Genomic DNA, 227,229 nt, shown 5'->3' with positions numbered 1-227,229 from the left:
GCGGAGAACCCGGCATCGTTGCCCGGCGATCGTCAGTGCGCTTCGGCCGGCTCCAGCTTCGGTGCGGGCCTGGCCAGCGCGTCGTCGCGCGCATTCGCGCGCTGGGCCGCGGGGCGCTGCAGATGCGGCATCGCATAGTCCTGGAACACCGGCTTGGGCTCCAGTTCGCCGATCTGGATGTAGTAGCCGATGAACGCGGCCAGGTAGAGGTCGGTCACGGTGAAGCGGTCGCCGACCACGTGGCGCTTGCCCGCCACCGCGCTTTCCAGCGTGCGCAGCAGGTCGGCTTCGTTGCCGTAGCCGGCCTCCATCGACGGCGCGATCGTGCCGTGGCGGCGCGCGGTGATGAAGAATTCCAGCGGGCTGGCGAACAGCATCCAGCGGTAGCAGGCGCCGCGCTCCGGCGTGCCCGGCGGCGGCAGCAGGCCCAGCTCCGGCACCAGGTCGGCCAGGTGCAGGCAGATGGCGGCGTTCTCGGTGATCGCCACGCCGTCGTGCAGCAGCGCCGGCACCTTGCCCATCGGATTGACGGCGAGGAACTCCGGCGCCTTCATGCTGGTGCCGAACTCCAGCCGCACCTCTTCGTAGGGCAGGCCGGTTTCCTCCAGCATCCAGCGGGTGATGCGGGCGCGCGACATCGGGTTGGTATAGAAGCGCAACTGCGTGCTCATGGCCGTTCCTGCGTTGGGTGGACGCGCAGTCTGCGGCGGGCCTGCTGACAACTCCTGTCAGCAGTCTTCATTCCCGCTGGCGCGCCCGCTCCTGCTCGCGCCAGCGCCGCAGCAGCGCATGCCGCGTCTGCGGATAGCACCGCCCCGCGTCCTCCAGCCCCAGCACGCGGTCGGCTCGGAAATGGCGGAAGTCGCCGCGCAGCTCGCACCAGGCCGCCAGCAGGCGGCGGTCGTCGAGGAAGGCCATCGCGAACGGCCAGATCGTGCGCTGCGACACCCGGTTGCCGGCATCGGCATAGGCCAGGTGCAGCGCGCGCTGGCCGCGGATGGCGTGGCGCAGCGTGAGCAGCCACGGCTCCGGCGGCGCGGGGCACCAGTCCGGCGCGAACAGGCCGCCGGTTTCCACCTGCAGGCGCAGGCTGTCGGGCAGGATGCCGAGGATGCGGTCCATCGCGCCGCGCGCCGCCGCCGCGAGCTCCGGGTCGGCATGCGAGGCCACCCAGCGCGTGCCCAGCACCATCGCTTCCAGTTCGTCCTCCGAGAACATCATCGGCGGCAGCAGGAAGCCGGGCCGCAGCTGGTAGCCGACGCCGGGATCGCCGGCGATCTCCGCGCCCTGCCCGCGCAGCGCGTCGATGTCGCGGTACAGCGTGCGCAGGCTGACGCCGAGCTGCTCGGCCAGCCGCGCGCCCTGCACCGGCTTGCGGCGGCGGCGGAGTTCGTCCAGCAGCTGCAGCAGGCGGGCGGCGCGCGTCGTCATGCGGGGAGTTCCCGGGCGGGGGCGATGCAGGATAGCGGCGCGCGCGGGAAACGCCACGCCGGCGACGCGGCTCAGAGCGCGTCGATGTCTCCCAGCGCGCGGATCAGCCGGCGCGCGCGCTTGTCGGGCTTCGTCTCCGGCGGGTGATAGCCGGCGCGTTCGGCGGCGCGCTGTGCGCGGGCCTGTTCGCGGGCGAGCTTCGACGCTTCGGATTCGCGATAGAGGGTCTGCGCCACGCTGGCCGGGCCGCGCACGTCGCTGAGCGCGAGGACTTCGACCTCGAAGCGTTCCTCCATGCGCGCGACGCGCAACGCGTCGCCCACGCGCACGCTACGCGAGGGCTTGGCGCGCTGCCCGCCGATCTCGACCTTGCCGGTCTCGATGGCCTGCTTCGCCAAGGCGCGGGTCTTGTAGAAGCGCGCCGCCCACAGCCACAGGTCGAGACGGACGCTGGCGGTGTCGTCTGGCATCGGCATACGGTCGGTTCCCGGTTCCCGAAACGCAAACGGCCACCCGGAGGTGGCCGTCGTGCGGATCGCGAAAGCGCCTTACTCGGCGGCGGCTTCGGCGGCCGCAGCCGCGGCGGCCTTGGCCTTGGCGTTGCCGGCCAGGTCTTCCTTGATGCGCGCCTTCTTGCCTTCCAAGCCACGCAGGTAGTACAGCTTGCTCGCGCGCACCGCGCCGCGACGCTTCACTTCCACCGAATCGATGGTGGCGCTGTGGGTCTGGAACACGCGCTCCACGCCGAAGCCGTGGGAAATCTTGCGCACGGTGAACGCGGAGTTCAGGCCGGCATTCTTCTTGCCGATGACCACGCCTTCGTAGGCCTGCACGCGCTCGCGGTTGCCTTCCTTCACCTTGACGTTGACGATGACGGTGTCGCCGGGGCCGAAGTCGGGCAACTTGCGCGAAGCCTGCGCGGTTTCGAAGTCCTGGACGAGGGTGTGGATCGAGGGCTTGTTCATTGGGTTCAACCTGTGGATTCGTGTTGCGTGCTTTGGCACGCGCCTGTTGGTGTCGTTGTTGCGCGAGTGCACGTGGACCCGCGTCATGGCTCGGTGGAACGGACAGCTGTCGAACGTGGGCATAGCCCAGCCGCGCATTATAGCGGCAATTTTTCCTTCCGCGCCAGCGGCCTACGCGTCCCCGGCCGGGGGCTCGCCGACCGCCTGCAGCCAGCGCGCGCGGAATTCGTCCAGCAGCACCCGGTCCGCCTTCGACAGCATCGATTCGTCCAGCAGGTCGGGCCGGCGCAGCCAGGTGCGGCCGAGCGACTGCTGGCGCCGCCAGCGCGCGATCTGCGCATGGTTGCCGGACAGCAGCACCTCCGGCACCGGGCCCAGCTCGTGCTCGACCGGGCGGGTGTAATGCGGGCAGTCCAGCAGGCCGTCGCCCTCAAAGCTGTCCTGCAACGCAGATTCGGCGTCGTTCAGGGCGCCGTCCTGCAAGCGCGCCACCGCATCGATCAGCACCGCCGCCGCCAGTTCGCCGCCGGACAGCACGTAGTCGCCGATGGAAATCTCCTCGTCCACCTCGGCCTGCAGCAGGCGCTCGTCAACGCCTTCATAGCGGCCGCACAGCAGGATCAGCCGCGCCTCGCCGGCCAGTTCGCGCACCTTGCGCTGGTCCAGCCGGCGGCCCTGCGGGCTGAGATAGACGACTTTCGTCGGCACGTCGGGGGCGGCGGCGCGGATCGCGCGGATCGCGGCGCGCAGCGGCTCGATCAGCATCACCATGCCGGGACCGCCGCCGAACGGGCGGTCGTCGACGCGGCGGTAGTTGCCTTCGGCGTGGTCGCGCGGGTTCCAGCCGTGGATCGATAGCAACCCGCGCTCACCCGCGCGCCCCACCACACCGTGCGCGGCGAGCTGGGCGACGAATTCGGGGAACAGGCTGATGACGTCGAAGCGCATGGGTCGGAAGCGCACTGGCGCGGAACGGGGGATCGGGTGGAAGCCTAAAACAAACGGCCGCCGCCCTCCCTTCACCGCCCTAGAACTCGGCGTCCCAGTCGACGGTGACGAGGCCGGCGTCGAAATCCACGCCGCGGACGAAGTCCGGCTGCACGAACGGGATCATGCGCTCGCGCTCGCCCCGCGCCACCAGCACGAGATTGGCGCCGTTGTCGAACAGGTGCGAGACGACGCCGAAATCCGCGCCTTCGAGGTTGGCCACGCGCAGCCCTTCCAGGTCGACCCAGTAGTACTCGCCCGGCGCGGGCGGCGGCAGCGCGGAGCGCGGCACCAGGATCTCGGTGCCGCGCAGCGCGTCGGCGGCGTCGCGATCCTCGATGCCGGGCAGCGTGGCGATCAGCCCCTTGCCGCCTTCGCGCACCTTCGCGCCCTCGCACAGGCGCTCGTTGCCGCGCGCGTCGCGCAGCGTCCACGGCAGGTAGCGGGCGATGGCGCGCTGCGGGTCGGCATAGCTTTCCAGCTTCACCTCGCCGCGCACGCCGAACGCACCGTGCAACCGGCCCATCGGGATCATCCTTTCGGGAGTCATCCGCTGGCCGGCGTCCGGTGCGTTCATGCGTTCGATGCGACGGGCCGCGGAGGCGCGGCCCGAAGGCGTCAGGCGGCCTTGGCGGCCTGCTTGTACAGGTCGGCGACCTTGTCGGTCAGCTGGGCGCCGTTGTCGACCCAGAACTTCATGCGGTCGAGATCCAGCTCGACGCGCTTTTCCTGGCCCTGCGCGACCGGGTTGTAGAAACCGACGCGCTCGATGTTGCGGCCGTCGCGGGCGCTACGGCTGTCGGTAACGATGATGTGGTAGAAGGGGCGCTTCTTGGCGCCGCCGCGGGTGAGGCGGATCTTGACCATGGTGCTCTCTCGGTGTTGCCCAGCGGCCGGGATGGCCGGGTAAGCCGCCAAGTATAGCGGGATTCCGCATTCCGGCAAAGCCGCGCCGTCCGCTAGGCGGAGGCGCTCGGGAAATCAGGAAGCCAGTCGTCGAACGTGCAGCGGTCGCGCCCCGCCTCCTTGCTGCGGTACAGCGCCGCGTCGGCCCGGCGCAGCAGCGTTTCCGGGGTATCGCCCGGCCGCGCGACGGCGCCCCCGACGCTCACGGTCACCGGCCGCTGCACCCAGCCGTACCCCCGGAACGCGGCCACGATGCGCTGCCCCACGCGTTCCGCGCGCAATGCGTCGCTGTCCGGCAGCAGGATCGCGAATTCCTCGCCGCCGTAGCGTGCCACCAGGTCGCGCGGCCGCACCTCGGCGCGCAGCAACTGCCCGGTTTCCCGAAGGATTCCGTCCCCGACCAGGTGGCCGAACTCGTCGTTGAAACTCTTGAACCGGTCGAGATCGATCATCAGCAGCGCCACCGCCCCGCGGTCCCGCAGGATGCCGGCCAGCGCCGCATCGAACGCGCGCCGGTTGGCCAGCCCGGTCAGGCCGTCGGCGTTGGCGTCCCTGCTGAGCGCCAGCACGACGCGCCGCTGGCGCTCGCTGCGGTCCAGCAGGAAAGCTACCCACAGGATCATCGCCGCCACCACGCCGCCGTCGGTGACCGCCGCCAGCGACAGGGCCAGCGATTCGGACATGCCCAGCTGCGACTGCACCATCTTGAAGAAGAAGGTCAGCAGCACCGGCAACAGCAGCGCCGGCAGGATCAGGCGCCGCGCGAACGCCCCGCCGGGGCTGTCGGCGACGGCGATCCGGGTCAGGCCGGTGGTCGGCGCCGAGGCCATCCATCCCAGCACCAGCAGCAGCAGCGCCCCCGCGGTCATGACTGGCAGCCGGCGCAGCAGGTTGGCGCTGTCGCCGGCCAGCACCAGCCCGTAGGAAGCGCTGGCGGCCATCGCGATCACGATCACCGCGATCGCGCAGGCCTCGCGCAACCAGACCGCTCGCTTCAGCGCCACCGCCATGCCAACCGCGCCGAGCAGGACGAAGGCCAGCGCCGCCAGTTCCGTGGTCCGCCCGGACGGCCGATCCGCCCATTCCGGCAGCCGGCCTTCCAGCCAGCGCCAGCCCGGCCCGTCCATGCCGAGCGCGTACTGGAGCAGTTCGACGGCGCCGAACAACGCCAGCAGCAGCGACAGGAGGAAGCCGGCGCGCGGCCTCGTCCTGCCCAGCAGCAGCGCGGCGCCGGCGAGCAGGAAGCCCACCGCCGCGCCCGCGCGCATGCAGTCGTCCTGGCGCAGCACCCCGCGCAGCGGCTCCACACCCGAGCCCCAGGCCAATAGCATCGCCAGCGACACCAGCACCAGCAGCCAGCCGACCGCCTGCGAAAACACGATGAAACTCCGGACCACCACAGCGTTGAAACGGATTCCGTCGATCGTCACGCTGCCTCCCGGTTCGCCGATTGGTCAGCCCGTTGCCGTACACGGGCGGACGTTACCGCCTGCCCAGGTGCGAAGGGCGATATTCATCCCGCTCCAGCCATTGAGTGCGGCGACCGCCGGAATCGAATCCATCGCGGTCTTTTTGTCGAAATGCCCGGAGGCTTCCGGACGCGCCGCGCCGGAAACGAAAACGTTCTGCACGCGGACCGGCATTACCCCAAGCCAAACCAGCGAACGCCCGCCAAGGCGATGCGCCTTGCGCCGGACCGGCGGCAGGGACAGACGCTGTGCCATCGAAAGCCTCCCGTTGTCCCCAGCATATACGGGATCGCGTGAAGCGCCAGCGGCGCCGGCGGCGCCTGGGTTGGATCAGCGGAACGGCAGCCCGCCGCGCCCGCCCATCATCCCGGACAGGCCGCGCATCATGCCCTTCATGCCGCCGCGGCCCAGCTTGCCCATCATCTTTTCCATCTGCTGGTACTGCTTGAGCACGCGGTTGACGTCGGCCGGGGTCAGGCCGGCGCCGCGGGCGACGCGGGCGCGGCGCGAGCCGTTGAGCAGATCGGGATTGCGGCGCTCTTTCTTCGTCATCGAACTGATGATGGCGATCATGCGCGGCACTTCCTTGCCGGTGACCTGCTGCTTCACCGCATCGGGCAGCTGGCCGACGCCCGGCAGCTTGTCCATGAGGCCGTGCAGGCCGCCCATGTTCTGCATCTGTTCGAGCTGGTCGCGCATGTCGTTGAGGTCGAACTTCTTGCCCTTGGCGACCTTCTCGGCGAGCTTCTTGGCCTTGTCCTGGTCGACCTGCGCTTCGACCTGCTCGACCAGCGACAGCACGTCGCCCATGTCGAGGATGCGGCCGGCGGCGCGGTCGGGGTGGAACACGTCGAGGCCGTCGGGCTTTTCGCCGACGCCGACGAACTTGATCGGCTTGCCGGTGATGTAGCGCACGCTCAGGGCCGCGCCGCCGCGCGCGTCGCCGTCCGTCTTGGTCAGCACCACGCCGGTCAGCGGCAGCGCTTCGCCGAAGTGCTTGGCGGTGACGGCGGCGTCCTGGCCGGTCATCGAATCGACCACGAACAGGGTTTCGACCGGGCTCACCGCGCCGTGCAGCGCCTTGATCTCGGCCATCATGGCGTCGTCGATGCTGGTGCGGCCGGCGGTATCGACGATCAGCACGTCGGCGAAGGTCTTGCGGGCCTCGTCGATGGCGGCCTTGACGATGGCCTCGGGCTTCTGCGACGCCTCCGACGGGAAGAACACCGCGCCGACCTGCCCCGCCAGCGTCTGCAATTGCTCGATGGCGGCGGGACGATAAACGTCCGCACTGACCACCATCACTTTCTTCTTGCGCTTGTCCTTCAGATGCTTGGCGAGCTTGGCGACGGTGGTGGTCTTGCCCGCGCCCTGCAGGCCGGCCATCAGGATCACCGCCGGGGCCGGCACGTTGAGGTTGAGGTCGGACGCCTGCGCGCCCATCACCGCCGCCAGTTCGTCGCGGACGATGCGCACCAGCACCTGGCCCGGCGTCAGCGAGCGCATCACTTCCTGCCCGACCGCGCGCACCTTGATGCGCTGGATGAGCGCCTGCACCACCGGCAGCGCCACGTCGGCTTCCAGCAGGGCGATGCGCACTTCGCGCACGGCTTCGCTGATGTTGGATTCGGTCAGGCGGCCGCGGCCGCGCAGGCGCTCCATGGTGCCGGACAGGCGCTGGGTCAGGGATTCGAACACGCGGGCGTGACCTTGTAGTGAGGCGGGGAAAACGGAACCGGGAATTATAGCGGCTGCTTGATCCAGGTCGCTCCGGCACCCGGACGACCCGATAGACTGGCGCGACCTCGGGAACCGGATGATGGAGATGATGCGCAACTGGATCGTCGGTCTGCTGTTGTTGCTGGCGGGCGGGCTGCCGGCCGCGTCCGTGGCCCAGACCGCGAAACCCGCGCAGGCGCGGATCGCGGTGGCCGCCAATTTCGCCGACGCCGCGCGCAAGCTGGCGGCGGACTACACGAAGCAGAGCGGGCAGAAGATCGAGATCAGCTCGGCCTCCACCGGCAAGCTGTACGCGCAGATCGTCAACGGCGCGCCGTTCGACGCGCTGCTGTCCGCCGATGCGGACACCCCGCGCAGGCTGGCGGACGAAGGGCTGGCCGACGCCGCCACCCTGCACGATTACGCCATCGGCCGGCTGGTGCTGTGGAGCCGCGATCCGGCGCGGGTGACGGACGGCGAGGCGCTGCTGCGCAAGGGCGCGATCGACCGGCTCGCCATCGCCAACCCCGATCTCGCCCCCTACGGCGCGGCGGCGCGCGAGGCGCTGGACTACGTGCGCCGCTGGGAAGAACTGCAACCCAGGCTGGTGATGGGCGAGAACGTCGGCCAGGCCACCCAGTTCGTGGTCAGTGGCGCTGCGCCGCTGGGCCTGCTGCCGCGCTCGCTGGTGCTGGAAGCGCGCAAGACCACGCCGGGGTCGGGCTGGGAAGTACCGGCGGCATGGCATGCGCCGATCGTGCAGAGCTCCGTGCTGCTCAAGCGCGGCGCGGCCAATCCCGCTGCTCGCGGCTTCCTGAAATACCTGCAAAGCCCGGCGGCGCAGAAGCGCATCCGCGCCTTCGGCTACGACTGACGCCGCATCGCCGATATTCGTTCGTTGCCGTTCACGAATCGCAGGAGCGCACCGCAGGGACGCGATGCTTTTTCGCCGGATCATGCCGAGAGCATCGCGCCCCTGCGGTGCGCTTCCACGGAATCACGAAATCCCGGATCACGACCCGATTCAACATGATGGATGCCACGACACCCGCTTGGCTGACCGCCGTCTGGGTCACGCTGAAGCTGGCCGGCCTGACCACGCTGATCCTGCTGCTGCTCGGCATGCCGCTGGCGTGGTGGCTGGCGCGCACGCGCTCCGGCTGGCGCATTCCCATCGGCGCGGTGGTGGCGCTGCCGATGGTGCTGCCGCCGACGGTGCTGGGCTTCTACCTGCTGATCGGGCTCGCCCCGCAAGGCCCCATCGGCCAGCTCACCAACGCATTGGGGCTGGGCACGCTGGCGTTCACCTTCAACGGCCTGCTGCTGGCCTCGGTGCTGTATTCGCTGCCGTTCGTGGTGCATCCGCTGCAGGCCGGCTTCGCTGCCATCCCACCGACGGTGCTGGACGCGGCGGCGACCCTGCGCGCTTCGCCGCTGGATCGTTTCGTCAGCGTCACCCTGCCGCTGGCGCGGCCTTCGCTGGTGACGGCGGCGCTGCTCGGCTTCGCGCATACGGTGGGCGAGTTCGGCGTGGTGCTGATGGTGGGCGGCAACATCGAGGGCGAAACGCGGGTGCTGTCGGTGCTGCTCTACGACCAGGTGGAATCGATGGCCTATGCCGACGCGCACAAGCTGGCGGCGGGGCTGCTGCTGTTCTCGTTCGGCCTGTTGCTGCTGATGCAGTGGCTGGGCAGGCGCACGGCGGTGGGGCATGACTGACGGCATCCGCATCGCCCTGCGGGTGGCGCGCGGGGAGTTCCGGCTGGACGTGGACTTGGCGTTGCCGGCGCGCGGCGTCACCGCCGTGTTCGGCCCGTCGGGCAGCGGCAAGAGCACGCTGCTGCGCGCCATCGCCGGACTGGAACCGGATGCGGCGGGCGAAGTGCGCATCGGCGGCGAGGTCTGGCAGGACGCGGCGCAACGGCTGCCCGCGCACCGCCGCGCCACCGGCGTGGTGTTCCAGCACACGGCGCTGTTGCCGCACCTGAGCGTGGACGGCAACCTGCGCTACGGCTGGAAGCGCGCCGGCGCGCCGCAGGCCCTGCTGGATGGCTGGATCGAACGGTTGGCGCTGGTGCCGCTGCTGGCGCGCCGCCCCGACACGCTGTCCGGCGGCGAACGCCAACGGGTGGCGCTGGCGCGCGCGCTGGCCTGCGATCCGCGCTGGCTGCTGCTGGACGAACCGCTGAGCGCGCTGGACGGCGAGCGCCGCGCGGAAATCCTGCCGTATCTGGAAGCGGTGCGGCGCGAGGCCGGCATTCCCATCCTCCACGTCACCCACGCGATGGAAGAAGCGGCGCGGCTCGCCGATCACCTGGTCTTGATGGACGCCGGCAAGGTGGTCGCCGCCGGCCCCGCGCTCGACGTACTCAACCGCGCCGATTTGCCGCTGGCGCTGCGCGAGGATGCCGGCGTGGTGCTGGAAGCACGGGTCGAGGCGCGCGACGCGCACGGCCTGCTGACCTTGCACACCGCCGCCGGCGCACTGCATGCGCACGGCCCCGCGCACGCGCCGGGGACGCCGCTGCGGCTGCGGGTGCAGGCGCGCGACGTCAGCCTGGCGCTGCATCGCCACGACGATTCCAGCCTGCTGAATCTCTTGCCCGCCACCCTGCTCGGCCTCGACCCGCTGCCCGGCGGGCAGGTGCAGGCGCGGCTGGATGCCACCGGCGCGCCGCTGCTGGCGCGCATCTCGCACCGTTCGGTGGAGCGGCTGGAGCTGCGGCCCGGCATGGCGCTGTGGGCGCAGGTGAAGGCGGTCGCCCTGCTGGTGTGAAGCTTTTCCTTCCCCCTCCGGAGTGAGGGCGTGTTGCCTACGTGCCATTGACGCGCACACGACCGAACGCCCTGCGCGTTGCGCGGTGTCGGGGCGCGGAGCGAGGTGCCCGCAGGGCGGATGAAGGTTCGGCGAGCCGGAGGAACTGCATGGCGCCGCCGAATCCTCACCCCGACCCCGCTCCCGGCGGGAGAGGGGCTTCAAAGCGGTCAGGCGAAAAGGCCACGCACACCCGAAAAGGCCGGAGAGTCCCACAGAGGAAAATAGCCGCGAGCGCAATCCAGCTGCCTTCCAGCATCCGGATTCGCCGATGCTGCCCCGCTTGATCCCGGTCAAACGCCGCACGCACCCCCGCCTTTAGGCTCGCCCCATCGCCTCCCCACGGCGTTGCATCTCCGCGTCCGGCTTCCACGGGAGAACCGCCATGCCCACCCTGCTCCAGCGCATCCGCGCCCCGGTGGAAACGATGTCGCCCGGCTACTTCAGCATGGTAATGGCCACCGGCATCCTGTCGCTGGCCGCGCACCTGCTCGGCATACCGATGCTGCCGGAGGCGCTGCTGGCGCTGAACTGGTGCCTGTTCGTGGTCATCGGCGCATTGGCGCTGTTGCGGCTCTACTGGCATCCGCGCGCCGTGCTCGGCGACCTGTTCGATCACCTCAACGCACCCGGCTTCTTCACCTTCGTTGCCGCCTGCTCGATCCTCGGCAGCCAGAGCGTCCTGATCGGCGGCAGCCTGCGCACCGCCATCGCGCTGGGCGTCGCCGGCCTGCTGGGGTGGATCGGCTTCACCTACGCGATCTTCACCGTGCTCACGGTCAAGCGCGACAAGCCCGGCCTGGATCGCGGCATCAACGGCGGCTGGCTGCTGGCGGTGGTCGCCACCCAGTCGATGGCGGTGCTGGCCGCGCTGCTCGCGCCGGAAGCGCCGCAGCCGCTGCGCATGGAGCTGAACTTCTTCGCCCTGTCGATGTGGCTGTGGGGCGGCATGCTCTACATCTGGATGATGTCCCTGATCTTCTACCGCTACACCTTCTTCGCGTTCTCGCCGGCCGACCTGTCGCCGCCGTACTGGATCAACATGGGCGCGATGGCCATTTCGACGCTGGCCGGCTCGCTGCTGATCCTCAACGCGCCGCACGCGCCGTTCCTGCATTCGATGCTGCCCTTCCTCAAGGGCTTCACGGTGTTCTACTGGGCCACCGGGACGTGGTGGATTCCGATGCTCGCGGTGCTGGCGGTGTGGCGGCACGGCATCCGCCGTTTTCCGTTCGCCTACGACCCGATGTACTGGGGCGCGGTGTTCCCGCTCGGCATGTACGCCGCCAGCACGCTGCGGATGATGGAAGCGCTGCAACTGCCCTTCCTCGGGCGGCTGCCGCACGCGGCGTTCGCCGTCGGCATGGCGGCGTGGACGCTGCTGTTCGTCGGCCAGCTGCGCGCGCTGCGCCGGCACTGGCGCGCCGTCCCGGAGACGCACGACTTTCCGCAGGCTTGATCCCGATCAAAATCCGGGGCGCCCGGCATCGCTATGCTGTCCGCTATATAGCCGAATACACATCGAAGGAACCGCCATGAAATTCCACGCATTCCTGCTCGCCCTGCTGTTGGCCCCCGCCGTCTCGGCGGCGCCCGCCACGCCCGCCACGCCCGCCGCGCACCCGGCGACCGGCACGCCCAGCCATTCCGTCCGCATCACCGGCGCGGTCAAGGCGCCGGCCGAGTTCGACGTGGCCGCGCTCAAGAAGCTGCTGCCGCGCAACAGCGGCCCGGTGGACGTGGTCTGCGCCTCCGGAGCCGTGGTCGGCAAGGTGCAGAACTTCCGCGGCGTGCGTCTGACCGACGTGCTCGACCGCGTCGGCATCGACCTGAAGGAGCACAAGGACGACCGCCGCATGGTGATCGTGGCGCGCGCCACCGACGGCTACGTGGTCACCTTCTCGTGGAGCGAGCTGTACAACACGCCGATCGGCAAGGACGTGCTGGTCGCCTGGGAGAAGGACGGCAAGCCGCTGGACGCGCATGAAGGCCAGCTGCTGCTGATCTCCGGCCAGGACATCAAGACCGGCCCGCGCCACGTGCGTTGGCTGAGCAACATCGAAGTCGTCCGCATGAAGTGACGTTCCCTGCGGCGGGCGGTGCATCCGTCCGCCGCCGGCCAGCCACGACACAACGCCCCGTCCTCCCGAACGCGCGGAGGACGGCAACGGCGCGTCGTGCCTGCAACTCCCCTTTCCCCACCATCGAGTCCCCCACCATGCAACCCGCACGCACACGCCTGCCGCGCCACGCGCTGTCCACCGCCCTGCTGCTCGGCCTCGCCTGCCTCGCCACCGCCCACGCCGAAGACGCTGACAAGACCGGCAAACCCTTCGAACTCGGCCGCGTGGTGGTGCAGGGCCAGAAAACCGCGCCGCCGCCGACCGGCGAATCCGCCATCACCCGCGAACAGCTCGATGCGCTCAACCGCGAAACCGTCGGCGAAGCCGTCGCCATTGCCCCCGGCGTGGCGCTGTCCAACAACAGCCGCAACGAATCGCTGGTGTATGTGCGCGGCTTCGATCCGCGCCAGGTGCCGGTGTTCCTCGACGGCATCCCGCAGTACGTCCCCTACGATGGCTACATCGACTTCGGCCGCTTCACCACCTTCGACCTCGGCGAGATCCGCATCGCCAAGGGCGCGGCCTCGCTGCTGTACGGCCCCAATACGCTGGGCGGCGCGATCAACCTGGTCTCGCGCAAGCCCACCCAGCCGCTGGAAGGCGACGTGCGCCTCGGCGTGGGCAGCGGCGGCGAGCGCAAGGCGGCGGCCAATCTCGGCATGCGCCGGGGCGACTGGTATCTGCAAGCGGGCTGGTCGTGGCTGGATGCCGACAGCTTCCCGCTGCCGGATGGTTTCAAGGACTACAAGGTCAAACCGACCGATACCGGCGACGAACGCGAAAACGCCTACCGCAGCGACCGCCGCGCCTCGATCAAGATCGGCTATGCGCCCAGCGAGCGCAGCGAATTCGCCATCGGCTACGTGAAGCAGGACGGCGAGAAGGGCAATCCGGTCTATGCCGGCCGCGCCAGCAGCGGCATCCGCTACTGGCGCTGGCCGTGGTGGGACAAGGAAAGCCTGTACTTCATCGGCAACATTGGCCTTGGCGAGAGCAGCGGCCTGAAGCTGCGCGCGTACGAAGACCGCTATGGCAACGGGTTGGAAGCCTATGCCGACGGCACCTACGCCACCCAACTTCTCAACACCAGCTTCCCCAGCGTCTATACCGACAAGACGCGCGGCGTCAGCGTCGAACTGTCCACGCAGGCGATCGCCAACCACGACCTGCACCTGGCGCTGCACTACAAGGACGACCGCCACCAGGACACCAATCCGAAGTCGCCGACCAAGGACTACCGCGACGTCACCACCTCGCTGGCGCTGGAAGACACCATCACGCTGGGCGGCGACTACACCCTGCGGCTGGGCGCGAGCCACGAGCAGCGCGACGCGAAAGAGGTCTATTACTGGCCGACCGGCAAGACCAGCGCCAACAACGCGCTGATCGAATTGCAGCGCGACCTCGGCGATCACGGCCAGTTGTTCGCCAGCGTCTCGCACAAGACCCGCTTCCCCACCATCAAGGATCGCTACTCCGCGCGCATGGGCGCGGCCCTGCCCAATCCCGACCTGAAGCCGGAAACCGCGCGTCACTTCGAGCTGGGCTGGCGCGGGCAGCCGTGGAGCGGCGCGCAGGTGGAAACGTCGCTGTTCCAGAGCCGCATCGACGATCTGATTCAGGACGCCATCGTCGCCTCCAACCAGTGCGGCAGCACCGTCTGCAATCAGGCGCAGAACATCGGCAAGGCGCGCAACCGCGGCGTTGAACTGTCGCTGCAACAGCGCTTCGCCGAACGCGGCGAAGTGGGCGCGGCCTATACGTGGATGGATCGCGACAACCTCGGCAATCCCGCCGTGCTGCTGACCAACAGCCCGCGCCAGCGCCTATTCGCGCATGTGCAGTGGACGTTCTCGCCGCAGTGGAAGGCGCTGGTGACGGCGGAAGCGGAGCAAGGCCGCATCGTCACCTACGCCGGCCCCGGCAACCAGGGCGGCTTCCTGCGCCTGGACGGCTACGCCAGCTTCGGCGCGAAGCTGGTGTGGTCGCCGCTGGACGGCCTCGACATCGAAGCCGGCGGGCGCAACCTCGGCGACAAGTGGTACGAACTGGCCGAGGGCTATCCGATGCCGGGCCGCACGTGGTTCGCCAACGTCAGCTACCGGTTCTAGCCGGCGCACGACGACAAGCGCCGCCGCCATGCCCATGCGCACCTCGCCCACCGGAATGCCTACATGAGCGCCGTGGGCGTGGTGTCGCCATCGGCGGCCGGGGCGCTGCGGGCGCGCACGGTCATCGCGCTGCTGCTCGTGCTGGTGGCAGTTGCGGCGGTCGTGTCGATGGGGCTGGGCAGCTATCCGCTGTCGCCGTGGGCGGTGCTGGAAACGCTGTGGTCGATGGCGACCGGCGCGCCATCGGCGCAGCCGCCGATGGCCGCGCACGTGCTGCTGTCGGTGCGGCTGCCGCGGGTGCTGGCGGCGATGCTGGTCGGTGCCAACCTGGCGGCGGCCGGCGCGGCCTACCAGACGCTGTTCCGCAATCCGCTGGCGTCGCCGGGCATCCTCGGCGTGTCCTCCGGCGCAGGCTTCGGCGCGGCGCTGGCGATCCTGCTGGGCGGCGGCGCGCTGGCGCTGCAAGGCGCGGCCTTCGCCGGCGGGGTGCTGGCGGTGGCCGCGGCGATCTTCGTCTCCGGCCATCTCGGCCGGCATTCGACGCTGGTGCTGGTGCTGGCCGGGCTGGTGGTGTCGGCGCTGTTCCAGGCGCTGACTTCGGCATTGAAATATCTGGCCGATCCGCTCGACACCCTGCCGGCGATCGTGTTCTGGCTGCTCGGCAGCCTGACCCGCGTCACCCTGCCCGATCTCGGCTTCGCGCTGCCGTTCTCGCTGCTGGGGATGGCCGCGCTGTTCCTGCTGCGCTGGCCGACGCAGGTGCTGGAAGCCGGCGACGACGAGGCGGCCACGCTCGGCGTGCCGGTGCGCCGGCTGCGGCTGATGCTGATCGCGGCGGCCACGCTGATGACCGCCGCGGCGGTGAGCATCTCCGGCGTGATCGGCTGGATCGGCCTGCTGGTGCCGCATCTGGCGCGGCTGCTGGTCGGGCCGGCCTATGCGCGGCTGCTGCCGGCCTCGGCGCTGCTGGGCGCGCTGTTCCTGCTCCTGGTCGATGACCTGTGCCGCGCCGCGTTCGCCGCCGAACTGCCGCTGGGCGTGGTGACGGCGATCCTCGGCGCGCCGGTGTTCGTGTTGCTGCTGGCCAGGACGAGGCAACGCGCATGATCCTGCACGCCGAGCAGTTGGTGTATCGCCACGCGCCCGGCGCACCACCGGTGCTGGACGACGTCAGCCTGGCGCTGGATGCCGGCGAGATCCTGTGCCTGCTCGGCCCCAACGGCACCGGCAAGACCACCCTGCTGCGCTGCCTGATCGGCAGCCTGCAGCCCGAAAGCGGCAGCATCCGCATCGACGGCGAGCGCGACGTGCCGGCGCGGCGGCGAGCGCTCACGCTGGCCTACGTGCCGCAGGCCGGCGTCGGCGGCAGCCTGAGCCTGCTCGACGTCGCGCTGATGGGCCGCACCCCGCATCTGCGCCCGCTGGCGATGCCCGGCGCGCGCGACCGTCGATTGGCATTGGAGGCGCTGGAACGGGTCGGCATCGCCCATCTGGCGCAGCGTCCGTTCGACCGCGTCAGCGGCGGCGAGCGGCAACTGGCGCTGATCGCGCGCGCGCTGGCGCAGCAGCCGCGGCTGTTCCTGATGGACGAGCCCACCGCCAGCCTCGACCTCGGCAACCAGGCGCGGGTGCTGTCCACCCTGCGCGCGCTGGCCGACGACGGGCTGGCGCTGCTGGTGACCAGCCACCAGCCCGACCACGCGCTGCTGCTGGACGCGCGGGTGGCGGCGCTGCGCGACGGCCGCATCCATACCGCCGGCCACGCCACCGAGGTGCTGCAAGCGCACACCCTGTCGGCGCTGTACGACACCCCCATCGACGTGCTGGCGCGCAACGGCGCGCCGGCCGCCTGCGTGCCGCGCTTGAGGAGCCAAGCCCGATGAAGATGCCCCGTTTCCCGCACTCCTTGTGGCTGCTGCTGTGCCTGCTCCTGTTGCTGCCGGCGCAAGCGGCGGCGCGGATCGTGCGCGACATGTCCGGCGCGCCGGTGGAGGTGCCGGCGCGGATCGAACGAGTGGTCACGCTGGGCGCGACGCCGGTGCTCAACAGCCTGGTGTTCACGGTCGGCGGCGGCCGCCGCATCATCAACGGCCTGCCCGAATTCGCCATGCAGCCGCGCTGGGGCTACCAGTACCTGTTCGCGCCGCATCTGGCCGGGAAACCCTCGCTGGCCAACGTCGATCGCACGGCCAATCTGGAAGCGCTGCTGGCCGCTGCGCCCGATCTGATCCTGACGATGGATCGCAGTTCGGCACAGACGCTGCGGCGAGTCGGGCTGCCGGCGTTCCAGTTGTCCTGGGCCGAACCCGGCGACGTCAAGACCGCGATCGCGCTGCTCGGCGAACTGTTCGACAACCCGGCGGCGGCGCAACGCTATGCCGCGCGCTTCGACGGTACGATCGGCGAGGTCGAACGCCTGCTGCGTCAGGCGCAGCCGCCGCGCCCGCGCGTGCTGTACTTCGGCCCGCGCACGCTGAGCCGGCCGCACCCGATCGCCGACTGGTGGATTCAGGCCGCCGGCGGCATCAGCGTCACCGCCGGCCTGCCCGGCAACGGCGCGTTCAATCTGGAACAGCTGCTGGCTTGGGATCCGGACATCCTGATCGTGTCCAACCCCGACGAAGCGGCCAGCGTGCTGGCCGACCCGCGCTTCGCCCCGCTCAAGGCGGTGCGTGCGCGGCGCGTGCTGGTGACGCCCTGCGGCGCGCACCTCTGGGGCAACCGCACCGCCGAGCAGCCGCTGACGGTGCTGTGGGCGGCCAAGCAGTTCCACCCGCAGGCGTTCGCCGGCATCGACCTGGTCGAACGCACCCAGTCCTTCTATCGCGACCTGTTCGGCGCGCGGCTGTCGCGCGCGCAGGTGGCGGAAATCCTGGCGGGCGGCCCAAAACGCCGCGACGCCGGCACGTCTTCTCCATCCCTGCAAGGACATTCGCCATGAGCATCGCCGCACTGCCTACCGACATCGCCGCGCTGACGCCGCCGCCCGCGGCCGCCGCCATCACCGGCGTCATCGACGGCTACAAGCACTACCAGGCGCTGCGCGCCGGCTACCGCAGCGGCCTGTTCGACTGGCTGCAGGCGCAGCCCGACGGCGTCGAGCGCTCGGCCATCGCCGAGGCGCTGGATCTGCGCGGCGCGCATCTGGGCGCGTTCCTGCAGTCGCTGCAGGATCTTGGCCTGCTGGAACGCGAAGGCGCGCGCTACCGGCTGGCCGCCGACGCGGCACCCGTGCTGTGTACCGACAGCGCATGGTGCCGCGCCGGCGCGCTGGCCGATCTGGAGGACGCCGGCAACGGCTGGAGCGACCTGCAGCGCTTCCTGCGGCAGGACTGGACGCAGTCCGCGCTGGCGGTCACGCCGCCGGCGCATGCGCCGTTCCTGGGCGAGGTGCGCCGCCTGCTCGACGCGCTGGCCGGCCGGGACGCCTCGCGGCAGGCGCTGGCGCGGGCGCGCACGCTGCTGTGCTTCGACGGCAGCGGCGGCCTGCTGGCGGCGGCGATCGGCCAGCGGTTCCCGCAGTTGGAAATCACCGTCGTCGTTCCGCCGGCGCAGTTCGCCAACGCGGCGGTGCGGCTGCGCGACCTCGCGTTCCTGGAAGGCCGCCCGCACGCGCTCCACGCCGGCACGCCGCTGGAGCCGCCGATGGGCGAACCCTGCGACTACGCCATCGTCTTCCACGCGCTGTACCCGGTGCGCAAATCCACCGACGCGGCGCTGGCACAGGTCGCCGAGCGCCTCGCCTCCGGCGGCGAGGTCTGCCTCGCCCACTGGTTCTGCCTGGAAGCCTGCGAGACCGCACCCGGCGGCCTGCGCGACCTCGACAAGGCGGTGCTGACCGACAGCCACCCGCTGTGCGGCATCGAACGCTTCGGCCAGCGGCTGGAACAGGCCGGCCTGACCTTCGCCGACCGTCAGGACGCCAGCGGCGAATACGGCAACACCAAGCTGCACTTCGCCCGCAAACCCGCCGCCTGATGCGCGCGCAGCCGTCGCGCGCCGCTTGCCGGCGCGCAGCGGCCCGGACTGGAGACACTTCCGATGAACGCCGTTCCCCCCCTTCCCGATTCCCCTGCGCCCACGCTGCTGCGTGAACTGCACGACACCGTGCTGCAGCGCCTCGGCGACGACGCCCACAGCCTGCACATCGAACGCGCCGTGCTCGGCATCTTCTTCACCGGCGTCAAGCTGGACAACGGCGCGGGCGGCCTGTGCGCCACCCCGGTCAAGAGCGTGCCCGAGGCGGTCTGCTGCCCCAGCTCGGCGCGGGCGATGCCGGTGCCCGGCAAGATTCGCGGCCGCTTGGCGACGCAGTTGCTAGACGATCTGTATCGCCCGCAAGACCTGCGCCGCGCGCTGGCAATTGCCGTGCTCAACGCGCTGGTGGAAACGCTGTGGCAGCGCGACGGCGCGCCGGCCTCCGCGCTCGACGGCGATGGCGACGCCTTCGACGCGATCGGCCTGCAGCCGGGCGAACAGGTCGCGCTGGTCGGCGCGTTCCCGCCCTATATGCGCTTCCTGCGCAAGCACGGCCAGCCCTTCCACGTGCTGGAGATGGATCCCAGCACGCTCAAGCCCGACGAACTGCCGTACTACCAGCCCGCCGACCGCGCGCCGCAGGTGGTGCCGCAGGCCGACGTGCTGGTGACCACCGGCACCACCCTGCTCAACGGCAGTCTGGACGGATTGCTCAAGCTGCTGCGCCCCGGCGCGCGCGCGGCGGTGATCGGCCCGACCGCCACGCTGATTCCGGAACCCTACGCGCGGCGCGGCGTCGCCATCGTCGGCGGCACCCGCGTGCTCGCCATCGACGAGCTGCTGGAATTGCTGGCCGAGGGCGGCTCGGGCTACCACTTCTTCGGCAAGACCGTGCAGCGCGTCACCCTGCGCCTGCCGACCCGCGCCGCCTGACCACGCCGGGGCCACCATGTCCGCTTCCCTCCGAATCGTCCCGCCCTCGCCGCCGATGGCCGCCGTCATCCACGACGACGGCGAGGACACCGACGCCCTGCTGATCCGCTTCGCCACCGACCTGCGCGCGACGGGCTGGCGGGTGCGTGGGCTGGTACAGCCGCCGCGCGCGCCCGGTCAGGAAAAACAGATGCTGCTGCTGGATCTGGACGATGCCGACGCGCGCTACGACATCTCCCAGCCGCTCGGCCCCGGCGCCTGCGGCTGCAGCCTCGACCCGGCCGGCGTAGCCGCCGCCAGCGCGGTGCTGCGGCGGGCGCTGGCCGAAGGCGCGGACTTGGTGCTGGCCAACCGCTTCGGCACGCTGGAAGCATCCGGCCGCGGACTGGCGGCGGAGATGCTGGCGCTGATGGCCGAGCCGGTGCCGCTGCTGATCGTGCTCAACCCGCGCTACTTGGAAGCGTGGCGCGACTTCACCGGCGGCATCGGCGCGGAACTGCCGCCGCGCATCGAAGCGCTGCAGGCGTGGTTCGCCGGATTGGCCCGCCCGGAAATCGAACGGCCGCCCTGCCCGGCGTGCGCCGCATGACTCTCGCCGGCATCGACTTCGCCCGCCTCTACCGCGAGCACATGGCCGCCGCCGGACGCACGCCGATGCGCGCGGACGACTGGGACGCGCGCGCCGCGCAGGCGGGCAAGCGCCTGACCCACGGCGGCTACGCCGACGCCTTCATCGCCCGGATGGATCTGACCGACTGCGACAGCCTGCTCGACGTCGGCTGCGGCAACGGCGCGCTGTGCCTGCCGCTGGCGGCGCGGCTGCGCCGGATCGTCGCGCTGGACTACAGCCCGGCGATGCTGGACGCGCTGCGCGCCGATGCGCACGCACAGGGCGCGGACAACATCGACGCCCGCCTGTGCGCCTGGGAAGACGACTGGAGCGCGATCCCGGCCTGCGACATCGCCATCGCCTCGCGCTCGATGCACGTGGCGGACATGGCCGACGCGCTCGCCAAGCTGCATGCGAAGGCGCGCAGGCGCGTCTACCTGACCCACCGCACCGGCGGCTACGGTGTTCCCTTGGACATCGTGCAGGCGCTGGAACACCGGCGTCCGCCGCCGCCGGATCACCTCTACGTCCTCAACCTCCTGCACGGCATGGGCCTCCAGCCGCGCGTGGACTATCTGGACGGCGGCGGCGCGGCACTCGTCACTGAGTTCGACGACCTGCTGCGGCGAACGGTGCGTGCGCTGGGCCCGCTGGATGCCGACCAACAGGCACGACTGCGGCGCTGGCACGAGCGCCAGCCACCGCTGCGGATGCTGCCGCGGCGCTGGGCCTTCATCCGCTGGGAAACGGCGCGGGACTGATGCCGCGCGGCGGATCGGTCAGACCGCAACCGCCAGGATCACGTGCGAGGATTTGATCAGCGCCAGCATCGGCATGCCTGCATGGATACCGAGTTCCTTGACGCTTTCGTTGGTGACGGTGGCGACCATCCGCCGCCCGCCGCCCAGCTGCAGTTCCACCTCGGCGTTGACCGCGCCTTCCTGACAGGACAGCACCGTGCCGGCCAGTGCATTGCGCGCGCTGGTGCGCACGCCCGGCTCGCCCAGCACCACGAACGAGGATTTGACCAGCGCGATCGCGCTGCCGCCTTCGCGCAGGCCGAGGTCATCGACGCTGCGGTTGGTGATGATGGCGACCAGTCGGTCGCCGCCGTCGAGATCGAGGATCACCTCGCTGTTCACCGCGCCGCGCTGGATGGCCTGCACGGTGCCTTCGTACTGATTGCGCGCACTGGTTCTGAGCATGAGATTTCCCAGCCTCTTGAGCAGTTGGTCGAGGTTGCCGGCGCTGGCAGATTCGCCCTGCCCCGCCAGCAGCCGCTGTTGCAGCGCGGTCAGCGCCTGATGGAAGGCCAGCACGCGCCGGCCCATCTCGGTCAGGCGCGCGCCGCCACCGCCGCTGCCGCCGGTTTCCGCGCTGACCAGCGGTTCGCCAACGAATACATTGAGCGCGGCGATGGCATCCCATGCCCCTTTGTAGCTCATGCCGACCGCGCGCGCGGCCGCGCTGATCGAACCGTGCGCATCCAGCGCATGCAGCAGTTTCGCCCGCTGCGGGGTCAGGCTGGTGCCCGCGCCGCGCAGGTCGATCAAGGGTTCGAGGACGGCGGCATCGGCCATGCGATCTGTGCGGGATGGAAGGCATTTCAGCTTACATCACGCATGCCTTCCACCCGCGGCGGAAAGGACGATGCCGGCGCCGGCACCGTCCCTTCGGCTGCCTGCAACGACGCGACGGCAGCCCGGCATCCACGGGCCGCCGCCGTTCGCCGGATCAGAAACGATAGACCAGCGACGTCCACAGACTGCGGCGCTGATCCTTGACTAGGTAGTCATCGACGCAGCTGTAGGCGTTTTGCGCCACCGTCAGCTCGCAGGTCTGGCTGGTGTAGTCCTGATCCAGCAGGTTGTTGATCCGCGCGCTGAAGCTGAGCCGGTCGGTGATGCGCCAGTTGCCGCCCAGATGCAGCAGGGTGTGGTCGGCGTAGTACAGGTGCTCGCCGGTGGTGGCGCTGACGCCGCGATAGCGGTGGTAGCGGCCCTCGGCGGTCAGCGACAGACTGATGCGCTCGCTGGCCTTCCATTCCAGGCTGGCGTTGGCCATGTGGCGGGCGGGTGTCGAGGTCGAGGACGTCACCAGTCCGGCGATCGGCAACCCCTTCGACGCGCCGGTCTTGTTCTCCGACACGGTGTAGGTGTAGTTGCCACGCAGCGACCAACGCGCGGACGGCTGCCACTGCGCCGCCAGCTCGACGCCGTGCGACTGCGCCCGATCCACGTTCACGTCCTGATTGAAGATCAGGAAACCGAGATCGGCCCAGCCCGCGCCGATCTCCACGCAGTGCTCGCCAGGCGCGGCGATCTCGCAGTTGCGCACGGTGTCGGCGGTGGCGATCTTGTCCTTGAAGCGGTTGAGGAACACCGTGGCGTTGGCGTTGAAGCCATCCTGATTGTCGTAATAGGCGGCCAGCTCGAAGTTGGTGCTGGTCTCCGGCGTCAGCTGCGGATTGCCCACCACCGGCGTGTCACCCTGTCCCCAGAAGCCGTTGATGCCCTCGAACAACTGGTTGGGCTTGGGCGTCTTGTAACCGGTGCTGACGCCGCCCTTCAGCGTCCAGCGCTCGCCGGGATTCCACACCAGGTAGCCGCGCGGGCTCAGGTGCTGGCCGAACATGTTGTGGTGGTCGTAGCGCAGCCCGTAGGTGAAGGTCAGGCCATCGACCAATTGCCAATTGTCCTCGGCGAACACCGCCCATTGCCGGTGCGGCTGGTAGGTGCCGGCGACGAAGCCGTCGCCGTACATGCCGAACACGCTGTCCTCCATCTGCGCGTCCTGGTACTGCCCGCCGACGGCGAGCTTGTGGTCGCCGATCTGCATGTCCAGCATCGTGTCCAGCACCCACGAACGGATCTCCAGCGTGCGCAGCGGTCGCGGCAGGAACGCTTCCAGCTGCGCGCGCTGCGCCGGGGTGAGCTTGTCCATCTTCGCGCCGGCGCAATACGGCGCGGCGCCGCCGGCCACGCAGGCCGCGTTCCACAGGTCCTGCAGCACCAGCCGCTCGTCCACCATCAGCGGCATGGTGCGACCGAGGTTGCGGTTGGTGTTGTGCATCAGGCTGGTGGTGGTGGTGCCGAACGACCAGCGCCCGATGTGGGTGAGCGCCAGCTGGTCGCGCTCGTAGCGCTGCTTGGTGGCATAGCCGCCGCGCGGCATCACGGTGCGGCGGGTGATGGTCTTGGGATTGGCGGAACTCTCCGGCTTCGCGGGGTCGTAGGCCGGGTTGGGAATCGTGTTGTTGCCCACCCGCCACAGGCTGGCCAGGGTGTCCTGGGTGCCGGAATTGTCGTAGTCCTGCTTGGAGGTGTCGTAGTCGAGCAGGAAGTCGTGGTCGACGTTGGGCGTGAACGACAGCCGCAGGCCCGCGTTCCAATTGGTCGCCGCCGCGCTGGAACGGCCTTCGCTGATCGTGCGATCCCAGACGCTGCCGGCCGGATTCGGCGGCGACGGCAACGGCAGCGCCGGCAGCTTGCGGCTGGCCGCGTCGCGGTCGTAGCCGCCCGCGCGCAGGGTCAGCCCCAGCCGATCCTTGAGCAGCGGCCCGGTCAGGTACAGGTCGAGCTTGTCGTTGTCGCCGAAGCGGTCTTCCTGCTGGAAGGTGTGCGAATACGCTACCGAGCCGCTCCAGGCGTCGAACGACTTGCGGGTGATGATGTTGATCACGCCGCCCATCGCGTCAGAGCCGTACAGCGTGGACATCGGCCCGCGCACCACTTCGACCCGCTCGATCGCGTCCACCGGCGGTATGAAGCCGGACTGGCCGCTGCCGTAGTAGTTCGGATAGATGTCGCCGATGTTGCTCTGCCGGCGTCCGTCCACCAGCACCAGCGTGTAGTCGGCCGGCATCCCGCGCATGCTGACGTAGCCCATGCCGTTCTTGTCGTTGCTGCCCTCCATATCGACATCGACGCCTTCGATGTCGCGCAGGATGTCGGTCAGGCTGGCATAGGGACGCTGCGCGATTTCCTCGCTGGTGACGATGGAAATGCTGGCCGGCGCGGCGGTCAACTTCTGCTCGAAGCGCGAGGCGGTGACCACCACCGCGTCGAGGGTCTTGGCCTTGCCGTCGTCGGCGGCGCGCGCCGGCATGGTCGCGGCCAGCACGATGCCCAGCGCCGACGCAAGCGCGGCGATCCGGGGAAGAGGCAGGGGGTGAAGTCGATTGCTCATGGCGTGGAACTCTCTCTGGCTTGGAAAAAAAGGACGCAGGTGTCCAGCCCGCCCGTCGCAGGGACGGCGGGACATGTGCGCGAAGGCAGTGGTGGTCGGGGGCGGCTAGGTCAGCGCGCAGCGGCGGCGAAGCGGGCCCGGCACGGCCTGCGCGCCGCGGACTCGCTTCGATATGCACTCATGTATATAGCGATTTCCATCAGTCATCGGGCGCTCTCACGCCCGCGGATTCAGGTCATAGGGAAAGGAAGCGGCGCTTGGCCCTGGCGACGGCGACGACGGCAATCGTCGAGGCCACGGAACGCAGCCTCGTCGTCCGGGTGCGGCAGCCGCGCTTGCGCGGCTGCCGGGTCGAAGTGGTCTTCCGGCTCATCCGCGCACAGCCTGCGCGTCGATGATTTCCGGCAGGTCGGTTTCGCGGTCGATCTGCGGGAAGCGGCGGCGCTCCATGCGGCGGATGGCGAAGTGCATCCACGCCAGCGCGCTGGCCACGACCACGAACAGCAGCATGAAGCAGCTCGTCCACACACCGGTCAGGTCGTTGAGCGCGCCGAAGGCGATCGGCAGCAGGAAGCCGCCCAGCCCGCCGATCATGCCGACCACGCCGCCCACCGAGCCCACGTACTGCGGGTAATAGACCGGGATGTGCTTGTACACCGCCGCCTTGCCCAGCGACATGAAGAAGCCCAGCACGAACACCAGCACGGTGAACGGCACGATGCCGATGGCGAGGTGGAACACGATGTCGCCATTGATGCCCGCCACGATGTAGCGCGTGTCCGGGTAGGCCAGCAGGAAGCAGCAGACCACCGAGACGCCGAACGTCCAGTACATCACCCGGCGCGCGCCCCACTTGTCCGACAGCCAGCCGCCGACCACGCGGAACAGGCTGGCCGGGATCGAATAGCAGGCGGCCAGCACGCCGGCGGTCTTCACGTCCATGCCGTAGGCGCCGATCAGGTAGCGCGGCAGCCACAGCGCCAGCGCGACGAAGCCGCCGAACACGAAGAAGTAGTACAGCGCGAAGCGCCACACCTGCAGGTTCTTCAGCGGCGCCATCTGCTCGCGGAACGGCATCGGCTTGACCCCGGCCTTGCGGCGCTGCTCCAGCGACGGGTCTTCCTGCGAGAGCAGGAAATACAGCACCGCCACCACCGCCAGCCCCACTGCCCAGACCTTGGCAACCATCGTCCAGCCGGCAGCCACCATCACCATCGGCGCGAGCAGCTTGGTGACGGCGGAACCGATATTGCCCGCGCCGAAGATGCCCAGCGCGGTGCCCTGCTTCTCCGGCGGATACCACTTCGACACGTAGGCCACGCCGACCGAGAACGAACTGCCGGCGATGCCCACGCCCAGCGCCGCCAGCAGGAACTGCGGATAGGTGTGCGCATGCGTCAGCAGCCACGTCGCGCCCGCGCCGGCCAGCATCACCCCGGTCAGCACCTTGCGCCCGCCGATCTGATCGGCCCAGACGCCGAGGAAGATGCGCAGCAGCGAGCCGCTCAAGACCGGCGTCGCGATCAGCAACCCGAACTCGGTGTCATTGAGCGAAAGCTGCTGCTTGATCTGGATGCCGATGATCGAAAAGATCATCCACACCGCGAAGCAGGTGGTGAAGGCGAAGGTACTGAGCCATAGCGCCCGCTGCTGGCGGGCCGGGCTGATGTGTGAAATGTCCTGCATGGACGTGCTTCCAGTCTTGGGAAACCTGTGGCCGTCGGCGCGCCCGCTCGGGCGTCAGGCCGCTTCGGCCTCGATGGCGTCCAGCCCGCGAACCTCGAAGCGTTCCTGCAACCCGTGCAGGTACTGCTGGAGTTCGCGTTGCCGAACCTGTAGTTCAAGGTAGTCGGAGATCCGCTGGTGGACTTGATCGAACGCAAGCCGTTCGCCGCTTTCCAGCGCGTCCACGCAAACCACGTGATAGCCCCAGCGCGACTCCACCGGGAATGCCGCCAGTCCTTCGCGCAGGCGGAACACCTGCCGGTCGAACTCCGGCACGGTCTGGCCGCGTTCCAGCCAGCCGAGGTCGCCGCCTGCCTCCTTCGAGGGGCAATCGGAATGGCGCAGCGCGAAGTCGGCGAACAGGTGCGGCTGCGCCTTCAGTTCGGCAACGAGTTTTTCCGCCTGTTCGCGCGCGTTGAAACGGCCCGTCACGTCATCGGCCGCCGCGCCCAGCAGGATGTGGCGCACGCGGATGCGATCCGGCGCGTGGAAGCGCTCCGGGTTCTGCTCGAAGTAGCGCCGGCAGTCGTCCTCGGACGGCACCCGGTTGTCCACCTCGCGCTCCAGCAGCGCGCGGATGCAGGCTTCTTCCTCAGGCTCGCCGGCCTGCGCCTGCACGGCGGCTTGCAGCCCCAGCCGCGCCACTTCGCACCGCAGCAGCTCGCGCACCACCAGCGCGCGGGCGGCATCGGCGCGCGATTTCTCCGGCGTCATCGCGCGATGGAACTGCATCTCGCGGGCGATCTCGGCCTCGCTGATCGCGACATCGCCGACGAACAGGAAGGCCGGCGCCGGCTGGCCCAGCGTGCGCGGGCCATCATCGGCATGGTCGTGCTGGTGCTCGCTGGCTTCCTGCGCGGCCGGTTTCCCCGAATCGATGACGGTGATCGGCAGTTCGCGCAGGCGTGGCTTGCTGGCCCCCATGACTCAGCTCCTCGGCCCGTAGCGCAGGGTCGGCTGGCGGCGACGCACCACCTGGTACGGCCGCCACAGGTAGCCGAGCGGGATGCTCCACACGTGCACCAGGCGGGTGAACGGCGTGAGCAGGATCAGCGTCAGGCCGAGGAAGATGTGCGCCTTGTACACCCAGTGCACGCCCACCACGAACTCCGCCGCGCCGCCGCGGAAGGTGACGATGTGCTGCGCCCATTCGGCCAGCGCCATCATCACGCCGCCGTCCATGTGGTGGGTGGACGCCACGATGGTGTACAGGCCCAGCAGCAACTGCGCGAACAGCAGCAGCAGGATCACGGTGTCGCCGGCGGTGCCGGTGGCGCGCACGCGCGGGTTGGACAGCCGGCGCACGGTCAGGATGACGATGCCGACCAGGCAGACCGCGCCGAATACGCCGCCGGCCACCATCGCCAGCAGCTGCTTCTGCGGCGCGGTGATGAACTGCTCGTACAGCGCGTGCGGCGTCAGCAGGCCGACCAGGTGGCCGCCGAGGATGGCGAGGATGCCGAGGTGGAACAGGTTGCTGCCGATGCGCATGCCCTTGTCGGACAGCAGTTGGCTGGAACCGGTGCGCCAAGTGTACATCGACTTGTCGAAGCGCACCCAGCTGCCGATCAGGAACACCGCCAGCGCGATGTAGGGATAGAACTGGAACGCGAAGGTATTGAGGTAGTTCATGGCTGCACCTGTCGGGCGGCGGCGGGCGGCGTGGACGTGCGGGCGGGCATGCGGGTGGGCGGCGTGCAGTCCTCGCCCGGCGCTTCCGCACCGAAGCGCACCGCTTCCTCCTCCCACAGCCGATCCATCGCTTCCGGCGTGTCGTCGCGCGGTTCTTCGCTGGCGCGCTTGCGCAAGGCGTCGAGTTCGAGCCGGCCTTCGGCGTATTCGACCAGCAGTTCCAGCAGCACCGCGTAGGGGCTGCTGCGCTCGCCTGCGCGCGCGGCCAGCAGGCCGATGATGTGGCTGACGTGGCGCAGCCAGTCGCGGGCTTCGGCCTGCGGACGCTGGCTGAGGTATTCCAGCAGCAGCGGCAGGTAGTCCGGCAGTTCCTTGGCGCTCAGCTCGAAGCCGTTTTTCCGATAGGCCTCGACCAGATCGACCATCGCCTGCCCGCGGTCGCGCGATTCGCCGTGGATGTGCTCGAACAGCAGCAGGCTCATCGAGCGGCCGCGGTCGAACAGCATCAGCCAGCGCTCCTGCGCGTCCAGCGCGTCGGTGTCCAGCAGCTCGCGCACGAGCTGCACCAGCGCCTGCCGGCGCGGCAACGGCAGGCCCGGATCGTTGGCCGCTTCCAGCAATTCCTCGCCGTGCTGCCACAGCGCGTCCTGCGGATAGTCCAGCAGCACGCCGACCAGTTTGAGCAGGCTCATTCGACCACCTCCAGCGGCGCTTCCTGCCGGTTCGGATGCACCGCATAGGTGGTGGTCTTGCGCTGGCCGAACAGGTCGGCCGGCGAATCGCCGCTGCAACCGTTGCCCCAGCTGAAGCCGCAGCCGCCGCGCTCGCCGAAGGCGTCGTTGGCGTATTCGCGGTGCGCGCTGGGGATCACGAAGCGGTCCTCGTAATTGGCGATCGCCAGATAGCGGTACATGTCCTCGGCCTGCGCCACGGTCAGCCCGGCCTGCTTCAGCACCGCCAGATCCTCGACGCCGTCGACGTTCAGCGAACGCCGCCACGCGCGCATCGCCATCATCCGTTCCAGCGCGCGCACCACCGGCGCTTCGTCGCCCGCCGTCAGCATGTTGGCGAGGTAGCGCACGGGGATGCGCAGCGAGCCCACGTCCGGCAGCTCGCCGTTCATGCCGACGCGGCCGCGCTCGGCGGCGGACTGGATCGGCGACAGCGGCGGCACGTACCAGACCATCGGCAGCGTGCGGTATTCCGGGTGCAGCGGCAGCGCCAGCTTCCAGTCGATGGCGAGCTTGTAGGTCGGCGACTGCTTGGCCGCGTCCAGCCAGCTGTCGGGGATGCCTTCCTTGCGCGCGGCTTCGATCACCGCCGGATCAAACGGATCGAGGAAGATGTCGAGGTGGGCCTGATACAGGTCTTTCTCTGCCGGCGTCGATGCCGCTTCCTGGATGCGGTCGGCGTCGTACAGCAGCACGCCGAGATAGCGGATGCGGCCCACGCAGGTTTCCGAACACACCGTCGGCTCGCCCATCTCGATGCGCGGGTAGCAGAAGATGCACTTCTCGGATTTGCCCGACTTCCAGTTGTAGTAGATCTTCTTGTACGGACAGGCCGACACGCACATGCGCCAGCCCCGGCACTTGTCCTGATCGATCAGGACGATGCCGTCCTCCTCGCGCTTGTAGATCGCGCCGGACGGACAGGCCGAGACGCAGGCCGGATTGAGGCAGTGCTCGCACAGGCGCGGCAGGTACATCATGAAGGTCTTCTCGAACGCGCCGTAGATTTCCTTCTGCACGTTGTCGAAGTTCTTGTCCTTCGCCCGCTTGGCGAACTCGGTGCCGAGGATTTCCTCCCAGTTCGGCCCCCAGTGGATCTTCTGCATGCGCTGGCCGGTGATCAGCGAGCGCGGGCGCGCGGTCGGCTGATGCTTGCCGTCCGGGGCCTGATGCAGGTGCTGGTAGTCGAAATCGAACGGCTCGTAGTAGTCGTCGATCTGCGGCAGGTCGGGGTTGGCGAAAATCTTCGACAGCATCCGCCAGCGCCCGCCGGCGCGCGGCACCAGCTTGCCGGACGCGCTGCGCACCCAGCCGCCGTTCCACTTGTCCTGATTTTCCCATTCCTTGGGATAGCCCACGCCGGGCTTGGTTTCGACGTTGTTGAACCACGCGTATTCCACGCCCTCGCGCGACGTCCACACGTTCTTGCAGGTGATCGAGCAGGTGTGGCAGCCGATGCACTTGTCGAGGTTCAGCACCATCGCGATTTGCGCACGCACTTTCATCACGCCACCTCCTGCGCGCTGGCGGCAGGCACGGGCTCACCGTCCAGCCAATCGACCTTGTCCATCTTGCGCACCACCACCAGCTCGTCGCGGTTGGTGCCGACGGTGCCGTAGTAGTTGAAGCCGTAGGCGTACTGCGCATAGCCGCCGATCATGTGGGTGGGCTTGAGCACCACGCGCGTCACCGAGTTGTGGATGCCGCCGCGCGTGCCGGTGATCTCGCTGCCGGGCGTGTTGATGATGCGTTCCTGCGCGTGGTACATCATCGCGATGCCCGGCATCATCCGCTGGCTGACCACCGCGCGCGCGGCGATTGCGCCGTTGACGTTGAACAGCTCGATCCAGTCGTTGTCCTCGATCCCGGCGTCGCGCGCGTCGTCCTCGGACAGCCACACGATGGGCCCGCCGCGCGACAGCGTCTGCATCAGCAGATTGTCGGAATAGGTGCTGTGGATGCCCCACTTCTGGTGCGGGGTGATCCAGTTCAGCACGATCTCCTTGTGGCCGTTCGGCTTCTTGCCGAGGATCGGCGCGATGGTCTTGGTGTCCACCGGCGGGCGGTACTGCATGAAGCCTTCGCCGAAGGCCAGCATCCATTCGTGATCCTGATAGAACTGCTGGCGGCCGGTCAGCGTGCGCCACGGGATCAGCTCGTGGACGTTGGTGTAGCCGGCGTTGTAGCTGACGTGCTCGTCCTCCAGCCCCGACCAGATCGGCGAGGAAATGATCTTGCGCGGCTGCGCTTGAATATCGCGGAAGCGGATCGCCTCGTGTTCCTTGCCGACCGCCAGATGGGTGTGGTCGCGGCCGGTGAACGTACCCAGCGATTCCCACGCCTTCACCGCCACGTGGCCGTTGGTTTCCGGCGCGAGGTGCATGATGACTTCGGCGGCGTCGATGGCAGTGTCGATGTTGGGCCGGCCGTGGCTGACGCCTTCCTCGCGCACGCGCAGGTTGAGATCGCCGAGGAACTTCACCTCGTCCTTGGTATCCCACTGCATGCCCTTGCCGCCGTTGCCGAGCTTGTCCAGCAGCGGGCCGAGCGAGGTGAACTTCTTGTAGATGTCGCGGTAATCGCGCTCCACCACCACCATCGAGGGCATGGTCTTGCCGGGGATCGGCTCGCACTCGCCCTTCTTCCAGTCGGCCACGCCGAACGGCATCGCCAGTTCGTTGGGCGTGTCGTGCAGCGTCGGCACCAGCACTAGATCCTTTTCCACTTCCAGCACGCCGGGGGCCATGTCGCTGACGGTCTTGGCGATGCCCTTGAAGATGTCCCAATCGCTGCGCGCTTCCCACGCCGGATCCACCGCCTTCGACAGCGGATGGATGAACGGGTGCATGTCGGAAGTGTTGAGGTCGTTCTTCTCGTACCACGTCGCGGTGGGCAGCACGATGTCGCTGTACAGCGCGGTGGTGCACATGCGGAAGTCCAGCGTGACCAGCAGGTCGAGCTTGCCTTCCGGCGCTTCGTCGCGCCATTTCACTTCGTCGGGTTTGGTCGCGCCGCGCTCGCCCAAGTCCTTGCCCTGCACGCCGTGGCGGGTGCCGAGCAGGTGGCGCAGCATGTATTCGTGGCCCTTGCCCGAGGAACCGAGCAGGTTGGAGCGCCAGATGAACAGGTTGCGCGGGTAGTTCTTCGGCGCGTCCGGGTCGGCGAAGGCGAAATCCAGCGCGCCGGACTTCATCTGCGCCACCGCGTAATCGACCGGGGCGACGCCCGCCTTCTCCGCCTCGCGCACCACCTCGAACGGATTGCGGTCGAGCTGCGGCGCGCTCGGCAGCCAGCCCATCCGCACCGCGCGCAGGTTGAAGTCGGCCATGCTGCCGCCGTATTTCGAGGCGTCGGCCAGCGGCGACAGGATTTCCTTCACGTCCAGCTTTTCGTAGCGGTACTGGCTTGAGTTGAAATAGAAGAATGACGTGCCGTTCATGTGCCGCGGCGGGCGGCTCCAGTCCAGCCCGAACGCCAGCGGCTGCCAGCCGGTCTGCGGGCGCAGCTTCTCCTGCCCCACGTAATGCGCCCAGCCGCCGCCCGTCTGGCCCACGCAGCCGCACATCATCAGCATGTTGATGAGGCCGCGGTAGTTCATGTCGTTGTGGTACCAGTGGTTCATCGCCGCGCCGACGATGATCATGCTGCGGCCACGGGTCTTGTCGGCGGTGCGGGCGAACTCGCGCGCGATCTCGATCACGTCCAGACGCGGCACGCCGGTGATCGTTTCCTGCCATGCGGGCGTACCCGGCACGTTGTCGTCGAAGCTCGACGCCACGTTGCCGCCGCCGAAGCCGCGATCCACGCCGTACTGCGCCAGCAGCAGGTCATAGACGGTGGCGACCATCCATTCCTTGCCGTCGGCGAGCTGCAGCTTGCGCACGGGGATGTTGCGCTCCAGCACATCTTCGAACTTCGATGCCGTCCACTTCTCGTGCTCGACGCCGCCGAAGTACGGGAAGCTCACCGCCGCGATGGCATCGAAGCCGTCCTTGAGGGACAACCGCAGGCGCGTCTCGCGGCCTTCGCTGTCCTTCTCCTCGATGTTCCAGCGCCCTTTCTCCCCCCAGCGGAAACCGACTGAACCGTTGGGAATGCTGATCGCATCGGTGTGCTCGTCGAACGCCAGCGTCTTCCACTCGGGATTGTTGGCCTCGCCCAGCCCGCCGAGATCGGACGCGCGCAGGAACCGCTCCGGCACGATGCGCCCGTCGTCGCGCTGCTCCAGCCGCACCAGCAACGGCATGTCGGTGTACTGCCGGCAGTAGTCGGTGAAGTACTGCGACGGTGCATCGACGTGGAACTCCTTCAGGATCACATGGCCGAACGCGAACGCCAGCGCGGCGTCGGTGCCCTGCTTGGGATGCAGCCAGTGGTCGGTGAGCTTGGCGACTTCGGAATAGTCCGGGGTGATCGCCACCGTCTTGGTGCCGTTGTAGCGCGCCTCGGTGAAGAAATGCGCGTCCGGCGTACGCGTCTGCGGGACGTTGCTGCCCCACGCGATGATGTAGCGGCTGTTGTACCAATCCGCCGATTCCGGCACGTCGGTCTGCTCGCCCCATATCTGCGGCGAGGCCGGCGGCAGGTCGCAGTACCAGTCGTAGAACGACAGGCACACGCCGCCCAGCAGCGACAGATAACGCGCGCCGGACGCATAGGACACCATCGACATCGCCGGGATCGGCGAGAAGCCGATCACGCGGTCGGGGCCGTAGGTTTTCACGGTGTAGAGGTTGGACGCGGCGATCATCTCGTTCGCCTCGTCCCAGCGCACCCGCGCGAAGCCGCCCATGCCGCGCCGCGACTTGTAGTCCTTCGCCTTCGCCGGGTCTTCGACGATGCTGGCCCATGCGTCCACCGGACTCATCGTCTTGCGCGCCTGCCGCCACATCCGCAGCAGCGCGCCGCGCACCAGCGGGTACTTCAGCCGGTTGGCGCTGTACAGGTACCAGGAATAGCTGGCACCGCGCGGGCAACCGCGCGGCTCGTGGTTGGGCAGGTCGGGCCGCGTGCGCGGGTAGTCGGTCTGCTGGGTTTCCCAGGTCACCAAGCCGTTCTTTACGTAGATCTTCCAGCTGCACGAGCCGGTGCAGTTCACGCCATGCGTGGAGCGCACGATCTTGTCGTACTGCCAGCGCGCGCGGTAGCTGTTCTCCCAATCGCGGCTCTCGGTCTTGGTGAAGCCGTGGCCGTCCGCGAACGTCTCCGGGTTGCGCTTGAAGAACTGCAGGCGGTCAAGGAAATAACTCATGGAAACACCCTCTTGGCTGGCGTTCGCGATCCGCGCGCACGCATCTGGCTGATGGCGGGAATGGCCGCCGCGATTGCCTCGTCGAAGCTCAGCACGGCGTCTCCGCACCGCGCCGGAAGTACCACCACCACGTCACCGCCAGACACGTCGCGTAGAACACGACGAAGCCGTACAGCGCCAACGCCGGCCCGCCCGTCCATGCGATGGACGAGCCGTAGCTCTTGGGAATGAAGAAGCCGCCGTAGGCGCCGATGGCCGAACTGAACCCGATCACCGCCGCCGATTCGATGCCGGCCTGCCGCGTCGCCGCCGCCTTGCCGTCCGCGTCGGCATTGGCCGACCAGCGCTCGTGCAGGGTGCGGAAGATCACCGGGATCATGCGGAACGTCGAGGCGTTGCCGATGCCGCTGAGCACGAACAGCGCCATGAAGCTGCCGAGGAAGCCGTGGAAATTGCCGCCCTGCCCGTGCTCCGGCAGGAAATGCAGCACCGCGAACACGCCGACGATCATCAGCGCGAACACCCAGAAGGTCAGCAGCGCGCCGCCCAGCTTGTCCGACAGCCAGCCGCCCACCGAACGCATCAGCGCGCCAACCAGCGGCCCGAGGAAGGCGTAGGCCATCGGGTTCACGTCCGGGAACTGCGTCTTGATGAGCATCGGGAAGCCGGCCGAGAAGCCGATGAACGACCCGAACGTGCCGATGTACAGCCAGCACATCAGCCAGTTGTGCTTGCGCTTGAAGATCACCGCCTGCTCGGCGAACGAGGAGCGCGCGGCGGCCAAGTCGTGCATGCCGAACCACGCGGCCACCGCGCAGACCAGCAGGAACGGCACCCACACGAAGCCCGCATTTTGCAGGAACAGCTGCTTGCCCTCGGCGGTCAGCTGCGGCGCGCCGGCGACCGCGCCGAACAGCCCGAAGGTGATGACCAGCGGAATCACGAACTGGGTGGCCGACACGCCGAGGTTGCCCAGCCCCGCGTTCATCCCCAGTGCGAAGCCCTGCTTCGCCTTCGGATAGAAGAACGAGATGTTGGACATCGACGAGGCGAAGTTGCCGCCGCCGAAGCCGCAGAGGATGGCGATGGCGACGAAGTGCCAGTACGGCGTCGTCGTGTCCTGCACCGCGAAGCCCAGCCAGACCGCCGGGATCAGCAGCGAGGCTGTCGCGATTGCCGTCCAGCGCCGGCCGCCGAACAGCGGCACCACGAACGAGTAGAAGATGCGCAACGTCGCCCCGGACAGCGCGGGCAACGCCGCCAGCCAGAACAGTTGGTTGGTGTCGAACTGGAAGCCCACCTGCGGCAGGCTGACGGTGACGGCAGAGAACATCTGCCAGATCGCGAACGCCAGCAGCAGCGCCGGGATCGAGATCGCCAGGTTGCGGTTGGCGATGCGGTTGCCGGTCTTCGCCCAGAACGCGGCGTCCTCCGGATGCCAATCGTGGATCAGGAAACCGACGCTGCGTGGCTTGTTGGCCAGTTGGGCGCTCATGGGGATTTGCCTGTACAGGGAGAAGCCGCTGGGCGATGGGCGCGCCGCTGGGCGCAGCGCTATCGCGATGGCGGCAGCATGGGCGCGCGGCCCCTTCCCCAATTTGATCGGAATCAAATCCTGTGCCGGCGGCCGACTGCCGCTTGACTCAGATCAAGTCCCGCGCTGGCGAGGCACGAAGCACCCGACATCCCGCATGAACTCCCTTCTCCCCGTTCACGGGGAGACAGCCCGAAGGGCGGATGAGGGGCGTGCTCTGCGCGAAGAGCGCCCCTCACCCTCCTTCGGCCCCCTCTCCCCGCTGCGTGGGGAGAGGGATGAGTTGTGAGCTAACGCCTGAAATAAGTCGGACCGCGAAGCGGTCTCGACTTGATTGAATTGTTAGGCCGCGCCGCGAGAAAGCTCGGGCCAGACCTGTCGAGTACCGACAAGATACAGCGTGCCGATGCCAAGGCAAATCAGGGAACTCCAGCACCAGAAGGCCACACTGCGCTCACCGGGTGCAACGGCTGCGAGGACGAATCCTGCTACACCCCGCAGCAGGTAAATGCCGGTAATGACGCAAAGCCCGGTGCGAATAAGCGGGAGCCTTGGAATGACGCCGGCGCCGGACAGAGCGTAGAGCGACCAAACGCCGAGCACTGCAGCAATTCCCGTCGTGATGAGGGTAGGGGCGATATGGCCGGCAGCAGAGAGTTGAGCCATGCGCTCACCTGCACCGAAGAAGCGGTACCAAGGTGGGCCAAAGAAGATGCAGCCGAGGTGTAGTAGGGCCGCGAGCGCGCTCAGCGCAGCTCCGGATAACAGGTATGGGTTTGCCATATTGTTTAAAGCGGCCTAACGCCTGCTCACGCCGCGATTGCGCACGCTGTCGCGCACGTCCACCTCGAAATCGATCTCGATTGCCTCATCGCCCCCATTGGCATCCAGCGGCAGGCGGATCGTCAGTCCGTCCCGGCACGGCAGGCGCGCCATATAGGGCTCCAGCAATGCACGCGGCAGATGCAATCGCACACCGCCTTCCAGCATGGGTTCGGCGGCATCGGTGAGGACGACGGACTGCCGCAGGCTGCCGCCGGGGAAGCGGGTCAGGTTGTCCACCGCCTGCCCCGCCTGCAATGCCGCCAGCTCCGCTTCGTCGATGCGGAACCGCAGGCTTTGGCCCTGCATCTGCACTTTCATCGCGCCGCCTCCTGCCATTGTTCGGGCGTGTTGAGATTGTCGAGTTGTGCGGCGGCATGTTCCGGCAGCGGCAGGAAGACGCCGTCCTGCGCCGCGTGCAGGGCGCGCAGCGAGCGCCGGTTGGGGGGGAGCCGCAGCGCCTCCGGCAGCCAGTCGCGCAGGCGCGCGTCCAGTTGCAGGCGCAGCGGCAGCATGTGGTCGCGGTAGCAGGCGCAGCGCGCGTCGCTGGTCGCCAGCGTTGCGAGCAGCGGCGCAGCGATCATGGGCATGTCCACCGGCACTATCAGCAGCGGCCCGTCCGGCAAGGCAGCGGCCACGCCGGCGATGCCGCCCAGCGGGCCAAGGTCGCGCTCCGTATCGGGAATGCCATCCAGTTCCGGGTAATCGCCGCTGACCGCCACATGCGACGCGCCAGCTTCGCGCAACAGGTATGCCATGTGATGCAGCAATGGTTTGCCGTGCCAGGGCAGGCCGGCCTTGTCGCGGCCCATCCGGCTCGACCGGCCGCCGGCCAGCACCACGCCCGTCCACGCCGGATCAGTGACCGTGGCCGGCATGGGCGTCCCGGGCGACTTCGGGTTCGTGGCCGCACAGCGAACAGCCTTCGCTCCACACGCTGTCGCCGTCCTCGTAGTGTTCCTGCTTCCAGACCGGGCTGGTGTGCTTGACCGCCTCGATCACCTGCCGACAGGCGCGGAACGCCTCGTCGCGGTGCGGCGTGCCGGCGGCCACCACCACCGCCAGATCGCCGATGCCGAGGCGGCCCTTGGCATGGGCGATGTAGAGCTTGAGCTTCGGGCCGAACTCGGCATCGCAGCGCGCGGCGATGTCGGCGAAGCCGTTCAGCGCCAGCGCGTCGAACATGTCGTAGCTCACGCCGGTCACCACGCGCCCGTGGTTGAGATCGCGCACGCGGCCGACGAACATCGCGATGCCGCCGAAGCCGGGATCGGAGACGAACTCCAGCGCGGCGGACGGATCGAGCTTGCCCTCGGCGATATCGACGACAGCACAGTGATGCCTGCTTTCTTCCGTTGCGTTCACGTCAGCCTCCGCTCACCGGTGGCAGCACCGCCATCTGGCCATCGGCTGGAATCGGATCGGCTTCGCGCAGCACCGCCCTGTCGCTGGCGAAGGCCGAATACGCCAGCAGCTTCGGATTGAACGCCGGCCAGTGCGCGGCGGCATGGGTCTCCAATGCACGGCGCAGGTCGGCGACCGTCGCGCCCTCGGCAAGTTCCAGCGCGACCCGCGCGTCCGGCTGGTGGTCGCGGAACGCACCGAACAGTTTCACTTCGACCTTCATGCCTCACACCCATCCAGTTGCAGACCGAGCAGATGCCCGAGCCCATACACATTTACCAGCGCACCTTCCGCCAGATCCTGCGCTGCTTCATCGATGACGATCCACGTATTGCCCTGCGCCAGCGGCGCGATGCGGAACGATTCCTGTCCGTGCAGCACCTGCGCACGCAGGCGACCCTCGGCGTCCACCGCCAGCCGCCCCTTGAGATGGAAGCGCAGCGCATGGCGCTTGCGATAGGGCGCGGCCAGCGGGGCGCGCAGCGGGCGCTCCGGCGGCAGCCCGGTCATCGCGCGCAGCGCCGGTTCGACGAAGAAGCGCAGACCGACCGCGCCGGACACCGGGTTGCCCGGCAGGCCGAAGAACAATTGCCCGCCCGGCAGCGTGGCGAACAGCAGCGGCTTGCCGGGGCGGATACGCACCTTGTGGAAGTGGAAGCTCGCGCCGAGGCGGCGCAGCGCGTCGGGGACGAAATCGTAGCGTCCCATCGACACCGCGCCGGTGCTGAGCACCACGTCCGCGCCCGCCGCCAGCGCGCGTTCGAGCGCGGCGAGGAAGGCATCGGCATCGTCGCCGACGGTTTCGCGCCAAACCAGCGTCGCGCCGGCATCGGCGATGCGCGCGGCCAGATAGGGGCCGTTGCTGTTGCGGATTTCGCCGGAAGCCAATGGCTGCGCGGGGTCATCCACCAGTTCGCGGCCGGTGTTGAGCAGGGCGACCCGCGGCTGCCGCCGCGCCGTCACCTCGGAGACGCCCAGCGCGGCCGGCAGCATCAGCTGCGGCGCTTCCAGCCGGGTGCCGGCGGCGAGCACGCAAACGCCCCGCCCCACGTCCTCGCCGTGCAGGCGCACGTGCTGGCCCTGCGGCACGTTGGTCAGCACGCGGATGCGCAGCGGGCGGTCGTCTGCTGCACGCATCAGCACTTCGGTTTGCTCCACCGGCACCACCGCGTCCAATCCGTCGGGAATGCGCGCACCGGTCATGATTTCCCATGCACCAGTTGAAGCCGCGCCCTGCGTCGCCGTCACCTGCGCATCGCCGGCCGCCTGCGCGCCCGCCACGTCGAACTCGCTGCCGGCGGCAACGCCGGCCTCGCCCACGCGCAAAGCGAAACCATCCATCGCCGAATTATCGAACGGCGGCAAATCCTCCCCGCTGATGACGTCCGCCGCCAGCACCAAGCCCCGCTCCGGCGCGAGCCGCTGCGCCGGCAGGCGTTGCGCGGCGGTTTGGATGATCGCCAACGCTTCGTCGTAGCCGATCATGCGTGCTTCCCGCCTTCGATCATCGCCAGCGCATGCGCCAGCAGCGGCGCGAGGATGTCCATGCCCTGCCGCGCCGCGCGCGGGCTGCCGGGCAATGCCAGCACCAGCATGCCGCCGACCTTCACCGCTTCGGCGCGGCTCAACCATGCCAAGGGCGTGTGCTTCGCGCTCTCGCTGCGGAGCAGTTCCGCCAATCCATCGACGCGCCGGTCGGCGACGCTGCGCAGCGCTTCCGGCGTCAGGTCGCGCGGCGACAATCCGGTGCCGCCGGTGCACAGGCACAAACGCACGCCATCGGCCGACAGCGCGCGCAGGCGCTGCGCCAGCGGTTCGATGCCGTCCGGCAGGATGTCGATGTTCGCCACGTCCGCGCCGAGCTTGCGCAGCCCGTCCACCAGTTCCGGGCCGGAGCGGTCTTCGTATTCGCCGTCGCTGGCACGATCGCTGAGGGTGATGACGGCGCAGCGCAGGCCGTCGAGGCGCGCCAGATCGCGCGGCTTGTAATGCGCGCGCTCGTCCTCGCGCATCCCGTCGGGATGCAACCACAGCCCCTTCTTGCCGCCTTCCTTGAACAGCAGGCGGATGCCGCCGATCGCCAGCACCGGCTCCACCGGCTTGGTCAGGTCGTACAGGGTGAGCAGCGCAGCGTTGACGCCGGCCAGCGCCTCCATCTCCACGCCGGTGCGGGCCTCGGTGGCGCATTCGCAATAGACGCGGATGGCGTGGCGCTCCGGGATCGGCTCGCAGCGCACCCGCACCAGTTCCAGCGACAGCGGATGGCATAGCGGCATCAGCTGTGATGCCATCTTCGCGCCCTGCATGCCGGCCACCTCGGCCATCATCAGCGCATCGCCCTTGGGCAGGCGGCGCTCCACGATCATCGGGTAGGCCAGCGGGCCGGCCAGCAGTTCTCCCACCGCCACCGCGCGGCGGCGGGTCGGGCGTTTGTCGCGGATGTCGGCCATGTGGAAGGCCGCGCTGGGTTCCGTCGTCATGTCGTGCTTATCCACCGATGGAGGCCAGATGCGGGGTGATCCCGGTATTGCCTTCGTGCAGGCCGTGCCCCGCCGCCTTCAGCCCGAGTTGCATGGCGATGCGCGCCACCAGCGCATCGAAGTCGTCGTCCGACTGCAGCAGCGGGCGCAGGCTGACGCCGAACTCGCCGAACAGGCACAGCCGCAGGTCGCCGCGCGCGGTCACGCGCAGGCGGTTGCAGCCGGCGCAGAAATCCTTGGAATACGGCGCGATCACGCCGATCCGCCCGCGATGCTGCGGATGCGCGTATTCGCGCGCCGGCCCCGCGTCCGCCGCGCGCGGCTGCAGCAGCCAGCCGGCGTCGCGCAGCCGCTTTTCCAGCGCGTCCGCGCGGACGTGGTGGCGCTCGAAATAATCCTTGTTGTCGCCGGTGCGCATCAGTTCGATGAAGCGCACGCTCACGTCGCGCTCGCGCAGGTAGTCGCACCACGCGGGCAGTTCGTCGTCGTTGAGGCCGCGCAACAGCACCGCGTTGAGCTTGACCGCGTCGAAGCCCAGGGTCTGCGCGATCTCCAGGCCCTCGCTCACTTCGGCGAAGCGGTCGTGGCCGGTGATCGCGGCGAAGCTCGCCGGGTCGAGGCTGTCCACGCTGACGTTGAGCGCGGTCAGGCCGGCCTCGCGCCAGATGCGTACGTGGCGCGGCAGCAGGCAGCCGTTGGTGGTGATGGCGATTTTCTGCACGCCCGGCGTCGCCGCCACCGCCGCGATGATCTCTGGCAAGTCCTTGCGCAAGCTCGGCTCGCCGCCGGTCAGGCGAATCTTGCGCATGCCGAGCGCGACGAACGCGCGCACCAGCCGGCGGATTTCGTCGAGGGCGAGGAAGGTCGGGCGGCCGTCGGCCTGGTAGCCTTCGGGCAGGCAGTAACTGCAACGGAAATTGCAGGCCTCGGTCAGGGACAGGCGCAGGTAGGGAAACGTGCGGCCGAAACCGTCGACGAGGGTGGACATGTTGTGGCTCCATTCCGATGCAGGGAGGCCGGCCCGTTTCCGGTCCGGCCCAGTGGCGGCGGCCCGGAAGCCGACGCCACGGCCCCTTCACCATATCCGCCGCGGCGACCGCGGCGCACCCAGGCGGAAGGGCTTGGAGGTGTTGCGCCGACAGCTTAGCGCCGGCCGCGCGTTTCGCGCTTGATTGCGATCAAGAGGCGCCCTGGCGACGCCGTGCTAGCGTGCCGCCCACCGCAGCGCATGCCCGCGAATCACCATGAACCTCGCCACCTTCCACGATCTCCTCGACGCAGCCCGACGCCAGCCCGAGCCGCAGCGGCTGCTGTTCGTGTTCGCGCGGGTGGAGCTTCCGGAACACGCCACGGATGCGCAGCGCGAGCGCTTCGACCGGCGCGAGGGCGGCACGATCTCGCCCTGCCTGTGCGTGGACAAGGCGCCGGACGAAATCGCCGGCTTCGACGCGCTGGCCGCGGAATCCGAAACCACCGGCCAGGCTTGGGACATCGTGTTCGTGGGCAGCCTGTCCGGCCGCGCCGGCGTCGCGCCCAGCGCCGACGAGGCGGCGCAGCCCCTGCGCTTCATGGTCAATGCGATCAACAACGGCCGTGTCGGCGACTTCGCCGCCTTCGACCGCCAGGGGGATGCGTTGCAGTTCGGCTGACCGACGCTCGCCGGCTCAGCCCGTCACCATCGCCCGCACCATCTGCAGGCCGAGGAAGAACGCCACCAGCACGGTGTTGAGCGCCCAGACCACGGTCAGCGCCTGCGCCATCACGCCGTAGCGCGGGTCCTTCGCCTTCGGCGCGGCCTTCCACACCGCGGCGACGATCCAGGCGGTATAGCCGAGCAGGAACACCAGCAGGCCCAGCGTCGCGCCCGGCAGCTGGCCGTGATCCACCAGCCAGGCCACCGCCAGCCACACCAGGTTGCTGGGGATGACGCCGTACAGCCAGAACACCTTCCACAGCGGGCTGCGTTCGGGCAGCGGGATGGCGTGCGATGCGTGCATGGCGATACCCCGAAGGAGGTGTGACGCACGCATGGTACTGCGCTTGACCTGCGTCCATGCAAGTCTCCCGCTTCGCCGCCACCATGGCGTTGCAGGACGCCGGTCGGAAACGCCCTGCTACGATCCTTCCGTATCGAGACGCCGTCGCATTTCGCCATGACCGATCCCGCGCTGGAACTGCAACCGGAGGACGCGCTGCGGCGCGTGCGCGACGGCGTGCGGCTGCTGGACGTGCGCGGGGACGGCGAGCGCGCGGCGGGCATGGCGGAAGGTGCGGTCGGCATCGGGCTCGCGCAGTTGCTGGCCGATCCCGCCCGCTGGCTGGAGGACCCCGGCGTCGAAACCGGACTGATCTGCGCCAGCGGCGTGCGCACCCGCAATGCGGTGCTGCGGCTGCGCGCGCTCGGCTACGCCGGGGTCTGGTCGATCGCGGGCGGCACCCGGCAGTGGGCGCAGGCCGGGCTGCCGATGACGGAAGCGCAGGAATCGCCCGGGTTCCTCGAACGCTATTCGCGCCACCTGCTGCTGCCCGACGTCGGCCTGGCCGGGCAGCGACGCCTGCGCGATGCGCGGGTCGCGCTGATCGGCGCAGGCGGCCTCGGTTCGCCGGTGGCGCTTTACCTCGCCGCCGCCGGCGTCGGCACGCTGACCCTGATCGACCACGACCACGTCGATCGCAGCAACCTGCAGCGGCAGGTGCTGCATAGCGAGGCCGACATCGGCCGGCCCAAGGTGGCCTCCGCGCGCGACCGCCTGCTTGCGCTCAACCCCGACCTGCGCATCGAGGAACGCCCGGTCCGGCTGGCCGCCAGCAACGTCGAACCGCTGCTGGCCGGGCACGACGTGGTGGTGGACGGCAGCGACAATTTTTCCACCCGCTACCTCGCCAACGACGCCTGCGCGCGGCTGCATCTCCCGCTGGTCTACGGCGCGGTCGAGCGCTTCCGCGGCCAGGCCAGCGTGTTCTGGCCGGGCCCGGACACGCCGCACGGCTGCTATCGCTGCGTGTTCCCGCAGCCGCCGCCGCCCGAACTCGCGCCGAACTGCGCGGAAGCGGGCGTGCTGGGTGTGCTGCCCGGCCTAGTCGGCATGCTGCAGGCCACCGAGACGCTGAAGCTGCTGCTCGGCATCGGCGCGCCGCTGCTGGGGACGCTGCTCTGCGTCGATGCGCTCGGCATGCAGTTCGAACGCATCCCGCTGGGGCGCGATCCGGAGTGCCCGGCCTGCGGCAAGGGCAGCGCCGGGAACAGCTACGCCGATCTGCCCGAGGTCTGCTCGGCGGAATGAATCCCCGCTTCACGTCCACGAAAGACGGGGGAAGCGGGTTGTCGATGTGGAAAGCGGCCCCTCATCCGCCTTCGGCACCTTCTCCCCGCAGGCGGGGAGAAGGAAAAACAGGCACGCTCTCGCTGCGCGGGAAGAAGGAAACTGCGACACTTCGCGAATGGCTCTCACTTTCCTCGCCATCGCGCTCTACCTGATCGCCGCCGGCTGGCTGGTGCTGTCCGAACGCGCCGACCGCGACACGGCCAGCCGCGGCTGGCTGCTGCCGGCCGATGCGGCCGTGCTCCTGCACGGGCTGACCCACTACCTGGCCTGGCGCCAGAGCGGCGCCACCGACCTGCACTTCTTCTCCGCGATGTCGCTGGTCGGGCTGGGCATGGCCGCCCTGACCGCGCTGGTCGGCGCCAGCGGGCGGATGCGCGCGCTGGGCGTGGTGGTGTTTCCGCTGTCCGCCGTCGTCCTGCTGGCCTACCGCCTGTACGGCCATGCCACCCAGCCGGAACCGCTGGACTGGCGCTTGCTGCTGCACGCCTGGCTGGCGCTGCTGGCCTACGCCACGCTGGCGCTGGCGGCGGTGCTGGCGATCTTCCTGTGGCTGCAGGAGCGCGCCCTGCGCCGGCGCGAATTCCACGCATGGCTGCGCGCGCTGCCGCCGCTGACCGAGCTGGAAACCCTGCTGTTCCGCACCATTGCGGTCGGCTTCGTGCTGCTCACCGCCACCCTGCTGACCGGCGTGCTGTTCGTCGAGAACCTGCTGGCCCAGCATCTGGTGCACAAGACCGTGCTCAGCCTGCTGTCCTGGCTGGCGTTCGGCGCGCTGCTGCTGGGCCGCTGGCGGCGCGGCTGGCGCGGCGCCATCGCGGTGCGCTGGACGCTGGCGGCGATGGCGCTGCTGGTGCTGGCCTTCTTCGGCAGCAAGTTCGTGCTGGAGCTGGTGCTGCACCGCACCGCCTGACGCCCGATTTCATCCCCCGAGCCCCGCCTCAACCCCTGCCACCGTTCCACGGCGCGAACGCTGTGGATACGTTTGCAGCTTGAATATTTGCATTGACAACTATTGCATGGGCCAGCAAAATGCCGCCCCATGCACGAACACGCCACCCCCGCCGAAGCCTGCAGCGGTTCCGCCCTGGGCCTGCTGTTCCGCCAGGTCCGCGACGCCATGTGGGCGCGGATGGAGCGGGAGCTGGCCGCCGCCGGCCACGACCTGACCTTCAGCCAGTTCATCGCGATCAAGAAGCTCGCCACCGGCACTGCCGGCGTCACCGACCTCGCCCGCGCCGCCGACCTCAACCCCGGCGCGATGACCCGCCTGCTGGACAAGCTGGAAGCCCGCGGCCTGCTGGTGCGCGTGGCCGATCCCAGCGACCGCCGCGCCCTGCACATCCACCTCACCGACGCCGGCCGCAAGCTCTGGGGCGACGTCGACCAGTGCGGCCGGCGCGTGCGCGAACGCGCGTTGCACGGCATGGACGACGCCACGCGTACCCTGCTGACCGGCCTGCTCGAGCAGGTGCGCGACAACCTCCTTTCCACGGACTGAGCCCCGATGTCCCGATCCCTCCCCCTCGCCGCCGCCCTCGCCGGCGTTCTGCTGGTTTCCGGCTGCGCCAGTACCGGCGACTTGCAGCCGGCGTCCGCCCCCGTTGATCCCGCCGGCTACGCGCTGGCGCGCAGCCTCGCCGGTGCGCCGCTGAGCGACGCAGCCTTCCCGAACCGGGACTGGTGGCGCGCGCTGGGCGACCCGCAGCTGGACGCGCTGGTCGACGAAGCCCTGCGCGGCACGCCCTCGCTGGCGGCGGCCGACGCTCGCGTGCGCAAGGCCCAGGCGCAGGCCGGGCTGGCAGACGCCGCGCGCAAGCCGACCCTCGGCGGCAGCGCGCAGTACGCGGTGGCGCAGCTGCCGGAAGGCCTGGCCGGCGACGAGATCGGCGGTCAGCTGATGCACAACGCCGTGCTGATGGTGAACTTCGACTGGCCGCTGGACGTCTGGGGCGGCAAGCGCGCCGAGTACGAGGCCGCGCTCGACCAGACCCACGCGCTGCAGGTCGAGGCGCAGGCCGCGCGGCTGGCGCTGGCGGCCAACGTGGCGCGCGGCTACGTGGCGCTGGCGCAGGCGTTCGATGCGCTGGACGTCGCCAACCGCGAGCAGGCGCGCAGCGAGCGCCTGCTGCAATTGGCGAAGCAGCGCGTCGATGCCGGCCTCGACAACCGCATCGCGCTGCGCAACACCGAAACCATGATCGCCACCGCCAAGGCGCAGGGCGGCGCCGCGCAGCAGCAGATCGACGCGCTGCGCAACGCGTTGGCGGCGCTGCTGGGGCAAGGACCGGATCGCGGCCTCGCGATCGCGCGTCCGCAGCTGCTGAAGGCCCCCGCGCCCGCGCTGCCGTCCGCGCTCCCCAGCGAACTGCTGGGCCATCGCCCCGACGTGGTGGCGGCGCGCTGGCGGGTGGAAGCCGCCGCGCAGGGCATCAGGACGGCCAAGGCCAGCTTCAAGCCGAGCATCGACCTGAGCGGACTGGTCGGGCTCGCCTCGACCGGCTTCTCCGATCTGTTCCGCAGCGATTCCCTGCTCGGCTTCGGCGGCCCGGCGATCAGCCTGCCGATCTTCGACGGCGGCCGCCTGCGCAACAACCTGGCCGCGCGCGACGCCGACTACGACCTCGCGGTCGCCGACTACGACGCCACCGCCGTGCAGGCCCTGCACGACGTGGTCGACGCGCTGCAGGCGATCCGCTCGCTGGACGAACAGGGCGCCTCGCTGCAACAGGCGCAGGCCGCCGCCAGCTCCGCGCTGGACCTCGCGCAGGCGCGCTACAAGGCGGGCCTGGGCACCCAGCTCGACGTGCTCGCCGCGCAGAAGCCGCTGTTGCAGATCGAACAGCAAGCTGCCGGCCTGCGCGCGCAGCGCTACGCCGCCGGCATCGACCTGAACCGCGCCCTCGGCGGCGGGCTCGAGGTCGCATCCCCCAACACCACCGCATCGAACTGAGCGTCCCCATGACCACCGAAACCACTCCGAACACGTCCGCCGGCAAGGGCGCCCCGCTGCCCGCCTCGCAGAGTTCGCTCAAGCCCGCCAACGGCAAGCGCAAGCGCGCGCTGCTGATCCTGCTGGTCGCCGTGCTGGTGCTGGGCGCCGCCTGGCTGGCCTACTACCTGCTGGTGGCGCGCTGGCACCAGGACACCGACGACGCCTATGTGCAGGGCAACATCGTCAGCGTCACCGCGCAGACGCCGGGCACCGTGGTGGCGATCAACGCCGACGACGGCATGCGGGTGAAAGCCGGCCAGGTGCTGGTGCAGCTCGACCCGAACGACGCCCAGGTCGCCTTCGAGCAGGCCGAAGCCAACCTCGCCGCCACCGTGCGCCAGGTGCGCGGCCTGTACAGCAGCGTGGACGCCGCGCAGGCCGACATCGCCGCGCGCGAAGTGGCGGTGGCGCAGGCGCGCGCCGACGTGGCCCGCCGCAGCGGGCTGGTCGCCAGCGGCGCGGTGTCGTCCGAGGAACTGGCCCACGCGCAGGCGCAGCTGAAGGCCGCGGAAGCCGCGCTGTCGGCCTCCAGCGGGCAGTTGTCGCGCAGCCGCGCGCTGGTCGATGCCACCACCGTGGCCAGCCAGCCGCAGGTGCAGGCCGCCGCCGCGCAGCTGCGGCAGGCCTACCTGAATCTGCAGCGCGCCGCCGTCGTCGCTCCGATCGACGGCTACGTCGCCAAGCGCAGCGTGCAGTTGGGCCAGCGCGTGCAGCCGGGCGGCCCGCTGATGGCGGTGATCCCGCTGGAGCAGGTGTGGGTGGACGCCAACTTCAAGGAAACCCAGCTGCACAACATGCGCCTGGGCCAGCCGGTGAAGCTCACCGCCGACGTCTACGGCAGCGACGTGGAGTTCGACGGCAAGCTGGTCAGTCTGGGCCTCGGCACCGGCAGCGCGTTCGCCCTGCTGCCGGCGCAGAACGCCAGCGGCAACTGGATCAAGATCGTCCAGCGCATCCCGGTGCGCATCCAGCTCGATCCTAAGCAGCTGCGCGAGCATCCGCTGCGCCTGGGCATGAGCATGTCGGCCGACGTCAGCGTGCGCGACCAGGGCGGCGCGGTGCTGCCGGCCACGCCCGCAGACAAGCCGGTGCTGACCACCGACGCCTACGCCCGGCAATTGCACGACGCCGACGCGCTGATCGAAAAGACCATCGCCGGCAACCTGCCGCAGAACCGCAAGTCCTGATCCCCCTTCGCAGGAGTCGCGCTGGTAGCGCGTCGTTCCCTCCCCTCTCCTCGTGGTGACGGGCGCCGCCAAGCCGGCAGTCAAGCGATTGCCGCTCCTGCACCTTCCCCAGCAACCGAGCCCCCATGGCCAACACCATCGCCCAGGAAGAAGAATCGATGGGCCTGCCGCCCGGCCGCGAGGCCACGGCCGCGCCGTCCGACTTCCGCCCGCCCAACGTCGCGCTGACCACGCTGGGGCTCGCGCTGGCCAGCTTCATGCAGGTGCTGGACACCACCATCGCCAACGTCTCGCTGCCGGCCATCTCCGGCAACCTCGGCGGCAGCGCCAACCAGGCGACGTGGGTGATCACCTCGTTCGCGGTCAGCACCGCGATCGCCCTGCCGCTGACCGGCTGGATGACCCGCAAGTTCGGCGAACGCAAGCTGTTCATGTGGTCGACGCTGGCGTTCGTGATGGCCTCGTTCCTGTGCGGCATCGCCCACAGCATGGGCCTGCTGGTGGTGGCGCGCGCGCTGCAGGGCTTCGTGGCCGGGCCGATGTACCCGGTGACGCAGGCGCTGCTGCTGTCGATCTATCCGCCCGCGCGGCGCGGCCAAGCCATCGCGCTGCTGGCGATGGTCACGGTGGTCGCGCCCATCGCCGGCCCGATCCTCGGCGGCTGGATCACCGACAACTACAGCTGGGAATGGATCTTCTTCATCAACATTCCCATCGGCATCTTCGCCAGCACCGTGGTCGGCCGGCAGCTGAAGGGCCGGCCCGAGCGGCTGGAGAAGCCGAAGATGGACTACGTCGGCCTGGCCACGCTGGTGCTCGGCGTGGGCGCGCTGCAGGTGCTGCTGGACCTCGGCAACGACGAGGACTGGTTCGCCTCGCCCACCATCGTGATGCTGGCCATCGTGTCGGCGATCGCACTGGCGGTGTTCGTGATCTGGGAGCTGACCGACAAGGACCCCATCGTCAACCTGCGCCTGTTCCGCCACCGCAACTTCCGTTCCGGCACCATCGCGATGACCGTGGCCTACGGCGCGTTCTTCAGCGTCGGCATCCTGGTGCCGCTGTGGCTGCAGCGCAACCTCGGCTACACCGCCATCTGGGCCGGCTTCGCCACCGCGCCGATCGGCATCCTGCCGGTGATCCTGACCCCGTTCGTCGGCAAGTACGCCAACCGCTTCGACCTGCGCCTGCTCGCCAGCTTCGCCTTCGTGGCGATGTCGCTGACCAGCTTCGCGCGCTCGCACTTCAACCTCGACGTGGACTTCCACCACGTGGCGCTGGTGCAGCTGTTCCAAGGGCTGGGCGTGGCGCTGTTCTTCATGCCGGTCTTGCAGATCCTGCTGTCCGATCTGGAGCCGCACGAGATCGCGGCGGGCTCGGGCCTGGCCACCTTCGTGCGCACGCTGGGCGGCAGCTTCGCCGCCTCGCTGACCACCTACGCCTGGAGCGAGCGCGGCGCGGTCCACCACGCGCACATGACCGAGCGGGTGTCCGGCCTCGACCCCGACGCGATGCAGGCCGTGGCGCAGTACGGCGGCGGCGACCTCCAGCGCGGCGCGGCGGTGCTGGAACGGATGATCTCCAACCAGGCCGCGCAGATCGGCTTCAACGAGATCTTCCACCTGCTCGGAATCATCTTCCTCGGCGTGATCCTGTTCGTGTGGCTGGCGAAGCCGCCGTTCGGGGCCAAGACCGGCGGCGCGCCCGCGGGTGGCGGGCACTGAGCGGGGTCCGCCCCGCTCGCCCGTTCAGCCCGCCACGTCCAGCGCGTCGGCCAGCCGCTCGACCGCGACGACCTCCATGCCCTTGTAGCTGCCGGACTTCGGCGCGTTGGCTTTCGGCACGATGGCGCGCTTGAAGCCGTGCGTCGCCGCTTCCTTCAGACGCTCCTCGCCGTTCGGCACCGGGCGGATTTCGCCGCTGAGGCCCACTTCGCCGAATGCGATGGTTTTCTCCGCCAGCGGCGCGTCGCGCAGCGAGGACAGCACCGCCAGCAGCACCGGCAGGTCGGCGGCGGTTTCCTGCACGCGGATGCCGCCGACCACGTTCACGAACACGTCCTGGTCGCCCACCATCACCCCGCCGTGGCGGTGCAGCACCGCCAGCAGCATCGCCAACCGGTTGCCTTCCAGCCCGACGACGACGCGGCGCGGGTTGGACAGCGGCGAGGCATCGACCAGCGCCTGCACTTCCACCAGCAGCGGCCGGGTGCCCTCGCGCGTCACCATCACGCAGCTGCCGGGCTGCGGCGCGCCCATGCCGGACAGGAAGATCGCGGACGGGTTCGACACTTCGCGCAGGCCGCCATCGGACATCGCGAACACGCCCAGTTCGTTGACCGCGCCGAAGCGGTTCTTGAACGCGCGCAGCACGCGGAAGCGGCTGCCGGAATCGCCCTCGAAATACAGCACCGCATCGACCATGTGCTCCAGCACGCGCGGGCCGGCGATGCCGCCCTCCTTGGTCACGTGGCCGACCAGGAACACGGCGGTGCCGGTTTCCTTGGCGTAGCGGACCAGCCGCGCCGCCGCCTCGCGCACCTGCGACACCGAGCCGGGCGCGGCGGTCAGGGTTTCCGTCCACAGCGTCTGGATGGAGTCGGCCACCAGCAGGCGCGGCCTGGCCGTCACCGCGTGTTCCAGAATGCGTTCGACGCAGGTTTCGGCCAGCGCCTGCAAGCCCTCCAGCGGCAGCCCGAGCCGCTGCGCGCGACCGGCCACCTGTGCCAGCGATTCCTCGCCGGTCACGTACAGCCCCGGCAGCGCCGGCGCCATCTTCGCCAGCGCCTGCAGCAGCAGCGTGGATTTGCCGATGCCGGGATCGCCGCCGACCAGCACCACCGCGCCTTCGGCCAGGCCGCCGCCGAGCACGCGGTCGAACTCGCCGATTCCAGTGGATGCGCGCGCCTGCGCATCGAGGCGCACGTCGGCGAGCGCGGTGATCTTCGGCGCGTCCACCTTGCCGGCCCAGCCGCCGCGGCGCGAGGCCGGCGACTTCGCCTGCGCGGCGGTTTCCAGCGCGATCTCCGCCAGCGTGTTCCAGGCGCCGCAGGCTTCGCACTGGCCCTGCCACTTGGCGTAGTCGGCGCCGCACTCGGAGCAGACGTAGGCGGTGCGGCGCTTCGGGGCGGATGTGGTTGCGGCGGGCTTGGCCATCGGTGGTTCGCGGAACGGGACTGCGGCCACTTTAGCCGGCGGATGTCGCAATTGCCGAGACGACGCGACTCAAGTTTCCGCGCGGGCGGACGCTAACGACGATGGGCCTCCCTCCCTTCCCCCGCCATGATCGTCTCCGGCTCCACCCTGCAGCTGACCGGCAGCCATGCCTCGCTGGAATACCAGCGCCGGCAGGAATCGCTGAACGCGTGGCGCGACGGCCCGAACGGCCGCCAGCGCCTGCAGTACGAATCCACCAGCGAAAGCCTGCGCATGAAGGCCGGCGGCATGCAGGTGACCCTCAGCCAGCAGGCGCTGCGTCCGCCGGTTTCCGCTGCGCCGACCGCGGTGCAGACCGCGCCGGCGGCGAACGCGACCTCCCCCGCCGGCGATGCCGACGCCAGCGTGGACGACATCGCCGACCTGAAAGTCACCCTGGTCCGGCTGCTGGTGGAGCAGATCACCGGCCGCGCGATGGAGGTCTTCGACGCCGGCGACCTGGACGCAACGGCCGCGCAGGTGCCGCCGGAGCTGTCCGAAGCCGCATCGAAGCTGGGCACGACGCAGCGGCCGGCCGCCGGCAGCGGCAACGCCGGCTGGGGCGCGACCTACACCCTCGATGAAACCCGCTTCGAAAGCGAAACCACGCAGTTCACCGCGCAGGGCATCGTGCGCACCGCCGACGGCAAGGAAATCGCGCTGTCGCTGGAGCTGAACATGAGCCGCGAGTTCGCCAGCCGCACCAGCCTGTCGGTGCGCGCCGGCGACGCGCTGAAGGACCCGCTGGTGATCAATTTCGGCGGCACCGCTGCGCAGTTGTCCCAGACCACCTTCAAGTTCGACCTCGACGTCGACGGCAAGGCCGACGACATGCGCTTCGTCGCGCCCGGCAGCGGCTTCCTCGCCCTCGACCGCAACGGCAACGGCCGGATCGACGACGGCAGCGAGCTGTTCGGCGCCGCCAGCGGCGACGGCTTCGCCGACCTCGCCCGGTACGACGACGACGGCAACGGCTGGATCGACGAACGCGACGCGGTGTTCTCCCGCCTGCGGGTCTGGACCCGCGACGGCAGCGGCAAGGACCAGCTGGTGGGCCTGCAACAGCAGGGCGTCGGCGCGCTGTACCTGGGCAAGGCGGACACGCCGTTCTCCCTCAAGGACAATGCCAACGCGCTGCAGGGCGCGGTGCGCGCCAGCGGCCTCTACCTGCGCGAGGACGGCGGCGCCGGCACGCTGCAGCAGCTCGACCTGGTGGTGTAGCCGGCGGGCTCCCTCGGCACCGGAAAACAAAAAGGCCGCCCTTTCGGGCGGCCTTTTTGCTGGTGCTTGGTGCCGGAGATAGGAATCGAACCTACGACCCCATCATTACGAATGACGTGCTCTACCAACTGAGCTACTCCGGCAAGGCGGGCAATTCTAGCGGGTGCCGGCTCAATCCGCCAGCCGCCGCAGCTCCTTGGGCAGGGCGAAGATCATGTTTTCCGGTTCCCCGTGCAGTTCGCGCACGTCCGGCGCGCCCAGCGCGTGCAGCCGCTCCAACACGCCCTGCACCAGCACTTCCGGGGCCGAGGCGCCGGCGGTGACGCCGACCCGCTTGCGACCGGCGATCCAGGCCGGGTCGATCTGCCCGGCGTTGTCGATCAGCCACGCCGCCGCGCCCTCGCGCTCGGCCAGCTCGCGCAGGCGGTTGGAGTTGGAGCTGTTCGGCGACCCGACCACCAGCACCGCGTCGCAGCCTCCGCGCACCAGCTCGCGCACGGCGTCCTGACGGTTCTGGGTGGCGTAGCAGATGTCGTCGTGCTTCGGCCCCTGGATGGCCGGGTACTTGGCCTTCAGCGCGGCGATGACGTCGCGGGTGTCGTCCACGCTGAGCGTGGTCTGGGTGGTGTAGGCGCAGTTGTCCGGCTGCTTCAGCGCCAGCGCGGAAACGTCGTCGATGTCCTCGACCAGGTGGATCTCGCCGGTTTCGCCGTCGGTGCGCCACTGCCCCATCGTGCCTTCCACCTCGGGATGGCCGGCATGGCCGATCAGCACCATGTCGCGGCCGCGGCGGCTCTGCCGGCTGACTTCCAGATGCACCTTGGTGACCAGCGGGCAGGTGGCGTCGAACACCTTGAGGCCGCGCCGCTCGGCCTCGGCGCGCACCGCCTGCGAGACGCCGTGGGCGCTGAAGATGACGGTGGCGCCATCCGGCACTTCATCGAGTTCCTCGACGAACACCGCGCCGCGCGCCTTCAGGTCGTCGACCACGAACTTGTTGTGCACGACCTCGTGGCGCACGTAGATCGGCGCACCGAAGACTTCCAGCGTGCGCTTGACGATCTCGATGGCGCGATCGACGCCGGCGCAGAAGCCGCGAGGGTTGGCGAGCAGGACATCCATGCCGCGATTATCCGCCCTTCGCCTGCGGCTTGCCCGCCAGCAGCCCGAACAGGCCGATGCCGATGGCGCCGCCGACTACCGCGCAGTCGGCGACGTTGAACGCCGGCCAGTAGTGCTCGCCGACGTGCCACTGGATGAAATCGACCACGTGGCCGTGGGCGAAACGGTCGATCACGTTGCCCAGCGCGCCGCCGACCACCATCGCCAGCGGCAGCGCCTGCTTCCAGTCGCCGCGCGGCGTGCGCGAAAGCATCCACGCCATCAGCCCGCTGATGCCGAACGCCAGCGTCATGAACACGTACTTCTGCCAGCCGCCGGCGTCGGCCAGGAAGCTGAAGGCCGCGCCGGTGTTGTAGGTGCGATACCAGTTCCAGAAGCCGTCGATCACCGGCACGGCGGTGTATTCGGGCAATGCTTTCAGGACCCACGCCTTCGACCACTGGTCGAGGGCGAGGATCAATGCCGAGGCGGCGAGCCAAGGGAGAGCGTTGGGTTTGGGGGATGTGGTCATTCTTTGCTCGTCATCCCCGCGAAGGCGGGGATCCAGTGTCTTCCAGACCCTAAATCAAAAGTCGCTGGATTCCCGCCTTCGCGGGAATGACAGCAAAGAGGACTCAGAACCACTGACGCTCCTCACCCGGCCCTTCCACGTTCGACACGCAGCGCCCGCACAGCAGAGGATGCGCCGCGTGCGCACCCACGTCCTCGCGGTGGTGCCAGCAGCGTACGCATTTGGGCTTGGCGGTCGGCTGCGCGAACACGCCGATGACGCCCTTCGCCTCCGCGTCCGGTACCACCCGCACGTCGCCGCTGATGAACAGGAAGCGCAGCTCGTCGGCCAGCGGAGCCAGCCAGTTCTGGTCGGCCACGCCGCAGCGCAGTTCGATTTCGGCGTCCAGCGCGGCGCCGATCTCGCCGGCGGCGCGCATCGGCTCCAGCACCTTGGCGATCTGCTCGCGCAGCGCTAGCAGCGCATCCACGTCCTTGGCCGACAGCGCGGCATCGTCCGGCAGCGGCGCAAGGCCGTCGTACCACGTCGTGAACAGCACGTTGCCCGCATGTTCGCCCGGCAGGTAGCCCCACATCTCGTCTGCGGTGAAGCTGAGCACCGGCGCGATCCAGCGCGCGAACGCCTCGGCGATGCGATACATCGCCGACTGCGCGCTGCGCCGCCCGCGCGAATCCTCGCGCATGGTGTACAGGCGATCCTTGGTGACGTCGAAGTACAGCGAGCCGAGATCGACGCTGCAGAAGTTCATCAGCGCCTGCACCACCGCGGCGAAGTCGTAGTTCGCGTAGGCCTTGGCGATCTCTTCCTGCACCTGCCAGGCGCGATGCACGATCCAGCGGTCCAGCGCCACCATGTCGTCCAGCGCCAGCAGGTCGCGCGCCGGCTCGAAGCCGTGCAGGTTGCCGAGCAGGAAGCGTGCGGTGTTGCGGATGCGGCGGTAGGCGTCGGCGTTGCGCTTGAGGATTTCCTGCGACAGCGACATCTCGTTGCTGTAGTCGGCGCTGGCGATCCACAGGCGCAGGATGTCCGCGCCCAGCGTCTTCATGATGTCCTGCGGCTCGATGCCGTTGCCGAGCGACTTCGACATCTTGCGGCCGTGCTCGTCCACGGTGAAGCCATGGGTGAGGCATTGCCGGTACGGCGCGGCCTTGTCGATGGCGACGCCGGTGAGCAGCGAGGACTGGAACCAGCCGCGATGCTGGTCGGAGCCTTCCAGATACAGATCGGCGGGTTTACCGAGGCCGCGTTCCAGCAACACGCCTTCGTGGGTCACGCCGGAATCGAACCAGACATCGAGGATGTCGGTGATCTTGTCGTAGTTCTTCGCTTCCTCGCCCAGCAGCTCGGCGGCGTCCAGCGAATACCAGACGTCGATGCCGGCCTGCTCCACCCGGTCGGCCACCTGCCGCATCAACTCGACGCTGCGCGGGTGGATGTCGCCGGTTTCGCGATGCACGAACAGCGCGATCGGCACACCCCAGGTGCGCTGGCGCGAGATCGTCCAGTCCGGGCGGCCTTCGACCATGCCGGCGATGCGCGCCTGCCCCCATTCGGGATACCACTTCACCGTCTCGATGGCGGCCAGCGCGTCGCGGCGCAGGCGGGCCTGATCCATCGAGATGAACCACTGCGGCGTGGCGCGGAACGCGATCGGCGTCTTGTGCCGCCAGCAGTGCGGGTAGCTGTGGGTGAGCTTGCTGAAGGCCAGCAGCGCCTCGTTCGCGCGCAGCACGTCGACGAGGGCGTCGTTGGCTTTCCAGACGTGCAACTGGGTGAGATCGACCTCGCCCGCCGGCGGCGTCGAAGGCAGATAGACGCCGCGCCCATCGACCGGGTTGAGCTGCGCCGCCGTGTACTTCTCGACGAGGCCGTACTTCTGGCTGACCGCGAAGTCTTCCTGACCGTGGCCGGGGGCGGTATGCACCGCGCCGGTGCCGTCCTCGGCGCTGACGTGGTCGCCGAGCAGGATCGGGATATCGCGCTCGTCGTAGAACGGATGCGCGAACAGCATGCCTTCGAGCTTCTCGCCGGTGGCGCGACCGAGGATCGTCACCTCGTCCACACCGTAGCGCTTGAGCGCCTTCTCGGCCAGCGCCTCGGCGAGGATCAGCCAGCGGCGCGTGCCGTCGGCCTTGCTCGGGCCTTCCGCCAGCACGTAATCCAGCTCCGGCCCCAGCGAAATGGCGAGCGAGGCCGGCAGCGTCCACGGCGTGGTCGTCCAGATCGGCACCGCCACCTCGACGCCTTCCGGCAGCTCGCTGCCGAACGCGCGGCTGGCCTGCTGCGGGTTGCGCGCGGCGTAAGCCACATCGACGGCCGGCGACACCTTGTCCTGGTATTCGATCTCCGCCTCGGCCAGCGCGCTGCCGCAGTCGAAGCACCAGTAGACCGGCTTCACGCCGCGCAGCAGGTGGCCGTTGTCCACCACCTTCGCCAGCGCGCGGATTTCGTCGGCCTCGAAGCGGAAGTCCAGCGTGCGGTACGGGCGTTCCCAGTCGCCGAGCACGCCGAGCCGCTTGAAGTCGCGGCGCTGCACTTCGATCTGCTCGCTGGCGTATTCGCGGCACTTCTGCCGGAACGCGACCGCGTCGAGCTTGACGCCGACCTTGCCCCACTTCTTCTCGATGGCGATCTCGATCGGCAGCCCGTGGCAATCCCAGCCCGGGATGTAGGGCGCGTCGAAGCCGGCCACCGTCTTCGACTTGACGATGATGTCCTTGAGGATCTTGTTGACCGCGTGGCCGAGGTGGATCGCGCCGTTGGCGTAGGGCGGGCCGTCGTGCAGCACGAACTGCGGGCGGCCCTTCGCCGCCTCGCGGATCTGCGCGTACAGGCCCTCGGACTCCCAGCGCGCCAGCGTGTCCGGCTCGCGCTTGGGCAGGTCGCCGCGCATCGGGAACGCGGTTTCCGGCAGCAGGATGGTGGACTTGTACGGGTTGTCGGTCTTGTCGCTCACGCGGACGCCTGTCTGGTCGATGCTTTTCTTGGGAAGTCCGCACGGGGATGTGCGGGCTCTTGTTCAGGGACGAACGCACATCGCTGTGGTTCGCGTTGCTGGAGGATGGCACGGGCCTGCGCTTCGTCGTGGCGCATCTGCGCCACGAGCGAAGGCAGGTCGGGGAATTTTTCCTCGTCGCGCAGGTGGGCGACGAACTCGACGACGATGCGGCGGCCGTACAGGTCGCCGGCGAAATCGAACAGATGCGCTTCCAGCAGCGGCTCCACGCCGTCCACGGTGGGCCGGGTGCCGAAGCTGGAGACCGAAGGCCACGGCGCATCGGCGATGCCGTGCACCAGCGTCGCGTAGATGCCGCGCAGCGCCGGCGTCTTGCCGCCGTAGCGCAGGTTGGCGGTGGGGAAGCCCAAGGTGCGGCCCAGTTGCTGGCCGCGCACGACGTGGCCACCGATGGCATAGGGCCGGCCCAGCAGGCGCGCCGCCTGCGCGAAATCGCCGGCGGTCAGCGCCGCGCGGATGCGGGTGCTGGACACGCGCTCGCCGTCGACGTGGACGGGCTCGATCTCGTGCGCGGTGAAGCCAAGCTCCGCGCCCATCGCCCGCAGCAGCGCGATGTCGCCGGCGCGGCCCTTGCCGAAGCGGAACTCGGGGCCGACCCACACCTCGCGCGCCGACAACTGCCGCACCAGCACCTGCCGCACGAAATCCTCGGCCGGCATCGCCGCCAGCTTCGCGTCGAAGCGCAGCAGGCCGACGCCCTCGCAGCCCAGTTCGCGCAGACCCTCGACCTTGGCGCGCGGCAGCATCAGCCGCGGCGGCTTGGCGTCGCGGGCGAAGAACTCGCGCGGCAGCGGCTCGAAGCTCAGCGCCACCGCCGGCACGCCCAGCGCGCGCGCGCGCTCGACCGCGCGGCCCACCAGCGCGCGATGGCCCAGGTGCAGGCCGTCGAAGGCGCCGATGCAGACCACGCTGCCGTCGGGGCAAAGCGCCCGATCCCGGGCGTCACGGAACAGGAGATTCATGGAACCAACGAGTATAGCGGCGGCGGCGCGCCACGGCCGGCCCGCCGCCCGCTCAATGCTCGCGGAAATCGCGCGGGCGGAAGCCCAGCGCCAGCATCGCCAGCGCGTAGGTGGCCGCGCCGCCGCCGACCAGCAGCGCCAGCCAGCCGATCCGCTGCCACTTGCCCGCCTCGGTGAACTCCGGCGCCAGGTGCAGCCCGGCCAGCACCGCCGCCGCCATCGCCGCGTTCGCCAGCAGCATGCGCAGCAGGAAGCGGCCCCAGCCCGGCTGCAGGTCGAACACGTCGGCCTTGCGCAGCCAGCGCCACAGCAGCAGCAGGTTGAGGTAGCTGGACAGCGCCGAGGCGATCCCCAGCGCGAAATGCAATCCCGGCACCCGCGCCAGCGTCGCCATCACGCCTTCGGTTTTGGCCGCGTCGGGCACCCACAGCGCGTACAGCAGCGCCAGCAGCGCCACGTTGAACACCATGTTGGCGACCATCGCCACCAGCCCGGCGCGCACCGGGGTACGAGTGTCTTGGCGCGCGTAGAACCCCGGCAGCACGGTCTTCACCAGCGCGAACGCCGGCAGGCCGAAGCTCAGGCCGAACACCGACAGCGCGGTCATCCGCGCGGCCTCGGCGGTGAACTTGCCGTACTGGAAGATGGTCGAGACCAGCGGCAGCGACAGCAGCATCAGCCCCAGCATCGCCGGCAGGATGATGACCAGCGTGGTGCGCAGGCCCCAGTCCAGCGACTTCGAGAAGCCGGCGCGGTCGGTGTTGACATGGTGGCGCGACAGCGTCGGCAGGATCACCGTGCCCAGCGCGATGCCGAACACGCCCAGCGGGAACTCCAGGAAGCGGTCGGCGGTGGACAGCCAGCTCTGCGAGCCGTGCACCAGCATCGCCGCGATGAAAGTGTCGAACAGCAGGTTGACCTGCGCCACCGACGAGCCCAGCAGCGTCGGCACCATCAGCCGCATCACCTTGCGGATGTCCGGATGGTTCCAGCCCCAGCGCGGCCAGGCCAGCAGGTCGAGCTGCGCCAGTTGCGGCAGCTGGAACAGCAGCTGGAGGATGCCGGCGGCGAGGATCGCCCAGCCCATCGCCATGATCGGCAGTTCGCCGAACGACTCGGCGAGCTTCGAGCCCCACAGCGCGCCGGCAATCATGCACAGGTTGAGGATGATCGGGGTGAACGCCGGCCAGCCGAAGCGGTGGTAGCTGTTGAGCGCGCCCGCCGCCAGCGCGGTCAGCGACACGAACAGCAGGAACGGGAAGGTCAGCCGCAGCAGGTCGGTGATCAGCTGGTCCTGCCCCGGCACGGGCTCGGCCTGGCTGAAGGCGGTCGCCAGCTGCGGCGCGAAGATCATGCCCAGCGCGGTGACCAGCAGCAGCACGCCGCCCAGGGTGCCGGCGGTGCGCGCCACCAGCGCCTTCAGGTCGTCGTGGCTGCGGGTTTCCTTGATCTCGGTGAACACCGGCACGAAGGCGGTGGAGAACGAGCCTTCGGCGAACAGCCGGCGCATGAAGTTGGGGATCCGGAACGCCACCCAGAAGGCGTCGGTCATCCAGTTGGTGCCGAAGGTGGCGTTGAATACCTGGTCGCGCACCAGCCCGAACACCCGGCTGAGCAGGGTCATGCCGCCGAACGACAGGACGCCGCGCGCCATGCTGCGCGGCTTGCCGCCGCCCGGTGCCGTCTCCGCGCTCATGCCCGCTCCGCCCGCGCCGAACCGGCTTTGTTGACCCAAGCCATTGAATCGTCCATAATTCTTGGTCTTCCCGAATCCTTCGTTCGTGGGCAATTGTGCCAGCGGACGATCTCCGTAGCCAAAACCCCAGACTTTCCAGGATTTCCCACGTGGCCAACATCAAGTCCGCCAAGAAGCGCGCCAAGCAGACCGTCGTGCGCAATGCCCGCAACGTCGCCCAGCGCTCGCAGCTGCGCACCGCCGTCAAGAAGGTGATCAAGGCGCTCGACGCCAACGATGCCGCCGGCGCCGCCGAAGCCTTCACCGCCGCCCAGCCCCTGCTGGACCGCTTCGCCGCCCGCGGCCTGATCCACAAGAACAAGGCCGCCCGTCACAAGGCCCGCCTGACCGCCCGCATCAAGGCGCTCAAGGCCGCCTGATCCACGGGAACCGGATTCGGCAAAAAGCCCCGCTTCGGCGGGGCTTTTTGTTGGCCGCCTGGCGGCGACGTCAAGCATCGGCCTGCGCCCTGGCTTCGAGTTCCTCCTCGCGCAGCCGGTCGAAGAACGCCTGTACCGACAGCATGATCGGCCAGGTGCCTTCGCGGCCCAGCGCCGACACCAGATACCACGGGCCGGTCCAGCCGAGTTCCGCGACGATGGCCTCGGCGGCTTCCTTCGCCTCGTCCTCGAACATCAGGTCGGCCTTGTTCAGCACCAGCCAGCGCGGCTTCTCCAGCATGTCCGGGTCGTACTTGCGCAGCTCGTGCTCGATCGCGCGCACCTGCTCGGCCGGCGACATCAGGCCCTGCCCTTCGTATTCCATCGGCGCGATGTCCACCAGGTGCAGCAGCAGGCGGGTGCGCTGCACGTGGCGCAGGAACAGACTGCCGAGACCGGCGCCGTCGGCCGCGCCTTCGATCAGGCCGGGAATGTCGGCGATCACGAAGCTGCGGCCCGGCTCCACGCTGACTACGCCGAGGTTCGGATACAGCGTGGTGAACGGATAGTCGGCCACCTTCGGCGTCGCCGCCGACACCGCGCGGATGAACGTCGATTTGCCGGCGTTGGGGAAGCCCAGCAGGCCCACGTCGGCCAGCAGCTTCAGCTCCAGCCGCAGCGTGCGGGTTTCGCCCTCGCCGCCCGGCGTGGCCTTGCGCGGCGTGCGGTTGATCGAGCTCTTGAAGTGCATGTTGCCGAGCCCGCCCTGCCCGCCCTTGGCCACCAGCAGGCGCTGGCCGTGCTCGGTGAGGTCGCCGATGGCTTCGTCGGTATCGACGTTGTGGACCACGGTGCCGACCGGCACGGTGATGACGGTGTCCTCGCCGGCCTTGCCGTACATCTGCCGGCCCATGCCGTTCTCGCCGCGCTGGGCCTTGAATTTGGTCTGGTGGCGGAAATCGACCAGCGTGTTGAGGTTTTCGTCGGCCAGCAGCCAGACGTCGCCGCCTGCGCCGCCGTCGCCGCCATCCGGTCCGCCCAGCGGAATGAACTTCTCGCGGCGGAACCCGATGCAGCCGTTGCCGCCGTTGCCGGCGGTGACCGTGATTTCAGCTTCGTCGACGAGTTTCATGGGCGTGATTGTGCAGTGTTCTGTGAAGTTGCGGCGAAGTCGCTTCGCCTATAAACGAAAAACCCCGCCGAGGCGGGGCTTCTCGCATTCCATCGTCCGCGCCTCAGGCGTTGACGATGCTGACCGTGCGGCGCTTCTTCGGGCCCTTGGTGGAGAACTCCACCTTGCCGTCGACCAGCGCGAACAGGGTGTGGTCGCGGCCGAGGCCGACGCCGGTGCCCGGGTGGAACTGGGTGCCGCGCTGACGCACGATGATGTTGCCGGCTTCGACGGCCTGGCCGCCGTACAGCTTCACGCCCAGATACTTCGGATTCGAGTCGCGGCCGTTGCGGGTCGAACCACCAGCCTTTTTATGTGCCATGACTGCGTCTCCTTATTTGCTGCCACCGGCGATGCCGGTGATCTCGATTTCGGTGTAGTGCTGCCGGTGGCCCATCTGCTTGCGATGGTGCTTGCGGCGGCGGAACTTGACGATGCGCACCTTGTCGGCGCGGCCGTGACCGACGACCTTCGCGGTGACGGTGGCGCCCTTGAGCGCGTCGCCCAGCTTGATGCCGTCGGCGTCGCCCAGCATCAGGATGTTGTCCAGCTTGATCTCGCTGCCGGCTTCGGCTTCGAGCAATTCGACGCGGAGCGTTTCGCCCTGCATCACGCGGTATTGCTTACCGCCGGTGACCAGTACTGCGTACATGGTGGGTTTTCCTCGTGGGTTCTGTAGTTCTTCTGATTGCTCTTTTTCGAGAGCCTGCCCGCCATCGAGGGCGAACAGAAGCGGAATTATAGGGGATTCAGCGGGTTAGGGTCAACTAGCGGGTATCCAGGTTCCCCTGCGATCCGGGCGGCGGGTATCGCCTGCCCGCGCCCCGACCCGAGGGGGGGTGACGCCGCCGCTCCCGCGAGTCATCCACGACTCAGGTCGCGGGCGCAGGCGCGCCGCTTCGCGGCTCCCCCGGCCCGGCGCAGCGCGCCGGGCGTTCGTCCGGGCGCGCGGCAGTGCCGCGCAAGCAGCCCGGACTCACCCATGGCCTGCTCGGCGTCACCCCCTCGGGTCGGGGCGCTCGGACACTTGCGCCGGCGCATGCCACAAGAAGAAGCAAACAGCCGGGAGGCGGCGTCTGCCAAGGGGTATGGCTCCGAGCGGGCCATGGATGGCCCGCGGCCGCCGCATCAATCCTGGACGACTGGACAAGGCGGCGGAGCCATACCCTTGGGCAGGCGTCGCCCAAGCGTCTCAACCCCGGAGACGCGCGCCCCGAAACTGGCAATCCGACGATTTGCCCCCAAATCAGTGGCTCGCTACGCTTCCCGATTGGCCGACGGCACGCCCGCCGGCCGTCCCCCACCGCAGGATCCCCCACCGATGGCCCTGGACTACATCCGCATCCGCGGCGCACGGACGCACAATCTCAAGAACATCGACCTCGACCTGCCGCGCGACAAGCTGATCGTGATCACCGGCCTGTCCGGCTCCGGCAAGTCGTCGCTCGCGTTCGACACCATCTACGCCGAAGGCCAGCGCCGCTACGTGGAATCGCTGTCGGCCTACGCGCGGCAGTTCCTCAGCGTGATGGACAAGCCCGACCTCGACCACATCGAAGGGCTGTCGCCGGCGATTTCCATCGAGCAGAAATCGACCAGCCACAACCCGCGCTCGACGGTCGGCACCATCACCGAGATCCACGACTACATGCGCCTGCTGTACGCGCGCGTCGGCAGCCCGCGCTGCCCGGATCACCATTTCCCGCTGGAAGCGCAGACGGTCAGCCAGATGGTCGACCAGGTGCTGGCGATGGAAGCCGATCCGGCGCTGGCCGAGCAGCGCTGGATGCTGCTCGCGCCGGTGATCCGCGAACGCAAGGGCGAGCATGCGCAGGTCATCGACCAGCTGCGCGCGCAGGGCTACGTGCGCGTGCGCGTGGACGGCGCGCTGCACGAGATCGACGCGGTGCCGCCGCTGGCGCTGCGGCAGAAGCACACCATCGAGGCGGTGATCGACCGCTTCAAGCCGCGCGCCGACATCCGCCAGCGGCTGGCCGAATCGTTCGAGACGGCGCTCAAGCTGGGCGACGGCATGGCCATCGTGCAGTCGATGGACGAACCCGAGCGCGCGCCGCTACTGTTCTCCTCGCGCTATTCCTGCCCGGTCTGCGACTACTCGCTGCCCGAACTCGAACCGCGCCTGTTCTCGTTCAACTCGCCCATCGGCGCCTGCCCCGGCTGCGACGGGCTGGGCGTGGCGCAGTTCTTCGATCCGGGCAAGGTGGTGGCGCATCCCGAGCTGTCGCTGGCGGCGGGTGCGATGCGCGGCTGGGACCGGCGCAATTCCTATTACTTCTCGATGATCGCCTCGCTGGCGAAGCACTACGGCTTCAACGTCGATACGCCGTGGCAGCAGTTGCCGGAGCGCATCCGCGAGATCGTCCTGCACGGCAGCGGCGGCGAGATCATCAACCTCAGCTACGTCAGCGAGAACGGCAGCAAGTACCAGCGCAAGCACGCCTTCGAGGGCATCCTGCCCAACCTCGAACGCCGCTACCGCGAAACCGAAAGCGCGGCGGTGCGCGAGGAACTGGCGAAGTACATCAGCGAGCGCTCCTGCCCCGAATGCAACGGCGCGCGCCTGAACCGGCAGGCCCGCAACGTGTTTGTGGCCGACCGCCCGCTGCCCGAGATCGCGGTGCTGCCGATCGACGCCTGCCTGTCGTTCTTCGACACGCTCACCCTGCCCGGCTGGCGCGGCGAAATCGCCACCAAGATCGTCAAGGAAATCCGCGAGCGGCTGGGCTTCCTCGTCGATGTCGGCCTCGATTATTTGACGCTGGAGCGCAAGGCCGATTCGCTCTCTGGCGGCGAGGCGCAGCGCATCCGGCTGGCCTCGCAGATCGGCGCGGGCCTGGTCGGCGTGATGTACGTGCTGGACGAGCCGTCCATCGGCCTGCACCAGCGCGACAACGAGCGCCTGCTCGGCACGCTGACCCGCCTGCGCGACCTCGGCAACACCGTGCTGGTGGTGGAGCACGACGAGGACGCGATCCGGCTGGCCGACTACATCGTGGACATCGGCCCCGGCGCGGGCGTGCACGGCGGCGAGGTGGTGGCGCAAGGCCAGTTGGCCGACGTGCTGAAGGCGCCGCGTTCGCTCACTGGGCAATACCTGTCCGGCAAGAAGAAGATCGAAATCCCGGCACACCGCAACCCGCCCAACCGCAAGATGCTGCTGAAGCTGAAGGGCGCGCGCGGCAACAACCTGAAGAACGTCGACCTGGAGATTCCGGCGGGGCTGTTCACCTGCATCACCGGCGTGTCGGGCTCGGGCAAATCGACGCTGATCAACGACACCCTGTATGCGCTGGCCGCCAACGAGATCAACGGCGCATCGCACACGCCCGCGCCGTACAAGGACGTGGTCGGGCTGGACCTGTTCGACAAGGTGGTCGATATCGACCAGTCGCCCATCGGCCGCACCCCGCGCAGCAACCCCGCCACCTACACCGGCCTGTTCACGCCGCTGCGCGAACTGTTCGCGCAGGTGCCGGAAGCGCGCGCGCGCGGCTATTCGCCCGGGCGCTTCTCGTTCAACGTGCGCGGCGGGCGCTGCGAGGCCTGCCAGGGCGACGGCCTCATCAAGGTGGAGATGCACTTCCTGCCGGACGTGTACGTGCCCTGCGACGTCTGCCAGGGCAAGCGCTACAACCGCGAGACGCTGGAAATCCGCTACAAGGGCCACAGCATCCACGACGTGCTGGAAATGACGGTGGAGGCGGCGCTGGAGCTGTTCGCGCCGGTGCCGGCCATCGCCCGCAAACTCGAGACGCTGATGGACGTGGGCCTGAGCTACATCAAGCTGGGCCAGAGCGCGACCACGCTGTCCGGCGGCGAGGCGCAGCGGGTGAAGCTGTCGAAGGAACTCTCGCGCCGCGACACCGGGCGCACGCTTTACATCCTCGACGAGCCGACCACCGGCCTGCACTTCCACGACATCGAGGCGCTGCTGGCGGTGCTGCACCGGCTGCGCGACGACGGCAACACGGTGGTCGTCATCGAGCACAACCTCGACGTCATCAAGACAGCCGACTGGGTGGTCGATCTCGGCCCCGAAGGCGGGCATCGCGGCGGCCAGATTCTCGCCGTCGGCACGCCGGAGGACGTGGCGGCGCATCCCGATTCGCACACCGGCCGCTTCCTTGCGCCATTGCTCGAAAAACATCCGGCACGCTCGGCCTCCACCCCGCGCAAGAACAAGAAGAAGGCCGACGCATGACCGACAGCACCGTGTTCCGCACCCCCATTCCGCTGCGCTGGAGCGACCTCGACGCGTTCAACCACGTCAACAACGCGCGCTACCTGACCTTCCTGGAACAGGCGCGCATCGAGTGGTTCGAGACCATCGGCGAGCCGTGGGTGACCGAGGACTCGGCCCCGGTGGTCGCCTCGGCCACGCTGAACTTCAAGCGCCCGATCGAATACCCGGCCAGCGTCTTCGTCGAACTGTTCACCGAGAAGCTGGGCAACAGCAGCGTGGTGATCGGCCACCGCATCGTGGCCGCCGACGGCACCCTGCACTGCGACGGCCACGTGGTCGCCGTGTGGGTGGGCCGCCGCGACGGCAAGCCGACCCCCCTGCCCGACGGCGTGCGCCGCGCTTCCGAACGGCTGCTGGCCGCCGCGCCGTAACCGGCGCAAACGACGCCGCGCCAACATCCCCGCGCCTATCATGGCCGCCCCTCGCCCCGGAACCCGCGCATGTCCCTGATCGACACCACCGTCCACGGCCAGGTCCACGAACTGCGGCTGGCACGCGCGCCGGTCAACGCGCTGAATCCCGAACTGTGCGCCGAACTGGCCCACGCCGTCCGCGACGCGGCGGCGCACGGCGCGCGCGGCATCGTGCTGGCCGGCGGGCCCAAGGTGTTCTCCGCCGGCCTGGACGTGCCGCACCTGCTGTCGCTGGGCGAAGACCAGGCGGCGCTGATGCAGGCCTGGGAAGCGTTTTTCCACGCCGCCCGCGCGCTGGCCGCCAGCCCGGTGCCGGTGGTCGCGGCGATGGCCGGCCACGCGCCGGCCGGCGGCTGCGTGCTGGCGCTGTGCTGCGACTACCGGATCATGGCCGACGGCCCTTACCGCATCGGCCTGAACGAGACGCAGGTGGGCCTGGTCGCGCCGGAAGGCATCCAGGCGCTGCTGGCGCGGGTGGTCGGTCCGCACCGAGCGGAGCGGCTGCTGGTCGCCGGCGCGATGCCGGACGCCGCCGAGGCGCTGCGGATCGGGCTGGTGGACGAACTCACCCACATCGACGAAGTGGCGGTGCGCGCCCGCGTCTGGCAGGAGGAGCTGCTGCAGCTGCCGCACATGCCGATGCTGGAAACCCGCGCCATCGCCCGCCGCGAAGTGGTCGCCGCGCTGGAACCGGACCGCATCGACCTGCCGCGCTTCGTCGCGCAGTGGTCGCATCCGGACACGCAGGCGGCGCTGCGGGCGATGCTGGCGCGGATCGGCAAGTAGGCTGGCGCAAGGCGACCGTTCCCTCGTCCATCCGCTTGATCGCTTTCGGAGGGACAGGAGGTTCCCTGATCCAGTCTGCCCGCGAAGCGGCGTCGGCTTGAACGCATCGTTGGCCGCCGCCAATCGATTCCCGCACCGGGCCTGTCGCCCGACTCGTGAGCCGGAGCGCTACGCAGGCAGATTGGAACGAATCAGGTTCACGGTTTCGGCAAGTTGCTCGGCGGATACCTGGACCCGCTCCCGGCGGCGCGCGTCCTCGCCGGCATCGTGCGTGATGCCCCTTTCCCGTCCGGCGCCATCGAATGTCGCGAGTTGAGGCGGACCGATGCCCCAATCGCTGCCCTTCTGCCGGGGCACGACGTGGAAATGGAAGTGCGGCGTTTCCTGCCCGCTGAAGACCCCGTTGTTCTGGAACGTCAGGATTCCGAGCGGCCGATAGGCTCTGACCAGCGCCTCGGCGACCCGCTTGGCCGAGACGAGGATGGCGCCGCACTCCTGATCGGAAAGATCGAGCAGCGTCGCGACGTGCCGGCGCGTGATGACGCAGCACTGGCCAACCTCGAATTGCCACGGGTTGATCACGGTCAGCGTGTGTTCGCTTTCGTCGATGATCTTCCAGCTTTCTTCGCGGGCCGCCACGCAAAGGTCGCACGGCTCCCTGATGGGAAGTTCGATCATTCGCCCTCTCCGATTGAACGGTTTTCCACCAGCGGCCTGACGCCCGAGCCAAGCCGCCGCGCAACGGCGTCGCGCGAGCGAACCATCGGGATGCTCATCCGCGGCGACGGGTTGCCGCCTTCCTCCCACGACGCGCGATCGCCTTGGCATGGGACCACGCGATCAATTCCTGGAGATAGTCGGCGGGAACGGCGCCGACATCTACGATCGTGACCCAATGGAATCTGGCCAGGTATCGGGCCGGCTTGATGCCCGGCACGTCGGTCAGCGCCAGGAAGCGTTCCGGCGTCGTCCGGATGCTGAAACGCCACTTCTCCGGATCGCTGGTCTTGAAGTAGGCGAATTTCCTGCCGCCAGCGTAGTAGACGAGGACGTTGCTGGGCGGCCCGTACGCTGTCGAGGTCGCGCCGGGATAGCGGCTGCAGTGCTCCTTGACGGCGGCGACATCCATTGGCCTTCCTCAAATCACCCCGATGCTGGATCAAGCCACGCCGCGGAATGACGTCGCCGCGATTCCCGGGCAACGTCCATGACTCAATCGAGCAGCTCCCGCACCGTCTCCGGCGGCCGGCACAGCCGCACGCCCTTGTCGGTGAACACGAACGGGCGGTTGATCAGGATCGGCGCGGCCACCATCGCCTCCAGCAGCGCGTCGTCGGACAGCGACGGATCGCCGAGCCCGCGCGCGGCATAGTCCGGCTCCTTGCTGCGGATCGCGTCGCGCACGCTCAGGCCGGCGTCGGCGATGGCCTGGCGCAGCCGCTCCACGCTGGGCGGCTGGGCGATGTAATCCACGACGACGGGTTCGATGCCCGCCTCGCGCAATATCTCCAGCGCGCCGCGCGAGTTGCTGCAGGTCGGGCGATGCCAGATTTCGACGCGGCCGCTCATGCGCCGGTCGCCACCGGGCGGGTCTGGTCGGCGATCCAGCCGCTCCACGAGCCCATGTACAGCTTCGCGCCGCGCAGCCCGGCGCGCTCCATCGCCAGCAGGTTGTGGCAGGCGGTGACGCCGGAGCCGCACATCACCGCCACCTCGGACGGATCGCGTCCCGCCAGCAGCGCGCGGTATTCGTCGGCGAGCTGCATCGGCGCCTTGAAGCGGCCTTCGGCCAGGTTCTGCGCATAGGGCCGGTTGACCGCGCCGGGCACATGGCCGGCCACGCGGTCCAGCGGTTCCTCCTCGCCGCGGAAGCGGGCCGCAGCACGCGCGTCCACCAGCAGGCCGCCGGCGGCGAGATGCGCCTCCACCGCGTTGGCGTCGTACAGGCGCGTGGCGTCGAACGCGGCCTCGTAGCGCACCGGCACCGGCGGCGGCGTGGGGGCGTGCTGGACACCGGCAAGCCCAGCGACACCCAGCGCGACCAGCCGCCGTCCAGCACCGCCACCTTCTCGTGGCCCAGCGCGCGCAGCAGGAACCACAGCCGCGCCGCCATCGCGCCGTCGCCGTCGTCGTAGGCGATCACCTGCGTGGCGGGCGAGATGCCCCACTTGCCGAGCTTGGCGCAGAACGCCGCCGCGTCCGGCCAGGGATGCCGGCCGACGCCCTTGCGGGTCATGTCGGACAGGTCGCGCTCCAGGTGCGCGTAGACCGCGCCGGGGATGTGCGAACTCAGCCAGGCCTGCTCGCCCAGGTTCGGATCGAGCAGGGAGAAGCGGCAGTCGACGATCGCCAGGTCGGGGCGCCCCAGCGCCACCGACAGGATGTCCGCCTGCACCAAGGTATTCCATCCGGCCATCACGTTCTCCCGTGTTCGGTGCGCGCCAAGCGTTCGCGCAGGTTGTACAGGATCGAGGCGGTCGCGCCCCAGATCCGCTGCGGCTGGTAGCGGTATTGGAACACGTGGCGGGCGCGGCCGCCGAACGACAGCTCGATTTTCTCCAGTTGCACCGGATCCATCAGCAGCGCCAGCGGCACCTCGAACACGTCGGCCACTTCGCCCGGCTCCGGCCGCGGGCGGAAATCGGGATCGACCAGCACCACCGTGGGCAGCACGCGGAAGCCGGTGATGGTCAGCAGCGGATCGAGGTAGCCCAGCGCCCGCGCTTGCGCGGCTTCCAGCCCGACTTCCTCGCGCGCCTCGCGCAGCGCGGCGGCAGCGGGGCTGGCATCGGCAAGCTCGATGCGGCCGCCGGGGAAGCTGACCTGCCCGCCGTGGTGGCGCAGGCCGTCGCTGCGGCGCGTCAGCAGCACGCCGGCGCCGGCCGCGCGCGGGATCACGCCCACCAGCACGGCGGCCGGAAGCGGCTGCGCCGGCAGCGGCAATCCGTCCAGGTCGTCCAGGTTCCACGGCGAGTCCGGCGGCGCGTCCAGCGGATGCAGCGCGGCGCCGAGGCGCGACGCCAGCGCGTCGGCCTGCATCATTCCGCCTCCCGCTGCACGGCGCGCGCGGGCAGGATCACGTCCATGTAGCGCAGGCGGGCGTCGTCGCCCATCGCGCCCCAGGCCGCGATTTCGGCGCCGGTGCGGTGGCAGCCGCGGCACAGGCCGTCTTCGTCGAGGATGCAGACGCCGATGCAGGGACTGAGCACGGCGCGGAATTGGGAACTCATCGCTACATGGTAGCGCCGCAAACGCGAAGCGCCGGCACGGGGCCGGCGCTTCGGAACGCTTGCTTGCCCGCGCCGGAGCGCGCGGGCCGTGCGATGCTTACTTCACCGCGCCCAGCTCGATCTGCATGGCCACGGCCTGCTTCGCGAACTGCTGGTTCTGCGCGCCGCCCAGGCCCTTGCCCGGCGGAATGACCACTTCCCACACGGTGCCCTGCGCCATCAGCGGCAGGGTTTCCTTCAGCGCCGGGATCGGCGCGTCGGACACCTTGAACGGCGGCGGCGTCTGCACGCCGCTCAGCGGCACGCCCACCGCGCCCAGGAAGCTGCGGAACGCGATCTGCACTTCGCTGTTGGCGGTCGGCTTGGCGCCGGTGCCGGCCTTGGCGACGCGGTACATGATGCCGCTCGGCAGGGTGATCACGCCCTGCTCGGCCTTGTACTTGGTGACGAAATCGGCGGACTGCGCCTCGTTGTCGGCCAGCGCCTTGCGGAAGGCGGCCTGCGCCTTCAGTTCGAGGCGCTTCTGGAAGCCGGCGTAGGCGGTGCCCAGCTGCTGCTCGGTGTAGGCCGGCTGCTTCTTGGCGAAGGCGTCCTGCACGCCGCGCACCACGGTGGCGATGTCGATCGGCTCATCGGCATTGGCCAGTTCCTGGCCGAGCTGCCAGCCGAAGGCGTAGCTGGCGTGGGTCTTGTCCACCACCGGCGGGGTTTCCGAACCGGCCGCCGGCTTGGCGGCGGGGGTGGCGGGAGCGGCCGCCGGCTTGGTCTGCGCCGAAGCGATGCCGGCGGTCAGGGTCAGGGCCGCCACGCTGGCAGCGATCGCACGCAACTTCATCCACAACCTCATTCGTTGAAGAGGCCACCGGGGCGGCCTGCAGGAAACCGGCGTCGCCGCCGGTCGATTCGTCCGTCCGGTCGAACCGCACCGACGCGACACGCTAGGATACTGGCCGCAGCCCTTGACGGCTACTGAACCCTCCCCTGCGACCGGCGCGGACGGCCGAAGTTCCGCCCGCCACCGGATTTCCCGTTCATGTTCCCCGGAACCCCGATGACCGACAGCCTGCTCCTGATCGACACCAACGACGGCGTGCGCACCCTCCGCATCAACCGTCCCGACAAGCTCAACGCGCTGAACGCCGCCACCCTGGACGCGCTGGACGCCGCCTTCGCCGATGCGGCGGGCGACGCCGCCGTGCGGGTGGTGGTGCTGACCGGCGCCGGCCCGAAAGCCTTCGTGGCCGGGGCCGACATCGCCGAGATGAACGCGCTGACGCCGGTGCAGGGCCGCGATTTCTCGCTGCGCGGCACGCGGATGATGCGGCGGATCGAGCGCATGCCCAAGCCCGTGATCGCGATGGTGAACGGCTTCGCCCTCGGCGGCGGGCTGGAGCTGGCGATGAGCTGCCACCTGCGCATCGCCGCCGACACGGCCAAGGTCGGCCAGCCGGAGATCAACCTCGGCCTGATCCCCGGCTTCGGCGGCAGCCAGCGCCTGCTGCGCCTGTGCGGGCGCGCGGCGACGCTGGAGCTGTGCCTGACCGGCGCGCCGGTCAATGCCGAGCGCGCGTTGCAGCTCGGCATCGTCAACCGCGTGGTGCCCGCCGCCGAGCTGGAAACGGAAACGATGAAGCTGGCCGCGCAGCTCGCCGCCGCCGCGCCTCTGGCGCTGCGCGGGATGCTGGACTGCGTGAACGTGGGCGGCGAATGCGGGATCGAGGAAGGGCTGGAGTACGAAGCCGCGCAGTTCGGACTGGCGTTCTCCACCAACGACATGCGCGAAGGGACGTCGGCGTTCCTGGAGAAGCGCAAGCCGGCGTTCACCGGCACCTGAACCGCCGCGCGTCATCCTGAGCGCGGTCAAGCACCTGCTTTTTCGCATCCGCATCAAGCAGAAACAGGTCCCTCGCTGCGCTCATTACGACAACGCATTGAAACAACGATGACCGACCGGATCGCCAGCGCCCCGCCCTGCCCCGCCTGCGCCTGCGCGCAGCCGCATCCGGCGCACGCGCTGCTCGCGGCGCTGCGCGAGGACGACCTCGACGCCGCGCTGTCGCTGGGCCTGCTCGACGCCCGGCCCTGCCCGGCCTGCGCAGGGGAATGCGGCATCCGGCTGATCGAAGCGCGCGACGCCCGCCGCTTCGCGCTGTCCGCGCGCGAACGCCATCGCGCCCGCGCCGCGCGGCTGGCGCGGATCAAGGCCGAACGCGAGGCCGCGCGTCGTCCCGTTGCCGCGCCGGCCACGCAGCAGGCAACCCCCGTCGCGCTGCCCTCCGCCGCCGCGGACGCGCTCGCGCGCGCATTGGCGAAAGCGAAGGCGCGCCACGCATGACCGCACCGGGCAAACCCCGCGCCGCGCGCGGCAGCAAGCTGACGCCGGACGAGATCGTCGAACTGTTCACGCGCCTGCGCGCCGCCAATCCGCATCCGACCACCGAGCTCGAATACACCACGCCGTTCGAGCTGCTGGTGGCGGTGGTGCTGTCCGCGCAGGCCACCGACGTCGGCGTCAACAAGGCGACCCGCAAGCTGTACCCGGTCGCCAACACGCCGGCCGCGATCCTCGCGCTGGGCGAAGACGGGCTGAAGCGCTACATCAACACCATCGGCCTGTACAACGCCAAGGCGGCGAACGTGATCGCGCTATGCCGGCTGCTGCTGGAGAAGCACGGCGGCGAAGTGCCGCACACCCGCGAGGAACTGGAAGCGCTCCCCGGCGTGGGCCGCAAGACCGCCAACGTGGTGCTCAACACCGCGTTCGGCGAACCCACCATCGCGGTGGACACGCACATCTTCCGCGTCTCGAACCGCACCGGCCTCGCGCCCGGCAAGGACGTGCGCACGGTCGAGGACAAGCTGGTGAAGCTGGTGCCGGCCGAGTTCGCGCGCGACGCGCACCACTGGCTGATCCTGCACGGCCGCTACACCTGCAAGGCGCGCAAGCCGGACTGCCTGCACTGCCCGATCCACGACCTGTGCCGCTGGCCCGAGAAGGGGCCGTCGAGCTGGCAGACCTGATTCCACGAAGGCGCGGGTGCTCCGCACATTCTTGGAGCGAAGCATCGGACGCGGATCAACGCGGAAAACGCGGATCAAACCTCGATCAGAGGTTCATCCGCGTTGATCCGCGCCGAAAAAACCAGCTGACCGGCCTCGCCTTGCACACAAAGCAACAGCGGGACGAGTCCCGCTGCTGCCGTACGGATGACGCAGATCGTCGTGATCCGCGCCATCCATGCCTTCCGATCAGAAGCGGAACTCGCCCCACACGCCGAACTCGTCGGTCTTCAGGTCCTTGCTGCGCGCATCGTTGCGCTGGCCGGTGTGCTTGTACACGGTCGCGATCTTCACGCCCGGCGCGATCGGCCATTCCACGCCGATGTTGTAGTAGGTGTCCTGGAGCGTCGGATCCAGCGTCTTGCTGATGTCGCTGTTGTCGTAGCGGCCGAACAGGGTCACGCCCTTGTCGTTCAGGCCGACGCTGCCCCACAGCGACCAGCCGCTGGCCTTGTCGGACGCGAGACTGGTGACGTTGTTCCAGTTGCTGGCCTGGAAGTATTCGACGCCGAAGCGGGTGTTGCCGGACATGTAGGCGGCCAGGAAGTCCAGACGGTTGGCGGTGTGCAGCGCGTCGACGGTCTGCTTCTCCTTGCCCAGCGTGCCGGAGTAGGCGCCGATGCCGATCACGGTCTTCTCGGTCGGGGCGAAGCTCAGCCGGCCCTCGACGTCCAGGCCCTTGCTGCGGCTCGGGTTCTTGTAGCCGTTGCCGTTCAGCGCGGCCACCGCGTACTCCATCGAGCCGCCGGCCAGCTTGCCGCCGGCGTGCACGCCCCAGTCGGCCGAGGTGCCGAACTTCAGGCGGTCGGCGATGGTGTTCTCGATGTAGCGCATGCCGTAGTAGTTCTCGGCGAACGGCACCCACGGCAGGTCGGCGGCGCCGGCGCGCAGCACGAAGGCGTCGCTGAGCTTGTACTGCACGTAGGCCTTCTTCAGGTAAATCTCGGTGGAGGAGATCGCCGAGGAATACTGGAAGTCGGTGGTCAGGTTCATCGACCACTGGTCGTTGAACTTATGGTCCACGCCCAGGTAGAAGCGCTTGATGTCGAAGGCGAAACCGGACTTGTCGGTCTTCACGCCCTTGCTGCTGTCGTCGATGTTGGTCAGGTCGTAGTACAGGCGGCCGCTGAGCTTGGTGTCGTTGACCAGCTTCTTCAGCGAGGCCACGTCGTCCAGCTGCTCGTTGGTCTTGGCCTGGGCGACGTTCACGTCCGACTGCGCGTCGCTGCGCTCCTCCAGGCTCTGGATCTGGGCCTGCAGCGCGGCGATCTGCGCCTTCAGCTCGGCGATGTCCTGGGCGCTCGGCGCGCTCTGCGCGGCGGCGGTGGAACTGAGGGTGCCGGCGACGACCAGGGCGATCGCGGCGGCCAGATGATTGGGACGCATGGTTTGACTCCGAATGGATGAGGGCTGCATGGATGACCGTTGCGCGCGGGTCTGCGCCGGCGTCGCATGTCGGAGCCGGATTTCACATGCCGTCGATTGCAGTTTCGTGTCGGTCGCGGCGCTTTCTCGCCCGCGATGCGAAAACTGCGTGCGCATCGCCGCATGTCACGCAACCGTCATCGAACCTACCCGGCACTGTCACGCGGCGGCGGTGCAATGCGCGGCGAAACGGGCAAGCCCGTCGATTCCGCCCTCCAGGAGTTCTCCGTGTCCAAGTCCTTCAAGTTCCGCCTCGCCGCGCTCGCGCTGGCGACCAGCTTTGCAGCCAACGCCTTCGCCTCCGACGTGACCGGCGCTGGCGCGTCCTTCGTCTATCCGGCGATGTCCAAGTGGTCGTCCGACTACAAGGCCGCCACCGGCAAGGAAGTGAATTACCAGTCGATCGGCTCCGGCGGCGGCATCGCCCAGATCAAGGCCGGCACGGTCGACTTCGGTTCCTCCGACAAGCCGCTGCCGCCTGACGAGCTGGCGCGCTCGGGCCTGGCGCAGTTCCCGTCGGTGATCGGCGGCGTGGTGCCGGCGTTCAACCTGCCCGGCGTCGCCGCCGGCGCGATGAAGCTGGACCCGGACGTGCTGGCCGACATCTTCCTCGGCAAGATCACCATGTGGGATGACGCCCGCATCGCCGCCACCAACCGCGGCATCAGCCTGCCGTCGCAGAAGATCACCGTGGTGCACCGCTCGGACGGCTCCGGCACCAGCTTCAACTTCACCAACTACCTGTCCAAGGTCAGCCCGGAGTGGAAGTCCAAGGTCGGCGAAGGCACCGCGGTCAAGTGGCCGGTCGGCATCGGCGGCAAGGGCAACGAGGGCGTGTCCGCCTACATCAAGCAGATCAAAGGCAGCATCGGCTACGTCGAACTGGCCTACGCGATCCAGAACAAGGTGCCCTACTCGCGCCTGAAGAACGCCGCCGGCAACTACGTCAACCCGAGCGACGACAGCTTCGCCGAAGCCGCCGCCAGCGCGGACTGGAAGTCGGCCAAGGACTTCTTCCTGGTGGTCACCAACGCGCCCGGCCAGAACGCCTGGCCGATCACCGCCACCAACTTCATGCTGGTGCACAAGGACGGCAAGCCGGGCACCAAGGCCGCCATCGAATTCTTCCGCTGGGTCTATGCCAACGGCGACGACGCCGCCACCTCGCTGGGCTACGTGCCGCTGCCGGATTCGCTGGTCCAGCAGATCCAGGGCTACTGGACGCAGAACGTCAAGTAATCCCGGTGCGACGCGGCAAACAGGGCGGGCCTTCGGGCCCGCTTTTTTTTCGCCTGATCCACATGCAACGCCGCATGTCGAAAACCGGTGACAGCGTCATCGGGATGTCACAAAAACATCGTTTCATGGCGCCACACCGAACGACAGCAGCCGCCCGCCGATGCGGGCGCGACGAGCAGACCGAATGAATGCCATCGCCGTTCCCGCCAGCTCCCGCCGCGACGCCGCCGACGCGCGCCACGACCGGCAGTTCCGCTGGCTGCTGACCGCCACCGCGGTCTTCGTGCTGGTCACCCTGGCCGGCGCGGCGCTGTCGATGCTGTGGGGCGGGCGCAGCGTGCTGGCGCACGAGGGGCTCAACTTCTTCATCTCCAGCGACTGGAACCCGGTCGAGAACAGATACGGCGCGCTGGTGCCGATCTACGGCACGATAGTGACGGCGGTCATCGCGATGGCGATCGCGGTGCCGGTGAGCTTCGGCATCGCCTTCTTCCTGACCGAAGTGGCGCCGCGCTGGATGCGCGCGCCGGTCGGCACCGCCATCGAACTGCTGGCCGGCATTCCCTCGATCATCTACGGCATGTGGGGCTTCTTCGTGCTGATGCCGGTGATGCGCGAGCACCTGATTCCCTGGCTCGACGAACACGTGGGCCCGCTGCCGGTGATCGGCGCGCTGTTCCGCGGCCCGCCGATCGGCGCCGGCATGCTGACCTCCGGCATCGTGCTGTCGATCATGGTGATCCCGTTCATCTCCTCGACGATGCGCGAGGTGTTCCTGACCGTGCCGTCCCGGCTCAAGGAATCCGCCTACGCGCTCGGCGCGACCAAGTGGGAAGTGAGCTGGGACATCGTGTTGCCCTATACCCGCAGCGCGGTGATCGGCGGCGTGTTCCTCGGCCTCGGCCGCGCGCTGGGCGAGACGATGGCGGTGGCCTTCGTGATCGGCAACAGCGTGGGCTTCACCGCTTCGCTGCTGGAGCCGTCCACCACGATTGCCGCATTGATCGCAAACGACTTCGGCGAGGCCACCGAAACCTACCGCGCCGCCCTGCTGCTGCTCGGCTTCGTCCTGTTCGTCGTCACCCTGGTGGTGCTGGCCATCGCCCGGCTGATGCTGCTGAACCTGTCGCGCAAGGAGGGCAACCGGTGAGCGCCCCGTCCGCTTCGCTGTACCGCCGCCGCAGCGTCACCAATGTCGTCGCCATCGGCCTGTCCTGCGCCGCCGCGCTGTTCGGCCTGGCCTTCCTCGGCTGGATCCTGTGGACGCTGCTTGCGAAAGGCCTCGCGCATCTGGACCTTTCGCTGTTCACGCAGGACCAGCCGCCGCCGATGGAGGAAGGCGGCCTGCGCAACGCCATCGTCGGTTCCCTGCTGATGTGCGGCATGGGCGTGCTGATCGGCACGCCGCTGGGCGTCGCTGCCGGCACCTGGCTGGCCGAGTTCGGCAACCATCGCCGGCTGGGCGCGGCGGTGCGCTTCGTCAACGACATCCTGCTGTCGGCGCCGTCGATCGTGCTGGGCCTGTTCGTGTACGCGGCCTTCGTGATGAACACCGGCGGCAACTTCTCCGCGATCGCCGGCGCGCTGTCGCTGGCCTTCATCGTGCTGCCGGTGGTGGTGCGCACCACCGACGAGATGCTGCGGCTGGTGCCGGTGCAGATGCGCGAGGCCGCGCTGTCGCTGGGCATCCCGCAGTGGAAGGTGACCGTGCAGGTGCTGTACCGCAGCGCCCTGCCCGGCATCGTCACCGGCATCCTGCTGGCGCTGGCGCGCATCGCCGGCGAAACCGCGCCGCTGCTGTTCACCGCCTTCGGCAACGAATTCTTCAGCCTCAAGATCGGCGGCGCGATGAGCGCGGTGCCGCTGGTGATGTACAAGTTCGCCGGCAGCGGCTACGAGAACTGGGAGCACCTGGCCTGGGCCGGCGCGCTGCTGATCACCCTGTTCGTGCTGGCGACCAGCCTGCTGGCCCGCGCCTTCCTGCTGCGCAAGCGCGCCGCCCATGACTGACGCCTCCACCGCCGCGACGGCTTTCCCGCTCCGGGCAAGCGCGCCGCCCCGTCCCGCGATGACCATGACCCCCGACCGGATTCCGTCCATGAACGACGCACACCTTGCCGTCGCGCCGCCCGTGCGCGAGGCCGCCCTGCCGGAAGCGCCGCCGATCAAGATCGCCGCGCGCGGGCTGAACTTCTGGTACGACAAGTTCCACGCGGTGAAGAACATCGACCTGGACATCCCGGAGAAGCGCGTGACCGCGCTGATCGGCCCGTCCGGCTGCGGCAAGTCGACCCTGCTGCGCGTGTTCAACCGCATCTACGCGCTGTACCCGAAGCTGGAGGCCAAGGGGCAGGTGCTGCTGGACGGCGAGAACATCCTCGACCCGGCGTATCCGATGAACCGGCTGCGCAGCAAGGTCGGCATGGTGTTCCAGAAGCCGGTGCCGTTCCCGATGACGATCTACGAGAACGTCGCCTACGGCATCCGCCACCACGAGCGGCTGAACAAGGCGGAGATGGACGCGCGCGTCGAGCAGGCGCTGCGCCAGGCCGCGCTGTGGGACGAGGTGAAGGACAAGCTGAAGGAGAGCGGGCTGGGCCTGTCCGGCGGCCAGCAGCAGCGGCTGTGCATCGCCCGCGCAGTGGCGCTGAAGCCCGACGTGCTGCTGCTGGACGAGCCGACCTCCGCGCTGGACCCGATCTCCACCGGCCGCATCGAACAGCTGGTCGAGGAATTGAAGCAGCAGTTCACGATCATGATCGTGACCCACAACATGCAGCAGGCCGCGCGCGTCTCCGACTACACCGCCTTCATGTACCTGGGCGACCTGATCGAACACGGCGCGACCGGACAGATCTTCTCCAATCCCGGCAAGCAGCAGACCGAGGACTACATCACCGGCCGCTTCGGTTGACGCAGCCCCTCTCCCGCCGGGAGAGGGGTTGGGGTGAGGGTTCGGGGAACCGACGAATCCGCACGCGCGCCGAATCTTCATCCGCCCCTTCTTCGGGGCACCTTCTCCGAAGGGAGAAGGAAGGAGCAAAGACATGAACGAACAGCACAACCACATCGTCAAGAGCTACGACGACGAACAGCGCGCGCTGCTCGACGAGCTGATCCGCATGGGCCAGATGTCGGCCTCGCAGTTGGAGGCCGCGCTGGACGTGGTCGAACGCCGCGACGACCGCGCCGCCGAGCGCGTGGTCGCCAACGACGAGGCCATCGACGCGTTGGAGCGCCAGATCAACCACGACGTGATCCACCTGATCCGCCGTGGCCCGCTGGCCGGCGACCTGCGGGTGATCCTGGCCGCGCTGCGCGTCGCCTCCGACATCGAGCGCATCGGCGACTACGCCGCCAACATCGCCAAGCGCTCGCTGGCGCTGAACCTCGCCCCGCCGCTGCCGCACACGCGCGGCCTGGGGACGCTGGGCCGGATGGCGGTGCAGCAGGTGCGCGACGTGCTGGACGCCTACGTGAACCGCGACGGCGCCGCCGCGCTGTACGTGCGCGAGCGCGACGCCGAGCTGGACACGCTCTACACCGGCCTGTTCCGCGAGCTGCTGACCTACATGATGGAGGACGCACGCGCGATCACCCCGTGCACGCACCTGCTGTTCATGGCCAAGAACCTGGAGCGGATCGGCGACCACGCCACCAACATCGCCGAGAACGTGTGGTTCCTGATCCACGGCGAGGAACGCATGCCACCGCGCGACAAGCGCGACGACAGCAACACCGCGGTGGTGTGAACGCATCGCCGCCGAGGATGAATGGCGCCCCGGCCGCCCGCGCGCTGGCCGCGCCGGGGAGCAGGCGGTAGGATCGCGGCTCCACCCATGCGCGGACGCGCCCGGAGCCAACCCATGTCGCAGACCCACCCGAAATCCCTCGCGCTGGCGATCGGCGCCGCCGTCGCCGCCGGTTCGCTGTTCTCGATGCAGGCGATGGCCCACGGCTACATGCAGCAGGCGCAGACCGCCGAAAAGGCCGCGGATGCCAAGGCTGCCGAAGGCAAGGCCGCAGAGGGCAAGGCTGCCGAAGGCAAGTGCGGCGAAGGCAAGTGCGGGGCCGGGATGATGGCCGGCGCCGACAAGCCCGCCGCGGCCAAGGCCGACCACGAAGGCGGCTGCGGCATGGCGAAGATGGACACCGACAAGGACGGCCGCATCTCGCGCGCCGAATTCGCCGCCGCGCACGCCGGCAAGGACGAGATGTTCGCCGGCATCGACGCCGACAAGGACGGTTTCGTCAGCCAGGCCGAAATGGACGCGCACCACGCATCCATGAAGAAGGACGGCAAGGCCGGCGAAGGCAAGTGCGGGGAAGGCAAATGCGGCGAGGGCAAGTGCGGCGGCGGCATGTGAGCCGGCGTGGCTGACGCCCTGCCCCGGCGCAGCGCGGGCCTCGGCCTGCGCCGCGCACTGCTGGACCAGCTGATCGAGGCGCCTGCGGGCGCCTTCGATTTTCTGGAGTGCGCGCCGGACAACTGGATCGGCGTGGGCGGCGCGCTGGGCGAGAAGCTCGAGGCGCTGTCGTCGCGGCATCCGCTGAGCTGCCACGGCCTGTCGCTGTCGCTGGGCGGCCCCGATCCGCTGGACGCCGGCTTCCTGCGCCAGACCCGCGATTTCCTCGACCGCCACCGCGCCGCGCTCTACAGCGAGCACCTGAGCTATTGCAGCGCGGACGGCCATCTCTACGACCTGCTGCCGCTGCCGTTCACCTTTGATGCCGTGCGCCACGTCGCCGGCCGCATCGCGCAGGTGCAGGACGCGCTGGGCCGGCGCATCGCCATCGAGAACGTCAGCTACTACGCCGCGCCGTACCGGGCGCTGGGCGAGGTCGAGTTCATCGGCGCCATCCTGCGCGAAGCCGACTGCGACCTGCTGCTGGACGTCAACAACGTCTTCGTCAACGCGATCAACCACGGCTACGACGCGCGCGCCTTCATCGAGGCGATGCCGGGCGAACGCATCGCCAGCTACCACGTCGCCGGCCATTACGACGAAGCCGACGACCTGAAGATCGACACCCACGGCGCGGCGGTGAAGGACGACGTGTGGACGCTGCTGGCGCACGCCTACGCCACTCACGGCGTGCGCCCCACCCTGCTGGAACGCGACTTCAACTTCCCGCCGCTGCCCGCGCTGCTGGCGGAGGTCGAACGCATCCGCGCGCTCCAGGCGAAAGCGCCATGACCTCGCTGCACGATCAGCTGCACGCGCTGGCCGCGCACGTGCGCGATCCCGCCGCGCATGCCGGGCCGCCCGGCATCGAGGACCGGCGGCTGAACGTCTACCGCGAGCTGGTGTTCAACAACCTCGACGGCCTGCTGGCCGGCAACTTCCCGGTGATCCGCCAGACGCTGGGCGACGCCGAATGGCACGCACTGCTGCGCCGCTTCCTCGCCGTCCATCGCAGCGGCACGCCGCTGTTCACCCGGCTCGGGCTGGAGTTCGTCGCCTTCCTCGACGCCGAAGCGGACGACACGCGCCCATGGCTGGCGGAACTGGCGCACTACGAATGGGCCGAGCTCGGCCTGCAGCTCAGCGACGCCACATCGAAGCCCTGCGATCCGCACGGCGACCTGCTGGCCGGCATTCCCGCGCTGTCGCCGCTGGCCTGGCCGCTGGCCTACCGCTGGCCGGTGCACCGCATCGGCCCCGCGTTCCAGCCGACGGAGCCGCCGCCGGAGCCGACGCTGGTGCTGCTGCGCCGCGAGGACGACGGCCGCGTCCGCTTCTCCACGCTGTCGCCGCTGCTGTTCCGGCTGCTGGAACGCATCGGCGAAAACGGCGGGCGCAGCGGCCGCGAGCTGCTGCGACAACTGGCCGACGAAGCCGGGCAAACCGACATCGACGGCTTCCTGCGCGAAGCCGCACCGATGCTGCAGCGGCTGCGCGACGAGGGCGTGCTGTCGGGAACCCTCTGCTAGTCTTTGCGGCATGACAGACGCGCAGGACACCCCCGCCATCGTGCCGATGGCCGAACGCTTCCGTGGCTACCTGCCGGTGGTCGTCGACGTGGAAACCGGTGGCTTCGACTGGAACAGGCATGCGCTGCTGGAGATCGCGGCGGTGCCGATCGAACTGGACGAAGCCGGCCGCTACGTGCCCGGCGAAGTCGCCCACGCGCACATCGCCCCCGCGCCCGGCACCAGCATCGACCCGAAGTCGCTGGAGGTCACCGGCATCAAGATCGGCCACCCGCTGCGCGGCGAGGTGGACGAACGCACCGGGCTGGACACGATCTTCGCGCCGGTGCGCGCGGCGGTGAAGAAGCATGGCTGCCAGCGCGCGATCCTGGTGGGCCACAACGCCCACTTCGACCTCAACTTCCTCAACGCCGCGGTCGCCCGCGTGCAGCACAAGCGCAATCCGTTCCATCCCTTCAGCGTGTTCGACACGGTGACGATGGCCGGCCTGGCCTACGGCCAGACCGTGCTGGCGCGCGCGGCGATGGCCGCGGGCCTGGGCTGGGACCCGAACGAAGCGCACTCGGCCGTCTACGACACCGAGCAGACCGCCAGGCTGTTCTGCGCCATCGCCAACCGCTGGCGAGCCGTTTGAGTCAGCCGGCCACGGCCGGCGCGGCGGTGGCCAGCTTCAATCCGACGATGCCGGCCACGATCAGCCCCAGGCTGACCAGCCGCCCCGGATTGGCCGGCTCGCCCAGCAGCACGATGCCGAGGATCGCGGTACCGACCGCGCCGACGCCGACCCAGACCGCGTAAGCGGTACCGAGCGGCAGCGATTTCATCGCCACGCCGAGCAGGCCCACGCTGATCGCCATCGACGCGACCGTGCCCAGCGTCGGCCACAGCCGGGTGAAGCCCTCCGTGTATTTCAGGCCGATGGCCCAGCCGATCTCGAACAGGCCGGCCAGCACCAGGATCATCCAGTTCATAAGCGCTCCATCAAGAGTCGATGGGGCCGTCCCCGGATGCGTGGCAGAGGCGGGGTCGTCCCCGCTTGCGGTCGAACGGCAGTCTGCCACGGCCCGTCGTCGCCGGGCTGACCCGCGCATGACCCGGCGCTGCCGGGCGCGATGCGTCGAACGCTCAGGCCGGCGTGTTGCCGCCCGCCTTCGCCTTGAACGAACGCGCGATGCCGTAGAGGCTGATCGCCGCCCAGGCGGTTTCCAGCAGGAACACCGAGACGTTGAACTTGCCCCACAGCGACACCAGGATGCCCAGCGAGCCGAACAGGTTGAGCAACTGATAGATCGGCCGGTTGCCGTGGATGCGCCCGGCCTGCAGCAGGAAGAACGCGCCCAACACCACCAGCGTGCCGGCGATGCCGACCCAGTCGTACCACTCGAGATTCATCGCATTCCCCTTTCGTCGTCTTCCATCGAGCCCGTCAGGCCTGCCGCTGCCGCACCGCCTCGAACAGGGCCACGCCGCTGGCGACCGAGACGTTGAGGCTCTCGAAACCGCCCGGCATCGGGATCTTCACCAACTGGTCGCAATTCTCGCGGGTCAGCCGGCGCAGCCCTTCGCCCTCGCTGCCCATCACCAGCGCGACGTTGCCCTTGAGATCGAGCGCATACAGCGACGCATCCGCCTCGCCGGCCAGCCCGTAAATCCACACGCCCGCCTTCTGCAACTCGCGCAGCGTGCGCGACAGATTGGTGACGCTGAACACCGGCAGCGTGTCCGCCGCGCCCGCCGAGGTCTTGCGCACGGTGGCGTTGACCTGCACGGCCTTGTCCTTCGGGATGATCACGCCCGTCGCCCCCGCCGCCGCCGCGCTGCGCAGGCAGGCGCCGAGGTTGTGAGGGTCCTGCACGCCGTCCAGCACCAGCAGCAGCGCCTTGCCTTCGGCGGCGTCGATCAACGACGGCAGTTCGTGCTCGTCCCAGGTCTTCGCCGCCGCATAGCGCGCCGCCGCGCCCTGGTGGCGCACGCCGCCGGCCACGCCGTCCAGCGCCTGCTGCGCGACCCGCCGCACGTCGATGTCCTTGCGCCGCGCCTGCTGTTCGATCTCGACGATGCGCGGATTCTTGCCGCCGGCTTCCAGCAGCACTTCGCGCACGTTCTCGGCGTCGTGCTCCAGCGCGGAAGCCACCGCGTTCAGGCCGACGATCCATTGGGAGGATTTGCTCATGCGGCTATTTTGCCTTGGCTCACCTCATTTGCGCGCTTTTCCCCTCCCCTTTCGCGAAGCGAAGGGGGAGGCCGGGAGGGGTGCTCTTCGCGCAAGAAGCACTCCTCCCCAACCCTCCCCTGCTTTGCAAGGGAGGGAGCAGAAGCTCAATGCCGCTTCGCCGCCCCCACGCATGCATCAGCGCAAACAGGTATGGCGTGCCGAACACCACCAGCATCGGAATACCCAGCACCGCAGCCACGGCAATTCGCCCAAGGCAGAGTTCAACAATGGCGGGCAGCAATACGAGAACAAGCGCCCATGCACGCCGCCGCGCAAGCCCATACTTCCCCGCCGCGACGCACGTGCACAGCAGCGCGATGCCGGCCACCGGCAGGATCGATGCATCGCCATGCTCGATGCGCCGGTAGGTCGAGACAACGACCGGCGCCGAAATGGTGCAAATCGCCGCGAAGAACAGCAGCAGCCACGCAAGGCCGTCCGAGATCGCGAACAGCGACTTGATCAACCGGACCATGCCGACCTGCGCGGCGTCAGTATTTCCGCTTCTGCCGCTTCGCCGGCTTGCCCCGCTCCGGCAGCGGCTTCGGCTCGCCCGCGCCTTCCTCCACCAGCCGGAAGTCGATCTTGCGTTCCTCCACGCTGGCCTTCAGCACCACGATCCGCACCCGGTCGCCGAGGCGGTATTCGTGGCCCCGGCGCTCGCCGGTGAGCGTCTTGCGCACCGCGTCGAAGTGGTAGAAATCGCGCGGCAGCTGGGTGACGTGGACCAGCCCGTTGACCTTGGACTCGTCCAGTTCCACGAACAAGCCGAAGCTGGTCACGCCGCTGATGGTGCCGTCGAACTCCTTGCCGACATGGCCTTCCATCCACGCCGCGCGGTAGCGCTCGTCCACCTCGCGCTGCGCCTCGTCGGCGCGGCGGGAACGCTCGGAGCATTGCAGCGCCAGCGCCGCCATCTCGTGCGGCGAATATTCGTAGGTGTCCGGCCGGCCGCCGGCCAGCGCGTGCTTGATCGCGCGGTGCACCAGCAGGTCGGGATAGCGGCGGATCGGCGAGGTGAAGTGCGCGTAGGCCTCCAGCGCCAACCCGAAGTGGCCGATGTTGTCCGGCGCGTAAACCGCCAGCGACTGGCTGCGCAGGATCACCGATTCCAGCAGCGCGGCGTCGGGCCGCTCGCGGATCTTCTCCAGCAGGTTGCGGAAATCCTTCGGCTTCACCTTCGCCCACGGCGGCAGGCGCAGCGCGAATTCCTTGAGGAACTCCTCCAGGTCGGCGTACTTGGACTCCGGCGGCTTGTCGTGGTCGCGGTACGGCGCCGGCACGCGCGCGTCGAGCAGGAACAGCGCGGCCTGCACGTTGGCCGCGATCATGCATTCCTCGATCAGCTTGTGCGCGTCATTGCGCTGGAGCATGCCGGCCTGGGTCACCGCGCCCTTCGCGTCCAGCACGAAGCGCACCTCGCTGCTCTCGAACTCGATCGCGCCGCGCTTCGCGCGCGCCTTGTCCAGCACCTTGTAGAGCTGGTGCAGGCGCTGGATCTGCGGCAGCAGCGGGCCGATCTTCGCCAGCGCCGCGTCGTGGTCGTCCTCGGGGATGCCCTCGCCCACCGCGTTCCACACGTCGGTGTAGGTGAGGCGCGCGTGCGAGTGCATCACCGCTTCGTAGAAGCGCGATTCGCGGACGATGCCGTCGCGGCCCACCTGCATGTCGCAGCAGAAGCACAGCCGCTCGACCTGCGGATTGAGCGAGCAGATGCCGTTGCTCAGCGTCTCCGGCAGCATCGGCACCACGAAGCCGGGAAAATACACCGAGGTCGCGCGCAACTGCGCCTCGTCGTCCAGCGACGTTCCGGGACGCACGTAGTGCGACACGTCGGCGATGGCGACGATCAGGCGGAAGCCGTCCTTGTTCGGCTCGCACCAGACCGCATCGTCGAAATCCTTGGCGTCCTCGCCATCGATGGTGACCAGCGGCACCTTGCGCAGGTCCACGCGCCCGGCGACCTCCGCGTGCTGCACTTCCAGCGGCACCGCAGTCGCCTGCGCCAGCACTTCCGGCGGGAACTCGTGCGGGATGTCGTGGCCGTGGATCGCCGCCTCCACCGCCTGCGAGGCGGTGAGTTTGTCGCCCAGCACCGCCAGCACGCGGCCGATGGGCGGACGGTGCGCATCCTGCGGCGTGGTGATCTCGGCGACCACCAGCTGCCCCGCCTTCGCGCCGTTGCGCGCGTCCTGCGGGATCAGCAGGTTGCGCTGGATGCGCTTGTCGTCCGGCACCACGTAGGCGATGCCCAGTTCCTCCGTGTAGCGGCCGAGCAACCGGGTCAGGCGGCGCTCCAGCACCTCCACGATGGTGGCCTCGCCGCGCCCGCGCCGGTCCATGCCGGTGATGCTGACCAGCACGCGGTCGCCGTGGCTGACCTTGCGCATTTCGTAGGGCGGCAGGAACAGGTCGTCGCCGCCCTTCTCCGGGCGCAGGAAGCCGAAGCCGTCGGGATTGGCGATCACGCTGCCGGCGATCAGCTCGGCCTGCGCCGCCGGCACGTAGCCGCCGCGCCGGTTCTGCAGCAGCTGGCCGGCGCGCAGCATCGCGCCCAGCCGCTTCTGCAACGCCTCGAAGCGGTCCGGCGCGGTCAGCGCCAGCTTGTGCGCCAGTTCGGTATCGTCCATCGGCCCGTCGTTGGCTGCCAGCACCTGCAGGATCATCTCGCGGCTGGCGATGGGATTCTCGTAGCGCTGCGCCTCGCGCTGCGCGTGCGGATCGAAAGCGGGCGACGATGGCGGCGCCGGCTTCGGCCCGCGCTTGCCGCCATGCGAAGACGCGGGAGGCGGCAGATCCGGCATCCACGGCGGCCGCTTGCCCTCGCCGCGCTTGCCCGTCTTGCGGGCGCCGCCGGAACCGGACGAAGAACCGCCGGCCGCCTTGCCGCGGCCTGCGCCGCGCTTGTTGGGAGGTTTGCTCATGCGGCGATGGTACGGCAGCCGGGCATGGGACAGAGTGATGCAGTTCTATCTATTCGCCGAACTGGTGGGCAGCATGACGGAAGACCAACTGATCCGATTACGGACTTACGTGGGCTGCTGAGACCCCTATGCTGATTGTTTTTCAGCAGGTTTCAGATAACAAAAAAGCCCGCTTGCGCGGGCTTCTTCGGAACCACTGTGGTGCCCAGGAGAGGACTCGAACCTCCACGGTTTTACCCGCTAGTACCTGAAACTAGTGCGTCTACCAATTCCGCCACCTGGGCAGGTGGTGAGGCGCGCATTCTCCGGGGATGCCGTAGACCTGTCAACAGTTTTTTGCAGCGCCGCATCCAAGTCCGCACGCATGCCCAAGGCACCGCTGTGAATCAAGGTACCCCATTGACAGCGGGAACTAGGATGGTTGCCAACACCGCTGTCGCCACGAGTCGTGATCCCGCTATGCACCAGCATCGCGTGATCGTCTACGTTCGGATCGAACGGCTTGAACGTCGTCGCGTCGTTCGCCGTCGTCTTCACCGACGGCACCTTCAGCGTCGAGCCCGCCACCAGCTCCGCGTCCGTCACCGCGTTCGCCGCCGCCAGCACGTACCACAAGCTGCCGTTGCCGTAGACCCGCTGCGCGATGCTCTGCAGCGTGTCGCCCTCCAGCACCATTGCAGGCTCCGTGCCCATCTGGCTGCTGTCGAACGCCGTCAGCTGGCTCGCCGCGTCGATCTTCCCGTCCGCCCCCAGCGTCGCCACCTGCTGCCCGTTGGCGTACACGTAGTGCTGCGCCACCCCGCCATCGCGCCGCGTCAAAATCCCCCAGACGCATCAAAACTGAAGCTCCGCGTCTGCGTCAGCGGCGACTGGTTCTTGATCGGCGTGGTCTGCACGATCTTCACCCGGCGGCCCATCTGGTCGTACGTGCTGGTCGTCGTCGTGGTCTTGTAGTTGCTGTCCGTGCTGACGCCCGTGACCGACTGCTCCAGGTACGTGTCCCGCTTCAGGTACGTCGTCGTGTACGTGTGCGTGTACCCGCTGGTCAGGTTCTGGTAGCGGTACGTCACCAGCATCCCCGCCGTGTTGTAGCCGCTGCCGCCCGACGCCGTGCTGTAGAACACGGTCGACAGCGCCGTCAGCGCCGGATCGGGCGTGCCCTTGAACCAGGCCTGCCCCGTCCGGCCGAGTTCGCTCACCTGAAGGACACGGCCATCCTGATAGGTCGTCAGCGTCTGGTGCGACATCCAGCCACTGATGTCCACCTCGACGAGATCCTGCTCGCCCATCTTCGGATTGCCGACCAGGTAGCTCCTGATCGTCCCAGGCGCGAAATACTCCGCCAGCGAGACTTCCTGTCCCGCCGCGTTGTATTGGTGCCGCGCCACCACGCCCGAGGTGTCGCCCACGTTGACCGCCGCGTACTCCAGCTCCAGCTGGCCCCGCAGCGTGTACGTCGACTGCGCCACCTGCGTCGTCCCCGCCGACGTCACCGTCGTCCGGCTCACCGCATGGCCCGCCGCATCGTAGTGCAGCGCGTACGATCTGGGAGTTAAGTGAACCCGATTCCGTTCTCCAGAATACCCCCTAACATCATTATCTAGCGGAATGACCAGCGGAGACGATTGATGTAGGAACAGACGATATTGGCAGGCAATCCATGCTTAACGCTCGATCTACAATTTCCTCGTCCGTCATCGGATCATAATTTTCCGCAATAAGCGAGTAAGCCCGAATTGGATCAGGACATCCCGCGCAAAAATTTTCTATTTCTTTATCCAGCTCATCTTCAGTCAACACGTACCGCTTCGGATTTGAGATGCGATCCATGATTTTCAACAAATCGATCTTACTCAGCAATCTCCCGCCCACTCACGCCTCCCGTTAAATCAATGCAATCATACCGCACCACATCAATAGTGAATATTATAATGAGCTTTTGGCGAAACAATTTGAAGGTTACTCAAATCATATACAGCTCCGCCATTTTTAATCGGATCAACGTGATGAAGATTGAAGCCCTTACCAAACGCACCATTATCATTCAGATATTGAGGAGGCGTACGTGGCGCATACCCATCTCTCATTAGCTGCACGTTGCGAGGCGTGAAGCCACTATTCAACTCAGGATTTCCACCAATTTGCTCCCAGATAGCCGACCTCAGATCATCAAAAGTATTGAATTTCATTCCAACCAGTGCATCCCCAACTTGACTTGGAATTGGAGTTGGTGTGGCGGCATCCAGCCAAACTCCCGAAACCCGCTTCAAGTCACCACTAACCGTAACCATGCCAGGCAAATATCGCGGGGAAACAAGCCTTACCGGAATTGGATTCGAGTACAGAGTTCCCGGCGAAGGAAGTTCAAACTTGAGGTGATAGCTCCCGTATTTCGCAAGCCCAACACCTGCCGCAAAATTCGCCAGCAGAGAACCGCCCACCTCCGCTTGGTTCTGATACGGCAACAGCAAGTCGATGTTGTATGGCGTCGTGGCTCGGAAGTCATCGAAGGCCCCCGCTGGAGCCACCGTAGCCTCGGCCATCAACGTCAGGCCATCGAACGCCGTTTTCGTCAGATTCGTTAGCCCATTGAACGCTTCCGGGCCAAAATTGACGATTGCTTTGCCTCCTCCCTTTAGCGCCGAACCGGGATCGTTGACAACCGCCACCGCTGTATCAGCCGCACTGTACCCGATCCCACCAAGGGTTCGCATCAGGCCAGCGCCTGCGTATTTCAGGAAACTCCCCTCAGTGACGGCGTTCTCCTGTGCCGCCGTCCAATACTGATTCATCGACTCGCGACTGAAATACGCGCTAGCGGCTGCACTCTTGGCGCCAACTCGGTATCCATGCCAGCCATCCGAAACCCAATCCTTTCCGCTTGGCGTCCCCGTTTCGGGCAGGTATTCCGCGACGATGACGGGATCAGGCGGCAACGGATACGTGACGACACCGTTGTCCCACAACAGTCCGCCATCCGCTTGTCGAACGGGGAACCTGGCTACGCCTGCGTCATGGCCCGGCTCCAAGGCGCTCCCCACACCAAGCTCCGTGCCACGAGTATTGGTACCTGGTAGCGCTTGGCTGCCTCTCCCCCACTCCTCGTCGGCAATCATCTGTTGCCGCATTTGCTCGTCTTCTATCGCCCAGCGTTGCCTCATGTCATCCGAGGACTCGCCGGCATTTGCTTGCACGCGCGAAGACGCATTCGCCAACGCATTGCCGAACGCATCCGCCGTGATGGTCAGATAGTCGGATCCATTCAATGTCTGACCGAACGACGAACGCACTGCCCCGCTGACCAATCCGCCACTCATGCCATACGCAAAGTCCTTTGCGAAGGGAGACTGCAAGCCGAGCTTCTCCACCGCCAGCGGCGCAATCTTGGCGCTTGCCACGCTGCTGACGGCGCTGGCCGCGATGCTGGCCCAGCTGAAACTCACGTCCATGCCGGCCAATTTCTGCCCCGCGTAATTGGCTCCTGCGTTCGCCAAAGCGAGTCCGGCCGCCTTACCCCATCCGGCGGCGCCGCCGACTTTGATTGCATCGCCGATACTCCCCAGCGAGCCCACCCCTGCGGTGATCGCACCCGTGATGGCGCTGGCGGCAACCCCTCGCCAACTGAAACTCGTTACCCCCATCAAACTGCCCACGGCTTGGCTTGCCACGCTTCCCGCTGCCGCTCCGATAGCAGCGGCCGCTACCATCTGCCCTGTCGTCGCCGCCGTCGTAAGGCCCGACATCGCGAAAGATGCCGCTCCCGCCGTATAGACCGTCACCACTATCGCCACCACCACCATCAACACCGTTGCCAACGCATTGCAGTGGTGTTTCGGCGGCGGCGTGATGTAAGGCAGGCTCGGCGTGGTCGAACCCTGGATCTGGTTCGGGTCGAACGGCTTGAACGTCGTCGCGTCGTTCGCCGTCGTCTTCACCGACGGCACCTTCAGCGTCGAGCCCGCCACCAGCTCCGCATCCGTCACCGCGTTCGCCGCCGCCAGCACGTACCACAGGCTGCCGTTGCCGTACACACGCTGCGCAATGCTCTGCAGCGTGTCGCCCTCCAGCACCATCGCAGGCTCCGTGCCCATCTGGCTGCTGTCGAACGCCGTCAGCTGGCTCGCCGCGTCGATCTTCCCGTCTTCGCCCAGCGTCGCCACCTGCTGGCCGTTCACGTACACGTAGTGCTGCGTCACCCCGCCATCGCGCCGCGTCAAGATCCCGCCCGACGCATCAAAACTGAAGCTCCGCGTCTGCGTCAACGGCGACTGGTTCTTGATCGGCGTGGTCTGCACGATCTTCACCCGACGGCCCATCTGGTCGTAGGTGCTGGTGGTCGTGGTGGTCTGGTAGTTCTGTTGGTCGCTGACGCCCTTGACCGACTGCTCCAGGTACGTGTCCCGCTTCAGGTACGTCGTCGTGTACGTGTGCATGTACCCGCTGGTCAGGTTCTGGTAGCGGTATGTCACCAGCATCCCGGCGCTGTTGTAGCCGCTGCCGCCCAGGGCCGTGCTGTAGAACACGGTCGACAGCGCCGTCAGCGCCGGATCGGGCGCGTCCCTGTACCAGTTGCTGATGCTTGAGCGGCCCAGTTCGCTCACCTGCAGCACGCGACCATCGGCGTCGTAGGTCGTCTTGGTCTGGTGCGAACGCCAGCCGCTCACGTCGACGTACATCGTGTCGTAGTACATCTCACCCGTTTCGGGGTCGTACGCCTTGTATTTGTAACTCTCGGTCTTCCCCGGCGCGAAATACTCCGTCAGCTCGATCTCGCGCCCCGCCGCGTCGTAGGTGTGCTTCGCCACCACCCCGGTGGTCTGGCCCACGTTCACCGCCGCGTACTCCAGCTCCAACTGGCCGCGCAGCGTGTACGTCGACTGCGCCACCTGCGTGGCGCCCCACGACGTCACCGTCGTCCGGCTCACCGCATGGCCCGCCGCGTCGTAGTGCAGCGCGTACGACTCCACGTCCGAGTTCGCCTGCTTCCCCGCCACCACGATCTGACCGTTCACCAAGGCGCCGTTCACCACCTGCACCCGGTTCTCCGCGTCATAGCTGAACCACAGCGTCTGCACGTTCGGCACCTTCGGCGCCGGCGGATTGCCACCGCCACCGCCACCGCCACCCGGAGGATCGTCTTCGCCAGGCGGCGGCAACGCCTGCTGGTCGAGCTCCACCTGCAAGCTGCTGGCGGACAGCGCGGAGTACAGGTCGTTCGAAGATGGCGACGCTTGTAGGCCGAACACTCCGCCGCCGCCCGGAAAGCCTGGCGGCAATGGACCCGGATTTGGATTCTCTTTGCTGCCCATCGCGTGATACATGAAGCTGGCACTGATGCTCTGGCCATGTCCATCGCTGGCCGTCACCGTGATGACGTAGTCACGCCCCATGATGCCGCCCGCGGCGGAGCCGCTGAACGTGCGCGTCGCCGCATTGAACAGAATTCCCGACGCCGGTGGCACGCACGTGTATGTCAGCGTGTCGCCGTCCGGATCCACGAAAGTGTCGGCGGCGAAGGTATATGACAGCCCGACCCCGGACACCTGATCCACCAGCGGACGATTCACGTAGGGCGCATGGTTGACTGTGGCAATCACCGTCAACACAAACGTGTCGCTCACCGTTGCACCCGAAGGATCCCGCGCCGTCACCGTCACGTTCCAACTGCCGGTGGCCGCCGGCGCGCCACTAAACGTGCGCGTGCCGGCGTCGAACGACACGCCTGAGGGCATCCCGCTGGCGGTGTAGGTCAGTACATCTCCGTTAGGATCGCTGAACGTGTTCGCCGGGAAGCTGTAGCTCCACGCCATCCCCACCGTGGCTGTCTGATCCGGAATGGCATTGCTCACCTTCGGCGGTTGGTTGGTTGGCGGCGCCACCGTCAGCACGAACGCATTGCTCACCGTCGCGCCCATCGGGTCGCTCGCCCTCACCGTCACCGTCCGGATATTCGCCATGGGGGGCGTCCCGCTGAACGTGCGCGTCGCCGCATCGAACGAAATGCCAAATGGCAGCCCAATGGCCGTATACGTCAACGAATTCCCGTCCGGATCACTGAACGTATTCGCCGGGATGGTGTAGCTCCACGCCTGGTTGACCGGGATCGTCTTGTCCGGGAGCGGAACAGCCACCACCGGCGCGCGGTTTGATACACCGGTAACGGTCAACACGAAGCTATCCGTCACCGATGCCTCATCCAGATCATAGGCCGTGACCTGCACCGTGAAAGCGCCCGCCACGCTTGGCGTCCCACTGAACGTCCGGCTGTTCATGTCGAACGTCACGCCAGCGGGCATGCCGGTGGCCGTGTAAACCAGCAGGCGACCGTCCGGGTCGGTGAATGCCCCTTGCGGAATGGTGTAGCTCCAGGCCTGACCCACCGCGGCAGTCTGATCTGGAATTGGTGTTACAACCGTAGGCGGCTGGTTCGGCGGCGACGGCACCGTCAGCACGAAGGTATCCGTTACCGTGGCGCCCGCGGCGTCCCTCGCCGTCACCTTGATGGTCCAGCTGCCGTCGCCCCAAGGCGTGCCGCTGAAGGTGCGCGTGGCGGCATTGAAATCGAGCCACAGGGCGCCTCCGCCCTGCCTGTCGTTCGACGTCGCCGTATAACTGTAGCTCAGCGCGTCGCCCTCCGGATCGCTGAACGTGTTGACCGGGAACGTGTAGCTCCAAGCCTGGTTGATGTACGCCGTCTGATCCGGAATGGCATTGACCACCTCCGGCGGCTGGTTTGGCACAACGGCGGTGACGACGAAGGTGTCGCTCACCGTCGCCCCCGACGGATCCTGCGCCGTTACCGTGATACTCCAGCTGCCCGCTTCCTGTGGCGTGCCGCTGAATATCCGCGTATTCGCGTCGAAGCCCATCCATGAGGGTCGGCCGCTTGTCGTATAGGTCAGCGCACTGCCTTCTGGATCACTGAAGGTATTGGCGGGGAAGGCGTAGCTCCACGCCGTTCCCACCGTCGCGCTCTGGTCTGGAATCGCGCTGACCACCTTCGGCGGCTGATTTGGCACAACGGCGGTGACGACGAAGGTGTCGCTCACCGTCGCCCCCGACGGATCCTGCGCCGTTACCGTGATGCTCCAGCTGCCCGCTTCCTGTGGCGTGCCGCTGAATATCCGCGTATTCGCGTCGAAGCCCATCCATGAGGGTCGGCCGCTTGCCGTATAGGTCAGCGCGCCGCCTTCCGGATCGCTGAAGGTGTTGGCCGGGAAGGCGTAGCTCCACGCCGTTCCCACCGTCACGCTCTGGTCCGGAATCGCGCCGACTACCTTCGGCGGCTGGTTGGCCGCTGCCGTCACTGTGACGGTGAACGTATTGGTAACACTGGCGCCCTTTGCATCCTGGGCGATGACCGTGATACTCCAGCTGCCCGCCTCCTGCGGCACGCCGCTGAAGGTGCGGGTGGCCGCATCGAAGTGCAGCCAGTCCGGCAGCCCGGTGGCGCTGTAGGTCAGCGCGCCGCCTTCGGGATCGGTGAAGGTGTTGGCTGGGACAACAAAGCTCCAGTTGCTTCCGTTGGCTGGCGCCGTCTGGTCGGGGATCGGCGCGGCGACCACGGGCGCCTGGTTGGTGGGGTCCAGCGGCGCGGCATTGGTGCCATAGGCGCTGTTGGCCACAACCCGGCGGCGGTTGCCCACCGCGTCGTAGTCGTAGCTCAGATCCAGCGTGTATTTCCCGCCGGCCGCCATGTCCTGGTTGGTGACCCGGATGATGCGGTTGTGGCTGTCGTAGGTGGTGCGGGTGATGGTGTGCACCTGGTTGCCGGCGCCATCCACCGTCTGCGTGGCTTCCAGGGTCCGGTTCCCGGACGCGTCGTACTCGTAGTAGTAGGTGATCGGGCCATCGGTGACGCGCATCACCAGGCCGTTGGCGTAGTACTCGGTACGCCGGTTCACCGGCATCTGGGTCAGGTCGGTGTCCGGCGGCAAGTCGGGCCAATCCTCCGGCGGCAGCTGCTGCCGCATCGGCATGACGTACCCGCTTCCCTCCCCGCCCTGCATCGCCATCACCCCCATGGGCTGGAAGCCGGTGACCGCCGTCAGCAGCCCGCTGCGCGCGTCGTAGGCGTAGTCGTAATTGGATCCGCCCATGTCGACGTGGTCGGTAAGGCGGCCGAAGTAGTCGTAGACCCAGGTGTTGCTGTCCGACGCGATCGTTTCACGGATCTTGCGCCCCTGCGCGTCGTAGGCGCTGGCCCGCACCACCCCGGCCTTGGTCTGGCTGCGCACCAGCAGACCGCGGCTGTCGTAGTCGTACTTGATCCAGCTGCCGGTGGCATCGGTCGTCTGCAGCCGCCCACCGTTCTGGTCGAGCAGATAGGACTGCAGGACCGTCTTGGCGCGCGCGCTCCCGTTCGGCAGGAAGTCGCCCTGCGCCACCGCATGATCGAGCTTGTCGTAATCGACGTAGGTCAGGTAGCCCACCGCATCCTGGGCCGCCACTTCACGGCCGAGCACGTCGTAGCCCTTGCGGGACACCCCGCCGGTCGCGTCCGTGACCCGCACCTGCTGGCCCGCCGCATCGTACTCGTAGCGCCGCACGTGGCCATTGGCGTCCTGCGTCGCGATCAGCCGGCCCAGCGCGTCGTACATCCACCGCGTTTCCGGCGCCTGCCAGCGTTCGGCGCCGGTTTCGTCGATGACCTTGACGCTGGGCGCGGTCTGCCGGATGACCTGGTCCCGGTCGTTGTAGGCGTACTGGGTGACGTTGCCGAGCGGATCGGTCTGGACGAGCACGTTGCCCCAGCGATCCAGACTGACGCTGACCTGCGCGGTCGCGCTGGCATCCACCTTCCAGGACGGCAGGACCTGGCCGATCACCCGGCCCAGCTTGTCGTTCTTCGTCAGGTAGACCGCGGTCGCCGCCGCCCCGTCGTTCGTCCACGGCCGCTCTTCGCGCACCTGGTGCCCGGCCAGATCGTAGAAGTAGCTGCGGTTGGCGCCGGTGTCCGCGTTCGAGGCAACGACCCGACCCGCCTTGTCGTAGACGTAGCGCGCCGAGGTCGCGGCCGACGCCAGGGCGGCGGCGGTCGCGCCCTGCGCGGTGATTTCGCCGAAGGCGTTGTAGGCCACCGCGCTCTGCGCATCGGTGAGCGCTGCGCCGCCGCCCGCCGGCGTGCGCGTGGTGACGGACGTGAGCTGCCGGCCGATGGCGTCGTAGCTGGCGACGGTATGCACCGTCATGTTGCCGCTGGCGCCGGTCAGCGTGTACCAGGCATCCACGACGTTGTCCGCGGCGTCGTAGCGGCTGTACCAGAACGTACCGACGGCATCCCGGGTGGCGACCGCGCGCCCCTGCCGGTCGTAGCGCACGGTGGTCACGGCGTTCGCCGCATCGCCCGCGTTCGGCGCACCGCTGGCCGGGTCGCCGCCGGCATAGCGCACCACCCGCAGCGCGTTGCCGAAGGCGTCGTAGTCCATCGTGGTATAGGGCGCGGCGTCGACGTACAGGGCCGCGCTGGACAGATCCAGGTTCGCGTTGCCCGCGAGCAGGCTCTGCCAGTCGCTGCGCAGCACCTTGTGTTCGGTTTCGGTCGTCGAGAGGGTGCGGCCGAGCGCATCGTAGGCGATGCCGCTGACCTTCACGCCATCGACCGTGGTGGTGAGCAGGCGCCCCTCGGCGTCATAGCCGAACGCCGTATCGACCATGCGCCGCTCGTTGGCGCCCGCAGCGGTCTGGTACAGGTGCGACGCGCTTTCCTTGACCTTGCGTCCGAGCAGGTCGTAGCTCCAGAGCGTGCTGCGATCGTAGCCGGTGGCCGCATTGCCCACCGCGGGCAGCGGCGGCAGGGTGCCGGTCGTCAACCCGGCCGTCTCGATCTTCCGCGCGAACTCGATCTGGAGTTCCACCCGGCCCAACGCATCGTATTGCCAGGCGGTGACGTAGCCTTCGGCATCGACGGTGCGGATCCGCCGCCCCAGCTCGTCGTAGTAGTGGAAGGTGTCCGCCCAGATCGCATCGGCCTGGTCGGGCGTGCCTTCCAGCAGCTGCCGCTCCTTGACCAGGTTGCCGTAGGCGTCGTACTCGAACCGCGTCGTCGGCGTGCCCGTCGCCAGCGTGCCATCGGCCATGTAATAGGCGACGGACGGCTGGGTGATCGCGCTCTTGCGGCCCAGCCGGTCGTAGGTGGTGGTCAGCGTGCGGTCGTCGGCGCTGGCGGTCAACACGCCCGATCCCGCCATCTGCGCCCGCGTGATCGCCTGGCCCGCCGTCCAGCCCGTCAACTTGGCGGTATTGAGCTTGTTGGCATAACGCGTCAGCCCGGTCTGCTCGCCGTAGGCGTCGTAGGCATACGCGGTCACGTAGCCGGCTTCGTCGATGTCGTAGGCCAGCCGGCCCAGGCTGTCGTACACCTTGTAGCTGTAGTTGCCGCGCACGTCCTTCTGGACCACCGCGCGATCAAGCGCATCGTAGGCCACGCGCACGTCGGGCTGGACACCGGTGGCCGCCAGGACGCCGTTGTCGTCCAGCTGCCAGGCATCCGGGAAGAGCGTCCGGCTCTGCCGGCCGCGCACGTCGTACTCGTAAGTGACGGTGCGTTCTTCCGCCGTCCCGGCGTTCTCCGTCACCGTCAGCACCTGGCCCAGCGCGTCGTAGGTGCGCCGGGTCACGATGGACGTCGTGCTCACCACGACGTTGCCGCTCGCGTCGTAGCGGGCGACGGCGACGGCGGGCGAGCGCTCCGCCGTCATCCTGCCGGCCGCATCGTATTCGTAGGTCCAGACCGCGCCCAGCTTGTTGGTGACGCTGGTGCGGCGGCCGGCCGCGTCGTAGCCGTAGGACTCGGTCTTGTTCAGCGCGTCCGTCGTGCCGGTCAGGCGACCGGCATTGTCGTAGGCGTAACCGGTGCGCTGGACGTTGGCCTGCCCGGCCACCAGGGCGGCCACCGCCGCCTCCGTCACCGTGGCGATCGTCACCGGCGTGGCATAGGCATGCGTCGAGACGACCCGGTCCGCACCATCGTAGCGCTGCTCGGTCACCGCGCCGGCATCGTCCACCGAGAACCGCAGCCGCCCCGCCCCGTCGTAGGCATAGCGGGTCAGGCGCTGCTGGTCGGCGGCATTGCCGCCTGCCGTCGCGAGCGCACTGGCGACCTGCGCGGCCATCTGTCCGGCCACGTAGGGGATCGTCACCGCATAGGCGACGTCGGCGGTCTTCAGGCCGGAGGCGTCATAGCGGCGCTCGCTGACCACCGCGCCCGCATCGCTTCGGGTCAGCGCATAGACCACGCGCCCCGCGGCGTCGTAGACGTACTGGCTCGCCCGCGCGGCGCTCTCGTTGGCGCTGGCAAAGCCGGTGAAGTCGCTCACGGCCGCCGTGCCGGCGCGCAGCTTGGTCAGGACCGTCGACGTGGTAAACGCCGCCCCATACGCCAAGCTCTGCTGCACCCGTCCGGCGCTGTCGTAGCGGGTTTCGGTCAGGCTGCCCGCTGCGTCCAGCGTGAAGCGCACCCGGTTGTCGCGGTCGAACACCTGGTAGCCGAGGCGATCCGCCGCATTGTTCAGGAGCGACTCGCTCGTCACCAGCGCCTGCAGCGCACCGGTCGTCGGCGCCGCGGCAAGGGCCGCCAGCGCGCCGGCGCTGAGCGCCTTGGCGTATTCGCGGGTCAGGACCGCATTGCCGTTCTTGTCGTAAACCGTCTCGACGAGCGCGCCGGCGGCATCCACCACGAAGCGCAACCGGCCCGCCTCGTCGTAGGCGTACCGCGTCAGGTTGCCCAGCGCGTCCGTGCGGGTGACCAGATTGTCGTTCGCGTCGTACGCGTAGCGGGTGATGAGATTGAGCTTGCCGGTGCCCGGATCGACGGTTTCGGCGACGCGACGGTTCAGCGCGTCGTAGGCGTACTGCACCGTCGTGGCCGCGCTGGTGCCATAGCCTTCGGTGACCGTCAGCACTCGACCGGCGGCGTCGTAGGACGTCACCGTGCGCAGGTTCAACCCGTTCGGATCCCGGGCGACCTGGGTCAGGCGCCCCTCGCGGTCGTAGCTCATCCGGGTGAGCCGGCCGCTGGCGTCGGTCACGTCCAGCCGCCGCCCCTGTCCGTCGTAGGTATACGTCGTGGTCAGATTGAGCTTGCCGGCCCCCGGATCCTCCACCCGGGTCAGCTGGCGACCGATCGCATCGTAGGTGTATTGCACCTTGCGGCCGCTGGCGTCCGTCGCCTCCGTCAGCAATCCGCGAACGTCGTAGACGTTGCCCGTGCTGTTGCCCAGCGGATCGAGAACCGAGACGACCGCACCGTTCCTGTCGTAGGTCGTGGTGGCCGTGGCCGTGCCGCCGCCCGGCAATGCCTGGCTCACGGTCACGGTCTGCCCGAACCGGTTGTGCACGGTGGTGACGGACACGCCCTCCGGCGTGGTCACCACCAGGCTGCGCGCACTGTCGCTATGGGCATAGGTCGTGACGTAACCCCGCGCATCGGCCTGGCTCACCACGCGGTCGAAGGCGTCGTAGACCGTACTCGTGCTTTCCAGCTGCCCGGACACGGTTCGGCTCATGCCGACCTGGCGCCCCCGCCTGTCGTAGGTCAGCGTGGTGACGCTGCCAAGCGCGTCGGTGACGGTCGCCACGCGGCCGAACGCGTCGAACGTCTGGGTCGTGGTGCGCGCCAGCGCGGTGCCATCGGCCTCGGTGCGGGAGTTCATCTGGCCACGCGGGTTGTAGGCGTACCGCGTCGTGCTGGCCTGGCCAGTACCGTAGGCCGTGGTCTGTTCCGCCAGTTCGCCGAAGGCGTTGTAGCTCATCGCCGTCTGCACGCCCTCGGCGTCGGTCAGCCGCGTCAGCAGGCCGCGTCGGTCGTACGCGTACTGGCGGCGGGCATCGGTCGCCGCCACGAAGCTCAGGGTGGAGATCGCGCTCTGGACGCTGGCCCGGACGCCCGGCTGGGCGATGGCGATGCGCCCGGTGTAGACCAGCACCTCGCCGACCTGGCCGAAGGCCGTGTAGCGGGTTTCGGTCACCTCGCCCTGCGCGTTGGCGATGCCATTGGCCTTGACGCCGCGCACGACGAAGGTCTGCCGCCCCTGCGCATCGTAAAAATAGAAGGTCTTGGCGCCGCTGGCGTCGACGGTTTCGGTACGCCGGCCCAGCAGGTCGTAGCTATGCCGCAGGCCATACTGGGCATAGGCGCTCTCGCGCTGCGCCTCGCTCAGGCTTGGATCATCCAGGCTCTTGCCGAGCATCGCCGCCGCGTCGGCCGCCTGCTGGCCGCTCATCTCGCCGGTCACCTGGCCGAACACGTCGTAGCGGAGATAATTCTCCCGCACTTCGCTCGTGCCCTGCCCCGCCTCCGTCCGCACGAGCCGGCCCGCCTCGTCGTAGCTGTAGCGGGTCACCGTGCCTTCGGGATTGAGCTCGACGACCACCTGGCCCAACCCATTGAAGCTGCGCTGGGTCAACCGGTACGGTTCGGCCGGCGGGCTCTTCATTGCGCTGGTCCGCAGGGTCGCCAGCGTCTCGCTGCCCGTCAGCCCCGTCAGCTTCTTGGCGTAGGCCTTGACGACGCGCTGGTTGTTCTTCTCGTCGTAGAGGAACTCGGTCAGATACCCTTCGGCATCCACCAGGCCGACCTGGTTGCCGCGCCCGTCGTAGAGCAGGTGTTCGACCTGGTCGTTGGCCGCATCCGCGAGCGGACGCAACTGGTCCAAGGTGCCGTTTTGCCAGTACGCATTGTTGGTGCGGGTGGCGTAGCGCTTCGTCAGCGCCAGACGGCCGGCCGCATCGTAGATCATCTCGACCAGGAAGCCGCCCGCATCCAGCGTCGCCACCAGTCGGTCGGTGACGTCGTAGAAGAACCGCTTCACCCGCGAGGCGCCGTCTCCGCTTTCCGTGCTCGACAGCAACCGGCCCGCGCCATCATAGGCGTAGCTCGTCACCAGCCCGGCGGCATCGGTCTCGCTCGCCAGGCGGCCCGCCGCATCGTACGCGCGCGTCGCCGTGCGATCGTTCGCCGCGTCGGTCTGAACCCAGGCCTGGGTCCCCGACAGCGCCGGTGCCCCGGCCGCATAGACCAGTTCGTCCTTGACCACCGCCCCTGCGGAATACCACCCCGTCGTCGCCACCCGGTTGGCATAGGACACGCTGCCGCTGACGCGGCCGATGGCGTCGTAGAGCGTCTTCGTGACCGCGCCGGTCGCATCCACCGCCGCGCTCAGGCGGCCGGCGGCATCGTAGAAGAAGTAGGTAAGTCCGCCGGTTGCGTCCTGCACGGCACGCAGACGCCCGGTCGCGTCGTAGACGCTTTGCGCCGTTCGCGTCACCTGCGCGCCCGCAACCGTCCCCGCCTCGCTCAGCGACAGCAGCAGGCCCGCGGCATTGCGCACCTCAGTGCGCACCAAGCCGCTGTCGAGCGTCGTGACCACCCGACGCGACGAGTCCACGTAGGCAACGGTGGTCGTGACGGTGTTGGCGTCGTCGTTGGCCGCGGTCTCGCTGCTGCGGCGGATCGTGCTCAGCAGCCGCCCCAGTCCGTCGTACACGTAATCCACGACCTCGCTGCCGCCCGGCGCCACGCCCGCCACCGTGCGTCCCACGCCATGCACCGCCACCTGCTGGCGCAGCAAGCCCTGGGCGTCGTACGTGTAGCGCGTGATCGAGGTGGCATCGTCCAGGACGCCTGCACCGCTCGAGGAGGAGACGGTCGCGTAGTCCGTGCGCTGGGACAGCCGCCCCTGTGCGTCATAGCTGAAGTCGGTCCGGGCGGTCTGCCCACGCCCGGCCGTCGCCCAGTCCGTCATCTCGGTCAACGTCGGCACGCCGGACACCGGCAGCCCGCTGGTGTCGTACATCGCGCCCACGAAGCTGCGCGTCATCGACGCCAGGCCCTGCGCCACGCCCGAGGCGTTGTACTGGGTTTCCGTCACCCGACCGGCGGCATCGATCACGAAGCGCAGCAGACGCGGATTGGTGGTGTCGTAAACGTACCGCGTGACCAACGCGTCGCCCGGCACGTTGACGGTGCCGGCGTGAGTCGGGTCCAACCCGTCCGCATCCGGCACCGTGTAGCGCGCTTCGGTCAGGACTCGATTCTCGCTGCTGTACGTGCGCACGACCGTGTTGCCGAGCAGGTCGCGCTGCAGGATCACGTTGCCGTTGGCGTCGTATTGGTACACCGTGTCCAGCGTGGACATCGCCCCCGCATACGCGGCCTGGCGGATGCGCACCACGTTGCCGGCGGCGTCGTAGCTGTAGTCGGTCACGGCACGCTGGCCGCCGACCGCCGGCTCCAGCACCGCGGTCAACTGGCCCGCCGCATCGTACTGGTAGGTCCAGCTCCGGCCGGCGGCATCGGTGACGGTCGTGGCCCCCGCCGAGTACGCATAGGTCAGCGACTGGGCGGACCCATCGGCCACCCCGCCCTGGGTGACGCTGGCGATGCGTCCGGAGGCATCGTAGGTATAGGCCACCGTGATGCCGTCGCTGGTGGCGACGCCGGTGATCCGCAACGAACTGGCGTCGGCGTAGGTGTACGCGACCCGATACGACTTGCCGTCGTTGTTCGCCGGAGCGCCGGCATCCCAGGTATTGTCCAGCGCGCTCTCGGGCGTCAGGTCGGTCTGCACCCAGCTCAGCCGCCCGGCCGCGTCGTAGCCGTAGCTCACCTGGCCCTTGGTCACCAGCACGCCACCGACATCGCGCTCGGACGTGCCCAGGCTGATCAGCCGGTTCTGGTCGTCGTAGCCGAACGTCAGCGTCTCGCCGTTCGTGCCGGTGACGCTCTGCAACAGCGTGCCGCTGTAGCTCAGCGTATAGGTCGCCTTCGTCGCCAGGTCGACGATCTTCTCCAGCTTCCCGGCCACCGCCAGACTGCTTGCGGTGTAGGTTTCCTGCACCTGCGTGCCGCCTTCCGTCCACAGCCACTTCGCCGACGATCCCGACCCCGACAGCACGATCGTGTCGTGGGCGCCCTCGCCCTGCGACGAGACGTAGGCGCTCCGCGCCGCATCCCACGTGTAGGTCACCACGCTGCCATCCGCCGTGGCCCGCTCCACCGTGCTGCCCACGGTGTTCTTGGTCCCGGATGCCAGGCGCACGGTGCGCTCGTAGCCCGTCTGCCAGCCATCCGTGCCCGTCTGGGCGAAGCTGCCCTGGCTGTTGTAGGTGCGCACCAACCCGGTTGCGAAGCCGTGGCCGAACAGGCTCTCGTCCCAACCGGTCAGAACCAGGTTGCCGGTCGCCAGGTTGACGTACTGGTCCGTCCGGCTGCCGCCGATCGACGGGCCACCGCCGGCCAACCCCAGCTGCGCCAGCGACGTCGTGAACAAGCCCAGACCATTGCCCGAGACGACTGCAACCATGACAACCCCTTCTGCTCGCCCCGGACCATTCCGTGGCCATCTCCACGTCAATCCCGGTACGGGCAAAAAGGTTTAGGCGAACAAGAACCCCCGCATCGCAACCAGCAACTAGACCAGAAGCGTCTCACCCGAAGCGGGCACGCCGTCGATTTCAACCCGCGTTGACACCCCACATGCGAACGTCGGTCCGTCGCCCCCGCCGACGTCAGGATGCCGAAGCTCGCGCTGCTCATCGTCGATGTCATCAACCACTTCGCGTTCGACGGCGCGAGAGCGCTCGCGGCCGCGGCCGATGCCATCCACGCGCCGCTGCGGGCGCTGCGCGACCGCTTCGACGCCGCCGGGCTGCCGGTGATCTACGCCAACGACAACTGGACGGACTGGCATGGCGGGTTCCCCGATCTGGTCGCGTCGTCGCTGGCACTGGGCGGCACGTCGGCGCGCCTCGCCGAGCGGCTGGCGCCGGAAGACGGTCATTTCTACGTGCTGAAGCCGAAGCATTCCGCGTTCATGGCGACGGCGCTGCCGGTGCTGCTGCAGCAGCTCGACGTGGACCGCCTCGCGATCGCCGGCATCGCCGCCGACTCCTGCGTGCTGGCGACGGCGATCGACGCGCACATGCGCGACTACCGGTTATGGGTGCCGAGCGACTGCACGGCGGCGCGCACGCCGGCGCTGAAGCGCGCCGCACTGCACGTGCTGCGCTATACCTGCCGGGCCGAGGTGCGCCCGGTCCGCGGCGGCGCCGATCCATTCGGCATCCGCGGCGCGGGCGCTACCGGAAGCGCACCGACATGAGCGCGGAGGAATCGCCGGGATGAGATCCAAGACCTGCAAGCTCGGCGAAGGCTTCCGGATCGCCTTCGATCATCGCGGCGTCCAGGCCGCGGAGATGGTGATCGCGCCTGGCGACAAGGAGGGCGGCCCGGACAACCGCCATGCCGGCGCCGACCAGTGGCTGTTCGTGGTCGAAGGCAGCGGCCTCGCCATCGTGGAAGGTGCGCGACGGCGCCTGCGACGAGGCAGCCTGCTGCTGATCGAACGCGGCGAGCGGCACGAGATCCGCAACACCGGCCGCTCGCCTCTGGTGACCGTGAACTTCTATTCGCCGCCCGCCTACACGCAGAGAGGCGTGCTGAAGCCCGCGGGCAAGCCGGCGGGCGCGGCGCGTGGCGGCGGGCGCAATCCTCGGGCGACGCAAGCGAACGCATGACCAGCGGCGCGCGGCTCCGCCACGTCAACGACACCATGCCGGGCATCCGCCGGCGCGGACGCGCGCGCTTCCACTACGTGTCGGCGAAAGGCCGCCGCATCGCCGACGCGAAGACGCTGGCGCGCATCCGTGCGCTGGCGATCCCGCCCGCCTGGTCGGACGTGTGGATCTGCAGCGACCCGCACGGGCATATCCAGGCTACCGGTCGCGACGCGCGCGGCCGCAAGCAATACCGCTATCACCCGGACTGGATCCGGCGCAGCCGGCGCGACAAGCACGAGCGCATCATCGCGTTCGGCGCGGCCCTGCCCCGGCTCCGGCGCGCGCTGCGGGCGGCGCTGACCATGCCCGGCCTGCCGAAGGACAAGGTCGTGGCGATGGTCGTCGCGGTGATGGGCGCCACCCTGATCCGCATCGGCAACGCCGAATACGCGGCCAGCAACCGTTCCTACGGCCTGACCACGCTGCGCAACCGGCACGTGCAGGCGATGCGCAGCGGCGGCCTGCGTTTCCGCTTCAACGGCAAGTCCGGGAAATCGCACGAGGTGCCGCTGACCGACGCCCGCCTCGTCCGGCTGGTCAGGCGCTGCCAGCAGCTGCCGGGACAGCGCCTGTTCCAGTACGTGGATGGCGGCGGCCGCCGCCACCCCGTCAACTCGTCCGACGTCAACGCCTGGCTGCACGCCGGCATGGGCGAGGACTTCTCGGCCAAGGACTTCCGCACCTGGAGCGCCACCGCCATGGCGTTCCGCGCGCTGGCCGCGACGATGCTTCCGGCCGGCGAGGACGGACGCCCCGCCGCGGAGCGTGCACTGGCGGAGTTGGAGAACGCCGTGATCGAGCAGGTCGCCGCCGCGCTCGGCAACACCCGCAGCGTCTGCCGCAGCGCCTACATCGATCCCTGCGTGTTCGAAGCGTGGCGCGCCGATCAACTCGGCCGTCATGCGCGAAACGCGCGCGGCGAGCGCCAGTGGGAGGCGGCGACGCTGCGCTTCCTCCGCGCGCAGCGGCGGAAAGCGGGTACCTGTTGATCCGGCCCTCAAATGGTCGCGTCCGCCGCCGCTTTGTGTAGAGCCGAGCTTGCTCGGCTAAACGCCAGGCAGCGCAGCAAGCTGCGCTCTACCGGAAACCATTTGAGGGCCGAGTCAACAAGCCTCGAAATCACCCGCGCCTCGGAGAAGCAATACGAAAGCGCTACGGACGCCCGAACGCGCGGGCGACCATCGCGCAACCTCAGCGCGCCGACTTCGCCTTCTTCACCGCGCGCTTGGTCGCCGCTTTCGACTTCTTTGCCGCCGGCTTCTTCTCCGCCGTTTTCGCGGCGGCCTTGCGCGCCGGCGTCCGCCGCTTGGCGTCGATGCTCTGCTGCAGCAGCGACATGAAATCGACCACGTTGGTCGCGGCGTCCTCGCGCAGCGCGGGTTCTTCCAGCGACCTGCGGACCTTGCCGCCCTTGGCCTTGATGCGCTTCTCGATCACCTTGTGCAGGCGGGCGCGGAACTCGTCCTTGTAACCGGCCGGCTTCCAGTCGCTTTCCATCGAGGCGATCAGCGCCTCGGCCATCTGCATCTCGCGCTGGCTGACGCGGTAGTCGCCGGCCTGCCCCGCCGGCAGCGCGTAGTCGCCGATATCCACCAGCTCCTGCGGGTAGCGCATCATCACCAAGAGCAGCGCGTCGCCCTGCGGCAGCACCGCGCACAGGTGCTCGCGGCTGCGCACGACGACCCGGGCGATGCCGAGCCGGCCGGTATTCTTCAGCGTCTCGCGCAGCAGCACGTAGCCCTTCTCCGCCTTCTTCGCCGGCACCAGCACATAGGGCTTCTCGAAGTACTGCGGGCCGATCGCCTCGGCGTCGACGAAGGCTTCGACCTCGATCGCGTCGTGACTTTCCGGCGCGGCCGAGCGGATGTCCTCCTGCTCCAGCACCACGTAGCTGCCCTTGTCGTACTCGAACGCCTTGACCACGTCCTTCCACGGCACTTCCTCGCCGGTTTCGGCGTTGACGCGCTCGTAGCGGATCGGCGACTTGTCGCGCGCGTCCAGCATGCGGAAGGACAGGTCGGTGCCGCGCGTACCCGGCATCAGCTGCACCGGGATGTTGAGCAGGCCGAAGGACAGGGTGCCGGACCAGATCGGGCGCGCCATCGTCGTCTCCGTTGTGGCGGAATCAGCCGCGCGGCCCGCCCATCACCGGCAGGATCACGCCGTTGACGTAGGAGGCGGTGACCGGCGAAGCGAGGAACACGTAGGCGGGGGAAATCTCTTCCGGCTGCGCGGGGCGGCCCATGTCGCTGTCCTCGCCGAACTTCGCCACGTCTTTCGCGGGTTTGTCGGCGGGATTGAGCGGCGTCCACACCGGGCCCGGCGCCACGCAGTTGACCCGGATGCCGCGCTCCAGCAGGTGGCTGGCCAGCGACTTGGTCCAGGCGTGGATGGCGCCCTTGGTCGCCGAATAGTCCAGCAGCTTCGGGCTGCCGAACAGCGCCGTTTCCGAGCCCGTATTGATGATGCTGCCGCCGCGGCGCATGTGCGGGATCGCCGCGCGCGCCATGTGGAAGTAGCCGGCGATGTTGGTCTGCAGGGTTTCCTGCAGGCGCTCGTCGTCGATGTCCTCGATGCGCTCGGCGTGCAGCTGGAAGGCGGCGTTGTTGACCAGCACGTCGATCTTCCCGAACGCCTCTCGCGCCTGCGCGACCGCGCGTTCGCAGAAGCCGCTGTCGCACACGTCACCGGCGATAGCGAGGCAGCGCCGGCCTTCGGCCTCGACCGCCGCGCGGGTGAGTTCGGCGTCCTCGTGTTCGCTCAGATACAGGATGGCGACGTCGGCGCCTTCGCGCGCGAACAGCACTGCCACCGCGCGGCCGATGCCGGAGTCGCCGCCGGTGACCAGCGTGGTCATGCCCTCCAGCTTGCCGCTACCGCGGTAGGCCGGGGCCTGCCAGCGCGGCTGCAGTTCGAGATCGGCTTCCTTACCCGGCTTGCGCAGATGCTGCGCCGGCAGCGGATTCTGCGGCTGCTTGCGGGCACCGGCCTGCACCGCCTTCTTGGCGGCGCCCTTCTTCTTTTCCTTCGTGGGCGCGGCGTCCGCCTTGTTCTGCAGCTTGCGCTGGCGGCGCGCGGTCTTGGCTCCTGAAGTCGTCATCGGCGGCGTCATCCGTTCGTCCGTTGCGATGAAGGTGCCCGATGGCGCGTGAAGGAGGCGTCCTGCATCCGCATCGGTCCATGTGGTCACGCAGCGGATCGAACCGGCATCGACCGCACCTAGATGCGGATGCGTTCGTCCACGGTCATCGGCAGCAGCCGGATCACGGCGAGGCGGTCGAAATGTTCGTGTTCGGGATTGATGAGGAGGTTGCATTCGTCCGGGCAGAGCGCGCTTGGCACGCGCAGCGCCAGCGATTTCCGGTTCCGGTGCCAGGCGTCGCCGATGGCCTGGATCTGCGGGCGATAAGGCCGCTGGTTCCAGTCCTCCAGCAGTTCGCCCTGCACCAGCACGTCCTCGACCGGGAGGCTGGCGACGGCCAGCGTCAGCGCCTCCGGCGTTTTGCCTTCCAGGTGCGCCATGAACTCCAGCATTGCGCCGGCCGGCGACAGCGAAGCGTAGATGCTGGGCGCGTCCTTCGATGTCCAGCGTCCTTCAGCGGCGCTGGCGGCGCCGCTGAAGGCCTGGTCGGTCTTCCAGTCCTCGACGATGCGATAGACATGGAGCCTGCCGTCCCTGGCGTCGTCTCCGCGTTCGGGCAGGACATCGTTCGACGCCGTGGCCGTGGCCGACGTCGTGAATGCCGGCGGATCGCTCGCCGGGAAGCTGTCGTCCAATGCTTCGTCCAATTTCCTGTTCATGGCCTGCCGTTCCGGGAAGACGATTCCGTGCTGCGTCGATGCCGCTTCAGCGGCTGCTGCCGCGCTTGCCGCTGTCGCCACTCTTGTTCCTGTTGTCGTCCGAACGCGAGCCGGCGCTGCGCGACGACGAACCGGAACGCTCGCTGGCACCGGCCTGCTTGCCGCCGTGGCGCTTGTCGTTGTCGGTGTACTGATTCTTGCCGGTGGGGTTGTTGGTAGGCATGTCCTTGCTCCTTGTTGTTCGATCAATGGCCCGGCTCGCGCAGGGCATCCGGTTTCATGCAGATTCCGGGCCACCTTGAAGCGCATGGCCCGATGCGGTTTTCAGCCTGTCGTGGATCGCCGCGATGCGAAAAAAACGGCGGGGCTGTGAAACATCTGCACGGCTCGGCGCGCACATCCGGTCATGATCCGCACCACCCGTTGCGCCTGCCGCGAAACATCCCTTGCCTTCCGCGAGCGGAAGGCAAGGGAAATTGGCGGCACGAAAATCACGGCTGCTCCGTCGGCGACGAACCCGCATCGCGTGGCGTCCCGGTGTCGGCGACCGGCGGCGACGCCGGGGACGACGCACCGCCCCGCAACCGTTCGATGGCATCGCGGTGGCTGCGCAGGGCCGGCAGCGCGTCCGCCGCGAGACGGCGGGCCTGATCGGTGCCGCCGCCATTGGCGGCCGCCTCGAAGCGCGCGATCGACTGATCGTGCGACGTCGCCATGTGATCCAGCCAGGCCTCGTCGAAGGCGTCGCCGCGCAGGGCGCGCAGGCGCGCGTCCTCGTCGCGCTGCTGGGCCGTGGGCGCGGGATCGCCGGACATGCCGGAGGCGTCGCGAAGCTTCCTGTTGAGCGCTTCATGATCGCGCGCCAGCATGTCGGCCAGCGCCTTCACGTCGGCGGACTTGGCTTGGCCGCGGGCGTACTCGGCCAGCGCCATTTCGGCGGCGCCGCTCTGCAAGGCTTCGCTGTAGAACGAGGCGTCGGTGCCCGTCTGCGCCGCATTGGCCCCGTCGGACGCCTGCGCGTCCGACGGGGCATCCCGTGCCGATGCCATGGCTTCATCGTTCGCCTCGTCGCGCGGCTGGCAGCCCGCCATCAATCCGACGGAGAAGGCGGCCAGCACCAGCAACCAGGGCGTTCGATGGGGCTTGCCGTGATGCATGTTCTTCATGGAAGTCCCCTAGTTCGCCTTGGTGGAGGACGAACCGGCGGCGCCGGTGCCGGACTCGGAAGAACGGCCTTCGGTTCGCGAGGAAGACGAAGAAGACGCGGACGCAGACGACGCTCCCGATGCCAGCCGGATGTCGTTCTGCACGTCGCGCACGCCGCTGCAGGCGTCGGCGATGTCTTCGGCGCAGTGCTTCTCCCAGCGCTCGTCCACGGTGCCGGTCAGGGTGACGGTGCCGTCCTTGACTTGGACCGTGATGCCCGAGGCGTCCACATGTTCGTCGTCCATCAGGCGTTCGTTCACGTCCTCGCGGATGCGGTCGTCGGTACGCGTGTAGCTGCGCGGGCCCAGGCCGCGGCGGCTTCCGAAATCGCGCTCCTGGCCGGAGCGGCCCTGTCCCTGGTAGCCGGAGCCTTGGCCACCGTACGGATAGGAGCTTTCGCGGCCGTAGCCGGACTGTCGCGAGCCACCCTGTTCATGGCGCGAACCGGACTGCTGGTGGCCGGCATCCTGCCCATAGGCGGCGCCGTACTGCCGACCCTGCTCATAGCCCGACTGCTGGTAGCTGCTGCCCTGCCCGTAACCGGAACCGGACTGCTGGTAACCGCCACTTTGGCCGTAGCCCGAGCCGGATTGCTGATAGCCGCCGCCGCGCTGTCCATAGCCGGAACCCGGTTGCTGATAGCCGCCACCCTGCTGCCCGTAACCCGAGCCGGACTGCCCGTATCCGGAACCGGACTGCCGGTAGCCGCCACCCTGTCCGTAACCCGAGCCGGATCGCCGATAACCACCGCCCTGCCCGTAACCCTGGTAATCGGAGGAACCGCCCATGCCGCGCATGTCGTCGAAGCGCTGGCCCTGATCGCCGCCGCTGCCGTAGGAGCCGCGCTGGCCCTGCCAGTCGCCATCGTTCCAGTCGCCGCGCTGCTGCGACTCGCGGCCATAGGTCCGCTCCGCCTCGTCCATGCCGTAACCGCCATGGCGAGCCTCGGCGCGCGAGGACTGTTCGTCGTAGGGATAGTCGTCGCGACCCAGCCCGTGTTCGCGCTTCGGCGCGTGCCGCTGCCCGTAGCTGCCGCGGGTCGCGTAGCCGGACTCGCCGGATTCGCCATAGCCCTGGCCTTCGCGCCCGTATTCCTGGTCGCGGCCCATGGTGTCGTTGGCGCGGCCCATGCTCTGGCGGTAGCCGCCCTGATTGCGCGCCTGCTGACGTCCGTTCTCGTGGTTGCGATCTTTCATTCTCGATGTCCTCATGTTGTCGAGCCAGTTGCCCGCCGCATGCACTGCGTGCGCGCCCAGCTCCCACGCTTCCTTCGCGACGGCCTTCAGTTCGCCGGTGCCGGTTGTCTTCGATTCCTCGCAAGTGCTGGAATTGCGCACGTTCGGTCTCCTCGTGTATGCGAATGGCGCGGGCGGTCCGGCCCGCTCCTTGATTCACGCAAGGTGCGTGCCACACGTAGCGATGCGGTTTGGCGCGCTTTTGGCACGTTGCGCGCGGGCAATTTCTTCCGCGCCGTGCAGTTCCGTCAGTCGGGCTTCGCCGGTACGGGCGCGATCGCCGCCGGGATGTCGAACAGGGTCCGGCACTGCACGCAGGCCTGCTCCGCGCGCGCCATGAAATCCGAGGCACGCACGGTGTCGCCGTCGGCCATCGCGTCCTTCGCCAGCGACAGCGACAGCTCGAGCACGTTCAAGGCGTTGCGGAGCGCGTGTTCGCGCTCCAGTGCTTCGGACAGGGTCAGGCCGCCGCGTCGCATCCCGGCCGGCCTTCCTCGGCCATGCGCGCAAGGTGGTTGTGCACCGTCCGCACGCTGATGCCCAGCGCGCGCGCCGCCGCGGTCTTGTCGTTGCCGAAGTGCGAGAGCGTCTTCAGCAGCATGCGGCGCTCCATCTCGGCCATGGTGGTGCCGATGTTGAAGACGATGCAGGTGTCGGTTTCCCGCAGCACCGGCGCCTGCGCGGCGGCCGGGCCGACCATTACCTGCGTGCCGGATTCCAGCAGGTAGGCGCGCTGCACCGCGCTGAGCAGTTCGCGCACGTTGCCCGGCCACAGATGCCGCAGCAGCGCCTTCTCGCAGGCGGGCGCCAGCCGCTTGCGCTGGCCGTAGCGGGCGTTGAGGCGATCAATGAAGGCGCGCGCGAGCAGGATCACGTCCTCTTCGCGTTCGCGCAGCGGCGGCATGTGGATGCTGATGTCGGCCAGCCGGTAGTAGAGGTCTTCGCGCAGCCGGCCTTCGGCGATCGCTTCCAGCGGATTGCGGTTGGTCGCCGCCACCACCCGCACCGGCGTGCGGATGCTTTCGGTGCCGCCGACGCGGGTGATGCAGCCGGTTTCCAGCACGCGCAGCAGATAGACCTGCAGCTGCGGCGGCATCTCGCCGATTTCGTCGAGGAACAGCGTGCCGTTCTCGGCCTGTTCGAACACGCCGACGTGCCGGTTCATGGCGCCGGTGAAGCTGCCGCGCTCGTGCCCGAACAGCTGGCTCGCCAGCAGTTCGCCGGGCACCGCGCCGCAGTTCAGGGCGACGAACGCGCCCTTGCTGCCGCCCGCTTCGTGCAGGGTCTGCGCGGCCAGTTCCTTGCCGGTGCCGCTCTCGCCGGTCAGCAGCACCGACACGTCGGTCGGCGCCACCCGCAGCAGCGTCGCCACCGCCTCGCGCAGCGCGCGCGAGCGACCAAGCAGGCCGGTCCGCATCAGCTGCCGGTCGGTCGCCACCGCGTGCGCGGCCTGTGCGGCCTCCTGGAACATCGCGGACAGCCGGTCCGGCGGCAGCGGCTTGAGCAGGTACTCCACCACCGGCTCCGACACCGCGCGGCGCGCGCTGTCCAGGCAGGGATGCCCGGTCAGGACGACGATCCTGCCCTGCTGGGCCAGGTCGATGTCCTGCAGCAGATCCAGTCCGGAGCCGTCGGGCAGGCGCAGGTCGAGCAGGATGAGATCCATCCGGGTCGCCAGCCTGGCCCTGGCGTCGGCCAGGGTGGAAGCGACGATGGCCTCGCATCCATGACGCGCGGCGAGTTCGGCTGCGCATTCCCCGAAGACAGGATCATCGTCGATGATCAGGATTCTCGCCATTGCTTCGACCATGGGGACGATTCTCCGCACGGGCGGGTTAAGCCCGCGTCCGGATTCGCTTATTTTGCTGAACCGCAGCCAAGCGCCGAGGCCACGAACGCGGCGGACACCGGCTTCTGCGTATAGGGCACGTGGCGGTAGCGCATCGCGATCGCGCTTTCGTCGTAGCCGGTGGCGAACAGGAACGGGATGTCCTTGGCGAGCAGGTAGTCGGCCAGCCCGTAGGTGATGCGGCCGCCCAGGTTCAGGTCCAGCACGACGCCGTCGACCTGTTCCGCGCGCTCGATGGCGGCGCGCGCGTCGGCTTCCGAGGCCACCGGCCCGAGCACGGTGACCCCCTCGCCTTCGAGCGCCGTCTTCAACTGGTAGGCGAGCACGTATTCGTCCTCGACGACCAGCACGTGGCAATTACTCCTGAACAGACTGACCATGGGCCGCTCCTGCGTCGATGGGAACCAGCAGCGTGCAGTGGACACCATCCTCCGTGAAGGCGTAGGTCGTCCTCGCGCCCAGCTGGTAGGGAAGCGCCTGTTCGATCAGCTCCCTTCCGAATCCCATCCGCGTCGCATCGCTGCCGCGGGGATGCGCCACCCGCTCGCGCCAGTCCACGAACAGCAGACGCGCGCGCTCCTCGCGGCGGATTTCCCAGCGCACCGTCAGTTCGCCGTCGCCGCCGGCGAGCGCGCCGTGCTTGAGCGCGTTGGTGGTCAGCTCGTGCAGCGCCAGCGCCAGGGTCTGCACGCTGGCATAGGGCAGCAGCACGCCCGGCCCGTCCAGGAACACGCGCCCTTCGTCGTCGTCGCCGATCAGCGCGCCGAGTTCCGCGTTCAGCAGTTCGTCGAACGACACCTTGCTGGCGTCCGGCATCCGCGACAGCAGGCCCTGCGCGCGCGCCAGCGCTTCCATCCGCTGGCCGAAGACCTCGCGGAACGCGCCCACGTCCGGATGTTCGTCCAGGGTGCGCTCGGCCAGCGCCCGCACCACCGCGATCAGGTTGCGGCTGCGGTGCTGCAGTTCGGACACCAGCAGCTGCAGGCGATCCGCGGTTTCCTTTTCCTCGGTGACGTCGCGGGCGATGCCGCCGATCCGGCGCACCTGCCCGCCGTCGTCGGTCAGCGGGAAGCCGGCGTCGCGGATCCAGCGCAGCGCGCCGTCGGTGGGGCGCAGGATGCGGTACTCGCGGGTCAGCCGCTCGCCGTTGCGGATCCGCTCCATACCGTCCTGCACCGCGGCCAGGTCCTCGTCGACGACCAGCGACCGCCAGCCGTCGGCGCCCTGCGCATGGCCCGCGCCGACGGTGCCGAAGATCGTCTCGAACGCCGCGCTCCGGAACTCGAACCGCATCGTTTCCGCGTTCCTGATCCAGAGCACGTCGGACGAGGCGCGGCTGAATTCGCGGAAGCGCTGCTCGCTGCCGCGCAGCGCCTCCTGCGCCTTCGCGCGCTCCACGTTCACCCAGGTCCGGTCGGCGGCGTCGCGCAGGATGTCCAGATCCAGCGCCTCCCAGCGCCGCGGCGCCGGATCGGCCGCGCACAGCGCCCCGACCAGCTGCCCGGCCTTCAGCACGCTGACGCTGGCGATCGCCACCAGCCCCAGCGACAGCATCGCCGCGCGTTCCTCGCCGCTCAGCGCGGTCTCCGCGCGCGCGTCGTAGACGACGAAATCGCGGCCGTGGGCCAACGCGTCCCGCGAGCCGGGCCAGTCGCCGCCGCCGTCGATGCCGCACAGGCTGGGCAATCCGTTCGATGCGTAGTCGAACAGGATGGCGCCGGCATGCTGGCCGGGATCGTAGGCGTAGTAGTAGACCCTGGCGACGCCGAGCCTGTTCGCGAGCAGTTCGCAGGTGGTGCGCTGCACGTCGACGGGATCGGACAGCGGCCGCAGCGCGTCGATCAGCGTCAGCAGGAACGCCTGGCGCCGCAGGTCGTGGTCCGGCGCGCGGGATGGCGGCCATGCCTCCCCGCCGGCGGCTCCGAGGAGCCCCGGCAGGTGTTCCGGGCGACCGTTCATGGCGCCTCGTGAATGGACGTGCAGCCGTTCAGGCCTTCTACCAGGTCCTGGATGCAGAAGGGCTTGGGCAGGCAGCGCGCGCGCGCAGAGGCCATGTCCATCGGCTGGTCGCAGGTCAGCAGGAACGGGATGCCCCACGCCTGTGCGGTTCTTGCGGCCAGTGCGGGATCCTGGTGGGAGCGCGTCCCCACCACCATCGCATCCGATCCTTCCGGCGCACGCATGCGTCCGGCCTCCGCCATGTCCGCGCAGACGTCGACGACCCGCGCGCCCGCCAGAATCAGCGCCTCCTCGAGGACGGAGGCCAGCGTCCTGTCGGGTTCCACCACGAGCACACGGAGTCCACGAAGATCGCGCATGAGCGTCCCATCCCTGCCGGTGAATCCCCTGTTCCTCATCATTCCACCAACCCCCGCCAGCATTCCGCGGCATTCCGTGCGGGGCTCGACGGGAATGCGAATCTTTTTCGCATTCATGCATTTTTTTCACTGTTGCCGGCGCGGACACGCACACAGGAAACGTTTGCCGGACCGTGCAGGAACTGCCGGCTCCATCGCGTCGACATGCCCGGCGTTCACGGCGTCTTCCCGCCGCGCGCGGCTCTACTGTGGCGATGAACGCGCAGCCTCTTCAAGACGCCCACGTCCAACCGCACGCACCGGCCACCGGCACGTTCTCGCGCGGCTGGCGGGTGGTGCGGTTCCTGTTCCGTTACTGGCGGCTGGGCGCGCTCGGCACCGGCAAGCCCGATCTGCCGGAGCCGCGGGCGGATGCGGTCGCGCAGGCCTTCGTCCGCGAACTGGAAGCCTTCGGCCCGGTCTTCGTGAAAATCGGTCAGGCGCTGTCCACCCGCGCCGAATGGCTGTCGCCCGCCGTGGTCCGCGCGCTCGGCCGGATGCGCGACGACGTCACCCCGCTGCCGTGGAGCCGCATCCAGCCGGCCATCGAAACCGCGCTGGGCGCGCCGCTGCCGATGCTGTTCCTGCGCATCGACCCGGTGCCGGTCGGCAGCGCCTCGCTGGCGCAGGTCTATCGCGCAACGCTGCACGACGGGCGCGAGGTCGCGGTCAAGGTGAAGCGTCCGGGCGCGGAGGCGGAGATGCTGCGCGACCTCGATCTGCTCGCGCGCATCGCCGCCTGGGCGGACCGCCTCACCCCGCTCGGCCGCCGGCTGCGCTTCCGCGACTGGATCGGCGAGTTCCGCCGCGGCCTCGAGGACGAACTCGACTACTGCGTCGAAGCCGACAACCAGCGGCGCTTCGCCGCGCACTTCCGCCGCTATCCCGGGCTGTGGGTGCCGCAGCCGATCCGCGGCCACACCTGCCGCGACGTGCTGACCATGGAGTTCGCGCACGGCCGCCACCTCGTCCCCGGCTGCGCCGATCCGGAAACCGGCGCGGCGCTGGTGGCCGCGCTGATCCGCGCCTACCTGGACCAGATCCTGCTGCACGGCGAGATCCATGCCGATCCGCATCCGGGCAATTTCCTGATCACCGCCGACGGCTGCCTGGCCGTGGTCGATCTGGGCCTGCTGGTGCCGGTCTCACCGGAACGGCAGGCGCGGCTGATGCGGATGTTCACCGCGCTGGTCGACGGCCGCGGCGAGGAAGTGGCCGACGAGACGGTGGCGATCGGCCTGCCGCTGCCCGGCTTCGACGCCGCGGGCTTCCGCCGCGACATCGCCCGCGTGGTGTCCGACTACGTGTCGCAGCACGCGCCCACCGAAGGCGACCTGCTGCTGGACATCGTCCGCCTCGCCGGGCGGCACGCGCTGCGCCCGCCGCCGGAGCTGAGCCTGCTCGGGCGCGCGCTGCTCGGGCTGGAGGCGGTGCGGCAGGCGCTGGCGCCGACGCTGGACGCGCGCCGGATCATGGAGGAGCACCTCACCGGCATCGCCGTCGAACGGGTCCGCGAATCGTTCGGGCGCAACCACGTGGCGATCGCCGCGCACGACCTGCACGCGATGGTGCGCGCCGCGCCGCGGCAGGTGGAGTCGCTGCTGTCGATCCTCGGCGAGAACCGGCTGCAGGTGCGGCTGACCGGGCTGGTGGAAACGCAGCTGGTGGAGAACCTGCAGAAGATCGCCAACCGCATCGCCGCCGGCGTGGTGGTGGCCGCGCTGATCCTCGCCTCGGCGCTGATGATGCGGGTCGGCGGCGGCGCGCGCCTGTTCGGCTATCCCGCGCTGGCGCTGGGGTTCTTCTTCGCCGCGACCCTGCTCGGCCTGTGGATCGTGATCGGCGCCTGGCTGCACGACCGCAGCGCGCCGCGGCCCTGATCGACCGGAGAGGAGACGGACGCATGCGCAAGGACACCTTCTGGATCCGGAACGGCCTGTCGCTGGTGCTGACGGCCTGCTTCCTGCTGCCGCTGGCCGGGCAGGCCTGGTTCGGGCACCGGCTCTACAACCAGCAGTTGATCGAGGACGGCGGGCAGGCCGTGTCGCTGCTCGCGTACCTGCACAGCGGGCATTTCGTCTCGGCGGTGTTCGAGAACTGGGAAAGCGAATTCCTGCAGATGGGCATGTACGTGCTGCTGACGGTGTCGCTGCGACAGAAGGGCTCGGCGGAATCGCGGCCGCTGGATCCGGCCGACGAGGAGCCGGAGATCGATCCGGGCGCGACGCCGTGGCCGGTGCGCAAGGGCGGCGTGTGGAAGACGCTGTACGGGCATTCGCTGGCGATCGCGTTCGGCCTGCTGTTCCTGCTCTCGTTCGTGCTGCACCTGTGCGGCAGCTGGCGCGACGATAACGTGGAGCGCGCGCTGAAAGGCGAGCTGCCGCTGACGCTGCCGGCCTATCTCGGCGAACCGCGCTTCTGGTTCGAGTCCTTGCAGAACTGGCAGAGCGAATTCCTCGCCGTGCTGGCGCTGGTGCTGCTGTCGATCTGGCTGCGGCAGAAGGATTCGCCGCAGAGCAAGCCGGTCGAGGCGCCGCATTCGCAGACCGGGACTTGAGGCGACGCTTTTTTTGACGCGGATCAACGCGGAAATACGCGGATCGGACGAATGCAAACGGCTATTGCCTGATCCGCCTTTTCCGCGTTGATCCGCGTCCAGATACCGAGCCAACCGGCTCCCGACATCAGCTACGCGCGTCGAGCCAGGACAGATCCTGCTTCACCTTGTCGATCCCTTCCCACGGATGCGCGCGCAGCCGCCGCATCCGCGCCGGCGCGTTGCGCAGGGTGAACTGCGCCGCGCTCTTCAACCGCCCCAGCTCCTCCCAGCGCAGCGGCATCGCCACCGGCGCGCCCGGCCGCGCGCGCAGCGAGAACGAGGCCACGCTGGTCGCGCCGCGGCCGTTGCGCAGGTAGTCCACGAAGATCCGGCCCTTGCGCAGCCGCTTGGACGCGGTGGCGAGGAACTTCAGCGGCTCCGAGGCGGCCAGCGCGTCGGCGAAGCCGTGCGCGAACGCCTTGGCCTGCTCCCACGGGCAGGCCGGCCGCAGCGGCACCACCACGTGCAGGCCCTTGCCGCCGGAGGTGCGCAGCCAGCTTTCGAGGTGCAGTTCCGCCAGCCGCGCGCGCACCGTGCGCGCCGCCGCGACCACCTCCTTCCACGGCACGTCCGGGCCGGGATCGAGATCGAACACGAGGCGGTCGGCCAGCTCGGGCGCGTCCGCCTTCGCGCCCCAGGGATGGAACTCCAGCGCATTGAACTGCACCAGTTCCATCAATGCGGCCTCGTCGCGCACCACCAGGTAGTCCTCCTGCTCGCCGGATTCCTCGCGCAGCCGGACGCTGTCCACGTGGCGCATCCCCGCGCCGTGATGCTTCTGGAAGAAGCAGGGCCGGCCCGCGCCCTGCGGGCAGCGCACGATCGACAGCGGCCGGCCGGCGATCTCCGGCAACAGCCAGCGCGCCATGGCGCGGTAGTAGTCGGCGATGTCCTGCTTGCGGATGCCGTCCTCGGGAAACACCACCCGCTCCGGATGGGTGATGGCGATGTCGTCCGCCGCTTCCGTCGCGTTCATGGCCCTGCCCTCGCTTGCGGCGCGTGCCGGCGCGCGGTCGCTGTCGCGCAGGTCGGACGCGGATTTGTCGGAGCGTACCGCCTTCAGCGACGCCTGCCGCAGCAGCCCGTTGCCGCCGATGCCGCGGTAGAACGCCTCGACCACGATCTCCGGCGCGACCCAGCGCGCGCGGCGCAGCTCCGGGTCGGGCACGTCCACCCGCGCGGTCGGCTCGCGCCGGCCTTCGCCCAATCGCTTCGCGAGCTGCAGCAGCAGCGCATCGCCGAAGCCGCTGCCCATCCGCCCGACGTAGCGCCAGCCGCGCCCCTCCGGCGCCGCCAGCAGCAGCGCGCCGATGCCGACGCGGCTGCCCTTCGGCGCGGTGTAGCCGACCACCGCGAATTCGTCGGCGAGCACATGCTTGGTCTTGCGCCATTCCGGCGAACGGCCCGTGTGATGGGCGCGGTCGGCGCGCTTGGACACGATGCCCTCGAAGCCCTGCTCGCGCGCCAGCTGCCAGGCGCGCTCGCCCTCGCCTGCGATGTGCGAGCTGTATGCCAGGTGCGGCGGCGGCGTGCCCAGCACGGCTTCCAGCAGCGCCTTGCGCGCGGCCAGCGGCGCGGCGGACACGTCCACGCCATCCAGGTGCAGCAGGTCGAACAGCACCAGCGACAGGCTGGCGTTCTTCTCGCCGGCCAGAGTCGCCTGCAGCAGGTTGAAGTCGTCCTTGGTGCCGCGGCCGGCGATCAGTTCGCCATCGAGCGCGGCGCTGTCCAGCTTCAGCGCCTCGACCGCGGCCACGATCTCCGGCAGCTTCGGCGTCCAGTCCAGCGCGTTGCGCGAATACAGCCGCGCCTTGCCGTCGACCACCGCGACCAGCAGGCGGTAGCCGTCCCACTTGAGCTCGTGCAGCCACTCCGGGCCCTGCGGCGGCGCGTCGCCGAGGCGCGCCAATTGCGGGGCGAAGAAGCCGCCGCGGAAGCGCGCTTTCTTCGCGCCCGGCAGTTGCAGCGCGCGCTTCGACCAGTCGCGCTTGCGCCGGGCCTTGGCCGGCGGCGCGGACGTCTTGCGCGCCTTCGCCGGCTTGCCCGCGCCGGCGCGCTTGACGTCTTCGGCCGGCGCCTTGGTGACGTCGCCGAGCAGATCGTCCGCCTCCAGCGTGCCGGCATGGCCGTCGCGGTCCTTGAACAGCAGCCACTGCACCTGCCGGCCCGGCTTGCCGGAACGCACCAGATGCCAGCCGCCCTTGAGCTTGTCGCCGAACAGCTCGAAGCGCAGATGGCCCTTGGCCAATTGCGCCTCGGCGTCGCCCTCGGTGGACCAGTAGCCCTGGTCGAAGCGCGCGACGTGGCCGCCGCCGTACTGGCCTTTCGGGATCTCGCCCTCGAAGCCGGCATAGGCCAGCGGATGGTCTTCGACCTCCACCGCCATCCGCTTGACCGCCGGGTCGTAGCTCGGCCCCTTCGGCACCGCCCAGCTCTTGAGCACGTTGCCGACCTGCAGGCGGAAGTCGTAGTGGCGGCGCGAGGCGTGGTGCAGCTGCACCACGAAGATCGCGCGCTTGCCGTGCGCGGCGGCGCGACCGGGCGCGGGTTCCCGCGTCTTCGAGAACTCGCGCTTGCGCCGGTAGTCGACGAGGCTCACGCCGCGCGCGTCGTCACATCATCTGGTCGCGCGCGTGCTCGGCGCGCGCCGCGCCGATCGCGGTCTGCACCTTCTTCACTTCCTCCGGCGGCGGCAGCACGGCCGGCATGCCGAGCGACTGGATCCACAGTTCGCGGCACCAGCCCTTGGTGTGGTAGAGGTGCTCGTCCTCCTCGTGCTCCACCGCTTCGACCGCCTGCTTCAGCACCTTCGCGCCGGCGCCGCCGGCCTCGGCGACCTTGCCGATCAGCTCCCAGTTCTGGTGGTCCTTGGTTTCCGCCAGCACCACGCATTCGGCGGCGACCAGCTCGGCACCGGCCGGATCGGCCTTCGCCATCGCCGACTCGATCGAGCCCACCAACGCCTTGCCGAGACCGGCCACCACCTCGCGGCCGGGGCTGGATTCCTCGGTATCCATGCCGAGTTCCGCGAACACGTTGGTCAGCACGCGCTCGTGGTTGCGCGTCTGTTCCAGGTAGTGCTCCCACTCCTTGCGCAGGTCGTCGTTCTGCGCCGCCTGCACGGCGGCGGTGTAGATCCGGATACCGCCGCGTTCCGTCTCCAGCGCCTGCAACAGCAATTCGTGGACCTGGCTGCTCTCGACCTTCTTGGCCATGGTGGATCTCCTCGTGGGGGGCGTCGTTCGTTGTAAAACGAGGCGCGTGTACGCGCGGTCAACGCGGCCGGGCTGTCGTCCAGTTGCGGGCCCGCGTCTCCGGTGTTGGCGCAAATACCGTGCCAGCCGTGAACGCCCGTCCCGGCGCCGTTCGCCCGCGCGCGGCCATGCATTGCCTGCATCGGCGCGCATCGATTACGCGCTTCCCCGCGCATCGCCGGACGCCCTGAAAGCGAGCGCGCCCAAGGGTTCCAGCGTTCACGTCGATGCAACCCGGGCTGCGCGATGCTGCACACCCCACAAGGAGGACACCCATGCAGACCGTCAGTTCCGTGATGACCCCGAATCCCGCCTGCTGCCGCATCGACACGCCGCTGCACGCGGTGGCGCGGCTGATGATCGACCACGATTGCGGCGGCATTCCCGTCGTCGACATGGACGGCAAGCCGCTGGGCTTCGTCACCGACCGCGACGTGGCGGTGCGCATCGTGGCCGCCGGCCGCTTCGACCAGAACACCGTCGCCGGCGACGCCATGAGCGCGCCGTGCAAGACGGTCAACGCCGACAGCAGCCTCTACGACTGCACCAATCTGATGGAGATCGAGAAGATCCGCCGGGTCGCGATCGTGGACGGCGACGGCAGGCTGTCCGGCATCGTCTCCATCGCCGACCTGGCCCGCGCCGGCAAGGACGCGGCCACCGCCGAAGTGGTCACGCACGTGTCCAAGCCGGGATTGCCGCACTGATCCGCCATGCGGAGCCTCCTTCGACGGAGGCTTCGCGCCACGCGGCAAGCGGTGCGCGCCGCATGCGCATCCGCTTTCCTCGTACAGATAAAAGCCCGCCACGCCTGGAGGCGTGGCGGGCGTCAGGTGCGGTCCCTGCACCTTGCGTGCGGCGAGGAGGCGGCGGCTTCCGTCGGGACAACCGCAACCGCACTATCCGGCGTTCCTTCGCCTGCGTTGCGCTGGGCTAACGTCCATCGTGATCCGCATCGCCGGGCATCGCCCGTTCCAGCTTGTGCCAGCCTTCGCGCACTGCATCCCTGGCTTCGGCCCAGGCCAGACGGCTCTTGGCCTTGGCCTGTTCCCAGCCCGATTCCAGATCGTTCTCGACGTCGTTCCAGCGGCGGCCGCGCAGTTCGCCGTAGCGGTCGTAGCCGTAGTGGTAGGCCGGCTCGTAGTCGTCCCAGCTCCGGCCGGACTTGTAATACGACGCGTCCTGATAAGTCGACCTGAACCCGTTCGTGTACTCGTCCCGCGAATACATGTCGTTCATTGCGGTCTCCGAGAAGTGAGCGCGCCGGGCGGAGGCGCGAGCGTCCGCCCGGCGCACGGCGTCAGCGGTTGTTGCGGTTGCCGTCGTCGTTCTTGCCGCGGCCTTCGGTGAACTGGCCCTGCGAATCGCGCTGCTGATCCGGGTTGCCCTGGCGGCCGGCGTGCATCTTGTCCTGCTGGTTCTTGTCGTCGCGGTCGTTCTTGCTGCCCTGCTGGTTGTTCTGCTGCTGTGCCATGGGAATGCTCCTTGACGTGGGGGAAGGACGGGACGTGCCCGTCCGCTTCCATGCAACCGCCGTTCCCGCCTGAAAACAAGCGGCCATGCGGCGTTCGGCGATCCGTTCCGTGCAAATGCTGCCGCAGCGGGAAAGCTTTTCCGACGCCGCGTCCGGAACCGCTTCGACTGACGCGCCCTTCACCGCGGCGGGCGCATGGTGCGGCTTCCCCCTGCGTGAGGAGGCGCGACATGAAGCATCGGCACGTGTACAGCACCCAGGAGATGGCGCATGCGCGCAAGGCGATCGCCGCGCTGCACATGCGCGGCATCGGCAACGACGCCATCTCGCTGGTGGCCCGCTCCGACGTCGAGATGGACCGCATCCCCGACACCTTGAAGGAAGCCGACACCGACTCGGTGCCCGCCGCCGTGCGCGGCATGGAACTCGGCGGCGCCACCGGCCTGCTGGCGGGCCTGGCGGCGGTGGCGTTCGCACCGTTCGGGGTCACCCTCGCCGGCGCGGTCGCCATCGGCGCGATGGGCGCGCTGGTGGGCGGCTGGTCGTCGGCGCTGATGGGCGCCGCGCTGCCCGATCCGGTGCGCCAGCAGTTCGACGACGAGATCCAGGCCGGTCGCGTGCTGGTGCTGGCCGACATCGAGGACGAGCAACTGCCCGCGCTGCGCGAGGCGATGGCCGAGGCCGGCGCGGCCGATCTGGACTACGTTTCGCCGGTGGGCGCGAAGTGACGTGAGCGCGGACGGCTCGCCGCATTCCGCAATGGACGTCAGGCTCGACCGGTTCTCGATCCTCGTCGAACAGGACGACGCGCTGCAGGCCACCCTGCTGGCGCCGAAGCCCGAGCTGCCCGGCATCCTGTTCGTGCACGGCTGGGGCGGCAATCAGGAGCAGGATCTCAGCCGCGCCCGCCAGGTCGCCGCGCTCGGCAGCGTGTGCCTGACCTTCGACCTGCGCGGGCACCGCGCCAACGCGGCGCGCAAGGACACCATCACCCGCGCGCAGAACCTGCAGGACCTGTGCGCCGCCTACGACTGGCTGGCCGCCCAGCCGCAGGTGGACGCGGGCGCGATCGCGCTGGTCGGGGTCAGCTACGGCGGCTACCTGGCCGCGCTGCTCTCGGCGATGCGGCCGGTGCGCTGGATGGCGCTGCGCTCGCCCGCGCTCTACCTCGACCGCGACTGGGACGTGCCGAAGGCGCGCCTGCACGACGACCCGGAACTGTTCCGCTACCGCCGCCGCGACGTCGCCGCCGCCGACAACCTGGCGCTGCGTGCCTGCTCCCGCTTCAAAGGCGACGCGCTGCTGGTGCAGGCGGAGCACGACGAGATCGTGCCGCAGCCCGTCATCGACAACTACGCGCGCGCGTTCTGCGCGGCGAAGTCGCTGACCCGCCGGCTGATTGCCGACGCCGACCACGGCTTCAGCGAGAAACCGGCGCAGCGCCAGTACACCAACGTGCTGGTGACCTGGATGACCGAGATGATCGTCGGCACGCGCGGCGCGATCGCCGCCGAGAAGGTGCGCGACGACAAGCAGCAGCGGCGCGCGCGCGGCAGCAACTAGGGAAAAACGCTTCAGCGCGAGGCCGGCGGCTCCGCCTGCAATGCGTCGAGGAAGCCCGCGCACCAGGCGTGGATGTCGTTGCGTTCGACCGGCCGCATCATCGCGTCCCAACGCTCGCGCCGCTCGGCCAGCGGCATCGCCGCGGCGCGCGCGAACGCGTCGGCGACGCCGTCGAGGTCGTAGGGGTTCACCAGCAGCGCGCCTTCCAGTTCGGCGGCGGCGCCGGCCAGCATCGACAGGATCAGCACGCCCGGATTCTGCGGGTCCTGCGAGGCGACGTATTCCTTCGCCACCAGGTTCATGCCGTCGCGCAGCGGCGTCACCACGCCGATCGACGCCATCCGGTAGAACCCGGTCAGGGTGGCGTGGCCGAAGTTGCGGTTGACGTAGCGCAGCGGCGTCCATTCTGGATCGGCGTGCAGGCCGTTGATGTGGCCGGCGATGCCTTCCAGCTGGTCGCGCAGCAGCCGGTACTCCTGCACCTCGCCGCGCGAGACCGGGGCGATCTGCAGGAAGGTCAGCCGGCCGCGATCTTCGGGATAGCGCTCCAGGTAGCGCGAGAATCCGCGGAAGCGTTCCGGCAGGCCCTTGGAATAGTCGAGGCGATCCACGCCGATGGCCAACTTGCGCCCGCCCAGGCTGGCCTGCAGCTTGCGCACCGCCGGCTTCGACGCCGCCGCGGCGGCGTGCTCGGCGATGCGCCGGGTGTCGATGCCGATGGGAAACGCGGCGACGCGCAGCGTGCGCCCGTCGGGCAGGCGCAGGTGGCCGTCGCCGGCCGGCGTGGCGCCGCCGAACAGGCGCGCGTAGCTGCGGAAGCGCTCGGCGTCGCGTTCGGTCTGGAAGCCGAGCAGATCGTGCGCGTATAGCGCGCCGAACAGGCGCGCGTGGTCGGGCAGCGAGGCGGCGATGTCGGCCGAGGGCATCGGCACGTGCAGGAAGAAGCCGATCCGGCAGCCGACGCCGCGCTCGCGCAGCAACGCAGCCAGCGGGATCAGGTGATAGTCGTGGATCCACACGGTGTCGTCGTCGCGCAGCAACGGCGCCAGCCGGTCGGCGAACAGCGCGTTGACGCGGTGGTAGCCGGCGCGGGTTTCGCGGGCGTAATCCACCAGGTCCAGCCGGAAATGCAGCAGCGGCCACAGCGTGCGGTTGGAGAAGCCGTTGTAGTAGGCGGCCACGTCCTGCCGCGACAGGTCGAGGGTGACGTAGCGGATGCCGCGCTCGGCCGCCTCGTGCAATTGCCCGCTGTCCTCGCGCACGGTCTTGCCGCTCCAGCCGAACCACAGCCCGCCGCGCGCCTCCAGCGCCGCCTGCAAGCCGACCGCGAGGCCGCCGGCCGCGCTCTCGCCGGGCAGCGCCACCCGGTTGGACACCACCACCAGCCGGCTCACAGCGCTTCCGTCCACGGCCGCGACAGCCGCATCGCCGCCATGATCAGGCCGACGTGCGAATACGCCTGCGGGAAGTTGCCCCAGGCCTCGCCGTCCTCGAACGCCATGTCCTCCGACAGCAGGCCGAGGTGATTGCGGCGGGCGAGGATGCGCTCGAACAATTGCCGCGCGTCCTCCTGCCGGCCGATCGCCGCCAGCGCGTCGATGTACCAGAACATGCAGATGGTGAAGCTGGTTTCCGGCACGCCGAAATCGTCCGGCGCGACGTAGCGGAACAGCCCCTCGCCGCGGCGCAGCTCGCGCCCGATCGCCTCCACCGTGGCGACGTAGCGCGGGTCGTCGGCCGGCAGCAGGCCGATGTCGGCGAGCAGCAGCAGCGAGGCGTCGAGGTAGGTGCTTTCGAACGAGGCGCTGAAGTGACCGGCGTCCTCCCGCCACGCGCGCTCCAGGGTCTTCTCGCGCACCCGCTCCGCGCGTTCGCGCCAGTACGCCGAGCGTTCGGCCAAGCCGAGCTTGGCCGCGACCCGCGCCAGCCGGTCGCAGGCCGCCCAGCACATCGCCGCAGTGTAGGTGTGCACTTCGGCGCGGCCGCGAAACTCCCACAGGCCGGCGTCGGGCACGTCGTGCAGCGCGAACGCGCGTTCGCCCAGCGGCTCCAGGCGGGCGAAGGTGCCGATGTCGCCGGGATCGACCAGCCGCTGATCGAAGAACAGCTGGGTGGTCGCCAGCACCACGCTGCCGTACACGTCGTGCTGCTTCTGCAGCCACGCCAGGTTGCCGCGCCGCACCGGAGCGACGCCGCGGTAGCCGGCCAGCGAGGCCACGTCCTCCTCGGTCAGTTCCTTCTCGAACGCGATCCCGTACAGCGGCTGCAGGCTGCCGTCGTGGGTGGCGATGTTGAAGATGTAGTGCAGGAACTGCTCCATGCTGCGGGTCGCGCCCAGCCGGTTGAGCACGCGCACCACGAAGCCGGCGTCGCGCAGCCAGCAGTAGCGGTAGTCCCAGTTGCGCGACGAGCCCGGCGCTTCCGGGATCGAGGTCGTCATCGCCGCGATGATCGCGCCGCTGTCCTCGTACTGGCACAGCTTGAGGGTAATCGCGCTGCGGATCACCGCCTCCTGCCACTCCAGCGGGATCGACAGGTAGCGCACCCATTCGCGCCAGTAGTCCAGCGTGCGGTTCACCGCCTCCTCGACATAGCCGTCGATCGAACGCGCCAGCGGTTCGTCCGGCCCCAGCACCAGATGCATGCGGTGGTTGAGCACGAACGGCAGGCCGTCGCGGACGAAGCGCAGCGGCGCGTCGGTGGTCAGCCGCAGGGTCATCTGCGGCAGCAGCCAGCGGACGTGGTTGCTGCCCCAAGTCGTCTCCGGCACGCGCGCGCCCCACTCCGCCAGCGGCCGCACCAGCACGCGGATGCGCGGCGCGCCCGCCAGCGGCGTGATCCGGCGGACCAGCGACACCGGCCGGTAGAAGCGCGCGTTCTGCCGCCAGCGCGGGGCGAAGTCGAGGATCTCCACCGAGCCGCCGCGGCTGTCGTGCAGCACCGTGCGCAGCACGGCGGTGTTGGGGATGTAGGCCTGCTCGGCGCGCTCGAAATCCTCCAGTTCGATGGCGAAGTCGCCGCCCGGGTGCTCGCGCGGCGACAGCAGCGCGCAGAAGGCGGGGTCGCCGTCGAACGCCGGCAGGCAGCCCCAGACCACCCGCGCCCGCGCGTCGATCAGCGCCGCGAAGCTGCCGTTGCCGACCACGCCCAAGTCGAGCGTCTGCATGCCGCCGTCGGCTTCGCTCATGCCGATGCCTCCCGTCCGTCGCCCGGCCACTGCTCCAGCCAGCGGCGCACGCCGGCGGGATCGGCCAGCCGGTACGCCGCCTGCGTCGGCCGGCGGTCGCCGACCACGATGCTGATGCCGGCGCGCTCGTTGACCAGCGCGAAGCCGGGCTCGTCGGTCAGATCGTCGCCGGCGAACACCGGCGTGCGGCCGGCGAACGGCGGCTCGCTCAGGAAAGCCGCGATCGCGCCGCCCTTGTCCGCGCCGGCAGGGCGCAGCTCCAGCACCCGGTTGCCGGGCTGTAGCTGGTAGCCCGGCAATCGCGCCAGCGCCAGCGCCGCGAACGCGCGCGCATCGCCTTCGGCCTCGGGCGCGGCGCGCCAGTGCAGCGCCAGCGTCCGCTGCTTGTCCTCCACCACCGCGCGCGGATGGCCGGCCATCCAGGCGCGCGCGTCGGCGACCAGCTTCGTCCAGGCCGCGCGGTCGAAGGCCGGCACCGCGGCCTCGGGCGCGGGCATCGACCCTGCGGCGCGCCGCTCCAGTCCGTGCAACCCGCCGGCCGCGAAAGCGCCAGGCGCGAACATCCGGTCGAGGCTGGCGATGCTGCGCCCGCTCACCAGCGCCAGCGCGCCGTCGAGCCGCCGCGCGATGGCGTCGAGGCGCGCGACCAGCGGCGGCTCCGCGCGCACGCTGGCGGGGTCGTCGTGGAAATCGAGCAGGCAGCCGTCCACGTCCAGGAACAGGGCGCAGTCGTCGGACAGCGGCGGAGGCGCGGGAAGCCGCGCGGCGATGTCGGCATCGGGCATGGCATCCGTTGTACGCAACCCGGTGTCGAGGAAATGTAATTCCGCCGCGCGCGGCGCATGCGCGACGCGTCGCGCTCACTCCGTCGCGGGCGCGTCCTCGACGATGCGCGCGTATTTGCACGGCGCGCCCGCGCCGCCGCGCCAGTAGACGAACGCATCCGCGGGCGCGGCTTCGCCGGTGTAGGTTTCCACCGTCTCGGCGACCACCCGCTGCAAGTCCGGTTGCGCCGCGAAGCGCTCGATCGCCAGCAGTTCCGCCATGCTTGCGCCGCCGAAGCGCCACGACTGCTCCAGCACGCCGAGATGCCGCCGCCCCACGCGGTCGACGCCGGCGATGACGTCATAGTTGCAGCGCGAGGCGACCACGCCGTAGGTGTGGCGGATCACCGCGTCGTAGCGGATCGCCGCGCGCACCGCGGCCTTGGGCTTGCCTTCCTCCAGCGACTCTTCGAGCTCTGCCAGGCCGCCGCGCACCAGTTCGAGCCGCGAGCCGCCGTACACCAGTTCGCCCGTCGGCGCGGCGACGTTGCGCTGCGTGCCCACGTAGGCGATGCCGTGCCCGCCCGGCAGCAGGCTGAAGCCGACGCTGTAGGTCACCGACTCCATCAGGTCGCGTTCCAGCACCACGCCCTCGTCCAGCACCTGCGGCGGCGTCGAACCGAGCCAGTGCGCGAGTTCCTCCTCGCCGCGGACCACGTGCTGGCCGTGGCCGCCGCGCTCGTACGGGCACTTCAGGCGGACGTGGCCGCCGCGGAGCAGGTCGAGGCCGGCGGCGAGGATGTCCTCGCGCCCGAACGCCGACCAGCCGGGCAGCGTGCAGTCCTCCAGCCCCATGATGTCGATCCAGCCCGCGGGCGCGGCGGCGTGCCGGCTGCGGCGCGAATGGCTCACCAGCTTGGTGGCCATGAACGGCGCCGGCACGATGCCGCCCCACAGCTGCAGGCCGTCGGCGATCCCGAGCACCTCGGCGGCGCGGCGCGACAGTGTGGAGACGGGAATCCAGTAGCGGCCGGCCGCCGGTAGCCCGGACACGGCCGCCACGTGCTGCGCGCCGAACAGCGCCGCCAGCCGGCCGGCGGCGAAGCGCAGCGCGGCCAGTTCGTGCGGCGCCCGCTGCGCCGCCTCGCCGCAGTCGATGGCGGCCACTTCGGTCGGCAATGCGGAGGCCCGCGCATCGGCCTCCCCCGCCTGTTGCAGGAGCGTTGCGATCATTCCGCCTCCTCGTCGCCAGCGTCCGGCCGGTGCCGGATCGCATCGCGATTGTGGCGAAGCGCCCGTGAGGAAGATCATCCGTCGGCCGCTCGTGACGCGCCATTGGCCGGAAAAATTTTCCCGGCGATGCAGTTAATTCACGCGATCGACCCGTGTTCATCCACGCCGGTCTCCCGCCTCGCTGCGCAGCCCGCGGCGGCAACAAAAAACCCGCCATCAGGCGGGTTTCGATCATTCGCGCGGTCGCGCCGCTCAGGACTCCAGCCAGCGCCTGCGCGCCAGCTGGTCGCGATCCAGTTGCATCAGGTAGCGGAACAGCTTGCGCTGCGCCGAAGGAGCCAGATCGACGAATTCGCAGCCGGCCTGGGCGGCATCGAGGCCGAGGTGGCTGCGGACGACGACGTGGCGGATCTGCAGGTTCACCTCCACCTCGCCCAGCTCCGGCAGCTCGATCCGGCAGCCGGTCAGCACCTCGCCGATCTTGAACTCCACCGCCGAGCGGGTGGCGACGATGGCCAGCCCGCCGCCGCCGATGTCGCGGATGCTGGCCTGGACCTCGCGTCCGTCCTCCAGCCGCAGGTGACAGGCCAGGCTGCCGGTCGGCGGCTCGCGGCGCATGAACTCGCGCCGCTGCAGGTAGAGCATGCGCTCCGGAATCGGCACCCGCAGCGCCGGCTTGCCCTCGTGCTCGTCCAGCCGCGCCGGGCCGCTGGAGAAGCGCAGCGCGGCGCGGTCGATGCTGCCCTCGATGCGCAGCAGGTGCGAGCCCAGCCACGCGTCCAGCATCCGCCGGGTGGAGGGCACGTCGATCCACAGCGCGTCGCCCTCGACCTGCAGCAGCATCGTCGCCATGCCGTCCGGGCTGTTCTCGGCGCGCACGGTCAAGGCGCAGCGATCCCCCGCCAGCCGCCGCAGGTGGTGGCGGATTTCGCCCGCGTCGTGGACGTAGAACTTGTCGTAGTAGCCGTCGAGATCGGCCGCGTCCAGCGCGTCGGAAGGGGATGGAACGTCGTTCATCACTCCAGCTTAACGGCTATCGACCGGCACTGCTTGATGACTGGCGTCGATCGGCCGGTCAGTCCGCGTCGGCGGCGTCGCCCTCGCGCAGGCCGACGTTGGTCGGCGCGGCCTCGTACACCGCCCGGTCCAGCATCCCGGTCTCCCGCGCCACCAGCACCGGCACCAGCATCTGCCCGGTCACGTTGGTCATGGTCCGCATCATGTCCAGCACCCGGTCGATGGCGTACAGGTAGCCGATGGTCTCCAGCGGCAGCCCGGCGGCCGACAGCACCACCGTCGCCATGATCACCGCCGTGCCCGGCACGCCGGCGGTGCCGAAGCTGCCCAGCACCGAGGCCAGCGCGATGATCAGGTACTGCGACAGCGACAGCTCGATGCCGGCGTACTGCGAGATGAACACCGCCGCCAGCGCCGGGTAGATCGCGCCGCAGCCGTCCATCTTGATGGTCGCGCCCAGCGGCACCGCGAACGCGGCGTAGTCCTTGTCGACGCCGAGGTTATGGGTGACGCTGCGCAGCGACGCCGGCAGCGCGGCGAAGCTGCTCGACGCCACGAACGCCACCTGCATGCCGGGCGCGGCGCCGCGGAAGAACTTCAGCGGGTTCAGCCCGTGCGCCAGCAGCAGCCCGCTGTACACGACCACGATGTGGAAGGCGCAGGCCAAGTACAGCGCCACCACGAAACTCAGCAGCGGGCGCAGCTGCTCGAAGCCGTAGCCGCCGACCAGCGCGGCGATCAGGCCGAAGGTGCCGAAGGGGGTGAACTCCAGCACGTAGCGGGTCACCTGGATCATCACGTCGCTGGCCTCGCCGACCAGCTTGCGGATGCCGGCGACCTTCTCGCCCAGCTTCACCATCGCGAAGCCGACCAACCCGGCGAAGAAGATCACCTGCAGCACCGTGCCGCTGCGCGGGACCAGCACCTTGGTGCCGTCGGCCAGCTTCGCGCTCGCCGCCCCGCCCAGCGCCTGGAACGGATTGGACGGCACCAGGTTGAGCAGCATGTCCAGCGCGCCCGGCACCTCCTTCGGGGTGTAGTCGGCGGCCATCTTCAGCTTTTCGACGCCGCTGCCCGGCTGCACGATCCAGCCGAACAGCAGGCCCACGCCCACCGCCAGAACCGCGGTCAGCGCGAACCACAGGAAGGTGCGCCCAGCCAGCGCGGCAATCGACTTCTGCCCGCTCAGCGACGCCACCGCGTTGATCACCGCGAAGAACACCAGCGGCACCGCGATCATCATGATCAGGGTGACGTAGAGGTCGCCGATGGGGCCGAACCAGGTTTCCGCATCCTTGCCGAACGCCCAGCCGGCCAGCGCGCCCAGCACGAAGCCGAGCACGACGCGCTTCCAGAACTTGATGCGGAACCACCAGTCGAACATGCGGGCAATCCGGGTGAAGGCCGGATCGCACGATACCCGAGCGCGGCATTCCGCGTCAGCGCCATGGCCGCAACACTGCGGACACCCCAAGCATTCATAATGCGCCGATGACGAAAACGCATTTCCGCCCCCGCTTCCGCCTGCTGGCGCCGGCCTGCGGCCTCGCCCTCGCCGCTTGCGCCAGCACCGCGCCCACCGCCGTCCCCGCCGCCGCGCCGCCCGTGCCGCAGTCGGCCGGCCTGCACGTGGCCGTGCCCGCCGTCGCCCATCCTTCCGGCGAAACGCCCGCCTGGTGGTACCGCGACGGCGCCGCGCAGGCCGCCGCGCGCGGCGCGACGGCTGGCCGCGCGAAGAACGTGATCGTGTTCCTTGGCGACGGCATGAGCCTGCCCACGGTGGCCGCCGCGCGCATCCTCGAAGGCCAGCGCAAGGGCGGCAGCGGCGAGGAGAACCGGCTGAGCTGGGAGAACTTCCCCGCCACCGCGCTCAGCAAGACCTACAACACCGATTCGCAGACGCCGGATTCCGCCGGCACCATGACCGCCATCACCACCGGGGTGAAGTCGCACATGGGCGCGATCGGCGTCTATGCCGGCGACAAGAACGACTGCGCCGGCAGCCTCGGCAGGCAGGCGCAGACCTGGCTGGAGCTGGCCGACGCCGCCGGCATGGCCACCGGCATCGTCACCACCGCTCGGATCACCCACGCCACCCCTGCCGCCACCTACGCGCACGTGCCCAACCGCAACTGGGAGAACGACGCAGCGCTGCCGAAACAGGCCGTGGCCGAAGGCTGCAAGGACATCGCCCGCCAGCTGATCGAGGCGACGCGGGACGGGCGCGGCCCGTCGATCGTGCTCGGCGGCGGCCGCAAGGAGTTCCTGACCGTCGCGCAGGCCGACCCGCAGCAGCCGGACAAGAAGGGCCTGCGCCGCGACGGCCGCGACCTGATCGCCGAATGGCGCGGCGCGCACCCGCAGGGCGCCTACGCCACCGATGCCGCCCAGCTCGCCGCCGCCGCGAACGCGCCCAGCGTGCTCGGCCTGTTCAACTACGACCACCTGCAATTCGACCACGACCGCAGCGCCAACGGCGCGGTGGAGCCGAGCCTGGCCGACATGACCCGCGTCGCCATCGCCCACCTGTCGCGCGGCGGCAACGGCTACGTGCTGATGGTCGAGGGCGCGAAGATCGACATGGCCAGCCACGAGGGCAACGCCTTCCGCGCGCTGGACGAAACCATCGCCTTCTCCGACGCGGTGCGCGCGGCGGCGGAAGCGACCTCGGCCGACGACACCCTGATCCTGGTCACCGCCGACCACGCGCACACCCTGACCTTCGTCGGCTACCCCGCGCGCGGCAACCCGATCCTCGGCAAGGTGCGCGGCAGCAACAGCTTCGACGGCGAGCCGGGCAAGCTGGCGCTGGACCTGAGCGGCAAGCCCTACACCACCCTCGTCTACGCCAACGGCCCCGGCAACACCGGCGCCAGCGAGGAACAGCCGGCCGGCCCCAAGCGCCACCCGCATTGGCCGAAGCAGCTGCTGGCGCCGGCCAATGGCCGCCCCGACCTGACCGACGTCGACACCGCCGATCCGGACTACATGCAGGAAGCGCTGGTGCCGCTCAGCGGCGAAAGCCACGGCGGCGACGACGTCGGCATCTGGGCGCGCGGCCCCGGCAGCGACGCGGTGCGCGGCTCGCTGGAGCAGAACGCGATCTACCACATCGTCGTGCAGGCCACCCCGCGCCTGCGCGAGGCGCTGTGCGCGAAGCGGCTGTGCGACGGCAACGGCGTGCCGGTGGAATTGCCTCGGTCGGGCGACTTCAAGCCCGAATGACCGTCGCTTCCTTCTCCCTCCGGGAGAAGGTGCCCGAAGGGCGGATGAGGGTGCGGTGACGCTTGAACATTCATCGCCTCACCGAACCCTCACCCCAACCCCTCTCCCGGAGGGAGAGGGGCTTCATCGGGCCCTCAGAACGGCTTCGCCAGCACCAGCCAGACGATCGCGACCAGCAGCAGCACCGGCACCTCGTTGAACCAGCGCAGCGCCTTCGACGAGGGCAGCGGCCTGCCGGCGTCCACGCCCTTCAGCCAGCGCCCGGCGACGCTGTAGTGGGTCATCATCAGCACCACCAGCGCCAGCTTGGCGTGCAGCCAGCCGCCGGCGATGTGGAAATGCAGCCACAGTGCCAGGCCCAGCAGGAAGGCGATGCCGAACATGGTGTGGCCGAAGCGGTACAGCCGCCGCCCCATCAGCACCAGCCGCGCGCGCACGTCCGGCGCGTCGCCCGCCTCGGCGATGTTGACGAGGATGCGCGGCAGGTAGAACACCGTCGACATCCACGCGATCACGAATACCAGGTGGAAGGTCTTGGTCAGCAGGTAGGCCATGCATTTGCTCGTCATCCTCGCGAAGGCGGGGATCCAGCCTTTGATTTTGCCTTCCGCCCGGGCAAAGCTGAAGCTGGACGCCCGCCTTCGCGGGAGTGACGAGCGGGGAAGCGGGAGTGACGGATCTGAAAACGGGAATGACGAGCAACACACCATGACCAAGACCTACGACCGCGCCTACTTCGACAAGTGGTACCGCCACGGCGGCATCGGCCACGCCGCGCGCCTGGCGCGCAAGGTGCAGCTTGCGGTGGCGACCGCCGAATACCACCTGGAGCGGCCGATCCGCAGCGTGCTGGACATCGGCTGCGGCGAAGGCGCATGGCGCGCGCCGCTGCTGAAGCTGCGCCCCAAGGTCAGCTATCTCGGCTTCGACAGCAGCGACTACGCGATCGCCCGCCACGGCCGCCGCCGCAACCTGCGCTTCGCGCGCTTCGCCGATTTCGAGCACCTGCGGCCCTGCCCGCCCGCCGACCTGCTGGTGTGCAGCGACGTGCTGCACTACCTCGACGCGCGCGAACTCGACCGCGGCCTGCCCGCGCTGGCCGAGCTGTGCGGCGGCGTCGCCTTCATCGAAGCGTTCGCGCGCGGCGACGGCGCGGAGGGCGACGAACACGACTTCAAGCAGCGCAGCGCCGCCTTCTACCGCGAGCGCCTGCGCGCGCTCGGCCTGCGCCCGCTGGGCTCGCACTGCTGGCTGTCGCCCGCGCTGGTGCCGCACGCCACGTCGCTGGAACTGCCGGACTGAGGGCGCGAACCGCCAACTACGTCACGGTCCGACAGGATCAATACGTTATGCTGCATCGCCGCAATCCGGGTCGAACCAACACGATGCTGCTGTACCAATTGCACGAACTCTGGCGCGCGGGCCTCGCGCCCTATACCTACTGGGCCGACGCCGGCGCCAAGATGTATTCCGCCCACGACAGCTGGCTGGCCAACATGCCCGGCGCGCAGCGCACCGCCGCCGCGTTCGAGCTGCTGTACCGGCTGGGCAAGGACTACGAGAAGCCCGAATTCGGCATCCACCAGATCGACGTCGAGGGCTTGTCGATTCCGGTGGTCGAACGCGTCGCGCTGGAAAAGCCCTTCTGCCGCCTGCTGCGCTTCAAGCGCTACCACGACCAGGCCGACGGGCTGGCGCGGATGAAGGACGACCCCGTCGTGCTGGTGGTCGCGCCGCTGTCCGGCCACCACGCCACCCTGCTGCGCGACACCGTGCGCACCCTGCTGGCCGACCACAAGGTCTACGTCACCGACTGGACCGACGCGCGCATGGTGCCGGCCGGCATCGGGCCGTTCCATCTCGACGACTACATCGCCTACGTGCAGGAATTCATCCGCCACATCGGCACCGACAACCTGCACGTGGTCAGCGTCTGCCAACCCACCGTGCCGGTGCTGGCGGCGATCTCGCTGATGGCCGCGCGCGGCGAGCCGCTGCCGAAGTCGATGACGATGATGGGCGGGCCGATCGACACCCGCGAATCGCCCACCGCGGTCAACAACCTCGCCACCCGCCAGCCGCTGTGGTGGTTCGAGAACAACGTGATCCACAACGTGCCGGCCAACTATCCGGGCGCGGGCCGCCGCGTGTATCCGGGCTTCCTCCAGCACATGGGCTTCGTGGCGATGAATCCGGAGCGCCACGGCATGTCGCACTGGGATTTCTACCAGGACCTGCTGAAGGGCGACCTCAGCTCGGCCGAATCGCACCGCAAGTTCTACGACGAGTACAACGCGGTGCTGGACATGCCGGCCGAGTACTACCTCGACACCATCCGCACCGTGTTCCAGGAGCACCTGCTGCCGCGCGGGCTGTGGGACGTGGCCGGCGAGCGCGTCGATCCGTCGCGGATCAGGGACTGCGCGCTGCTCACGGTCGAAGGCGAGCTGGACGACATCTCCGGCCAGGGCCAGACCCGCGCCGCGCACAAGCTGTGCACCGGCATCCCCGAGCAGGACCGCAAGCACCTGACCGTGCAGGGCGCCGGCCACTACGGCATCTTCAGCGGCCGCCGCTGGCGCACGCAGGTGTATCCGCAGGTGCGCGCCTTCATCGCCGCGCACGCGGGCAAGCCGGCAGCGAAGAGGCCCGCGCCGAAGCGCCGCTAGGCCGCACCCGCATTCAGCGCCGCCGTCACGCGGCGGCGACGCGCGCGGGCGCAGTCTCGGCCTTCCCGACCGGAGCACGGCCATGCCACGCGGCGACAAATCCGCCTACACCGACAAGCAGAAGCGCCAGGCGGCGCACATCGAAAGCAGCGAACGCAAGGAAGGGCGCTCGAAGGAAGCCGCCGAGCGCATCGCCTGGGCCACCGTCAACAAGCAGGACGGCGGCGGCAAGAAGTCCGGCAGCGGGCACAAGCGCACCACCCACTGACCGCGGCGCCGGCGCGCGGCGGGCTATGCTTGGCGCTTTCGCCGAGGATGCCGCCATGCGCCGAACCCTGCCCGCCTTCGCCCTTGCCGCCCTGATCGCCGCGCCCGCCATCGCGGCCGACGCGGCAAAGCCGCAGCCGCGCAAGTCCGCGCAGGACATCATCGACGCCGCGCCGGCCAGCGACTGGCGCGACCTCGACCCGGCCAACACCCTGTATATGGAGCTTCCGGGCGGGCGCGTGGTCATCGAACTCGCGCCCGGCTTCGCGCCGGAGCACGTCGCCAACATCCGGACGATGGCGAAGGGCGGGTTCTGGGACGGGCTGAACATCTATCGCTCGCAGGACAACTTCGTGGTGCAGTTCGGCGATCCCGACGGCGACGAGGCTGGCAAGGCCAAGCCGTATCCCGAGGGCACCAAGACGCATCTGCCCGCCGAGTTCACCCGCAGCGACAAGGGCGTGCGCTTCGACCGCCTGCCCGACGTGGACGGCTGGGCGCCGCAGATCGGCTTCGCCGACGGCATGCCGGCGGCGCGCGATCCGAAGACCGGCAAGCTGTGGATGACCCATTGCTACGGCGTGGTCGGCGCCGGCCGCAGCAATCCGCCGGACAGCAGCATCGGCGCCGAGCTCTACGTCGTCATCGGCCAGGCCCCGCGCGCGCTGGACCACCAGCTGACCGTGGTGGGCCGGGTGGTCAAGGGCATGGAGCTGCTCAGCGTGATCCCGCGCGGCCCGGCGCCGATGGGCTTCTACGAGAAGCCGGAGCAGCGCGCGCCGATCGTCTCCATCAAGCTCGCCAGCGAGGTGCCGGAAGCGCAGCGCACGCCGCTGCAGCTGCTGCGCACCGACAGCCGGGCGTTCGTCGACGCCACCGAGGCGCGCCGCAACCGGGTGGACGACTTCTACACCCAGCCGGCCGGCCACATCGACCTGTGCAACGTGCCGCTGCCGGTGCGCGAGGCGAAGTAATCGATCCACCGGCGCGCCGCGTCCCTTCGCGGCACGCCATCACCCCGCGTTCGCCCGCGTCCGCCTAGCCTGCGCTTCCCCCCACCGGAAGCCCACGCCATGTCCCTGATGCGCATCCGCCTGACCGGCAGCGAGGACGATGTCCGCGCGATCACCAACCTGTTGCAGAGCCTGGACGGCATCGAGCACGTCGAGGAAATCGACGACCTGATGCCGCACATGGACGATCCCGATTCCAGTTCGGCCGGCCTGAGCGACGTGCAGGGCCCGGACAGCCACGAACTGGAGATCGACGCCCCGAACGACGCCACCGCGCAGAAGGTGCGGCAGGCGGTGGAGGCGCTGGCGTTTGACCTCGACATCGTGGTCGAGTTCGAGCACGACGAAGGCTAGCGCGACCGCGGAGCAAGCCGGCGCCAGGAAGAAAGAAGGCGGCCATCGGGCCGCCTTCTTCGTTACCGCGCATGCACCTGCCGATCCGGTCAGAACTCCTTGCTGACCCGGATGCCCAGCGTGCGCGGCTGCGCGATCACCGTGTACGGCTCGCTGCCGCAGGTGAGCGCCGCGCACTGGGCGAAGCGGCTCATCTGCGCGCGCTCGTCCGTGGCGTTCTTCAGGAACACGTCCACCGACCAGCTGTCCTTGCGCCAGCCGGCCGACAGGTCGAGCAGCGTGTAGCTGTCCAGGTAGCCCAGCAGCGCGGTTTCCGCCGTGCGCATGTCCACGCGCCGCGTGCCGGCGTGCGACAGCGACGCCTGCCAGTACGCCTCGCCCTCGCCCAGCTCGAAGGTGTAGCGGGCGTTCAGCGCGCCCTTGAAGCGCGGCGTGACCGGCAACGAAGTGCCCGCGGCGGCCTGCGGACCATCCGGGAAGGAAACGCCGTCGACCACGCTGCCCGGCGGGCAGTCGACGATGATTTCCCCCGTGATCGGCGACGCCGCGCCGCAATAGTTCTGGGTCAGCCTGGCGTCGTACCAGGCGAAGCTGCCGGTGAACTGCAGGTTGTAGGTGGCGGCCCAGGTCAGGTCCAGCTCCATGCCGTCGATCCTCGCCTGGTTGGCATTGCGGATCTCGGTGAGGCCGTTCTGGCCGAGGTAGGAGAACTGGAAGTCCTTCCAGTCCTCGCGGAACACCGCGCCGTTGAAGATCAGGGTGCCGTCGGCCCAGGAAGTCTTCCAGCCCGCCTCGTAGTTGGTCAGGAAGTCCGACACGTAGGGCGGCAGCGTGCCGCGGCGGTTGATGCCGCCGGGGCGGTAGCCCTGCGACCAGGTGGCGTAGACCAGCTTGCTGTCGTCGATCTTCCAGGTGGCGTTGAGCCGATAGGTGGCATCGTGCTCCTTGATGCCCTTGTCGAACACCTTGCACGGTGCGCCGTCGTACGACTCCCAGTTGGACGGGGCGCCGTACTGCGCCAGGCAGCCCGCTTCGCCGTAGCGGTCCACCGGGTCCAGATTGCTACCTGAGGAGTAGCCGTTGGCGAAACCGAAGTAACCCTTCAGCCCGTTCTCGGAGCGGAACCAGCGCCCGCCCGCGGTCAGTTCCAGCCTGTCGGTGGCGTCGAAGCTGATCTGGCCGAACACCGCCTGGTCGCGGTCGCGGCGATCCTGCTCGGTCAGCCAGATGGTCTCCGGCCAGCCGCTCACCGACAGGTCGTCCGCCAGCCCGTCCACGCGGTAGCGCTGGTGGATGTTGTGCTTCTGCTGCTGCCAGAACAGCCCGGCCACCACCCGCACGCGGTTGTCCTGCGGCGAGGCGATGCGCAGTTCGTGGCTGGTGCGCTCGTAGCCGTCGGTGGCGTTGATGTACTGGGCCGGATTGATGAGGTCGCCGTTGTTGTCGTAGAAGTACGCGCCGTAGCCTGCGTTGGCGTCGTACCAGTAGCCGTAGTCGCTGTAGTCGGAGGCGGAATCGACATCGCGCTTCAAGTGCGAGAACACGTAGGTCAGGTCGAAGTTGCCGATCCGGCCTTCCACCGTCATCGCTGCCTGCCACCAGCGGTCGTCGGAGAACTCCGGGTTGAAGTGCTTGACCGCCATCTCGCCGCTGGAAGCGTCGTAGCCGGCGGCGGCGCTGCCGACCAGCGGGTCGATGCCGGCGCTGCCGTAGGCCTTCTGCTTCTGCGCGATGAGCTGCGGTGTGACCGTCCAGCGGTCGTTGATGTCGAGCTTCAGCGCGGCGCGCAGGCCGGCGGTGTCGGCGGTGTTGTAGTTCTTCTCGGCGAGGTCGGCGTTGTCGGCCACGATCCCCGAGGTCGGATAGGTGCGGGTGCCGTGCAGGTTGTCCACGTAGCCGGCGTCGTGCTTCTGCCAGCCGACCAGGCGCACAGCCGCGGTGTTCTCCTTGATCGGCAGGTTGACGAAGCCCTCCAGCACGTGGCCGATGCCGCCGCCGTCGATGGCGTTGGCTTCCACCGCGAAGCCGGCGGAGTAGCCGGACGGATCGGGCTTGCGGGTGATGATGCGCACCGTGCCGGACTGCGAGCTGGCGCCGTACAGCGTGCCCTGCGGGCCGGCCAGCGCCTCCACCCGGTCGATGTCGTACATGTGGATGTCGAGCGCGCCCTGGATGGTGGTGATCGGCTGCTCGTCGAGGTACATGCCCACGCTGGGCTGCGAGCCCGAGTGGTTGCCGTCGCCGCCGCTGGCGACGCCGCGCATGTACACCTGCACGAAGCCCGGCCCGGAGAACACGCCGCCGCCGGCGGTGCCGTAGCTCAGGCTGGGGATCAGCTTGGCGTAGTCGCTGAACGAGGCGACGTTCTGCTGTTCGAGCTGCTGGTTGCCCAGCACCTGCAGGCTGATCGGCACCTTCTGCAGGTTCTCCTCGCGCTTCTGCGCGGTCACCGTGACCGTGTCGAGGGTGCGCGCCTCGCGGTCCTTCTGCGGCAGCGGAGGCGGCGCGGCCTCCTGCGCCCAGGCCGGCGCGGCGAACGCCAGCGCCACCGCGGCGGCCAGCGGAATCTTGCGGAAACATCCGTACATCTCGCCATCGCGGCGACTGCGTTTGCTTGCGTGCATCGTGGACTCCCCTCCAGTTGTGGCACTCATCGTTGTTGTTCCGGTTCCGCGTCCCCCTGGCCGCTCGACCGGTCTTGCGCGCGCTCAGCGCCGGGCCGGCAATTCCTCCGGCGGCGGCACCGCCGGATAACGCTCCAGCACCGGCCCCAGCGCCTCCTCGAGCGGGCCCAGCCACGGCGCGAAGCGCCGCCACTGGTCCACCCCCTCGCGGTAGATCGGCCTGCGCACCTGTTCGGAACTCGCCGTGCGCACCGCGCGGCGGTTCTCGAAGAAGCGCAGGCAGCGTTCGTCGAAGTCGAGGCCGCAGTAGGCCAGCAGCGCGCGCACCTGCGCCTCGGTGTCGGCCACCATGTCCTCGTAGATCACCCGGTGCACCCGCCCCGGCAGCACCTCGTCGAAATGCGCCATCAGCGCGACGTAGTCGGCGTAGTAGCCGCCCATGTCGGCCAAGCCGTAGCTGAAGGCCTGGCCGCGCGCGAAGTGCTGCTTGAAGTTGGAGAAGCAGCAGGCCAGCGGATGCCGGCGCGCGTCGACGATCTTCGCGTTCGGCAGGATCGCGTGGATCAGGCCGACGTGGGCGAAGTTGTTCGGCATCTTGTCGATGAACAGCGGCCGGCCCTCGCGGCGGTGCGCCTGCGCGCGGCGCAGGTAGTCCTCGCCGAGCGCGGCCAGTTCCGCGCGGTCCAGCCCGGCCAGCACGTCGTGGTACGAGGTAGTTTCCGGGTTGCCCTCGCGCTGGCGCAGCTCGCGGGTGATGGCGATCAGCGACGGCAGCTCCATCGTCCCTTCCACCTGCGGGTGGCTGGACAGGATCTGCTCGATCAGGGTCGAGCCGGCGCGCGGCATGCCGACCACGAAGATCGGATCGGGCGCGGGGCAGCCGGCGCCGGCGCGTTCGGCGAAGAACGCGCGGGTGTAGGTGCGGATCGCGCGGCGGGTGCGCTCGCGGCCCAGCGCGGCGTCGTAGGGCAATTGCCGGCGCCGCAGCGCGTTGCCGCGCGCGTAGTGGGCGAACGCGTCGGCGTCCTCGCCGGCGTCCTCCAGTGCCTTGCCGAGCGCGAACTCGAAGTGCAGGCGGGCGTCGTCGTCGAGGTCGCCGCGCCGCAGCTGCGCGCGCATCGCCTCGATGTCGGCGGCGTCGAAGCGCACCGTCTTGAGGTTGGCCAGGCTCCACCACGCGCCGCCGAAGCCGGGCTTCAGCGCGATGGCGCGGCGGTAGGCGGCCACCGCGTCGTCGGTGCGGTTGGCGGTCTTGAGCGCGTGGCCGTAGCCCAGCCAGACCTGCCACTGCTCCGGCGTGCGCGCCAGCACGGCCTCGTAGGTGGCGATGGCGCCGTCGAAGTCGCCCAGCTTGCCCAGCACCACCGCGCGCATGTTGCGCAGCGGCGGGTCGCCCGGCGCGCGTTCCAGCAGCGCGTCGATCTCGGCCAGCGCCTCGGCATGGCGGTTGCCGCGGTTGAGCACGGCGGCGTAGTTGCGGCGCGCGGCGTCGAAGCCGGGCGCGCGCTCCAGCGCGTGTTCGAGCAGCAGCGCCGCTTCCTCGTTGCGGCCCAGCCGCGCCGCCAGCTCGGCCAGCATGCGCAGCGCCGCCACGTCGAAGGGCTGGCGCGCCAGCCGCGCGCGCAGGCGGGTTTCCGCGTCGGGCAGTTCGCCGCGCGCCAGCGCGTCGGCGGCGGCCAGCAGTTCCGGATCGTGCGCGCTGTGGCGCACGTGCTGGAGATAGGCGGCGTCCGCGCCGTCCTCGTCGCCGGCGGCGAAGCGCAGGTCGGCCAGCGCCAGCCACGCGCCGGACAGGCCGGGCTGCAAGGCGACGGCACGCTCCAGGCAGGGCATCGCCTCCACCCGCCGGCCGGCGCCGATGCGCGCGCGCGCCAGTTCCAGCCAGGTCTTGGCCGAGCGCGGCTGCCCGCGCGACAGCGGATCGAGGATGGCCTCGGCGCGGGCGAAGTCGCCCTGTGCGTTCGCGGCCATGCCCAGCAGCAGTTCGGCGCCCGGATGGCCGGGCGCGGCGGCGAGGATTTCGTGCGCCTGCTCGGCGGCCAGCGCGGGCTGCGCGTCCAGCAGGCGCAGGGCGTGGGCCAGTGCGGCCTCGATGCTGGCGGTGCGGGGCTGGGCGCTCATCGTTGCGGTGCCGTCCCCGTCGCGCTCACATGCTGGCGCCGTCGAACGGCACGATCTTCAGCGAAGCCAGGTCCAGGTCCGGCAGGCAGCGCAGGTTGACCGCCACCATTGGTTCCCCGCTCTTCGGATCGACGCCCTCGCTGTACGGCGCCACCCCGCACACCGGGCAGAAGTGGTGGCGGATCGCATGGGTGTTGAAGGTGTAGGTCGACACCTCGGCTTCCGGCGTGCGCAGCACCAGCGCCTCGCGCGGAAAGAACGCCAGCAGGCCGCCGCGCCGCCGGCACAGCGAGCAGTTGCAGTCGATCCCCATCTCCACCGCGCCGTCCAGCGTAAACGCGATCCCGCCGCAGTGGCAGCTTCCCCCGTAGGTGGCCATCGTTCGTCCCTCCTCGACCGTGACGATCGGCATGTTGCCACGTCCCTGCGCTTCGCACACCGTTGCGGTATTTTCTGTCCGCCTTTCCATCGCCCTTTCCGGAGACACCATGCACAGCCACCGGGTCGCAGTCGCCCTGTCCTCCTTGCTCGCGCTGTCATCGGTTCCCGCACTCGCCAAGACACCCGCCAACGTCGCCGCTCCGGCCGCCGGCTGCGCCGCCATCCCGCTGGCCGCCGCCGATGCCGGCGCGGTGCGCACGGCCAGCGCAGCCGACGCCTGGGGCGGCGCGCGCACCGGCCAGGGCACGCTGTCCGACCGGGTGGTGGCCTACTCCATCGACGCCGAGCTCGACCCGGTCAAGCACACCATCGCCGGCAAGCAGAAGCTGACCTGGCGCAACCGCAGCGCGCAACCGGTGTGCAGCGTGTACGTGCACCTGTACCTCAACGGCTTCGACGGCCCCGGCAGCACCTTCATGACCGAGCAGCGGGCCAGCAGCAGCGGCTTCCGCAGCAACGTCGCCACCAGGGACGGCGAATACGGCTACATCCGCCTGGACAAGGTGCGGCAGAACGGCGCGGCGGCGACCTGGACCTTCGTGCAGCCGGACGACGGCCCGAAAACCGACCGCAGCGTGGTCCGCATCGACCTGCCGCAGCCGGTGGCGCCCGGCGCGTCCACCACGCTGGACATCGACTTCTTCGACCAGCTGCCGCGCGTGGTCGCGCGCACCGGCTACTACGGCAGCTTCCACCTGGTCGGCCAGTGGTTCCCGAAGATCGGCGTGCTGGAGTTGCCGGGCGAACGCGGCGCCACCGCGCCGCGCTGGAACGCCCACGAGTTCCACCTGCACAGCGAGTTCTACGCCGACTACGGCAGCTACGACGTGCGCATCACCGTGCCGAAGGACTACACCGTCGGCGCCACCGGCCAGCTGGCCGGCGCGCCGGTCGAGAAGGCCGGCAAGACCACCCATCGCTACCTGCAGGACGACGTCCACGACTTCGCCTGGACCGCCGACAAGCGCTACGCCAAGCCGCTGGTGAAGACCTGGAACGGCCCGAACGGCCCGGTCGAGGTCAAGGTGCTGTACCACCCGGAATACGCCAGCAACGCCGAGCCGGTCGCGCAGGCCACCATCGATTCGCTGGCCTATTTCTCGAAGACGCTGGGCGCCTACCCGTACAGGACCGCGACCGCGGTGGTGCCGCCCTACGGCGCCGACGAGGCCGGCGGCATGGAGTACCCGACCTTCTTCACCGCCGACAGCACCGACATGGTGGAGCCCGGCAGCGTCGGCCGCTTCGCGCTGGACTTCGTCACCGTGCACGAGTTCGGCCACGGCTACTTCTACGGCATCCTCGGCTCCAACGAGTTCGAGGAGCCGATGCTCGACGAGGGCATGAACGAGTACTGGGACCAGCGGATGATGACCTCGCGCAAGCAGGACATCGTGCTGACCCGGCCGTGGCTGAAGGCGCTGGGCATCGGCACCCGCATCACCCCGTTCGAGATGGAGCGCCTCGGCGCCAGCCTGGGCGATCCGGCCGACCCGCTCGGCCGCAACTCGTGGGCGCGCCTGTCCAGCGGCAGCTACAACACCGTCTACACGCGCACCGCCACCGCGATGCGGCAGATCGAGGCGCTGGTGGGCACGCCCGCGATGGAGCGGGCGATGAAGCTGTACTACGAGCGCTGGAAGTTCCGCCATCCCTCGCTGGCCGACCTGCGCGACGCGCTGGCCGAAGGCACCGGCAAGCCCGACATCGTGAACGGCGCGTTCGACGCCTACATCTACGGCACCGGCCGCACCGACGACCGCATCGAACGCCTGTCCAGCGACGAAGTGCTGCCGCTGCCCGGCTACCACGCGTACAAGGGCAAGCAGGTGCTGGTGGGCAGCAAGGCCATCGATGCGGCCATCGAGAAGCACCGCAAGGCGTGGAAGGCCAAGCACCCGGACGCGAAGGACGGCCAGGGCGCGTTCCCCTACCGCACCGTGGTGGTGGTGCGCCGCGACGCGGCCAAGCCGCCGCAGGTGCTGCGGATCAACTTCGCCGACGGCAGCCACCGCGACTTCCCGGTGACTTCGCAGGAAAGCTGGCAGCGCTTCGTGGTGACCGCGCGTTCCAAGGCGACCTCGGCCCAGCTCGATCCGGACGGCCTGCTGCGGATGGACGCCAACAAGCTCAACGACAGCCGCACGCTGGAATCGCAGCCCGCGGCCGCGCGCCGCTGGTTCGGCGACTTCGCGACGCTGCTGCATTCCTTCTTCGCCCTGCTGGCCACCCTCTGATTAGGCGCGCCCCGATGAACACGACGAATCGCCCGCTCCGCGCCCGCAACGCCGTTCCCCGCGCCCTCGCCGGCGCCCTGCAGTGGCGCCTGCTGCTGGTCTGGATCATCGCCACCCTGCTCTGCGGGCTGCTCGGCGCGCTGCCGGTCTGGAACTGGCTGGCCGGCGTGCTCAACCACTCGCTGCAAGCGCAGGTCGTCGCCGACGGCAAGGCGCCGGCACTGATGGTGGAAGCGCTGATGGCCCACGAATCGCCGCTGGCGGTGCTGACCGAAAGCGTCTGGGCCAGCGGCATCCTGATGCTGCTGCTCTCGCCGCTGCTGGCCGGCGCCACCGTGGCCGCCGCGCGCAGCCGCGCCCCGCTCGGCTTCGGCGATCTGCTGCGCGGCGGCATCGGCGAATACGGCCCGATGCTGCGCCTGCTGCTGTGGTCGGCGATCCCGCTTGGCGTGGCGGCGATGGTGATGGCCGGCGCGGTCGGCGCCAACGAGAAGATGCACGAGCACGCCATCCTCGCCGCCGACGTCGACCGCGGGCGCGACATCGCGCTGGCCGTGGGCGGCCTGCTGCTGGTGCTGGCCCATGCCGGCGTCGAGGCCGGGCGCGGCTGGCTGGCCGCCGACGCGCGCCTGCGCTCGGCGCTCAAGGCCTGGTGGCGCGGGATGAAGCTGCTGTGCCGGCGCCCGCTGGCGGTGCTGTCCGCCTACCTGGTGCCGACCGTGTGCAGCCTGCTGCTGGCCTTGGCCATCGTGGCGCTGCGCCAGCGCATCGGCGCCGGCGGGGTCGGCGGCTTCCTGCTGACGATGCTGCTGGGCTGCGCCATCGCCGGTTCGCTGGCCTGGGGCAAGGCGGCGCGGCTGTTCGCCTTCCGCGCGCTGGCCGAGGACGCGCACGCCCGGCGCTGATCCCGCCCGTCCACGTTAAGATGCGCCCCGGGGTCACAACCGGGGACATCGACGCGTGGGCTTTTTCGACCTGTTCAAACGCAAGCGCCAGGACGGCGCGCCGGCGGCCGCGCGCGCCGCCGAAGTCAGGCATGCGCCGGCGGCCGTTTCCTCCGCGCCGGCCGCCGCCGACGATGCCGACCCGCACGGCGGTCCGGAGCGGCGCGAGCGCGAGCGCCACAGCGCCCGCCCCGGCACCCGCGTGCTGGTGATCGACGACTCGCCGACCATCGTCGCCCTGCTCAAGCGCATGCTCCAGCAGAACCACTTCGACGTGCTGGTGGCCTACGACGGCGAAAGCGGGCTGGAGATCGCCCGCCGCGAGCGGCCCGACCTGATCTTCCTGGACATCGTGCTGCCCGGCATCGACGGCTTCAGCGCCCTGCGCAAGCTGCGCCGCGACCCGGTCACCAAGGACATCCCGATCGTGATGATCAGCGGCAACGCGCAGGCCACCGAGCAGTTCTACGTGCAGCGCATCGGCGCCGACGACTTCATGAAGAAGCCCTTCTCGCGCGCGGAAGTGTTCAACCGCATCGAGCAGCTGCTGGACGAGGACGGCATCCCGCGCCACGCCAACCGCGCCGCGAGCCCGGCGACCGCCTGAGTTCCGGAGCGTCCCGAAACGACGAAGGGGCCGACCGGCCCCTTCGCTGCATCCGTCCCGCCGCTTACTGCGGCATCACCTCGACGCGCACGCGGATGCGGTCGCCCGGGTGGTAGTCCATGCGCCGGGTGTAGCGGCGGCCGTTGTATTCGTAGGTCACGTCGTAGGCGCTGGCGTCGCCGCCGGAATAGCCGGCATAGCCGCCGCGCACCGGCTCGGGATCGCAGACGCGCACGGTCGTCGGCCGCTCGTAGCGGGTGCGCTGGCTCTGGTCGTAGATCTCGCGCCCGGCGATGCCGCCGACCATCGAGCCCACCGTGGTCGCGGCGAACCGGCCGCTGCCGCCGCCGACGTGGCTGCCCAGCACCGCGCCGATGACGCCGCCGGCGATGGTCGCCATCGAGCGGCTGGCGTTGTCGCCGTAGGGGCGGCGGCCGTAGCCGTCGTCGTAGCGGCCGCTGCGGGCGTAGTACCCGTCGTCCCGGTAGCCGCCCGCGGTGGTGGTCTCGTAGCAGCGGCGGCTGTCGCCGGCAACCGTGCGGTAGCCGCCCTCCAGCACCGGATCGACGCGGATCACCCGCGCGTCGTCGTAATAGGCCTCGCCGTCGCCGCCGGTGCGGTAGCTTTCGCTGTAACCGTCGTCGTAGCGACCGTCGTACGGCGCGTCGTAGCGGTCGTAGCCGGACTGGGCGAACGCGGCGGTGCTGCCGGCGGCAAGGCCGAGGGCGAGCAGGCTGGCGATGAGACGCTTCATGGTGGATCCCCGTCGCCGGGAACGAAGGAGGCCGGCGTGGTTCGCACACTGCGGCCGGCCGCTTGACGCGAGGCTGAATGCCGCCCGCCCCCGCCGGCGGCGTTCAGCGCGCCGCCAGCCTGCCCGTCCGCGCCGCGCCTGCTGCGCTTCCGCCCCGGCTGCGCTAAGGTGGAGGCCCGCCATGACCGCCCGCCGAGCGCCCAACGCTCCGGCGCGAAGCGCGGACAGCCATGACGCCACGTCCATTCGCACGCGAAGGAGGAACGGGCTCATGTCCTACAGCACACAGCAGATCCGCAACGTGGCCCTGGCGGGCCACCCCGGCGCCGGCAAAACCACCCTGTTCGAAGCCCTGCTGCATGCCGGTGGCGCACTCCAGACGGCAGGCAGCGTCGAACGCGGCAGCACCGTGTCCGACTTCGATCCGCTCGAAAGGGAACGCGGCCACTCCATCGACGCCGCCATCGCCAGCGTGGACCGCGCCGGCCTGCACCTCAACCTGCTCGACACCCCCGGCTATCCCGACTTCCGCGGCCCGGCGCTGGCCGCGCTGGCGGCGGTGGAAACCGTGGCGGTAATGGTCGACGCCGACGCCGGCATCGCCCACGGCACCCGCCGGATGATGGAGTACGCGAAACAGCGCGGCCTGTGCCGGGTGCTGGTGGTCAACAAGATCGACCACGCAGGCCACGACCTCGCCGCGCTGGTGGAGGCGCTGCGCGCCGAGTTCGGCCCGGAGGCGCTGCCGGTCAACCTGCCCGCCGACGGCGGCGCGCGGGTCGTCGACTGCTTCGGCAGCCGCGAAGGCGACAGCGATCTCGGCCCGGTCGCCGGCTGGCACCAGCAGACCATCGACCAGGTGGTCGAGATCAACGAGACGGTGATGGATCACTACCTCGACCTCGGCGAGGACGGCCTGTCCGGGCAGGAGCTGCACGACGCCTTCGAACAGTGCCTGCGCGAAGGCCACCTGGTGCCGATCTGCTTCGTCTCCGCGCGCAGCGGCGCCGGCGTGAAGGAACTGCTGGACATCGCCGAGAAGCTGCTCCCGCATCCGGGCGAGGCCAACCCGCCGCCGTTCGTGAAGGGGACGGGCGGCGACGCGCAGCCGATCGAGGCCAGGCCCGATCCCGCCGCGCACGTCATCGCCGACGTGTTCAAGATCGTCAACGATCCCTTCGTCGGCAAGCTCGGCATCTTCCGCGTCCACCAGGGCACGGTGAAGAAGGACATGCAGCTGTTCGTGGACGACGGCCGCAAGCCGTTCAAGGTGGCCCACCTGTTCCGGCTCAAGGGCAAGGAGCACGTCGAAATCGCGCAGGCCATCCCCGGCGACATCGCCGCGGTAGCGAAGATCGACGAGCTGCACTTCGACGCGGTGCTGCACGATTCGCACGACGAGGACCAGATCCACCTGGCGCCGATGGCGTTCCCGAAGCCGATGTTCGGGCTGGCGGTGGAGCCGGCCAGCAAAGGCCAGGAACAGAAGCTGGCGACCGCGCTGGGCAAGCTGGCCGAGGAAGACCCGGCCTTCGCCGTCGAGCACAACGGCGAGACCAACGAGACGGTGATCCGCGGCCTGTCCGACCTGCACCTGCGGGTGATGCTGCAACGGCTGAAGGAGCGCCACGGCGTCGAGGTGAAGACCCACCCGCCGCGCATCGCCTACCGCGAGACCATCGCCAACAAGGCCGACGGCCATCATCGCCACAAGAAGCAGACCGGCGGCGCCGGCCAGTTCGGCGAGGTGTTCCTGCGCATCGAACCGCTGCCGCGCGGCGCCGGCTTCGAGTTCGTGGACGAGGTCAAGGGCGGCACCATCCCCGGCCAGTTCCTGCCGGCGGTGGAGAAAGGCGTGCGCCAGGTGCTGGCCGGCGGCGCGGTGGCCGGCTACCCGATGCAGGACGTGCGCGTGGTGGTCTACGACGGCAAGCATCATCCGGTGGACAGCAAGGAAGTGGCGTTCGTCGCCGCCGGCAAGCGGGCCTTCCTCGATGCGATCTCGAAGGCGCAGCCGCAGGTGCTGGAACCGATCGTGGATCTGGAAGTGAGCGCGCCGGAGCAGCACATGGGCGACGTCAGCGGCGGCCTGGCCTCCAAGCGCGCGCGGATCAGCGGCACCGACGCGCCGCGCGGCGGCGAGATCGTGATCCGCGCGCAGGTGCCGCTGTCGGAGCTAGAGGGCTATGCGGCGGAGCTGAAATCCTCCACCGCTGGGCGCGGCCGCTACGCGCTGGACTTCAGCCACTACGAGCCGGTGCCCGCGCAGGTGCAGAAGAAACTGGCGGAGGCGTACAAGCCGCACCACGACGAGGATTGAGCCCTTCGTCGCGGACGGTTTCACGGATGCGCGCTATCGTGTGCGCATCCGCTTCCGGACCACGCCATGCACCGCTTCCGCTTCCTGATCGCCCTGTCGCTGGCCGTCCTGCTCGTCGCCTGCGGCGGCCGCAAGCCCGCCGGCACCGATGTCACCGCCGCCGGCGAGGAAAGCCTGCCAAAACCCGACGCGGCCGGCGGCTCGGTGACCGGCATGCCCGCGCCCGGCGCATCCACGCCCGACCCAGGCCGCGTCGACGATCCCGAACCCGCGCAGGCTGCGGAAGCCGGCGACACAGCGCAAGCCACCGCCGACGCGTCCGCCGCACAGGCCGAGCCCGGCGCCGAAGCCGCGGTGGCGGTGCTGCGCGACTACTACGCCGCCATCAACGCCCGCGACTTCGCCCGCGCCTACGCGCTGTGGCGGCAGAACCCGCAGACGCCGGCGCAGTTCGCCGACGGCTTCGCCGGCACCACCGGCGTCAGCGTCGAGATCGGCGCACCCGGCCCGGTCGATGCCGGCGCCGGCCAGCGCTACATCGAAATCCCGGTGCGGCTGGACGCCACCCAGGCCGACGGCCGCATCGACCGCTACGCCGGCCGCTACGTCCTGCACCGCAGCGTGGTCGAAGGCGGCAACCCGGACTGGCGGATCGAGCGGGCGACGCTGGCGAAGCAGTGAGCCGCGCGGCCCGCGCTACAGCTCGAAGCGGTAGGTGAACTTCACCACCAGCTGCTCGGCGTCGCGCAGCGAGAACGCATCGCCCAGCAGGCGTTCCGATGGCTGCCAGTATTCGTTGAACATGTCGCCGCCGCGGCCGTAGACGACGTAGACGTAGGACAGCGGCGCCAGCTCGTAGCGGTAGCGGATCTGGAAGCCGAGGTTGCGCAGGCTGAAGTCGCCCACCGGCGCGGCGCTGGCCAGCACGCCGCCGTCCGGCTGCGCGTCCCAGCCCTGCCGCGCGCGCGCTTCCAGCCCCAGCGCCTGCAGCTTGACCCGCAGCTCCTGGCGATCGTCGATGTTCCAGTTGATCGCGCCGTCGAGCTGCACCGAGCGCTCGTCGTATTCGCCCACCGTGTTGCCGCCCTGCCAGACCATCCAGTCGGCGACGTGCTCGGCGCTGAGATCGAGGGTGAAGCTCAGCGCGTCGCTGGCGAACCAGGTCGGCGCGACGCCGGCCGACCAGCCGATCCGGTGGTTGCCCGCCAGCCCGCCGCTCATCACGTCGGTGTAGGCGTCGAAAGCCCAGGCGCCCTTGCGCGGGCGCGAGAACTCGAAGTGCGAATTGAAGTTCGCCGGCATCCGCAGCGGATTGCGCCCGCGGGTGATGCGGTCATCGAAGCCCGCGCTGTTGACGTTGATCTGGCCGTACAGGTTGCTGCCGTCGCGCAGCTGGCTCTGTCGGCTCAGGCGGAACTGCCGCTGCAGCGCCATCCCGTGGTCGTTGTCGGTGAAGCTGACCCGCGCGCGCCAGTCGTGCGAGGCGAACGCGGAGTCCGCCGGCAGGTCGGTGATCCGCTTCGACACCTGGTAGTGGCCGTAGTTGAGGTTGTTGCGCGACAGGTAGCCGAAGTCGTTGATCTCCAGGCTGTCGCCGAAGTGCATCGCCATGTACTGCTGGCGCCAGCCGCGCTCCATCTCGTAGTCGGCCCAGACGGTGGCGCCGCTGCCGCGCGTTTCCTGCCCGGCCTGCTCGATGTCGCTGGCGATCAAGCGGGTGCGCACCGTCCAGCGCGCGCTCGGCCGCCAGTCGTGGTCGACGCCGAGCACGTTCGCCGTGCGGTCCAGGTACGGATGCTCGACCTGGGTCAGCATCACGCCGACGTTCTGCTGGCTGAAGTCGTGCACCAGCCGCAGCGCGCGGAACGAGCGCCCGACCGGGTCGCCCTCCTCCGCCAGGAACATGCCGTACTTGGTGGAGCCCACGTTGCCGTTGAACTTGAGCGCGGCGGTGATGTCGCCGGGACCGCTGCCGTCGTCGTTCGGGCCGCCGACGCGGCGGGTGTACAGCAACTGGCTGAAGTCCGAAGGCGTGGTGAAGTCGAACAGGCCCTGGTTCTCGGTGAAGAACGGGCGTTTGTCGCTGTAGAAGGTTTCGTTGGCGCCGAAGTTGACCACCAGGTCGTCGCTTTCGACCTGGCCGAAGTCCGGGTTGATGGTGGCGGTCAACTGGAACTGGCCGTTCGGCTTCCAGAAGATGTCGGCGCCACCGTCGAACGTGCTGTCGTGGCGCACGTTGTCGTACAGGCCGGAGGCGTAGGGCGTGATCGCCAGCAGCGCGGTGTTGTAGGCCGGCACCTCGATCGGCGCGAAGTCGGACAGGAAGCGCGGGCGCTCGAAGCTGGCCTGCGGCCAGGCCATACGCTCGCCGGTGGCGCCGACCACGCGGTCGAGATAGATGCGGAACGCGCGCTTGCCGTCCGCGCCCTTGGCCATCGGCGCGATGTACCAGGGGATCAGCATTTCCGCCGACCAGCCCTCCGCGTCGCTGCTGGCGGCGTGCTGCCAGTTGCCGTCCCAGTCGGTGCTGAACTGCGACTGGTTGGTGATGACCGCGTCGTTGATGCCGTTGCTGGCGCTGACCATGAAGTTGTAGCCGGTGCGGCCGTCGCCTTCGAAGTCGACCATCAGGTTGACGCGGTCGACCTGCGCCTGCTCGTCGCGCTGGATCTTCTGCATCGTGCGCGGCACGCCGACCGGCTGCACCGCGCGGAAGGCGACCGCCAGGCCTTCCGGCGTCGCCATGACCCAGGCCTCGGTCGGCAGCGAGCCGGGCGCGCCGGTCAGCGGCTGGGTGTCGCGGAAATCGGTGATGTGGCGCGCGCCCTGCCATTCGGCCGGATCGATCACGCCGTCGATCTTGATCTTCGCGTTCGCGGCCGGCGCGGGCGCATCGTCCGCGAACGCGGGCAGGTACAGGGCAAACAGCGAGGCGAACGCCAGAACGCGAAGAGGCTTGGAGGTCATCGAGGGAGACGGTGGAAGCAGGGCGGGCATGGAAGTGCGTGGGAAACGAGGCATCCGTCAGCTCCCTGGCGCGGGAACAGGCGGCACGCCCATGCCCGGCGGCGGCGGCACGTCGCTGCGGCGAAGCCACATGCGGCCGGCGGCGAGGTCCAGGGTCACGACCCAGTCCTTCAGGAACGGCATTCCCAGATTGCCATCGATATTCAACTCCGGGACGAAGGCCAAACCTTCCGCAACGATGCCGCCGCCCAGCGGAATGCGCGCCGGCTGCGGCCCCTCCTTCGCTGGATCCAGTCCGAACAGCGTCGCGTATTCCTTCGACACCAGCAGGGTTCCGCCGTTGCCGCTGTCTACTTCGAACCGGACGATGCCGTTCGGCGTCGGCACTTCCATTTCCACTGCCAGCGCCAGTCCCTGCGCCTCCCGCGACAGGCGCACCGGCATTTCACGCGCATCGGCAATGCGCCGTGCCGCGCTGGCCGGCGACTCGACGTACAGATGTCCGCCCGCGAAATCCAAGGTGATCGTCCGACCCGCGAATACGTCAAGCGCAAGCAGTCCATCGATCGGCGCCGCATCCGCCGCCATCAGCGGCGCGACCTGCATCACGCCCGCCACCGGCGCGACCAACGGGAATCCGTCCACCTCGAACCCGACGTCGTCGCAGCGCGCCATGTCCAATCGTTTGCCGGTCATGTTGTAGCCGCCCATGCGACCCCACGGCGTGCAGCCCACGCGCGCGGCGAACTCCGGCGAAACGACTGTGTGTCCGCCGGCAGTATCGAAGGAGAACAGGCCGCTCTTGCCGTTGGCGACCACGCGCACCGCAACGCTGCGGCGGTACGGCTCCAGCTTCAGCGTGGCAACAGGCTCCGTTGCGGCGGATGCCGCAACGCTGTCGGGAAGCGCCCCCGCGAATGCGGGGATCGACAGCAGCAAGAACGCGGGCAGTCCCCACATGCGCATAAACGACTCCGGATGCCGCGTCTCGGCGGCGAATGCGCGCACCTTAGCCGGCGGCCGCGCGCTCGCTAACTGGCGTTGGTCATGTAAACCTTCGACAGGGATCGCGCATCGCAGGAAGGCGGAGGATCGCCGGCGCTCAGCGCTTGGGCTTGAGCATCGTCCCGGTGCAGTCCTTCGCGCCGCAGCGGCAGGCCCAGATCTTCTTCAGCCGCGGCGTGTGGCGCTCGGCCAGGGTGATGCCGTAGTCGTAGGTCAGTTCCTCGCCGGGCTTGATGGCGCGGACCGACTCGATGAACACCCTGGAATTTTTCGGATCGGCCTCGTCCTCCACCATCACCGCCTCGCAGTTCGGCGCGCAGCTGTGGTTGATCCAGCGCGCGTCGTTGCCCTCGAAGTTGGCATCGATCACCCAGTCCTCGTTGAGGGTGAACAGGAAGGTGTGGCCGCTCTCGATGTCGCCGCTGTCGCCCGCGTCCACCTCCTCGTGGGTGCGGCGGCGGCCCTTGTATTCGATCAGGCGCTCGCCTTTCCGGATCGGCAGTGCGGCGAACACGCCGTTGCCGTGGATGGCGGACTTGCGGGTGGCGATCTTCTTGGGCATCGGTGCGGCGCGGCGTGGGGAGCGGCCATTGTGCCTAGCTGAACGGTTTCCGTCACCGCGTGGCCGGCGGACGATGGACGGCGCGTATTTCCCGCTGTCCGAATCCGCCGATCCCACTGCAATGTCTCCACGCCTTCTCCTCGCCGGCCTGCCGCTGGCCCTCCTCGCCGCCTGCACTGTGCCGGCCCAGACCTCCACCGACACGCCGGCCATCGCTGCCGCCAGCCCGGACGCCAACCTGTCCGCCCGCGGCGAATACCTGGCCCGCATAGCCGGTTGCAACGACTGCCACACGCCCGGCTACGGCGAGCGCGGCGGCGACGTGCCGAAGGACGCCTGGCTGACCGGCTCGCCGCTCGGCTTCAGCGGCCCGTGGGGCACCACCTACCCCGCCAACCTGCGCCTGAAGGCGGCGGAGATGGACGAAACCGGCTGGGTGCAATACACCGGCAACCTGCACACGCGCCCGCCGATGCCGGACTACAACGTGCGCGACATGACGCCGGAAGACCGCCGCGCGCTCTACCGCTTCCTGCGCACGCTCGGCCCCGGCGGCGGCAAGGCGCCGGACTACCTGCCGCCCGGCCAGACCCCGCCGCCGCCCTACATGCAGATGGTGCTGCCGCCGGCGCCCGCCGCCTGAGCGCGACGGCCCGGCGTCAGCGGAACAGGAACCAGCCCGCGCCGCCGCCCCACCACAGCGCCATGGCGATGCCGAACATCGCCCAGAACAGCTTCTTCGCACCGCGACCGACCCGCCACAGCACGAACACGGCCGCCGCGACCAGCAGCCAGCGCAGCAGGCGCGAGCGCTCCGCGCCCGGCGCGGCGGCGGCGGCGCGTTCGACCAGCTCGCCGACCTTGGCCTGCAAGGTGTCGGCGAAGACGGCATGGGGCTTGGTCTGGCTGTACATGACGATCTCCCGTGTCCGGAATGGACGCTGCCCATTCTCCGCAGCGCCCGCGCCGCGACCACGGCCACCCGTCAGCCATCCTCGCTGACAGCTGTCACCTGGCGGCGCTGCGGTCAACCCGTCGCCGTGGCGATGCGTTGCCGCACTCGTCCCTCTCGACGGAACGACCGCCATGCGCAACGCCACCGCCATCGCCCCGCTGCTCGCGCTCTGCCTGCTCGCCACCGCCGCGACGCCCGCGCCCGCGCAGCAGCGCCTGCGCGAACGCATCGCCCAGCGCATGGAGCAGCGCCGCGGCCACGACGCGCCGGCCGCGTCCGCGCTGCCCGCCGGCACCCGCGTCGAGCGCGACATCGCCTACGGCCCGGATCCGAAGCAGCGCTACGACGTCTACCTGCCCGCCCGCGCGCGGCCGGATACGCCGATCCTGTTCATGGTCCACGGCGGCGGCTGGCGCAACGGCGACAAGCGCATGCGCAACGTCGTCGGCAACAAGGCGGCGTACTGGCTGGAGCGCGGCTTCGTGTTCGTCTCCGTCGACTACCGGCTGGAGCCCGAGGCCGACCCGCTGCGACAAGCGCGCGACGTCGCCGCCGCGCTGGCCTCGATGCAGCGGCGCGCGCGCCAATGGAACGCCGATCCGGCGAAAACCATTCTGATGGGCCACTCCGCCGGCGCGCACCTGGTGGCGCTGCTGGGCAGCGATCCCGATGGCCTGCTGCGGCAGGCCGGCGCGCGGCGCCCGCTCGGCGTGGTGTCGCTGGACAGCGGCGCGCTGGACGTGCCGGCACTGATGGGCCAGCCGCGGCTGCCGCAGCTCTACCGCGACGCGTTCGGCAGCGACCCCGCCTACTGGCGCTCGGCCTCGCCGCAGCAGCAGTTGAGCCGGAACGGCCTGCCGATGCTGCTGGTCTGTTCCAGCACCCGCCGCGTCCCGACCTCGCCCTGCGACGAAGCGCGCAAGTTCGCCCGCCGCGCCGGCGCGCTGTCGGTGCCGATGCAGGTGATGCCGGAGCCGCTGGAACACGGCGAGATCAACGACCGGCTCGGCCTGCCCTCGGCCTATACCCGCGCCGTTTCCGACTGGATCGACCGCGCGTTGATGCAGGTCAGGCGCTGAAACTTGGCGGCGGCGGCCCGAAAACGTACAATTTCAGTACCGATTAAACCGCCCCCGCCCCGTCATGCTCCGCGTCACCCGGCTGACCGATTACGCCACCGTCGTCCTGACCGTGCTCGCCGCGCGGCCCGACGCCGTGCTGAGCGCGCCGGAGCTGGCCGAGCGCGCCGGCCTGGAAGCGCCCACCGTCGCCAAGGTGCTCAAGCCGCTGGCCGCCGCCGGGCTGGTGGAAGGCTTCCGCGGCGCCAACGGCGGCTACCGGCTGGCGCGCCCGGCCGGGGCGATCAGCCTGGTCGAGATCGTCGAGGCGATGGAAGGCCCGCTCGGCATGACCGAATGCAGCGTCGCCAGCGGCCAGTGCGGCATCGAACACAGCTGCGGCGTGCGCGCCAACTGGCGGCGGATCAACGACGTGGTCGCCGAAGCGCTGGGCAACGTCTCGCTGGCGCAGATGCTGGAACCGCCGCAACACCCCGCGCGCCGGCGCATCGACGCCCGGCTGGCGCAGGCCTGAGGAACACCCCATGACCGAACAGCAGAACGCTTCCATCCACGCCCAGCTCGGGCGCAAGTACGACGCCGGCTTCATCACCGACATCGAGACCGACTCGCTGCCGCCGGGCCTGGACGAGGACATCATCCGCGCGCTCTCGGCCAAGAAGCACGAGCCGGAGTGGATGACCGAATGGCGCCTGGCCGCCTACCGCCACTTCCTGACCATGCGCCAGCCGGACTGGGCCAAGCTGAAGATCGGCCCGATCGACCTGCAGGCGCTGTCCTACTACAGCGCGCCGAAAGGCCCGAAGTACAAATCGCTCGACGAGGTGCCGCAGGAGCTGATCGACACCTACGACAAGCTCGGCGTGCCCCTGCACGAACGCGCCAAGCTGGCCGGCGTGGCGGTGGACGCGGTGTTCGACTCGGTCAGCGTGGGCACCACCTTCAAGAAGGAGCTGGCGGCGGTCGGGGTGATCTTCACCTCGATGAGCGACGCCATCCAGAACCACCCCGAGCTGGTGCGCAAGTACCTCGGCTCGGTGGTGCCGGTGGGCGACAACTACTTCGCCGCGCTCAACTCGGCGGTGTTCTCCGACGGCAGCTTCGTCTACATCCCCAAGGGCGTGCGCTGCCCGATGGAGCTGTCGACCTACTTCCGCATCAACGCCGGCCACACCGGCCAGTTCGAGCGCACCCTGATCGTCTGCGAGGACAAGGGCCACGTCTCCTACCTCGAAGGCTGCACCGCGCCGATGCGCGACGAGAACCAGCTGCACGCGGCGGTGGTGGAGCTGGTCGCGCTGGAAGACGCCGAGATCAAGTATTCGACGGTGCAGAACTGGTATCCGGGCGACGAGAACGGCGTCGGCGGCATCTACAACTTCGTCACCAAGCGCGCCGAATGCCGCGGCGCGCGCAGCAAGGTGACCTGGACGCAGGTGGAGACCGGCAGCGCGATCACCTGGAAATACCCGAGCTGCGTGCTGACCGGCGACGATTCGACGGGCGAGTTCCACTCGGTCGCGCTGACCCACCACTACCAGCAGGCCGACACCGGCACCAAGATGATCCACATCGGCAAGCGCACCAAGTCGAAGGTCGTCAGCAAGGGCATCAGCGCCGGGCGCGGGCAGAACACCTACCGCGGACTGGTGAAGGTCGCCGCCGGCGCCGACGGCGCGCGCAACCACACCCAGTGCGACAGCCTGCTGATCGGCAAGACCTGCGGCGCGCACACCTTCCCCTACATCGAGGTAAAGAATCCCGGCGCGACGGTGGAACACGAAGCGACGACCTCGAAGATCAGCGACGACCAGCTGTTCTACTGCCGCTCGCGCGGCATCGGCGAGGAGGACGCGGTGAGCATGATCGTCGACGGCTTCTGCAAGTCGGTGTTCCGCGAATTGCCGATGGAGTTCGCGGTGGAAGCGAAGAAATTGCTGGATGTGAGTCTGGAAGGCGCAGTGGGATGATTTTTTCCTTCTCCCTCCGGGAGAAGGTGGCGCGAAGCGCCGGATGAGAGGAGGCACGTCCGATCGGCACCATTGACGACTAACCGAACCCTCACCCCAACCCCTCTCCCGACGGGAGAGGGGCTCAAGCACAAGAACGGAAACACGAGCATGTTGAAGATCGACAACCTCCACGCCAGCGTCGCCGGCAAGGAAATCCTCAAGGGCCTGTCGCTGGAAGTGAACGCCGGCGAGGTGCACGCCATCATGGGGCCGAACGGCGCGGGCAAGTCCACGCTGGGCAACATCCTCGCGGGCCGCGACGGCTACGAGGTGACGGCGGGTTCCATCACCTTCGACGGCAAGGACCTGCTGGAGCTGGAACCGGAAGAGCGCGCCGCCGCCGGCGTGTTCCTCGCCTTCCAGTATCCGGTGGAAATCCCCGGCGTGAACAACACCTACTTCCTGCGCGCGGCATTCAACGCGCAGCGCAAGGCGCGCGGCGAGGAGGAGCTGGATTCGATGCAGTTCCTGAAGCGGGTGCGCGAGAAGCTGGCCGTGCTGCACCTGAAGGACGAGTTGCTGCATCGCGGCGTCAACGAAGGCTTCTCAGGCGGCGAGAAGAAGCGCAACGAGATCTTCCAGATGGCGCTGCTGGAGCCGAAGCTCGCCATCCTCGACGAAACCGATTCCGGCCTCGACATCGACGCGCTGAAGGCGGTGGCCGACGGCGTCAACGCACAGCGTTCGCCGGAGCGCGCCTTCCTCGTCATCACCCACTACCAGCGCCTGCTCGACTACATCAAGCCGGACGTGGTGCACGTGCTGGCCGACGGCCGCATCGTCGAAACCGGCGGCCCCGAGCTGGCGCTGGAACTGGAAGCGCACGGCTACGACTGGATCCGCCAGCGGATCGGGCCGGAGGCGGCGTGATGAGCGCCCTGCTCGGCTCCCTGGCCGCCGGCTTCGAGGGCGACGCCACCCGCCGCGCGCTGCTGGACGAGGTGCTGCGCGACGGCCTGCCGGCACGCGCGGAGGCGTGGAAGTACACCTCGCTGCGCCAGCTGGAGCGCCGCAGCTTCGCACAGGCCAAGGCGGTGGCCGTCGATGCCACGCTGCTCGCCGCCATTCCCGCGCCGCGCATCGTGTTCGTCAACGGCCAGTTCGATGCGACGCTGAGCGACCTGACCACACTGCCCGCTGGCATCGACGTGCGCCCGCTGTCGCGGCTACTGCAAGGGGACGATCCGCGCGCAGTCAATTTCCTCGAACGCCGCTACCAGCGCATCGACGAACCTTTCGCCCGCCTCAACGCCGCACTGGCGCGCGAGGGCGCAGCGATCCGCGTGGACGCCGGCGTGCGCGCGGACGCGCCGCTGCATCTCGTCCACGTCGGCGCGGCACAGGGCGGTGGCGATGCCGCCTGGCATCTGCGCCATTTCGTCGAACTGCGCGAAGGCGCATCGCTGCAACTGGTGGAACACGAACTGGCCGCCGGCGAGCACGCCCACCTCGGCAACGCGCTGCTGCACGCGCACGTCGCCGACGGCGCGCGCCTGTCGCATGTCCGCGTGCAGGACGCCGCCCCGCGCGCCACCCTGTTCGCGCGCACCGACGCGGTACTGGCGCGCGAGGCCGGCTACGCGCGTACCGACCTCGAACTCGGCGCCGCCCTGTCGCGGCACGAGCTGAACGTGCGGCTGGAAGGCAATGGCGCGGCGCTGCAGGCCGACGGCGTGCTGCTGGCCGACGGCCGCCGCCACGTCGACACCCGCCTCGGCATCGACCACATCGCCCGCGACACCGCCTGCAACCTCACCTGGCGCGGGCTGGCCGGGCAGCGCGGCAAGGCGGTGTTCCACGGCGGCATCGTGATCCGCGAGGGTGCGGACGGCACCAATGCCGACCTGTCGAACAAGAACCTGCTGCTCTCCAACGATGCCGAAATCGACACCCAGCCGGTGCTGGAAATCCACGCCGACGAAGTGAAGGCCGCGCACGGCGCGACCGTCGGCCAGCTCGACGCCACCGCGCTGTTCTACCTGCGCTCGCGCGGCCTGCCGGAGCCCGAGGCGCGCGCGCTGCTGACCGGCGCGTTCTGCCGCGAAGTGGTGAGCGGCATCGAGGACGAGGCCACACGCGCACTGTGCGACGCGGCGCTGGATCGCGCGCTGGCGCGGCTGGGCGCATGAGCATGCACGGCCAGGAGTACTCCCTCCCCAACCCTTCCCTGCAAGCAAGGGAGGGAGCCAAGGGCATCGACTGGGCCGCAGTCCGCGCCGACTTCCCGCTGCTGCGGCGCGAGGTGCACGGCAAGCCGCTGGTCTACCTGGATTCCGCCAACACCGGCCAGAAGCCGGCCTGCGTGATCGAGGCCACCGACGATTTCTACCGCCGCCACAACGCCAACGTCAGCCGCGCCGTGCATGCGCTCGGCAGCGAGGCCACCGAGGCCTACGAAGGCGCGCGCGGCAAGCTGGCGCGCTTCCTCGGCGTGCGCGGCGACGACCTGGTGCTGTGCAGCGGCACCACCTTCGCGCTCAACCTGGTCGCGTATTCGTGGGCGCTGCCGCGCCTGCAAGCGGGCGATGCGATCCTGCTCACGCGGATGGAGCACCACGCCAACATCGTGCCGTGGCAGCTGGTCGCCCAGCGCACCGGGGCGACCATCAAGGTGGCCGAGCTGCTGCCGGACGGCAGCCTCGACCTCGACGGCCTGTACGCCGCGATGACGCCGGAAGTGAAGCTGCTCGGCATCGCCCACGTCAGCAACGTGCTGGGCACGGTCAACCCGGTCGCGACGATCTGCCGCGAGGCGCGCAGGCGCGGGATCGTCAGCGTGGTGGACGGCTCGCAGGCCGCGCCGCACATGCCGGTGGACATCGCCGCGATCGGCTGCGACTTCTACGCCGTCACCGGCCACAAGATGTGCGGCCCCACCGGCACCGGCGCGCTGTGGGCGCGGCGCGAGCATCTGGAGGCGATGCCGCCCTTCCTCGGCGGCGGCGAGATGATCAAGGAAGTCCGCTTCGACGGCACCGTGTTCAACGACCCGCCGCACAAGTTCGAGGCCGGCACACCGAACATCGCCGGTTTCGTCGGCCTGGGCGCGGGGGTCGATTACCTGTCGGCGCTGGGCATGGAGGCGATCGCCGCGCGCGAGCGCGCGCTGCTGGCGCACGCCACCGAGGAGTTGCTGAAGATCGACGGCCTGCGTCTCTACGGCAGAGCAAAGGACAAGGCGGCCGTCATCAGCTTCGCCATCGACGGCACCCATTCGCACGACCTCGCCACCCTGCTCGACCTGGAAGGCGTGGCGGTGCGCTCCGGCCAGCACTGCGCGCATCCGCTGCTGCAATGGCTGGGCGTGGGCACCACCTGCCGCGCATCGCTGGCGTTCTACAACACGCACGAGGAAGTCGATGCGTTCGTCGCCGCACTGCGCAAGGTGAAGCGCCTGCTGGCGTGAACGATCCCGCGCCGCATGGCGGCGCGGGGCATTGCCGCTTCGGAAAATCGGGCCGATGCCGTCCGCGGAAACGGCAACCACGCATCGGCCTGTCGCACCGGACCGGCGCCATCCGCCTCGGCGGAATGGCGCCAACCCATCGGCACGTCAGGGCTTGAACACCACCTTGACGCTGCCATCGACCGCGGCGTCGCTGATGTAGCCCACGGCCGCCGGATTTTCGGCCAGCGCGGCCTTGACCGCGGCGTCGCCCGACACCTTGCGCGGCGGCTGCGCCTTGCCGGTGAAGGTCAGCTGCGACCAGTACGCCTTCATCTGCGCGGCGTTCTTGTCCGCGACCTTGTCGTAGAACTCGTTGCGGACGGCCGAGCCGTCGGCCTGGTCGACGGGCTTGGCGACCCGCCCGTTGGGCAGCGCGTCGGTCTTGGCCAGGAAGATCTGCGACACCTGCGCCTTGCTCAGCGTGGAGACGTCGCTTTTCGAGGACATCACGACCACCACGCCCGCCTGCACCATCGAGCTGGAGAAGGCCAGCGCCGTCAGCAAGGCCAATCGCCGGTTGAACGGAAGTTTCATGGTCTCACCTCAGAAAACGAAATCGACCGAGGCCGACAGCAGGTTGTAGCCCCGCCCCGGCAGGAAGCCCGGCTGCTGGTTGCCGAGACCGCCGAACGAACCGGCGTGGTTCTTGATGTGGCTGGCCTGCAGCTTGATCGCGATGCTGTCGTGCACGTCCCAGCGCAGCGCGGCGCCGATGCTGTGGCGGCTGCTGTTGTTGCTCAGCACCGCGCCGTTGAGCAGGCCGAACGGATCCAGCGCGCCCGGCAGTTCCCGCCCGCCGGAATCGACGTGGGCGACGGTGAGCGACTGGGTCAGGCTGCCGTGGCGGAAGCCCACGCTGGCGTAGCCGGAGGTGGTCTTGCCGCTGATCGAGGGGCTGTAGTCGGCCTGGATGGCCTCGGTGCGCAGGAACCAGTTGCCCGGATCGTAGCTGTAGCCGATGCCGCTGAAGCTGCCGTCCACGTCGCGCGGGTCGAGCCGTGCGGCCATTTCCGCCAGCGCCGGGATCGGCAGGTTGCGGTAGGTGTCGAACAGGGTGTTGATGTTGTCGGTGACGTAGTGCACCTGGCCGCGGATGTGGCTGACCCGGAAGCTGGACGAACCGTGGTCCACCTGCACGGCGATGCCGCGCATCGCGTCCACGTCGGCCTTTTCGGAATCGATGCGGCCGTAGAAGCCCTGGATGCCGATGACGGCATCGCCCGCGTTGATGTTGTACACGCCCTCGACGCCGTCCATCGGTAGCAGGTAGTTGTAGACCTCCTGCGGCGGACGCGCCCACGGCATCGCGTAGCCGACGCGCTGGTACTCTGACAGCATGTACAGCGGCGCGGTGATGCGGCCGAGGCGCGCGCTGAACTTGGACGAGAAGCGGTACTTCACGTGCGCCAGCGAGATTTCCGGCTTGTAGGATTCGGTGACCGCGTATTCGCTGACGGCCTGCAGCACGCCGCTGAAGTTGTCGGTGAACTGGGCGTTGAGCTGCACCGCGAGGCGCGAATCCAGCTTGCCGGAGGTGGAGCTGCTGGCGCCGACGCCCTCGTTGCTCTGGAAGTCCGGCGTCACGTCGGCCTTGTCCTCGCTCGAATGAGCGGCGCCGATGGTGCCGAAGCCGCTCAGCTTGAAGCGGTCGTCGCCGTCCTGCGCCCACGCGGTCTGCGCCAGTGCCAGGCTGATCGCCAGGGCGACCCATCGTTTCTTCTGATGCATAAGCATCCCTTTCTGGTGAATGTTCGGAATCGGATCGGCGCGGAAGAAGCGCCCGGGACGCCGGATGACCGGCCGCCGCTTGGAATAACGGCCGTTTAACAAATAAGTTGAGCCGTGGCCCGGATGAATCTCGCCCGACATTGAGACAGGCCATCCGGAGACGCCGGCGGCCCGCTCCTACTACTCAGAACTCCTGCCAGTGGTCGCCTTCGGCGGCGGGCGGCGCGCGCTTGGCCGGCTTTGGCGCGGCGGCCGGCTTCTTCGCCGGCTGCGACGGAGCCGCCTTCGGTGCCGCCGGGGAAACCGCTGATGCCGGCGCGCGCGCGACCGGCCGGGCGGCGGAGCTTTCCAGCTGGAACATCGCCACGGCCTCGACCAGCTGCCGGGCCTGTTCCTCCATCGAACGCGCCGCCGCCGTGGCCTCCTCGACCAGCGCCGCGTTCTGCTGCGTCGTCTCGTCCATCTGGGTCACGGTCTGGTTGACCTGTTCAATGCCGCTGCTCTGCTCCTGCGACGCCGCGCTGATGTCCGCCATGATGTCGGTCACGCGCTGCACCGAGGTCACGATCTCGCCCATCGTGCTGCCGGCCTGCCGGACCAGCTCCGAGCCGTCGGTCACCTTGCCCACCGACTCCTCGATCAGCTGCTTGATCTCCTTCGCCGCGCTCGCCGAACGCTGCGCCAGCGCACGCACCTCGCCCGCGACCACCGCGAAGCCGCGACCCTGCTCGCCAGCGCGCGCTGCTTCCACCGCCGCGTTCAGCGCCAGGATGTTGGTCTGGAACGCGATCCCGTCGATCACGCTGATGATGTCGGCGATCTTCTTCGACGAGGCTTCGATCGAGCCCATCGTCGCCACCACCTGTTCGACCACCTTGCCGCCCTGCGCCGCCACGCCGGCCGCGCCCTGCGCCAGCTGGTTGGCCTGGCGGGCGTTGTCGGCGTTCTGTTTGACCGTGGAAGTCAGCTCCTCCATCGACGCAGCGGTTTCCTCCAGCGAGGCCGCCTGCTGTTCGGTGCGCCGCGACAGATCGTCGTTGCCGCTGGCAATCTCGCTCGCCGCCGCGTTGATGTTGCCCGCCGCCTGCTGGATGTCGCCGACGATGCCGGTGAGCTGGGCCACCGTCGCGTTGGCGTCGTCGCGCATCCGCGCGAACACGCCCTGGTAGTCGCCCTCCATCCGGTGCGCCAGGTCGCCCTGCGACAGCGCGCGCAGCACGCCGGACACCTGCTCGACGCTGCCGGAAATGGCGGCCAGCAGGTTGTTCATCTGCTCCGACAGCTGCAGCAGGAAGCCGGTCTTGCCGGCCAGCGGAATGCGCCCGGACAGGTCGCCGTTGACGGCGTCCTCGATGATGCCGCTGACTTCCTGCTCGACCTGCGCCTCGACCGTGCGGTCGGACCATTCCACCACGTAGCCGACGCGCTGCCCGGCGGCGTCCGTCACCGGATTGACGATCAGGCGCATGAGGTGGCCGCCGACGTGGATTTCGCCGCGGTAGGTGCTCTGCAACGCGCCCAGCAGCTTGCGCTGGTGCGCCGGGTGTTTGTGGAAGACGTCGATGTTGCTGCCGACCAGCGTCTTCATGTCGAACTGCGGCAGGTCGCGGCGCAGATCCTGCTCCGCGCGGCCCAGCATCTCCATCAGCGGGCGGTTGGCGTAGATGATGTTGAGGCCGGCGTCGGCGATCATCACGTGGGTGGTGACCTCGTCCAGCGCGGTGCGGATGCGCAGGTCCTCGGCGGCGCGCGCGCGGTCGCGGTCGGAGCGCTCGCGAAGCTGGTCGACCATGCGCCGCTGCGCCAGCAGCAGCTGGCCCAGCTCGTCGTTGCGCAGTTCGGGAATGCGCGTGTCCAGCCGGCCGTCGGCCACGTCGCCGGACACCCTCACCGCCTCCGCCAGCGGCCGCAGCACCATGCCGCGCAGCAGCAGGTACAGGCCGGCGCACAGCGCGGCGGCGGCGAGCAGGCCGATCAGCACCACCAGCATCAGCTGCGAGCGCGCCGGCGCGGTCAGCAGCGAGCGCGGCACCAGCACGCCCAGCGAGAAGCGGCGGTTGTTCTCGCCCACCTGCAGCGGCGCGTAGACCTTCACCATGCCCTGGGCGTCGGCCTGGAAATCGGTATAGAGCTTGTCCTGCGAAGTCGCCTCCATGATCGCCCTGGCGACCGCGTCCTCGCGCTTCCTGCCGACGCTGGCCGCGTCCGGCGACGCCACCACCGTGCCCATCGGCGACAGCAGCTCGGCGCGGCCCACGCCCATCGGCCGCAGCTGGGCGACGCGCTGCTGCAGGGACGACAGCTCGAAGTCGGACGTGACCACGCCGAGCACCTTGTCGCCGTCCATGACCGGAATGGCGATGGTGGTCAGCAGCAGGGTCTTGCCGCCCACCTCGTAGGGATAGGGCTCGATGACGACCGGCTTCTTCAGTGTCTTGGGGGTGACGTACCAGGCGCCGAGGTCGGGATCTTCGTAGTCGCGCAGCGGCTCGGTGACCAGCTTGTCGCCGACCCGCGCCCAGTAGCTCATGAAGCGCCCGGTGGCGTCGTGCGAGGGCGCGTTGACGAACTCGGCGTCCTTGCCGTCGAAGGCGTCAGGCTCGAACAGCACGCACATGCCGGCGCGCTCGGGGTGCAGCTCCATCTGCTGCTTGAAGGTCTGGTCCACCGCCGCACGACTGATCTGGCCGCGCTGCATCTCCAGGTTCTCCGCCATGGTCTGCACCGCGTCGTAGGTGCGGCTCATCTCCACGGCCAGGCGCTGCGCCTCGAACTGGGTCAGGTTCTCCAGCTCGCTCTGCGAGACGGCCAGCAGCGCCTTGCTGCTCTTCCAGTAGCTGGTGGCGGCGGTCACGCCGAAGGCGGCCAGGGCGATCAGCGCGACCCCCAGCATCAGGCGGTTGGCAACGCTGCTGTTGCGGGACTGGCGGGTCTGGGTCATGGGCCTGGCGTCGGCTGGGAATGGGCTCGGGGCGGCCGGATCGCGCGGAATGCCGCGCACGCGGCGCCGATCCGCCCGTGCGGGACGTCCCGGCCCGATCCAGCCCCTTCCCGCAGATCAACGGCCAGGGCAACGCGTTCTTGAGTTCCCGGTGCGCGGCCGGCGCCGGCGTCAGCGCTTCCGGCAGGCCGCCAGCAGGTCGCGTTCCCCGCGGTAGGCCGAGGTGCGCACATCGAACGCGCCCAGCACCGTCGGGAACAGGTTGTCGTGGCTGGCGGGACGCTTGGCCGCCTCGCGCAGGCAGGCCAGGTCGATGCCGTCGCCGGCGGCGAAGCCGGGCGACAGCCACAGCGCCATCGGCACGTGCAGCTGTTGCTTCGGGGCGATGGCATACGGCGCGCCGTGCAGGAACAGGCCGTATTCGCCCAGCGATTCGCCGTGGTCGGACACGTACAGCATGGCCGCGTCGTGCCCGCCCTGCCCGGCCAGCAGGTCGATCAGCCGGCCCAGCACCGCATCGGTATAGAGGATCGCGTTGTCGTAGGCGTTGACGATGTCCGCCTTCTGGCAGCGGCTGAGCTCGGCGGTTTCGCATACCGGCGTCCAGCGCGCGAATTTCGGCGGGTAGCGCTCGAAGTAGTTCGGCCCGTGGTTGCCCAGCATGTGCAGGACGATCAGCGCGTCGCCGGGGATGGCGTCGATCTTCGCCTGCAAGCCGGACAGCAGGATCTCGTCGAAGCAGCGCCCCTCCGCGCACAGCGACGCGCCATCGGAAGGCCCCAGCGTCTCCGAAGCCTGGCGGATGCAGACGCCCTTGCAACCGGATTGGTTGTCGCGCCAGAGCACGCCGACGCCGGCGCGGGCGGCCACGTCGAGCACGGATTCGTGGCCGCGGATCGCGTCGCGGTCGTAGTCCGCGCGCCCGAACGGCGAGAACATGCAGGGCAGCGACACCTCGGTGCTGGTGCCGCAGGCGGTCACGTCGGGGAAGTTGACGACATCGCGCGCGGCCAGCTCCGGCGTGGTCTGGCGCGCGTAGCCGTTCAGGCCCCAGTGGTCGCCGCGCACGGTCTCGCCGACCACCAGCACCAGCAGGCGCGGCTTGCGCGCCAGCGCCTCGGGCGGACGCCGCGCGTCGGCGCCGACCGCCTGCACGGGACCCTTCGCCTTCTTCGACGGCTTGAGCACGTTGACCAGCGAGACGATGTAGTTGCCGGGGGTGATCTTGTAGCGCAGCACCAGGTCGCTGCGCATCAGCGCGAACACGCCCTGCGACGAGGCGCCCAGCGCCGCGCCGACCAGCAGCGCCATCGCCAGCAGGAAGCCGGCGCGCAGCAGCAGCGCGCGCCGCCAGGTCCGCCGCACCGGCCGGGTCAGCAGCACCAGCGCGGCCGGCAGCACGCCCAGCAGCAGCACGTGCAGCACCATGCGCACCGACACCAGCTCGCGGCTTTCGGCCGGATCGGTGTTCAGCACGTTGCGGACCATTTCCGCGTCGAACACCACCGCGTAGCGGGTCATGTACCAGTGCGCCAGCGCGGTGACCACCAGCAGCAGGGCCAGCAGCGGGCGCGCCAGCCGGCCCCAGCAGAACAGCCCGAACAGCAGCGCGTGCAGGGCGAACACCGCCACGCCCAGCGACAGCAGCACCCGCAGCGAACCGCTGCCGGCGCGTACCGCGTCCCACAGCGGGCCGTTGCAGGCCAGCACGAAGTACGCGCTGACCAGCGCGGCCAGCGCTTCGGTCGGCACCCGCGGCCGCCAGCGCGAACCGTCGCCGCCGTTGCCGTCCGTCCTGTCCGTTCCGATGCCGAGGATGCGCTTCAACACGGGCCGTCCGTCATCTCTGCCGATAGGGGCGCGGGACACTAGCACCGATGCCGGCCGCCACGATAGCGGCCGGCGTCGGCATCGCGCTTACGAGCGCGAATCGCGCCGGGGCGCGCCCTGCCGGCCGCCGCGGCGCGCCGCGTCGCCACGCTGGCCTTCGCGCGCCGGCTTCGGCCCGGTGTGGGCGTGGGCGTGCGCTTCGGCGGTGCGCGGCTTGCCGTGCGGGCGGCGGGCGCGCGCCGGGCGCGGGCCGCGCGGGGCGTTGTCGAACGGTTTGGCGTCGCTGCGGATCGCGCGCGAGGGCTCGAAGCCCGGCACGGTCTCCATCGCGATCTCGCGGCCCAGCAGCTTCTGGATCTGGCGCAGCAGGTTGGCCTCGTCCGGCGACACCAGCGAGATGGCCTCGCCGGTCGCGCCGTTGCGGCCGGTACGGCCGATGCGATGCACATAGTCCTCGGCCACCATCGGCAGGTCGTGGTTGATGACCAGCGGCAGGTCCGGAATGTCGAGGCCGCGCGCGGCCACGTCGGTGGCGACCAGGATGCGGATCTTGCCGCTCTTGAACTCGTTCAGCGCCTTCTGGCGGGCGGCCTGGCTCTTGTTGCCATGGATCGCCAGCGCCGGCAGACCGGCCTTCTCCAACTGTTCCGCCAGGCGGTTGCAGCCGTGCTTGGTCTTGCCGAACACCAGCACCTGTTCGGTGTGGCGGCGGGCCAGGATGTCGACCAGCAGGTCGCGCTTCTTCGCGCTGTCCACCGGGTGCGCATGGTGGCTGATGGTCTCGATCACGGTGTTCTGCGCGGCCACCTGCACCTGCTGCGGCTCGCGCATGAACTCCAGCGCCAGCGCCTTGATGCGCGGCTCGAAGGTGGCCGAGAACAGCAGAGTCTGGCGCTGGTGCGGCACGTGCTTCATCACCCGCTTGATCGACGGCAGGAAGCCCATGTCGAGCATGCGGTCGGCCTCGTCCAGCACCAGCATCTGCACGTCGCCGAGCTTGCAGGTGCCGCGGTCGAGGTGGTCGATCAGCCGGCCCGGGCAGGCCACCAGCACGTCCACGCCGCGGCGGAACGCTTCCACCTGCGGCTGCATGCCGACGCCGCCGAACAGCGAGGTGACGTTGATGCGCAGATGCTTGGCGTAGGCGCGCAGGTTCTCGGTGATCTGCACCGCCAGCTCGCGGGTGGGGGTCAGCACCAGCACGCGCGGGCGGTGCAGGCCCTCGGGCTTGGGCAGCTCGGCCAGCTTCTGCAGCAGCGGCAGGCCGAACGCGGCGGTCTTGCCGGTGCCGGTCTGGGCGCCGCCGAGCACGTCGTGGCCGGCCAGGATCAGCGGGATGGCCTGCGCCTGGATCGGGGTGGGATTTTCGTAGCCGTAGTCGGCCAGCGCGCGCAGCAGCGCGGGCGCAAGGCCCAGGGTGTCGAACGACATGGGGGAACTCCTGTACATGGCTCGCGCCGGGCGCGAACCGGCCCGGGCGTTCCTGCCTGGACGAAGCCGTCCAGATCCGCGCCGCGGGCATGCGATGGCACGACGCCGGTCATCCGGGCCGTGTCTGCGCGACGAAAGGCGTACGGGGAAAAGAAAGCCGCGAAGGCGGCCGGCTCGATCAGGAAAACGCACCCTTCGCATAACGAGGGGCGATCAGCCGTGCGCAGAACCTGGCCATTCTACGCGAAAACCCGCGCCGCGCTGGCCCGCCCCTTCCGCGGTTCAGCCGGCCGTGACACTCTTGGCCGATTCTCCCGCACGGATCCCCGCATGAAGCCCGAAGTCCGCATCGCCCAATGGCTGCTGGCCGCCGTCTTTGTCGTCGCCGGCGGCTTCCGCCTTTGGCAGGCGCTGCACGGCGTGCCGACCGGCAACAACACCCTGCTGCTGAGCACCGCCGAGGTGCTGCTGGGCGTGCTGATCGCGGCCGGCTGGCAGCTGCGCGCGGTCACCCTGCTCGCCGCCGCCGCGCTGCTGGCCGACGCGGCGCTGTCGCATCCGTTCTGGAAGTTCTCCGGCGCCGCGCAGGCGGCGCAGCTGCTGCAGTTCATGAAGAACATGGGCCTGGTCGGCGGGCTGGTGCTGCTGTCCGGGGCCGGCGGCGCGAAGCGGCGCTGAGCCCATGCCGATGCGCCAGCGCATCCCGGTCCTGCGCGAACCCGGCGCGGAGCGCAGCCGGGTCGGCGAGGTCGAGCTGTTCTACGACCTCGTCTTCGTGTTCGCCATCACCCAGCTCTCGCACGGGCTGCTGGAGCAGCTGACCCCGCTGGGCGCGCTGCGCACCGGGCTGCTGTTCCTCGGCGTGTGGTGGATGTGGATCTACACGGCCTGGACGACCAACTGGCTCAATCCCGATTCGACCCCGGTGCGGCAGCTGCTGTTCGTGATGATGCTGCTGGGGCTGGCGATGTCGTCGGCGCTGCCGCTGGCCTTCGCCGGCAAGGGCCTGCTGTTCGCGCTGGCCTACGTCGCCCAGCACGCGCTGCGCACGCTGTACGTGGTGCGTGCGTTCGGCCCGCGCACGCCGCTGGGGCGCAACTTCCTGCGCATCCTGGTCTGGCTGGCGGCGTCCGGCGCGTGCTGGATCCTGGGCGGCCTGTCCGATCCGCTGCCGCGCATGGGCTGGTGGGTGGCGGCGCTCGCCATCGAGTTCCTGGGCCCGGTGTCGCTGTTCCGCGTACCCGGCCTAGGCGCCTCGTCCACCAGCGACTGGAAGGTCGATCCGCACCACATGGCCGAGCGCTGCGGCCTGTTCGTGATCATCGCGCTGGGCGAATCGCTGCTGGTCACCGGCGCGACCTTCGCCGGCCTGCCCTGGAACGGCCCGCAGGCGCTGGCCTTCCTCACCGCCTTCCTCGGCAGCGTGGCGATGTGGTGGGTGTATTTCGACACCGGCGCGGAGCGCGCCACCCGCCACTTCGAGCACGCCGAGGACCGCGGCAAGGTGGCGCGGCTGGCCTACACCTACCTGCACATCCCGATCATCGCCGGCATCGTGCTGTGCGCGGTCGCCGACGAACTGGTGCTGGCGCATCCCGACCACGCGACCGGCGCCGGCGTCGCCGCCATCCTCGGCGGCCCGTTCGTCTACCTGCTCGGCAACGCCCTGTTCAAGTGGGCGACCAATCCGCGCCCGCTGCCGCCGTTCTCGCACATGGCCGGGCTGGCGCTGCTGGGCGCGCTGGCGCCGTTCGCGTTCCGGCACGCGTTCAGCGCGCTCACGCTGGGGATGCTGACCACCGGCGTGATGATCCTGGTGGCGGTGTGGGAATGGCTGTCGCTGCACCGCCGGCCGGAGCCCGCGCACTGAACCGTCAGCGGATCCGCTTCGCTTCCATCGCCTCGACCGAGGCGTCGATCAGCCGGCGCAGCACCTGCGCGTCCACGTCGGCCATGCGCTTGACGTAGAGGCAGGCCTTGCCGGTCCGGTGCCTGCCCAGCTTGTCCAGCAGCGCGCCCGCATCGTCGAAGCCGGCCGTCAGGTACAGCACCAGCTCGTTCTTGCGCGGCGAGAAGCCGACCAGCGGCCATTCGTTGGTCTTGCCGGAGCTGACGTAGGCGTACTTGCCGAAGCCGACGATGCTGCCGCCCCACATCCTCGCCGGCTCGCCGGTGGCGGCCTGCATCATCGCGGAGACGGCCTCGCAGTCCTCGCGGCGTTCGCCCGGCTGCTGCGCGAGGAAGCCCGCGACGGACGCGTCGCCGGCCCTGGTCTTCGGTTCGCCCATCGTCGCGCCCTCCTTCGCCTAAACGTCCAGCGCCATGCCGGGCCGCGCCAGCAGCGCTTCCACGCCGTGGCGTTCGTGGATCTCGCCGGCCAGCGCCTCGCGGGCGATGTCCTCGCCGTGCACCAGCGCCAGCGGCGGCGACGGCGCGAAGCCGGCGTACCAGTCCAGCAGGCCCTGCTGGTCGGCGTGCGCGGACAGCCCGCCCACCGTGTGCCGATGCGCGTTGACGCGCACGTCGTGGCCGTGGATGCGCACCCAGCGCGCGCCCTCCACCAGCCGCCGGCCGATGGTGCCCTCGGCCTGGTAGCCGACGAACACGATGCGGGTCTGCCGGCGCGGCAGGTTCTGTCGCATGTGGTGGAGGATGCGGCCGCCGTTGGCCATGCCGTTGCCCGCGATGATGATCGCGCCGCCGTGCAGGCGGTTGATCGACATCGATTCCTCGGCGGTTTCGGTGACGCGCAGGTTGGGCAGGCGAAACGGGTTGGGCGTGCCGCGCCAGACTTCGCGCGCCTCGGCGTCGAACAGTTCGTGGTGGCGGTCGTAGACCTGCACCACCTTCGAGGCCATCGGGCTGTCGAGGTAGATGCGCCAGCGCGCCATGTCCCAGTCGTCCCAGTGGCGAGCGAACCAGTACAGCAGTTCCTGCGTGCGGCCCACCGCGAACGCCGGGATCAGCACGTTGCCGCGGTCCTTCCACGCGGCGTCGAGGATCTCGCCCAGCTCGTGCACCGTCTCGCTGCGCTGGCGGTGGTTGCGGTTGCCGTAGGTGGATTCCATCAGCAGCAGGTCGGCCTCGCGCACGGGCTCCGGGTCGCGCAGGATCGGCGTGCCCTTCATGCCGAGGTCGCCGGAGAACACCAGCTTGCGGCCGTCGGCCCACAGCTCGACGATGCTCGACCCGAGGATGTGGCCGGCGTCGCGGAAGGCGATCTCGACGCCCGGGAACAGCTCGGTGCGTGCGGCGTAGGGCAGCGGGCGCACCTGCTTCAGCGCGTCGCGCACGTCCTCGCGGGTGTACAGCGGCATCGCCTCCGGCTGACCGGGCTTGCGCTTGCGGTTGGCGCGCTCGGCATCGCTTTCCGCCAGCGAAGCCGAGTCCATCAGCATGATCGGCAGCAGGTCGGCGGTGGCGGCCTGGGCGTAGATCGGCCCGTCGAAGCCGGCCATGGTCAGCCGCGGCACCCGGCCGACGTGGTCGATGTGGGCGTGGCTGAGCACCAGCGCGTCGATGCCGGCAGCGTCGAACGGGAACGGCGCGAAGTTGCGCGCCTCGGCCTCCGGGCTGCCCTGCACCATGCCGCAGTCGATCAGGATGCGCCGGCCGGCCGCTTCGACGAGATGCATCGAGCCGGTGACCTCGCCGGCCGCGCCGTGGAAATGCACGCGCATGGGTCGCTCCGCTGTGGGGTGCGGGCAGGTTACCGCAGCGGCGCGGCATTCCGCGGCGGCGGCTCAGGCGTCGACATAGGCGGCCGGCTCCGCCGCCAGCCCCAGCGCGCCGCGCAGGGCGTCGCGGTAGCTGCGGCCGGAGACCAGGCGCAGGCCGCTGTGCAGGTTGACCCGGTAGCGGCCCGAGGCCAGCGGCTCCACTTCGCGGATCGCGTCGATGCGCACCACCGCCGAGCGATGGATGCGCAGGAAGCGCTGCGGGTCCAGCCGCGCGTGGAAGCCGCTGATGGTGTCGCGCAGGACGAAGCTGCGCTCCCCGACCTTCAGCTCGACGTAGTTGGCCTGCGCCAGCGCGCAGTCCAGTTCGTCCAGCTCCACCATCTGCATGCGCCGGCCGATCGGCAGCGCCAGTCGGCGCGGCACCGGCGCCGAAGCCGGGACCGGCGCATCGGCAACCAGCGCGCGCTGCGCGCGCTCCACCGCCTGCTGCAATCGCCCGGCGGCGATCGGCTTGAGCAGGTAGTCCACCGCCTGCACGTCGAAGGCGCGCACCGCGTGCTCCGCGTAGGCGGTGACGAACACCACCGCGCGCGGCCGCGCCACCACGTGCTCCAGCGCCTGGAAGCCGTCCGCGCCCGGCATCTGGATGTCGAGGAACAGCAGGTCGCAGGGGCAGTCCGGCAGCAGCTGCATCACCTCGATGCCGCTGGCGCATTCGGCCACCACCTCCAGGCCCGGCATCGCCGACAGCAGCCGGCGCAGCCGCAGGCGGGCCAGCGGTTCGTCGTCGGCGATGACCACGCGCAGCGCGGTCATCGCGCCGCCGCCTCGTCGAAGCGGAACGCGGGCGCGGGACCGTCGCGCAGGGACGCGCTCGCGCCCTGCGCATGCGGCAGGCGCAGGCTGACCCGGGTGCCACCGGCCTCGGTAGGCGCGATCATCAATGCCGCATCGGCGCCGTACAGCGCCTGCAGGCGCGCGCGAGTGTTGGCGAGGCCGATGCCGTGGCCCTCGATGTCGGGCTGGCCGTCGGCGCCGTCGTCCTCCACTTCCAGCCACAGCGCGCCCGGCACGAAACCGGCGGCGATGCGCAGGTTGCCGGGACGCAGGCGACGGGCGATGCCGTGCACCACCGCGTTCTCCACCAGCGGCTGCAGCAGCAGCGGCGGCACCGCTTCGTCCAGGCAGTCCTCGGCGACGTGCCAGTGCACCTGCAGGCGCTCACCCAGGCGCACTTTCTCGATGTCGAGGTATTGCGCCAGCAGTTCCAGTTCCTCGCGCAGCCCCACCCATTGCAGCCGCGAGCTGTCCAGGCTGCGCCGCAGCAACGCTGACAGGCCCACCAGCATGCGGTCGGCGCGGGCGGCGTCGTGGTGCACCAATTCGGCGATGGAGTTCAGCGCGTTGAACAGAAAATGCGGATTGAGCTGGGCGGAAATCGCGTCCAGCCGCGCCTGGGTCAGCCGCGCCTGCAGTTCGGCGGCGCGGCGCTCCTGCTCGCGCGCCTGGCCGGCGAACAGCAGCGCATGGGCGAGGCCGATCACCACCCAGCTGACCAGCACGTTGCTGTGCAGGCTGGTGGTCATCACGTCGGCCCAGAAATCCGGCGGCGCGTCGTACCACTGGATCCACGGGTCCAGCGCGTAGATGAACACCGCGCGCAGCACCACCGCCGCCAGCGCGGCCAGCATCAGCACGGTGCAGGCGCGCAACACGTTGCCGCGGCGGATCGGGAAGCGCACCACCAGCCAGAACAGGCCCACGGTCAGCGGCACCCAGCCCCACATGCCGACCAGACTGGTGCGCAGCACGTCGGACCAGGCGTAGGTCTTGCCCATGTCCGCCGCCATCGACATGGTCTGGAAGGCGTACAGCAGGCCGTAGGCCGTCCAGCCGGCGAAGGCTGACAGCCACAGCGGCCACCACGCGCGGCGCGGCGCGGGCTTCGGGATCGGGTCGTCGCGGTGCATGCGGCCACGCTACCCCCGCGCATTTCCGCCCGCAACGCCGCTGGTGGCGTTCGCCGCCGCGGGCGTGCGGTTCGTCCCTGCGCGCTTGCCGCGCCGCACGGGCGCGGCCAGCTTCGCCCCGTCGTCACCAACCACCGGGGAACCCGCATGCCTGCCTCCATCCACAGCAACCGCTGCAAACGCACCGCCCTCTGCCTGGCGCTGGCCGCCGGCCTCGGCCTCGCCGGACTCGCTTCCGCGCAGAGCAACGCCGCCGGCGCCATCTACGGACGCGCCGCGCAGGGCGACACGGTGACCATCGAGAATCCCGCCACCGGCTTCCGCCGCGAACTCACGGTCGGCGCCGACGGCAACTTCCGCGCGCCGCAGACGCCGTCCGGCAGCTACACGGTGACGCTGCGCCGCGCCGACGGCAGCGTGCGCGTGCGCGAACGCGTGGCGGTGAGCGTCGGCACCGGCACCCAGGTGGACTTCGGCGGCGGCGACGCCACCACGCTGGACGCGGTGACGGTGACCGCCGGCGCCATCAACCCGGTGGACGTCTCCTCGGTGGAATCCACCACCATCCTCAGCGCGCAGCAGATCGCCAGCATCCCGGTGGCGCGCGACGCCACCAGTGTCGCCCTGCTCGCGCCCGGCACCGTGCGCGGCGACGCCGCGTTCGGCAACCTGGCCTCGTTCGGCGGTTCCTCGGTGGCGGAGAACGCCTACTACGTCAACGGCTTCAACATCACCAACGCGTTCAACAACCTCGCCTTCGCGCAGATCCCGTTCGAGGCGATCGCCGAGCAGCAGGTCAAGACCGGCGGCTACGGCGCGGAGTTCGGTCGTTCCACCGGCGGCGTGGTCAACCTGATCACCAAGCGCGGCACCAACGACTTCGAAGCCGGCGGCGCGGCGTACTGGACGCCGTCGTCGCTGTCCGGCAGAACGCCGGACATCCACCTCAACAACGGCGACCTGCTGGAAGACAACGCGAAGGACGACGCCGAGCAGTCGAGCGTCGCGCTGTGGGCCGGCGGCGCGCTGGTCAAGGATCGCCTGTTCGCCTGGGGCATCGCGCAGTTCGCGCGCAACCAAACCGACGCTTGGGGCGACGTCAACGCCGGCCGCAACACCGCGGCGCGCACGCGCTCGCCGACCTGGCTGCTGAAGCTGGACTGGAACATCAGCGAGAACCACCTGCTGGAGCTGACCAGCTTCTCCGACACCGCCCGCACCACCCGGACCGTGTACGGCAACGGCGAGGGCGCGCTCGACCGCACCGGCGTGCTCGGCACCGTGCATACCGAGCAGGGCGGCACCAGCCACGCGCTGAAGTACACCGGCTACCTGAGCGACGACTTCACCCTGTCCGCGCTGTACGGCTACGGGAAATTCTCGCGCAGCATCTACGGCATCTCCGCCAACGGCACCCGCCAGGAATGGTCGGGCGACCTCGACGCGCCCGACACCGGCTGCCCGGTGATCGTGGACCAGCGCCTGTCCACCCTGCTCGGCGCGACGCCGGCGATCCACGGCTGCGACTTCATCGGCGGCACGCTCGGCCGGCCCGACGCCGGCGACACCCGCCGCCAGTTCCGCGTCGACGCCGAATGGCAGCTCGGCGATCACCAATTGCGCTTCGGCTACGACGCCGACCGCTTCACCTCGGTGGCCGGCGGCGCGGTCGAGGGCGGCCAGGTCTGGACCTACGCCACCATCGACCCGGACGGCGTGCCGCTGAACGGCGACGACACCGACTTCGCGGTCAACGTGGTGTTCAAGAACGGCGCCACCGTGGACGTGAACCAGCGCGCCTTCTACGTCGAGGACAGCTGGCAGGTCACGCCGAACTTCCTCGCCTACGCCGGCCTGCGCTGGGACAGCTTCGAGAACAGGAACGGGCTGGGCCAGGCCTACGTCTCCATCGACAACCAGCTCGGCCCGCGCCTGGGCTTCGCCTGGGACGTCAACGGCGACGCCTCGTTCAAGGTGTTCGGCAACGCCGGCCGCTACGCGCTGCCGCTGACCGCCACGGTGGCGGTGCGCGGCGCCAGCGCCTCGATCTTCAGCCAGCAGCTGTTCTTCTACGACAGCGTCGATCCCGCCACCGGCGCGCCGGTCGGGGCGACGCCGTTCACCCCGGTGACCTACCTCAACAACGAGTTCGGCGCGAACAAGGACCCGCGCACCATCGCCTCCGAGAACCTGCAGCCGATGTACCAGGACGAATACATCCTCGGCTTCCAGCAGCGGATGGGCGAGCACTGGTCGCTCGGCCTGCGCGCGGTGCACCGCAAGCTGCAGCGCGCCATCGACGACAACTGCGACGAGCGCGCGATCTACGACTGGGCGCTGGGCAACGGCTTCGTCGATCCCGACGGCGACCCGTTCCAGGCGCCCGAGGACAGCACCGTCCCCAGGGAGATCGCCTTCGTCAATCCGGGCTTCACCTTCTGCCACCTCTACAACCCCGGCAGCGACGGCATCTTCAACATCGACATCGACGGCGACGGCACGCTGGAGAAGGTGACCATCGACGCCGATACGCTGGGCCCGAAGGCCAAGCGCACCTATTCGGCGGCCGAGTTCTTCTTCGAGGGCCACTGGGACAGGCTGTTCCTGCAAGGCTCCTACACCTGGGCGCGCAGCAACGGCAACACCGAGGGCGGGGTGAAGTCCGACATCGGCCAGGCCGACACCGGCACCACCCAGGACTTCGACTACCGCGAACTGATGCTGGGCGCGTACGGCCCGCTGCCGAACGACCGCCGCCACACGCTCAAGCTGTTCGGCAACTACGAGTTCAACGAGCGCTGGTCGGTGGGCGGCAACCTGCTGCTGCAGTCGGGGCGGCCGATCAACTGCTTCGGCGTGTACGGCAGCGACCCGCTGCACTACGGCGCCTCGTATTTCTCGTGCAGCGACGCGCCGGGCAGCGACGACGACGGCGACGGCGTGCTCGACAACGGCACCGACGTGGTGGCGCGCGGCGGCGGCGGGCGCACGCCGTGGCAGCGCCAGCTCGACCTCAATGTGGCGTGGAAGCCGGCGTTCGCCGACGGCCGGCTGACCCTCAAGCTGGACGTGTTCAACGTGTTCGACACGCGCACGGTCACCAGCGTGGTCGAGACCGCCGAGACCAACGAGGGCAGCCCGCTGTTCGGCACCGTGTACAAGGTGCCGACCGGCTTCCAGGCGCCGCGCGCGGTGCGCTTCATGGTCCAGTACGCCTTCTGAGCGATGGGCGCGATCCACCCCCGGGAACCGCGGGACAGGCCGGCATCGTCCCGCGGTTTTTTTCTTCCGCCGCCCGCGCTGTCCCGGCTGGCGCGCGGCTACCCGTGGTGGCCGCTGCCCGACGCGCTGCGGCTGCTGCGCATCGTCACCGCCCTGCTGTTCATGGCGCACGCGTCGATGCGCTTCGTCTACGCCAGCATCCCGCAGTTCTCGCGGTTCATGGAGGCGCACGGCTTCCCGCACGGCGAACTCTGGGTGCTGGCGATCACCGCCTACGAACTGGGCGCGGGCACCCTGCTGCTGCTCGACCGCGGCGTGCGCTGGGCGGCCACCGGCCTGGCGGTCATCGCCGCCACCGGCATCTGGCTGATCCACCGCCACAGCGGCTGGTTCGTGGGCGAACACGGCGTCGGCGGCAGCGAGTACAGCGTGGCGCTGCTGGCGATGCTGCTGGTGGTGGCCGCGAACGACGCCGCGCGCGCGGACCGCCTCTCTTCGTCGAACAAGGAACCGGCATGAATGACCTCCCCGCCCCGCCCGACCGCGCGCTGCTCGGCTTCCGCCTGCTGCTGGCCCTGCTGATCGGCATCCACGGCTGGTACCGCCTGCTGCACGGCGGCAGCCCGGTGTTCGGCGAATGGCTGCAAGGCCAAGGCGTCCCGCTGCCGTACGCCGTGGCCTGGGGCGTGACCCTCGGCGAGATCGCCGGCTCGGCCTGCCTCGCGCTCGGCCTGTGGGTGCGCCCGTTCGCGCTGCTGTTCATCGGCATCTACGCGATGGGCATCGTCCTGGTGCACGCGCCGGACGGCTGGTTCGTGGTCGGCGCCGGCCGCAACGGCATGGAGTACAGCGTGCTGCTGATCGGCGGGCTGGCGCTGGTGGCGATGCGCGTCCGCGCGCCGCTGTGGCGGGCGATGTCGCGCCGCTGACGCGCCCGCGCCGGAACGCCGGAGCCGCACGACTTCCGGCAGGTGACGCCAGCGGGCGGTTTCGGGCATGGTGGGCGGGTACCAATACCGGGAATCCCCATGCGCCTTCTGCCCCTCGCCTGCGCGCTCGCGCTGGGCCTGAGTTCCGCGGCGTCCGCCGCCGCACCCGCCTCCCCGCCCGCCGCCAAGGTGCCGGGCAGCGAGGCCATCGCCAGCAAGACCCTGGCCAACGGCCTGAAGATCGTGGTCTGGCCGGACCACGACATCCCCAACGCCAACTACTACACCTTCTACAAGGTCGGCAGCCGCAACGAGCACGCCGGCATCACCGGGCTGGCGCACTTCTTCGAACACATGATGTTCAACGGCACCACCCGCCGGAAGCCGGGCGAGTTCGACCGCACCATGGAAGCCGCCGGCGGCAGCAACAACGCCAGCACCAGCAACGACCTGACCATCTACACCGACTGGTTCCCGTCCAGCGCGCTGGAGACGATCTTCGACCTCGAAGGCGACCGCATGGCCAACCTGGCCTTCGTTCCCGAGGTGGTGGAGAGCGAGCGCGGCGTGGTCTACAGCGAGCGCCGCTCCAGCGTCGACAACGACAGCATGGGCACGCTGATGGAGCAGATGCAGGCCACCGCCTACGTCGCCCATCCCTACCAGATCCCGACCATCGGCTGGCCCAGCGACATCGAGCACTGGAAGAGCGACGACCTCAAGCAGTTCTTCAAGACCTACTACGCGCCGAACAACGCGGTACTGGTGGTGGCGGGCGACGTCGAGCCGGCGCAGGTGTTCGCGATGGCCGACAAGTACTTGGCCGCGCTGCCGCGCCAGCCGGAGCCGACTCCGATCACCACCGTCGAACCCGAGCAGCTGGGCGAGCGCCGGCTGGTGGTGGAGCGCGCCGACGCGCAGTCGCCGATCGTCGCCTACGCCTTCCACAGCGGCATCGGCGCGGGCAGCAAGGACTACCCGACGCTGGAACTGCTGACCACGATCCTGGCCGAAGGCGAATCCTCGCGCCTGAACCAGCGCCTGGTCGAGAAGGAGCAGGCGGCGGTGGAGGCCGGCGCGTTCGCCGAAGCCGGCTTCGACCCCGGCCTGCTGTGGGTCTACGCGATGCTGCCGCCGGGCGGCGACATGGCGAAGGCGGAAACCCTGCTGGACGACGAACTGGCGAAGATCGCCCGCGACGGCGTGACCGCCGCCGAGCTGGACAAGGCGCGCAACCTCAAGCTGTCCGAGTTCTGGCGCGGCATGGCCACCATCAACGGCAAGGCGCGCGCGCTGGGCACCGCCGAGGTGTTCGAGGGCGACTACCGCAAGGCGTTCGACGAACCGGCCGCCTTCGAGACCGTCACCGCCGCCCAGGTGCAGGCGCTGGCCGCGAAGATCCTGCGCACGCAGAACCGCACCACCGGCCTGCTGAAACCCGTCGCCGCGCCCGCCGCCAACAAGGCGCCCGCAGCCAACAACAAGGAGGGCGCACGATGAGCCGCCTGCGTTTCGTTCTCGCGGCGCTGGCCGCGTTCGCGTTCGGCAGTGCATCTGCTGCCCCCGCTTCCAACCAGAACGTCAAGCTGCCCGACTACCAGACCGTGCAGCTCGACAACGGCGCCACCCTGCTGCTGACCCCGCGCAAGGACGTGCCGATGGTCGCCGCCACCGTGCTGGTGCGCGGCGGCTCGCTGGCCGACCCGGCCGGCAAGGAAGGCACCGCCGACCTGCTGGCGGAAATGCTGTCCAAGGGCGCGGGCGAGCGCGACGCGCTGGCGTTCGCGCAGGCCGTGGACGGCGCCGGCGGCAGCCTGAACTTCGGCAGCTCGGCCGAGGCGATCAGCGCCAGCGCGCAGTTCCTATCCAAGGACACCGGGCTGATGCTGTCGCTGCTGGCCGACGCGCTGCTGCGGCCGAAGATGGACCCGGCCGAGTTCGACAAGCTGCGCAAGCACGCCATCGACGGCATCGCCGCCGCCAAGGACTCCGACCCGCGCCGGCTGATCGGCCAGTACTCCGGCGGCTGGCTGTTCCGCGGCCATCCCTACGGCCGCCCGGCCAGCGGCGACGAGACCAGCCTCGCCACCATCGCGCTGACCGATTTGCAGGCGTTCCGCGGCCAGCAGATGGGCGGCGACCGCCTGATCGTCTCGATCGCCGGCGACTTCGATCCCGCCGCCGTCACCGCGCAGGTGAAGCAGGCGTTCGGCGGCTGGGCGAAGGCGCAGGGCGCGCTGCCGCAGGCGACCGCCAAGGCGAAGGAAACCGGCCGCCGCGTGCTGCTGGTGGACAAGCCGGGCGCCACCCAGACCTACTTCTCGCTGGTCAACGTCGGCAGCCAGCGCGACGACGCGGCCCGCGCCGCGCAGGACCTGGTGCAGACCGCGTTCGGCGGGCGCTTCACCTCGATGCTCAACACCGAGCTGCGGGTGAAGTCCGGCCTGACCTACGGCGCCAGCTCGCAGATCCAGCGTCCGCGCCTGCCGGGCGCGGCGGCGATCACCAGCTTCACCAAGACCGATTCGACCAAGGCCGCCATCGACCTCGCCATCGCCACCCTCGACCGCCTGCACAAGGACGGCCTGGACGCCGCCACCCTGCAATCGGCGAAGAACTACATCGCCGGGCAGTTCGCCCCCGGCATGGAAACCGCCCCGCAGCTGGCCGGCGCCATCGCCTGGCTGACCCTGTACGGCGACGGCCGCGACTACATCGACGGCTATCTGGGCCAGGTCGCCGCCGCCACGCCGGAGCAGGTCGCGGCGGCGCGCGCGGTGTTCCCTGCCAGCCAGGACCTGGTGATCGTCGCCATCGGCGACGCCGCCAAGATCCGCGGCGTGATGAAGGGCTACGGCCCGCTGACCGAGATGAAGCTGACCGATCCGCGCTTCTCGCCCTGAGGCGCCGCCCGTCGGCGGGCGCCGGAGGCATGACCTCCGGCACCCCCCGCCTTCCGGGCCGAACCGATACAGTCCGAAGACGCGGCCTTGTGCCGCGTCTTTTTTTCTCTCTCCATCCGCCCGCCGGAGCCGTTGCCCGTGAAAACCCCGAAGTTCCTGCTGTTGTCCCTCGCCATCACCGCGGCGCTGAGCGCCTGCCAGAAGCCCGCCGCACCCGCCGATACCGGCGCCGCCAAGGCCGACGCCCCCGCCGCGCAGCCCGACCTGCCGCCGCTGGCCGCGTTCAACGTGGCCGACCTCGACACCAGCAAGAACGCCTGCACCAATCTCGCCGACTTCGTGAACAGCAAGTGGTTGGCCGCCAACCCTGTGCCGGGCGACAAGACCAGCTGGGGCAGCTTCGAGATGCTCGACGAGCGCTCCGAGGCCGCCAGCAAGGGCATCGCCGAAGCCGCCGCCGCGAAGAAGGACGCCGGCGGCATCGAGAAGCTGATCGGCGACCTGTACGCCACCGGCATGGACGAGGCCAAGATCGAGGCCGCCGGCATCGCGCCGATCCAGCCGCAGCTCGACCGCATCGCCGCGCTGAAGACCCCGGCCGACATCGCCCAGTACCTGCGCGACGAATTCGCCGCCGGCCGCGGCGAGGTGTTCAGCTTCGGCGCCGAATCCGACTTCAAGAACTCCAGCCAGAAGATCGGATACGCCTTCCAGGGCGGGCTGTCGCTGCCGGAGAAGGCCTACTACCTGGAGGACGGCCCGGACGGCAAGTACAAGACGATCCGCGAGGCGTTCGTGAAGCACGTCTCGAAGCAGCTCCAGAACGCCGGCGTCGCCGCCGCCGACGCGGACGCGCAGGCCGCCGACGTGCTGGCCTTCGAGACCCGCCTCGCCAAGGCCTCGCTGTCGCCGATCGAGCTGCGCAACCCGAACAACCAGTACCACTTCGTGAGCATGGCCGACGCCGACAAGGCCTCGCCCAACTTCCCGTGGTCGGAGTTCTTCAAGGCCAACGGCGTGAGCGCCGACGGCTTCTCGCTGTCGCAGCCGAAGTTCTTCGCCGAGTTCGACAAGATGCTGGCCGACGTGCCGGCGGCGCAGTGGCAGGCCTACCTGCGGATCAACGCCATCGACGGCATGGCGCCGTTCCTGGCCGCGAAGTTCGGCGACGAGCGCTTCGACTTCTTCTCCCGCACCCTGCGCGGCCAGAAGGAGCAGAAGGCGCGCTGGAAGCGCGTGATGGACACCGTGGAAGGCAGCGCCGGCGAGGCACTGGGCCAGCTGTACGTGAAGCAGTACTTCCCGGCCGAGTCCAAGGCGCAGATGGAAACCCTGGTGCAGAACCTGCGCGACGCGCTGAAGGCGCGCATCGAGAAGCTGGACTGGATGAGCGCCGAGACCAAGGCCAAGGCGATGGAGAAGTGGGCCAGCTTCACGCCCAAGATCGGCTACCCGGACAAGTGGCGCAGCTGGGACGGCCTGGCCACCGGCCGCGACGGCTACGTGCAGAACATCATGGCCGCAGCGAAGTTCAACCACGCCTGGGACATGGCCAAGATCGGCAAGCCGGTGGACCGCAGCGAATGGGGCATGACCCCGCAGACGGTCAACGCCTACTACAACCCGCTGATGAACGAGATCGTGTTCCCGGCGGCGATCCTGCAGCCGCCCTTCTTCGACCCGAAGGCCGACCCGGCGCTGAACTACGGCGGCATCGGCGCGGTGATCGGCCACGAGATGCTGCACGGCTACGACGACCAGGGCAGCCAGTTCGACGCCAAGGGCAACTTCAACAACTGGTGGACGAAGGCGGACATGACCGGCTTCCAGTCGCGCACCGCGCGCCTGGTCAAGCAGTTCGACGACTACGTGGCGATCGACGACCTGCACGTGAAGGGCGAGCTGACCCTGGGCGAGAACATCGCCGACCTGGGCGGCCTGAACGTGTCGTGGGACGCCTACCAGAACGCGCTGAAGGCGGCCGGCAAGAGCGGCGACGACAAGATCGACGGCTACAGCGAGAACCAGCGCTTCTACATGAACTGGGCCACCGTCTGGCGCCGCAACTTCACCCCGGACGAACTGAAGGTGCGCCTGAACACCGACCCGCACGCCCCGGCCAACTTCCGCGCCATCGGCGCGCCGAGCAACATGCCGGCGTTCGCCCAGGCGTTCGGCTGCAAGGCCGGCGACGCGATGGTGCGCGAGGGCGACAAGCAGGTCGCGATCTGGTGATCCCGCGCCTTCCGTCGTGAAGGCGCCACCCGTCGGCGGGCGCCGGAGGCCCATGACCTCCGGCACCCGCCCGCCCACGGGCCAGTCGATACAGTCCGAAGACGCGGCCAGGTGCCGCGTCTTTTTTTCGCCGCCACCGCCGGAGCCGCCGCCGTGAACACGCCCAGATACCTGCTGCTGTCCCTCGCCATCACCGCGGCGCTGGCCGCCTGCCAGAAACCCGCCGCCGCGCCGGACGCCGCCCAGGCCGCCGCCGCCAAGCCCGACGCCGCCGCGTATTCGCTGGACGACGCCAAGCTGCCGCCCTACATCCGCTTCCAGGCCGGCGACCTCGACGCCGCCAGGAACGTCTGCGCCGACTTCAACGGCTTCGTCAACGCCAAGTGGTATTCGGCGAACCCGATCCCGGGCGACCGCAGCAGCTGGGGCGGCTTCGACGCGCTGGCCGAGCGCTCGCTGGCGGTGCAGCACCAGCTGGCCGAGCAGGCCGCGGCCAAAGCCGGCGCGACCGGCGTGGACAAGCTGGTCGGCGACTTCTGGGCCACCGGCATGGACGAAGCCAAGATCAACGCGCAGGGCATCGAGCCGCTGAAGCCGGAGCTGGCCGCGATCGACGCGCTGACCGACGGCGCCTCCGTCGCAGACTACCTGCGCACCAGCGCGGCGCAGGGCCAAAACGTGCTGTTCGACTTCGGGCCCGAGGCCGACTTCAAGGACTCGTCGATGAACATCGCCTACGCCACGCAGGGCGGCCTGGGCCTGCCGGAGCGCGGCTACTACTTCGACAAGGACAAGGCCGACAAGCTGGCCGCCTACGAGACGCACGTCGCCAAGGTGCTGGAGCTGTCCGGCGTGCCGGCGGCCGACGCGGCCAGGCAGGCCAAGGCGGTGGTCGCGTTCGAGACGCGCCTGGCCAAGGTGTCGATCGGCGCCGAGCAGCTGAACCGCGACGTCTCGCTGTACTACAAGCCGATCTCGCCGGCCGACGCCGACAAGCTGACCCCGAACTTCCCGTGGACCAAGTTCTTCGAATCGCAGGGCGTCGCCGTGCCGGCGATGTTCTCGCTGGCGATGCCGGACTTCCACAAGGAAGTGAGCAAGATGATCGGCGACACCCCGGTGGACGCCTGGAAGGCCTACCTGCGCTACCACGCCGTCGACGACGCCTCGCCCTACCTGAGCGATGCGTTCGCGCAGGAATCGTTCGAGTTCCACAACAAGACCATGGCCGGGCAGAAGGAACAGAAGGCGCGCTGGAAGCGCGTGCTGGGCGCGGTCAACCGCAACGTGGGCGAGGCCTTCGGCCAGCTGTACGTGAAGGTCGCGTTCCCGCCGGAAGCCAAGGCGAAGATGGAAACCCTGGTGGGCAACCTGCAGGTCGCGCTGAAGGCGCGCATCGAAAAGCTCGACTGGATGAGCCCCGACACGAAGCAGAAGGCGCTGGCGAAGCTGGGCACGTTCAAGTCGAAGATCGGCTATCCGGACAAGTGGCGCGACTGGAACGGCCTGACCACCGGCCGCGACAGCTACTACGGCAACGTGCAGGCCGCCAACGCGTTCAACTACAAATGGCAGCTCGGCAAGATCGGCAAGCCGGTGGACAAGACCGAATGGGGCATGACCCCGCAGCTGGTGAACGCGCAGTACAACCCGCTCAACAACGACATCACCTTCCCCGCCGCGATCCTGCAGCCGCCGTTCTTCGACCCGAACGCCGACGACGCGATGAACTACGGCGGCATCGGCGCGGTGATCGGCCACGAGATGATCCACGGCTACGACGACCAGGGCAGCCGCTTCGGGCCGACCGGCAACTTCGAGAACTGGTGGACGGAGGCCGACGCCAAGGGCTTCGCCGGCCGCACCGACAAGCTGGTGCAGCAGTTCAACGGCTACGAGGCTCTGCCCGGCCTGCACGTCAACGGCAAGCTGACCCTGGGCGAGAACATCGCCGACCTGGGCGGCCTGAACGTGGCCTGGGACGCGATGCAGAAGGCGCTGGCCGACGCCGGCAAGAAAGGCAGCGACAAGATCGACGGCTACACCGAGGAGCAGCGCTTCTTCCTGAGCTTCGGCACGATCTGGCGCGACCAGATGACGCCGGACTTCATGAAGCTGATCGTCAACAGCAACGAGCACGCCCCCGGCACCTTCCGCGCCATCGGCGCGCCGAGCAACATGCCGGCGTTCGCGCAGGCGTTCGGCTGCAAGGCCGGCGACGCGATGGTGCGCGACGGCGACAAGCAGGTCGTGATCTGGTGATCCGCCGCGCGATGTAGAGCGAAGAAGGCCCGGCTTGTCCGGGCCTTCTTCTTTCCGCGCACGCGATCCTCCGGGGAAGCGACGCGCACGTCCGGCAGGTGCCGAGCGGCCCGCCGCGGGTGTATGGTCGCCGTTTCGCCAGGGGAACCCCGCATGGACATCCACGACATCGCCCTGAACCTGTTCGCCCAGCTCGTCGGCGCGCCGCGCAGCGCCCCGCTGGACGACGCGGCGCGCATCGAGCTGGGGCGCGAGGCCTACCGCTGCGCCGAGGCCTTCATCGCCGCCAAGGACCTGTACATCCGCGAACAGCCCGCCGGCGGCATGGAAGCCGGCTACTGATCCGCCCGCGCGCGGCGGGTATGCTGCCGCGATCCCCTTCCGGAGTCCGCGCATGATCCGTCGGCTTGCCTGCATCGCCGCTTTCGCCCTCCTGCTGGCCGGCTGCGGCAGCGGCCCGGTGCGCCGGGTGTCCGAACCGGCGGCCAGCATCCAGCAGATCACCGTGCGCGCCGACGGCCGCTGGGACGTGGCGCTGCGCCTCAACAACTTCAGCAGCATGGCGATGCGCTTCGACAGCACCGCGCTGGAGATCGCCTTCGACAACGGCAGCGCGGCGCGGCTGGACCTGCAGCCGGCGCTGGACATCGGGCCGGAATCGGCCGACGTGCACACCGCCACCGTCGAACCGCTGCCGGCCGGCCGCGCGCGCATCGCCAGCGCGCTGGCCGACGGCCGCGGCCTGTCCTACACCCTGCGCGGCAGCGTCACCGCCACCCCGCTGGGCGGCAAGCAGAAGCGCTGGGACATCAAGCGCGAGAGCGCGCTGTCGCCGGTGCCGGGGCTGCCCGGCGCGCTGCGCTGACCGCCCGCGCCGGGGCCGTTCCGGCCCACCATACGCTGTAGTATGCTCACGCTTCCAGCGGGCCGAACGGCGGCCCGCGCGCGCCGGGAACGCATCGCATGAGCAGCTACAAGGCCCCCCTCGACGATCTCCGCTTCGCCCTCTACGACGTGCTGGGCGCGGAAGCCCTGTTCCAGCAGCTCGGCTTCGCCGACGCCAACCGCGAGCTGGTCGATGCCGTGCTGGACGAAGCCGCGCGCTTCACCGAGACCGTACTGGCCCCGCTCAACCGGATCGGCGACGAGATCGGCTGCAAGTACGACAAGGCCACCGGCGACGTCGCCCCGCCGCCCGGCTTCAAGCAGGCGTTCGACCAGTTCGTCGAAGGCGGCTGGACCGGCCTGACCAACGACCCGCAGCACGGCGGCCAGGGCATGCCCGCGCTGCTTGGCGGCGTGCTGACCGAACTGGTGGACAGCGCCAACCTGGCCTGGGGCAACTTCCCGATGCTCAGCCACGGCGCGGTCAAGGCGCTGGAGACCTACGGCGAGGACTGGCAGCAGAAGGTGTTCCTGGAGCCGCTGGTGGCCGGCACCTGGACCGGCACCATGTGCCTGACCGAGCCGCACTGCGGCACCGACCTCGGCCTGCTCAAGACCCGCGCGGAGCCCGTCGCCGACGGCAAGTACGCGATCACCGGCACCAAGATCTTCATCACCGCCGGCGAGCACGACCTCGTCCCCAACATCGTCCACCTGGTGCTGGCCAAGCTGCCGGACGCCCCGGCCGGCGCCAAGGGCATCTCGCTGTTCGTGGTGCCGAAGTTCAAGGTGGCGCGCGACGGCGCGGTCGGCGAGCGCAACGCGGTGCGCTGCGGCGCGATCGAGCACAAGATGGGCATCCACGGCTCCGCCACCTGCGTGATGAACTTCGACGGCGCCGAGGGCTACCTGCTCGGCCAGCCGCACAAGGGCCTGCAGGCGATGTTCGTGATGATGAACTCGGCCCGCCTCGGCGTCGGCGTGCAGGGCCTGGGCCTGTCCGAACGCGCCTACCAGAACGCGCTGCGCTACGCCCGCGAGCGGTTGCAGTCGCGCTCGCTGTCCGGCCCGAAGTACCCGGACAAGCCGGCCGACCCGATCCTGGTGCAGCCCGACGTGCGCCGCATGCTGCTGGCGCAGAAGGCGCTGGTCGAAGGCGGCCGGCTGCTGTCGATGCATGCCTACTCGCTGCTGGACGCCGCCGAGAAGGCCGCCGATCCCGCCGAACGCGAACGCGCGCACACGCTGGTCAGCTTCCTCACCCCGATCTCCAAGGCCTGCCTGACCGAGTGGGCGATCGAGAACACCTACAACGCGGTGCAGTGCTTCGGCGGCCACGGCTACATCGCCGAGCACGGCATGGAGCAACTGGCGCGCGACGCCCGCATCACCACGCTGTACGAAGGCACCACCGGCATCCAGTCGCTCGACCTGATCGGCCGCAAGACCGCGGCGACGCAGGGCGCGGGGCTGAAGCTGTTCCTCGCCGAAGTGGAAGCGTTCGCCAAGCAGCACGAAGGCGACGCGGCGCTGGCCGAGTTCATCGCCCCGCTGCGCGCCAAGTGCGGCGAGTGGGGCAAGCTCACCATCGAGACGCTGACCCGCGCCGCAGCCAACCCGGAAGAACTGGGCGCGGCCAGCACCGACTACCTGTTCTACTCCGGCTACGTGGTGCTGGCCTACTGGTGGGCGCGCAGCGTCGCCGCGGCCAACGCGTCCGACCACCCGCAGGCGTTCAAGGACGCCAAGCGCGACACCGCCCGCTTCTACTTCGCCCGCATCCTGCCGCGCACGCTGGCGCACAAGGCCGCGATCGAAAGCGGCGCGGACACGCTGATGGCGCTGGCGGACGAGGGCTTCGGCGCGGCATAAACGCCCGGGATCACTCCGCAGGAACGCCTCAACCCGTCATTCCCGCGAAAGCGGGCAATGACGGGCTTGCTGCTTCACGCCATCGAAGTACACAAACCGTCATCGAAGGCGTATAAGCTGGTTTCCCGATGGAGACCGACAGAGCGACCTTTCGCCCGGCCCATACCGGCGACCGCCCCGCTGCCCTGCACGCGGACACCCTCGTTTCCCCCGGCCCCGCCGGCTTCGCCCCCAACCTGCGCCTGCTCGGGCTGGACGCGCACGGCCGCGCGCTGGACTGGCTGAGCTGGCAGGACGCCACCTGCCTGTACGCGCGCGACGCGGTGGCGTGGACGCTGGGCGAGCCCTGCCTCACCGTGCGCGGCGGCACCAACCGCTTCAGCGGCGAACGCAGCATCGTCCGCCTGCATCCGATCATCGCCGCCCGCGGCCATGCCCGGCCCGGCGCCATCGACCCGACGCCCGCGCTCACCAACCAGGCGCTGTTCGCCCGCGACCAGCACCTGTGCCTGTACTGCGGCCGCCAGTACCACCGCGGCACGCTGACCCGCGACCACGTGCAGCCGGTGTCGAAGGGCGGCCGCGACCTCTGGGAAAACGTCGTCACCGCCTGCTTCCACTGCAACTCGCGCAAGGGCAACCGCACCCCGCAGCAGGCCGACATGCCGCTGCTGGCGGTGCCCTACCGGCCGAGCTGGGTGGAGCACCTGATCCTGTCGAACCGCAACATCCTGGCCGACCAGATGGCGTTCCTGAGAGCGCAGCTGCCGGCGAAGAATCCGCGCTCGCTCGCCACGTGATCTCCCACGTTGACGCGCGCGCCCCGCGCGGCAACACTCGACCGGAACTTCCGCTGCGGGGACGGCGATGGCGCTGACGCTGGGCACCACCGGGATGGATCGCGACACCGAGGCCGACATCGTCGCCGCGTTCAAGATCGCCAATGCCGAAACCGGCCACCGCTGGACGCTGGTCCAGGGCGACGAGGCGGACTACGTCATCGTCGACATGGACAGCCTGTACGGCCCGATGAGCTGGCTGCGCCTGCACGGGCTGGGCCGCAAGGTGATCGCGCTGACCTCGGCCGACCGCCAGCAGACCGACTACCGCCTGCCGCATCCGGCCAGCGCCAGCGACCTGGCGGTACTGCTGAGCGAGATCGCCACCGACGCGGGGCAGCAGACGCCCATCGAAACGCCGCCGCCGCGCGAGCCCCAACCGCCCGCCAAGCCCGAGCCAGCACCCGCCCCCATCGTCGAACCCGAGCCGCAGCCCGAACCGGAGCCGCCCGCCGTGCCGGAACCGGAACCCGAGCCGGAACCCGCACCGCCCGCGGCGCGCCCGCTCCGCCAATGGCTGGTCAGCGGCGGCCTGCGCCAGCGCGTGCGCCTGCAGCGCGACGGTGCGCCGACGCTGCTGGTCGATCCGCTCGCCGGCGTCTGGCACGGTCCGGCCGCGCTCAAGCCGCTGGCGCCCTGCTTCGCCGGCGAATGGCTGGAATCCGATTTCGCCTTTCCCGATGCGGCGGCGTGGGACGCCGACGCCGCACCCCTCGGCCCCGCGCAGCCGCTGGCCCGCCTGCAATGGCTCGGCGGCCTGCTGTCAGGCGACGCCGCCGACGGCCGCTACCTGCTGAAGAAATGGCCGCAGACCGAGCGCGAATACCCCAAGCACTTCCGCATCGCCACGGTGATGATGAAGGGCCCGGCCAGCGTCGCCGAGATCGCCGAAGCCAGCGGCGTCGCGCACGAGGACGTGGCCGGTTTCGTCAACGCCCACCTCGCCACCGGCCACGCCGAAGCGGTCGCCGCCGAACCGTCGGCGCCGAACGAACCGCCGCCGAAACCGGCCGGCCTGTTCGGCCGCATGCGCGGTCGCTGAGCGCCTCCAGCCGCCGCGCATCAGCGCGTACCATTTGCCGATCCATTTCCGGGAGACCGCCGTGACCCTGCGCCTTGCCCCCCTCGCCTGCGCCATCCTGTTGCTGACCGCCTGCGGCGGCAAGCCCGCCGCCGACGGTTCCGCCGCCAAGCCGGCCGGGCCGGAAGAGAAGGTGCTGAACGTCTACAACTGGTCCGACTACGTGGCCGCCGACACCATCGAGAACTTCGAGAAGGCGACCGGGATCAAGGTCAACTACGACGTCTATTCCGAGAACGAGACGCTGGAGACCAAGCTCACCGCCGGCAGCAGCGGCTACGACCTGGTGTTCCCGTCGGCGCGCCCGTTCGCGCAGCGGCAGATCAAGGCCGGCCTGTACCTGCCGCTGGACAAGGCCAAGCTGCCGAACCTCTCGCACCTCGACCCGTCCATTCTGCAAGGCCTGGCCGACATCGACCCCGGCAACGCCTACGTGGTGCCGTACATGTGGGGCACGACCGGCCTCGGCATCAACGTGGACAAGGTGAAGGCGGCGCTCGGCGAGAACGCGCCGATCGATTCGTGGAACCTGCTGTTCGATCCCGCCAACGCCGCCAAGCTGGCGAAGTGCGGCATCAGCGTGCTCGACGACGACCAGGAAGCCTTCGGCGCGGCGCTGATCTGGAAGGGCAAGGATCCGAACGCCGGCGCGGCCGACGAGATCGACACGGTGAAGCAGATCTACGCCGCGATCCGCCCGCACATCCGCACCTTCAACAACGCCGAATACAAGGACGCGCTGGCGAACGGCGACGTGTGCGTGGCGATGGGCTACTCCGGCGACATCCTGGGCGCGGCCGACGCCGCCACCGAGGCCGCCGACGCCACCGGCAAGCCCGCGCCCGACATCCGCTACGTGATCCCGAAGGAAGGCGCGATCCGCTGGGTGGACGTGATGGCGATCCCGAAGGACGCCAAGCATCCGGGCAACGCGCAGGCCTTCATCGACTACCTGCTCGATCCCAAGGTCGCCGCCGCGATCACCGACGCGGTGGGCTACGCCAACCCGAACAAGGACGCCACCCTGCTGGTCGAACCGGACATTGCCAACAACCCCGGCGTGTATCCGCCGGAGGACGTGCGCGCCAAGCTGGTCGATCCCAAGTCGTTGCCGGAAACCGTGCAGCGCCAGCGCGTGCGCGCCTGGACGGCGATCAAGAGCGGCCGCTGAGGTGGCGCTGGCCAACCGTTCCGCCGCGCCGCTGGAGCCGTGGAAAGACCCGGCGGCGCAACCTTTCCTGCGGATCGAGGGCATCACCAAGACCTTCGGCAAGCTCTACGCCTGCGACGACATTTCGCTGGACGTGTATCGCGGCGAGTTCTTCGCCCTGCTCGGCGGATCGGGTTCGGGCAAGAGCACGCTGCTGCGCATCCTCGCCGGCCTGGAAACGCCGGATCGCGGGCGCGTGCTGATCGACGGTGTGGACGTGACGGCGCTGCCGCCCTACCAGCGCCCCGTGAACATGATGTTCCAGAGCTACGCCCTGTTCCCGCACATGAGCGTGGCGCAGAACATCGCCTTCGGCCTGAAGCAGGACGGCATGGGCGCGGGCGAGATCAAGGATCGCGTGCAGCAGATGCTGGAACTGGTGCAGATGCCGCAGCTCGGCGCGCGCAAGCCGGCGCAGCTCTCCGGCGGCCAGCGCCAGCGCGTGGCCCTGGCGCGCGCGCTGGCGAAGCAGCCCAAGCTGCTGCTGCTCGACGAACCGCTGGGCGCGCTGGACAAGCGCCTGCGCGAGCGCACCCAGTTCGAGCTGGTCAACATCCAGGAGCGCGTCGGCACCACCTTCGTGATGGTCACGCACGATCAGGAAGAAGCGATGACCATGTCCAGCCGCATCGCGGTGATGGACGCGGGCCGCATCGTGCAGGTGTCCACGCCCGCCGCGCTGTACGAATACCCGTCCACCCGCTTCGTCGCCGAGTTCATCGGCGGCATCAACCTGTTCGAGGGTCGCGTGCTGTCGCATGACGCCGCCGCCCGCACCGCTCGCATCGCCTGCGACGCGGTGGACGGCGGCGCGCTGCTGGCCCGCCACGCCGATCCATTGCCGGAAGGCACCGCTGTCAGCGTCGCGGTGCGCCCGGAAAAAATCGACGTGCACGAATCGCGCCCGCAGGCCGACAACGTGGCGGTCGGCAAGGTGCGCGACATCGCCTACCTCGGCGACGTGTCCGTCTACCACGTCGAAACCGAATCCGGCGCGGTGGTCCGCGTGCAGGAAACCCACGTCGAACGCAGCTCCGAGCCGCACTACGACTGGGGCGAAACGCTGTGGCTGAGCTGGCCGGCCAGCGGCGCGGTGGTGCTGGCGACATGAGCAGCGTCCCGAACGGCGGCTGGTCGCAGCTCTGGGCGGAGGTCGTCCGCAACCTGTTCGGCTGGTTCCGCGCGGTCGGCACCGAGTTCCGCACCCGGCGCGGGCGCTTCGTCGTCACCATGCTGCCGATGCTGTGGCTGCTGCTGTTCTTCGCGGTGCCGTTCCTGATCGTGCTGAAGATCAGCTTCGCCGAAGCGGTGTTCGGGCAATCGCCGCCGTACACGCCGCTGATCGAACACGCCGCCGACGGCGCCACCAGCCTGCGCCTGCACGCCGGCAGCTATGCGCTGCTGCTGCAAGACCCGCTGTACGTCGCCGCCTACCTGAAGTCGCTGCTGTTCGCCGGCGTCTCCACCCTGTTCTGCCTGCTGCTGGGCTATCCCATCGCCTACGGCATCGCCCGCGCGCGGCCCGCGTGGCGGATGCTGCTGCTGGTGCTGGTGATCCTGCCGTTCTGGACGAGTTCTCTGCTGCGCACCTACGCGATGATCGGCATGCTCAAGGCCAACGGCGTGCTGACCGGCGCGCTGGCCGCCATCGGCCTGATCGAACCCGGCACCGCGATCCTGCACACCGACCTCGCCGTCTATATCGGCATCGTCTACAACTACCTGCCCTTCATGATCCTGCCGCTGACCGCCACCCTGATGCGGCTGGACTTCGGCCTGCTGGAAGCCGCCGCCGACCTCGGCGCGAAGCCGTGGCAGGCGTTCCTGCGGGTGACGTTGCCGCTGTCGATGCCGGGCATTATCGCCGGCGCGCTGCTGGTGTTCATCCCGGCGGTGGGCGAGTTCGTGATCCCCGACATCCTCGGCGGCCCCGACGCGCTCACCATCGGCCGCGTGCTGTGGACGGAGTTCTTCACCAACCGCGACTGGCCGCTGGCCGCCGCCGTGGCGGTCGCCATGCTGCTGTTGCTGGTGATCCCGACGCTGCTGTTCGAATACGTCGAAAACCGCCGCGAGCGGCGCGAGGCGCAGGCATGAGCCGCCGCAACTGGGGCCTGTGGGCGGCGATGGCGGCGGGCTACGCGCTGCTGTACGTGCCCATCGTCTCGATGATCGTGTATTCGTTCAGCGCCTCGCGCATGGCGACGGTCTGGGCGGGCTTCTCCACCCGCTGGTACGTCTCGCTGTTCTCCAACGAGCAGATCATGCAGGCGCTGGCGCGCAGCCTGACGATTGCCGCCGTGGCCGCAAGCTGCGCCACCGTCCTCGGCACCGCCTGCGGGCTGGCGCTCTCGCGCTTCGGCCGCTTCCCCGGAAGCGGCCTGCTCAGCCTGATGAACTCCGCGCCGATGGTGATGCCCGACGTGATGCTGGGCCTGTCCTCGCTGCTGCTGTTCGTCACCTTGCAGCAGGCATTGGGCTGGCCCGAGCGCGGCATGAGCACGATCATGATCGCCCACATCACCCTGACCACCTGCTACGTGACGGTGGTGGTGCGCTCGCGCATGGCCGCGCTGGACGACAGCCTAGAAGAAGCCGCGATGGACTTGGGCGCACGCCCGTGGCGCGTGTTCTGGCTCATCACCCTGCCGCTGATCGCCCCCGCCCTGCTGGCCGGCTGGCTGCTGGCCTTCACCCTGTCGCTGGACGACCTGGTCATCGCCAGCTTCACCTCCGGCCCCGGCGCAAGCACGCTGCCGATGCTGATCTATTCCAAGGTCAAGCTGGGCGTGACGCCGGAGATCAATGCGTTGGCGACGTTGATCGTCACCGTCGTTGCTATTGGCGTGGTGGTGGCCGGGGTGGTGATGCACCGGCGCGAAGCGGCTTAAGCTTCCAGTTGCACGCCAGATGAAATTTCCTCGAATTGCAAAAGCGCTCGACTATCTTCCGCCTATCGTGGCATTTGGCGCCGCACTTGTTGCCATTGTTGGTGCCCCCAAATGGAACGAACAAGGCGTCGGCATTGAAAAGGTCACATCAACAGGCTGGATAGTCGCCATCATCTCGCTCGCCGCTCTAGTAACGACCACTCTTGTAACGCTGCGCAACCATAGACAACAAGCGTCACAACAATCTGTTCGCGCACAGATATCCAGAACGGGCCGCGAACAACTTCTTCGTGGCGTCCAACACACCGTTTGTGTTTTCAAAAACTCCCATCAATGGGACAAGGCGAACCCGGAACCAAGCTCACCACTGGACTTACTGAATAGCGATCAGCGTTCCGCTCTTGCCTTAGTCAACTTGAACAGCATGTCCAGTTACGCGGACGGCAAAGGCAATGTGAAGTGGTGGGAGATGTTTGAGAACACCGCGCTCAAAGGATCCGCTCAAATAGCGAGCGCACTTCAAACATATGTGACGTTTCTTGATTCGACTCTTATTGAGGCCGCAACAAGACTTCTAAATTGCGAATTCATGTTCCGCCTACAGCATACGCACGAAATCATTGATGCAAACACACGTGGTATTCCAGAGAGGCCAGTGCAATTCTTTTGGGTCTCGCCAGACGAACACATGAGGGCAGGATATGAAGAGTTCTGGCCATTGGTAACTGAGGTAATCCGACTCTGCTCAGAGAATGGAGATGACTGGGGAGACCGCGAACCATCGGAATGCGACTAGATTTATGTCGCTCCGAGGCACGAATTTAAGCAGCAGCCCGCTCGGCAAACCCTTCCTTCTTTCGGCTAAGGTGACGCTGCGCGCAACCCGCGCGCCTGACTGGCGGGGAGATCACGATGCTCAAACGACTCGGAGCCGAGTTCATCGGCACGTTCTGGCTGGTGCTGGGCGGCTGCGGCAGCGCGGTGCTGGCGGCGAAGTTCGGCGGCGACGGCAATCCGCTGGGGATCGGGCTGCTGGGCGTGGCGCTGGCGTTCGGCCTGACCGTGCTGACCGGTGCGTATGCGTTCGGCCATATTTCGGGCGGGCATTTCAATCCGGCGGTGAGCTTCGGGCTGTGGGCCGGCGGGCGTTTCCCGGCGAAGGATTTGCTGCCCTACATCGTGGTGCAGGTGCTGGGCGCGATCTTCGCCGGCTGGATTCTCTACAGGATCGCCAGCGGCGCGGCGGGCTTCGCCCTCGATCCGAACTCGGCGGGCGTATTCGCCACCAACGGCTTCGGCGATCACTCGCCGGGCGGCTACGACATCGCCGCCGCGTTCCTGTGCGAAGTGGTGATGACCGCGATGTTCCTGGTCATCATCATGGGCGCGACCCACAGCAAGGCGCCGGTCGGCTTCGCGCCGATCGCGATCGGCCTGGGCCTGACGCTGATCCATCTCATCAGTATTCCCGTCACCAATACCTCGGTGAACCCGGCGCGCTCCACCGGCGTGGCGCTGATCGTCGGCGGCACGCCGCTGCCGCAGCTGTGGATGTTCTGGCTGGCCCCGATCCTCGGCGGCCTGCTGGGCGGCGTGGTCTACAAGTGGCTGGGGCCGGAACGGCCCGACATCACCGGCAACGGTTGATCGCGCAATCCCGATCCTCTCCCCGCTTGCGGGGAGAGGGTGCCGCAGGCGGGTGAGGGGCTTTTCGCGTGAAGTGATCGGTTGCTGCGTACCCTCATCCGCCCTTCGGGCACCGTCTCCCGGAGGGAGAAGGAAAAGCACTACACCCGCGTCAGCCGCCACGCGCGATGGATGCGGGCGTTGCGGGCGAAGTCCGGCGGGATGGTGGAAGCGCTGATGTCCTCGACGCGCGCGAACTCGCCCAACGCGGCTTCATCCAGCTTGAAGCGGCGGAAGTTGTTGCTGAAATACAGCACGCCCCCCGGCGCCAGCCGCGCCAGCGCCGCGCGCAGCAGGCGCACGTGGTCGCGCTGCACGTCGAAGTCGTCGGCGCGCTTGGAGTTTGAGAAGGTCGGCGGGTCGCAGAAGATCACGTCGTAGTCGCCGTCGTCGGCTTCCAGCCATTTCAGCGCGTCGGCCTGCGCGATGCGGTGGCGGGTGCCGCCGATGCCGTTGCCGCGCAGGTTGTCGGCCAGCCATTCCAGATACGTCGCGGACAGATCGACGCTGGTGGTCTGCGCCGCGCCCTGCACCGCCGCCTGCACGGTGGCGACGCCGGTGTAGCAGAACAGGTTGAGGAAGCGCTTGCCGCGCGCTTCCAGCGCCATCTTCGCGCGCAGCGGGCGGTGGTCGAGGAACAGGCCGGTGTCGAGGTAGTCGAACAGGTTGACTTGCAGTTTCGCCGCACCTTCCTCCACGGTGAGGAACTCGCCGCGGTGGTCGAAGTGGCCGTACTTGGAACCGCCCTTGCCGGTGCTGCGGGTTTTCACCGCCACCCGCTCGCGTGGCACGCCGAACACCTCGCGCACGCCGATCAGCAAGTCGTTGAGGCGCTTGCGGGTGGTGGCTTCGGGGATGGAGGCGGGCGCGGCGTATTCCTGTACGTGCAGCCATGTCTCGCCTTCGACCGTCGTGTAGACATCGACGGCGCAGGCGTATTCGGGAATGTCGGCGTCGTAGGCGCGGAAGCAGGCGATCTGTTCCTGCTGTCGCCAACGCGCCAGCTTGTCGAGGTTCTTGCGGATGCGGTTGGCGACCATCTGCGCGCCTTCCGGCAGTTCGCGCTTTTCGGCGGCCTCGCGCTGCGGCGGGGCGATGGGATCAATCGCAATCAAGCTGCATTCGATCGCGCCGTTGAACACCTGATAGCGCTTGGTGGCGCGCAGGCCGGTGGCGCGCGCCAGCTCGAAATCGCCACACAGCAGCGCGGCGCGCCACTGCGGCACGGCGCGTTTCAGGGCATCGCCCAGCGCACGGTACAGCGCGGGATCGGCGGCGAGGCGCGCGTCGTAGGGCGGGTTGCAGGCGACCGTGCCGCGCGGGTTTTCCATCGGCGGTAGATCGGCGACGTCGCGCACCGCGAAGGCGATCGCATCCTCGACGCCGGCGATCTGCGCGTTCTCGCGCGCGGCGCGGATGGCGTGCGGGTCGAGGTCGCTGCCGTGCAGGCACGGGCGCAGGGTGGCGCGGCCGCGCGCTTCGCGGGCGATGGCGTCGATGCACAGGCCGTTCCAGCCTTCGGCATCGAAGCCGCTCCAGCGCGTGGGCGGCTGGCCATCGTGGCGGCGCAGGCCGGGCGCGACGTCGGCGGCCATCAGCGCGCCTTCGATCAGCAGCGTGCCGCTGCCGCACATGGGATCGAGCAGGTCGCCGCCGTCGGCATACATCTGCGGCCAGCCGCCGCGCAGCAGCACGGCGGCGGCTACGGTTTCCTTCAGCGGCGCGGCGCCCTGCACGCGCCGCCAGCCGCGCCGGTGCATCGGGCCGCCGGACAGGTCGATGGAGAGCGTGGCGCGGCCCTTGCGGATCACGAGGTTGATGCGCACATCGGGCGCTTCGACATCGACGTCGGGCCGCTGTCCGGTGCTGGCGCGCAGGGTATCGACGACGGCGTCCTTCACCCGCTGCGCAGCATAGCGCGCGTGGGTGATGGCGCTGCCAGAGACGTGCGCGTCGATGGCGATAGTGTGCGTGGGCGACAGGTGTTGCGGCCAGTCCACCGCTGCCGCGCCCGCGTACAGCGCATGTTCGTCGGCGCACTCGAACTCGGCGATGGGCCACAGGATGCGGCTGGCGAGGCGCGACCACAGCACCGCGCGCTGCGCATCCAGCAGCCTGCCTTCCACGTTGACGCCGGCGATTGCGGCGGTGGCGCGCGCGCAGCCGAGGGCGGCCAGCTCGTCGGCCAGCAGGTATTCCAGACCCTTGCCGCAGGAGGCGAAGAACTTCATGGCCCACCGTCCGCATTTCGCAGAAATCCGCCGCAGGGGCGCGTTGTTTTCTCCTTCCCCTTCAAGGGGAAGGCCGGGATGGGGATGGTGTTGGGTACGAAAGTGTCACGCTTGAACACCATCCCCACCCAACCCTCCCCTTGAAAGGGAGGGCTTTGATTGCATCGCGTCGGCACGTTCCCGCTGACCATCAGGAAAGCGCCGCGAGCAGCGCGGCGAACGCATCGGCGCTGGCCTGCACGTGATCGGACAGCCGATGCGCATCGTTCACCAGCAGCAGCCGCGCATCGCGCGCGCCGGCCCACTCGACCACCTGCGCGGCGGGGATCAGTTCGTCGTGCCAGCCATGGATGATGGAGGTCGGCACGCTGGCCGCCGGCATCGGCGGCGCGCCTTCCATCACCACCGGCGGCGCCATCAGGAACAATCCCGCCACCGGCAGTTGCCGCGACACGTAGCCGCTGATGTAGGCGCCGAGGCTGGAACCGGCCAGCACCAGCGGGCCGCGCGCGGCCGCCGCTTGGGCCAATGTTTGCAGGCGGGCGATGCGCGCCGGCACGTCGCCCAGCGGCGTGACCTCGCGGCGGGCATCGAGATCGGTGTAATCGGGGCGCTCGTGGGTCCAGCCGAAGCGCTCGGCCACGTCCGCCAGCGCGGTCACTTTGGTCGCATCGGGGCCGCTCTCGAAGCCGTGCGACAGGATGCAATGTCCGTTCATGCGCGAATGCTAGTCATATAGGTGAATGCTAGCATTTGCCCATGTCCGCCCCCGCGATCCGCACGCATCCCCTGCCCTACGTCGGCCTGCTGGCCGAGCGCGCGCTGGACGACATCGACACCGTGGTCATCCACTGCACCGAGCTGCCCGACCTCGCCACCGCCCGCGAGTACGGCGAGCGCGTGCTTTACGACTCCGGCACCGGCAACAGCGGCCACTACTACATCGACCGCGACGGCCGCATCGAGGAATACGCGCCGCCCGGCCGCATCGCCCACCACACGCGCGGCTGGAACGACCGCAGCATCGGCATCGAACTGGTCAACACCGGACGCTTCCCGCACTGGCTGGATTCGCGCCACCAGGCGATGGACGAGCCGTATACCGATGCGCAGGTCGCCTCGCTGGTCGCGCTGCTGCAATGGCTGCGGGGCGAAGCGCCGGCGCTGGCGCAGATCGCCGGCCATGAGGACCTGGATCGGGACGAGGTCGAAGCCAGCGACGATCCCGCCGTGAAAGTGCGGCGCAAGCGCGATCCCGGGCCGCTGTTTCCGTGGTCCGACGTGCTGGGCGTGGTGCCGCTGCTGCGCATCGCATAACGGGCTCGACCCCGCCCGATTGCGTCAAGGCCGACGGCGAGCGAAACGGTTACAGTTCGCATCCAGCCTGCCCGCCATGGCGGCGGCAGCGCGATGGGACAGGGGATTCGTGATGACGATATCGGGCATGGGCCGGAGCTTCCGGCGCGTCTGGGGCACGCTGTTCGAACGCCGATTGCTGCTGACGTTGGCGGCACTGCTTGGCCTGTTGCAGACCATGCCCGCATGGGCCGTATCTTCGGGCTGCACCGCGATCAACGCGCACTGGGGCAGCGGCGTCACGTTGACTTCGCCCAGTGACGATTGGCGGGAAGGCTATACAGTCCAGGCGGGAGAGGTCATTACCTACACCGCCACATCCACCGGAACCGCCAACCCCAATCCCAATGGCGGATCGGGTTTCGCACTCTATAGGAGCCCGTCGGATACTCCTCCGGGCATTCCCGTTGAAGAAAAATCCTCGGCAGGAAACGAAATCAACGTATCCGGCAGCTATACCGTGCCAGCCGGTGGTCTTTCGGACTTCGTCGTCTATCTCTGGACGGACACCTCTGCACCTGCTGCCAAAGCATCAGCTACCGTCACCTGCAGCGGCGGAACATCCGCACCCACCGCCACCGCTATTTCGCCCACTGCCGGCCCCATCTTCGGCGGCACCGTGGTGACGATGACCGGCACCGGTTTCGTGGTCGGCAGCACGTCGGTGACCATTGGCGGCACGGTCATCCCTGCCGGCTCCGTCACGGTCAACAGCAGCACCTCCCTCAGTTTCGCTACACCCGCGCATGCCGCGGGCATGGTGAACGTCACCGCCACCGCACCAAGCGGCACCACCGGCGCGCTGTCATTCACCTATCTTTCTGCGCCCACGATCACTGCGGTTTCGCCCACTGCCGGCCCGATCGGCGGCGGTACCACGGTGACCATTACCGGCACCGGCTTTTCGGCGGCCAGCCCGACCGGCGCGGTGAAGTTCGGCGCCACCAACGCCACCTACACCATCAACAGCAATACCCAGATCACCGCCACCTCGCCGGCCAACAGCGCCGGCACCTACGACATCACCGTCACCACGCCGGGCGGCACCAGCGCCACTAGTGCGTTCGACCAGTACACCTATGTCGCCGCACCCACGGTCACTGCGGTTTCGCCCACGTCCGGGTCGCCCAGCGGCGGCACCACTGTAGTTATCAACGGCAACAACCTCACCGGCGCCACCGCCGTCACCTTCGGCGGCACGTCGGCCAACGGCTTCACGGTCAACAACACCAATCAGATAACCGCCACCGCACCCGCCGGCACCGGCACGGTGGACGTGCGCGTCACCACGGCGGGCGGCACCAGCGCGACCAGCGGGGCGGATCAGTTCACCTATGCGCTCGTCCCGAACGCGCCGACCGGCGTCACCGCCACGGCGGGCACCGGGCAAGCCACGGTGACCTTCACCGCGCCGGCCGACAATGGCTCGGCCATCACAACCTACATCGCCACCGCTGGCCCCGGCGGGGCATTCGGTACCTGCACCGGCCCGGCGGCCTGCCCCATCACCGTCAACGGGTTGACCAACGGCACGGCCTATACCTTCACGGTGAAGGCGATCAACGGCATCGGCACGGGGCCGGCGTCGTCCGCGTCCAATTCGGTCACGCCCAAAGCAGCGCAGACCATCAATTTCTTCAATCCCGGCCCGCAGAACTTCGGCACCACGCCGACGCTGACGGCTGCGGCCAGCTCGGGATTGATCGTCGTGTTCGCTTCTTCGACGACCGGCGTCTGCACCATCACCTCCGGCGGCATGTTGACCTTCGTCGCCCCCGGCAATTGCACGATCGACGCCAACCAACCGGGCGACGGCAGCTATTCGGCGGCACCTCAGGTCAGTCAGACCTTCGCCGTCAATGCGGTTGCGCCTACCATCAGCTCGATCTCGCCGACTGTCGGCCCGATCTGGGGCGGCACCTCGGTGACCATCACAGGCACCGGCTTCAGCGCGACGCCGGGAAACAACACCGTCCAGTTCGGCGGATCGACCGGCACGGTGACCGTGGCAAGCGCGAGCTCGCTTACCGTCACCTCGCCCGCCCATGGCGCCGGCACGGTGGACATCACCGTCACCACGGCCGGCGGCAGCGGCACGAGCGTCGGCGCGTATACCTACGTCGCCGCACCGACGGCCAGTTCCTTCACCTACGGCTCCATCGTCGCCTACAACGACGGCGGCAACCTGCCGACCAGTCTCAGCGTGGCCTCGATGGCGACGGGTTCGCCCACCAGCTATGCGGTGGGCAGCGCCACCACGGCGCAGGGCGGCAGCGTGTCCGTCGATAGCGCGGGGATAGTGAATTACATCGCGCCGGTGGGCTTCCGCGGGAATGACAGCTTCACCTATACCGCCACCAATGTTGGCGGCACGTCGAATCCGGCGACGGTCACGGTGGCTGTAGGCAATCCGACGATCACCGGCACCGTCCTGAACGGTACCGGCATCCAGGGCACCGCGCTGTCCGGCGTGCAGGTGATGCTGGCCGGCGGCCGAGCGCCCTATACCTGCGCCACTACGCTGGCCTCCGGCGCACTGCCAGCCGGCACGCAGCTCAACGCCAACTGCACCATCACCGGCACGCCCACTCAGCCGGGCAACTTCAACTTCGCCGTCCAGGGCACCGACAACTCCACCGGCACCGGCCCGTTCAGCTTTACCACTGCGGGGTTGCAACTGGCGATCACGGGGCTCCCGCCGACCGCCGGCAACGTCAGCGCCACCGTGGCCTTCGGCAGCAGCAACAACCCGATCACGCTAAGCCTCGGCGGCGGCAGCGCCACCAGCGTGGCGGTGGCGACGCAGGCGGCGCACGGCACCGCCACCGCCTCGGGCACGTCCATCGCCTATACGCCGGATGCGGGCTACGCTGGCGCGGACAGCTTCACCTACACCGCCACCGGCCCCGGCGGCACCTCGGCGCCGGCCACGGTGACCGTGACGGTGAACAAGGGTTCGCAGACGATCAGCTTCGATCCGCTGCCCGACGCCTCGCTGTCGGCCTCGCCGCTGACGCTGTCGGCCACGGCCAGCTCGAACCTGACGGTGAGCTTCACGTCGGGCACGACGCCGGTCTGCACCGTGTCGGGCACCTCGCTCACCCTGCTGGCGACCGGCACCTGCACGATCCTCGCGGACCAGGCCGGCGACAGCGCCTACGACGCCGCGCCGACGGTGCAGCAGAGCTTCAACGTGACGCCGGCGCTCCTGACGATCACTGCCGCCGCGGCTACGGGCCTGCAGGTGGGCGCCAGCTACAGCCAGCAGAATCCGGCCGCAGGCGGCATCGGCCCCTACGGCTACTCGCTTGCCGCGGGCGCGTTCGTGCCCGGCACCACGCTCGACGCGGGCACGGGCACCGTCTCGGGCACGCCGACGGTCGCCGGCAGCTTCAGCTACATCGTCAGGGTCACCGACAGCCAGCCGGTGAGCGCCGATACGCCGGTCACCACGGTGAACATCGCCAAGGGAAACCAGACCATCAGCTTCACCTCGACCGCCCCGCTGGCGTCGGTGGGCGGCGCGCCCTACAACGTGAGCGCCAGCGCGAGTTCGGGCCTGTCCGTCATCTACACGCTCGACGGCGCCAGCACCGGCTGCGCGCTCGCGGGCAACACGGTGACCTTCGCCAGCACCGGCACCTGCGTGATCAACGCGAACCAGGCGGGCGATTACAACTGGAACGCCGCCGCGCAGGTCCAGCAGAGCTTCACGGTGGGCGCCGCAAGCGCCGTCGTCGCCGCGCTCGACTTCTCGCCGGCTTCGCTCGGCGTCGGCGAAACCGGCACGGCGACCATCACGTTCACCAATCCCAATGCCACCGCCACGCCGAACATCGCGCCGCTGCTCGTCGGTTCGGCGCTGCTGACGCGCTCGACACTCGGCGGCAGTTGCGGCGCATCCGGCTCCGACGCGGGCGCGAACTTCCAGTTCAACGGCTTCTCCATCCCGTCGGGCAGTTGCACGGTGACGATCGCCTACACCGGCACGACCGCCGGCACGTCCTCGGGCATGACGCTCGGCGCCTTCACGCCGAGCGGTTATCCGACCACGCCTGCGACCGCCGGCAACGCCATTGCCGTGGTGCCGACCGTCACCGGCATCTCGCCCGGTTCGGGCCCGGTCAGCCAGGTGGTGACCGTCAGCGGCACCGGCTTCAGCACGACGCCCGGCAACAACACCGTCAGCTTCGGCGGGACGGCCGGCACGGTGACGGCGGCGAGTTCGACCTCGCTCACCGTCACCGCGCCCGCCATCGGCAGCGGCGCGGCCAACGTGACGGTCACGGTCAACGGCCAGACCAGCATCGGCAGCGTCACCTACACCTTCATCGACAAGCCGGTGGCGGGCGACAAGCCCGGCGTGGCGGTGCCGTACAACAGCACCGGCACCGCGATCGACCTGTCCGCCTCGATCAGCGGCGGGCCGCATGCCTCCATCGCCATCGGAACCGCGCCGGTGCACGGCACGACGAGCATTGCCGGCGACGTGGTGACCTACACGCCCGCACCCGGCTACTTCGGTGCGGACAGCTTCACCTATACCGCCACCGGTGCCGGCGGCACGTCGAACGTCGCCACGGTCGGCCTCACGGTGGCGACGCCGCCCGCGCCCGTCGCGTCGGACAGGAACGGCGTGGCCGTGCCGTTCAACAGCACGGGCGTGGCGATCGACCTGTCGTCCTCGGTCACCGGCGTGCACAGCAGTCTCGCCATTGCCACCGCGCCTTCGCACGGCACGGCGAGCGTCGCCGGCGACGTGGTCACCTACACGCCGGCGGGCAACTACGCCGGCGCGGACAGCTTCACCTACACCGCCACCGGCCCCGGCGGCACCTCGGCGCCGGCCACGGTGACCGTGCAGGTCGCCAAGGGCACGCAAACGATCGCGTTCGCGAACCCCGGCACGCAGATCTACGGCACCAGCGCCGCGCTGTCCGCCACGGCCACCTCGGGTCTGGACGTGAGCTTCAGCTCGGCCACGCCCGCGGTCTGCACGGTCACGTCCGCCGGCGCGCTGAGCCTCGTCGGCACCGGCACCTGCACGATCGACGCGGATCAGCCGGGCGATGCGAGCTACGAGCCCGCGCCGCAGGTCAGCCAGAGCTTCACCGTGAGCGCGGCCGCGCAGGCGATCGCCGGCTTCGCCGCCAATCCGGCCAACCCGGTCTACGCGCCGAACGGCACGTTCTCGGTCAGCGCCACGCCGGGCGCCTCGACCAGCCCGCTGGTGTTCGCTTCCACCTCGCCCACGGTCTGCACGGTCAGCGGCAACACGGTGACGATGCTCGCCGCCGGCAGCTGCGCGCTCACCGCCAACCAGGCCGCGGACGCCAACTACACCGCCGCGCCGGAGGTGACGCTGACGGTGGCGATTTCGGCCGCTTCGCAGACGATCACCGGCTTCGTCGCCAACCCGGCCGCTCCGGTCTTCGCGCCGAACGGCACGTTCGCGGTCAGCGCCACGCCGGGCGCCTCGACCAGCCCGCTGGTGTTCGCTTCCACCTCGCTCGCGGTCTGCTCGGTCAGCGGCAACACGGTCACGATGCTGGCGGCGGGCCACTGCGCGCTCACCGCCAACCAGGCCGCCGACGCCAACTACACCGCGGCGCCGGAAGCGACGCTGGACGTGACCATCGCGGCGGCGGCGCAGGCGATCACCGGCTTCGCCTCGAACCCGGAGCATCCGGTCTACGCACCAAACGGCACGTTCTCGGTCAGCGCCACGCCGGGCGCCTCGACCAGCCCGCTGGTGTTCGCCTCCGCCTCGCCCGCGGTCTGCACGGTCAGCGGCAGCACGGTGACGATGCTCGCCGCCGGTAGCTGCGCGCTGACCGCCAACCAGGCGGCCGACGCCAACTACACCGCGGCGCCGGAAGCGACACTGGACGTGACCATCGCGGCGGCGACGCAGGCGATCACCGGCTTCGCCTCGAATCCGGAGCATCCGGTCTACGCGCCTAACGGCACGTTCTCGGTCAGCGCCACGCCGGGCGCCTCGACCAGCCCGCTGGTGTTCGCCTCCACCTCGCCGGCCGTGTGCACGGTCAGCGGCAGCACGGTGACGATGCTCGCCGCCGGCAATTGCGCGCTCACCGCCAACCAGGCCGCCGACGCCAACTACACCGCGGCGCCGGAAGCGACGCTGACGGTGGCGATCGGCGCGGCCACGCCGGTCATCAGCTGGGGCGGCGCGATCCACAAGACCGAAGGCGAAGCCGCCTTCGACCTGCCCGAGCCGACCAGCACCAGCCCCGGCGCGTTCGCCTACGCCAGCAGCGACGCCAGCGTCGCCACGGTCAGCGGGCGCACGGTGACGATCGTCGGTTCCGGCGTCGCCACGCTGACTGCCACCCAGGCTGCCACCGCGAACTACACCGCGGGCACGGCGACCCTGGAGCTGACCGTGGACGCGCGCCCCGATCCGACCGCCGATCCCTCCGTGGTCGAGGGCCTGCAGGCGCAGGTGGACGCCAGCCTGCGCTTCGCCCAGGCCCAGCAGGGCAACGTGCTGGATCGCCTGCGCCAGCTGCGGCACGCGCAGGGCACGCCGTCGACCCAGAACCTGCGCTTCAACGCCAACAGCCTGAACGGCGGCGTGTCGCTGCCGCTGGGCGCTACGTCGGATTCGCGGCAACGCGACTTCGGCGTGTGGACGGCGGGCAGCATCGTCCTCAGCGAACGCGACGGCCGCCAGGGCCGCAGCGGCTTCGACCTGCGCAGCGACGGCGTGACCCTGGGCGCGGACCGTGCCTTCGGCGACTTCGTGTTCGGCGGCGCGCTCGGCGCCGGCTGGAGCGACACCGACTTCGCCGACGACCGCTCCGGCCAGAACGCCACCCAGAAGGCCTTCACCGCCTACGGCCTGTGGCGCGGCGACGACCACTGGTACGTCGACGGCCTGCTGGGCTGGGGCCGGCTGGACTTCGACCTGAGCCGCTGGAGCACGACGGCCAATGCGCTGGCCACCGCGCGGCGCAAGGGCGACCAGCTGTTCGGTGCGCTGAGCCTGGGCTACACCCAGCAGGGCGAGCGGATGGAACTGACCGGCTACGGCCGGCTGGAAGCCAGCCGCACCACGCTGGACGCCTACCAGGAATCCGGCCTGGGCATCTACGACCTCGCCTATCGCGAACAGTCGATCGACGACAGCGCGCTGGCGCTGGGCCTGGAAGGCCGCTGGCGGATGCGCGCCATCCAGCCGTACTGGTCGCTGGAATACCGCGACGCGCTGCGCAACGGCACGGACGCGGCGATCAACTACGTGATCGCCCCGGCGAGCGACGACTACCTGCTGGGCCTGCGCAGCATCGCGAACCGGATGTGGACGCTGGGCGCGGGCTTCGACATGCAGCTCGCCTCGGGCTGGCAGATGTCGTTCCAGTACCGGCGCGAGCAGGCCAGCGGCGTGACCGGCAACAGCGTCGGCCTGCGCTTCACCCTCGGCTCGATGCAACCGTTCGGGGCGGCGCCGGCGCGTTGACCAACGTCGTCACGCGGACACGGAAACGGCGACCCCAGGGTCGCCGTTTCCGTTTGGGCGGCCCGCTGCTCGGTCATCGGGTGGATCATGGCCCGCCCGTATAATCCGCCCATGAACGCACCCGTTTCCGAACTGATCGAACTGCTCTCGCTGGAACGGCTGGAAGACGACCTGTTCCGCGGCCAGAGCCGCGACATCGGCACCAAGTACGTGTTCGGCGGACAGGTGCTCGGGCAGGCGCTGTCGGCCGCGCAGGCCACGCTGACCCAGCCGCGCGCGGCGCATTCGCTGCACGCCTATTTCCTGCGCGCCGGCAACATCGAGGCGCCGATCGTCTACGACGTGGACCGCACCCGCGACGGCGGCAGCTTCTCGGTGCGCCGCGTCACCGCGATCCAGCACGGCAAGGTGATCTTCTTCTGCGCGGCCTCGTTCCAGGACGAGGAAGCCGGCGCGGAGCACCAGCTGTCGATGCCGGAAGTGCCCAAGCCCGAGGATCTGGAACCTGCGCCGGCGATCCCGCCGGAAAAGCTCGCCCTGCTGCCGACCAAGGTGCAGCGCTGGCTGGACCGCGCCGGCCCGTTCGAGTTCCGCCACGTCTATCCGCGCGACGAGCTGAATCCGCCGAAGCGCCCACCGTTCCAGCAGGTCTGGTTCCGGTTGAGCGAAAAGGTCGGCGACGCGCCCGAGCTGCACCGCGCGCTGCTGGCCTATGCCAGCGATTTCCACCTGCTCGGCACCGCCACCTTCCCGCACGGCATCAGCTACTACCAGCCGAACGTGCAGATGGCCTCGCTCGACCACGCGCTGTGGTTCCACCGCAGCTTCCGCGCCGACGACTGGCTGCTGTATTCGATCGACAGCCCCAGCGCGCAGGGCGCGCGCGGGCTGGCGCGCGGGCAGATCTTCGACCGCAGCGGCCGGCTGGTCGCCAGCACTGCGCAGGAAGGCATGATCCGGGTGCTGGCGCCGTGAGGAAGGTGTTCTCCAGCCAGCGCCTGGAAAACGTCGAAGCGGTCGCCGACCTGCTGCGCAAGGAAGGCATCGCGGTCAGGATCAGCAACGGCCGCAGCTACCGCAGCTCGCGGCGCGCCACCTTCAGCTACGACAGCCGCCGCACGCCGGACGAAGTGCCGTCGGTCTGGATCGTCCATTCCGAAGACCAGCCGCGCGGTCGCCAGTTGCTGCGCGACCTCGGCCTGCTGGAAAGCACCCGCGATCCGGGCGCGAGCTACCTGCCCAGCGGCCGGCACGGCGACGCGGCCGCCGGCAAGACCGGCTTCTTCAGCGCCAAGCGCATCCGGCTGGGCCTGCTGGCGCTGACCGTCATCGGCATCGGGCTGGTCGGCTTCATCATGCGCAAGCACGGCACCGCCGATGTCGCCCCGAAGCCCGCCGCGCCTGCCGCGACGCCCGCGCCGCCGACACTGATCCCCGAAGCGGTCACCGAGCTGCAGGTCTATCGCGCCGACGTGCCCACCGCGCTGGCCCGGCTGCTGGTGAGCGAGGCGCTGGACAAGCGCAGGCCCGCCGTCGCCTGCCTGGAGGTGGACAACAAGGAACCATCGTCCGCGCTGATGCAGGCCCTGACCGTCCCGAAAGGCACCACCCTGCACCCCGCCTCCGCCTGTCCCGCCAAGGGCGCGTTCGCCATCGCCGTGCACGACTACATGACCGACGGCAGCGGCAGCGGCCAGGTGCAGCTGGACCTGGACGTGGAGGATTCGCAGCTGGTCGACGTGGAGCGCAACGGCGCCGAGTGGCGGGTGCTGCGCCGGCACTGACGCCGGATGCGCGAACGGCCCGCAGGGCGGGCCGTCGCGTTGTACATCGGTTGTTTCCGCCTATCGCTTCGGCGGCATCGGCCCCGGATTGGGACCGCCGTGCGCCATCCGGCCGACCCGGCCCTGCGGGCGTCCACAGGCTTCGCCCATCTTGTCGAACTCGGCGCGGCTGAGCTGGCCGTTCTTGTCCGTGTCCGCCTTGGCGAAGCATTCGGCGCGGCGCTCGGCCATGCGCGCCTGCATGTCGGCGCGGTCGAGGTAGCCGTCCTTGTTGACGTCCATCCGATCGAAGCGCTCGGCCCACTTCGCCTCGCCGGCCTGCATCTCGGCGCGGCTGATGCGGCCGTCGTGGTCGGTGTCCAGCCCGCGCATGCCGCCGCCGTGGCCGCGCATGTCGTGCCCGCGCATGCCGGCGCGACGCATCGGCAGTTCGTCGCCGGCCAGCTTGCCGTCCTTGTTCTTGTCCAGTTGGTCGAAGCGTTCGGCCAGCTTCGGGAACTTCGCGGCTTCCGCCTTGGTGACGACGCCGTCGCCGTTGGCGTCCAGCTTTTCGTGCGTGCGCGGCGCGGCGGTCTGAGCGACGGCGAGGGTCGAGGCCAGCGCGGCGGCCACCGCCAGCGAGAGGATGTGCAGCTTCTTCATGGGGGTCTCCTTACCGGCCTTCGCCGGGCTTGCGGGTGAACAGTTCGGTGCGGTCGAGGTAGCCGTCCTTGTTCTTGTCGAGCTGGTCGAAGCGCGTCGCCAGTCCGTTGGCATCGGCCTTGGCTTCGGCGCGGCTGATGCGGCCGTCCTTGTCGGCGTCCAGCGCCGCCATGCGGCCCGGCCCGTTGCCGGAGCGCATCGGGCGCTCGTCGCCGCTCAGCTTGCCGTCCTTGTTCTTGTCCAGTTCGTCGAAGCGGGCGGCCAGGCGCGGGAAGGCGGCGGCCTCGGCCTTGGTGATGACGCCATCGCCGTTGGCGTCGATCTTCGGCGGCCCGCCGCGCCCGGCGTCCTGCGCGAAGGCCAGCGACGGCGTCAGCGCCGCCGCGAGGATCAACAGGTGCAACTTCTTCATCGGTTTCGTCTCCTGCCGGCACGGGCCGGACTGTCATGGAAAACGCCCGGCCTCCGCCGCGGTTGACCGCGCACCCTGCGCGCGGCTGAACGGCGGCGGCGGCGCTATCCTTCGGACATGGGCGGCAACGACGACAACCTGCGGCTGTTCCAGAGCGCACCGCATCCCTGCGGCTACTGGCCCGACCGCGAGGCGCGCGACCTCGTGCTGGATCCGCGCGACCCGCGCCTGCCGGAGCTGTACCCGATGGCCCTGCGCTGGGGCTTCCGCCGCTCCGGCGACATCGTCTATCGCCCCGCCTGCAGCGGCTGCCGCGCCTGCGTGCCGGTGCGCGTGCCGGTGGCGGAGTTCGCGCCGAACCGCAGCCAGCGCCGCTGCCTAGCGCGCAACGCCGACGTGGAGGCGCACATCGTCGCGCCGGCCTGCACCGGCGAATACCTGTCGCTGTACCAGCGCTACCTCGCCCACCGCCATCTCGGCGGCGGCATGGACGACCACGGCGCGCGCGAGTTCGAGCAGTTCCTGATCGGCACCTGGAACGAGAGCCGCTTCCTCGAACTGCGCGAGCGCGGCACGCATCGGCTGTTGGCGGTGGCGGTCACCGACCTGGCGGCCGATGCGCTGTCGGCGGTCTACACCTTCCACGAACCGGACGCCGCCGATCGCGGGCTGGGCACGCTCGGCATCCTGCGCCAGATCGAATGGGCGAAGCGCGATGGCCGCGCGCACCTGTACCTCGGCTACTGGATCGCCGGGCATCCGAAGATGGACTACAAGCGCCGCTTCCGCCCGCTCGAAGGCTACGCCGGGTACGGCTGGGCGCGGCTGCAGGACTGAGGCGTCAGGCCGCCGGCTTGTCCGGCACGATCCCGGGCGCGGGCGCCTGCGCCGGCGGCAGTCCCGGCTCCAGCATCGCCTGCGAAGGCCGGTTGCGGTTGTAGAAGCCGAAGTCGTTGTCGCTGTGCGCCGACACGATCATCCGCACCATGTTCGACGGCACCATCAGTTCCAGCTCGACGCCGTGCCCGTCCGGTGCGCGGCCCTGCAGGGTCATCTCGATGAAGGCGCCGCCGGTGTCGATCTCGTGGCAGGCCACGTGCGGGCCGGCCGGGCCGTCCTGCAGATAGGGCTTGATGGCCTCGCCCAGCGCTTCCAGCGCCTGCGGGAAGAAGAACACGACGTAACCGGACGATTCGCTCATGCCGCATCCTTGCACAGAATCGCCCGCCGCAGAACCGGCGCGGGCCGCGCCGCGCTTCGCCGAACGGACCGGCCATGCGATCCTGTGCGGATGCCGTTTCCCTCCTTCCCGCGGATGCCGCTGCTGGCCGCGCTGCTGCTGGGCGTGGCCGCGTGCTCGCCGCCGTCTCTGCCGTTTTCGCGGCTGGCGGGGCTGGTGACGGCCGACCAGCTGGACGAAATCAGCGGCCTCGCCGCCTCGCACGTCCACGAAGACGTGCTGTGGGTCCACAACGACAGCGGCAACCCGGCGCGGCTGTACGCGATCAGCCGGCGCGGCCGGCTGCTGGCGCGCTTCGACGTGCAGGGCGCGAAGAACGTCGACTGGGAGGACATCGCCAGCTTCGACCTCGACGGCCGCCACTACCTGCTGCTGGCCGACACCGGCGACAACGGCGGCCGGCGGCGTGATTTCGCGCTGCACGTGTTCGAGGAACCGGCGAAGCTCGAAAACGGCACGCTTGCGCCTGCCTGGACGATCCGCGCGCGCTGGCCCGACGGCCCGCGCGACTGCGAGGCGGTGGCGGTGGACGCGGCGCAGGACGAGGTCTTGCTGGTCTCCAAGAAGCGCGTGCCGCCGGAGCTGTTCGCGCTGCCGCTGGCCGATCCGCACGGCGCGGTCCGCGAGGCGCGCCGCATCGGCCGGCTGGCCGACGTGCCGCAGGTCGGCGAAAAACTGCGGCGCAGCGACCCGAAGCTAGCCGCGCTGTTCTCGCAGGTCACCGCCGCCGACATCTCGCCGGACCGGCGCACGCTGGCCGTGCTCACCTACGGCAGCGTGCTGTTCTACCGCCGCGGCGAGGGCGAAAGCTGGGCCGACGCGGTGACGCACGCGCCCGAGGCCCACGACATCCCGCTGATTCCGCAGGCCGAGGCGCTCGGCTGGAGCGCGGGCGGCGCCGGCCTCTACGCCACCGGCGAATCGCGCCCGGCGCCGCTGTTCTACCTCGTCCCCCAGCAATGACAGGAACGCCGCGGCGACCGTCCGTCGGGAGGCGCTTGCCTAGATAGATATCATTTTGATATCAATTACTCGTCCACCCACCGGCGAGCCCGACCATGAAAGAACATCCGATCCGCTCCCTTCCCGGCATCCCGATGCTGCTGGCCCTGCTGGTCGCCTGCCTGCTCGCCGCATGGCTGTTCGTGACCGGCACCGGTGCGGGCAGCGACGCCGGCCCGTCGGTCGTCCAGCTGGTCTCCGCGGTCGCCATCGGGCTGGTCGCGCTGCTGTGCCTGTGCGGCCTGTACATGGTCGAGCCCAACCAGTCCGCCGTGGTCAGCCTGTTTGGCAAGTACGTCGGCACGGTCAAGGACAACGGCCTGCGCTGGAACAACCCCTTCTACAGCAAGAAGAAGGTCAGCCAGCGCGTGCGCAACTTCGAGAGCGGCAAGCTCAAGGTCAACGAGCTGGACGGCAGCCCGATCGAGATCGCCGCGGTGATCGTGTGGCAGGTCGTGGATTCTGCCGAGGCCGTCTACAACGTGGACGACTACGAGAGCTTCGTCCACATCCAGTCCGAATCCGCGCTGCGCACGATGGCGACCAGCTACCCCTACGACCAGCACGAGGAAGGCCAGGTCGCGCTGCGCAGCCACGCGCAGGAGATCAGCCAGCACCTCAGGGAAGAACTGGCCGAGCGGCTGGCCGACGCCGGCGTGCAGGTGCTCGACGCGCGCATCAGCCACCTCGCCTACGCGCCGGAAATCGCCCAGGCGATGCTGCAGCGCCAGCAGGCCAACGCGATCATCGCCGCGCGCACCCGCATCGTCGCTGGCGCGGTGGGCATGGTGGAAATGGCGCTGGCCGAACTGCAGAAGAACGGCGTCGTCGAACTGGACGAGGAGCGCAAGGCGCAGATGGTCAGCAACCTGCTGGTGGTGCTGTGCGGCGAGCGCAGCACCCAGCCGATCGTCAACGCCGGCACGCTGTACTGAGGAGGCCGCCATGACATCCGCAATCGGCGGCGCCGTCGTCGTGATCATCATCGTCGCCATCGCCGCGCGCCGGCGTCGCCGGAAGTAGGCCGCGATGGCGGAGAAGAAAGCCTACCCGCTGCGCATCAACGCCGAAGTGCTGGCGGCGGCGCAGCGCTGGGCGGACGACGAACTCCGCAGCCTCAACGCGCAGATCGAATACGTGCTGCGCGACGCGCTGCGCAAGGCCGGGCGGATGCCCGCGCCGAAAACGAACCCGGAGGATGAAGCGTGAGCAAGCAGTGGAAATACCTGGTGGTGAAAGTACCGACCGGCCTGATGGGCGGCTTCAAGCCGGAAGCCCTGCAGGAAGAACTGGACAAGCACGGCCGTGCCGGCTGGGAGCTGGTCAACCTGATCCACGCCACACCCACCGTCGCTTCGCCCATCCTCGTCTTCAAGAAGGAAGCCTGACCATGCGCCCTGCGATGCTCTCCCTCCTCCTCGCCACCTCGCTCGCGCTGTCCGCGGGAACGAGCGCGCAAACCGCCGATCCGGCTGCCCTCGCCAGCCAGGCCCTGGATCGCCTCGACGCCGGCGACTACACGCAGGTCGAAGCCCTGTTCGGCGCGCAGATGGCCGCGGCGGTGCCGGCCGACAAGCTGAAGGCAGTGTGGGAATCGCTGCCGGCGCAGGTCGGCAAGGCCACAGGACGCGGCGAGGCGACCGTCTCCGCGCAGGGCGGCGCGACGATGGTGCAGATCCCGCTGCACTTCGAGAAGGCCGAGCTGGTGGCGAAGTTCGCCATCGACGCCGAAGGCAAGATCGCCGGCTTCGTCGTCCAGCCCGCGCAGACCGCCGCGCCCGCGCCGGCAGTGGCCGACGATGCCGCCTACGTCGAGCGCGACCTGATGGTCGGCGACGGCGAACGCGCCCTGCCCGGCACGCTGGCGATGCCGAAAGGCGACGGTCCGTTCCCCGCCGTCGTGCTGGTGCACGGCTCCGGCCCGCACGACCGCGACGAGACCATCGGCCCCAACAAGCCCTTCCTCGACATCGCCCGCGGCCTGGCCGCGCAGGGCATCGCCGTGCTGCGCTTCGACAAGCGCACCAAGGCGCGCCCGCAGGACTTCACCGGCGGCGAGTTCGGCGTCGATCAGGAAACCACCTTCGATGCGGTGCTGGCGGTCGATGTGTTGCGCAAGGCGGAAGGCGTCGATCCCAAGCGCATCTTCGTGCTCGGCCACAGCCAGGGCGGGCTGATGGCACCGCGCATCGCCGCGCTGTCCGGCCATGTCGACGGCCTCATCCTTCTGGCCGCGCCGGCGCGCCCGCTGCTGGACATCCTGATCGAACAGAACCGCCGCCTCGCCGTGCTCGACGACGGCAAGACCAGCGACGCCGAGCGCGACGCGATCAACGCACTGATCGCGCAGGTGCGCGTCGCCCGCGACTCCGCCACCGATCCGGCGGCGAAGGGCCCGATGGGCCTGCCCGTCGGCTACTGGCGCAGCATCGACGGCGTCGACCCGGTGGCCGAGGCGAAGCGGGTCAAGCTGCCGATGCTGGTGCTGCAGGGCGCGCGCGACATCCAGGTGGTGGACGCCGACTGGCAGAACTGGAAGGGCGCCTTCCACGACGATCCGAAGGTGGCGTTCAAGCTGTACGACAAGCTCAACCACCTCGGCATCGCCGGCGAAGGCGAAGGCTCCCTCGCCGAATACCAGCAGCCCGGCCACGTCGATCCGCAACTGATCGACGACGTGGCGGCCTGGATCAAGGCGCACTGACGCCATGCGTACGCAGCCGGCTTCGCAATCGTTCGCGGTCAGTCCGCCCTCCCCCTTCGCATGGATGATGCTGGTGCTGCTGGGCGGCGCGCTGCCGCTCGGCATCGTGTGCGCGCTGTGGCTGACGCGCCAGTCCACGCACGGCATGTTGCCGGTGTTCGTGATCATCCCGCTGGTGCTGATATTCCTGCTGCTGGCGACGCGGCGGCGCTCGGTGACGCTGCAGGACGGCATCCTCGACGTGCGCGCCGCGATGTACCGCAAGCGCGTCGCGGTGACGGAGCTGGATCTTGACCGCGCGCGCACCGTGAATCTTGCCGAACGCACCGAACTGCGCCCGTGGCTGAAGAGCAACGGCATGTCGATGCCGGGCTTCCACGCCGGCCATTTCCGCCTGCGCGGCGACTTCGGCAAGGCGTTCTGCCTGCTCACCCAGCGCGAGCGCGTGCTGTGGCTGCCGCTGCGCGACGGCAAGCAGCAACTCCTGCTCAGCCTGGAACGGCCGCAGGCGCTGCTGGATGCGCTGGTGTCATCGCGCTCCCCATGACGCGGCACCCGGCCGTGGAGCTTCCGAAACGGCCGGGCAACCCATGGGGGTCCACCGTGCGCGCCGACGCCTCCGGCATGCGCATTCGTTATTGCAAATAATTCTCGTTTAACAGCACAATACGCGCTTGCCAGCAGCCGCACGTTCCGGTTCCGCCAGCTCCTCGCCTACTCCACAGGACTGGAACCGCATGAAAACGCTGCCCCTGCTGACCGGCCTGCTGGCCGCCAGCATCGCTTTCGCCGTCTCCGCGCACACGCCTTACCTGGCGCCCAGCGACTTCGCCCCGCAACCGGGCGCCACCATCGCGCTGGACGCCGCCTTCACCGAAACCTTCCTCGTTCCCGAGGTGGCGTTCGATGGCGGCGAGTTCGCCGTCATCGGCCCCGACGGCAAACGCGGCGCGCCGGACAAGGTGCAGCTGTTCAAGCTGCGCACCGTCGTCGAACACACCCTGGCGAAGACGCCGGGCACCTGGCGTTTCAGCACCGGGCCGCGCCTGGGCGCGCGCTTCCGCACCTGGGAGGTCGACGGCAAGCGCGAAAGCTCGCGCGATGCCGAGGCGAAGGTTCCGGCCGGCGCGAAGATCGTGTCCGACTTCCAGTCGCTGACGCTGGCCGAAACCTACGTCACCGCCGGCGCGCCCGACCGCGCCGCCCTGGCGCCTCGCGGCAAGGGGCTGGAGCTGGTCGCCATCGACCATCCCAACGACCTGTTCGTCGGCGAGCGATTCGCCTTCGTCGTCCAGTACGACGGCAAGCCGCTGGCCAACCAGCCGGTGGAGATCACCGAAGCGGTGTGGACGTCCGACCGCAAGCCGCAGGTCGTCAAGCTGACCACCGATGCGCAGGGCAAGGCCGCGATGGAGTTGCGGCAGGCCGGCACCTGGGTCGCGCTCACGCGCCATCGCACCCCGGCCCCGGCCGGGAGCGGCGCACCCGAATACAGCAACAGCTACACCCTGACCTTCCGCGTGCTCGCGCAGTAAGCCGCACGCTTTTTCCTCCTGGAGATCGACATGAAAACCGGACTGCTCGCCGGCGCGCTCGCCTGCTCAATCGCCTGCGCATTGGCTTTCCCCGCCCTGGCCCAGACGGCGCAGCAACAGCGCCCGCTGATCGGCGGCATGGGCGACAACGTGACCAACTTCATCGCCCAGTTCGACGACAACGGCGACGGCAAGCTCGACTGGGCGGAGTTCGACGGCTTCCGCCGCACCCGCTTCGACGCCACCGACAGCAACCATGACGGCACCGTCGATGTCGAGGAATACGTGGCCGAGTTCGCTGCGCGCAGCCGCGAGGCGGTGGCGCAGGAGCGCACCTCGCAACTCGCGCAGACCCGCGTGCGCTTCGACGCGCTGGACACGGACAAGGACGGCAGGATTTCGCGCACCGAGTTCGATGCCAGCGGCGAGCGCGTGTTCACCGAAGGCAGCAAGACGCTGACTGCGCTGGACGACGGCAGCGACACCTCGCTGCGCGCGCGCGGCGGCGGCATGCTGGGGCTGCCGGACAGCCATACCGCCGAAGGCTTCCTGGCGCTGTACGACACCAACAAGGACGGCCTGGTGTCGCACGAGGAGTTCGCCGCCCGCCGCGACGAACAGTTCGCCCGCACCGACGCCGACAAGGACGGCGCGCTGTCTCCCGACGAGTACCTCGCCGAGTTCACCGCCCGTCTGGATGCGCGCATCGCCGAGCGCGGCAAGGCGCCGGATACGCAGACGCGCGTGCGGTTCCGTTCGCTGGACAAGGACAACGACGGCAAGATGACCTTCGCCGAGTACCAGGTTTCCGGCAAGCGCATGTTCGACGCCGCCGACCGCAGCCACGACGGCATCGTCGATGCGACGGACGCCACGCTGCCGGCCGCGCCGGTGCAGCACGCCGGCCTCCAACAGCAGACGCCGGCGCGCAAGACCAAGCCGTGATCGCCACGCGCTGATCCTCCCGCGAATCCCCGTCGCCGGCGCATCCCGCCGGCCGATGGTCGCACTCCCGCGGGGCGCCCTCGGCGCCCCGCGCCCCAGCAACGCATGCCGACAGCATGTTCCGCCAGGACTCCCGTGCGCCGCCCGGTGCGCGCCCTCTCCCCTTTTTCCTGACTGCGGAGCTCCACCATGACCCCCAACCCCCGCCTGCTGGCGCTGGCGATCGCCGCCGCGCTGTCCCTGCCCGCGCTCGCGCATGCCGACGACGAAACCGCCGACGGCAAGCCACGCGCCAAAACCCTGAATACCGTCGAGGTCGTGGGCACCCGCGACGAACAGAAATCGCCCAACCAGAACGTGAAGAAACTCGACGCCGACCAGCTCGAAGACGAGATGGCCGAGAGCATGGAAGACGTGATCCGCTACATCCCCGGCGTCAGCGTCTCCGACATGGGCCGCTTCGGCGACAACGGCTTCAACATCCGCGGCATCGAAGGCGACCGCGTGGCGATGACCGTCGATGGGCTGTCGATGGCGGAAGGGCTGGAAACCGCGCGCGACTACGAGTTCTTCCGCGCCGGCCAGGGCGGCGTGGACATCGATTCGCTCAAGAGCGTGGAAGTCGTCAAGGGCGCCGACTCCATCACTGCCGGCAGCGGCGCGCTGGGCGGCGCGGTGCTGTTCACCACCAAGGAAGCGCGCGACTATCTCGCGGCCGACGGCAACGACACTTACCTCGGCGGCAAGTTCGGCTACACCGGCTACAACGGCGAGAAGCTGGGTTCGCTGACGCTTGCCAACCGCACCGGCATCGTCGAATCCATGCTGGTCTATACCCGCCGCCAGGCGCACGAGGCGGAAGGCTGGTACGACAGCACCGCCGTCGAGATCGGCAGCAACCGCCGCCTGCCCGACCCCATCGACCACGACAGCACCAACGTGCTGGCGAAACTCGATTTCGTACTGTCCGACGCGCACCGCCTCGGCTTCACCTACGAGCGCAACCGCGTGGACAACCTGGTGGACAACCTGACCCGCGTGGCCCCGCCCGGTTATCTGTCGCGCATCGGCGACGACCACAGCGCCCGCGACCGCTACGGCCTGATCTACAACTGGACGGCCAACACCGCCGCGTTCGACAGCCTGGAGCTTCGCCTCGACCATCAGGACACCGAAAGTCGCGGCATCACCCGCATCGTCGCCGGCAGCGGCAGCTCGGCCAACCCGACCGCGACGCCCAACACCACGCCCTGCACGCTGGCGAAGACCTGCAACCGCGCCGAAGACCGCACCACCGAGCAGGGCCTGGACAAGCTGGCGCTGGACTTCGCCAAGCGCACCGCTCGCCACGCACTGACCTACGGCGCTGCCTGGCAGAAGCGCAAGATCGACTTCAACGCCATCGACTACCGCTGGAACAACGCCGGCGTGCTGGACACCGCCACCGTCGATCCGGCGCAGGTGCCGGGCACCGACGCCGTCGCCAGCAATCTGTACCTGCGCGACCGCATCGGCCTGCTCGGCGACCGCTTGCAGCTGACCCTGGGCGCGCGCTATGACCGCTACGACTATTCGCCGCACCTGTCGCCGACCTTCGTGGACAAGAGCGGCACGGTGCGCGACGTCAGCTTCGCCGCGCCCACCTGGCAGGCCGGCCTGAGCTACGAGTTCCTGCCGCACCAGTCGCTGTGGTTCCAGTCCGGGCGCGGCTTCCGCGCACCCACTACCGGCGAGATGTACGCGCCGACCAGCACCGCCGACATCACCGAAGTCGCCACTGGCAAGGTCGTGACCGTGCCCACCACCGCCGCCAATCCGGATCTGGACGCGGAAACCAGCCTCAACCTGGAGTTCGGCTACCGCTGGCAGAGCGGGCGCACGCGCTTCGGCGTGTCGGTGTTCCGCGACCGCTACGAGGATTTCCTCGACAGCGTACGCGTCACCGAAAACGCGAACGTCGAGTATCAGAGCTGCACCCGCGGCGTGTGCAGCAAGCGCAACGGCTACGACGTCACCACCACCGTCAACCTGGGCAGCGTCGCGGTGAAGGGCTACGAGCTGGAAGGCCTGTGGCGCCTGGGCGACGCCTGGCTGCTGCGCGCGGCGTGGACGCACAACGAAAGCACCCAGGAAGGCAAGGAACCGCGCCATCCGTTGAACAGCATCAACCCCGATCGCGGCGTACTGGGTCTGAGCTGGCAAGGCCTGCAGGGACGCCTGCGTCTGACCGGCAACGTGACCCACGCGCTGGCCAAGAAAGCCGGCGACGTTTACCAGACGAAGGACGTCATGGGCGGCCTGACCCCGCCTTCCTCAGCGACGCCTACACCGTGCTGGATCTGTTCGGCAGCTACCGCGTCAACGACCACCTGCGCATCAACGCCGGCGTCTACAACCTGACCGACGAGCGCTACTACCAGTGGGCGCGCATCCGCAACGTGAGCCGCGGCGATTTCTATCTCTACGGCTACGCCACCGACGACGGCATCGGCCGCTACTCGGAGCCCGGCCGGAATTACCGCGTCTCCGTGTCCTGGAGTTTCTGACTCGGGGGCTCTCCACCCCGGCGGCATGGACGCCGCACCCGCCCGGTTGGCGCACAGCCGGGCGGGTTTTCTTTATCCTGCCGGCATGACGCGCACGCCCCCGCTCCCGCTCAAGGCCGTCCTGCGCAACACGCCGGAGATCGAACTCTGGCCGGCCGACCTGCTGCGCGTGCGCGGCAATGCGCACGCACGCCTGCTGGCGCGGGCGCGGCGCGTACTGCGGCGCAAGCGCGACGGCGCGTATCTGGCGGCGGAACTGGACGATGGCCTGCATGCGCTGCGGCCGGCCTTGCAGCGGGAACCGGGGATGGCAGTGGCGCGGCGCGCATTGGCCGCGCATCCGTTGCATCCCCGCAATGGGCTGGAACACGTCGGCACGCTGCCGCTGCATCGCCTGCACGAACGGCTGGATGCCCTCGGTCTGGATGCCGACGGCTATGCCGCAAGCACCGGCCTCGACCTCGTGCCCGAACCGGACTGGCTGGCCTTCGCCGGCTTCGACCGCTGGCGTCGTCCGCTGTGGCTGCGCATCGACGCCGCCCGCGGCTGGCTGCGCCTGCGCGATGCCGCGCTGGCCGACGGCATCGTGCTGGAGGCGATCTCCGGCTACCGCAGCCACGACTACCAGCTCGGCATCTTCGAACGGAAGCTGGCGCGCGGGCTGCAGGTCGAGGACATTCTCGCGGTCAACGCCGCGCCGGGATTCTCCGAGCACCATTCCGGACTGGCGCTGGACATCGGCACGCCGGACGAACCGCCGGCCGAGGAATCGTTCGAGCGCACGCCCGCGTTCGCCTGGCTGCGCGGACATGCCGGCGAACACGGCTTCGCGATGAGCTACCCGCGCGACAACCCGCACGGCATCGTGTACGAGCCCTGGCACTGGTACTACTCCGCTCTCGACGCGGCCCAAAAGCGTTCCTGACGCGGATCAACGCGGGAAAAAACGGATCAAGCAACGCGGAGCAAACTCATCCGCGTACATCGGCTTTGATCCGCGTCTAAACGCCCTTCTCCGCAGCACATGCCGCAAGCACCGCGCGCAGCCCGTCGCGCCAATCCGGCGGAACGATGCCGAAATCGGCGCTCAGCTTCGCGGTGTCCAGCACCGAATATGCGGGACGGCGCGCGGGAGTCGGATAGTCGGCGGTCGCGATCGGCAGCACGCGCGGCCGGCGCTTCAGCAGTCCCGCCGCCAGCGCTTCGTCCATGATCGCGTCGGCGAAGCCGTGCCAGCTGGTTTCGCCGGCGGCGACCAGATGCCAGGTGCCGGATGCCGGCACTCCATGCGCGATGATTCGCGCGGTGGCATCGGCGATCCATGCGGCCGGCGTCGGCGCGCCGACCTGGTCGGCGACCACGCGCAGCTCGTCGCGCTCGCCCGCCAGTCGCAGCATCGTGCGCAGGAAATTCTTTCCGTGCGCCGCATACACCCAGGCCGTGCGCAGGATCGCGTGGCGCGCGCCGCTGGCGCGGATCATCTCTTCGCCGGCCAGCTTGCTTGCGCCATATGCGCCCAGCGGCGACGTGGCATCGTCCTCGCGATACGGGCGCGAGCCACTGCCGTCGAACACGTAGTCGGTCGAATAGTGCACAAGCAAGGCGCCTGTCGCGGCGCAGCCCTGCGCCAACGCGGCGGGACCGAGCGCGTTCACCCGGAACGCGGCGTCCGGCTCGCTTTCCGCCTTGTCCACCGCGGTATGCGCGGCGGCGTTGACCACCACGTCGGGCGCGATGCGATGCACCAAGTCCGCCAGCGATTCGGGGGCATCGAAGTCGGCAACAGCGTCGGCCTCCGCACCATCGCGCGTCGCCACCACCACTTCGCCCAAAGCCGGCAGGCTGCGGCGCAGCTCGCGCCCCACCTGGCCGTTGCCGCCCAGCACCAGCAGCTTCATGCGGCGTACTGCGGCAGTCGTTCCGGCGCGACGTCCGCCAGCAGCGGCGCGCCCACGTCCTTGGCTGACAGCGACACTTCCGCCAGCGGCCAGTCGATCCCCAGTTGCGGATCGTCCCAGCGCAGCGAATTGTCGCTGGCGCGATCGTAGGGCGCGGTGCACAGATAGGTGAACAGCGCCGTTTCGCTCAGCACCAGGAAGCCGTGGGCGAAGCCTTCCGGAATCCAGAAATGGCGCTTGTTGTCCGCGCTCAGGACGACGGCCGCATGCTGGCCGAACGTCGGCGAACCGCGCCGGATGTCGACCGCGATATCGTACACCTCGCCTTCCAGCACGCTGACCAGCTTGCCCTGCGGATTGTTCGGCCACTGGTAATGCAGCCCGCGCAGCACGCCGCGCTGCGAGCGCGAGACATTGTGCTGGACGAAGCGGGTGGGCAGGCCGTGCTCGCCGAAACGTTCGGCATTCCAGCCTTCGTAGAAGAAGCCGCGCTCGTCGCCGTGCACCGCCGGTTCGATCGCCACGCAGCCCGGCAATTCGGTTTCGATGATCTTCACGCGATGCGTCCCTGCTCGATCAGGCCGAGCAGGTACTGCCCGTAGCCGTTCTTCGCCAGCGGCGCGGCCAATGCGCGCAGCTGATCGGCGTCGATCCAGCCGTTGAAGAAGGCGATTTCCTCTGGGCAGCATACGCGCAGGCCCTGGCGCGTTTCGATGGTCTGGATGAAGGTGGAGGCCTCCACCAGCGATTCGTGGGTGCCGGTGTCCAGCCAGGCGTAACCGCGTCCCATCTTCTCCAGGTGCAGCGAGCCGTCCTCCAGATAGCGACGGTTGAGGTCGGTGATTTCCAGCTCGCCGCGCGGCGACGGCTGGAGCGACGCTGCGAAGTCGCTGGCGCGGCCGTCGTAGAAATACAGCCCGGTGACGGCGTAGTGGGATTTCGGCTTCGCCGGCTTTTCCTCCAGCCCGACCACCTTGCCTGCGGCGTCGAACTCGGCCACGCCGTAGCGCTCCGGATCGCGCACCCAGTAGCCGAACACGGTGGTGCCCGCGTCGCGCGCGTCGGCGCGCTGCAGCAGATCGGTCAGGCCGTGGCCGTGGAAGATGTTGTCGCCCAGCACCAGGCAGCTCGGGCCACCGGCGAGGAATTCGCGGCCGATCAGGAACGCCTGCGCCAGCCCGTCCGGGCTCGGCTGCACCGCGTATTCGATGCGCATGCCCCACTGCGAACCGTCGCCCAGCAGGCGCTGGAACAGCGCCTGCTCGTGCGGCGTGTTGATGATCAGCACTTCGCGGATGCCCGCCAGCATCAGCACGCTGAGCGGGTAATAGACCATCGGCTTGTCGTACACCGGCAGCAGCTGCTTGCTGATCGCCTGGGTGATCGGATACAGCCGGGTGCCGGAACCACCGGCGAGGACGATGCCCTTGCGCGCGCTCATGCCGCCACCCCGATGCGCTCCAAGCGATAGGAACCGTCCAGCACGCGGTTCACCCAATCCTGGTTGGCCAGGTACCAGTCCACCGTTTCCGCGATGCCCCGCTCGAAGCTGTACTTCGGCTCCCAGCCCAGTTCGTCGCGCAGCTTGCTGGCGTCGATGGCGTAGCGGCGGTCGTGGCCGGGGCGGTCGGCGACGAAGGTGATCTGCGATTCGCGCGGCGTTCCATCCTCGCGCGGACGGCGCGCGTCGAGCAGCGCGCAGATCGCCTTCACCACCTCGATGTTCTGCTTCTCGGCGTTGCCGCCGACGTTGTAGGTCTCGCCGACGCGACCCTTCGCGAGCACGGTGCGGATCGCCTCGCAGTGGTCGCTGACGAACAGCCAGTCGCGCACCTGCCTGCCGTCGCCGTAAACCGGCAGCGGCTCGCCGGCCAGCGCCTTGGCGATCACCAGGGGAATGAGCTTCTCGGGGAAGTGGTAGGGGCCGTAGTTGTTGCTGCAGTTCGTCGTCAGCACCGGCAGGCCGTAGGTGTGATGGAAGGCGCGCACCAGGTGGTCGGACGCGGCCTTCGACGCCGAATACGGAGAGTTCGGCGCATACGGCGTGGTTTCGCTGAACTTGCCGGTCTCGCCCAGGGTGCCGTAGACCTCGTCGGTGGAGACGTGCAGGAAGCGGAACGCCTGCTTTGCCTCGTCGTCCAGCGCCTTCCAGTGATCGCGCACCGTCTCCAGCAGCGCCAGCGTGCCGACCACGTTGGTCTGCACGAACGCGGCCGGGCCGTCGATGGAGCGGTCCACGTGGCTCTCGGCGGCGAAGTTCACCACGGCGTCGGGACGGTGCTCGGCCAGCAGCTTCGCCACCAGCGCGCCATCGCCGATATCGCCGTGCACGAACACGTGGTTCGGATCGCCGTCGATGGACGCCAGCGTGTCGCGGTTGCCCGCGTAGGTCAGCGCATCCAGGTTCACCACCTTGATGCCGCGGCGCACCGCCTCCAGCACGAAGTTGCCACCGATGAAACCGGCGCCGCCGGTGACCAGCCATGTCGTCATGTGCAAACGTCCTTGATTCCGGAGATGAAGCAAAACAGCGTTTTATTATCGCCCAAACGCGAAAAACCCCGCCTGAAAAGGCGGGGTTTTCGCGTTTGGCTCCAAGCACGGAGCCAATGTATGAATTGGTCGGGGTAGCCGGATTTGAACCGACGACCACTTGTCCCCAGACAAGTGCGCTACCAGGCTGCGCTATACCCCGAAGATTGGCCGGCGATTATACCCGAGCCCGCCCGCTTTCGGCGAGGCGAGTCAGCGGCGCAGGATCTGCAGCACTTCCTCCAGCTCGACCCGCACTTGGCGGACGATCTGGTTGCTCAGCGCCGATTCCTGCTTCGCGCCCTCGCCTTCCAGGCGCAGGCGCGCGCCGCCGATGGTGTAGCCCTGTTCGTACAGCAGGCTGCGGATCTGCCGCACCATCAGCACGTCGTGGCGCTGGTAGTAGCGGCGGTTGCCGCGGCGCTTGGACGGTTCCAGGCTGGGAAACTCGGTTTCCCAGTAGCGCAGCACGTGCGGCTTCACGTCGCACAGTTCGCTGACTTCGCCGATGGTGAAATAGCGCTTGGCCGGGATCGGCGGAAGCTCGCGGTTGCTGCCCGGATCAAGCATGCGCCGCCTCCGTGCCGCCGGCGCCCGCAAATGCTTCCACGCGCTCCTTCAGCTTCTGGCCGGGGCGGAACGTAACCACGGTGCGCGCGGAGATCGGGATCTCCTCGCCGGTCTTGGGATTGCGGCCGGGGCGCGGGTTCTTGCGGCGCAGGTCGAAGTTGCCGAAGCCCGAGAGCTTGACCTGCCGGCCCTGCTCCAGCGCCTCGCGCAGCGCATCGAAGAACACGTCCACGAACTCCTTGGCCTCGCGCTTGTTCAGCCCGACCTCCTCGTAGATGCGTTCCGCCATTTCCGCCTTCGTCAACGCCATTGCCGTCCCCTGTCAGCGCCTGATGACCGCAGCGTGTTCCTTGCCCAATGCGGCCACCACATCCGCCACCACGGCATCCACGTCACGGTCGGCCAGCGTGCGCGATTCGTCCTGCAAAATCAAGCCGATGGCGAGACTCTTGAAACCCGTTTCGATGCCCTTGCCGGCGTAGCGGTCGAACAGCACCAGCCCGCGCAGCGTCGGGCCGGCGGCGGATTCCGCGGTCGCCTTCAGCGCCGCCCAGGACACGTTTTCCGGGACGACGAACGCGAGATCCCGGCGGACGGACGGATACTTCGACAGCGCCTTCGCACGCGGCAACCCGCGCGCGAGCAGCGCCCCGAGCTCGAGTTCGAAGCCGAACACGTCCGTATCCAGGCCCAGCGCCTGCTGCAAACGCGGATGCAGCTGGCCGATCCAGCCGATGCGCACGGCCTCGCCGTTTTCGCCGATGCGGAAGACGTCTGCGGAACGGCCCGGATGCGCGAACGGCTCGGCCGACGCGCGGCAGTCGAGCGTCGCACCCGACAGCGCGGCGAGGCTGTCGAGGTCGCCCTTGAGGTCGTGGAAATCGACCTTGCGCGACGCTTCGCCCCATTGCTCCGCCGCGGCGTCGCCGCAAACGACGGCGGCGATGCGGATCGTCTCGACGGGCGCATCGCCCCCCATCCCGAACGTCCTGCCGATCTCGAACAGTCGCACCCGCGACTGCTGCCGCGCGGCGTTGCGCGCCAGCGCCGCGGTCAGGCCGGGCAGCAGGCGCGTGCGCATGACGCCGAGTTCGGCGCTCAGCGGATTGGCCAGCGCGACGCTGCCGTCCGCAAGCCGCCACGTCGCCAGCAGATCGGCGTCGACGAAGGCGTAGTTGATCGCTTCCAGGTAGTCGCGCGCGACCAGCTGGCGGCGCGCGTCGTGTTCGCTGCTGCGGGTCTCGGTGGCCGGCACCAGCCGCGTCGCCCCGCCCGGCAGGGTGGTCGGGATCGCGTCGTAGCCGTGGATGCGCGCCACTTCCTCGATCAGGTCTTCCTCGATCGCAATGTCGAAGCGGCGCGGCGGCACGGTCACCTGCCAGCCGTCGTCGGTCGCCGCCACCGCGAAGCCGAGCGCGCCGAGGATGCGCGCCACTTCGCCGTCCGGCACCTGCGTGCCGAGCACGCGCGCCAGGCGCGCGCGGCGCAAACGGACGAGTTGCGGCTTCGGCATGTCGGCTTCACGCACCGCATCGACCACCGGACCGGGCTTGCCGCCGGCGATGTCCACGATCAGCCGCGTGGCGTATTCGACCGCGACGGGCGGGAGTTCCGGATCGACGCCGCGCTCGAACCGGTGGCCGGCATCGGTATGCAAGCCCAGCCTGCGGCTGCGACCGATGATCGCGGCCGGCGCGAAATGCGCGGCCTCCAGGAACACGTTGCGCGTCGCCGCGCCAACCTTGGTGTCGTTGCCGCCCATGATCCCGGCCAGGCCGACCGCGCGATCCGCATCGGTGATCACGAGGAACTGCGCGTCGAGCTTCGCCTCGTCGCCGTTGAGCAACACCAGCGTTTCGCCGTCGCGCGCCCGGCGCACGCCGACCGGGCCCTTCAGCAGGTCGCGGTCGTAGGCGTGCATGGGCTGGCC

199 protein-coding genes, 3 tRNA genes, 4 pseudogenes and 1 riboswitch (1 of these 207 running past the window's edge) are annotated in these 227,229 nt (G+C 69.3%); of the genes and pseudogenes, 100 read left to right on the top strand and 106 right to left on the bottom strand.

Translation table 11 applies throughout. The annotated features are described in order from the left end of the window. Window positions 1-32: 32 nt before the first annotated feature. The 10 genes from H9L17_RS14160 to ffh form a co-directional block, all read right to left on the bottom strand. A complete protein-coding gene (locus tag H9L17_RS14160) occupies window positions 33-671 on the bottom strand; it encodes a glutathione S-transferase family protein (protein ID WP_187570058.1) in 639 nt (212 codons plus the stop codon). A gap of 67 nt (window positions 672-738) precedes the next feature. Continuing rightward, a complete protein-coding gene (locus H9L17_RS14155; RefSeq protein WP_187570057.1) occupies window positions 739-1,431 on the bottom strand; it encodes a helix-turn-helix transcriptional regulator in 693 nt (230 codons plus the stop codon). A 71-nt stretch (window positions 1,432-1,502) separates the two neighbouring features. Continuing rightward, window positions 1,503-1,901, bottom strand: coding sequence for an RNA-binding S4 domain-containing protein (locus H9L17_RS14150; protein WP_246455101.1), 399 nt, complete (start codon window positions 1,899-1,901; stop codon window positions 1,503-1,505). A gap of 78 nt (window positions 1,902-1,979) precedes the next feature. Further along, entirely contained in the window at window positions 1,980-2,396 is a 417-nt protein-coding gene (gene rplS / locus H9L17_RS14145) for a 50S ribosomal protein L19 (protein ID WP_187570055.1), read from the bottom strand. Between the two features lie 171 nt (window positions 2,397-2,567). Further along, entirely contained in the window at window positions 2,568-3,344 is a 777-nt protein-coding gene (gene trmD, locus H9L17_RS14140) for a tRNA (guanosine(37)-N1)-methyltransferase TrmD (protein WP_187570054.1), read from the bottom strand. Window positions 3,345-3,423: 79 nt separating this feature from the next. Beyond that, complete coding sequence (gene rimM / locus H9L17_RS14135; RefSeq protein ID WP_246455235.1) at window positions 3,424-3,933, bottom strand: ribosome maturation factor RimM; 510 nt, start codon at window positions 3,931-3,933, stop codon at window positions 3,424-3,426. 68 nt (window positions 3,934-4,001) lie between these two features. Further along, entirely contained in the window at window positions 4,002-4,250 is a 249-nt protein-coding gene (rpsP, locus tag H9L17_RS14130; protein ID WP_187570052.1) for a 30S ribosomal protein S16, read from the bottom strand. Between the two features lie 92 nt (window positions 4,251-4,342). Beyond that, window positions 4,343-5,719 carry a GGDEF domain-containing protein gene (locus tag H9L17_RS14125; RefSeq protein ID WP_187570051.1) on the bottom strand — a complete coding sequence of 459 codons (1,377 nt, stop codon included), beginning with the start codon at window positions 5,717-5,719 and terminating at the stop codon, window positions 4,343-4,345. 24 nt (window positions 5,720-5,743) lie between these two features. Further along, complete coding sequence (locus H9L17_RS14120; RefSeq protein WP_187570050.1) at window positions 5,744-6,013, bottom strand: hypothetical protein; 270 nt, start codon at window positions 6,011-6,013, stop codon at window positions 5,744-5,746. 75 nt (window positions 6,014-6,088) lie between these two features. Further along, entirely contained in the window at window positions 6,089-7,456 is a 1,368-nt protein-coding gene (gene ffh, locus H9L17_RS14115) for a signal recognition particle protein (RefSeq protein ID WP_187570049.1), read from the bottom strand. A 118-nt stretch (window positions 7,457-7,574) separates the two neighbouring features. Here ffh and modA point away from each other — a divergent pair, with 118 nt between their 5' ends. The 13 genes from modA (at window position 7,575) to H9L17_RS14050 (ending at window position 20,808) form a co-directional block, all read left to right on the top strand. Next, window positions 7,575-8,351: a molybdate ABC transporter substrate-binding protein gene (modA, locus tag H9L17_RS14110; RefSeq protein WP_187570048.1), complete on the top strand. Its 777-nt coding sequence runs from the start codon at window positions 7,575-7,577 to the stop codon at window positions 8,349-8,351. 158 nt (window positions 8,352-8,509) lie between these two features. Continuing rightward, complete coding sequence (gene modB, locus H9L17_RS14105; RefSeq protein ID WP_187570047.1) at window positions 8,510-9,196, top strand: molybdate ABC transporter permease subunit; 687 nt, start codon at window positions 8,510-8,512, stop codon at window positions 9,194-9,196. Next, window positions 9,189-10,253: a molybdenum ABC transporter ATP-binding protein gene (gene modC / locus H9L17_RS14100; RefSeq protein ID WP_187570046.1), complete on the top strand. Its 1,065-nt coding sequence runs from the start codon at window positions 9,189-9,191 to the stop codon at window positions 10,251-10,253. The genes modB and modC overlap by 8 nt, the downstream gene beginning before the upstream one ends. 424 nt (window positions 10,254-10,677) lie before the next feature. Beyond that, the gene (locus H9L17_RS14095; RefSeq protein ID WP_187570045.1) at window positions 10,678-11,751 is read left to right on the top strand and encodes a tellurite resistance/C4-dicarboxylate transporter family protein; all 1,074 of its coding nucleotides are present in this window, start codon (window positions 10,678-10,680) and stop codon (window positions 11,749-11,751) included. 76 nt (window positions 11,752-11,827) lie between these two features. Beyond that, a complete protein-coding gene (locus tag H9L17_RS14090) occupies window positions 11,828-12,373 on the top strand; it encodes a molybdopterin-dependent oxidoreductase (RefSeq protein WP_187570044.1) in 546 nt (181 codons plus the stop codon). Between the two features lie 137 nt (window positions 12,374-12,510). Next, window positions 12,511-14,526, top strand: a complete 2,016-nt coding sequence (locus H9L17_RS14085) for a TonB-dependent receptor plug domain-containing protein (RefSeq protein ID WP_187570043.1) — start codon at window positions 12,511-12,513, stop codon at window positions 14,524-14,526. A 63-nt stretch (window positions 14,527-14,589) separates the two neighbouring features. Beyond that, window positions 14,590-15,633 carry a FecCD family ABC transporter permease gene (locus H9L17_RS14080; protein WP_187570042.1) on the top strand — a complete coding sequence of 348 codons (1,044 nt, stop codon included), beginning with the start codon at window positions 14,590-14,592 and terminating at the stop codon, window positions 15,631-15,633. Then, on the top strand, window positions 15,630-16,409 hold the full coding sequence (locus tag H9L17_RS14075; protein WP_187570041.1) for an ABC transporter ATP-binding protein: 780 nt from the start codon (window positions 15,630-15,632) through the stop codon (window positions 16,407-16,409). Before H9L17_RS14080 ends, H9L17_RS14075 begins: the two co-directional genes overlap by 4 nt. Beyond that, window positions 16,406-17,467 carry an ABC transporter substrate-binding protein gene (locus tag H9L17_RS14070; protein ID WP_187570040.1) on the top strand — a complete coding sequence of 354 codons (1,062 nt, stop codon included), beginning with the start codon at window positions 16,406-16,408 and terminating at the stop codon, window positions 17,465-17,467. The genes H9L17_RS14075 and H9L17_RS14070 overlap by 4 nt, the downstream gene beginning before the upstream one ends. Next, window positions 17,464-18,504 carry a hypothetical protein gene (locus H9L17_RS14065; RefSeq protein WP_187570039.1) on the top strand — a complete coding sequence of 347 codons (1,041 nt, stop codon included), beginning with the start codon at window positions 17,464-17,466 and terminating at the stop codon, window positions 18,502-18,504. Before H9L17_RS14070 ends, H9L17_RS14065 begins: the two co-directional genes overlap by 4 nt. 63 nt (window positions 18,505-18,567) lie before the next feature. After that, window positions 18,568-19,437 carry a DUF364 domain-containing protein gene (locus H9L17_RS14060; protein WP_187570038.1) on the top strand — a complete coding sequence of 290 codons (870 nt, stop codon included), beginning with the start codon at window positions 18,568-18,570 and terminating at the stop codon, window positions 19,435-19,437. 16 nt (window positions 19,438-19,453) lie between these two features. Beyond that, window positions 19,454-20,026 (top strand): DUF2478 domain-containing protein, encoded by a 573-nt coding sequence (locus H9L17_RS14055; protein WP_187570037.1) that lies wholly within the window; start codon window positions 19,454-19,456, stop codon window positions 20,024-20,026. Beyond that, window positions 20,023-20,808: a class I SAM-dependent methyltransferase gene (locus H9L17_RS14050; RefSeq protein ID WP_187570036.1), complete on the top strand. Its 786-nt coding sequence runs from the start codon at window positions 20,023-20,025 to the stop codon at window positions 20,806-20,808. Before H9L17_RS14055 ends, H9L17_RS14050 begins: the two co-directional genes overlap by 4 nt. 18 nt (window positions 20,809-20,826) lie before the next feature. On the opposite strand, the gene H9L17_RS14045 is transcribed toward H9L17_RS14050, so the two are convergent. The 17 genes from H9L17_RS14045 to moaA all read right to left on the bottom strand — a co-directional run bounded on the left by H9L17_RS14045 (window position 20,827) and on the right by moaA (window position 40,802). Further along, the gene (locus H9L17_RS14045; protein WP_187570035.1) at window positions 20,827-21,627 is read right to left on the bottom strand and encodes a TOBE domain-containing protein; all 801 of its coding nucleotides are present in this window, start codon (window positions 21,625-21,627) and stop codon (window positions 20,827-20,829) included. A 154-nt stretch (window positions 21,628-21,781) separates the two neighbouring features. Then, the gene (locus H9L17_RS14040; RefSeq protein ID WP_187570034.1) at window positions 21,782-24,235 is read right to left on the bottom strand and encodes a TonB-dependent receptor domain-containing protein; all 2,454 of its coding nucleotides are present in this window, start codon (window positions 24,233-24,235) and stop codon (window positions 21,782-21,784) included. Window positions 24,236-24,604: 369 nt separating this feature from the next. Further along, complete coding sequence (locus H9L17_RS14035) at window positions 24,605-25,921, bottom strand: MFS transporter (RefSeq protein WP_187570033.1); 1,317 nt, start codon at window positions 25,919-25,921, stop codon at window positions 24,605-24,607. A gap of 54 nt (window positions 25,922-25,975) precedes the next feature. Then, complete coding sequence (locus H9L17_RS14030; RefSeq protein ID WP_187570032.1) at window positions 25,976-26,884, bottom strand: peptidylprolyl isomerase; 909 nt, start codon at window positions 26,882-26,884, stop codon at window positions 25,976-25,978. Window positions 26,885-26,887: 3 nt separating this feature from the next. Then, window positions 26,888-27,592 (bottom strand): respiratory nitrate reductase subunit gamma, encoded by a 705-nt coding sequence (gene narI, locus H9L17_RS14025; RefSeq protein ID WP_187570031.1) that lies wholly within the window; start codon window positions 27,590-27,592, stop codon window positions 26,888-26,890. Then, window positions 27,589-28,284 carry a nitrate reductase molybdenum cofactor assembly chaperone gene (gene narJ / locus H9L17_RS14020; protein ID WP_187570030.1) on the bottom strand — a complete coding sequence of 232 codons (696 nt, stop codon included), beginning with the start codon at window positions 28,282-28,284 and terminating at the stop codon, window positions 27,589-27,591. Before narJ ends, narI begins: the two co-directional genes overlap by 4 nt. Then, window positions 28,281-29,828, bottom strand: a complete 1,548-nt coding sequence (narH, locus tag H9L17_RS14015) for a nitrate reductase subunit beta (protein WP_187570029.1) — start codon at window positions 29,826-29,828, stop codon at window positions 28,281-28,283. Before narH ends, narJ begins: the two co-directional genes overlap by 4 nt. Continuing rightward, window positions 29,828-33,574, bottom strand: coding sequence for a nitrate reductase subunit alpha (locus H9L17_RS14010; protein WP_187570028.1), 3,747 nt, complete (start codon window positions 33,572-33,574; stop codon window positions 29,828-29,830). The genes narH and H9L17_RS14010 overlap by 1 nt, the downstream gene beginning before the upstream one ends. 88 nt (window positions 33,575-33,662) lie before the next feature. Further along, window positions 33,663-35,069 (bottom strand): NarK family nitrate/nitrite MFS transporter, encoded by a 1,407-nt coding sequence (locus H9L17_RS14005; RefSeq protein ID WP_187570027.1) that lies wholly within the window; start codon window positions 35,067-35,069, stop codon window positions 33,663-33,665. Between the two features lie 381 nt (window positions 35,070-35,450). Continuing rightward, window positions 35,451-35,774: a hypothetical protein gene (locus H9L17_RS14000; RefSeq protein ID WP_343044051.1), complete on the bottom strand. Its 324-nt coding sequence runs from the start codon at window positions 35,772-35,774 to the stop codon at window positions 35,451-35,453. Window positions 35,775-35,906: 132 nt separating this feature from the next. Next, entirely contained in the window at window positions 35,907-36,251 is a 345-nt protein-coding gene (locus tag H9L17_RS13995; RefSeq protein WP_187570025.1) for a DUF7009 family protein, read from the bottom strand. Beyond that, complete coding sequence (gene mobA, locus H9L17_RS13990) at window positions 36,248-36,808, bottom strand: molybdenum cofactor guanylyltransferase (protein WP_187570024.1); 561 nt, start codon at window positions 36,806-36,808, stop codon at window positions 36,248-36,250. The genes H9L17_RS13995 and mobA overlap by 4 nt, the downstream gene beginning before the upstream one ends. After that, complete coding sequence (locus H9L17_RS13985) at window positions 36,789-37,295, bottom strand: molybdenum cofactor biosynthesis protein MoaE (protein WP_187570023.1); 507 nt, start codon at window positions 37,293-37,295, stop codon at window positions 36,789-36,791. The genes mobA and H9L17_RS13985 overlap by 20 nt, the downstream gene beginning before the upstream one ends. 1 nt (window position 37,296) lies before the next feature. Next, a complete protein-coding gene (locus tag H9L17_RS13980) occupies window positions 37,297-37,557 on the bottom strand; it encodes a MoaD/ThiS family protein (RefSeq protein ID WP_187570022.1) in 261 nt (86 codons plus the stop codon). Then, window positions 37,554-38,819 (bottom strand): molybdopterin molybdotransferase MoeA, encoded by a 1,266-nt coding sequence (locus H9L17_RS13975; RefSeq protein WP_187570021.1) that lies wholly within the window; start codon window positions 38,817-38,819, stop codon window positions 37,554-37,556. Before H9L17_RS13975 ends, H9L17_RS13980 begins: the two co-directional genes overlap by 4 nt. Further along, window positions 38,816-39,814, bottom strand: coding sequence for a bifunctional molybdenum cofactor biosynthesis protein MoaC/MoaB (gene moaCB, locus H9L17_RS13970; protein WP_187570020.1), 999 nt, complete (start codon window positions 39,812-39,814; stop codon window positions 38,816-38,818). Before moaCB ends, H9L17_RS13975 begins: the two co-directional genes overlap by 4 nt. Window positions 39,815-39,821: 7 nt before the next feature. After that, complete coding sequence (moaA, locus tag H9L17_RS13965; protein WP_187570019.1) at window positions 39,822-40,802, bottom strand: GTP 3',8-cyclase MoaA; 981 nt, start codon at window positions 40,800-40,802, stop codon at window positions 39,822-39,824. Further along, a riboswitch (molybdenum cofactor riboswitch) is annotated at window positions 40,794-40,953 on the bottom strand. It overlaps the preceding gene by 9 nt. A gap of 105 nt (window positions 40,954-41,058) precedes the next feature. Here moaA and H9L17_RS13960 point away from each other — a divergent pair. Next, window positions 41,059-41,463 (top strand): ribonucleotide reductase subunit alpha, encoded by a 405-nt coding sequence (locus H9L17_RS13960; protein ID WP_187570018.1) that lies wholly within the window; start codon window positions 41,059-41,061, stop codon window positions 41,461-41,463. 15 nt (window positions 41,464-41,478) lie between these two features. Here the strand turns inward: H9L17_RS13960 and H9L17_RS13955 are convergent, their stop codons facing one another. Further along, on the bottom strand, window positions 41,479-41,811 hold the full coding sequence (locus H9L17_RS13955) for a hypothetical protein (protein ID WP_187570017.1): 333 nt from the start codon (window positions 41,809-41,811) through the stop codon (window positions 41,479-41,481). A gap of 156 nt (window positions 41,812-41,967) precedes the next feature. Between H9L17_RS13955 and moeB the strand changes: the two genes are divergently transcribed. The 6 genes from moeB (at window position 41,968) to H9L17_RS13925 (ending at window position 49,043) form a co-directional block, all read left to right on the top strand. Next, the gene (moeB, locus tag H9L17_RS13950) at window positions 41,968-43,098 is read left to right on the top strand and encodes a molybdopterin-synthase adenylyltransferase MoeB (protein WP_187570016.1); all 1,131 of its coding nucleotides are present in this window, start codon (window positions 41,968-41,970) and stop codon (window positions 43,096-43,098) included. 157 nt (window positions 43,099-43,255) lie between these two features. Continuing rightward, a complete protein-coding gene (locus H9L17_RS13945; protein WP_187570015.1) occupies window positions 43,256-44,050 on the top strand; it encodes a cytochrome C assembly family protein in 795 nt (264 codons plus the stop codon). A 129-nt stretch (window positions 44,051-44,179) separates the two neighbouring features. Beyond that, window positions 44,180-44,638: a MarR family winged helix-turn-helix transcriptional regulator gene (locus H9L17_RS13940; protein ID WP_187570014.1), complete on the top strand. Its 459-nt coding sequence runs from the start codon at window positions 44,180-44,182 to the stop codon at window positions 44,636-44,638. Window positions 44,639-44,644: 6 nt separating this feature from the next. Next, window positions 44,645-46,090, top strand: a complete 1,446-nt coding sequence (locus H9L17_RS13935; protein ID WP_187570013.1) for an efflux transporter outer membrane subunit — start codon at window positions 44,645-44,647, stop codon at window positions 46,088-46,090. A gap of 8 nt (window positions 46,091-46,098) precedes the next feature. Then, window positions 46,099-47,319, top strand: coding sequence for an HlyD/EmrA/EmrK family protein (locus H9L17_RS13930; protein ID WP_187570012.1), 1,221 nt, complete (start codon window positions 46,099-46,101; stop codon window positions 47,317-47,319). Window positions 47,320-47,477: 158 nt separating this feature from the next. Beyond that, a complete protein-coding gene (locus H9L17_RS13925) occupies window positions 47,478-49,043 on the top strand; it encodes a DHA2 family efflux MFS transporter permease subunit (protein ID WP_187571984.1) in 1,566 nt (521 codons plus the stop codon). A gap of 24 nt (window positions 49,044-49,067) precedes the next feature. On the opposite strand, the gene radA is transcribed toward H9L17_RS13925, so the two are convergent. Further along, a complete protein-coding gene (gene radA / locus H9L17_RS13920; protein WP_187570011.1) occupies window positions 49,068-50,474 on the bottom strand; it encodes a DNA repair protein RadA in 1,407 nt (468 codons plus the stop codon). Between the two features lie 126 nt (window positions 50,475-50,600). Here radA and H9L17_RS13915 point away from each other — a divergent pair, with 126 nt between their 5' ends. Next, window positions 50,601-51,734: a hypothetical protein gene (locus H9L17_RS13915; protein WP_187570010.1), complete on the top strand. Its 1,134-nt coding sequence runs from the start codon at window positions 50,601-50,603 to the stop codon at window positions 51,732-51,734. Between the two features lie 67 nt (window positions 51,735-51,801). On the opposite strand, the gene H9L17_RS13910 is transcribed toward H9L17_RS13915, so the two are convergent. The 6 genes from H9L17_RS13910 to murJ all read right to left on the bottom strand — a co-directional run bounded on the left by H9L17_RS13910 (window position 51,802) and on the right by murJ (window position 58,999). Next, a tRNA-Thr gene (locus H9L17_RS13910) sits at window positions 51,802-51,877 on the bottom strand. Between the two features lie 28 nt (window positions 51,878-51,905). Next, window positions 51,906-52,856, bottom strand: a complete 951-nt coding sequence (gene ispH / locus H9L17_RS13905) for a 4-hydroxy-3-methylbut-2-enyl diphosphate reductase (RefSeq protein ID WP_187570009.1) — start codon at window positions 52,854-52,856, stop codon at window positions 51,906-51,908. Between the two features lie 7 nt (window positions 52,857-52,863). Beyond that, a complete protein-coding gene (lspA, locus tag H9L17_RS13900; protein ID WP_187570008.1) occupies window positions 52,864-53,367 on the bottom strand; it encodes a signal peptidase II in 504 nt (167 codons plus the stop codon). Window positions 53,368-53,470: 103 nt separating this feature from the next. Then, window positions 53,471-56,260: an isoleucine--tRNA ligase gene (gene ileS / locus H9L17_RS13895; RefSeq protein WP_223158117.1), complete on the bottom strand. Its 2,790-nt coding sequence runs from the start codon at window positions 56,258-56,260 to the stop codon at window positions 53,471-53,473. Window positions 56,261-56,319: 59 nt separating this feature from the next. After that, window positions 56,320-57,345, bottom strand: coding sequence for a bifunctional riboflavin kinase/FAD synthetase (locus H9L17_RS13890; RefSeq protein WP_187570006.1), 1,026 nt, complete (start codon window positions 57,343-57,345; stop codon window positions 56,320-56,322). Window positions 57,346-57,397: 52 nt separating this feature from the next. Beyond that, complete coding sequence (murJ, locus tag H9L17_RS13885) at window positions 57,398-58,999, bottom strand: murein biosynthesis integral membrane protein MurJ (RefSeq protein WP_187571983.1); 1,602 nt, start codon at window positions 58,997-58,999, stop codon at window positions 57,398-57,400. Window positions 59,000-59,190: 191 nt separating this feature from the next. Here murJ and rpsT point away from each other — a divergent pair, with 191 nt between their 5' ends. Then, window positions 59,191-59,460: a 30S ribosomal protein S20 gene (gene rpsT, locus H9L17_RS13880; protein ID WP_187570005.1), complete on the top strand. Its 270-nt coding sequence runs from the start codon at window positions 59,191-59,193 to the stop codon at window positions 59,458-59,460. 70 nt (window positions 59,461-59,530) lie between these two features. Here the strand turns inward: rpsT and obgE are convergent, their stop codons facing one another. From obgE to rplU, 3 genes are all read right to left on the bottom strand, one after another. Continuing rightward, entirely contained in the window at window positions 59,531-60,592 is a 1,062-nt protein-coding gene (gene obgE / locus H9L17_RS13875; RefSeq protein WP_187570004.1) for a GTPase ObgE, read from the bottom strand. A 103-nt stretch (window positions 60,593-60,695) separates the two neighbouring features. Continuing rightward, window positions 60,696-60,953: a 50S ribosomal protein L27 gene (rpmA, locus tag H9L17_RS13870; RefSeq protein WP_187570003.1), complete on the bottom strand. Its 258-nt coding sequence runs from the start codon at window positions 60,951-60,953 to the stop codon at window positions 60,696-60,698. Between the two features lie 12 nt (window positions 60,954-60,965). Further along, complete coding sequence (gene rplU, locus H9L17_RS13865; protein ID WP_187570002.1) at window positions 60,966-61,283, bottom strand: 50S ribosomal protein L21; 318 nt, start codon at window positions 61,281-61,283, stop codon at window positions 60,966-60,968. A 669-nt stretch (window positions 61,284-61,952) separates the two neighbouring features. Between rplU and uvrA the strand changes: the two genes are divergently transcribed. The 3 genes from uvrA to H9L17_RS13850 all read left to right on the top strand — a co-directional run bounded on the left by uvrA (window position 61,953) and on the right by H9L17_RS13850 (window position 66,094). Beyond that, a complete protein-coding gene (gene uvrA, locus H9L17_RS13860) occupies window positions 61,953-64,853 on the top strand; it encodes an excinuclease ABC subunit UvrA (protein ID WP_187570001.1) in 2,901 nt (966 codons plus the stop codon). After that, complete coding sequence (locus H9L17_RS13855) at window positions 64,850-65,266, top strand: acyl-CoA thioesterase (protein ID WP_187570000.1); 417 nt, start codon at window positions 64,850-64,852, stop codon at window positions 65,264-65,266. The genes uvrA and H9L17_RS13855 overlap by 4 nt, the downstream gene beginning before the upstream one ends. 69 nt (window positions 65,267-65,335) lie before the next feature. After that, the gene (locus H9L17_RS13850; RefSeq protein WP_187569999.1) at window positions 65,336-66,094 is read left to right on the top strand and encodes an enoyl-CoA hydratase/isomerase family protein; all 759 of its coding nucleotides are present in this window, start codon (window positions 65,336-65,338) and stop codon (window positions 66,092-66,094) included. Window positions 66,095-66,262: 168 nt separating this feature from the next. On the opposite strand, the gene H9L17_RS13845 is transcribed toward H9L17_RS13850, so the two are convergent. From H9L17_RS13845 to H9L17_RS13820, 6 genes and pseudogenes are all read right to left on the bottom strand, one after another. Then, entirely contained in the window at window positions 66,263-66,772 is a 510-nt protein-coding gene (locus H9L17_RS13845; protein ID WP_187569998.1) for an HIT family protein, read from the bottom strand. 94 nt (window positions 66,773-66,866) lie between these two features. Further along, complete coding sequence (locus tag H9L17_RS13840) at window positions 66,867-67,223, bottom strand: MmcQ/YjbR family DNA-binding protein (protein ID WP_187569997.1); 357 nt, start codon at window positions 67,221-67,223, stop codon at window positions 66,867-66,869. A gap of 83 nt (window positions 67,224-67,306) precedes the next feature. After that, window positions 67,307-67,663: an arsenate reductase (glutaredoxin) gene (gene arsC, locus H9L17_RS13835; RefSeq protein WP_187569996.1), complete on the bottom strand. Its 357-nt coding sequence runs from the start codon at window positions 67,661-67,663 to the stop codon at window positions 67,307-67,309. Further along, window positions 67,660-68,510, bottom strand: a pseudogene (locus tag H9L17_RS13830) (sulfurtransferase). Before H9L17_RS13830 ends, arsC begins: the two are co-directional and overlap by 4 nt. Continuing rightward, window positions 68,510-69,324: pseudogene (locus H9L17_RS13825) on the bottom strand (CoA pyrophosphatase). The pseudogenes H9L17_RS13830 and H9L17_RS13825 overlap by 1 nt, the downstream one beginning before the upstream one ends. Before the next feature lie 97 nt (window positions 69,325-69,421). Beyond that, window positions 69,422-70,159, bottom strand: coding sequence for an FKBP-type peptidyl-prolyl cis-trans isomerase N-terminal domain-containing protein (locus H9L17_RS13820; RefSeq protein ID WP_187569995.1), 738 nt, complete (start codon window positions 70,157-70,159; stop codon window positions 69,422-69,424). Between the two features lie 216 nt (window positions 70,160-70,375). Between H9L17_RS13820 and H9L17_RS13815 the strand changes: the two genes are divergently transcribed. From H9L17_RS13815 to nth, 3 genes are all read left to right on the top strand, one after another. Further along, the gene (locus H9L17_RS13815) at window positions 70,376-71,158 is read left to right on the top strand and encodes an enoyl-CoA hydratase/isomerase family protein (protein WP_187569994.1); all 783 of its coding nucleotides are present in this window, start codon (window positions 70,376-70,378) and stop codon (window positions 71,156-71,158) included. Window positions 71,159-71,266: 108 nt separating this feature from the next. Then, the gene (locus tag H9L17_RS13810; protein ID WP_246455099.1) at window positions 71,267-71,659 is read left to right on the top strand and encodes a hypothetical protein; all 393 of its coding nucleotides are present in this window, start codon (window positions 71,267-71,269) and stop codon (window positions 71,657-71,659) included. Next, a complete protein-coding gene (gene nth, locus H9L17_RS13805; RefSeq protein WP_187569993.1) occupies window positions 71,656-72,345 on the top strand; it encodes an endonuclease III in 690 nt (229 codons plus the stop codon). The genes H9L17_RS13810 and nth overlap by 4 nt, the downstream gene beginning before the upstream one ends. Window positions 72,346-72,419: 74 nt before the next feature. Here the strand turns inward: nth and H9L17_RS13800 are convergent, their stop codons facing one another. Both H9L17_RS13800 and H9L17_RS13795 read right to left on the bottom strand, forming a co-directional pair. Then, window positions 72,420-72,560: a hypothetical protein gene (locus H9L17_RS13800; protein WP_187569992.1), complete on the bottom strand. Its 141-nt coding sequence runs from the start codon at window positions 72,558-72,560 to the stop codon at window positions 72,420-72,422. 13 nt (window positions 72,561-72,573) lie between these two features. Beyond that, window positions 72,574-73,770, bottom strand: coding sequence for a porin (locus H9L17_RS13795; protein ID WP_187569991.1), 1,197 nt, complete (start codon window positions 73,768-73,770; stop codon window positions 72,574-72,576). A gap of 267 nt (window positions 73,771-74,037) precedes the next feature. Between H9L17_RS13795 and pstS the strand changes: the two genes are divergently transcribed. The 9 genes from pstS to rnt all read left to right on the top strand — a co-directional run bounded on the left by pstS (window position 74,038) and on the right by rnt (window position 81,617). After that, window positions 74,038-75,048 carry a phosphate ABC transporter substrate-binding protein PstS gene (gene pstS, locus H9L17_RS13790; protein WP_187569990.1) on the top strand — a complete coding sequence of 337 codons (1,011 nt, stop codon included), beginning with the start codon at window positions 74,038-74,040 and terminating at the stop codon, window positions 75,046-75,048. 184 nt (window positions 75,049-75,232) lie between these two features. Continuing rightward, the gene (pstC, locus tag H9L17_RS13785; protein ID WP_187569989.1) at window positions 75,233-76,198 is read left to right on the top strand and encodes a phosphate ABC transporter permease subunit PstC; all 966 of its coding nucleotides are present in this window, start codon (window positions 75,233-75,235) and stop codon (window positions 76,196-76,198) included. After that, entirely contained in the window at window positions 76,195-77,058 is an 864-nt protein-coding gene (gene pstA / locus H9L17_RS13780) for a phosphate ABC transporter permease PstA (RefSeq protein ID WP_187569988.1), read from the top strand. The genes pstC and pstA overlap by 4 nt, the downstream gene beginning before the upstream one ends. Before the next feature lie 88 nt (window positions 77,059-77,146). Beyond that, window positions 77,147-77,962, top strand: a complete 816-nt coding sequence (gene pstB, locus H9L17_RS13775; protein WP_187569987.1) for a phosphate ABC transporter ATP-binding protein PstB — start codon at window positions 77,147-77,149, stop codon at window positions 77,960-77,962. 133 nt (window positions 77,963-78,095) lie between these two features. Continuing rightward, entirely contained in the window at window positions 78,096-78,800 is a 705-nt protein-coding gene (phoU, locus tag H9L17_RS13770; protein WP_187569986.1) for a phosphate signaling complex protein PhoU, read from the top strand. A 114-nt stretch (window positions 78,801-78,914) separates the two neighbouring features. After that, window positions 78,915-79,415, top strand: coding sequence for an HvfA family oxazolone/thioamide-modified RiPP metallophore (locus H9L17_RS13765; RefSeq protein WP_187569985.1), 501 nt, complete (start codon window positions 78,915-78,917; stop codon window positions 79,413-79,415). Between the two features lie 6 nt (window positions 79,416-79,421). Next, window positions 79,422-80,246, top strand: a complete 825-nt coding sequence (locus tag H9L17_RS13760; RefSeq protein WP_187569984.1) for an HvfB family MNIO-type RiPP peptide maturase — start codon at window positions 79,422-79,424, stop codon at window positions 80,244-80,246. Continuing rightward, window positions 80,243-80,983 carry an HvfC family RiPP maturation protein gene (locus H9L17_RS13755; protein ID WP_187569983.1) on the top strand — a complete coding sequence of 247 codons (741 nt, stop codon included), beginning with the start codon at window positions 80,243-80,245 and terminating at the stop codon, window positions 80,981-80,983. Before H9L17_RS13760 ends, H9L17_RS13755 begins: the two co-directional genes overlap by 4 nt. Window positions 80,984-80,993: 10 nt before the next feature. Then, window positions 80,994-81,617: a ribonuclease T gene (gene rnt / locus H9L17_RS13750; RefSeq protein WP_187569982.1), complete on the top strand. Its 624-nt coding sequence runs from the start codon at window positions 80,994-80,996 to the stop codon at window positions 81,615-81,617. A gap of 1 nt (window position 81,618) precedes the next feature. On the opposite strand, the gene sugE is transcribed toward rnt, so the two are convergent. The 6 genes from sugE to H9L17_RS13720 all read right to left on the bottom strand — a co-directional run bounded on the left by sugE (window position 81,619) and on the right by H9L17_RS13720 (window position 86,406). Beyond that, a complete protein-coding gene (gene sugE / locus H9L17_RS13745; RefSeq protein WP_187569981.1) occupies window positions 81,619-81,954 on the bottom strand; it encodes a quaternary ammonium compound efflux SMR transporter SugE in 336 nt (111 codons plus the stop codon). Between the two features lie 154 nt (window positions 81,955-82,108). Further along, window positions 82,109-82,375, bottom strand: a complete 267-nt coding sequence (locus H9L17_RS13740; RefSeq protein WP_187569980.1) for a CBU_0592 family membrane protein — start codon at window positions 82,373-82,375, stop codon at window positions 82,109-82,111. A 34-nt stretch (window positions 82,376-82,409) separates the two neighbouring features. Further along, complete coding sequence (gene rlmB, locus H9L17_RS13735; protein ID WP_187569979.1) at window positions 82,410-83,156, bottom strand: 23S rRNA (guanosine(2251)-2'-O)-methyltransferase RlmB; 747 nt, start codon at window positions 83,154-83,156, stop codon at window positions 82,410-82,412. Window positions 83,157-83,175: 19 nt separating this feature from the next. Beyond that, window positions 83,176-83,673 (bottom strand): hypothetical protein, encoded by a 498-nt coding sequence (locus H9L17_RS13730; protein WP_187569978.1) that lies wholly within the window; start codon window positions 83,671-83,673, stop codon window positions 83,176-83,178. Window positions 83,674-83,689: 16 nt separating this feature from the next. Further along, window positions 83,690-86,122 (bottom strand): ribonuclease R, encoded by a 2,433-nt coding sequence (rnr, locus tag H9L17_RS13725; protein ID WP_187569977.1) that lies wholly within the window; start codon window positions 86,120-86,122, stop codon window positions 83,690-83,692. Window positions 86,123-86,321: 199 nt separating this feature from the next. Beyond that, window positions 86,322-86,406, bottom strand: a tRNA-Leu gene (locus tag H9L17_RS13720). Window positions 86,407-86,624: 218 nt separating this feature from the next. On the opposite strand from H9L17_RS13720, the gene H9L17_RS16325 reads away from it, so the two are divergent. Then, entirely contained in the window at window positions 86,625-86,753 is a 129-nt protein-coding gene (locus tag H9L17_RS16325) for a hypothetical protein (RefSeq protein WP_425507356.1), read from the top strand. Between the two features lie 184 nt (window positions 86,754-86,937). Here H9L17_RS16325 and H9L17_RS13710 read toward each other — a convergent pair whose 3' ends face one another. Together H9L17_RS13710 and H9L17_RS13705 are read right to left on the bottom strand one after the other, a co-directional pair. Continuing rightward, complete coding sequence (locus tag H9L17_RS13710; protein ID WP_187569976.1) at window positions 86,938-87,630, bottom strand: hypothetical protein; 693 nt, start codon at window positions 87,628-87,630, stop codon at window positions 86,938-86,940. A 405-nt stretch (window positions 87,631-88,035) separates the two neighbouring features. Next, complete coding sequence (locus tag H9L17_RS13705) at window positions 88,036-102,426, bottom strand: putative Ig domain-containing protein (protein ID WP_187569975.1); 14,391 nt, start codon at window positions 102,424-102,426, stop codon at window positions 88,036-88,038. A 210-nt stretch (window positions 102,427-102,636) separates the two neighbouring features. On the opposite strand from H9L17_RS13705, the gene H9L17_RS13700 reads away from it, so the two are divergent. The 3 genes from H9L17_RS13700 to H9L17_RS13690 are packed head-to-tail and all read left to right on the top strand — an operon-like array spanning window position 102,637 to window position 104,670. Next, window positions 102,637-103,224, top strand: coding sequence for a cysteine hydrolase family protein (locus H9L17_RS13700; protein WP_187569974.1), 588 nt, complete (start codon window positions 102,637-102,639; stop codon window positions 103,222-103,224). Window positions 103,225-103,243: 19 nt separating this feature from the next. Next, window positions 103,244-103,639, top strand: coding sequence for a cupin domain-containing protein (locus H9L17_RS13695; RefSeq protein ID WP_187569973.1), 396 nt, complete (start codon window positions 103,244-103,246; stop codon window positions 103,637-103,639). Further along, window positions 103,636-104,670 carry a DNA topoisomerase IB gene (locus H9L17_RS13690; protein ID WP_187569972.1) on the top strand — a complete coding sequence of 345 codons (1,035 nt, stop codon included), beginning with the start codon at window positions 103,636-103,638 and terminating at the stop codon, window positions 104,668-104,670. The genes H9L17_RS13695 and H9L17_RS13690 overlap by 4 nt, the downstream gene beginning before the upstream one ends. 202 nt (window positions 104,671-104,872) lie before the next feature. Here H9L17_RS13690 and ku read toward each other — a convergent pair whose 3' ends face one another. The 11 genes from ku to H9L17_RS13635 all read right to left on the bottom strand — a co-directional run bounded on the left by ku (window position 104,873) and on the right by H9L17_RS13635 (window position 114,090). Continuing rightward, window positions 104,873-105,784, bottom strand: coding sequence for a non-homologous end joining protein Ku (gene ku / locus H9L17_RS13685; RefSeq protein WP_187569971.1), 912 nt, complete (start codon window positions 105,782-105,784; stop codon window positions 104,873-104,875). Window positions 105,785-105,806: 22 nt separating this feature from the next. Then, a complete protein-coding gene (locus H9L17_RS13680; RefSeq protein WP_187569970.1) occupies window positions 105,807-106,793 on the bottom strand; it encodes an SDR family oxidoreductase in 987 nt (328 codons plus the stop codon). Window positions 106,794-106,900: 107 nt separating this feature from the next. Further along, window positions 106,901-107,482 carry an RES family NAD+ phosphorylase gene (locus H9L17_RS13675; RefSeq protein WP_187569969.1) on the bottom strand — a complete coding sequence of 194 codons (582 nt, stop codon included), beginning with the start codon at window positions 107,480-107,482 and terminating at the stop codon, window positions 106,901-106,903. Window positions 107,483-107,528: 46 nt separating this feature from the next. After that, window positions 107,529-107,705, bottom strand: coding sequence for a hypothetical protein (locus H9L17_RS13670; RefSeq protein WP_187569968.1), 177 nt, complete (start codon window positions 107,703-107,705; stop codon window positions 107,529-107,531). 268 nt (window positions 107,706-107,973) lie between these two features. Next, complete coding sequence (locus H9L17_RS13665) at window positions 107,974-108,600, bottom strand: DUF4142 domain-containing protein (RefSeq protein ID WP_246455232.1); 627 nt, start codon at window positions 108,598-108,600, stop codon at window positions 107,974-107,976. Between the two features lie 57 nt (window positions 108,601-108,657). Continuing rightward, complete coding sequence (locus tag H9L17_RS13660; RefSeq protein WP_187569966.1) at window positions 108,658-110,025, bottom strand: BON domain-containing protein; 1,368 nt, start codon at window positions 110,023-110,025, stop codon at window positions 108,658-108,660. A 146-nt stretch (window positions 110,026-110,171) separates the two neighbouring features. After that, window positions 110,172-110,402, bottom strand: a complete 231-nt coding sequence (locus H9L17_RS13655; RefSeq protein ID WP_187569965.1) for a hypothetical protein — start codon at window positions 110,400-110,402, stop codon at window positions 110,172-110,174. After that, complete coding sequence (locus tag H9L17_RS13650; protein WP_187569964.1) at window positions 110,384-111,721, bottom strand: sigma-54-dependent transcriptional regulator; 1,338 nt, start codon at window positions 111,719-111,721, stop codon at window positions 110,384-110,386. The genes H9L17_RS13655 and H9L17_RS13650 overlap by 19 nt, the downstream gene beginning before the upstream one ends. Window positions 111,722-111,780: 59 nt before the next feature. Further along, complete coding sequence (locus H9L17_RS13645; RefSeq protein ID WP_187569963.1) at window positions 111,781-112,152, bottom strand: response regulator; 372 nt, start codon at window positions 112,150-112,152, stop codon at window positions 111,781-111,783. Then, window positions 112,130-113,731, bottom strand: coding sequence for a sensor histidine kinase (locus H9L17_RS13640; protein WP_187569962.1), 1,602 nt, complete (start codon window positions 113,729-113,731; stop codon window positions 112,130-112,132). Before H9L17_RS13640 ends, H9L17_RS13645 begins: the two co-directional genes overlap by 23 nt. Then, on the bottom strand, window positions 113,728-114,090 hold the full coding sequence (locus tag H9L17_RS13635; RefSeq protein ID WP_187569961.1) for an ANTAR domain-containing protein: 363 nt from the start codon (window positions 114,088-114,090) through the stop codon (window positions 113,728-113,730). The genes H9L17_RS13640 and H9L17_RS13635 overlap by 4 nt, the downstream gene beginning before the upstream one ends. A 254-nt stretch (window positions 114,091-114,344) precedes the next feature. Between H9L17_RS13635 and H9L17_RS13630 the strand changes: the two genes are divergently transcribed. After that, window positions 114,345-116,009 carry an ABC1 kinase family protein gene (locus H9L17_RS13630; RefSeq protein WP_187569960.1) on the top strand — a complete coding sequence of 555 codons (1,665 nt, stop codon included), beginning with the start codon at window positions 114,345-114,347 and terminating at the stop codon, window positions 116,007-116,009. 23 nt (window positions 116,010-116,032) lie between these two features. Further along, complete coding sequence (locus H9L17_RS13625; protein WP_187569959.1) at window positions 116,033-116,686, top strand: DUF6766 family protein; 654 nt, start codon at window positions 116,033-116,035, stop codon at window positions 116,684-116,686. Window positions 116,687-116,813: 127 nt separating this feature from the next. Here H9L17_RS13625 and ligD read toward each other — a convergent pair whose 3' ends face one another. After that, entirely contained in the window at window positions 116,814-119,327 is a 2,514-nt protein-coding gene (ligD, locus tag H9L17_RS13620; protein WP_187569958.1) for a DNA ligase D, read from the bottom strand. Between the two features lie 13 nt (window positions 119,328-119,340). Then, window positions 119,341-119,943, bottom strand: coding sequence for a DUF892 family protein (locus H9L17_RS13615; RefSeq protein ID WP_187569957.1), 603 nt, complete (start codon window positions 119,941-119,943; stop codon window positions 119,341-119,343). A gap of 314 nt (window positions 119,944-120,257) precedes the next feature. Here H9L17_RS13615 and H9L17_RS13610 point away from each other — a divergent pair, with 314 nt between their 5' ends. Then, window positions 120,258-120,689 carry a CBS domain-containing protein gene (locus tag H9L17_RS13610; RefSeq protein ID WP_187569956.1) on the top strand — a complete coding sequence of 144 codons (432 nt, stop codon included), beginning with the start codon at window positions 120,258-120,260 and terminating at the stop codon, window positions 120,687-120,689. 226 nt (window positions 120,690-120,915) lie between these two features. Here H9L17_RS13610 and H9L17_RS13605 read toward each other — a convergent pair whose 3' ends face one another. After that, complete coding sequence (locus H9L17_RS13605; protein WP_187569955.1) at window positions 120,916-121,221, bottom strand: hypothetical protein; 306 nt, start codon at window positions 121,219-121,221, stop codon at window positions 120,916-120,918. Window positions 121,222-121,282: 61 nt separating this feature from the next. After that, the gene (locus tag H9L17_RS13600; RefSeq protein WP_187569954.1) at window positions 121,283-121,456 is read right to left on the bottom strand and encodes a hypothetical protein; all 174 of its coding nucleotides are present in this window, start codon (window positions 121,454-121,456) and stop codon (window positions 121,283-121,285) included. Between the two features lie 230 nt (window positions 121,457-121,686). Here H9L17_RS13600 and H9L17_RS13595 point away from each other — a divergent pair, with 230 nt between their 5' ends. Next, window positions 121,687-122,184, top strand: a complete 498-nt coding sequence (locus H9L17_RS13595) for a hypothetical protein (RefSeq protein ID WP_187569953.1) — start codon at window positions 121,687-121,689, stop codon at window positions 122,182-122,184. 31 nt (window positions 122,185-122,215) lie between these two features. Then, a complete protein-coding gene (locus H9L17_RS13590) occupies window positions 122,216-123,019 on the top strand; it encodes an alpha/beta hydrolase family protein (protein ID WP_187569952.1) in 804 nt (267 codons plus the stop codon). An 11-nt stretch (window positions 123,020-123,030) separates the two neighbouring features. Here H9L17_RS13590 and otsA read toward each other — a convergent pair whose 3' ends face one another. The 6 genes from otsA to H9L17_RS13560 all read right to left on the bottom strand — a co-directional run bounded on the left by otsA (window position 123,031) and on the right by H9L17_RS13560 (window position 130,604). Continuing rightward, window positions 123,031-124,413, bottom strand: a complete 1,383-nt coding sequence (gene otsA, locus H9L17_RS13585) for an alpha,alpha-trehalose-phosphate synthase (UDP-forming) (RefSeq protein ID WP_187571980.1) — start codon at window positions 124,411-124,413, stop codon at window positions 123,031-123,033. After that, window positions 124,410-126,185 carry a glycoside hydrolase family 15 protein gene (locus H9L17_RS13580; RefSeq protein WP_425507428.1) on the bottom strand — a complete coding sequence of 592 codons (1,776 nt, stop codon included), beginning with the start codon at window positions 126,183-126,185 and terminating at the stop codon, window positions 124,410-124,412. Before H9L17_RS13580 ends, otsA begins: the two co-directional genes overlap by 4 nt. Before the next feature lie 17 nt (window positions 126,186-126,202). Beyond that, a complete protein-coding gene (gene otsB, locus H9L17_RS13575; protein WP_187569950.1) occupies window positions 126,203-126,991 on the bottom strand; it encodes a trehalose-phosphatase in 789 nt (262 codons plus the stop codon). Between the two features lie 75 nt (window positions 126,992-127,066). Then, entirely contained in the window at window positions 127,067-128,203 is a 1,137-nt protein-coding gene (locus tag H9L17_RS13570) for a DUF3182 family protein (protein WP_187569949.1), read from the bottom strand. 252 nt (window positions 128,204-128,455) lie between these two features. Further along, the gene (locus H9L17_RS13565; protein ID WP_187569948.1) at window positions 128,456-129,220 is read right to left on the bottom strand and encodes a flagellar brake protein; all 765 of its coding nucleotides are present in this window, start codon (window positions 129,218-129,220) and stop codon (window positions 128,456-128,458) included. 58 nt (window positions 129,221-129,278) lie between these two features. Then, window positions 129,279-130,604, bottom strand: coding sequence for a dicarboxylate/amino acid:cation symporter (locus H9L17_RS13560; protein ID WP_187569947.1), 1,326 nt, complete (start codon window positions 130,602-130,604; stop codon window positions 129,279-129,281). Between the two features lie 107 nt (window positions 130,605-130,711). Here H9L17_RS13560 and H9L17_RS13555 point away from each other — a divergent pair, with 107 nt between their 5' ends. After that, window positions 130,712-132,445 (top strand): alkaline phosphatase, encoded by a 1,734-nt coding sequence (locus tag H9L17_RS13555; protein WP_187569946.1) that lies wholly within the window; start codon window positions 130,712-130,714, stop codon window positions 132,443-132,445. A gap of 134 nt (window positions 132,446-132,579) precedes the next feature. Here H9L17_RS13555 and H9L17_RS13550 read toward each other — a convergent pair whose 3' ends face one another. Beyond that, entirely contained in the window at window positions 132,580-132,999 is a 420-nt protein-coding gene (locus tag H9L17_RS13550; protein ID WP_187569945.1) for a CopD family protein, read from the bottom strand. 154 nt (window positions 133,000-133,153) lie between these two features. Between H9L17_RS13550 and H9L17_RS13545 the strand changes: the two genes are divergently transcribed. From H9L17_RS13545 to H9L17_RS13525, 5 genes and pseudogenes are all read left to right on the top strand, one after another. Beyond that, window positions 133,154-133,747: a class I SAM-dependent methyltransferase gene (locus tag H9L17_RS13545; RefSeq protein ID WP_187569944.1), complete on the top strand. Its 594-nt coding sequence runs from the start codon at window positions 133,154-133,156 to the stop codon at window positions 133,745-133,747. A gap of 86 nt (window positions 133,748-133,833) precedes the next feature. Beyond that, complete coding sequence (locus tag H9L17_RS13540) at window positions 133,834-135,114, top strand: polyhydroxyalkanoate depolymerase (RefSeq protein WP_187571979.1); 1,281 nt, start codon at window positions 133,834-133,836, stop codon at window positions 135,112-135,114. Between the two features lie 82 nt (window positions 135,115-135,196). After that, a pseudogene (locus tag H9L17_RS13535) lies at window positions 135,197-135,367 on the top strand (HupB); the annotation flags it as partial. A gap of 70 nt (window positions 135,368-135,437) precedes the next feature. Beyond that, the gene (locus H9L17_RS13530) at window positions 135,438-136,355 is read left to right on the top strand and encodes a peptidylprolyl isomerase (protein ID WP_246455097.1); all 918 of its coding nucleotides are present in this window, start codon (window positions 135,438-135,440) and stop codon (window positions 136,353-136,355) included. Between the two features lie 99 nt (window positions 136,356-136,454). Beyond that, complete coding sequence (locus H9L17_RS13525; protein WP_187569941.1) at window positions 136,455-136,748, top strand: hypothetical protein; 294 nt, start codon at window positions 136,455-136,457, stop codon at window positions 136,746-136,748. Window positions 136,749-136,837: 89 nt separating this feature from the next. Here H9L17_RS13525 and H9L17_RS13520 read toward each other — a convergent pair whose 3' ends face one another. The 3 genes from H9L17_RS13520 to H9L17_RS13510 form a co-directional block, all read right to left on the bottom strand. Beyond that, window positions 136,838-139,372, bottom strand: a complete 2,535-nt coding sequence (locus tag H9L17_RS13520) for a TonB-dependent receptor (RefSeq protein ID WP_246455096.1) — start codon at window positions 139,370-139,372, stop codon at window positions 136,838-136,840. 84 nt (window positions 139,373-139,456) lie between these two features. Beyond that, complete coding sequence (locus H9L17_RS13515) at window positions 139,457-141,493, bottom strand: tetratricopeptide repeat-containing sulfotransferase family protein (protein ID WP_187569940.1); 2,037 nt, start codon at window positions 141,491-141,493, stop codon at window positions 139,457-139,459. Between the two features lie 25 nt (window positions 141,494-141,518). Continuing rightward, a complete protein-coding gene (locus H9L17_RS13510) occupies window positions 141,519-141,905 on the bottom strand; it encodes a GFA family protein (RefSeq protein ID WP_223158060.1) in 387 nt (128 codons plus the stop codon). Between the two features lie 76 nt (window positions 141,906-141,981). Between H9L17_RS13510 and H9L17_RS13505 the strand changes: the two genes are divergently transcribed. Genes H9L17_RS13505 through H9L17_RS13495 form a run of 3 tightly spaced genes read left to right on the top strand, consistent with a single transcriptional unit; the run spans window position 141,982 to window position 145,722 of the window. Then, a complete protein-coding gene (locus tag H9L17_RS13505; RefSeq protein WP_187569939.1) occupies window positions 141,982-144,171 on the top strand; it encodes a M1 family metallopeptidase in 2,190 nt (729 codons plus the stop codon). 14 nt (window positions 144,172-144,185) lie between these two features. Continuing rightward, complete coding sequence (locus tag H9L17_RS13500) at window positions 144,186-145,076, top strand: hypothetical protein (protein ID WP_187569938.1); 891 nt, start codon at window positions 144,186-144,188, stop codon at window positions 145,074-145,076. A gap of 55 nt (window positions 145,077-145,131) precedes the next feature. Then, the gene (locus H9L17_RS13495; protein ID WP_246455095.1) at window positions 145,132-145,722 is read left to right on the top strand and encodes a response regulator; all 591 of its coding nucleotides are present in this window, start codon (window positions 145,132-145,134) and stop codon (window positions 145,720-145,722) included. Between the two features lie 64 nt (window positions 145,723-145,786). Here the strand turns inward: H9L17_RS13495 and H9L17_RS13490 are convergent, their stop codons facing one another. Beyond that, the gene (locus H9L17_RS13490) at window positions 145,787-146,476 is read right to left on the bottom strand and encodes a glycine zipper 2TM domain-containing protein (protein WP_187569937.1); all 690 of its coding nucleotides are present in this window, start codon (window positions 146,474-146,476) and stop codon (window positions 145,787-145,789) included. Between the two features lie 271 nt (window positions 146,477-146,747). On the opposite strand from H9L17_RS13490, the gene fusA reads away from it, so the two are divergent. Both fusA and H9L17_RS13480 read left to right on the top strand, forming a co-directional pair. Continuing rightward, complete coding sequence (gene fusA, locus H9L17_RS13485; RefSeq protein ID WP_187569936.1) at window positions 146,748-148,796, top strand: elongation factor G; 2,049 nt, start codon at window positions 146,748-146,750, stop codon at window positions 148,794-148,796. A gap of 66 nt (window positions 148,797-148,862) precedes the next feature. Continuing rightward, window positions 148,863-149,477: a hypothetical protein gene (locus H9L17_RS13480; RefSeq protein ID WP_187569935.1), complete on the top strand. Its 615-nt coding sequence runs from the start codon at window positions 148,863-148,865 to the stop codon at window positions 149,475-149,477. Between the two features lie 15 nt (window positions 149,478-149,492). Here H9L17_RS13480 and H9L17_RS13475 read toward each other — a convergent pair whose 3' ends face one another. The 3 genes from H9L17_RS13475 to H9L17_RS13465 all read right to left on the bottom strand — a co-directional run bounded on the left by H9L17_RS13475 (window position 149,493) and on the right by H9L17_RS13465 (window position 153,330). Further along, window positions 149,493-151,763 carry a DUF5916 domain-containing protein gene (locus H9L17_RS13475; RefSeq protein ID WP_187569934.1) on the bottom strand — a complete coding sequence of 757 codons (2,271 nt, stop codon included), beginning with the start codon at window positions 151,761-151,763 and terminating at the stop codon, window positions 149,493-149,495. A gap of 57 nt (window positions 151,764-151,820) precedes the next feature. Then, complete coding sequence (locus H9L17_RS13470; protein WP_187569933.1) at window positions 151,821-152,771, bottom strand: hypothetical protein; 951 nt, start codon at window positions 152,769-152,771, stop codon at window positions 151,821-151,823. 94 nt (window positions 152,772-152,865) lie between these two features. Then, window positions 152,866-153,330 (bottom strand): SET domain-containing protein, encoded by a 465-nt coding sequence (locus H9L17_RS13465; RefSeq protein WP_187569932.1) that lies wholly within the window; start codon window positions 153,328-153,330, stop codon window positions 152,866-152,868. Between the two features lie 121 nt (window positions 153,331-153,451). Between H9L17_RS13465 and H9L17_RS13460 the strand changes: the two genes are divergently transcribed. After that, the gene (locus H9L17_RS13460) at window positions 153,452-153,973 is read left to right on the top strand and encodes a c-type cytochrome (protein WP_187569931.1); all 522 of its coding nucleotides are present in this window, start codon (window positions 153,452-153,454) and stop codon (window positions 153,971-153,973) included. A 16-nt stretch (window positions 153,974-153,989) separates the two neighbouring features. Here H9L17_RS13460 and H9L17_RS13455 read toward each other — a convergent pair whose 3' ends face one another. After that, window positions 153,990-154,244: a hypothetical protein gene (locus tag H9L17_RS13455; protein ID WP_187569930.1), complete on the bottom strand. Its 255-nt coding sequence runs from the start codon at window positions 154,242-154,244 to the stop codon at window positions 153,990-153,992. Between the two features lie 172 nt (window positions 154,245-154,416). Between H9L17_RS13455 and H9L17_RS13450 the strand changes: the two genes are divergently transcribed. The 6 genes from H9L17_RS13450 (at window position 154,417) to H9L17_RS13425 (ending at window position 160,782) form a co-directional block, all read left to right on the top strand. Then, the gene (locus H9L17_RS13450) at window positions 154,417-155,364 is read left to right on the top strand and encodes an alpha/beta hydrolase (protein ID WP_187569929.1); all 948 of its coding nucleotides are present in this window, start codon (window positions 154,417-154,419) and stop codon (window positions 155,362-155,364) included. A 64-nt stretch (window positions 155,365-155,428) separates the two neighbouring features. After that, on the top strand, window positions 155,429-155,878 hold the full coding sequence (locus tag H9L17_RS13445) for an SUF system Fe-S cluster assembly regulator (protein WP_187569928.1): 450 nt from the start codon (window positions 155,429-155,431) through the stop codon (window positions 155,876-155,878). Window positions 155,879-155,888: 10 nt separating this feature from the next. Next, window positions 155,889-157,334: a Fe-S cluster assembly protein SufB gene (sufB, locus tag H9L17_RS13440; protein WP_187569927.1), complete on the top strand. Its 1,446-nt coding sequence runs from the start codon at window positions 155,889-155,891 to the stop codon at window positions 157,332-157,334. A gap of 150 nt (window positions 157,335-157,484) precedes the next feature. Then, the gene (gene sufC, locus H9L17_RS13435; RefSeq protein WP_187569926.1) at window positions 157,485-158,246 is read left to right on the top strand and encodes a Fe-S cluster assembly ATPase SufC; all 762 of its coding nucleotides are present in this window, start codon (window positions 157,485-157,487) and stop codon (window positions 158,244-158,246) included. Beyond that, a complete protein-coding gene (sufD, locus tag H9L17_RS13430; RefSeq protein ID WP_187569925.1) occupies window positions 158,246-159,505 on the top strand; it encodes a Fe-S cluster assembly protein SufD in 1,260 nt (419 codons plus the stop codon). The genes sufC and sufD overlap by 1 nt, the downstream gene beginning before the upstream one ends. Window positions 159,506-159,507: 2 nt before the next feature. Beyond that, window positions 159,508-160,782, top strand: a complete 1,275-nt coding sequence (locus tag H9L17_RS13425; protein ID WP_187571975.1) for a cysteine desulfurase — start codon at window positions 159,508-159,510, stop codon at window positions 160,780-160,782. Between the two features lie 147 nt (window positions 160,783-160,929). On the opposite strand, the gene H9L17_RS13420 is transcribed toward H9L17_RS13425, so the two are convergent. The 5 genes from H9L17_RS13420 to H9L17_RS13400 all read right to left on the bottom strand — a co-directional run bounded on the left by H9L17_RS13420 (window position 160,930) and on the right by H9L17_RS13400 (window position 168,754). After that, entirely contained in the window at window positions 160,930-161,358 is a 429-nt protein-coding gene (locus H9L17_RS13420) for a type 2 periplasmic-binding domain-containing protein (RefSeq protein WP_187569924.1), read from the bottom strand. Between the two features lie 9 nt (window positions 161,359-161,367). Further along, entirely contained in the window at window positions 161,368-162,552 is a 1,185-nt protein-coding gene (locus tag H9L17_RS13415; protein ID WP_187569923.1) for a hypothetical protein, read from the bottom strand. 184 nt (window positions 162,553-162,736) lie between these two features. Next, window positions 162,737-165,493 carry a methyl-accepting chemotaxis protein gene (locus H9L17_RS16165; protein ID WP_187569922.1) on the bottom strand — a complete coding sequence of 919 codons (2,757 nt, stop codon included), beginning with the start codon at window positions 165,491-165,493 and terminating at the stop codon, window positions 162,737-162,739. A 171-nt stretch (window positions 165,494-165,664) separates the two neighbouring features. Further along, window positions 165,665-167,323 carry a phosphoethanolamine transferase gene (locus H9L17_RS13405; RefSeq protein ID WP_246455094.1) on the bottom strand — a complete coding sequence of 553 codons (1,659 nt, stop codon included), beginning with the start codon at window positions 167,321-167,323 and terminating at the stop codon, window positions 165,665-165,667. Window positions 167,324-167,410: 87 nt separating this feature from the next. After that, window positions 167,411-168,754: a DEAD/DEAH box helicase gene (locus tag H9L17_RS13400; protein ID WP_187569921.1), complete on the bottom strand. Its 1,344-nt coding sequence runs from the start codon at window positions 168,752-168,754 to the stop codon at window positions 167,411-167,413. A 330-nt stretch (window positions 168,755-169,084) separates the two neighbouring features. On the opposite strand from H9L17_RS13400, the gene H9L17_RS13395 reads away from it, so the two are divergent. Both H9L17_RS13395 and H9L17_RS13390 read left to right on the top strand, forming a co-directional pair. Further along, the gene (locus H9L17_RS13395) at window positions 169,085-169,432 is read left to right on the top strand and encodes a hypothetical protein (RefSeq protein ID WP_187569920.1); all 348 of its coding nucleotides are present in this window, start codon (window positions 169,085-169,087) and stop codon (window positions 169,430-169,432) included. A gap of 4 nt (window positions 169,433-169,436) precedes the next feature. Continuing rightward, window positions 169,437-170,624 carry a low temperature requirement protein A gene (locus H9L17_RS13390; protein ID WP_223158059.1) on the top strand — a complete coding sequence of 396 codons (1,188 nt, stop codon included), beginning with the start codon at window positions 169,437-169,439 and terminating at the stop codon, window positions 170,622-170,624. A gap of 4 nt (window positions 170,625-170,628) precedes the next feature. Here H9L17_RS13390 and H9L17_RS13385 read toward each other — a convergent pair whose 3' ends face one another. The 4 genes from H9L17_RS13385 to H9L17_RS13370 all read right to left on the bottom strand — a co-directional run bounded on the left by H9L17_RS13385 (window position 170,629) and on the right by H9L17_RS13370 (window position 174,404). Further along, a complete protein-coding gene (locus H9L17_RS13385; RefSeq protein ID WP_187569919.1) occupies window positions 170,629-171,042 on the bottom strand; it encodes a DUF1801 domain-containing protein in 414 nt (137 codons plus the stop codon). An 18-nt stretch (window positions 171,043-171,060) separates the two neighbouring features. Beyond that, on the bottom strand, window positions 171,061-172,434 hold the full coding sequence (locus H9L17_RS13380) for an MBL fold metallo-hydrolase RNA specificity domain-containing protein (RefSeq protein WP_187569918.1): 1,374 nt from the start codon (window positions 172,432-172,434) through the stop codon (window positions 171,061-171,063). 63 nt (window positions 172,435-172,497) lie between these two features. Next, entirely contained in the window at window positions 172,498-173,250 is a 753-nt protein-coding gene (locus H9L17_RS13375; protein ID WP_187569917.1) for a LytR/AlgR family response regulator transcription factor, read from the bottom strand. Continuing rightward, on the bottom strand, window positions 173,247-174,404 hold the full coding sequence (locus H9L17_RS13370) for a sensor histidine kinase (RefSeq protein ID WP_187569916.1): 1,158 nt from the start codon (window positions 174,402-174,404) through the stop codon (window positions 173,247-173,249). Before H9L17_RS13370 ends, H9L17_RS13375 begins: the two co-directional genes overlap by 4 nt. A gap of 147 nt (window positions 174,405-174,551) precedes the next feature. Here H9L17_RS13370 and H9L17_RS13365 point away from each other — a divergent pair, with 147 nt between their 5' ends. The 18 genes from H9L17_RS13365 to aqpZ all read left to right on the top strand — a co-directional run bounded on the left by H9L17_RS13365 (window position 174,552) and on the right by aqpZ (window position 196,380). After that, window positions 174,552-177,626 (top strand): TonB-dependent receptor, encoded by a 3,075-nt coding sequence (locus H9L17_RS13365; protein ID WP_187569915.1) that lies wholly within the window; start codon window positions 174,552-174,554, stop codon window positions 177,624-177,626. Between the two features lie 3 nt (window positions 177,627-177,629). Continuing rightward, complete coding sequence (locus H9L17_RS13360; RefSeq protein ID WP_187569914.1) at window positions 177,630-178,145, top strand: DoxX family protein; 516 nt, start codon at window positions 177,630-177,632, stop codon at window positions 178,143-178,145. Further along, the gene (locus H9L17_RS13355) at window positions 178,142-178,555 is read left to right on the top strand and encodes a DoxX family protein (RefSeq protein WP_187569913.1); all 414 of its coding nucleotides are present in this window, start codon (window positions 178,142-178,144) and stop codon (window positions 178,553-178,555) included. The genes H9L17_RS13360 and H9L17_RS13355 overlap by 4 nt, the downstream gene beginning before the upstream one ends. A gap of 99 nt (window positions 178,556-178,654) precedes the next feature. After that, window positions 178,655-180,055, top strand: coding sequence for a M16 family metallopeptidase (locus H9L17_RS13350; protein WP_187569912.1), 1,401 nt, complete (start codon window positions 178,655-178,657; stop codon window positions 180,053-180,055). Next, window positions 180,052-181,458, top strand: a complete 1,407-nt coding sequence (locus tag H9L17_RS13345) for a M16 family metallopeptidase (protein WP_187569911.1) — start codon at window positions 180,052-180,054, stop codon at window positions 181,456-181,458. Before H9L17_RS13350 ends, H9L17_RS13345 begins: the two co-directional genes overlap by 4 nt. Window positions 181,459-181,614: 156 nt before the next feature. Next, a complete protein-coding gene (locus H9L17_RS13340) occupies window positions 181,615-183,693 on the top strand; it encodes a M13 family metallopeptidase (protein ID WP_187571972.1) in 2,079 nt (692 codons plus the stop codon). 171 nt (window positions 183,694-183,864) lie between these two features. Further along, window positions 183,865-185,955, top strand: coding sequence for a M13 family metallopeptidase (locus tag H9L17_RS13335; RefSeq protein WP_425507427.1), 2,091 nt, complete (start codon window positions 183,865-183,867; stop codon window positions 185,953-185,955). Window positions 185,956-186,108: 153 nt separating this feature from the next. Continuing rightward, window positions 186,109-186,297 (top strand): hypothetical protein, encoded by a 189-nt coding sequence (locus H9L17_RS13330; protein ID WP_187569909.1) that lies wholly within the window; start codon window positions 186,109-186,111, stop codon window positions 186,295-186,297. Window positions 186,298-186,349: 52 nt separating this feature from the next. Continuing rightward, window positions 186,350-186,820: a putative periplasmic lipoprotein gene (locus tag H9L17_RS13325; RefSeq protein ID WP_187569908.1), complete on the top strand. Its 471-nt coding sequence runs from the start codon at window positions 186,350-186,352 to the stop codon at window positions 186,818-186,820. A gap of 98 nt (window positions 186,821-186,918) precedes the next feature. After that, window positions 186,919-188,712, top strand: a complete 1,794-nt coding sequence (locus tag H9L17_RS13320) for an acyl-CoA dehydrogenase C-terminal domain-containing protein (RefSeq protein ID WP_187569907.1) — start codon at window positions 186,919-186,921, stop codon at window positions 188,710-188,712. Between the two features lie 128 nt (window positions 188,713-188,840). After that, the gene (locus tag H9L17_RS13315; RefSeq protein ID WP_187569906.1) at window positions 188,841-189,512 is read left to right on the top strand and encodes an HNH endonuclease; all 672 of its coding nucleotides are present in this window, start codon (window positions 188,841-188,843) and stop codon (window positions 189,510-189,512) included. Window positions 189,513-189,579: 67 nt separating this feature from the next. Further along, window positions 189,580-190,593: a hypothetical protein gene (locus tag H9L17_RS13310; RefSeq protein WP_187569905.1), complete on the top strand. Its 1,014-nt coding sequence runs from the start codon at window positions 189,580-189,582 to the stop codon at window positions 190,591-190,593. Window positions 190,594-190,654: 61 nt separating this feature from the next. Continuing rightward, a complete protein-coding gene (locus tag H9L17_RS13305; RefSeq protein WP_223158058.1) occupies window positions 190,655-191,803 on the top strand; it encodes a polyamine ABC transporter substrate-binding protein in 1,149 nt (382 codons plus the stop codon). Window position 191,804: 1 nt separating this feature from the next. Continuing rightward, window positions 191,805-192,953 carry an ABC transporter ATP-binding protein gene (locus H9L17_RS13300; RefSeq protein ID WP_187569904.1) on the top strand — a complete coding sequence of 383 codons (1,149 nt, stop codon included), beginning with the start codon at window positions 191,805-191,807 and terminating at the stop codon, window positions 192,951-192,953. Between the two features lie 119 nt (window positions 192,954-193,072). Next, complete coding sequence (locus tag H9L17_RS13295; RefSeq protein ID WP_223158113.1) at window positions 193,073-193,939, top strand: ABC transporter permease subunit; 867 nt, start codon at window positions 193,073-193,075, stop codon at window positions 193,937-193,939. Further along, on the top strand, window positions 193,936-194,733 hold the full coding sequence (locus H9L17_RS13290) for an ABC transporter permease subunit (protein ID WP_187569902.1): 798 nt from the start codon (window positions 193,936-193,938) through the stop codon (window positions 194,731-194,733). The genes H9L17_RS13295 and H9L17_RS13290 overlap by 4 nt, the downstream gene beginning before the upstream one ends. 19 nt (window positions 194,734-194,752) lie before the next feature. Continuing rightward, entirely contained in the window at window positions 194,753-195,529 is a 777-nt protein-coding gene (locus tag H9L17_RS13285; protein WP_187569901.1) for a hypothetical protein, read from the top strand. Between the two features lie 110 nt (window positions 195,530-195,639). Then, window positions 195,640-196,380, top strand: a complete 741-nt coding sequence (aqpZ, locus tag H9L17_RS13280; RefSeq protein WP_187571970.1) for an aquaporin Z — start codon at window positions 195,640-195,642, stop codon at window positions 196,378-196,380. Between the two features lie 140 nt (window positions 196,381-196,520). Here aqpZ and rlmKL read toward each other — a convergent pair whose 3' ends face one another. Together rlmKL and H9L17_RS13270 are read right to left on the bottom strand one after the other, a co-directional pair. Beyond that, window positions 196,521-198,650, bottom strand: a complete 2,130-nt coding sequence (rlmKL, locus tag H9L17_RS13275; protein ID WP_187569900.1) for a bifunctional 23S rRNA (guanine(2069)-N(7))-methyltransferase RlmK/23S rRNA (guanine(2445)-N(2))-methyltransferase RlmL — start codon at window positions 198,648-198,650, stop codon at window positions 196,521-196,523. A 190-nt stretch (window positions 198,651-198,840) separates the two neighbouring features. Further along, window positions 198,841-199,368 carry a hypothetical protein gene (locus H9L17_RS13270; protein ID WP_187569899.1) on the bottom strand — a complete coding sequence of 176 codons (528 nt, stop codon included), beginning with the start codon at window positions 199,366-199,368 and terminating at the stop codon, window positions 198,841-198,843. A gap of 41 nt (window positions 199,369-199,409) precedes the next feature. On the opposite strand from H9L17_RS13270, the gene H9L17_RS13265 reads away from it, so the two are divergent. The 4 genes from H9L17_RS13265 (at window position 199,410) to H9L17_RS13250 (ending at window position 209,273) form a co-directional block, all read left to right on the top strand. Continuing rightward, window positions 199,410-199,967, top strand: coding sequence for an N-acetylmuramoyl-L-alanine amidase (locus tag H9L17_RS13265; RefSeq protein WP_187569898.1), 558 nt, complete (start codon window positions 199,410-199,412; stop codon window positions 199,965-199,967). Between the two features lie 112 nt (window positions 199,968-200,079). Further along, window positions 200,080-207,489: an IPT/TIG domain-containing protein gene (locus H9L17_RS13260; protein WP_187569897.1), complete on the top strand. Its 7,410-nt coding sequence runs from the start codon at window positions 200,080-200,082 to the stop codon at window positions 207,487-207,489. 87 nt (window positions 207,490-207,576) lie between these two features. Then, complete coding sequence (gene tesB / locus H9L17_RS13255) at window positions 207,577-208,464, top strand: acyl-CoA thioesterase II (protein WP_187569896.1); 888 nt, start codon at window positions 207,577-207,579, stop codon at window positions 208,462-208,464. Continuing rightward, window positions 208,461-209,273, top strand: coding sequence for a hypothetical protein (locus H9L17_RS13250; RefSeq protein WP_187569895.1), 813 nt, complete (start codon window positions 208,461-208,463; stop codon window positions 209,271-209,273). The genes tesB and H9L17_RS13250 overlap by 4 nt, the downstream gene beginning before the upstream one ends. Before the next feature lie 60 nt (window positions 209,274-209,333). Here the strand turns inward: H9L17_RS13250 and H9L17_RS13245 are convergent, their stop codons facing one another. Beyond that, on the bottom strand, window positions 209,334-209,915 hold the full coding sequence (locus H9L17_RS13245) for an EF-hand domain-containing protein (protein WP_187569894.1): 582 nt from the start codon (window positions 209,913-209,915) through the stop codon (window positions 209,334-209,336). A gap of 43 nt (window positions 209,916-209,958) precedes the next feature. Then, window positions 209,959-210,327 (bottom strand): annotated as a pseudogene (locus tag H9L17_RS13240) (EF-hand domain-containing protein); the annotation flags it as partial. 117 nt (window positions 210,328-210,444) lie between these two features. Here H9L17_RS13240 and H9L17_RS13235 point away from each other — a divergent pair. Beyond that, the gene (locus H9L17_RS13235; protein ID WP_187569892.1) at window positions 210,445-211,164 is read left to right on the top strand and encodes an arginyltransferase; all 720 of its coding nucleotides are present in this window, start codon (window positions 210,445-210,447) and stop codon (window positions 211,162-211,164) included. Between the two features lie 4 nt (window positions 211,165-211,168). Here H9L17_RS13235 and H9L17_RS13230 read toward each other — a convergent pair whose 3' ends face one another. Continuing rightward, the gene (locus H9L17_RS13230) at window positions 211,169-211,528 is read right to left on the bottom strand and encodes a hypothetical protein (RefSeq protein ID WP_187569891.1); all 360 of its coding nucleotides are present in this window, start codon (window positions 211,526-211,528) and stop codon (window positions 211,169-211,171) included. A gap of 90 nt (window positions 211,529-211,618) precedes the next feature. On the opposite strand from H9L17_RS13230, the gene H9L17_RS13225 reads away from it, so the two are divergent. The 11 genes from H9L17_RS13225 to H9L17_RS13180 all read left to right on the top strand — a co-directional run bounded on the left by H9L17_RS13225 (window position 211,619) and on the right by H9L17_RS13180 (window position 221,224). After that, window positions 211,619-212,530, top strand: a complete 912-nt coding sequence (locus H9L17_RS13225; protein WP_187569890.1) for a hypothetical protein — start codon at window positions 211,619-211,621, stop codon at window positions 212,528-212,530. Between the two features lie 95 nt (window positions 212,531-212,625). After that, on the top strand, window positions 212,626-213,504 hold the full coding sequence (locus H9L17_RS13220) for an SPFH domain-containing protein (protein WP_187569889.1): 879 nt from the start codon (window positions 212,626-212,628) through the stop codon (window positions 213,502-213,504). Window positions 213,505-213,598: 94 nt separating this feature from the next. Beyond that, window positions 213,599-213,778, top strand: a complete 180-nt coding sequence (locus tag H9L17_RS13215; protein ID WP_187569888.1) for a type II toxin-antitoxin system antitoxin — start codon at window positions 213,599-213,601, stop codon at window positions 213,776-213,778. Continuing rightward, window positions 213,775-213,957 carry a DUF4177 domain-containing protein gene (locus tag H9L17_RS13210; RefSeq protein WP_187569887.1) on the top strand — a complete coding sequence of 61 codons (183 nt, stop codon included), beginning with the start codon at window positions 213,775-213,777 and terminating at the stop codon, window positions 213,955-213,957. Before H9L17_RS13215 ends, H9L17_RS13210 begins: the two co-directional genes overlap by 4 nt. A gap of 14 nt (window positions 213,958-213,971) precedes the next feature. After that, window positions 213,972-215,273, top strand: a complete 1,302-nt coding sequence (locus H9L17_RS13205; RefSeq protein WP_187569886.1) for an alpha/beta hydrolase — start codon at window positions 213,972-213,974, stop codon at window positions 215,271-215,273. A 4-nt stretch (window positions 215,274-215,277) separates the two neighbouring features. Continuing rightward, on the top strand, window positions 215,278-215,820 hold the full coding sequence (locus H9L17_RS13200; RefSeq protein ID WP_187569885.1) for a hypothetical protein: 543 nt from the start codon (window positions 215,278-215,280) through the stop codon (window positions 215,818-215,820). Between the two features lie 190 nt (window positions 215,821-216,010). Further along, the gene (locus H9L17_RS13195; protein WP_187569884.1) at window positions 216,011-216,808 is read left to right on the top strand and encodes a DUF4198 domain-containing protein; all 798 of its coding nucleotides are present in this window, start codon (window positions 216,011-216,013) and stop codon (window positions 216,806-216,808) included. A gap of 30 nt (window positions 216,809-216,838) precedes the next feature. Then, window positions 216,839-217,753 (top strand): EF-hand domain-containing protein, encoded by a 915-nt coding sequence (locus H9L17_RS13190; protein WP_187569883.1) that lies wholly within the window; start codon window positions 216,839-216,841, stop codon window positions 217,751-217,753. 189 nt (window positions 217,754-217,942) lie between these two features. Next, window positions 217,943-220,153, top strand: coding sequence for a TonB-dependent hemoglobin/transferrin/lactoferrin family receptor (locus H9L17_RS13185; protein ID WP_281401892.1), 2,211 nt, complete (start codon window positions 217,943-217,945; stop codon window positions 220,151-220,153). Continuing rightward, entirely contained in the window at window positions 220,084-220,299 is a 216-nt protein-coding gene (locus H9L17_RS16160; protein WP_281401891.1) for a TonB-dependent receptor, read from the top strand. Before H9L17_RS13185 ends, H9L17_RS16160 begins: the two co-directional genes overlap by 70 nt. Window positions 220,300-220,384: 85 nt before the next feature. Then, entirely contained in the window at window positions 220,385-221,224 is an 840-nt protein-coding gene (locus tag H9L17_RS13180; RefSeq protein WP_187569882.1) for a M15 family metallopeptidase, read from the top strand. 76 nt (window positions 221,225-221,300) lie between these two features. On the opposite strand, the gene rfbD is transcribed toward H9L17_RS13180, so the two are convergent. From rfbD to pheT, 8 genes are all read right to left on the bottom strand, one after another. Continuing rightward, window positions 221,301-222,197 carry a dTDP-4-dehydrorhamnose reductase gene (gene rfbD, locus H9L17_RS13175; protein ID WP_187569881.1) on the bottom strand — a complete coding sequence of 299 codons (897 nt, stop codon included), beginning with the start codon at window positions 222,195-222,197 and terminating at the stop codon, window positions 221,301-221,303. Then, complete coding sequence (gene rfbC, locus H9L17_RS13170; protein ID WP_187569880.1) at window positions 222,194-222,754, bottom strand: dTDP-4-dehydrorhamnose 3,5-epimerase; 561 nt, start codon at window positions 222,752-222,754, stop codon at window positions 222,194-222,196. Before rfbC ends, rfbD begins: the two co-directional genes overlap by 4 nt. Further along, window positions 222,751-223,638 carry a glucose-1-phosphate thymidylyltransferase RfbA gene (gene rfbA, locus H9L17_RS13165; RefSeq protein WP_187569879.1) on the bottom strand — a complete coding sequence of 296 codons (888 nt, stop codon included), beginning with the start codon at window positions 223,636-223,638 and terminating at the stop codon, window positions 222,751-222,753. Before rfbA ends, rfbC begins: the two co-directional genes overlap by 4 nt. Beyond that, window positions 223,635-224,690 (bottom strand): dTDP-glucose 4,6-dehydratase, encoded by a 1,056-nt coding sequence (rfbB, locus tag H9L17_RS13160; RefSeq protein WP_187569878.1) that lies wholly within the window; start codon window positions 224,688-224,690, stop codon window positions 223,635-223,637. Before rfbB ends, rfbA begins: the two co-directional genes overlap by 4 nt. Window positions 224,691-224,816: 126 nt before the next feature. Further along, window positions 224,817-224,892 (bottom strand) — tRNA-OTHER (locus H9L17_RS13155). Window positions 224,893-224,942: 50 nt separating this feature from the next. Further along, window positions 224,943-225,299: a MerR family transcriptional regulator gene (locus tag H9L17_RS13150; protein WP_187569877.1), complete on the bottom strand. Its 357-nt coding sequence runs from the start codon at window positions 225,297-225,299 to the stop codon at window positions 224,943-224,945. Next, the gene (locus H9L17_RS13145) at window positions 225,292-225,609 is read right to left on the bottom strand and encodes an integration host factor subunit alpha (protein ID WP_187569876.1); all 318 of its coding nucleotides are present in this window, start codon (window positions 225,607-225,609) and stop codon (window positions 225,292-225,294) included. Before H9L17_RS13145 ends, H9L17_RS13150 begins: the two co-directional genes overlap by 8 nt. A 12-nt stretch (window positions 225,610-225,621) precedes the next feature. Beyond that, window positions 225,622-227,229, bottom strand: partial view of a phenylalanine--tRNA ligase subunit beta gene (gene pheT / locus H9L17_RS13140; RefSeq protein ID WP_187569875.1) — the 3' portion only. The gene runs 777 nt beyond the window's last position; the window shows 1,608 of its 2,385 coding nt (coding positions 778-2,385); the start codon falls outside the window, past its right edge — the gene reads right to left on this strand; its stop codon occupies window positions 225,622-225,624.

It is taken from the genome of Thermomonas brevis, assembly GCF_014395425.1.
GTDB classification, from domain to species: Bacteria; Pseudomonadota; Gammaproteobacteria; order Xanthomonadales; family Xanthomonadaceae; genus Thermomonas; species Thermomonas brevis.
This window is presented reverse-complemented; position numbering and strand designations above follow the sequence as displayed.

Bases quoted from the DNA above. Each gene is read 5' to 3' on its own strand.
- H9L17_RS14160 (WP_187570058.1), bottom strand. From the start codon at position 671: ATGAGCACGCAGTTGCGCTTCTATACCAACCCGATGTCGCGCGCCCGC.
- H9L17_RS14155 (WP_187570057.1), bottom strand. From the start codon at position 1,431: ATGACGACGCGCGCCGCCCGCCTGCTGCAGCTGCTGGACGAACTCCGC.
- H9L17_RS14150 (WP_246455101.1), bottom strand. From the start codon at position 1,901: ATGCCAGACGACACCGCCAGCGTCCGTCTCGACCTGTGGCTGTGGGCG.
- rplS (WP_187570055.1), bottom strand. From the start codon at position 2,396: ATGAACAAGCCCTCGATCCACACCCTCGTCCAGGACTTCGAAACCGCG.
- trmD (WP_187570054.1), bottom strand. From the start codon at position 3,344: ATGCGCTTCGACGTCATCAGCCTGTTCCCCGAATTCGTCGCCCAGCTC.
- rimM (WP_246455235.1), bottom strand. From the start codon at position 3,933: ATGACTCCCGAAAGGATGATCCCGATGGGCCGGTTGCACGGTGCGTTC.
- rpsP (WP_187570052.1), bottom strand. From the start codon at position 4,250: ATGGTCAAGATCCGCCTCACCCGCGGCGGCGCCAAGAAGCGCCCCTTC.
- H9L17_RS14120 (WP_187570050.1), bottom strand. From the start codon at position 6,013: ATGGCACAGCGTCTGTCCCTGCCGCCGGTCCGGCGCAAGGCGCATCGC.
- modA (WP_187570048.1), top strand. From the start codon at position 7,575: ATGATGGAGATGATGCGCAACTGGATCGTCGGTCTGCTGTTGTTGCTG.
- modB (WP_187570047.1), top strand. From the start codon at position 8,510: ATGGATGCCACGACACCCGCTTGGCTGACCGCCGTCTGGGTCACGCTG.
- modC (WP_187570046.1), top strand. From the start codon at position 9,189: ATGACTGACGGCATCCGCATCGCCCTGCGGGTGGCGCGCGGGGAGTTC.
- H9L17_RS14095 (WP_187570045.1), top strand. From the start codon at position 10,678: ATGCCCACCCTGCTCCAGCGCATCCGCGCCCCGGTGGAAACGATGTCG.
- H9L17_RS14090 (WP_187570044.1), top strand. From the start codon at position 11,828: ATGAAATTCCACGCATTCCTGCTCGCCCTGCTGTTGGCCCCCGCCGTC.
- H9L17_RS14085 (WP_187570043.1), top strand. From the start codon at position 12,511: ATGCAACCCGCACGCACACGCCTGCCGCGCCACGCGCTGTCCACCGCC.
- H9L17_RS14080 (WP_187570042.1), top strand. From the start codon at position 14,590: ATGAGCGCCGTGGGCGTGGTGTCGCCATCGGCGGCCGGGGCGCTGCGG.
- H9L17_RS14075 (WP_187570041.1), top strand. From the start codon at position 15,630: ATGATCCTGCACGCCGAGCAGTTGGTGTATCGCCACGCGCCCGGCGCA.
- H9L17_RS14070 (WP_187570040.1), top strand. From the start codon at position 16,406: ATGAAGATGCCCCGTTTCCCGCACTCCTTGTGGCTGCTGCTGTGCCTG.
- H9L17_RS14065 (WP_187570039.1), top strand. From the start codon at position 17,464: ATGAGCATCGCCGCACTGCCTACCGACATCGCCGCGCTGACGCCGCCG.
- H9L17_RS14060 (WP_187570038.1), top strand. From the start codon at position 18,568: ATGAACGCCGTTCCCCCCCTTCCCGATTCCCCTGCGCCCACGCTGCTG.
- H9L17_RS14055 (WP_187570037.1), top strand. From the start codon at position 19,454: ATGTCCGCTTCCCTCCGAATCGTCCCGCCCTCGCCGCCGATGGCCGCC.
- H9L17_RS14050 (WP_187570036.1), top strand. From the start codon at position 20,023: ATGACTCTCGCCGGCATCGACTTCGCCCGCCTCTACCGCGAGCACATG.
- H9L17_RS14045 (WP_187570035.1), bottom strand. From the start codon at position 21,627: ATGGCCGATGCCGCCGTCCTCGAACCCTTGATCGACCTGCGCGGCGCG.
- H9L17_RS14040 (WP_187570034.1), bottom strand. From the start codon at position 24,235: ATGAGCAATCGACTTCACCCCCTGCCTCTTCCCCGGATCGCCGCGCTT.
- H9L17_RS14035 (WP_187570033.1), bottom strand. From the start codon at position 25,921: ATGCAGGACATTTCACACATCAGCCCGGCCCGCCAGCAGCGGGCGCTA.
- H9L17_RS14030 (WP_187570032.1), bottom strand. From the start codon at position 26,884: ATGGGGGCCAGCAAGCCACGCCTGCGCGAACTGCCGATCACCGTCATC.
- narI (WP_187570031.1), bottom strand. From the start codon at position 27,592: ATGAACTACCTCAATACCTTCGCGTTCCAGTTCTATCCCTACATCGCG.
- narJ (WP_187570030.1), bottom strand. From the start codon at position 28,284: ATGAGCCTGCTCAAACTGGTCGGCGTGCTGCTGGACTATCCGCAGGAC.
- narH (WP_187570029.1), bottom strand. From the start codon at position 29,828: ATGAAAGTGCGTGCGCAAATCGCGATGGTGCTGAACCTCGACAAGTGC.
- H9L17_RS14010 (WP_187570028.1), bottom strand. From the start codon at position 33,574: ATGAGTTATTTCCTTGACCGCCTGCAGTTCTTCAAGCGCAACCCGGAG.
- H9L17_RS14005 (WP_187570027.1), bottom strand. From the start codon at position 35,069: ATGAGCGCCCAACTGGCCAACAAGCCACGCAGCGTCGGTTTCCTGATC.
- H9L17_RS14000 (WP_343044051.1), bottom strand. From the start codon at position 35,774: ATGGCTCAACTCTCTGCTGCCGGCCATATCGCCCCTACCCTCATCACG.
- H9L17_RS13995 (WP_187570025.1), bottom strand. From the start codon at position 36,251: ATGAAAGTGCAGATGCAGGGCCAAAGCCTGCGGTTCCGCATCGACGAA.
- mobA (WP_187570024.1), bottom strand. From the start codon at position 36,808: ATGCCGGCCACGGTCACTGATCCGGCGTGGACGGGCGTGGTGCTGGCC.
- H9L17_RS13980 (WP_187570022.1), bottom strand. From the start codon at position 37,557: ATGAAGGTCGAAGTGAAACTGTTCGGTGCGTTCCGCGACCACCAGCCG.
- H9L17_RS13975 (WP_187570021.1), bottom strand. From the start codon at position 38,819: ATGATCGGCTACGACGAAGCGTTGGCGATCATCCAAACCGCCGCGCAA.
- moaCB (WP_187570020.1), bottom strand. From the start codon at position 39,814: ATGACGACGGAACCCAGCGCGGCCTTCCACATGGCCGACATCCGCGAC.
- moaA (WP_187570019.1), bottom strand. From the start codon at position 40,802: ATGTCCACCCTCGTCGACGGTTTCGGCCGCACGTTTCCCTACCTGCGC.
- H9L17_RS13960 (WP_187570018.1), top strand. From the start codon at position 41,059: ATGAACCTCGCCACCTTCCACGATCTCCTCGACGCAGCCCGACGCCAG.
- H9L17_RS13955 (WP_187570017.1), bottom strand. From the start codon at position 41,811: ATGCACGCATCGCACGCCATCCCGCTGCCCGAACGCAGCCCGCTGTGG.
- moeB (WP_187570016.1), top strand. From the start codon at position 41,968: ATGACCGATCCCGCGCTGGAACTGCAACCGGAGGACGCGCTGCGGCGC.
- H9L17_RS13945 (WP_187570015.1), top strand. From the start codon at position 43,256: ATGGCTCTCACTTTCCTCGCCATCGCGCTCTACCTGATCGCCGCCGGC.
- H9L17_RS13940 (WP_187570014.1), top strand. From the start codon at position 44,180: ATGCACGAACACGCCACCCCCGCCGAAGCCTGCAGCGGTTCCGCCCTG.
- H9L17_RS13935 (WP_187570013.1), top strand. From the start codon at position 44,645: ATGTCCCGATCCCTCCCCCTCGCCGCCGCCCTCGCCGGCGTTCTGCTG.
- H9L17_RS13930 (WP_187570012.1), top strand. From the start codon at position 46,099: ATGACCACCGAAACCACTCCGAACACGTCCGCCGGCAAGGGCGCCCCG.
- H9L17_RS13925 (WP_187571984.1), top strand. From the start codon at position 47,478: ATGGGCCTGCCGCCCGGCCGCGAGGCCACGGCCGCGCCGTCCGACTTC.
- radA (WP_187570011.1), bottom strand. From the start codon at position 50,474: ATGGCCAAGCCCGCCGCAACCACATCCGCCCCGAAGCGCCGCACCGCC.
- H9L17_RS13915 (WP_187570010.1), top strand. From the start codon at position 50,601: ATGATCGTCTCCGGCTCCACCCTGCAGCTGACCGGCAGCCATGCCTCG.
- ispH (WP_187570009.1), bottom strand. From the start codon at position 52,856: ATGGATGTCCTGCTCGCCAACCCTCGCGGCTTCTGCGCCGGCGTCGAT.
- lspA (WP_187570008.1), bottom strand. From the start codon at position 53,367: ATGACCACATCCCCCAAACCCAACGCTCTCCCTTGGCTCGCCGCCTCG.
- ileS (WP_223158117.1), bottom strand. From the start codon at position 56,260: ATGCGCGGCGACCTGCCCAAGCGCGAGCCGGACACGCTGGCGCGCTGG.
- H9L17_RS13890 (WP_187570006.1), bottom strand. From the start codon at position 57,345: ATGAATCTCCTGTTCCGTGACGCCCGGGATCGGGCGCTTTGCCCCGAC.
- murJ (WP_187571983.1), bottom strand. From the start codon at position 58,999: ATGGCGCGCGGCGTCCTGTCGTTCGGCGGCATGACCCTGCTCAGCCGG.
- obgE (WP_187570004.1), bottom strand. From the start codon at position 60,592: ATGAAACTCGTCGACGAAGCTGAAATCACGGTCACCGCCGGCAACGGC.
- rpmA (WP_187570003.1), bottom strand. From the start codon at position 60,953: ATGGCACATAAAAAGGCTGGTGGTTCGACCCGCAACGGCCGCGACTCG.
- rplU (WP_187570002.1), bottom strand. From the start codon at position 61,283: ATGTACGCAGTACTGGTCACCGGCGGTAAGCAATACCGCGTGATGCAG.
- uvrA (WP_187570001.1), top strand. From the start codon at position 61,953: ATGGCCCTGGACTACATCCGCATCCGCGGCGCACGGACGCACAATCTC.
- H9L17_RS13855 (WP_187570000.1), top strand. From the start codon at position 64,850: ATGACCGACAGCACCGTGTTCCGCACCCCCATTCCGCTGCGCTGGAGC.
- H9L17_RS13850 (WP_187569999.1), top strand. From the start codon at position 65,336: ATGTCCCTGATCGACACCACCGTCCACGGCCAGGTCCACGAACTGCGG.
- H9L17_RS13845 (WP_187569998.1), bottom strand. From the start codon at position 66,772: ATGATCGAACTTCCCATCAGGGAGCCGTGCGACCTTTGCGTGGCGGCC.
- H9L17_RS13840 (WP_187569997.1), bottom strand. From the start codon at position 67,223: ATGGATGTCGCCGCCGTCAAGGAGCACTGCAGCCGCTATCCCGGCGCG.
- arsC (WP_187569996.1), bottom strand. From the start codon at position 67,663: ATGAGCGGCCGCGTCGAAATCTGGCATCGCCCGACCTGCAGCAACTCG.
- H9L17_RS13820 (WP_187569995.1), bottom strand. From the start codon at position 70,159: ATGAAGTTGCGTGCGATCGCTGCCAGCGTGGCGGCCCTGACCCTGACC.
- H9L17_RS13815 (WP_187569994.1), top strand. From the start codon at position 70,376: ATGACCGACAGCCTGCTCCTGATCGACACCAACGACGGCGTGCGCACC.
- H9L17_RS13810 (WP_246455099.1), top strand. From the start codon at position 71,267: ATGACCGACCGGATCGCCAGCGCCCCGCCCTGCCCCGCCTGCGCCTGC.
- nth (WP_187569993.1), top strand. From the start codon at position 71,656: ATGACCGCACCGGGCAAACCCCGCGCCGCGCGCGGCAGCAAGCTGACG.
- H9L17_RS13800 (WP_187569992.1), bottom strand. From the start codon at position 72,560: ATGGCGCGGATCACGACGATCTGCGTCATCCGTACGGCAGCAGCGGGA.
- H9L17_RS13795 (WP_187569991.1), bottom strand. From the start codon at position 73,770: ATGCGTCCCAATCATCTGGCCGCCGCGATCGCCCTGGTCGTCGCCGGC.
- pstC (WP_187569989.1), top strand. From the start codon at position 75,233: ATGAATGCCATCGCCGTTCCCGCCAGCTCCCGCCGCGACGCCGCCGAC.
- pstB (WP_187569987.1), top strand. From the start codon at position 77,147: ATGAACGACGCACACCTTGCCGTCGCGCCGCCCGTGCGCGAGGCCGCC.
- phoU (WP_187569986.1), top strand. From the start codon at position 78,096: ATGAACGAACAGCACAACCACATCGTCAAGAGCTACGACGACGAACAG.
- H9L17_RS13765 (WP_187569985.1), top strand. From the start codon at position 78,915: ATGTCGCAGACCCACCCGAAATCCCTCGCGCTGGCGATCGGCGCCGCC.
- H9L17_RS13755 (WP_187569983.1), top strand. From the start codon at position 80,243: ATGACCTCGCTGCACGATCAGCTGCACGCGCTGGCCGCGCACGTGCGC.
- rnt (WP_187569982.1), top strand. From the start codon at position 80,994: ATGACAGACGCGCAGGACACCCCCGCCATCGTGCCGATGGCCGAACGC.
- sugE (WP_187569981.1), bottom strand. From the start codon at position 81,954: ATGAACTGGATGATCCTGGTGCTGGCCGGCCTGTTCGAGATCGGCTGG.
- H9L17_RS13740 (WP_187569980.1), bottom strand. From the start codon at position 82,375: ATGAATCTCGAGTGGTACGACTGGGTCGGCATCGCCGGCACGCTGGTG.
- rlmB (WP_187569979.1), bottom strand. From the start codon at position 83,156: ATGAGCAAATCCTCCCAATGGATCGTCGGCCTGAACGCGGTGGCTTCC.
- H9L17_RS13730 (WP_187569978.1), bottom strand. From the start codon at position 83,673: ATGGTCCGGTTGATCAAGTCGCTGTTCGCGATCTCGGACGGCCTTGCG.
- rnr (WP_187569977.1), bottom strand. From the start codon at position 86,122: ATGAGCAAACCTCCCAACAAGCGCGGCGCAGGCCGCGGCAAGGCGGCC.
- H9L17_RS13705 (WP_187569975.1), bottom strand. From the start codon at position 102,426: ATGGTTGCAGTCGTCTCGGGCAATGGTCTGGGCTTGTTCACGACGTCG.
- H9L17_RS13700 (WP_187569974.1), top strand. From the start codon at position 102,637: ATGCCGAAGCTCGCGCTGCTCATCGTCGATGTCATCAACCACTTCGCG.
- H9L17_RS13695 (WP_187569973.1), top strand. From the start codon at position 103,244: ATGAGATCCAAGACCTGCAAGCTCGGCGAAGGCTTCCGGATCGCCTTC.
- H9L17_RS13690 (WP_187569972.1), top strand. From the start codon at position 103,636: ATGACCAGCGGCGCGCGGCTCCGCCACGTCAACGACACCATGCCGGGC.
- ku (WP_187569971.1), bottom strand. From the start codon at position 105,784: ATGGCGCGCCCGATCTGGTCCGGCACCCTGTCCTTCGGCCTGCTCAAC.
- H9L17_RS13680 (WP_187569970.1), bottom strand. From the start codon at position 106,793: ATGACGCCGCCGATGACGACTTCAGGAGCCAAGACCGCGCGCCGCCAG.
- H9L17_RS13675 (WP_187569969.1), bottom strand. From the start codon at position 107,482: ATGAACAGGAAATTGGACGAAGCATTGGACGACAGCTTCCCGGCGAGC.
- H9L17_RS13670 (WP_187569968.1), bottom strand. From the start codon at position 107,705: ATGCCTACCAACAACCCCACCGGCAAGAATCAGTACACCGACAACGAC.
- H9L17_RS13655 (WP_187569965.1), bottom strand. From the start codon at position 110,402: ATGCGACGCGGCGGCCTGACCCTGTCCGAAGCACTGGAGCGCGAACAC.
- H9L17_RS13650 (WP_187569964.1), bottom strand. From the start codon at position 111,721: ATGGCGAGAATCCTGATCATCGACGATGATCCTGTCTTCGGGGAATGC.
- H9L17_RS13645 (WP_187569963.1), bottom strand. From the start codon at position 112,152: ATGGTCAGTCTGTTCAGGAGTAATTGCCACGTGCTGGTCGTCGAGGAC.
- H9L17_RS13640 (WP_187569962.1), bottom strand. From the start codon at position 113,731: ATGAACGGTCGCCCGGAACACCTGCCGGGGCTCCTCGGAGCCGCCGGC.
- H9L17_RS13635 (WP_187569961.1), bottom strand. From the start codon at position 114,090: ATGCGCGATCTTCGTGGACTCCGTGTGCTCGTGGTGGAACCCGACAGG.
- H9L17_RS13630 (WP_187569960.1), top strand. From the start codon at position 114,345: ATGAACGCGCAGCCTCTTCAAGACGCCCACGTCCAACCGCACGCACCG.
- H9L17_RS13625 (WP_187569959.1), top strand. From the start codon at position 116,033: ATGCGCAAGGACACCTTCTGGATCCGGAACGGCCTGTCGCTGGTGCTG.
- H9L17_RS13615 (WP_187569957.1), bottom strand. From the start codon at position 119,943: ATGGCCAAGAAGGTCGAGAGCAGCCAGGTCCACGAATTGCTGTTGCAG.
- H9L17_RS13610 (WP_187569956.1), top strand. From the start codon at position 120,258: ATGCAGACCGTCAGTTCCGTGATGACCCCGAATCCCGCCTGCTGCCGC.
- H9L17_RS13605 (WP_187569955.1), bottom strand. From the start codon at position 121,221: ATGAACGACATGTATTCGCGGGACGAGTACACGAACGGGTTCAGGTCG.
- H9L17_RS13600 (WP_187569954.1), bottom strand. From the start codon at position 121,456: ATGGCACAGCAGCAGAACAACCAGCAGGGCAGCAAGAACGACCGCGAC.
- H9L17_RS13595 (WP_187569953.1), top strand. From the start codon at position 121,687: ATGAAGCATCGGCACGTGTACAGCACCCAGGAGATGGCGCATGCGCGC.
- H9L17_RS13590 (WP_187569952.1), top strand. From the start codon at position 122,216: ATGGACGTCAGGCTCGACCGGTTCTCGATCCTCGTCGAACAGGACGAC.
- H9L17_RS13580 (WP_425507428.1), bottom strand. From the start codon at position 126,185: ATGCAGACGCTCGACTTGGGCGTGGTCGGCAACGGCAGCTTCGCGGCG.
- otsB (WP_187569950.1), bottom strand. From the start codon at position 126,991: ATGCCCGATGCCGACATCGCCGCGCGGCTTCCCGCGCCTCCGCCGCTG.
- H9L17_RS13570 (WP_187569949.1), bottom strand. From the start codon at position 128,203: ATGATCGCAACGCTCCTGCAACAGGCGGGGGAGGCCGATGCGCGGGCC.
- H9L17_RS13565 (WP_187569948.1), bottom strand. From the start codon at position 129,220: ATGAACGACGTTCCATCCCCTTCCGACGCGCTGGACGCGGCCGATCTC.
- H9L17_RS13560 (WP_187569947.1), bottom strand. From the start codon at position 130,604: ATGTTCGACTGGTGGTTCCGCATCAAGTTCTGGAAGCGCGTCGTGCTC.
- H9L17_RS13555 (WP_187569946.1), top strand. From the start codon at position 130,712: ATGACGAAAACGCATTTCCGCCCCCGCTTCCGCCTGCTGGCGCCGGCC.
- H9L17_RS13550 (WP_187569945.1), bottom strand. From the start codon at position 132,999: ATGGCCTACCTGCTGACCAAGACCTTCCACCTGGTATTCGTGATCGCG.
- H9L17_RS13545 (WP_187569944.1), top strand. From the start codon at position 133,154: ATGACCAAGACCTACGACCGCGCCTACTTCGACAAGTGGTACCGCCAC.
- H9L17_RS13530 (WP_246455097.1), top strand. From the start codon at position 135,438: ATGCGCCGAACCCTGCCCGCCTTCGCCCTTGCCGCCCTGATCGCCGCG.
- H9L17_RS13525 (WP_187569941.1), top strand. From the start codon at position 136,455: ATGTCCCTGATGCGCATCCGCCTGACCGGCAGCGAGGACGATGTCCGC.
- H9L17_RS13520 (WP_246455096.1), bottom strand. From the start codon at position 139,372: ATGCACGCAAGCAAACGCAGTCGCCGCGATGGCGAGATGTACGGATGT.
- H9L17_RS13515 (WP_187569940.1), bottom strand. From the start codon at position 141,493: ATGAGCGCCCAGCCCCGCACCGCCAGCATCGAGGCCGCACTGGCCCAC.
- H9L17_RS13510 (WP_223158060.1), bottom strand. From the start codon at position 141,905: ATGCCGATCGTCACGGTCGAGGAGGGACGAACGATGGCCACCTACGGG.
- H9L17_RS13505 (WP_187569939.1), top strand. From the start codon at position 141,982: ATGCACAGCCACCGGGTCGCAGTCGCCCTGTCCTCCTTGCTCGCGCTG.
- H9L17_RS13500 (WP_187569938.1), top strand. From the start codon at position 144,186: ATGAACACGACGAATCGCCCGCTCCGCGCCCGCAACGCCGTTCCCCGC.
- H9L17_RS13490 (WP_187569937.1), bottom strand. From the start codon at position 146,476: ATGAAGCGTCTCATCGCCAGCCTGCTCGCCCTCGGCCTTGCCGCCGGC.
- fusA (WP_187569936.1), top strand. From the start codon at position 146,748: ATGTCCTACAGCACACAGCAGATCCGCAACGTGGCCCTGGCGGGCCAC.
- H9L17_RS13480 (WP_187569935.1), top strand. From the start codon at position 148,863: ATGCACCGCTTCCGCTTCCTGATCGCCCTGTCGCTGGCCGTCCTGCTC.
- H9L17_RS13475 (WP_187569934.1), bottom strand. From the start codon at position 151,763: ATGACCTCCAAGCCTCTTCGCGTTCTGGCGTTCGCCTCGCTGTTTGCC.
- H9L17_RS13465 (WP_187569932.1), bottom strand. From the start codon at position 153,330: ATGCCCAAGAAGATCGCCACCCGCAAGTCCGCCATCCACGGCAACGGC.
- H9L17_RS13460 (WP_187569931.1), top strand. From the start codon at position 153,452: ATGTCTCCACGCCTTCTCCTCGCCGGCCTGCCGCTGGCCCTCCTCGCC.
- H9L17_RS13455 (WP_187569930.1), bottom strand. From the start codon at position 154,244: ATGTACAGCCAGACCAAGCCCCATGCCGTCTTCGCCGACACCTTGCAG.
- H9L17_RS13450 (WP_187569929.1), top strand. From the start codon at position 154,417: ATGCGCAACGCCACCGCCATCGCCCCGCTGCTCGCGCTCTGCCTGCTC.
- H9L17_RS13445 (WP_187569928.1), top strand. From the start codon at position 155,429: ATGCTCCGCGTCACCCGGCTGACCGATTACGCCACCGTCGTCCTGACC.
- sufB (WP_187569927.1), top strand. From the start codon at position 155,889: ATGACCGAACAGCAGAACGCTTCCATCCACGCCCAGCTCGGGCGCAAG.
- sufC (WP_187569926.1), top strand. From the start codon at position 157,485: ATGTTGAAGATCGACAACCTCCACGCCAGCGTCGCCGGCAAGGAAATC.
- sufD (WP_187569925.1), top strand. From the start codon at position 158,246: ATGAGCGCCCTGCTCGGCTCCCTGGCCGCCGGCTTCGAGGGCGACGCC.
- H9L17_RS13425 (WP_187571975.1), top strand. From the start codon at position 159,508: ATGCACGGCCAGGAGTACTCCCTCCCCAACCCTTCCCTGCAAGCAAGG.
- H9L17_RS13420 (WP_187569924.1), bottom strand. From the start codon at position 161,358: ATGAAACTTCCGTTCAACCGGCGATTGGCCTTGCTGACGGCGCTGGCC.
- H9L17_RS13415 (WP_187569923.1), bottom strand. From the start codon at position 162,552: ATGCATCAGAAGAAACGATGGGTCGCCCTGGCGATCAGCCTGGCACTG.
- H9L17_RS16165 (WP_187569922.1), bottom strand. From the start codon at position 165,493: ATGACCCAGACCCGCCAGTCCCGCAACAGCAGCGTTGCCAACCGCCTG.
- H9L17_RS13400 (WP_187569921.1), bottom strand. From the start codon at position 168,754: ATGTCGTTCGACACCCTGGGCCTTGCGCCCGCGCTGCTGCGCGCGCTG.
- H9L17_RS13395 (WP_187569920.1), top strand. From the start codon at position 169,085: ATGAAGCCCGAAGTCCGCATCGCCCAATGGCTGCTGGCCGCCGTCTTT.
- H9L17_RS13390 (WP_223158059.1), top strand. From the start codon at position 169,437: ATGCCGATGCGCCAGCGCATCCCGGTCCTGCGCGAACCCGGCGCGGAG.
- H9L17_RS13385 (WP_187569919.1), bottom strand. From the start codon at position 171,042: ATGGGCGAACCGAAGACCAGGGCCGGCGACGCGTCCGTCGCGGGCTTC.
- H9L17_RS13380 (WP_187569918.1), bottom strand. From the start codon at position 172,434: ATGCGCGTGCATTTCCACGGCGCGGCCGGCGAGGTCACCGGCTCGATG.
- H9L17_RS13375 (WP_187569917.1), bottom strand. From the start codon at position 173,250: ATGACCGCGCTGCGCGTGGTCATCGCCGACGACGAACCGCTGGCCCGC.
- H9L17_RS13370 (WP_187569916.1), bottom strand. From the start codon at position 174,404: ATGCACCGCGACGACCCGATCCCGAAGCCCGCGCCGCGCCGCGCGTGG.
- H9L17_RS13365 (WP_187569915.1), top strand. From the start codon at position 174,552: ATGCCTGCCTCCATCCACAGCAACCGCTGCAAACGCACCGCCCTCTGC.
- H9L17_RS13360 (WP_187569914.1), top strand. From the start codon at position 177,630: ATGGGCGCGATCCACCCCCGGGAACCGCGGGACAGGCCGGCATCGTCC.
- H9L17_RS13355 (WP_187569913.1), top strand. From the start codon at position 178,142: ATGAATGACCTCCCCGCCCCGCCCGACCGCGCGCTGCTCGGCTTCCGC.
- H9L17_RS13350 (WP_187569912.1), top strand. From the start codon at position 178,655: ATGCGCCTTCTGCCCCTCGCCTGCGCGCTCGCGCTGGGCCTGAGTTCC.
- H9L17_RS13345 (WP_187569911.1), top strand. From the start codon at position 180,052: ATGAGCCGCCTGCGTTTCGTTCTCGCGGCGCTGGCCGCGTTCGCGTTC.
- H9L17_RS13330 (WP_187569909.1), top strand. From the start codon at position 186,109: ATGGACATCCACGACATCGCCCTGAACCTGTTCGCCCAGCTCGTCGGC.
- H9L17_RS13325 (WP_187569908.1), top strand. From the start codon at position 186,350: ATGATCCGTCGGCTTGCCTGCATCGCCGCTTTCGCCCTCCTGCTGGCC.
- H9L17_RS13320 (WP_187569907.1), top strand. From the start codon at position 186,919: ATGAGCAGCTACAAGGCCCCCCTCGACGATCTCCGCTTCGCCCTCTAC.
- H9L17_RS13315 (WP_187569906.1), top strand. From the start codon at position 188,841: ATGGAGACCGACAGAGCGACCTTTCGCCCGGCCCATACCGGCGACCGC.
- H9L17_RS13310 (WP_187569905.1), top strand. From the start codon at position 189,580: ATGGCGCTGACGCTGGGCACCACCGGGATGGATCGCGACACCGAGGCC.
- H9L17_RS13295 (WP_223158113.1), top strand. From the start codon at position 193,073: ATGCTGCCGATGCTGTGGCTGCTGCTGTTCTTCGCGGTGCCGTTCCTG.
- H9L17_RS13290 (WP_187569902.1), top strand. From the start codon at position 193,936: ATGAGCCGCCGCAACTGGGGCCTGTGGGCGGCGATGGCGGCGGGCTAC.
- H9L17_RS13285 (WP_187569901.1), top strand. From the start codon at position 194,753: ATGAAATTTCCTCGAATTGCAAAAGCGCTCGACTATCTTCCGCCTATC.
- rlmKL (WP_187569900.1), bottom strand. From the start codon at position 198,650: ATGAAGTTCTTCGCCTCCTGCGGCAAGGGTCTGGAATACCTGCTGGCC.
- H9L17_RS13270 (WP_187569899.1), bottom strand. From the start codon at position 199,368: ATGAACGGACATTGCATCCTGTCGCACGGCTTCGAGAGCGGCCCCGAT.
- H9L17_RS13265 (WP_187569898.1), top strand. From the start codon at position 199,410: ATGTCCGCCCCCGCGATCCGCACGCATCCCCTGCCCTACGTCGGCCTG.
- H9L17_RS13260 (WP_187569897.1), top strand. From the start codon at position 200,080: ATGACGATATCGGGCATGGGCCGGAGCTTCCGGCGCGTCTGGGGCACG.
- tesB (WP_187569896.1), top strand. From the start codon at position 207,577: ATGGCCCGCCCGTATAATCCGCCCATGAACGCACCCGTTTCCGAACTG.
- H9L17_RS13245 (WP_187569894.1), bottom strand. From the start codon at position 209,915: ATGAAGAAGCTGCACATCCTCTCGCTGGCGGTGGCCGCCGCGCTGGCC.
- H9L17_RS13235 (WP_187569892.1), top strand. From the start codon at position 210,445: ATGGGCGGCAACGACGACAACCTGCGGCTGTTCCAGAGCGCACCGCAT.
- H9L17_RS13230 (WP_187569891.1), bottom strand. From the start codon at position 211,528: ATGAGCGAATCGTCCGGTTACGTCGTGTTCTTCTTCCCGCAGGCGCTG.
- H9L17_RS13225 (WP_187569890.1), top strand. From the start codon at position 211,619: ATGCCGTTTCCCTCCTTCCCGCGGATGCCGCTGCTGGCCGCGCTGCTG.
- H9L17_RS13220 (WP_187569889.1), top strand. From the start codon at position 212,626: ATGAAAGAACATCCGATCCGCTCCCTTCCCGGCATCCCGATGCTGCTG.
- H9L17_RS13215 (WP_187569888.1), top strand. From the start codon at position 213,599: ATGGCGGAGAAGAAAGCCTACCCGCTGCGCATCAACGCCGAAGTGCTG.
- H9L17_RS13205 (WP_187569886.1), top strand. From the start codon at position 213,972: ATGCTCTCCCTCCTCCTCGCCACCTCGCTCGCGCTGTCCGCGGGAACG.
- H9L17_RS13200 (WP_187569885.1), top strand. From the start codon at position 215,278: ATGCGTACGCAGCCGGCTTCGCAATCGTTCGCGGTCAGTCCGCCCTCC.
- H9L17_RS13195 (WP_187569884.1), top strand. From the start codon at position 216,011: ATGAAAACGCTGCCCCTGCTGACCGGCCTGCTGGCCGCCAGCATCGCT.
- H9L17_RS13190 (WP_187569883.1), top strand. From the start codon at position 216,839: ATGAAAACCGGACTGCTCGCCGGCGCGCTCGCCTGCTCAATCGCCTGC.
- H9L17_RS13185 (WP_281401892.1), top strand. From the start codon at position 217,943: ATGACCCCCAACCCCCGCCTGCTGGCGCTGGCGATCGCCGCCGCGCTG.
- H9L17_RS13180 (WP_187569882.1), top strand. From the start codon at position 220,385: ATGACGCGCACGCCCCCGCTCCCGCTCAAGGCCGTCCTGCGCAACACG.
- rfbD (WP_187569881.1), bottom strand. From the start codon at position 222,197: ATGAAGCTGCTGGTGCTGGGCGGCAACGGCCAGGTGGGGCGCGAGCTG.
- rfbA (WP_187569879.1), bottom strand. From the start codon at position 223,638: ATGAGCGCGCGCAAGGGCATCGTCCTCGCCGGTGGTTCCGGCACCCGG.
- rfbB (WP_187569878.1), bottom strand. From the start codon at position 224,690: ATGACGACATGGCTGGTCACCGGCGGCGCCGGTTTCATCGGTGGCAAC.
- H9L17_RS13150 (WP_187569877.1), bottom strand. From the start codon at position 225,299: ATGCTTGATCCGGGCAGCAACCGCGAGCTTCCGCCGATCCCGGCCAAG.
- H9L17_RS13145 (WP_187569876.1), bottom strand. From the start codon at position 225,609: ATGGCGTTGACGAAGGCGGAAATGGCGGAACGCATCTACGAGGAGGTC.